197 protein-coding genes and 1 tRNA gene (2 of these 198 only partly in view) are annotated in these 228,498 nt (G+C 71.0%); 103 read left to right on the top strand and 95 right to left on the bottom strand.

All coding sequences use genetic code 11. The features are described from left to right. The 8 genes from I4J89_RS06190 to I4J89_RS50775 all read right to left on the bottom strand — a co-directional run. Positions 1–1,433 carry the 5' portion of a methyl-accepting chemotaxis protein gene (locus tag I4J89_RS06190; RefSeq protein ID WP_196412868.1) on the bottom strand. It extends 172 nt beyond the left edge of the window, so 1,433 of the gene's 1,605 nt are visible here — the first part of the coding sequence; the start codon lies at positions 1,431–1,433; its stop codon lies off the left edge, out of view. Between the two features lie 194 nt (positions 1,434–1,627). Continuing rightward, positions 1,628–2,011: an Hpt domain-containing protein gene (locus I4J89_RS06195; RefSeq protein WP_230858471.1), complete on the bottom strand. Its 384-nt coding sequence runs from the start codon at positions 2,009–2,011 to the stop codon at positions 1,628–1,630. 56 nt (positions 2,012–2,067) lie between these two features. Next, on the bottom strand, positions 2,068–3,222 hold the full coding sequence (rhaI, locus tag I4J89_RS06200; RefSeq protein WP_196412869.1) for an L-rhamnose isomerase: 1,155 nt from the start codon (positions 3,220–3,222) through the stop codon (positions 2,068–2,070). Next, on the bottom strand, positions 3,219–4,277 hold the full coding sequence (locus I4J89_RS06205; RefSeq protein WP_196412870.1) for an ABC transporter permease: 1,059 nt from the start codon (positions 4,275–4,277) through the stop codon (positions 3,219–3,221). Before I4J89_RS06205 ends, rhaI begins: the two co-directional genes overlap by 4 nt. Further along, positions 4,274–5,278: an ABC transporter permease gene (locus I4J89_RS06210; protein ID WP_196412871.1), complete on the bottom strand. Its 1,005-nt coding sequence runs from the start codon at positions 5,276–5,278 to the stop codon at positions 4,274–4,276. The genes I4J89_RS06205 and I4J89_RS06210 overlap by 4 nt, the downstream gene beginning before the upstream one ends. After that, positions 5,275–6,780, bottom strand: a complete 1,506-nt coding sequence (locus I4J89_RS06215; RefSeq protein ID WP_196412872.1) for a sugar ABC transporter ATP-binding protein — start codon at positions 6,778–6,780, stop codon at positions 5,275–5,277. The genes I4J89_RS06210 and I4J89_RS06215 overlap by 4 nt, the downstream gene beginning before the upstream one ends. Further along, positions 6,780–7,808 carry an autoinducer 2 ABC transporter substrate-binding protein gene (locus I4J89_RS06220; protein WP_196412873.1) on the bottom strand — a complete coding sequence of 343 codons (1,029 nt, stop codon included), beginning with the start codon at positions 7,806–7,808 and terminating at the stop codon, positions 6,780–6,782. Before I4J89_RS06220 ends, I4J89_RS06215 begins: the two co-directional genes overlap by 1 nt. Positions 7,809–8,202: 394 nt before the next feature. Further along, complete coding sequence (locus I4J89_RS50775; RefSeq protein WP_196412874.1) at positions 8,203–8,910, bottom strand: DUF3618 domain-containing protein; 708 nt, start codon at positions 8,908–8,910, stop codon at positions 8,203–8,205. 94 nt (positions 8,911–9,004) lie between these two features. Between I4J89_RS50775 and I4J89_RS50780 the strand changes: the two genes are divergently transcribed. Then, positions 9,005–9,136: a hypothetical protein gene (locus I4J89_RS50780; RefSeq protein ID WP_255521564.1), complete on the top strand. Its 132-nt coding sequence runs from the start codon at positions 9,005–9,007 to the stop codon at positions 9,134–9,136. Between the two features lie 787 nt (positions 9,137–9,923). On the opposite strand, the gene I4J89_RS06230 is transcribed toward I4J89_RS50780, so the two are convergent. Next, the gene (locus I4J89_RS06230) at positions 9,924–10,361 is read right to left on the bottom strand and encodes a phage holin family protein (protein ID WP_373688102.1); all 438 of its coding nucleotides are present in this window, start codon (positions 10,359–10,361) and stop codon (positions 9,924–9,926) included. A 617-nt stretch (positions 10,362–10,978) separates the two neighbouring features. Here I4J89_RS06230 and I4J89_RS49330 point away from each other — a divergent pair. Further along, complete coding sequence (locus tag I4J89_RS49330; RefSeq protein ID WP_230858472.1) at positions 10,979–13,282, top strand: serine/threonine-protein kinase; 2,304 nt, start codon at positions 10,979–10,981, stop codon at positions 13,280–13,282. A 1-nt stretch (position 13,283) separates the two neighbouring features. Here I4J89_RS49330 and I4J89_RS06240 read toward each other — a convergent pair whose 3' ends face one another. Next, positions 13,284–13,850 (bottom strand): Uma2 family endonuclease, encoded by a 567-nt coding sequence (locus tag I4J89_RS06240; protein WP_230858473.1) that lies wholly within the window; start codon positions 13,848–13,850, stop codon positions 13,284–13,286. Between the two features lie 57 nt (positions 13,851–13,907). Then, a complete protein-coding gene (locus I4J89_RS06245; protein ID WP_196412877.1) occupies positions 13,908–15,239 on the bottom strand; it encodes an aminotransferase class I/II-fold pyridoxal phosphate-dependent enzyme in 1,332 nt (443 codons plus the stop codon). Between the two features lie 59 nt (positions 15,240–15,298). Here I4J89_RS06245 and I4J89_RS06250 point away from each other — a divergent pair, with 59 nt between their 5' ends. The 10 genes from I4J89_RS06250 (at position 15,299) to I4J89_RS06295 (ending at position 27,656) form a co-directional block, all read left to right on the top strand. Next, the gene (locus I4J89_RS06250; protein ID WP_196412878.1) at positions 15,299–16,783 is read left to right on the top strand and encodes a CoA-acylating methylmalonate-semialdehyde dehydrogenase; all 1,485 of its coding nucleotides are present in this window, start codon (positions 15,299–15,301) and stop codon (positions 16,781–16,783) included. Beyond that, complete coding sequence (locus I4J89_RS06255; RefSeq protein WP_196412879.1) at positions 16,780–18,117, top strand: aspartate aminotransferase family protein; 1,338 nt, start codon at positions 16,780–16,782, stop codon at positions 18,115–18,117. Before I4J89_RS06250 ends, I4J89_RS06255 begins: the two co-directional genes overlap by 4 nt. 154 nt (positions 18,118–18,271) lie before the next feature. Then, on the top strand, positions 18,272–19,708 hold the full coding sequence (locus I4J89_RS06260; protein ID WP_196412880.1) for an aminobutyraldehyde dehydrogenase: 1,437 nt from the start codon (positions 18,272–18,274) through the stop codon (positions 19,706–19,708). A gap of 43 nt (positions 19,709–19,751) precedes the next feature. Beyond that, on the top strand, positions 19,752–20,909 hold the full coding sequence (locus I4J89_RS06265; RefSeq protein ID WP_196412881.1) for an ABC transporter ATP-binding protein: 1,158 nt from the start codon (positions 19,752–19,754) through the stop codon (positions 20,907–20,909). A 44-nt stretch (positions 20,910–20,953) separates the two neighbouring features. Then, on the top strand, positions 20,954–22,162 hold the full coding sequence (locus tag I4J89_RS06270; RefSeq protein ID WP_196412882.1) for a polyamine ABC transporter substrate-binding protein: 1,209 nt from the start codon (positions 20,954–20,956) through the stop codon (positions 22,160–22,162). 4 nt (positions 22,163–22,166) lie between these two features. Then, positions 22,167–23,030 (top strand): ABC transporter permease, encoded by an 864-nt coding sequence (locus tag I4J89_RS06275; protein WP_196412883.1) that lies wholly within the window; start codon positions 22,167–22,169, stop codon positions 23,028–23,030. Further along, positions 23,027–23,872, top strand: coding sequence for an ABC transporter permease (locus I4J89_RS06280; RefSeq protein WP_196412884.1), 846 nt, complete (start codon positions 23,027–23,029; stop codon positions 23,870–23,872). The genes I4J89_RS06275 and I4J89_RS06280 overlap by 4 nt, the downstream gene beginning before the upstream one ends. A 6-nt stretch (positions 23,873–23,878) precedes the next feature. Then, a complete protein-coding gene (locus tag I4J89_RS06285; RefSeq protein ID WP_196412885.1) occupies positions 23,879–25,291 on the top strand; it encodes an NAD(P)/FAD-dependent oxidoreductase in 1,413 nt (470 codons plus the stop codon). A gap of 6 nt (positions 25,292–25,297) precedes the next feature. Further along, positions 25,298–26,179, top strand: coding sequence for an arginase family protein (locus I4J89_RS06290; RefSeq protein ID WP_196412886.1), 882 nt, complete (start codon positions 25,298–25,300; stop codon positions 26,177–26,179). 94 nt (positions 26,180–26,273) lie between these two features. Further along, positions 26,274–27,656: an aspartate aminotransferase family protein gene (locus I4J89_RS06295; protein WP_196412887.1), complete on the top strand. Its 1,383-nt coding sequence runs from the start codon at positions 26,274–26,276 to the stop codon at positions 27,654–27,656. 56 nt (positions 27,657–27,712) lie between these two features. Here the strand turns inward: I4J89_RS06295 and I4J89_RS06300 are convergent, their stop codons facing one another. Beyond that, entirely contained in the window at positions 27,713–29,818 is a 2,106-nt protein-coding gene (locus tag I4J89_RS06300) for a glycoside hydrolase family 3 protein (protein ID WP_230858474.1), read from the bottom strand. Positions 29,819–29,972: 154 nt separating this feature from the next. Here I4J89_RS06300 and I4J89_RS06305 point away from each other — a divergent pair, with 154 nt between their 5' ends. The 3 genes from I4J89_RS06305 (at position 29,973) to I4J89_RS06315 (ending at position 33,049) form a co-directional block, all read left to right on the top strand. After that, on the top strand, positions 29,973–30,392 hold the full coding sequence (locus I4J89_RS06305) for a response regulator (RefSeq protein ID WP_196412889.1): 420 nt from the start codon (positions 29,973–29,975) through the stop codon (positions 30,390–30,392). A gap of 71 nt (positions 30,393–30,463) precedes the next feature. Then, positions 30,464–32,602, top strand: a complete 2,139-nt coding sequence (locus tag I4J89_RS06310) for an ATP-binding protein (protein WP_196412890.1) — start codon at positions 30,464–30,466, stop codon at positions 32,600–32,602. A 69-nt stretch (positions 32,603–32,671) separates the two neighbouring features. Continuing rightward, positions 32,672–33,049: a VOC family protein gene (locus I4J89_RS06315; RefSeq protein ID WP_196412891.1), complete on the top strand. Its 378-nt coding sequence runs from the start codon at positions 32,672–32,674 to the stop codon at positions 33,047–33,049. Between the two features lie 152 nt (positions 33,050–33,201). Here the strand turns inward: I4J89_RS06315 and I4J89_RS06320 are convergent, their stop codons facing one another. The 6 genes from I4J89_RS06320 to I4J89_RS06345 all read right to left on the bottom strand — a co-directional run bounded on the left by I4J89_RS06320 (position 33,202) and on the right by I4J89_RS06345 (position 41,370). Further along, positions 33,202–34,479 (bottom strand): NAD(P)/FAD-dependent oxidoreductase, encoded by a 1,278-nt coding sequence (locus I4J89_RS06320; RefSeq protein ID WP_196412892.1) that lies wholly within the window; start codon positions 34,477–34,479, stop codon positions 33,202–33,204. Further along, positions 34,480–34,935: an Lrp/AsnC family transcriptional regulator gene (locus I4J89_RS06325; RefSeq protein ID WP_196412893.1), complete on the bottom strand. Its 456-nt coding sequence runs from the start codon at positions 34,933–34,935 to the stop codon at positions 34,480–34,482. Between the two features lie 22 nt (positions 34,936–34,957). Then, complete coding sequence (gene gabT, locus I4J89_RS06330) at positions 34,958–36,223, bottom strand: 4-aminobutyrate--2-oxoglutarate transaminase (protein ID WP_196412894.1); 1,266 nt, start codon at positions 36,221–36,223, stop codon at positions 34,958–34,960. Then, positions 36,224–37,660, bottom strand: coding sequence for a gamma-aminobutyraldehyde dehydrogenase (locus I4J89_RS06335; protein WP_196412895.1), 1,437 nt, complete (start codon positions 37,658–37,660; stop codon positions 36,224–36,226). A 91-nt stretch (positions 37,661–37,751) separates the two neighbouring features. Continuing rightward, positions 37,752–38,957 carry a PP2C family protein-serine/threonine phosphatase gene (locus I4J89_RS06340; protein WP_196412896.1) on the bottom strand — a complete coding sequence of 402 codons (1,206 nt, stop codon included), beginning with the start codon at positions 38,955–38,957 and terminating at the stop codon, positions 37,752–37,754. Positions 38,958–39,003: 46 nt separating this feature from the next. Next, on the bottom strand, positions 39,004–41,370 hold the full coding sequence (locus I4J89_RS06345) for a glycoside hydrolase family 3 N-terminal domain-containing protein (RefSeq protein ID WP_230858475.1): 2,367 nt from the start codon (positions 41,368–41,370) through the stop codon (positions 39,004–39,006). Between the two features lie 284 nt (positions 41,371–41,654). Between I4J89_RS06345 and I4J89_RS06350 the strand changes: the two genes are divergently transcribed. Genes I4J89_RS06350 through I4J89_RS51415 form a run of 3 tightly spaced genes read left to right on the top strand, consistent with a single transcriptional unit; the run spans position 41,655 to position 44,804 of the window. After that, positions 41,655–42,974 carry an extracellular solute-binding protein gene (locus I4J89_RS06350; protein WP_196412897.1) on the top strand — a complete coding sequence of 440 codons (1,320 nt, stop codon included), beginning with the start codon at positions 41,655–41,657 and terminating at the stop codon, positions 42,972–42,974. Continuing rightward, positions 42,971–43,897 carry a carbohydrate ABC transporter permease gene (locus I4J89_RS06355; protein WP_196412898.1) on the top strand — a complete coding sequence of 309 codons (927 nt, stop codon included), beginning with the start codon at positions 42,971–42,973 and terminating at the stop codon, positions 43,895–43,897. The genes I4J89_RS06350 and I4J89_RS06355 overlap by 4 nt, the downstream gene beginning before the upstream one ends. Positions 43,898–43,907: 10 nt before the next feature. Beyond that, positions 43,908–44,804 (top strand): carbohydrate ABC transporter permease, encoded by an 897-nt coding sequence (locus tag I4J89_RS51415; protein ID WP_309238209.1) that lies wholly within the window; start codon positions 43,908–43,910, stop codon positions 44,802–44,804. A gap of 33 nt (positions 44,805–44,837) precedes the next feature. Here I4J89_RS51415 and I4J89_RS06365 read toward each other — a convergent pair whose 3' ends face one another. The 3 genes from I4J89_RS06365 to I4J89_RS06375 form a co-directional block, all read right to left on the bottom strand. After that, positions 44,838–45,863, bottom strand: a complete 1,026-nt coding sequence (locus I4J89_RS06365) for a LacI family DNA-binding transcriptional regulator (RefSeq protein WP_373688108.1) — start codon at positions 45,861–45,863, stop codon at positions 44,838–44,840. Positions 45,864–45,947: 84 nt separating this feature from the next. Further along, a complete protein-coding gene (locus I4J89_RS06370; RefSeq protein ID WP_196412900.1) occupies positions 45,948–46,829 on the bottom strand; it encodes an LLM class F420-dependent oxidoreductase in 882 nt (293 codons plus the stop codon). A gap of 48 nt (positions 46,830–46,877) precedes the next feature. Further along, positions 46,878–47,777 carry a TIGR03564 family F420-dependent LLM class oxidoreductase gene (locus tag I4J89_RS06375; RefSeq protein ID WP_196412901.1) on the bottom strand — a complete coding sequence of 300 codons (900 nt, stop codon included), beginning with the start codon at positions 47,775–47,777 and terminating at the stop codon, positions 46,878–46,880. Positions 47,778–47,862: 85 nt separating this feature from the next. On the opposite strand from I4J89_RS06375, the gene I4J89_RS06380 reads away from it, so the two are divergent. The 3 genes from I4J89_RS06380 (at position 47,863) to I4J89_RS06390 (ending at position 49,957) form a co-directional block, all read left to right on the top strand. Next, positions 47,863–48,405, top strand: a complete 543-nt coding sequence (locus I4J89_RS06380) for a TetR/AcrR family transcriptional regulator (RefSeq protein WP_196412902.1) — start codon at positions 47,863–47,865, stop codon at positions 48,403–48,405. 24 nt (positions 48,406–48,429) lie between these two features. After that, positions 48,430–49,371, top strand: coding sequence for a formylglycine-generating enzyme family protein (locus tag I4J89_RS06385; RefSeq protein ID WP_196412903.1), 942 nt, complete (start codon positions 48,430–48,432; stop codon positions 49,369–49,371). A gap of 124 nt (positions 49,372–49,495) precedes the next feature. Next, the gene (locus tag I4J89_RS06390) at positions 49,496–49,957 is read left to right on the top strand and encodes an Hsp20/alpha crystallin family protein (protein ID WP_196412904.1); all 462 of its coding nucleotides are present in this window, start codon (positions 49,496–49,498) and stop codon (positions 49,955–49,957) included. Between the two features lie 109 nt (positions 49,958–50,066). Here the strand turns inward: I4J89_RS06390 and I4J89_RS06395 are convergent, their stop codons facing one another. Further along, on the bottom strand, positions 50,067–52,187 hold the full coding sequence (locus I4J89_RS06395) for a catalase (RefSeq protein WP_196412905.1): 2,121 nt from the start codon (positions 52,185–52,187) through the stop codon (positions 50,067–50,069). Between I4J89_RS06395 and I4J89_RS06400 the strand changes: the two genes are divergently transcribed. Both I4J89_RS06400 and I4J89_RS06405 read left to right on the top strand, forming a co-directional pair. Then, entirely contained in the window at positions 52,186–53,130 is a 945-nt protein-coding gene (locus I4J89_RS06400) for a P1 family peptidase (RefSeq protein ID WP_196413344.1), read from the top strand. The genes I4J89_RS06395 and I4J89_RS06400 overlap by 2 nt on opposite strands. A gap of 24 nt (positions 53,131–53,154) precedes the next feature. Then, positions 53,155–54,156, top strand: coding sequence for a TIGR03617 family F420-dependent LLM class oxidoreductase (locus I4J89_RS06405; protein WP_196412906.1), 1,002 nt, complete (start codon positions 53,155–53,157; stop codon positions 54,154–54,156). Here I4J89_RS06405 and I4J89_RS06410 read toward each other — a convergent pair. Next, a complete protein-coding gene (locus I4J89_RS06410) occupies positions 54,153–54,527 on the bottom strand; it encodes a DUF427 domain-containing protein (RefSeq protein WP_196412907.1) in 375 nt (124 codons plus the stop codon). The two genes, I4J89_RS06405 and I4J89_RS06410, sit on opposite strands and share 4 nt — an antisense overlap. A 48-nt stretch (positions 54,528–54,575) precedes the next feature. On the opposite strand from I4J89_RS06410, the gene I4J89_RS06415 reads away from it, so the two are divergent. Next, positions 54,576–55,040 (top strand): aminoacyl-tRNA deacylase, encoded by a 465-nt coding sequence (locus I4J89_RS06415; protein ID WP_196412908.1) that lies wholly within the window; start codon positions 54,576–54,578, stop codon positions 55,038–55,040. Between the two features lie 104 nt (positions 55,041–55,144). Here I4J89_RS06415 and I4J89_RS06420 read toward each other — a convergent pair whose 3' ends face one another. Further along, complete coding sequence (locus tag I4J89_RS06420) at positions 55,145–55,996, bottom strand: SDR family oxidoreductase (protein ID WP_196412909.1); 852 nt, start codon at positions 55,994–55,996, stop codon at positions 55,145–55,147. A gap of 136 nt (positions 55,997–56,132) precedes the next feature. Between I4J89_RS06420 and I4J89_RS06425 the strand changes: the two genes are divergently transcribed. From I4J89_RS06425 to I4J89_RS06440, 4 genes are all read left to right on the top strand, one after another. Next, positions 56,133–56,510 carry a winged helix-turn-helix transcriptional regulator gene (locus I4J89_RS06425; RefSeq protein ID WP_196412910.1) on the top strand — a complete coding sequence of 126 codons (378 nt, stop codon included), beginning with the start codon at positions 56,133–56,135 and terminating at the stop codon, positions 56,508–56,510. A gap of 12 nt (positions 56,511–56,522) precedes the next feature. Continuing rightward, positions 56,523–56,873, top strand: coding sequence for a UBP-type zinc finger domain-containing protein (locus I4J89_RS06430; protein ID WP_196412911.1), 351 nt, complete (start codon positions 56,523–56,525; stop codon positions 56,871–56,873). 229 nt (positions 56,874–57,102) lie between these two features. After that, positions 57,103–58,662, top strand: a complete 1,560-nt coding sequence (locus tag I4J89_RS06435; protein WP_196412912.1) for a methyl-accepting chemotaxis protein — start codon at positions 57,103–57,105, stop codon at positions 58,660–58,662. 100 nt (positions 58,663–58,762) lie between these two features. Next, entirely contained in the window at positions 58,763–59,833 is a 1,071-nt protein-coding gene (locus I4J89_RS06440) for a GGDEF domain-containing protein (RefSeq protein ID WP_196412913.1), read from the top strand. A gap of 2 nt (positions 59,834–59,835) precedes the next feature. Here I4J89_RS06440 and I4J89_RS06445 read toward each other — a convergent pair whose 3' ends face one another. Together I4J89_RS06445 and I4J89_RS06450 are read right to left on the bottom strand one after the other, a co-directional pair. Beyond that, positions 59,836–60,930 (bottom strand): CaiB/BaiF CoA transferase family protein, encoded by a 1,095-nt coding sequence (locus I4J89_RS06445; RefSeq protein ID WP_196412914.1) that lies wholly within the window; start codon positions 60,928–60,930, stop codon positions 59,836–59,838. Then, positions 60,920–62,083, bottom strand: a complete 1,164-nt coding sequence (locus I4J89_RS06450) for an acyl-CoA dehydrogenase family protein (protein ID WP_196412915.1) — start codon at positions 62,081–62,083, stop codon at positions 60,920–60,922. Before I4J89_RS06450 ends, I4J89_RS06445 begins: the two co-directional genes overlap by 11 nt. Before the next feature lie 128 nt (positions 62,084–62,211). Here I4J89_RS06450 and I4J89_RS06455 point away from each other — a divergent pair, with 128 nt between their 5' ends. Further along, positions 62,212–62,820, top strand: coding sequence for a TetR/AcrR family transcriptional regulator (locus I4J89_RS06455; RefSeq protein ID WP_309238210.1), 609 nt, complete (start codon positions 62,212–62,214; stop codon positions 62,818–62,820). Positions 62,821–63,412: 592 nt separating this feature from the next. Further along, positions 63,413–65,296, top strand: a complete 1,884-nt coding sequence (locus I4J89_RS06460) for a propionyl-CoA synthetase (RefSeq protein WP_196412916.1) — start codon at positions 63,413–63,415, stop codon at positions 65,294–65,296. On the opposite strand, the gene I4J89_RS06465 is transcribed toward I4J89_RS06460, so the two are convergent. Next, positions 65,290–67,023 (bottom strand): sulfatase-like hydrolase/transferase, encoded by a 1,734-nt coding sequence (locus tag I4J89_RS06465; RefSeq protein ID WP_309238211.1) that lies wholly within the window; start codon positions 67,021–67,023, stop codon positions 65,290–65,292. The two genes, I4J89_RS06460 and I4J89_RS06465, sit on opposite strands and share 7 nt — an antisense overlap. Before the next feature lie 135 nt (positions 67,024–67,158). On the opposite strand from I4J89_RS06465, the gene I4J89_RS06470 reads away from it, so the two are divergent. From I4J89_RS06470 to I4J89_RS06485, 4 genes are all read left to right on the top strand, one after another. Further along, positions 67,159–68,121, top strand: a complete 963-nt coding sequence (locus I4J89_RS06470; RefSeq protein ID WP_196412917.1) for an LLM class flavin-dependent oxidoreductase — start codon at positions 67,159–67,161, stop codon at positions 68,119–68,121. Further along, positions 68,114–69,388, top strand: a complete 1,275-nt coding sequence (locus I4J89_RS06475) for an LLM class flavin-dependent oxidoreductase (protein WP_196412918.1) — start codon at positions 68,114–68,116, stop codon at positions 69,386–69,388. Before I4J89_RS06470 ends, I4J89_RS06475 begins: the two co-directional genes overlap by 8 nt. Then, entirely contained in the window at positions 69,385–69,846 is a 462-nt protein-coding gene (locus I4J89_RS06480) for an LLM class flavin-dependent oxidoreductase (protein ID WP_230858477.1), read from the top strand. Before I4J89_RS06475 ends, I4J89_RS06480 begins: the two co-directional genes overlap by 4 nt. Before the next feature lie 112 nt (positions 69,847–69,958). Beyond that, on the top strand, positions 69,959–71,077 hold the full coding sequence (locus tag I4J89_RS06485) for an LLM class flavin-dependent oxidoreductase (RefSeq protein WP_196412919.1): 1,119 nt from the start codon (positions 69,959–69,961) through the stop codon (positions 71,075–71,077). A gap of 805 nt (positions 71,078–71,882) precedes the next feature. Here the strand turns inward: I4J89_RS06485 and I4J89_RS06490 are convergent. Further along, positions 71,883–72,740 (bottom strand): glutathione S-transferase C-terminal domain-containing protein, encoded by an 858-nt coding sequence (locus I4J89_RS06490; protein WP_196412920.1) that lies wholly within the window; start codon positions 72,738–72,740, stop codon positions 71,883–71,885. A gap of 81 nt (positions 72,741–72,821) precedes the next feature. Here I4J89_RS06490 and I4J89_RS06495 point away from each other — a divergent pair, with 81 nt between their 5' ends. Continuing rightward, a complete protein-coding gene (locus I4J89_RS06495; RefSeq protein ID WP_196412921.1) occupies positions 72,822–73,172 on the top strand; it encodes a YrdB family protein in 351 nt (116 codons plus the stop codon). Here I4J89_RS06495 and I4J89_RS06500 read toward each other — a convergent pair. From I4J89_RS06500 to I4J89_RS06520, 5 genes are read right to left on the bottom strand one after another with little or no spacing between them, the layout of a single operon-like run. Next, positions 73,169–73,582, bottom strand: a complete 414-nt coding sequence (locus I4J89_RS06500) for a PPOX class F420-dependent oxidoreductase (RefSeq protein WP_196412922.1) — start codon at positions 73,580–73,582, stop codon at positions 73,169–73,171. The genes I4J89_RS06495 and I4J89_RS06500 overlap by 4 nt on opposite strands. 4 nt (positions 73,583–73,586) lie before the next feature. Continuing rightward, on the bottom strand, positions 73,587–74,285 hold the full coding sequence (locus I4J89_RS06505) for a GNAT family N-acetyltransferase (RefSeq protein ID WP_196412923.1): 699 nt from the start codon (positions 74,283–74,285) through the stop codon (positions 73,587–73,589). Further along, positions 74,282–75,250, bottom strand: coding sequence for an ABC transporter substrate-binding protein (locus I4J89_RS06510; RefSeq protein WP_196412924.1), 969 nt, complete (start codon positions 75,248–75,250; stop codon positions 74,282–74,284). The genes I4J89_RS06505 and I4J89_RS06510 overlap by 4 nt, the downstream gene beginning before the upstream one ends. Before the next feature lie 14 nt (positions 75,251–75,264). Then, positions 75,265–75,954: an amino acid ABC transporter ATP-binding protein gene (locus I4J89_RS06515; protein WP_444876220.1), complete on the bottom strand. Its 690-nt coding sequence runs from the start codon at positions 75,952–75,954 to the stop codon at positions 75,265–75,267. After that, entirely contained in the window at positions 75,927–76,817 is an 891-nt protein-coding gene (locus tag I4J89_RS06520; protein ID WP_196412925.1) for an amino acid ABC transporter permease, read from the bottom strand. Before I4J89_RS06520 ends, I4J89_RS06515 begins: the two co-directional genes overlap by 28 nt. Before the next feature lie 172 nt (positions 76,818–76,989). Here I4J89_RS06520 and I4J89_RS06525 point away from each other — a divergent pair, with 172 nt between their 5' ends. From I4J89_RS06525 to I4J89_RS06535, 3 genes are read left to right on the top strand one after another with little or no spacing between them, the layout of a single operon-like run. Next, positions 76,990–77,853 carry an ABC transporter permease gene (locus I4J89_RS06525; RefSeq protein ID WP_230858478.1) on the top strand — a complete coding sequence of 288 codons (864 nt, stop codon included), beginning with the start codon at positions 76,990–76,992 and terminating at the stop codon, positions 77,851–77,853. Between the two features lie 11 nt (positions 77,854–77,864). After that, positions 77,865–78,884, top strand: coding sequence for a taurine ABC transporter substrate-binding protein (locus tag I4J89_RS06530; protein WP_196412927.1), 1,020 nt, complete (start codon positions 77,865–77,867; stop codon positions 78,882–78,884). Continuing rightward, complete coding sequence (locus tag I4J89_RS06535) at positions 78,871–79,635, top strand: ABC transporter ATP-binding protein (RefSeq protein WP_196412928.1); 765 nt, start codon at positions 78,871–78,873, stop codon at positions 79,633–79,635. Before I4J89_RS06530 ends, I4J89_RS06535 begins: the two co-directional genes overlap by 14 nt. 195 nt (positions 79,636–79,830) lie before the next feature. On the opposite strand, the gene I4J89_RS06540 is transcribed toward I4J89_RS06535, so the two are convergent. From I4J89_RS06540 to I4J89_RS06555, 4 genes are all read right to left on the bottom strand, one after another. Next, the gene (locus I4J89_RS06540; RefSeq protein ID WP_196412929.1) at positions 79,831–80,808 is read right to left on the bottom strand and encodes a hypothetical protein; all 978 of its coding nucleotides are present in this window, start codon (positions 80,806–80,808) and stop codon (positions 79,831–79,833) included. 78 nt (positions 80,809–80,886) lie between these two features. Further along, complete coding sequence (locus I4J89_RS06545; RefSeq protein WP_196412930.1) at positions 80,887–81,690, bottom strand: SAM-dependent methyltransferase; 804 nt, start codon at positions 81,688–81,690, stop codon at positions 80,887–80,889. A 131-nt stretch (positions 81,691–81,821) separates the two neighbouring features. After that, complete coding sequence (locus I4J89_RS06550; protein ID WP_196412931.1) at positions 81,822–83,495, bottom strand: glycoside hydrolase family 13 protein; 1,674 nt, start codon at positions 83,493–83,495, stop codon at positions 81,822–81,824. A gap of 82 nt (positions 83,496–83,577) precedes the next feature. Beyond that, the gene (locus I4J89_RS06555; protein WP_196412932.1) at positions 83,578–84,621 is read right to left on the bottom strand and encodes a LacI family DNA-binding transcriptional regulator; all 1,044 of its coding nucleotides are present in this window, start codon (positions 84,619–84,621) and stop codon (positions 83,578–83,580) included. A gap of 100 nt (positions 84,622–84,721) precedes the next feature. On the opposite strand from I4J89_RS06555, the gene I4J89_RS06560 reads away from it, so the two are divergent. Beyond that, on the top strand, positions 84,722–85,531 hold the full coding sequence (locus I4J89_RS06560) for an MEDS domain-containing protein (RefSeq protein WP_196412933.1): 810 nt from the start codon (positions 84,722–84,724) through the stop codon (positions 85,529–85,531). On the opposite strand, the gene I4J89_RS06565 is transcribed toward I4J89_RS06560, so the two are convergent. Continuing rightward, a complete protein-coding gene (locus tag I4J89_RS06565) occupies positions 85,532–86,746 on the bottom strand; it encodes a sulfite oxidase (RefSeq protein WP_196412934.1) in 1,215 nt (404 codons plus the stop codon). A 42-nt stretch (positions 86,747–86,788) separates the two neighbouring features. Beyond that, a complete protein-coding gene (locus I4J89_RS06570; RefSeq protein WP_196412935.1) occupies positions 86,789–88,843 on the bottom strand; it encodes an MMPL family transporter in 2,055 nt (684 codons plus the stop codon). A gap of 75 nt (positions 88,844–88,918) precedes the next feature. Here I4J89_RS06570 and I4J89_RS06575 point away from each other — a divergent pair, with 75 nt between their 5' ends. Continuing rightward, positions 88,919–89,440, top strand: a complete 522-nt coding sequence (locus tag I4J89_RS06575) for a MarR family winged helix-turn-helix transcriptional regulator (RefSeq protein ID WP_309238212.1) — start codon at positions 88,919–88,921, stop codon at positions 89,438–89,440. 30 nt (positions 89,441–89,470) lie between these two features. Next, on the top strand, positions 89,471–90,310 hold the full coding sequence (locus I4J89_RS06580) for a tetratricopeptide repeat protein (protein ID WP_196412937.1): 840 nt from the start codon (positions 89,471–89,473) through the stop codon (positions 90,308–90,310). Positions 90,311–90,368: 58 nt separating this feature from the next. Here I4J89_RS06580 and I4J89_RS06585 read toward each other — a convergent pair whose 3' ends face one another. Further along, positions 90,369–90,776 (bottom strand): MarR family winged helix-turn-helix transcriptional regulator, encoded by a 408-nt coding sequence (locus I4J89_RS06585; RefSeq protein ID WP_196412938.1) that lies wholly within the window; start codon positions 90,774–90,776, stop codon positions 90,369–90,371. Between the two features lie 158 nt (positions 90,777–90,934). Here I4J89_RS06585 and I4J89_RS06590 point away from each other — a divergent pair, with 158 nt between their 5' ends. Beyond that, positions 90,935–92,680, top strand: coding sequence for an ABC transporter ATP-binding protein (locus tag I4J89_RS06590; RefSeq protein ID WP_196413348.1), 1,746 nt, complete (start codon positions 90,935–90,937; stop codon positions 92,678–92,680). Positions 92,681–92,831: 151 nt separating this feature from the next. On the opposite strand, the gene I4J89_RS06595 is transcribed toward I4J89_RS06590, so the two are convergent. Next, a complete protein-coding gene (locus I4J89_RS06595) occupies positions 92,832–93,638 on the bottom strand; it encodes a transglutaminase-like domain-containing protein (protein ID WP_196412939.1) in 807 nt (268 codons plus the stop codon). 124 nt (positions 93,639–93,762) lie between these two features. On the opposite strand from I4J89_RS06595, the gene I4J89_RS06600 reads away from it, so the two are divergent. Next, entirely contained in the window at positions 93,763–94,173 is a 411-nt protein-coding gene (locus tag I4J89_RS06600) for a hypothetical protein (RefSeq protein WP_196412940.1), read from the top strand. 357 nt (positions 94,174–94,530) lie between these two features. Here the strand turns inward: I4J89_RS06600 and I4J89_RS06605 are convergent, their stop codons facing one another. Further along, on the bottom strand, positions 94,531–95,094 hold the full coding sequence (locus I4J89_RS06605) for a dihydrofolate reductase family protein (protein ID WP_196412941.1): 564 nt from the start codon (positions 95,092–95,094) through the stop codon (positions 94,531–94,533). A 74-nt stretch (positions 95,095–95,168) separates the two neighbouring features. Between I4J89_RS06605 and I4J89_RS06610 the strand changes: the two genes are divergently transcribed. Next, the gene (locus I4J89_RS06610) at positions 95,169–96,098 is read left to right on the top strand and encodes an RNA polymerase subunit sigma-70 (protein WP_196412942.1); all 930 of its coding nucleotides are present in this window, start codon (positions 95,169–95,171) and stop codon (positions 96,096–96,098) included. Here the strand turns inward: I4J89_RS06610 and I4J89_RS06615 are convergent. The 3 genes from I4J89_RS06615 to I4J89_RS06625 are packed head-to-tail and all read right to left on the bottom strand — an operon-like array spanning position 96,080 to position 98,272. Beyond that, positions 96,080–96,703 carry a nitroreductase family protein gene (locus I4J89_RS06615; RefSeq protein WP_196412943.1) on the bottom strand — a complete coding sequence of 208 codons (624 nt, stop codon included), beginning with the start codon at positions 96,701–96,703 and terminating at the stop codon, positions 96,080–96,082. The genes I4J89_RS06610 and I4J89_RS06615 overlap by 19 nt on opposite strands. Next, a complete protein-coding gene (locus I4J89_RS06620; RefSeq protein ID WP_196412944.1) occupies positions 96,700–97,500 on the bottom strand; it encodes an alpha/beta fold hydrolase in 801 nt (266 codons plus the stop codon). The genes I4J89_RS06615 and I4J89_RS06620 overlap by 4 nt, the downstream gene beginning before the upstream one ends. A gap of 4 nt (positions 97,501–97,504) precedes the next feature. Then, complete coding sequence (locus I4J89_RS06625; RefSeq protein WP_196412945.1) at positions 97,505–98,272, bottom strand: 3-hydroxybutyrate dehydrogenase; 768 nt, start codon at positions 98,270–98,272, stop codon at positions 97,505–97,507. A 121-nt stretch (positions 98,273–98,393) separates the two neighbouring features. Here I4J89_RS06625 and I4J89_RS06630 point away from each other — a divergent pair, with 121 nt between their 5' ends. From I4J89_RS06630 to I4J89_RS06650, 5 genes are read left to right on the top strand one after another with little or no spacing between them, the layout of a single operon-like run. Next, a complete protein-coding gene (locus I4J89_RS06630; RefSeq protein ID WP_196412946.1) occupies positions 98,394–99,554 on the top strand; it encodes a substrate-binding domain-containing protein in 1,161 nt (386 codons plus the stop codon). Between the two features lie 6 nt (positions 99,555–99,560). Then, positions 99,561–100,358 carry an ABC transporter ATP-binding protein gene (locus I4J89_RS06635; protein WP_196412947.1) on the top strand — a complete coding sequence of 266 codons (798 nt, stop codon included), beginning with the start codon at positions 99,561–99,563 and terminating at the stop codon, positions 100,356–100,358. Then, the gene (locus I4J89_RS06640) at positions 100,355–101,059 is read left to right on the top strand and encodes an ABC transporter ATP-binding protein (protein ID WP_196412948.1); all 705 of its coding nucleotides are present in this window, start codon (positions 100,355–100,357) and stop codon (positions 101,057–101,059) included. The genes I4J89_RS06635 and I4J89_RS06640 overlap by 4 nt, the downstream gene beginning before the upstream one ends. A gap of 1 nt (position 101,060) precedes the next feature. Continuing rightward, positions 101,061–101,927, top strand: a complete 867-nt coding sequence (locus tag I4J89_RS06645) for a branched-chain amino acid ABC transporter permease (protein WP_196412949.1) — start codon at positions 101,061–101,063, stop codon at positions 101,925–101,927. Then, on the top strand, positions 101,924–103,042 hold the full coding sequence (locus I4J89_RS06650; protein WP_196412950.1) for a branched-chain amino acid ABC transporter permease: 1,119 nt from the start codon (positions 101,924–101,926) through the stop codon (positions 103,040–103,042). The genes I4J89_RS06645 and I4J89_RS06650 overlap by 4 nt, the downstream gene beginning before the upstream one ends. An 89-nt stretch (positions 103,043–103,131) precedes the next feature. Here the strand turns inward: I4J89_RS06650 and I4J89_RS06655 are convergent, their stop codons facing one another. Continuing rightward, positions 103,132–104,307, bottom strand: coding sequence for a citrate synthase family protein (locus tag I4J89_RS06655; RefSeq protein WP_196412951.1), 1,176 nt, complete (start codon positions 104,305–104,307; stop codon positions 103,132–103,134). A 67-nt stretch (positions 104,308–104,374) separates the two neighbouring features. Here I4J89_RS06655 and I4J89_RS06660 point away from each other — a divergent pair, with 67 nt between their 5' ends. After that, complete coding sequence (locus tag I4J89_RS06660) at positions 104,375–105,571, top strand: citrate synthase 2 (protein WP_196412952.1); 1,197 nt, start codon at positions 104,375–104,377, stop codon at positions 105,569–105,571. A gap of 306 nt (positions 105,572–105,877) precedes the next feature. On the opposite strand, the gene I4J89_RS06665 is transcribed toward I4J89_RS06660, so the two are convergent. The 5 genes from I4J89_RS06665 to I4J89_RS06685 are packed head-to-tail and all read right to left on the bottom strand — an operon-like array spanning position 105,878 to position 110,081. Next, positions 105,878–106,714, bottom strand: coding sequence for an alpha/beta fold hydrolase (locus I4J89_RS06665; RefSeq protein ID WP_196412953.1), 837 nt, complete (start codon positions 106,712–106,714; stop codon positions 105,878–105,880). After that, the gene (locus I4J89_RS06670) at positions 106,711–107,571 is read right to left on the bottom strand and encodes an SDR family NAD(P)-dependent oxidoreductase (RefSeq protein WP_196412954.1); all 861 of its coding nucleotides are present in this window, start codon (positions 107,569–107,571) and stop codon (positions 106,711–106,713) included. The genes I4J89_RS06665 and I4J89_RS06670 overlap by 4 nt, the downstream gene beginning before the upstream one ends. After that, positions 107,568–109,037, bottom strand: coding sequence for a flavin-containing monooxygenase (locus tag I4J89_RS06675; RefSeq protein ID WP_196412955.1), 1,470 nt, complete (start codon positions 109,035–109,037; stop codon positions 107,568–107,570). Before I4J89_RS06675 ends, I4J89_RS06670 begins: the two co-directional genes overlap by 4 nt. Continuing rightward, the gene (locus I4J89_RS06680; RefSeq protein ID WP_196412956.1) at positions 109,027–109,389 is read right to left on the bottom strand and encodes a DUF4873 domain-containing protein; all 363 of its coding nucleotides are present in this window, start codon (positions 109,387–109,389) and stop codon (positions 109,027–109,029) included. Before I4J89_RS06680 ends, I4J89_RS06675 begins: the two co-directional genes overlap by 11 nt. Continuing rightward, positions 109,386–110,081 carry a TetR family transcriptional regulator gene (locus tag I4J89_RS06685; protein ID WP_196412957.1) on the bottom strand — a complete coding sequence of 232 codons (696 nt, stop codon included), beginning with the start codon at positions 110,079–110,081 and terminating at the stop codon, positions 109,386–109,388. The genes I4J89_RS06680 and I4J89_RS06685 overlap by 4 nt, the downstream gene beginning before the upstream one ends. 61 nt (positions 110,082–110,142) lie before the next feature. Here I4J89_RS06685 and I4J89_RS06690 point away from each other — a divergent pair, with 61 nt between their 5' ends. From I4J89_RS06690 to I4J89_RS06725, 8 genes are all read left to right on the top strand, one after another. Further along, a complete protein-coding gene (locus I4J89_RS06690) occupies positions 110,143–111,045 on the top strand; it encodes an AurF N-oxygenase family protein (RefSeq protein ID WP_196412958.1) in 903 nt (300 codons plus the stop codon). Positions 111,046–111,333: 288 nt separating this feature from the next. Next, complete coding sequence (locus tag I4J89_RS06695) at positions 111,334–111,552, top strand: hypothetical protein (RefSeq protein ID WP_196412959.1); 219 nt, start codon at positions 111,334–111,336, stop codon at positions 111,550–111,552. Between the two features lie 164 nt (positions 111,553–111,716). Then, positions 111,717–112,817, top strand: a complete 1,101-nt coding sequence (locus I4J89_RS06700; protein WP_196412960.1) for a uroporphyrinogen-III synthase — start codon at positions 111,717–111,719, stop codon at positions 112,815–112,817. Positions 112,818–113,161: 344 nt separating this feature from the next. Further along, entirely contained in the window at positions 113,162–113,818 is a 657-nt protein-coding gene (locus I4J89_RS06705) for a sirohydrochlorin chelatase (protein WP_196412961.1), read from the top strand. A gap of 69 nt (positions 113,819–113,887) precedes the next feature. Further along, positions 113,888–115,990 carry a molybdopterin oxidoreductase family protein gene (locus I4J89_RS06710; protein WP_196412962.1) on the top strand — a complete coding sequence of 701 codons (2,103 nt, stop codon included), beginning with the start codon at positions 113,888–113,890 and terminating at the stop codon, positions 115,988–115,990. Between the two features lies 1 nt (position 115,991). Further along, positions 115,992–118,454, top strand: a complete 2,463-nt coding sequence (gene nirB, locus I4J89_RS06715) for a nitrite reductase large subunit NirB (protein ID WP_196412963.1) — start codon at positions 115,992–115,994, stop codon at positions 118,452–118,454. A 20-nt stretch (positions 118,455–118,474) separates the two neighbouring features. Next, positions 118,475–118,768: a Rieske (2Fe-2S) protein gene (locus tag I4J89_RS06720; protein ID WP_196412964.1), complete on the top strand. Its 294-nt coding sequence runs from the start codon at positions 118,475–118,477 to the stop codon at positions 118,766–118,768. Position 118,769: 1 nt separating this feature from the next. Continuing rightward, entirely contained in the window at positions 118,770–120,122 is a 1,353-nt protein-coding gene (locus tag I4J89_RS06725) for a nitrate/nitrite transporter (RefSeq protein WP_196412965.1), read from the top strand. 148 nt (positions 120,123–120,270) lie between these two features. Here I4J89_RS06725 and I4J89_RS06730 read toward each other — a convergent pair whose 3' ends face one another. Next, complete coding sequence (locus I4J89_RS06730) at positions 120,271–121,209, bottom strand: helix-turn-helix domain-containing protein (RefSeq protein ID WP_196412966.1); 939 nt, start codon at positions 121,207–121,209, stop codon at positions 120,271–120,273. 104 nt (positions 121,210–121,313) lie between these two features. On the opposite strand from I4J89_RS06730, the gene I4J89_RS06735 reads away from it, so the two are divergent. Further along, the gene (locus tag I4J89_RS06735) at positions 121,314–122,282 is read left to right on the top strand and encodes an aldo/keto reductase (RefSeq protein ID WP_196412967.1); all 969 of its coding nucleotides are present in this window, start codon (positions 121,314–121,316) and stop codon (positions 122,280–122,282) included. 82 nt (positions 122,283–122,364) lie between these two features. Continuing rightward, complete coding sequence (locus tag I4J89_RS06740) at positions 122,365–122,757, top strand: hypothetical protein (protein WP_196412968.1); 393 nt, start codon at positions 122,365–122,367, stop codon at positions 122,755–122,757. Positions 122,758–122,826: 69 nt separating this feature from the next. On the opposite strand, the gene I4J89_RS06745 is transcribed toward I4J89_RS06740, so the two are convergent. Next, complete coding sequence (locus tag I4J89_RS06745; protein WP_196412969.1) at positions 122,827–124,035, bottom strand: amidohydrolase family protein; 1,209 nt, start codon at positions 124,033–124,035, stop codon at positions 122,827–122,829. A gap of 23 nt (positions 124,036–124,058) precedes the next feature. On the opposite strand from I4J89_RS06745, the gene I4J89_RS06750 reads away from it, so the two are divergent. Both I4J89_RS06750 and I4J89_RS06755 read left to right on the top strand, forming a co-directional pair. Then, on the top strand, positions 124,059–124,628 hold the full coding sequence (locus I4J89_RS06750; RefSeq protein WP_196412970.1) for a TetR/AcrR family transcriptional regulator: 570 nt from the start codon (positions 124,059–124,061) through the stop codon (positions 124,626–124,628). Continuing rightward, positions 124,625–125,260, top strand: a complete 636-nt coding sequence (locus I4J89_RS06755; protein ID WP_196412971.1) for a maleylpyruvate isomerase family mycothiol-dependent enzyme — start codon at positions 124,625–124,627, stop codon at positions 125,258–125,260. The genes I4J89_RS06750 and I4J89_RS06755 overlap by 4 nt, the downstream gene beginning before the upstream one ends. 286 nt (positions 125,261–125,546) lie before the next feature. Here the strand turns inward: I4J89_RS06755 and I4J89_RS06760 are convergent, their stop codons facing one another. Both I4J89_RS06760 and I4J89_RS06765 read right to left on the bottom strand, forming a co-directional pair. Beyond that, positions 125,547–127,532: a hypothetical protein gene (locus I4J89_RS06760; RefSeq protein ID WP_196412972.1), complete on the bottom strand. Its 1,986-nt coding sequence runs from the start codon at positions 127,530–127,532 to the stop codon at positions 125,547–125,549. Beyond that, on the bottom strand, positions 127,529–128,314 hold the full coding sequence (locus I4J89_RS06765; RefSeq protein ID WP_196412973.1) for an ABC transporter ATP-binding protein: 786 nt from the start codon (positions 128,312–128,314) through the stop codon (positions 127,529–127,531). The genes I4J89_RS06760 and I4J89_RS06765 overlap by 4 nt, the downstream gene beginning before the upstream one ends. A 61-nt stretch (positions 128,315–128,375) precedes the next feature. Between I4J89_RS06765 and I4J89_RS06770 the strand changes: the two genes are divergently transcribed. From I4J89_RS06770 to I4J89_RS06795, 6 genes are all read left to right on the top strand, one after another. Next, entirely contained in the window at positions 128,376–130,259 is a 1,884-nt protein-coding gene (locus I4J89_RS06770; protein WP_196412974.1) for a zinc metalloprotease, read from the top strand. Between the two features lie 93 nt (positions 130,260–130,352). Beyond that, entirely contained in the window at positions 130,353–133,301 is a 2,949-nt protein-coding gene (locus I4J89_RS06775; protein ID WP_196412975.1) for an FtsX-like permease family protein, read from the top strand. Further along, positions 133,298–135,958, top strand: coding sequence for an FtsX-like permease family protein (locus I4J89_RS06780; protein ID WP_230858479.1), 2,661 nt, complete (start codon positions 133,298–133,300; stop codon positions 135,956–135,958). The genes I4J89_RS06775 and I4J89_RS06780 overlap by 4 nt, the downstream gene beginning before the upstream one ends. Continuing rightward, positions 135,958–136,923, top strand: coding sequence for an ABC transporter ATP-binding protein (locus I4J89_RS06785; RefSeq protein ID WP_196412976.1), 966 nt, complete (start codon positions 135,958–135,960; stop codon positions 136,921–136,923). Before I4J89_RS06780 ends, I4J89_RS06785 begins: the two co-directional genes overlap by 1 nt. Then, complete coding sequence (locus I4J89_RS06790; RefSeq protein WP_196412977.1) at positions 136,920–137,588, top strand: ABC transporter ATP-binding protein; 669 nt, start codon at positions 136,920–136,922, stop codon at positions 137,586–137,588. Before I4J89_RS06785 ends, I4J89_RS06790 begins: the two co-directional genes overlap by 4 nt. Then, positions 137,581–138,144: a hypothetical protein gene (locus I4J89_RS06795; protein ID WP_196412978.1), complete on the top strand. Its 564-nt coding sequence runs from the start codon at positions 137,581–137,583 to the stop codon at positions 138,142–138,144. Before I4J89_RS06790 ends, I4J89_RS06795 begins: the two co-directional genes overlap by 8 nt. On the opposite strand, the gene I4J89_RS06800 is transcribed toward I4J89_RS06795, so the two are convergent. Further along, positions 138,139–138,513 carry a MerR family DNA-binding transcriptional regulator gene (locus I4J89_RS06800; protein WP_196412979.1) on the bottom strand — a complete coding sequence of 125 codons (375 nt, stop codon included), beginning with the start codon at positions 138,511–138,513 and terminating at the stop codon, positions 138,139–138,141. The two genes, I4J89_RS06795 and I4J89_RS06800, sit on opposite strands and share 6 nt — an antisense overlap. Before the next feature lie 61 nt (positions 138,514–138,574). Here I4J89_RS06800 and I4J89_RS06805 point away from each other — a divergent pair, with 61 nt between their 5' ends. Together I4J89_RS06805 and I4J89_RS06810 are read left to right on the top strand one after the other, a co-directional pair. Further along, a complete protein-coding gene (locus I4J89_RS06805; RefSeq protein ID WP_196412980.1) occupies positions 138,575–139,195 on the top strand; it encodes an NADPH-dependent FMN reductase in 621 nt (206 codons plus the stop codon). After that, positions 139,195–140,931 (top strand): MFS transporter, encoded by a 1,737-nt coding sequence (locus tag I4J89_RS06810; protein ID WP_196412981.1) that lies wholly within the window; start codon positions 139,195–139,197, stop codon positions 140,929–140,931. The genes I4J89_RS06805 and I4J89_RS06810 overlap by 1 nt, the downstream gene beginning before the upstream one ends. A gap of 453 nt (positions 140,932–141,384) precedes the next feature. Here I4J89_RS06810 and I4J89_RS06815 read toward each other — a convergent pair whose 3' ends face one another. The 4 genes from I4J89_RS06815 to I4J89_RS06830 form a co-directional block, all read right to left on the bottom strand. Continuing rightward, complete coding sequence (locus I4J89_RS06815; RefSeq protein WP_196412982.1) at positions 141,385–142,296, bottom strand: carbohydrate ABC transporter permease; 912 nt, start codon at positions 142,294–142,296, stop codon at positions 141,385–141,387. Beyond that, positions 142,296–143,231 (bottom strand): carbohydrate ABC transporter permease, encoded by a 936-nt coding sequence (locus tag I4J89_RS06820; RefSeq protein ID WP_230858548.1) that lies wholly within the window; start codon positions 143,229–143,231, stop codon positions 142,296–142,298. The genes I4J89_RS06815 and I4J89_RS06820 overlap by 1 nt, the downstream gene beginning before the upstream one ends. A gap of 160 nt (positions 143,232–143,391) precedes the next feature. Continuing rightward, on the bottom strand, positions 143,392–144,759 hold the full coding sequence (locus tag I4J89_RS06825; RefSeq protein ID WP_196412984.1) for an ABC transporter substrate-binding protein: 1,368 nt from the start codon (positions 144,757–144,759) through the stop codon (positions 143,392–143,394). A gap of 379 nt (positions 144,760–145,138) precedes the next feature. Beyond that, a complete protein-coding gene (locus tag I4J89_RS06830) occupies positions 145,139–146,497 on the bottom strand; it encodes a UDP-glucose dehydrogenase family protein (protein WP_196412985.1) in 1,359 nt (452 codons plus the stop codon). A gap of 387 nt (positions 146,498–146,884) precedes the next feature. On the opposite strand from I4J89_RS06830, the gene I4J89_RS06835 reads away from it, so the two are divergent. The 5 genes from I4J89_RS06835 (at position 146,885) to I4J89_RS06855 (ending at position 158,955) form a co-directional block, all read left to right on the top strand. Next, positions 146,885–149,677, top strand: coding sequence for a cellulose binding domain-containing protein (locus I4J89_RS06835; protein WP_196412986.1), 2,793 nt, complete (start codon positions 146,885–146,887; stop codon positions 149,675–149,677). 198 nt (positions 149,678–149,875) lie between these two features. Further along, positions 149,876–152,803: a glycoside hydrolase family 48 protein gene (locus I4J89_RS06840; protein ID WP_373688103.1), complete on the top strand. Its 2,928-nt coding sequence runs from the start codon at positions 149,876–149,878 to the stop codon at positions 152,801–152,803. 4 nt (positions 152,804–152,807) lie between these two features. Next, positions 152,808–153,932 carry a lytic polysaccharide monooxygenase gene (locus tag I4J89_RS06845; RefSeq protein WP_196412987.1) on the top strand — a complete coding sequence of 375 codons (1,125 nt, stop codon included), beginning with the start codon at positions 152,808–152,810 and terminating at the stop codon, positions 153,930–153,932. Positions 153,933–154,160: 228 nt separating this feature from the next. After that, positions 154,161–155,465 carry an SGNH/GDSL hydrolase family protein gene (locus I4J89_RS06850; protein WP_196412988.1) on the top strand — a complete coding sequence of 435 codons (1,305 nt, stop codon included), beginning with the start codon at positions 154,161–154,163 and terminating at the stop codon, positions 155,463–155,465. Between the two features lie 202 nt (positions 155,466–155,667). Further along, a complete protein-coding gene (locus I4J89_RS06855) occupies positions 155,668–158,955 on the top strand; it encodes an AfsR/SARP family transcriptional regulator (protein WP_196412989.1) in 3,288 nt (1,095 codons plus the stop codon). A 21-nt stretch (positions 158,956–158,976) separates the two neighbouring features. On the opposite strand, the gene I4J89_RS06860 is transcribed toward I4J89_RS06855, so the two are convergent. Continuing rightward, positions 158,977–159,600, bottom strand: coding sequence for an L-threonylcarbamoyladenylate synthase (locus I4J89_RS06860; RefSeq protein ID WP_196412990.1), 624 nt, complete (start codon positions 159,598–159,600; stop codon positions 158,977–158,979). Positions 159,601–159,638: 38 nt separating this feature from the next. Here I4J89_RS06860 and I4J89_RS06865 point away from each other — a divergent pair, with 38 nt between their 5' ends. Further along, positions 159,639–160,085, top strand: coding sequence for an NUDIX hydrolase (locus tag I4J89_RS06865; RefSeq protein WP_196412991.1), 447 nt, complete (start codon positions 159,639–159,641; stop codon positions 160,083–160,085). On the opposite strand, the gene I4J89_RS51920 is transcribed toward I4J89_RS06865, so the two are convergent. Both I4J89_RS51920 and I4J89_RS06875 read right to left on the bottom strand, forming a co-directional pair. Then, a complete protein-coding gene (locus tag I4J89_RS51920; RefSeq protein ID WP_196413351.1) occupies positions 160,048–160,314 on the bottom strand; it encodes a pentapeptide repeat-containing protein in 267 nt (88 codons plus the stop codon). The two genes, I4J89_RS06865 and I4J89_RS51920, sit on opposite strands and share 38 nt — an antisense overlap. Further along, a complete protein-coding gene (locus I4J89_RS06875) occupies positions 160,253–160,660 on the bottom strand; it encodes a nitroreductase/quinone reductase family protein (RefSeq protein ID WP_230858480.1) in 408 nt (135 codons plus the stop codon). Before I4J89_RS06875 ends, I4J89_RS51920 begins: the two co-directional genes overlap by 62 nt. A 588-nt stretch (positions 160,661–161,248) precedes the next feature. Here I4J89_RS06875 and I4J89_RS06880 point away from each other — a divergent pair. After that, entirely contained in the window at positions 161,249–162,730 is a 1,482-nt protein-coding gene (locus I4J89_RS06880) for an HNH endonuclease signature motif containing protein (protein ID WP_196412992.1), read from the top strand. Positions 162,731–162,886: 156 nt separating this feature from the next. Here I4J89_RS06880 and I4J89_RS06885 read toward each other — a convergent pair whose 3' ends face one another. Beyond that, on the bottom strand, positions 162,887–164,314 hold the full coding sequence (locus I4J89_RS06885; protein WP_196412993.1) for an NAD-dependent succinate-semialdehyde dehydrogenase: 1,428 nt from the start codon (positions 164,312–164,314) through the stop codon (positions 162,887–162,889). Positions 164,315–164,566: 252 nt separating this feature from the next. Here I4J89_RS06885 and I4J89_RS06890 point away from each other — a divergent pair, with 252 nt between their 5' ends. Next, positions 164,567–164,719, top strand: a complete 153-nt coding sequence (locus I4J89_RS06890; protein WP_196412994.1) for a hypothetical protein — start codon at positions 164,567–164,569, stop codon at positions 164,717–164,719. A gap of 46 nt (positions 164,720–164,765) precedes the next feature. Next, the gene (locus I4J89_RS06895; protein ID WP_196412995.1) at positions 164,766–166,205 is read left to right on the top strand and encodes an alpha-amylase family glycosyl hydrolase; all 1,440 of its coding nucleotides are present in this window, start codon (positions 164,766–164,768) and stop codon (positions 166,203–166,205) included. A gap of 237 nt (positions 166,206–166,442) precedes the next feature. Here I4J89_RS06895 and I4J89_RS06900 read toward each other — a convergent pair whose 3' ends face one another. After that, on the bottom strand, positions 166,443–166,973 hold the full coding sequence (locus I4J89_RS06900) for a GNAT family N-acetyltransferase (protein WP_196412996.1): 531 nt from the start codon (positions 166,971–166,973) through the stop codon (positions 166,443–166,445). 127 nt (positions 166,974–167,100) lie between these two features. Between I4J89_RS06900 and I4J89_RS06905 the strand changes: the two genes are divergently transcribed. From I4J89_RS06905 to I4J89_RS06920, 4 genes are all read left to right on the top strand, one after another. Then, positions 167,101–168,537 carry an ABC transporter substrate-binding protein gene (locus I4J89_RS06905; RefSeq protein ID WP_230858481.1) on the top strand — a complete coding sequence of 479 codons (1,437 nt, stop codon included), beginning with the start codon at positions 167,101–167,103 and terminating at the stop codon, positions 168,535–168,537. An 87-nt stretch (positions 168,538–168,624) separates the two neighbouring features. Continuing rightward, positions 168,625–169,620: a carbohydrate ABC transporter permease gene (locus tag I4J89_RS06910; protein ID WP_196412997.1), complete on the top strand. Its 996-nt coding sequence runs from the start codon at positions 168,625–168,627 to the stop codon at positions 169,618–169,620. Then, the gene (locus tag I4J89_RS06915; protein ID WP_196412998.1) at positions 169,620–170,489 is read left to right on the top strand and encodes a carbohydrate ABC transporter permease; all 870 of its coding nucleotides are present in this window, start codon (positions 169,620–169,622) and stop codon (positions 170,487–170,489) included. The genes I4J89_RS06910 and I4J89_RS06915 overlap by 1 nt, the downstream gene beginning before the upstream one ends. A gap of 164 nt (positions 170,490–170,653) precedes the next feature. Next, positions 170,654–171,784 (top strand): sugar ABC transporter substrate-binding protein, encoded by a 1,131-nt coding sequence (locus I4J89_RS06920; protein ID WP_196412999.1) that lies wholly within the window; start codon positions 170,654–170,656, stop codon positions 171,782–171,784. 37 nt (positions 171,785–171,821) lie between these two features. On the opposite strand, the gene I4J89_RS06925 is transcribed toward I4J89_RS06920, so the two are convergent. The 4 genes from I4J89_RS06925 to I4J89_RS06940 form a co-directional block, all read right to left on the bottom strand. Beyond that, entirely contained in the window at positions 171,822–172,547 is a 726-nt protein-coding gene (locus I4J89_RS06925) for an alanyl-tRNA editing protein (protein WP_196413000.1), read from the bottom strand. A 117-nt stretch (positions 172,548–172,664) separates the two neighbouring features. Then, positions 172,665–173,702: an LLM class flavin-dependent oxidoreductase gene (locus I4J89_RS06930; protein WP_196413001.1), complete on the bottom strand. Its 1,038-nt coding sequence runs from the start codon at positions 173,700–173,702 to the stop codon at positions 172,665–172,667. A gap of 9 nt (positions 173,703–173,711) precedes the next feature. Next, positions 173,712–174,191 carry an SsrA-binding protein SmpB gene (gene smpB, locus I4J89_RS06935; RefSeq protein ID WP_196413002.1) on the bottom strand — a complete coding sequence of 160 codons (480 nt, stop codon included), beginning with the start codon at positions 174,189–174,191 and terminating at the stop codon, positions 173,712–173,714. Between the two features lie 110 nt (positions 174,192–174,301). Next, positions 174,302–174,595 carry a hypothetical protein gene (locus I4J89_RS06940; protein ID WP_196413003.1) on the bottom strand — a complete coding sequence of 98 codons (294 nt, stop codon included), beginning with the start codon at positions 174,593–174,595 and terminating at the stop codon, positions 174,302–174,304. 211 nt (positions 174,596–174,806) lie between these two features. On the opposite strand from I4J89_RS06940, the gene I4J89_RS06945 reads away from it, so the two are divergent. Next, positions 174,807–176,933 (top strand): MMPL family transporter, encoded by a 2,127-nt coding sequence (locus tag I4J89_RS06945; RefSeq protein WP_196413004.1) that lies wholly within the window; start codon positions 174,807–174,809, stop codon positions 176,931–176,933. Between the two features lie 4 nt (positions 176,934–176,937). Here I4J89_RS06945 and I4J89_RS06950 read toward each other — a convergent pair whose 3' ends face one another. Further along, positions 176,938–177,369, bottom strand: a complete 432-nt coding sequence (locus I4J89_RS06950) for a DUF1801 domain-containing protein (RefSeq protein ID WP_196413005.1) — start codon at positions 177,367–177,369, stop codon at positions 176,938–176,940. Between the two features lie 167 nt (positions 177,370–177,536). On the opposite strand from I4J89_RS06950, the gene I4J89_RS06955 reads away from it, so the two are divergent. The 3 genes from I4J89_RS06955 to I4J89_RS06965 are packed head-to-tail and all read left to right on the top strand — an operon-like array spanning position 177,537 to position 180,434. Further along, positions 177,537–178,535, top strand: coding sequence for an NAD(P)-dependent alcohol dehydrogenase (locus I4J89_RS06955; RefSeq protein WP_196413006.1), 999 nt, complete (start codon positions 177,537–177,539; stop codon positions 178,533–178,535). A 43-nt stretch (positions 178,536–178,578) separates the two neighbouring features. Further along, positions 178,579–179,670, top strand: a complete 1,092-nt coding sequence (locus I4J89_RS06960; protein ID WP_196413007.1) for an amidohydrolase family protein — start codon at positions 178,579–178,581, stop codon at positions 179,668–179,670. Next, positions 179,667–180,434 (top strand): iron-sulfur cluster assembly protein, encoded by a 768-nt coding sequence (locus I4J89_RS06965; protein WP_196413008.1) that lies wholly within the window; start codon positions 179,667–179,669, stop codon positions 180,432–180,434. Before I4J89_RS06960 ends, I4J89_RS06965 begins: the two co-directional genes overlap by 4 nt. 6 nt (positions 180,435–180,440) lie before the next feature. On the opposite strand, the gene I4J89_RS06970 is transcribed toward I4J89_RS06965, so the two are convergent. Next, positions 180,441–181,241 (bottom strand): IclR family transcriptional regulator, encoded by an 801-nt coding sequence (locus I4J89_RS06970; RefSeq protein WP_196413009.1) that lies wholly within the window; start codon positions 181,239–181,241, stop codon positions 180,441–180,443. A gap of 89 nt (positions 181,242–181,330) precedes the next feature. Here I4J89_RS06970 and I4J89_RS06975 point away from each other — a divergent pair, with 89 nt between their 5' ends. Continuing rightward, a complete protein-coding gene (locus I4J89_RS06975; RefSeq protein ID WP_196413010.1) occupies positions 181,331–181,657 on the top strand; it encodes a putative quinol monooxygenase in 327 nt (108 codons plus the stop codon). A gap of 114 nt (positions 181,658–181,771) precedes the next feature. Here the strand turns inward: I4J89_RS06975 and I4J89_RS51420 are convergent, their stop codons facing one another. Beyond that, positions 181,772–182,860 carry a cellulose binding domain-containing protein gene (locus I4J89_RS51420; protein WP_196413011.1) on the bottom strand — a complete coding sequence of 363 codons (1,089 nt, stop codon included), beginning with the start codon at positions 182,858–182,860 and terminating at the stop codon, positions 181,772–181,774. A gap of 91 nt (positions 182,861–182,951) precedes the next feature. Between I4J89_RS51420 and I4J89_RS06985 the strand changes: the two genes are divergently transcribed. Continuing rightward, positions 182,952–184,736: a rhamnogalacturonan lyase gene (locus I4J89_RS06985; protein WP_196413012.1), complete on the top strand. Its 1,785-nt coding sequence runs from the start codon at positions 182,952–182,954 to the stop codon at positions 184,734–184,736. A gap of 468 nt (positions 184,737–185,204) precedes the next feature. On the opposite strand, the gene I4J89_RS06990 is transcribed toward I4J89_RS06985, so the two are convergent. The 5 genes from I4J89_RS06990 to I4J89_RS07010 form a co-directional block, all read right to left on the bottom strand. Next, positions 185,205–186,755 carry a (Fe-S)-binding protein gene (locus I4J89_RS06990; protein ID WP_230858482.1) on the bottom strand — a complete coding sequence of 517 codons (1,551 nt, stop codon included), beginning with the start codon at positions 186,753–186,755 and terminating at the stop codon, positions 185,205–185,207. Between the two features lie 42 nt (positions 186,756–186,797). Next, positions 186,798–187,952, bottom strand: coding sequence for an FAD-binding oxidoreductase (locus I4J89_RS06995; RefSeq protein WP_196413013.1), 1,155 nt, complete (start codon positions 187,950–187,952; stop codon positions 186,798–186,800). Between the two features lie 46 nt (positions 187,953–187,998). Then, a complete protein-coding gene (locus I4J89_RS07000; RefSeq protein WP_196413014.1) occupies positions 187,999–189,459 on the bottom strand; it encodes an FAD-linked oxidase C-terminal domain-containing protein in 1,461 nt (486 codons plus the stop codon). Positions 189,460–189,624: 165 nt separating this feature from the next. Then, a complete protein-coding gene (locus I4J89_RS07005) occupies positions 189,625–191,961 on the bottom strand; it encodes a hypothetical protein (protein WP_196413015.1) in 2,337 nt (778 codons plus the stop codon). A 1-nt stretch (position 191,962) separates the two neighbouring features. Continuing rightward, positions 191,963–192,034, bottom strand: a tRNA-OTHER gene (locus I4J89_RS07010). A gap of 148 nt (positions 192,035–192,182) precedes the next feature. On the opposite strand from I4J89_RS07010, the gene I4J89_RS07015 reads away from it, so the two are divergent. Further along, positions 192,183–192,896 (top strand): sensor domain-containing protein, encoded by a 714-nt coding sequence (locus I4J89_RS07015; protein WP_196413016.1) that lies wholly within the window; start codon positions 192,183–192,185, stop codon positions 192,894–192,896. A 727-nt stretch (positions 192,897–193,623) separates the two neighbouring features. After that, the gene (gene ppdK, locus I4J89_RS07020; RefSeq protein WP_196413017.1) at positions 193,624–196,305 is read left to right on the top strand and encodes a pyruvate, phosphate dikinase; all 2,682 of its coding nucleotides are present in this window, start codon (positions 193,624–193,626) and stop codon (positions 196,303–196,305) included. Positions 196,306–196,325: 20 nt separating this feature from the next. On the opposite strand, the gene I4J89_RS07025 is transcribed toward ppdK, so the two are convergent. Continuing rightward, complete coding sequence (locus I4J89_RS07025) at positions 196,326–200,189, bottom strand: AAA family ATPase (RefSeq protein WP_196413018.1); 3,864 nt, start codon at positions 200,187–200,189, stop codon at positions 196,326–196,328. 165 nt (positions 200,190–200,354) lie between these two features. Between I4J89_RS07025 and I4J89_RS07030 the strand changes: the two genes are divergently transcribed. The 3 genes from I4J89_RS07030 to I4J89_RS07040 all read left to right on the top strand — a co-directional run bounded on the left by I4J89_RS07030 (position 200,355) and on the right by I4J89_RS07040 (position 203,511). Beyond that, entirely contained in the window at positions 200,355–200,765 is a 411-nt protein-coding gene (locus I4J89_RS07030; RefSeq protein ID WP_196413019.1) for a VOC family protein, read from the top strand. Between the two features lie 759 nt (positions 200,766–201,524). Further along, entirely contained in the window at positions 201,525–202,043 is a 519-nt protein-coding gene (locus I4J89_RS07035) for a hypothetical protein (protein WP_196413020.1), read from the top strand. A 772-nt stretch (positions 202,044–202,815) separates the two neighbouring features. Then, entirely contained in the window at positions 202,816–203,511 is a 696-nt protein-coding gene (locus I4J89_RS07040; RefSeq protein WP_196413021.1) for a YceI family protein, read from the top strand. Positions 203,512–203,905: 394 nt separating this feature from the next. Here the strand turns inward: I4J89_RS07040 and recQ are convergent, their stop codons facing one another. Genes recQ through I4J89_RS07055 form a run of 3 tightly spaced genes read right to left on the bottom strand, consistent with a single transcriptional unit; the run spans position 203,906 to position 208,648 of the window. Further along, positions 203,906–205,954 carry a DNA helicase RecQ gene (gene recQ, locus I4J89_RS07045; RefSeq protein ID WP_309238213.1) on the bottom strand — a complete coding sequence of 683 codons (2,049 nt, stop codon included), beginning with the start codon at positions 205,952–205,954 and terminating at the stop codon, positions 203,906–203,908. A gap of 58 nt (positions 205,955–206,012) precedes the next feature. Then, positions 206,013–207,932, bottom strand: coding sequence for a SpoIIE family protein phosphatase (locus tag I4J89_RS07050; protein WP_309238214.1), 1,920 nt, complete (start codon positions 207,930–207,932; stop codon positions 206,013–206,015). A gap of 50 nt (positions 207,933–207,982) precedes the next feature. Then, entirely contained in the window at positions 207,983–208,648 is a 666-nt protein-coding gene (locus I4J89_RS07055) for a GTP cyclohydrolase II (protein WP_196413022.1), read from the bottom strand. A gap of 120 nt (positions 208,649–208,768) precedes the next feature. Between I4J89_RS07055 and I4J89_RS07060 the strand changes: the two genes are divergently transcribed. Beyond that, a complete protein-coding gene (locus I4J89_RS07060) occupies positions 208,769–209,476 on the top strand; it encodes a RibD family protein (protein ID WP_196413023.1) in 708 nt (235 codons plus the stop codon). Here I4J89_RS07060 and I4J89_RS07065 read toward each other — a convergent pair. From I4J89_RS07065 to I4J89_RS07085, 5 genes are read right to left on the bottom strand one after another with little or no spacing between them, the layout of a single operon-like run. Next, entirely contained in the window at positions 209,452–210,609 is a 1,158-nt protein-coding gene (locus I4J89_RS07065) for a lysylphosphatidylglycerol synthase transmembrane domain-containing protein (RefSeq protein ID WP_230858558.1), read from the bottom strand. The two genes, I4J89_RS07060 and I4J89_RS07065, sit on opposite strands and share 25 nt — an antisense overlap. Positions 210,610–210,640: 31 nt before the next feature. Further along, on the bottom strand, positions 210,641–211,438 hold the full coding sequence (locus I4J89_RS07070; protein ID WP_196413025.1) for a class I SAM-dependent methyltransferase: 798 nt from the start codon (positions 211,436–211,438) through the stop codon (positions 210,641–210,643). After that, positions 211,413–212,540: a glycosyltransferase family 4 protein gene (locus I4J89_RS07075; protein WP_309238215.1), complete on the bottom strand. Its 1,128-nt coding sequence runs from the start codon at positions 212,538–212,540 to the stop codon at positions 211,413–211,415. Before I4J89_RS07075 ends, I4J89_RS07070 begins: the two co-directional genes overlap by 26 nt. A gap of 11 nt (positions 212,541–212,551) precedes the next feature. Continuing rightward, positions 212,552–212,950, bottom strand: coding sequence for a 6-pyruvoyl trahydropterin synthase family protein (locus tag I4J89_RS07080; protein WP_196413027.1), 399 nt, complete (start codon positions 212,948–212,950; stop codon positions 212,552–212,554). 60 nt (positions 212,951–213,010) lie between these two features. Then, complete coding sequence (locus tag I4J89_RS07085) at positions 213,011–213,988, bottom strand: zinc-dependent alcohol dehydrogenase (RefSeq protein ID WP_196413028.1); 978 nt, start codon at positions 213,986–213,988, stop codon at positions 213,011–213,013. 83 nt (positions 213,989–214,071) lie between these two features. Here I4J89_RS07085 and I4J89_RS07090 point away from each other — a divergent pair, with 83 nt between their 5' ends. Next, entirely contained in the window at positions 214,072–214,833 is a 762-nt protein-coding gene (locus I4J89_RS07090; RefSeq protein ID WP_196413029.1) for a CDP-alcohol phosphatidyltransferase family protein, read from the top strand. On the opposite strand, the gene I4J89_RS07095 is transcribed toward I4J89_RS07090, so the two are convergent. Beyond that, positions 214,830–215,714 (bottom strand): ABC transporter substrate-binding protein, encoded by an 885-nt coding sequence (locus I4J89_RS07095; RefSeq protein ID WP_196413030.1) that lies wholly within the window; start codon positions 215,712–215,714, stop codon positions 214,830–214,832. The genes I4J89_RS07090 and I4J89_RS07095 overlap by 4 nt on opposite strands. A gap of 111 nt (positions 215,715–215,825) precedes the next feature. Between I4J89_RS07095 and I4J89_RS07100 the strand changes: the two genes are divergently transcribed. Then, positions 215,826–216,425 carry an HAAS signaling domain-containing protein gene (locus I4J89_RS07100; RefSeq protein ID WP_196413031.1) on the top strand — a complete coding sequence of 200 codons (600 nt, stop codon included), beginning with the start codon at positions 215,826–215,828 and terminating at the stop codon, positions 216,423–216,425. Here I4J89_RS07100 and I4J89_RS07105 read toward each other — a convergent pair. The 3 genes from I4J89_RS07105 to I4J89_RS07115 form a co-directional block, all read right to left on the bottom strand. After that, positions 216,422–217,339, bottom strand: coding sequence for an endonuclease/exonuclease/phosphatase family protein (locus I4J89_RS07105; RefSeq protein WP_309238216.1), 918 nt, complete (start codon positions 217,337–217,339; stop codon positions 216,422–216,424). The genes I4J89_RS07100 and I4J89_RS07105 overlap by 4 nt on opposite strands. 12 nt (positions 217,340–217,351) lie before the next feature. Next, positions 217,352–218,188, bottom strand: coding sequence for an alpha/beta fold hydrolase (locus I4J89_RS07110; protein WP_309238217.1), 837 nt, complete (start codon positions 218,186–218,188; stop codon positions 217,352–217,354). 109 nt (positions 218,189–218,297) lie between these two features. After that, complete coding sequence (locus I4J89_RS07115) at positions 218,298–218,654, bottom strand: hypothetical protein (protein WP_196413032.1); 357 nt, start codon at positions 218,652–218,654, stop codon at positions 218,298–218,300. 245 nt (positions 218,655–218,899) lie between these two features. On the opposite strand from I4J89_RS07115, the gene I4J89_RS07120 reads away from it, so the two are divergent. Together I4J89_RS07120 and htpG are read left to right on the top strand one after the other, a co-directional pair. Beyond that, positions 218,900–219,100: a hypothetical protein gene (locus I4J89_RS07120; protein WP_230858483.1), complete on the top strand. Its 201-nt coding sequence runs from the start codon at positions 218,900–218,902 to the stop codon at positions 219,098–219,100. Between the two features lie 67 nt (positions 219,101–219,167). After that, complete coding sequence (gene htpG, locus I4J89_RS07125; protein ID WP_309238218.1) at positions 219,168–221,012, top strand: molecular chaperone HtpG; 1,845 nt, start codon at positions 219,168–219,170, stop codon at positions 221,010–221,012. 36 nt (positions 221,013–221,048) lie between these two features. On the opposite strand, the gene I4J89_RS07130 is transcribed toward htpG, so the two are convergent. Both I4J89_RS07130 and I4J89_RS07135 read right to left on the bottom strand, forming a co-directional pair. Beyond that, the gene (locus I4J89_RS07130; RefSeq protein ID WP_196413035.1) at positions 221,049–221,894 is read right to left on the bottom strand and encodes a PfkB family carbohydrate kinase; all 846 of its coding nucleotides are present in this window, start codon (positions 221,892–221,894) and stop codon (positions 221,049–221,051) included. A gap of 1 nt (position 221,895) precedes the next feature. Then, the gene (locus tag I4J89_RS07135; RefSeq protein WP_196413036.1) at positions 221,896–222,054 is read right to left on the bottom strand and encodes a hypothetical protein; all 159 of its coding nucleotides are present in this window, start codon (positions 222,052–222,054) and stop codon (positions 221,896–221,898) included. Positions 222,055–222,190: 136 nt separating this feature from the next. Between I4J89_RS07135 and I4J89_RS07140 the strand changes: the two genes are divergently transcribed. Then, complete coding sequence (locus I4J89_RS07140; protein ID WP_196413037.1) at positions 222,191–223,684, top strand: MFS transporter; 1,494 nt, start codon at positions 222,191–222,193, stop codon at positions 223,682–223,684. Further along, positions 223,681–224,286: an acyl-CoA-like ligand-binding transcription factor gene (locus tag I4J89_RS07145; protein ID WP_196413038.1), complete on the top strand. Its 606-nt coding sequence runs from the start codon at positions 223,681–223,683 to the stop codon at positions 224,284–224,286. Before I4J89_RS07140 ends, I4J89_RS07145 begins: the two co-directional genes overlap by 4 nt. A 59-nt stretch (positions 224,287–224,345) precedes the next feature. On the opposite strand, the gene I4J89_RS07150 is transcribed toward I4J89_RS07145, so the two are convergent. After that, positions 224,346–224,888, bottom strand: coding sequence for a TetR/AcrR family transcriptional regulator (locus I4J89_RS07150; protein ID WP_196413039.1), 543 nt, complete (start codon positions 224,886–224,888; stop codon positions 224,346–224,348). A 72-nt stretch (positions 224,889–224,960) separates the two neighbouring features. On the opposite strand from I4J89_RS07150, the gene I4J89_RS07155 reads away from it, so the two are divergent. Then, positions 224,961–225,641 (top strand): SDR family oxidoreductase, encoded by a 681-nt coding sequence (locus I4J89_RS07155; RefSeq protein ID WP_196413040.1) that lies wholly within the window; start codon positions 224,961–224,963, stop codon positions 225,639–225,641. A gap of 221 nt (positions 225,642–225,862) precedes the next feature. Here the strand turns inward: I4J89_RS07155 and I4J89_RS07160 are convergent, their stop codons facing one another. Together I4J89_RS07160 and I4J89_RS07165 are read right to left on the bottom strand one after the other, a co-directional pair. Then, positions 225,863–226,633: an LLM class F420-dependent oxidoreductase gene (locus I4J89_RS07160; protein ID WP_196413041.1), complete on the bottom strand. Its 771-nt coding sequence runs from the start codon at positions 226,631–226,633 to the stop codon at positions 225,863–225,865. Between the two features lie 10 nt (positions 226,634–226,643). After that, entirely contained in the window at positions 226,644–227,078 is a 435-nt protein-coding gene (locus I4J89_RS07165) for a hypothetical protein (RefSeq protein ID WP_196413042.1), read from the bottom strand. Between the two features lie 94 nt (positions 227,079–227,172). Between I4J89_RS07165 and I4J89_RS07170 the strand changes: the two genes are divergently transcribed. Next, a protein-coding gene (locus tag I4J89_RS07170) for a LamG domain-containing protein (RefSeq protein WP_196413043.1) crosses the window boundary here: on the top strand, positions 227,173–228,498 show its 5' portion. 492 nt of this gene lie beyond the right edge of the window; only the first 1,326 of its 1,818 coding nucleotides appear in the window; the start codon lies at positions 227,173–227,175; its stop codon lies off the right edge, out of view.

Consider the following 228,498-nt stretch of genomic DNA (forward strand, 5'->3'; position numbering starts at 1 on the left):
CGGTTCATCTCGGCCGTCGTCGCGCTCTGCTCCTCCACCGCCGAGGCGATCGTGGTCTGGTAGTCGCTGATCTGCTCGATGATCCGGCTGATCTCGTCGATCGCGGTCACCGCCTGACCGGTCTCCGCCTGGATGGCGGCGATCTGCTGGGAGATCTGCTCGGTGGCCCGGGCGGTCTCCTGGGCCAGGTCCTTCACCTCGCTCGCCACCACGGCGAAACCCTTGCCGGACTCGCCGGCCCGGGCCGCCTCGATGGTGGCGTTGAGCGCGAGCAGATTGGTCTGCGCCGCGATCTGGGTGATCACGCCGACCACGTCACCGATCTGCGCCGACGACTCACCGAGCCGGTTGATCGTCTCGCTGGTGGAGCGGGCCGCGCCGACCGCGTCCGAGGCGACCTGCGCGGCGTCGGCGGCGTTGCGGGAGATCTCGACGATCGCCGAGCCCATCTCGTCGGAGCCGGCGGCCACCGTGTGCACGTTGCCGGAGACCCCGGCGGCGCCGGTCGCGGCGAGACCGGCCTGCTGGTCGGCCTCGGCGATCGCGCTGTCGATCTGCCGGCTGACCTGGTGCATGGTCTGGGAGGCCTCGTTCAGGCGGTTGCCGTCCTCCATGATCTCGACGACCGTCGCCCGGACACCGGTGATCGCATCACCGACCGCCCGTCCCATGGCCGCCATCTCGTCGGTGCCGGTGGTGTCGACCCGGATCGTCAGGTCGCCGCGGGCCATGCCCTGAAGCGCCCTGACCAGCTGGTCGGCCGGGCGGACCACGCTGCGGGTCACCGCGATCGTGAAGAGCAGCGCGGCCGCCGCCGCGAGGACGAACACCACGATCATCGTGTTGCGTACGGACGCCGCCTCGTCCCGGGCCTCCTGGGCGGCCGCGTCGGCCCGCTGGGTGACCGAGGCGATCAGCTGGTTCGTACCCTCCACGATCTTGAAGTACAGGTCGTAGCTGTTGCCGAGCAGCAGGGCGTTGCCCTCCTTCACCTGCCCGGCGGCGTACAGGGCGGCGATCTGCTCGTCGGCCTTCAGGAAGTCATCCCAGCGCGTGCGCAGGTCTTCGAAGACGGCCCGCTCGGCTGTCGTCATGGCGGATACGTCGGTCTCCGCCAGCAGCTTCTTGAGCAGGTCGACGTCGGTGAGGAAGCCGGCCCGGTTGGGGTTCGCCGGATCCACCGCAGTCTTCGGGTCGAGCCGGTACACGTCCCAGGCGTACGCGAGCTGCCAGCCGGAGATGTCGGCGTTGTAGAACTTCTGCTCGTCGACCTGGTGCATCAGGTGCAGCAGCGTACGCAGGCGGCCGGCCGACTCGGACTGGTGGTTCAGCCCGACCGCACCGACCCCGACGGCCACACCGAGCAGCACGAGCACCGCCGTGAACGCGACACCGAGCCGCCCGGCCAGCCGAAGCCGTCGCAGAATCGCCATCGACACTCCCCGCTCAGAACGGCCTTTCTCCCTATCGATCGGCGGAGACCGAGCGAGACTGAGCGGCAGGACACATTTCGGGCAAAGTCAGCAGCAGTGTGCCGGCCGGCAGCAGCCGGTCGCGGATCGCCGAGAGGTGCCCGGCGGCCTGCCCGGCCGGCTGTTCGTGACGGCTGTTGAGGAGTCCCGGCGGATCAGATCTCGAACTCGGCGGCGGTCACGGACACCGCCCGCAGCGCGCCGGCCACCTCGGCGCGTACCCGATCGGCGGTGGCCGCCGGGTCGGCGACCGTCCCGGCCCGGGCCTCATCCTCCACCGCCGCGCAGAGGCCGGCGAGGGCGGTCGCGCCGATGTTCGCGGCCGAGCCCTTGAGCGCGTGTGCCTGATCGCGGACCAGGCCGGGATCGCCGTCGTCCAGCAGTCCGATCAGCGTGCCGGCGGTGGCCGCGGTCCGGTCCTCGAACGAGCGCAGCAACCGCCGGATCAGGGCGATCTCGGCCGGTGTCGGCTCGTCCCCGAACAGGTCGGCGATGCGGGCGCGGACGGCGGCCACCCGGCTCTCGTCATCCCCGTCCATGCCGACCATGGTGCGCCGGGACCCGACCCGGCGCACCGACTTCGCAGGAGAGGGGCTCAGGCGCCCCAGCCCGCCTGCTGGCCACCGACCCGGGCGGCCGCGACCGTGTCCGCGTACCCCGAGGCCGCGAACGCCGCCACCGGGTCGCGCGGCAGGCCGCGCGCCTCACGCCGGTCCGCGAGAACGGTCCGGACGTCGGTCTCGTACGCGTCCATCAGCACCGCGTGCGCACCGAGCACGTCACCGGAGCGCTGCGCGGCGGCGAGCGCGTCCTGGTCCACCAGCAGCGCCTTGGCCAGGGCCTGTTCGACGTTGAGCACCGACCGGATCTGGCCCGGGATCTTCTCCTCGATGTTGTGGCACTGGTCGAGCATGAAGTTGACCTTCGACGCCGGCCGGTGCGCGTCCACCCCGACGATCTCCGCCATGATCCGGAAGAGCTGGAACGGGTCCGCCGAGCCGACGATCAGGTCGTCGTCGGCGTAGAACCGCGAGTTGAAGTCGAACGCGCCGAGCTTGTTCACCCGCAGCAGCTGCATCACGATGAACTCGATGTTGGTGCCCGGCGCGTGGTGGCCGGTGTCCAGCACGACCGTCGCCTTGTCGCCCAGGGCCAGGCAGTGCACCAGCGAGGTGCCCCAGTCCGGGATGTCCATGCTGTAGAAGTGCGGCTCGAAGAACTTGTACTCGAGCAGGATCCGATGATCGTCGTCGAGCGCGTCGTAGATCTCCCGCAGCGACTCGGCGAGCCGGTCCTGCCGGCCCCGCAGCGAGTCCTGCCCGGCGTAGTTCAGCCCGTCCGGCAGCCAGATCTTCAGGTCGGTCGAGCCGGTCTGCCGCATCACGTCCAGGCACCGCAGGTGGTGCTGGACGGCCTTGCGGCGGATCGTGGAGTCCGGGTGGCACAGCGAGCCGAGCCGGTAGTCGTCCTCCTGGAACAGGTTCGAGTTGATCGCGCCGATCTTGACGCCGAGCTTCTCGGCGTGCGCCCGCAGGTCCGTCCAGTCGTCGACCAGGTCCCACGGGATGTGCAGCGAGACCCGCGGGGCGAGCCCGGTGAGGCGGTGCACCTGCGCGGCGTCGGAGAGCTTCTCGTACGGGTCGCGGGGCACGCCGGGCCGGGCGAACACCTTGAACCGGGTGCCCGAGTTCCCGTACGCCCAGCTGGGGACCTCGACAGTGAAGTCGTCCAGTTCGTCGAGGCGGGTCATGAGGTACCTCCGTACCGTCGGTTGGTAAGCCCGTTCAGCAGGGCCGCGAAGACGAGGACCGTGCCCAGGGCGAGGAGCTGGTACTGCCCGCCCTCGTTGCCGACGAAGGCGAGCAGGATGCCGGCGTTGAGCCAGACGATGAGGAGAGTGGCGAGCACGACGCCGGCCACCCGGCCGATGCCGCCGGTGATCGCCACGCCGCCGAGCACGGCGATGGTGATGGCGGGCAGGGCCATGCCGCTGCCCGAGACGCCCGCGTCCGGGCGGGCGGAGGCGAACTGCGCGACGGTCACCACGGCCACCAGGCCGGAGATCAAACCCGCATAGACGTACGCCTTGAAGCGCGTGTCCCGCACGGGGAGACCGGACCAGCGCGCCGCCACGTCGTTGGTGCCGATGGCATAGAGCCGCCGGCCGTACGCGGTCCGGGCCAGCAGCAGCCAGACCGCCACGACCGTGGGCAGCAGGAAGGTGAAGATCCCGAGGGGTACGTCCGGGATGTACTGCCCGAACAGCGGCAGTTCCACCGACTTGCTCAGCGAGAACAGGTCCTGGATCGGCGGGGTGCTGATCGGCTGCTGGTTGTTGATCACGATGGCGATCGACTTGTACGCGTAGAACGTCGCGAGCGTCGCGATCAGCGCCGGGAACCCGATGTAGGACACCAGGAACCCGTTGACCGCACCGCACAGCGCGCCGAACCCGGCGGTGGCCAGGATCGCCAGCCACAGCGGCCAGGCCCACTCGCCGTACGCGAACCCGAACACCATGCCGGACAGGCTCACGATGGCGCCGACGCTCAGGTCGATGCCGCCGCGGCCGGAGAGGATCACCAGCAGCTCGGCGAGACCCAGCATGGCCAGGGGCACCGCGTTGATCAGCGCCGCGGACATGTAGTCGAAGTCGTACGGCGCGGTCAGGTAGCCGCCCGCGTCGTTGATGAAGAACGTGACGACGACCAGCACGATGAGTACCGCGAGGAGCGGGATTCGCTGGGTGAGGAGGATTCTCGCGACATCCGGTCTTTGCCGGACTCGTTCTGCTGTAGCGGTCACCGTGACCTCCTCGCCCGCGCGCGCAGCAGGTCGGCACCGACCGCCACGATGATGAAGATGCCGACGAACAGGTCGGAGAGCTGGGAACTCCAGCCCAGCTGGGTGACACCGGAGGCGACCGACTGGACCAGCAGGGCGCCGAGCAGGGTGCCGAGGACCGAACCCCGGCCGCCCATGATCGAGGTGCCGCCGATGACGACGGCCGCGATCACGGCCAGTTCCTTGCCGGAGCCGACCGACTGGTCGAGCGTGGACGTGCCCTGCGCGATCACGAAGCAGGACGCGAGGCCGACGAGCAGGCCGGTCAGCACGTAAGCGAGCAGGACACGGCGCTGTACGCGTACGCCCGCGAGCCGCGCCGCCTGCGCGTCGCCGCCGATGGCGAAGAAGTGCCGGCCGCCCGCGGTGTGCCGCAGGTACCACCAGGCCGCCGCGGTGATCAGCAGCGTGATCAGGAAGGCGTGCGGTACGCCGAAGGTCCGCCCGTCCTGGCCGCGCCCGAAGAACGCGAGGGTTCCGGGGATCCCGTTCACCGTTCCGGAGCCGAAGATCTGCAGGCCCAGGAAGAGGAACAGGTTCGCCGTACCGAAGGTGATGATGATCGCGTGGACCCGGCCGTACGCGATGAGCACGCCGTTGACGAGGCCGAGCAGGCCGCCGGCCGCGACCGAGACGATCACCGCGACGCCCAGGTTGACCTCGGCGTCGACCAGCAGTTTCGCGGTCAGCACCGAGCACACCATGATGGCCGCGCCGACCGACACGTCGATGCCGCCCGTGATGATCACGATGGTCATGCCGACGCCGACCAGCGCCACCGGCGCGGTCGCCACCAGCAGCGGCTGGATCGAGCCGGCGGTCATGAACGCCGGCGTGCTGACCCAGAGCGCGACCCAGAGGATCGCGATCACGCCGACCAGCACGATCTCCTGGCCGGTGACCGGGGAAGGGAGAACCTTGGTGGTTCGCACGGCGGGCTTCTCCGCCGTCGTGACGCTCATTCGCTTCCTCCCGCGGCCGCCGCCAGCAGGTCGACCTGCTTGGCGTCCGGGCCGAACTCCTCGGTCGTGGTCCCGCCGCGCACCACCTGGATGCGGTCGGCGATGCGCAGCGCCTCCGGCAGGTCCGAGGTGACCACGAGCACCGCGGTGCCCTCCTCGGCGAGCTCGGTGATGAGCCGGTGGATCTCCTCCTTGGCGCCGACGTCGACACCCTGGGTCGGTTCGGCCAGGATCAGCACCTTCGGGCGCTCCACCAGCTGCCGGGCCAGAACCACCTTCTGCGCGTTGCCGCCGGACATCGCGTTGACCGGCTGCCGCTCACTCGGCGTCTTCACCGCGAGCCGCTTGATCAGGCTGGTCGCGACCTTGGTCTCCCGGGCCCGGTCGACGAACATGCCGAACCGGGAGAGCAGCTTCAGGTGACCGGCGCTGATGTTGAAGGCGATCGACTGGAAGCCGAACATTCCCTCCACCTTGCGGTTCGCCGGGAGCAGCGCGACGCCCTTCTTCTGCGCGTCCTGCGGGGACTTCAGCGTCTCGGTGGCGCCGTTCAGCTTCAACTCGCCGCCGGTCGCCCGGTCGATGCCGTAGACGCAGGCGGCGATCTCCGAGACACCGCTGCCGACCAGCCCGTACAGCGCGACTATCTCCCCTTTTTTCACGGAAACGTCGACGTCGCGGAACTTGCCGGCGCGGGTCAGGCCGCGCAGCTCCAGCACGGCCGGTCCCTCCGGGACCTCCCGATGCGGCCGCGTGTCGGAGAGCTCTTCACCCACCATCAGGTGGGCGATCTGCCGCACGCTCAGATCACCGATGGGGTACGTCCCAATCGTGCGACCGTCGCGCATGACCGTCACCTCGTCGGCGATCCGGAACAGCTCGTCGAGGCGGTGTGAGATGTAGATGACCGCGACACCGGAGGCGGTGAGCCGCCGGACCACGTCGAACAGCACCTCGATCTCGGCGTCGGTGAGGATCGCCGACGGCTCGTCGAGGATCAGCACCTTCGCGTCGCCGGAGAGGGCCTTCGCGATCGAGACCTGCTGCTGCTCGGCGATCGACAGGTCGCCGACGGTGGCGGTCGCGTACTTCGCCGGGAGGCCGAGCACTTCGAGGAGCTCGACCACCCGCTCGTTCTGCGCGTTCCAGTCGACCCGTCCGCCCTTCTTGAGCTCCTTGCCGAGGAAGATGTTCTCCGCGACGGTGAGCTCGGCGAAGAGCTGCGGCTCCTGGTAGACGGTGGCGATACCGAGGGCGATCGCGTCGGTGGTGGAGCTGATCCGCACCGGGGCGCCGTCCCACTCGACGTCGCCCGTGTCGGCCTGCTCCGCCCCCGAGATGATTTTGATCATCGTGGACTTGCCGGCGCCGTTCTCACCGACGAGAGCGTGGACCTTGCCCGCCCGTACCGTGAAATCGCCGTGCTGAATGGCCCGGACCGCGCCGAACCGCTTGCTGACAGCGGTAAGGCGCAGTCTCGGGGTTTCGTTTTTGTCGGCCATCAGTAGTTGAACTGGTCGACGTTCTGGTCGGTGATCGCCAGCGCCGGGCCGAGGAGCAGCATCTTGTCGGCCTCGGTGTACTCCACCGCGGACAGCTCGCTGGAGACGTTGTTGGTGGCGGCGAACGGCTTGCCCTGGGCGATCTGGGCGCCGGCCCACGCGGTCAGGTAGCCGAGGTTCTCCACGTCCCAGAGGATCGCGGCGGTCGACGACTTGTCCTGCAGGTACGGCTTCATCGCCTGCGGGGTGCCCAGGCCGACGGTGAAGACCTTGCCGATCTTGCCGGCGTCCTTGACCGCCTGCGCCACACCAGGCGCACTCGACGTGCACTCGCCGACCAGGCCGGTCAGGTCCGGGTGCGCGTTCATCAGGTCGGTCGCCATCTGCGTCGCCTTCGCCTGGTCCTCACCGGCGTAGACGATGTCGACGATCTGGGCCTCCGGGTACTTCTCCTTGGTGTACGCCTTCTGCACCTCGATCCACGAGTTCAGGTTCTCCGCGGTCTGGCCGCAGGAGACGATCGCGTACTTGCCCTTGCCGCCCATCGCCTTGAGCAGCGCATCGGTCAGGCCCTGGCCGATGCCCTCGGCGGTGGCCTGGTTGACGAAGACCTCACGGACACTGCTCGGCGCGTCGGTGTCGGCGGTGGCGACGTGGATGCCGGCGTCCTTGGCCTGCTGGAGCAGCGGTGCCATCGAGTCCGGGTCGTTCGGCGCGACGATCAGGGCGTCGACCTTTTGCTGGATGTAGGACCGCACGATGTCGGCCTGCGCGGCGGCGTCGGCCTGGGTCGGGCCCTGGTAGAGCCACTCGACGTTGCCGAGCGCGGCGGCGGCTTCCTTGCCGCCGGCGTTCATCGCCTCGAAGTAGGGGACACCCTGCAGCTTCGGGACGAAGGCCACCTTGTAGGTCTTGCTGCCGGCGTCGGTTCCGCCGGCCGTGTCAGTTTCGTTCTTCTTGGTGCAACCGGTGAGAGCTATGGCGGCCGTCGCGGTGAGGGCGACAGCAGCAGCGAACCGAGGGCGCATGACGCCTCCTGTTGAGGATTCTTGAAACGTTCTAGCCGAGGTGTGACTCACGTTACGAGGCCGTTAGCGCAGGGTCAAGAGTTGACCCAGGCGGGTTCGAAAGAACTGCCCGCCATTGGCCTGATCTGGGTGAGTTAACTAGTGAGACGTTTCAAGGCGTTGGGCGCCGCTTCCGGGTAGGGCTTGTCTCTCCTGTGGGCTTGGCCTTCCGAGTGGGCCTGCCTCCTTGCGGGGCTGGCCTTCCACTGGGGCCGGCTTCCTTGCGGGCTGGCCTCCGTAGAGGCCGCCTCCATGCAGGGCTGCGTCCTTACGCGGGGCCGCCTCCTTGCGGGCCGCCAACCCGGTGGGGCTCGCTTCCCGTGGGCCTCGCCGGCGAGGCGAGACCCACGGGAGATCAGCGCGCCCGGTACCGGCGGATCAGCACGATGCCGGCGGCCGCGGCGGCCACCGCGCCGCCGATCATGGCGTAGCGCTGCGGGTCCGAAGAGACCCGGCGCGGAATCGAACCGATCGCAGCCCCCGCACGTTCGGCGGTATCCGTGGCGGACTCGGCGATGTGCGCACCGGTTTCCGCGGCGGACTGCTTGATGCGCCCAGGCACGTCCGCCTTGGCGAACAGGGCCGCGGCGGTCTCACCCATCTCGGCGCGCGTCCGCTCGATCTCGGCCTTGAGTTCCTCAGCGGATTCCGGCGTGCTCCTGCCCCCGTCACCGCGGGTAGCTGGCGCAGCCTTATTGCCCAGGTCACCGCGGGCAGCCGGCACTGCGGCCTTGTCCACGGCAACGCTCGCGGCCGTCGGCTTCGCCGCCGTTCCGGCACTTCCATGCCCGCCGGCCGGCTTCACGGAGCTACCCGTATGGGAAGGCCCGGCCATCGGCTGCGTGCCTCTTCCCGCGTTGCTGGACTCGGCCATCTGTTGCGGTCCGTTGCCCGCGCTGCTGTATCCGGCCACATGCAGCGGGCTCGTCCCCACGCCGCCTTGCCCGGTCCCCGAGTCCTTGTTCTTGTCCCCGTCGCCGCGCGCGGCCTGCTCGGCTGCCGCACGGCCTTCCTCGGTATGCGGGTGCGGCGTGCTCTTCGGCATCTCGGTCTCGGTGTGCACGGGCGTAGTCAGGTAGGTCCCCGGCTCCCCGATCGCCGGCTTGTTCCCCGTGCCGCCACTGCGGGCAGCCGGGCCCGCGTCGTGAGCAGGCGCCGTGCCGGTGCTCGTACCCCCCGCCACAGCGCTGCTGCCGGCTCCCTTCGTCGGCCTGGTGCTGCTGATCTCACTGTCGATCACCGGGTCGGCGCTTGCCGTACTCGAACTCGCGCTCCCCGCGGCATGCTGACCTGGCTTCGCACTGCCGGTGCCGTATGTGCTCGACGTGGCACCCATGCCTTGCGCGGTCGGCTTCGCGCCGCCGGCACGGTGCGCACCTGGGCCTTGCGATGCGGGCTTCGCGCCGCCGGCGCTAGGCGTGCTCGATGTGGTACCTAGGCCTTGCGATGCGGGCTTCGCGCCGCCGGCGCTGGGCGTGCTCGATGTCGCACCTGGGCTCGGCGAGGCGGGCTTCGTGCTACCAGCACCGTAGGTAGTGGATGTGGCACCCGAACCCTGGGCTGCCGGCTTCGCACTGCCCGCGCCAGCCGTGCTGGTACCCGCGCTGCCCGAACCATGCGTGCCAGACGTCGCGTTGCCAATCCCACCCGAGCCCGCACCGCCGGTCGGGCTCGACGCCCCCTGCCCACCGCCGCTGCGGCCGGACATCGCGCCGGCCGGACTGCTCTGCTGGCCGGCCGCCGCCTCGTTGTTCGGACTCCCGGGAATGTGGCCGGGCGTACCGGCTGGTTTCGCCGGTGTGGCGACCGGACCCGGCTTGTCCGATCGGTCACCGGCCGGCTTCACGGCCTGCGACCCGCCCGACGGGCTCTTGCCCTGGGTAGCGTCCTGGTCCCGGTTCGGCTTCGCCGGCGCGGGCCCGGACTTCGCCTGCCCGCCCGGTCCCGGCCGTGAATCGCCGCGGTTTCGGCCCGGCGGAGCTGGTTTCGCGTCGGTCCGCCCCTGTGCCGTACCGGTCCGATTCTGCGGAGCCGGCCCCGGCTTCGGGGCGTCGCTGTCCCGGTTGGTCGACGTGCTCATGAGCGCCTCCCCTGGCGGGCCGCGCTCATCAGCGTGTCGACGTCGCGCCGGCCACTGGCCATGGCGGCCTCAGGCGCCGGCGGAACGGCCTGCTGAACCTCTTTCTTACCGATCAACCCGGCGATGCCGGCGGCCGCGAACAGCGTCACCGTCACGATCAAGGCGGCCGCCCACACCGGCATGACCAGAGCGAGCGCGGCGCCGATGGTGACGAACAGAGCGCCCACCCCGTAGAGGGCGATCACGCCGGCCCCGCCGAGGAGCCCGGCGCCCTTGCCGGCCTTCTTGCCCTTCTCCGTCATCTCGATGCGCGCCAGGGCCAGCTCGTCACGGACGAGCGTGGTCACCTGCTCGCTCAGCTGGCTGACCAGTTGCGCGGTGGAAGCCTGGTCGGTACGTGCCTCTGTATGGGTCATCGTCCCTCCGTCCTGCATGGTTGTCCGCAGATCAGGTACCCCTGCAAACCCCCACTAATCAGGCCTAAGCGGTCCGCCTGCGCTTTTCCGGGGTACGAGTGATCCACAGTCCCCGGACTACCCCGCGATGACGTCTCTACGCCAGGCCCCACCGCGACCGCCGGGCCCATGCAGGTGGCCGCGCTCAACCCACCGCGGCGGCCGTGTTCGACGCCAAGGATGAGCGCGCGCCCGTCGCCACTGCGACAGTCGCACCGGACTCCGCGTGCTGTTCGCGGGCAGGCGAGAGAGCCTTCGTGGTCAGGCTCGTGGCCCAACGTGGGTGCTGTCTGGCGGACGTCGAGGCAGCATTGAGCGTGGGCCAAGCAAGATCACCGCTTGGTGACCCTGACGACGGAGGCCCTCTAGGCAGCAGTGCCCGGTTGGCGCTGGGACCGTCATGGCCTGCTTATTGCCGGCGCTCTCCATGGCTGTCATGCCGGTAGCTCGGGTGCGGCGCCGACCGGCGGGGCTGGGTAGGGGCGTCGCGCCAGGGAGCGGTTGCGGCATGGCCAGGCGAAGATCGGCGTATCTCGATCTGGAGTCGCCTGGCGAAGGCGGCGTTACGGGAGCGACGGACGGGTATAACGAGGCGCATGCCCGATGCGCCAGCGTTGCTAGCCGGACGGTACCGGCTGGGTGCCCTGCTCGGCCGGGGCGGCATGGGTGAGGTTCGACTGGCTCGCGACGAGGTTCTGGAACGGGACATCGCGGTCAAGGAGATCGACCAGCCGCCGGCCGAGGACGGGGACGCGGCTGCCCGGCGCACGCTGCGGGAGGCGCGGGCCGCGGCGCGGCTCAACCATCCCGCTGTGGTCCAGGTGTACGACGTGCTCCAGCTGGACGGGCGCACCTGGATCGTCATGGAGTACGTGCCGTCGCGTTCGCTGCGTCAGGTCATCCAGGAGGACGGGGTTCTCGACCCGTACCGGGCGGCTCGGATCGGGCTCGACCTGCTGGCCGCGTTGCGGGCCGCGCACCGGGTCGGGGTGCAGCACCGGGATGTGAAACCGGCCAACGTGCTGCTCGCCGACGACGGACGGGTACTGCTCAGCGACTTCGGCATCGCCGCGGTCGACGACGACGCCGTGATCAGCCGGGCCGATGTGGTGGTGGGGTCACCGCAGTTCATGGCGCCGGAGCGGGCGCAGCTCGGGGCCGGCGGTCCGGAGGCGGACCTGTGGTCGCTCGGGGCGACCCTGTACGCGGCCGTGGAGGGTCGCGCGCCGTTCCAGCGGGCGTCGACGATGGCGACCTTGGCCGCGCTAGCCACCGAGGAGCCGGACCCGCCGCGCCAGGCCGGCGCCCTGAAGCCATTGCTGGACGGCCTGCTCCGGAAGGACCCGGCCAAGCGGATGGGAGCCGAGGACGCGGAGGCTCTGCTCCGGAGCATCATCGCGGAGCTGGCAGAAGACGGCGCGCCCGCCGCCTGGCGCATACCCCGGCAACGGACGGCCGCGGAGCCACCGACCAGCGCGCCGGCGGCCAGGAACGAGCAGGACTCGCTGGAAGGCGGGGGCGAGCGGGATTGGCCGGCCGCCGCCGACGACGCGGAGGCCGGCGTCAGCGACGGCGGGGCGGCAGACGGCGAGCCGCGGGAGGGCGGCGCCCTGGAGAAGCGCGCGGCTGCCGGCGGCGCGGCAGCCGGTAATGCGGCAGCCAGCAGTGCAGCGACCGGTGGCGCGGCAACTGATGGTGCGGCAGCCGGTGGTGCGGCAGCCGGTGGTGCGGCAGCCGGCAGTGCGGTCGCTGACGTGACGGCCGGTAGTGCTGGGACCGACGGTGCGGCGACACGTGATGAGGCAGCCAGCGGCACAGCTGCCAGCGGTGCGGCAGCCGACGGTGCGGCAGCCGACGGTGCGGCGGCTGGTGGTGCGGCTAGCGGTGCGGCGGCAGGTAGAGCGGCGGCTGGCGCTGCGGTCGCCCATGATGTTGCGGCTGGTAGGGCGACGGCCAGCGATGCGGCGGCTGGTAGTTCGGCGCCGCGCGATGTGGCCGGCGGTCGGGCGGTGGGGCGTGGTGCCGCGACCGGTCGTGTGGCCGCAGGGTCATGGGAGGGTGAGCCGGCGGCGGACGGCGCTGGGCGCGACGGTGACGGCTCGCGGGGGAAGGCGGGGACGTGGCTTTTGCCCGTACCTGAAAAGGATGCTTCGCCGCGGATGACTCGGCGTGCGGCGCTTGCCGGGGTGGGTGCGCTGACCGCGCTGGTCGCGGCTGGGGCGGTGTGGCTGGTGGCCGCGCGGGGTCCGGATGAGCCGTCCGCGCAGCGGACGCGGCCGGACGTGACCGGCTCCGCCGGACCGCAGAACGTGGCGCCGCCCGGAACCAACCCGCCTGGAAGCAACCCGCCTGGAAGCAACCCGCCTGGAACAACGCTGCCGGAAAGCCAGCCGGAAGGAACGAAGTCGCCGGGGACGGCGCCGACCGCGGCGCCGAGTGGGGGAGCGGCAGGCGCGCGGCCCGATCTCCCGGCCGGGTGGCGCGACTACCGGGATGCGACGGGCTTTGAGGTGTACGTGCCCGCGGGCTGGAAGCGGTCGAAAGAGGGCTCGATCGTCTACTTCCGCGGCGACGGGCGGGTGCTCGGCATCGATCAGACCGACAAGCCGAAGTCGGATCCGGTGGCGGACTGGGAGAACCAGTCGCGGTATCGGGTGTCGCGCGGGGACTTCCCTAGCTATCGGGAGATCCGGATCGACCCGGTGAGATATTTCCGGAAGGCCGCCGACTGGGAGTTCACCTTCAACCGGGGCGGGGTGCGGCAGCACGTCAACAACCGGGGTGTGGTGGTCGCGGACGACAAGGCGTACGGGTTCTACTGGCAGACCCGCGACTCGGAATGGGACGCGGCCCGGGAAGACCTGCAACTGGTCTTCGACAGCTTCCGCCCTGCTCGCTGACTCAGTAGACGCGCAGATCGTCGGTGCTGATCGAGAAAGGGAAGGGTTTGTCCGAGGTCAGCGTCTCGCCGGGCTCCGCGATCTTGTGCGGCACATACTTCTTCTCCGCCAACCGGAACAGCCGGAGGGTGACCGACTTGTATCCGTCGAAGTCCGGTTCGACGAGGAGGTACCACGGGATTCGTGCGTCGGCGTAGAAGTGCATCTTCCCGAAGCGATCGGTCGCGGCGTTGCTCGGCGAGGTGATCTCGCAAGCCAGCAGGACATTTGATGCGTCTTCGACGATGCCACCCTCGCGGGCGCTCTCGACGACGAGGTCGGGAATCACGATTGTTCTCGGCCCCAGTCGCACGTTGACTGCCTGTCTCGCTTGTAGCCCTGTGGCCTCGGCCGAGGCGAACACGGACAGCCAAAGCCGGGCGGAGATGTCTTGATGCCGCCGGTGCGGCGCGGGGCTCACCAGGAGGCTCCCATCGATCAGCTCGATGCGAGTCGACGTCTCTTCGAGCGCGAGGAACTCCTCTTCAGTCCACGGACCGCCGCGGTCCAGCAGCTTTTTCGAGCTCATCGTTCGAGTGTCGCATGGGCTCATGCCGTACACCGTCGCATGCCTAGTAGGCGTGCGTCAACGGGGAATGGACTGTCCGGCCGCCTGGGCGGCTCGCGCGAGATGCGCCGCCACCGCCGCGTGGTCGTCCGCGACCAGGCCCACCGTGATCCGCAGGTGAGGATCGGAGCCCGGGCCCACCGCGAAGGCTGTTCCCGCCGCCGCCCCGATGCCCGCGCTGGCCAGGCTGAGCAGCGCCGCCTGCTCGTCCGCCACCGGCAGCCAGAGGTTCAGCCCCTCACCCGGCGGCAGCACGATCCCGGCCGCTGCCAGTCCGGAGGTGATCAGGTGACGCCGGCGGGCGTACTCGTCCCGGGCCGCGCGTACCGCGGCGATCGACGCCGGATCGGTGAGCAGGCTGAGCAGCAGGTGCTGGAGCAGGCGGCTGGTCCAGCCCTGGCCGAGCAGCCGCCGCTCCAGGATCGGGTCGAGGACCGTGGCCGGCCCGCTGACCGCGGCCAGCCGCAGGTCCGGTCCGTGCGACTTGGAGAAGCTGCGCACGTGCACGACCTGCCGGGGCAGGTGGGTGCCGAGTGAGCAGAGCGGCCCGGAGGCGAGGTCGCCGGCGGAGTCGTCCTCCACGACGTACACCTCCGGGTGGTGCGCGAGCACCGCAGCGAGCGCGCTCGCCCGCGACGGTGACCACGACGCGCCGGTGGGGTTGAGGGCGCGCGGTTGCAGGAAGACGGCGGCGGGCCGCCGGCCGAGCGCGGCGGCCAGCTGATCCGGAAGCATGCCGGAGGCGTCGGTGCCGACGCCGATCACCGCGACGCCGAGCACCTCGAGCAGGTCCAGCAGGGGCGGGAAGCACGGGTTCTCCACCACCGCGAGGTCGCCGAGGCGCAGCAGCGCCGACGCCACCTGGTCGACCGCGTCCATCGCCCCGTCGAAGATCGCCAGGCGCTCGGGTGGGTACGGCCACCGGTCGCGCAGCAGTGCCCCGAGGGCGGGCAGCACCGGTTCGTCGAGGTAGCTGGTCGGCGCGGGGGAGAGGCCGAAGAGCGCCGGGACCGGCGGCAGCAGCCGGGGGTCGGGAACGCCGGTGGACAGGTCGAGCCCGAATCCGGAGGTCTGGCGCAGCGCGGCCCGGTAGCGGCCCGGCCCGCCCGCGCCGGGAGTGGCGACGACCGTGCCGCGCCGGCCGTCCGTGCGAATGGTTCCGGCCCGGCGCAGCAGCTGCCACGCTGCGTTGACCGTGCTGGGCGACAGGTGCAACTCGGCCGCGACGGCACGGACCGGGGGCAGCTTGGCGCCGCCGGCCAGCGCGCCGTCGCCGACCGCGCGGCTGACCGCCTCGGCGAGGCCGCGAGCGCTGGGGTCGTGGAGCCGCTCTCTGACCACCTGGAACATTTTTGTGACAGTACAACCGAAGCATTGTTCGGTCCATGGTCGTCACATAATCTTCGGCCATGAATCACATCGCGCACTGGATCGGCGGCGCGGAGCGCGCCGGCGAGTCCGGCCGGGTCGGCCCGGTCTTCAACCCCGCCACCGGTTCACAGATCGCGTCCGTCGACCTCGCCTCGGCCGACGAGGTCGCGGCCGCGGTGGCCGTCGCCAAGGAAGCCGCCAAGGCGTGGCGCGAGGCGTCGTTGTCGAAGCGTTCCGCCGTTCTCTTCAAGTTCCGCGAGCTGCTCGCGGCGAACGTCGGCGAGCTGGCGAAGATCGTCACCACCGAGCACGGCAAGGTGCTCGCCGACGCCGCCGGCGAGGTGGCCCGCGGCCTGGAGAACGTCGAGTTCGCCACCGGCATCCCGCACCTGATGAAGGGCTCCTTCTCCGAGCAGGCCGCCACCAGCGTCGACGTCTACTCGATCCGCCAGCCGCTCGGCGTGGTCGCCGGCATCACCCCGTTCAACTTCCCGGCGATGGTGCCGCTCTGGATGTGCGCCACCGCGATCGCCGCGGGCAACGCGTTCGTGCTCAAGCCCAGCGAGAAGGACCCGTCCGCGGCGCTGTTCCTGGCGAAGCTGTGGAAGGAGGCCGGTCTGCCGGACGGCGTGTTCAACGTCGTGCACGGCGACAAGGAGGCGGTCGACGCGATCCTGGTGCACCCGGACATCGCGGCGGTCAGCTTCGTCGGCTCCACCCCGATCGCCAAGTACATCTACGAGACCGGCACCTCGCACGGCAAGCGGGTCCAGGCCCTCGGCGGCGCGAAGAACCACATGATCGTGCTCCCGGACGCCGAGCTCGACGCGGCCGCCGACGCGGCGATCAGCGCGGGGTACGGCGCGGCCGGCGAGCGCTGCATGGCGATCTCCGTCGTGGTGGCCGTCGGTGACATCGCCGACCCGCTGGTCGAGGCCATCGCCGCCCGCCTGCCGAAGATCAAGATCGGTGACGGGGCCGACCCGTCGTCGGAGATGGGGCCGCTGATCAGCGCCCAGCACCGGGACAAGGTCACCGGATACATCGAGGCCGGTGCCCAGGCCGGCGCCAAGGTGGTCGCCGACGGACGCGAGCTCGCCGACCAGCCCGGCTACTTCCTGGGCGCGACCCTGCTCGACAACGTCACGCCGGAGATGACGGTCTACACCGACGAGATCTTCGGCCCGGTTCTCAGCGTCGTCCGCGTGGAGACCTACGCCGAGGCCGTCGAGCTCGTGAACAACAACGAGTACGGCAACGGCACCGCCATCTTCACCCGCGACGGCGGCGCCGCCCGGCAGTTCCAGTTCGACGTCAACGCCGGCATGGTCGGCGTGAACGTGCCGATCCCGGTGCCGGTCGCCTACTACTCGTTCGGCGGCTGGAAGGCGTCGCTGTTCGGCGACACCCACATGTACGGCCCGGACGGCATCCACTTCTTCACCCGCAGCAAGGTCGTCACCTCGCGCTGGCCCGACCCGGGCACGTCCTCGGTCGACCTCGGCTTCCCCCAGACGCGATGACCGGCGCACAGGTACGCGCGGACGATCGCGCTCACGTCTTCCACTCCTGGTCGGCCCAGGGCCTGATCAACCCGTTGCCCGTCGAACGGGCGGAGGGCAGCTACTTCTGGGACTACGAGGGTAGGAGGTACCTCGACTTCTCGTCCCAGCTGGTCAACATCAACATCGGTCACCAGCATCCCCGGATGATCGAGGCGATCCAGGAGCAGGCCGCCCGGCTCTGCACCATCCAGCCGGCCTTCGCCAACGACAAGCGCGGCGAGGCGGCCCGGATGATCGCCGAGGTGGCACCGGACAACCTGAACAAGGTGTTCTTCACCAACGGCGGCGCCGAGGCCAACGAGAACGCGATCCGGTTGGCCCGGCTGCACACCGGCCGGCACAAGGTGCTCTCCACCTACCGCAGCTACCACGGCTCGACCGCCACCGCGATCACCGCGACCGGCGACCCGCGCCGCTGGCCGAACGAGCCGGTGGCGATCGGGGTGGTGCACTTCTGGGGGCCGTACCCGTACCGGTCGCCGTTCTACTCGGAGACGCTCGAGCAGGAGACCCAGCGGGCCCTTCAGCACCTGCGTGACACCGTCGTCTTCGAGGGCCCGGCGACGATCGCCGCGATCCTCCTGGAGACCGTGGTCGGCACCAACGGCATCCTGGTGCCGCCGCCCGGCTACCTGGCCGGGGTGCGGGCGATCTGCGACGAGTTCGGCATCGTCTTCATCGCCGACGAGGTGATGGCCGGCTTCGGCCGCTGCGGCGAGTGGTTCGCGATCGACCGGTGGGGCGTCGCCCCCGACCTGATCACCTTCGCCAAGGGCGTCAACTCCGGCTATCTGCCGCTCGGTGGTGTGGTGATCTCCGACGAGATCGCCGAGACCTTCCGCGAGCGGCCGTTCCCCGGCGGCCTCACCTACTCCGGGCACCCCCTGGCCTGCGCGTCGGCCGTGGCGTCGATGCAGATCTTCAAGGAGGAGGGGATCATCGAGCACGCCCGCGCGCTCGGTGACGACGTGATCGGGCCCGGCCTGGCCGCGCTCATGGAGCGGCACCCGAGCGTCGGCGAGGTCCGGGGCCTGGGCGTCTTCTGGGCGATCGAGCTGGTCACCCACCGCGAGAAGAGGACGCCGCTGGTGCCGTTCAACGCGGCGGGCGCGGCCGCCGGGCCGATGAACGAGGTGGCCGCGGCCTGCAAGGAGCAGGGGCTCTGGCCGTTCACCCATTTCAACCGGATCCACGTGGTGCCGCCCTGCACGGCCACCGCCGACGAGGTACGGGAAGGTCTGTCGATCCTGGACCGGGCGCTGACCGTCGCGGACCGGTTCTACAACGCCTAAAACTCGGTTTTCGTCGTCTGAACGGCGGTCTAGCCGCTGATTCCGTTTCAGGCTTGGAAATTACTTCGGATTCCCTTGCCCACGCACGTTCTCGTGTGACAACCTCCCCCAAGTCCGGGTGCGAATCCGGCACCACGATCGGAAGGTAATCCCTGTGAGCACCGACGTCCCTGTGCTGCGCAACTTCGTCAACGGGTCGTACACCGGCACCGAAGACGGGATCACCTCGCCGGTCGTCGACCCCAGCACCGGGGAGACCTACGCGCAGGCGCCGGTCTCCTCGGCGCGGGACGTCGAGGCGGCGGTGGCGGCCGCCGCCCAGGGCTTCGAGACCTGGCGGGACAGCACACCGGGCGAGCGGCAGCGGGCGCTGCTGCGCATCGCCGACGCGGTCGAGGCGCGCGGCGAGGAGCTCGTCGCGGCCGAATGCCGCAACACCGGCAAGCCGGTCGAGGCGACCCGCCAGGAGGAGCTCGGGCCGCTCCTCGACGAGCTGCGCTTCTTCGCCGGAGCGGCGCGCATCCTGGAGGGCAAGTCCGCGGGGGAGTACCTGCGGGATCACACCTCTTTCGTACGCCGTGAGCCGATCGGCGTGTGCGGGCAGATCACCCCGTGGAACTATCCGATGGTGATGGGGGTCTGGAAGTTCGCCCCCGCCATCGCGGCCGGCAACTCGGTGGTCCTCAAGCCGTCGGACACCACCCCGGTCAGCAGCCTCCTGCTTGCCGAGATCGCCGCCGAGTTCCTGCCGCCGGGCGTGCTCAACGTGGTCTGCGGCGACCGGGACACCGGCCGTTCGCTGGTGGCGCACCCGGTGCCGCAGCTGGTGTCGATCACCGGCTCCACCCGGGCCGGGATGGAGGTGGCCGCGACCGCCGCACCCGACCTGAAGCGGGTGCACCTGGAGCTGGGCGGGAAGGCGCCGGTCGTGGTCTTCGACGACGTGGACGTCGCCGCCACCGCCGAGGCGATCGCCGGGGCCGGCTACTTCAACGCCGGCCAGGACTGCACCGCCGCCACCCGGGTGCTGGTGCACGAGCGGATCGCCGCCGACTTCACCGCCGCCCTCGCCGTGGCCGCCAAGAACACCCGGGTCGGCGCCCCGTCCGACACCGACGCCTACTTCGGGCCGGTCAACAACGTCAGCCAGCTCGACCGGGTCACCGGCTTCCTGGCCCGGACCCCGGAGCACGCCGAGGTGGTGACCGGTGGCCACCGGATCGGCGAGCGGGGATACTTCTTCGAGCCGACCGTGGTCACCGGTCTGCGACAGCAGGACGAGATGATCCAGGACGAGATCTTCGGCCCGGTCATCACCGTGCAGAGCTTCGCCGACGAGGAGACCGCGGTCCGCTGGGCCAACGACGTCCGGTTCGGGCTCAGCGCCAGCGTCTGGACACAGAACCACGGCCGGGCGATGCGCGTGTCGCGTCGTCTCGACTTCGGAGCGGTGTGGATCAACACGCACCTGCCGTTCGTCTCCGAGATGCCGCACGGCGGATACGGTCACTCCGGCTACGGCAAGGACCTATCCATGTACGGCTTCGAGGAGTACACCCGGATCAAGCACGTGATGAGCTTCAACGGCTGACTCCCGCCGGCCCCCTGTGAAAAAACCGCCTCAGAGGTGATAGATGACCACTTCTCCCCCGCACCACGCCGCGAGCGTGCGACCCGGCACCGGGCAGCACGCCGGGCATCCGGCGATCGAGTTCGTCGGCGTGCGCAAGGACTACCTGTCGCACGGTGAGGCGGTTCCCGCCGTCAAGAGCCTGGACCTGGCGATCGGACAGGGGGAGTTCTTCTCGCTGCTCGGCCCCTCCGGCTGCGGCAAGACCACCACCATGCGGATGATCGCGGGCTTCGAGGAGCCCACCGCAGGCAAGGTCTTCCTCGACGGCAAGGACGTCACCGACGTCGGCCCGAACAAGCGCGACGTCAACATGGTCTTCCAGTCGTACGCGCTCTTCCCGCACCTCAACGTGCTGCAGAACGTCTCGTTCGGCCTGGAGCGCAAGAAGCTCGCGAAGAGCGAGATCAAGCGGCGGGTCGGCGAGATGCTCGAGATCGTCTCGCTGACCGGCATGGAGAAGCGGCAGCCCAAGGAGATGTCTGGCGGCCAGCAGCAGCGGGTCGCGCTGGCCCGGGCGCTGGTCAACCACCCGCGGGCACTGCTGCTCGACGAGCCGCTCGGCGCCCTCGACCTGAAGCTGCGCCAGCAGATGCAGGTCGAGCTCAAGCGGATCCAGCGCGAGGTCGGCATCACCTTCGTCTACGTGACCCACGACCAGGGCGAGGCCCTGACCATGTCGGACCGGATCGCGGTGATGAACAGCGGCCTGATCGAGCAGCTGGGCTCGCCGCGCAACATCTACGAGCGGCCGGCGAGCCGGTTCGTGGCCGGCTTCATCGGTACGTCCAACCTCATCGACGGACAGGTCAGCCACGTGGACGGCGGCGTGGCGGTTCTCGACGTCGCCCCCGGCGAGCGGGTACTGGTCCCGGTCACCGGTCAGGTCCAGCCCGGGCGCGCCCTCGAGGTGTCGGTCCGCCCGGAGAAGATCGACCTGCACCGCACGATGCCGCACGACAGCGCGGCCAGCATCGTCTCCGGCGTGGTCACCGAGGTGGTGTACCACGGGACATCGACGAACTACACAGTGGCGACCTCCGCTGGATCAGACTTCGTGGTGTTCGACCAGAATGCTCACGATGCCGAGGACGTCGCGTCGCGTGGCGAGCGCGTATTTCTCACCTGGGCCCCGCAGCACTCGTACCCGATCGGAGTCTGAAGTTGTTCCCCACCAGTAAGCCGGACCCCTCCCTCCTGCGAGGCATGACGCAGCGACGGCTCGGCCGTCGCGACGCCCTGCGCCTCGGCGGGTTGTCGGCGATGGGCGCCTTCCTCGCCGCCTGCGGCGTGCAGGGCAAGGGCAAGCCGGGCGCCTCCGCGGCTCCTGACGCGGTCGCCAAGTTCTGGAACGGCAAGGTCAAGAACGGCAAGCTCGACTTCGCGAACTGGCCGCTCTACATGGACCCGAAGAAGCCGGAGCTCAAGAAGTTCACCGAGAAGACCGGGATCACGGTCAAGTACGACGAGGTCATCCAGGAGATGGGGCCCTGGTTCGCCAAGGTCCAGCCGCAGCTCTCGGCGAAGCAGTCGATCGGCTACGACCTCATGGTGATCACCAACGGCATGCAGTTCGGACAGTTCCGCGACGCCGGCTTCCTGGCCCCGCTGGACCACTCCAAGCTGCCGAACTACGCCGCCAACGCCGCCAAGTCGTACGCCCAGTCGGCGTACGACCCGGGCAACGTGTTCAGCGTGCCGTGGGCGTCCGGCATCACCGGTATCGCCTACGACGAGTCGAAGACGAAGCGGCCGATCACCAAGCTCGCCGACCTGTGGGACCCGGCGTTCAAGGGCAAGGTCGGCATGTTCAGCGACCTCCAGGAGCTGGGCAACTTCGGTCTGCTCGCGGCCGGCCTGGACCCGGCCAAGTCGGCGGAGGCGGACTGGAAGAAGGCCGCCGCCAAGCTGCAGGAGCAGAAGGACGCCGGCATCGTCCGCAACTACTACGACCAGGGCTACGTCGACGCGCTCGGCAAGGGCGAGGTCTGGATCACCCAGGCCTGGTCCGGTGACATCTTCCAGAAGAACGTCTCCGACGGCACGAACTTCAAGTTCGTGATCCCGGAGGAGGGCGGCACCATCTGGACCGACAACATGGCCATCCCGATCACCGCGGCCAACCCGGTCGACGCGATCACGCTGATGGACTTCTTCTACGAGGTGGAGAACGCCGCCACCCTCGCCGAGTACATCAACTACGTGTGCCCGGTGCCGGCCGCCCAGGCGACGATGCTCAAGCACGCCGCCGCGCAGACCGGTGAGGACAAGGAGTACCTGGAGTCGGTCGCCAACAGCCCGCTGGTGTTCCCGGGCGAGGCCGACTACGCCAAGCTGCACTACTACGTCGGTTTCAACACCGCCGAGGAGCAGCAGGACTTCTCCAAGGTGTTCGATCCGATCGTGCTGGGCTGATGCGATGAACCGGGTAAAACGTACACTCGCGCCCTACCTGCTGGTGCTGCCCGGCGGGTTGTGGCTCCTGGTCTTCTTCGTGGTGCCGATGGTGACCATGCTGTCGCTGTCACTCCAGGAGGGCGACATCGTCAACGGGTACGTCTTCACGGGTCACTGGCAGACCTACGTGGAGGCGATCTCGGACTACCAGACCCAGATGATCCGCTCGCTGGTGTACGGCGCCATCACGTCGCTGGTCCTGATCGTGCTGGCGTTCCCGGTCGCGTATTGGATCGCCTTCTACGGGGGCCGGAAGAAGACGACCTACCTGTTCCTGATCCTCCTGCCGTTCTTCGTGTCGTTCGTCCTGCGCACCATCTCGTGGCGGATGCTCCTCACCGACGACGGCGTGCTGCTCCACCCGTTGAAGGAGGCCGGGCTGCTCCCGTCCGGCTTCCAGCTCCTCGGCACCCCGACCGCGGTGATCGCCGGTCTGGTGTACAACTTCCTGCCGTTCATGGTGCTGCCGATCTACGTGGCCCTGGAGCGGATCGATCCGCGGGTGGTCGAGGCCGCCCGCGACCTGTACGCCTCCCCGGCCACCGCGTTCCGCAAAGTGATCTTCCCGCTCGCGCTGCCCGGCGTCTTCGCCGGCGTGCTGATGACGTTCGTTCCGGCCAGCTCCGACTACGTCAACTCGGAGCTGCTGGGCGGCACCAGCACGACCATGATCGGGCAGGTCATCCAGAGCAAGTTCCTGCACACCTCGGACTATCCGACCGCCTCGGCGCTCGCGTTCGCCCTGATGGCGGTGCTGCTGATCGGTGTGTTCTCGTACGCCCGGGCGCTCGGCACCGAGGACGTGATGAAGGTGGCGGCCCGATGACCCAGACGCTCACCCCGGCACCGGCCACCCAGGCCACGCCGTCCCGCCGCCGGTTCCGCATCGGCGGGGCCCGGATGATGCACATCTACACCTGGCTGCTGATCGCCTGGCTGGTGCTGCCCATCCTGGTCATGATCCTGTTCGGGTTCAACGATCCGCAGGGCCGCTACAACCAGACCTGGCAGGGCTTCACCCTGAAGTGGTACGGCGAGCTGTTCGCGCTGCCGGACCTGACCGACGCCCTGATCGCCTCGCTCGCCGTGGCGGTGGTCAGCTCGCTGATCTCCGCGGCGCTCGGCACCGGCATCGGGTACGCGCTCGGCCGCTACCGGTTCCGCGGCGCCGGAGCCACCAACCTCGTCATGTTCGCCGCCATCTCCTCGCCGGAGCTGGTGATGGGCTCCTCGCTGCTCACCCTCTTCGTCTCGATGGGCGTCGGGCTGGGCGGCGTGACCCTCACCATCGCCCACGTCATGTTCTCCATCGCGTTCGTCGCCACGGTGGTCCGGGCCCGGGTCGTGACCCTGGACCGGGCCATGGAGGAGGCCGCCGCCGACCTCGGCGCCACGGCCTGGACGACGTGGTGGAAGGTCACCTTCCCGATCCTGCTGCCGGCGATCTTCTCCGGCATCATGCTCGCGTTCGCGCTCTCCATCGACGACTTCGTGATCACCAACTTCACCGCGGGCAACGTGCAGACGTTCCCGCTGTGGATCTGGGGTTCCACCCGGGTCGGCCTTCCGCCGCAGGTCAACGTCATGGGCACGTTGATCTTCGTGGTCGGGGTGCTGATCGCGGTGGTCGCGAATCTCCGTTCCCGTCCCCGTAAACAACAGGACTGATAACGCATGGGCGATACCGTTTCGCCTGACGTCTCGCAAGCTCTCGCCGATGCGGTGGGGGAGTCGTACTGGCTCGGCCAGGACGGCGCCCCACCGCCGGCACCCCCTCTGAACGGTGATCAGAAAGCCGATCTCGCCGTGGTCGGCGCCGGCTACAGCGGCCTGTGGACCGCGCTGATCGCCAAGGAACGTGACCCGGACCGCGACGTGATCGTCCTCGAGGCGAGCACCGCCGGCTGGGCCGCCTCCGGCCGCAACGGCGGCTTCTGCGCCGCCAGCCTCACCCACGGCTTCGACAACGGCCTGAGCCGCTTTCCGGACGAGATGGACATCCTGGAGAAACTCGGCCGGGCCAACCTCGACGCTATCGAGGCGGCCGTGCAGCGGTACGGCATCGACTGCGACTTCCGGCGTACCGGCGAGCTCGACGTGGCCACCGAGCAGTGGCAGTTGGACGAACTGGTCGAGTACCACGCCTCGGCCGTGGCGCGCGGGCTGGACGTACGCTTCCTGGACCGCGACCAGGTCCGTGCCGAGATCGACTCACCCACCTACCTGGGCGGGGTGTGGGAGCCCGGTGGCACCGCCACCCTGGATCCGGCCCGGCTGGTCTGGGGCTTGCGCCGCGCCTGCATCGAGCTGGGCGTCCGCTTCCACGAGAACAGCCGGGTCGAGAAGATCACCAAGGCCGCCGGCGGGCTGGTGCTGCACACGGCGCGTGGCCGGGTGGAGGCCGCCCGGGTCGCGCTGGCGACCGGGGCGCACGGCCGGCTGCTGCGCCGGCTGAACCACTGGATCGTGCCGGTCTACGACTACGTGCTGATGACCGAGCCGCTCACCGACGCCCAGCTCAAGGCGATCGGCTGGCGTAACCGGCAGGGTGTCGGCGACGCCGGCAACCAGTTCCACTATTACCGGCTCACCGCGGACAACCGGATCCTGTGGGGCGGATACGACGCCGTCTACTACAACGGCGGCCGGATCAAGCCGTCGCGTGACCTGCGCGAAGAGACGTTCGTCAAGCTCGCCGAGCACTTCTTCGCCACCTTCCCGCAGCTGGCCGGCGTGCGTTTCACCCACAAATGGGGCGGCGTCATCGACACGTGCAGCCGGTTCAGCGCCTTCTTCGGTACCGGCTACGACGGCCGCCTCGCGTACGCGGTGGGCTACACCGGCCTGGGCGTCGGAGCCACCCGTTTCGGCGCCGAGGTGATGCTGGACCTGATCGGCGGTGAGCCGACCGAGCTGACCCGGCTGAAGATGGTGCGCGGCAAGCCGGTGCCCTTCCCGCCGGAGCCGTTCCGCTCGGCGGTCATCCAGCTCACCCGCTGGTCGATCGCCCGCGCCGACGCCAACGGCGGCAAGCGCAACCTGTGGCTGAAGCTGCTCGACTCGCTCGGCCTGGGCTTCGACTCCTGACCCGCCATGATCACATCGGACTGGTACCTGGTGGGCGCGCCTTGGGACTGCTCCGGTACCGGGCGGGGTGAACAGCAGGCGCCGGGCGTGCTGCGGCGGGCCGGGTTGTCCGCGCTGGTCGCGGCCGACTTCGGCGACGCCGCGACCCGGATCGGCAGCACCGCACGCGATCCGGCGACCGGGGTACGGGCCCTGCCGGAGACCGTCGCGGCCACCCGGGAGCTGGCCCGTACGCTCGATGCCGCCGCACGGCGGCACCCGGGAATGCGGCCCCTCGTGGTCGGCGGCGATTGCAGCCTGCTGTTCGGCGTCTTCGCCCACCTGCGCGAACCGGCCGGGCTCTGCTACGTGGACGGGCATCCGGACTACGGGACCGGGCACACCTCCGAGACCGGCGAGACCGCCGACCTGGACCTGGCCGTGCTGACCGGGGACGGGCCGGCCGAGCTCGCCGGCGCCGGGCCGCTGGTCGCGGTGGAACGGGTGGCGCTGATCGGGCACCGCACCGAGGGACTGGACCCGGAGTCGGCGGCCGAGCTGGGCCGGGTGCCGGTGGAGATGTTCACCGTCGGCGCGCCGGAGGTGCTGCGCGACCCGGGCCGCGCGGGACGGGCCGTGGCGGAGTGGGGGAGTGCGCTCGGCGTACCCCTGTGGTTGCATCTGGATGTTGACGTTCTCGACCCGGGTGCGTTGCCGGCGGTGACGTACCCGCAGCCGGGTGGGCCTGATTTCGATCAGCTCGCGGCCCTGCTGGCGCCGGTGGCGGCGGCGCCGCGCCTGATCGGACTGAGCGTGGCCGACTTCCGGCCCGATCTGGATCCGGGCGGGCGATACGCCGCACTCCTTGTGGACCTGGTCGGTGGACTCCTGGCCGAGGCGCGGAAATAGTTGCTCTCGGACTTGTGTGCAACGGAATCCGTAGGCAGGATCAACGACAACAGTTGGAAGTAGTGGTAATGAACCGAGCGTGGGAGAGATATCCGTGACCGACCAACAGCCCGCTGATGTGGACGCACTCTCCGCGACCGCCCGTGACCACCTGTGGATGCACTTCACCCGGCTGTCGGCGTACCAGAACGCGCCGGTGCCCGTGATCACCCGCGGCGACGGCTGCTACGTCTGGGACTCGACCGGCCGGCGCTACCTGGACGGTCTCTCCGCGCTCTTCGTCGTGCAGACCGGGCACGGACGGCAGGAGCTGGCCGAGGCCGCCGCCAAGCAGGCCGGCGAGCTCGCCTACTTCCCGATCTGGTCGTACGCCCACCCGAAGGCCATCGAGCTGGCCGGCCGCCTGGCCGAGATGGCCCCCGGCGACCTGAACCGGGTCTTCTTCACCACCGGCGGCTCCGAGGCCGTCGAGTCGGCGTGGAAGCTGGCCCGCTCCTTCTTCAAGCACACCGGCAAGCCGCTCAAGACCAAGGTGCTGTCCCGGGCGATCGCCTATCACGGCACCTCGATGGGTGCTCTGTCGATCACCGGCATCCCGGCTCTCAAGCAGGACTTCGAGCCGCTCGTGCCGAGCACGCTGCGGGTGCCGAACACGAACTACTACCGGCGTCCCGACGAGAACATGACCCCGGAGCAGTTCGGGATCTGGGCCGCCGACCGGATCGCCGAGGCCATCGAGTTCGAGGGCCCGGACACCGTCGCCGCCGTCTACCTGGAGCCGGTGCAGAACGCCGGTGGGTGCTTCCCGCCGCCGCCCGGATACTTCCAGCGGGTCCGCGAGATCTGCGACCGCTACGACGTGCTGCTCGTCTCCGACGAGGTGATCTGCGCGTTCGGCCGGCTCGGTGAGTACTTCGGCGCCGACAAGTACGGCTACCAGCCCGACATCATCACCGTCGCGAAGGGCCTGACCTCCGGTTACGTCCCGCTGGGCGCGATGATCGCCTCCGAGCGGCTGGCCGAGCCGTTCCTGAAGGGCACCAACTGGTTCGCCCACGGCATCACCTACGGCGGGCACCCGGTCGGTTCCGCGGTGGCCCTGGCCAACCTGGACATCATGGAGCGTGAGGGCCTCAACCAGCACGTCCAGAAGAACAGCCCGCTGTTCCGGTCGTACCTGGAGAAGCTGCTCGACCTGCCGATCGTCGGCGACGTCCGCGGCGACGGCTACTTCTTCGGCATCGAGATGGTCAAGGACAAGACCACCAAGGAGACCTTCAACGAGGACGAATCGGAGCGGTTGCTGCGTGGCTTCCTCTCCAGCGCACTCTTCGACGCGGGCCTGTACTGCCGCGCCGACGACCGGGGCGACCCGGTGATCCAGCTGGCCCCGCCGCTGACCGCGACGGAGACCCAGTTCGCCGAGATCGAGCAGATCCTCCGCTCGGTGCTCACCGAGGCCCAGAACCACCTCTGAGCGTCCGGCGTCGGGGCCGTTCCCGCGGGGGGCGGGGAACGGCCCTGAGGGCGCCGCTAGCCGGTGGCCACCTGGCGGAGCAGGGACAACGCCTCCTTCTCCCGGCCGGCGCCGGCGGCCAGGTCGGCTTCGGCGATCCGCCGCTGCCAGCCGGCGGGTGCCCGGCCGGCGGCGGCCCGCTTCTGGGCCGCGTCCCGCGCGGCGTCGAGCGCCGACCCCCGGGAAGCGCCGGTACGCAGGCCCCAGCCGTACGGGAAGAGCGGTTCGTAGACGGCGTCGCCCACATTGACCGGCACCTGGGCGACCGTGCGCGGCCAGCTCAGCGGCAGCCGTCCGGTGAACGGCTGTCTGCCGAAGAGCACGTCGGCCACCCCGGCGCCCTCGCTGCCGGGCAGCCAGGAGGCGACCAGCGCGTCGATCTCGCCGAGCTGGTCGGTGATCACCTGTGGGCGGCCGGAGACCAGCAGCACCACACATGTCGCCACCGCGGCGCAGACCTTGCCGACCACGGTCCGGTCGGCCGGTTGCAGGGTCAGCGACTTGGTCTCCTTCTGCGCGGCCGGGCACCACGGGCACACCTTGCCGCCCACGTCGCCGAAGCCCTCGGCGTACGGTGTCTCGCCGACCACCACCACACCGACCTCGGCGTCGATCGGCGCCGACGCATCGGGGCTGTGGGTGACGGTCGCACCGGGTGCGACCTCGCGGATGCCGTCCAGCACGGTGCTGCCGGGGATGATGTCGCCGGAGCGGCCCTGCCAGTCGATCGTCCAGCCGCCGGCCTGGTTGCCCAGATCGGCGGCGTTGCGCCCGGCCACGTAGATCCGGGCGTCGGGGCGCAGCGGCAGGGCGTCACCGGCGTTCTTCAGCAGGACCTGGGAGCGGGCGACGGCCTCCCGGCCGATGGCCCGGTGCGCGGCGCTGCCGACCTCACCCAGGCGATCGAGCGAGGCGTACGGCTTCTCGAAGAGGCCGATCTGGAACTTGACCCGCAGGATCCGCCGCACCGCGTCGTCGATCCGCTCCATGCTCACCCGGCCGGCGTCGACCTCGGCCGTCAGCAGATCCTGGAACCGCGGCGCGGTCTTCGGCTCCATGAACATGTCGGTGCCGGCGTTGACGCCGATCCGCACCTGCGCGGCGGTCGGCTCGCCGGCCTCGCCGGCCCCGTCCGGGTCGGGGATCTGGTGGATCGCCTCGAAGTCGCTGATCACGAACCCGTCGAAGCCGAGGTCGCCCTTCAGCGTGCCGGTGATCAGCTCCCGGCTGGCGTGCATCTTCACCGGGTTGCCGGTGCCGTCCTCGGTCCAGTCCACGCTGGAGTAAGACGGCATCACGCTCTGCACGTCGTGTTCCCGCACCGCCGCCGCGTAGGGCGCCAGATCGATCCGGTTGAAGTCCTCGCGACTGGTGACGGTCACGCCCTGGTCGATCGCGTACTCGCTGTCCCCGGTGCCGTACCCGGTGTCGCCGTCCCCGGCGAAGTGCTTGACGGTGGCCAGGACGCCGGCGTCGCGCAGCCCGTCGATCGCGGTCGTCATTTTGGTCACCAGGGCCGGGTCCTCGCCGAAGCTCTCCTTGGTCCGGCCCCACCGCTCGTCGCGGCCGACGCAGACGCACGGCGCGAAGTTCCACGGGATGCCGGTGGCCCGCATCTCCTCACCGGTGGCCCGGTACACCCGCCGCACCAGCTCCGGGTCGCGGCTCGCGCCCAGCCCGACGTTGTGCGGGAAGACCGTCGCGCCGTGCGCGTTGCCGTGCCCGTGCACCGCGTCGATCCCGTAGATCAGCGGGATCCCGAGCGGTGTGTCCAGGGCGGCGCGCTGGAGGGTGTTCACCTGGTCGACCCACGCCTCGGGCGTGTTCGGGCTGGGCACCGAGCCGCCGCCGGAGAGCACCGAGCCGAGCCGCCACCGTGTCACCAGGGCCGGGTCGCCGGCGACCACGTTGCGCTCCGCCTGGGTCATCTGACCGATCTTGTCGGCCGGCGACATCCGGGCCATCAGGTCGTCGACCCGGCGATCGACCGGCAGGCCGGCGTCGCGGTACGGCGCGTCCGGGCCGGGGCGGGCCGGCGCGTCGTCGCGCAGGGTGGGCAGCAGCGCCGCGACCAGCACGGCCACGGCCGCGGCGGCGCCGAACCCGATGACGTACCGCCGCATGCCGTCCCCCTCGATCGCAGCCGGATGCAGGGAGTCTGCCGCACCCCCGCCGGAGCGTGCGGGTAGGGCCCTCCGGGACGCCGTAGCCGAAAACCGCCCGGCGGGCACGCGGACAGGGCCATGCTGAGAGCAGGAGACTGCTACGGAGCTGACAATGGCCGTTTTGGTTATCGCCGAGGACGACGAAGACATCGCCCTGGTGCTGGTCAGGGTGTTCAAGCGGGCGGGGATGACGGTGTTTCGGGCGCCGGACGGGCAAGCTGCTCTGGAGCTGATCCTCCAGGAGCGGCCCGACATCGTGCTCACCGATCTGGGCATGCCGCGGATGGACGGGTGGGGGCTGATAGCGGCGGTACGCGAGCATCCGGACGTTCGGGACACGCCGATCGCCATCCTCAGCGGCCACCTGCGGCCGGGGGATCCCGACGCGACCTCCGCCCAGGTCTGCGCCATCCTGCTCAAGCCGTGTCCCAACGACCGGCTCCTGGCGACGATGACCGAGCTCCTCGAGGTAGGCCCGCACCAGCACGACGGCACCGGAAGTCGCTGTCCCGCTGCCCTCATTTCCGTTTAAAACATGGAAAGCGGGTATAAGGCCGACAGGCCCGTGATCACGGGCCGCGGGTCGGAGAGAACGGGCTGGCCATGGTGGTGCTCGACGAGGCAGTGCTGGGTGACCCCTTACGGCTGAAGGCGGTGGATCGGGCGATGCACGCCCTGCCCGGCCACATCGCCCGGTTGGACGACGTGGCCGCGCTCGCGGCCCGGCTGCTGAACGCACCGATGGCCACGGTCACCCTGGTAACCGATGACGAGGAGTTCTTCGTCGGCGTGCACGCCATGCCGGAGCGGCTCGTCGCCCCCCGCCGGGCGCCGCTGGCCTACTCGGTCTGCAAGTACATCGTCTGCGCCGACCACACGGTCCGCTCCGGCGACATGAACAACGATCCCGACCTGGAGCTGTGCCGGCACCTGCTCGCGGTGGAGTTCGGTATCCGGGCCTTCCTGGGCGTGCCGGTCCGCGACCAGGACGACCGCCCGCTCGGCTCGCTCACCGTGCTGGACCGGCAACCCCGGGAGTGGACCGACGGGCAGGCCACCACCCTGATGGAGATCGCGGACACGCTGGTCGTGCCCGCCGGGATCCCGGCACCGGCCGACACGGCGACCCTGGACGACGGTGCGTTCCTCGACGCGCTGCTGCAGAACCTCGACGTCGGGGTGGTCGCCTGCGACGAGGCCGGCCGGGTGGTCTTCGCGAACCGGGCCATGCGCGAGGCCCGCGGTCTGCCACTGGACGGGCCGGTACCGCAGGACTACGAGGCCCGGGCGGCGAGTGTTCTGCGCGGCCCGGACCAGCGCCCGCTGAGCTGGGACGAGACGCCGCTGATGCGCGCGCTGCACGGCGAGCACATCCTCTCCGAGGACGTGATCGCCAAGCTGCCCGGCCACCGGATGCGGATCTTCGACACCACGGCACAGCCGATCCACGGCTCGGACGGGCGCCTGCTCGGTGCGGTGGCGGTCGCCCACGAGGTCACCGCGCTGCGCCGGGCCGAACGGTTCCGCGCCTGCCACCTCGCGGTCGAGCAGGCCCTCCGGGCGTCCGTGTCGGAGGCGGACGCGGCGCCGCAGGTACTGCGGGCGCTCACCAGCACACTGGACTGGCCGTCCGCCGAACTGTTCATGGTCGACGAGGCCACCGGCAACCTCCTGTCGATCGGTTACTGGGACTCCTCCGGCGCCGAGCCGGACGGTTTCTTCGGCCACAGCCCGGTACGCGGCCAGGGCATCACCGGCCGGGTCTGGGAGACCGGGCGGGCCATCTGGGTGCCGGACATCGCGGTCAGCCGGGAGCTGCGGACGCCGTACGAGCGCGAGCGGGTGGAGATCTGCCTGCGGCGCGGCGTACGCACGGCCCTCGCCGTCCCGGTTCGCGACGGCGGCACGCTGTTCGGGGTCCTCACCTGTTACGCCGGCACCCAGGAGTACGAGCCGGACCTGCTCACCGTGCTGCTGGACGGGGTGGCCGCGCAGATCGGCGTCTTCGTCGCCCAGCGTCGCTGCGAGGCGCTGGCCCGCCAGCTGTCCCGGGCGCAGAGCGATTTCGTCGACCTGGTCGGGCACGAGCTGCGCACCCCGCTCACCTCGATCACCGCCAACGCCACCATCCTCGCCGAGGAGTCCGCCGAGCTGGACCCGGAATTCCGGCAGATGGCCCGGGTGGTGGCCCGCAACGCCGCCTCGCTCCAGCGGATCGCCGACACCCTGCTCGACCTGGCCGGCCTGGACTCCGGGCACCTCCGCCTCGACGTCCGACCGGTCGACCTGACCGCTCTGATCACCGAGGCGATCTCCGCCACCCGCCGGGCCGGGGAGCGGCTCACCGTGGTCACCGAGTTCCCGCCGGAGCTGCACCTGCTGGCCGACGCCGACCGGCTCCGCCAGGTCGTCGACGACCTGATCTCCAACGCGATCCGCTACAGCCACCCCGGCGCGCCGGTGCGGGTCACCCTCCTGGCCGACGACACCATGGCCGAGCTCCGCATCTGCGACAACGGCATCGGCACGCCGGAGACCGAACGCTCCCGTGTCTTCGACCGGTTCTACCGGGGCAGCAACGTGCGCCATCAGGGCACGAGCGGCAGCGGCCTCGGTCTGAGCCTGGCCCGTGCCATCGTGCTCCTGCACGGCGGCACCATCAGCCTGGAGGCGAACAACCCGTCCGGCACGCTGGTCCGGGTCCGCCTGCCGCTGGCCGGGCCACCGCCGAGCGTGATGTAAGGGGCCCGGTGTCCGGCCACCGGCCGGTAGCATCACCGGCGGTGCCGGTGGATGTCGGGAGGCGGTCGGATGCTTCGCGGAATCAGCAAGGTCCGGATCGGTGTGCGCGATCAGGAGCGTGCCAAGCGGTTCTGGACCGAGACGCTCGGATGCGACGTCGTCCAGGACGAGACGTACGGCGATGAGCGGTGGCTCGAAGTGCGCCTGCCGGACGGTGTCGTGCTCGTGCTGGAGAAGTCCGACGGACCGGACCCCGGGGCCCCGGACGGGCAGCCGAACACACCCGTCTTCCTGGCCTGTGACGATGTGGACGCCACCTGGCGGGAGCTCACCGCCCGTGGCGTGGAGTTCGCGCAGGAGCCGATCGACCTGCCGTTCGGGCGCTGGGCGCTGCTGCACGACACCGAGGGCAACCGCTTCCCGCTGCTGGCGGCGCCCGGCGTTTGAGCGACCACCTGCCCGGGCCCGGCGGCCGCGCTGGGGCCGGGCCCGGGCAGATGATCGCGCGGGCCGGCGGGGACGGTCCGGTGTGGCGGGACGGTGTGGGGCGTACCGGAAAAGCGGCGTAAGCGAAACCGCCGGCCGGACCCGTGGGGGTTTCAGGCCGCGCGGCGGCGGTCCCAGGCGTCGAGCAGCGCGGTGGCGCGCAGGGCCGTGTTGATGCCGAGCCAGCGGGCCGGCTCCGGTTCCCAGCGGCGCGAGCGGTGGCCGGCCCAGGGGAGCGCGGTCAGTTCGGTCTCCTGGGCCAGGATCAGGTCGGCGAGCGTGCGGCCGGCGAGGTTGGCGGCGGCGACGCCGTCGCCGACGTAGCCGCCGGCCCAGGCGATGCCGTCGCGCAGGCCGACCGAGGGCATCCAGTCGCGGGGGATGCCGAGCGGGCCACCCCAGCGGTACGCGATCGGCGCTTCGATGCCGAACAGTTCGGTGAGCGTGCGGCGCAGCGCGTCGAAGACCTCGGGCACCTGGTCGAACTCCGGGCGGACGCGCGAGCCGTAGTGGTAGGGCGCGCCGCGGCCGCCGAAGGCGAGGCGGTCGTCGGCGGTCCGCTGGCCGTAGATGATCATCCGGCGTTCGTCGGTGAACGTCTCCCGGCGGGCCAGGCCGACCCGCTGCCAGAACTCCCCGGGCAGCGGCTCGGTGGCGATCATGAGCGAGTAGACCGGAGCCAGGTTGCGCTTGTGCCCGGCGAGGCCGGCGGTGTAGCTCTCGAGCGCCCGGACGACCGTGGTGGCGCGGACCGTGCCGCGACCGGTGACCACCTTGCCGCGCTCCAGGCGCTGGACCCGGGTGTCCTCGTGGATCGTGACGCCGAGCCGTTCCACCGCCTCGGCGAGGCCGCGGACCAGCTTGGCCGGGTGCAGGGCGGCGCAGTGCTCGCTGTAGAGGCCGCCGAGTACGCCGGTGGCGCCGCAGATCGCGCTCGCCTTGCCGGCGTCCAGGAAACCGGGGGAGTGGCGTGCGCGGCGCAGCTGAGCCGGGCCGCGGACCAGCGAGATCGTCCCGCCCTTGGCGTAGTCGCAGTCGATGCCCTCGGCGGCCGTGGCCCGGCCCACCTCGTCGACCGAGGCCTCCAGGGCCCGGTGCATGGCGGCGGCGCGCTCCGGGCCGTAGCGGCGGGCGAGCTTGGCCTCGGAGACCGGGAACAGCCCCGAGGCCCAGCCGCCGTTACGGCCGGAGGCGCCGTACCCGCAGTACTCCGCCTCCAGCACCACGATCCGCAGCTCCGGCGCGGCCTTGGCCAGGTAGTACGCCGTCCAGAGGCCGGTGTAGCCGCCACCGGTGATCGCTACGTCGGCGACGGTGTCACCGGGCAGCGGAGGGCGCTTCTCGATCGGGCCGAGCGAGTCGAGCCAGAACGAGGGCGCAGCGGTGCTCATTTATCTAGTTCCCCAGGCATAGGTCTGTTTGGCGAGCTTCAGGTACATGAAGGTGTCGGTGGCGCTGACCCCCTCGATGGCCCGGACCTTCTCGTTGAGCAGGTCCAGCAGGTGTTCGTCGTCGGTGCAGACCAGCTCCACGAGCAGGTCGTAGCGACCGGCGCAGATCACCACGTAGTCGACCTCTGGGATCGCCGCGATCTCGTCGGCGATCGCCCGCAGGTCGCCGTTGACGCGGAGACCGACCATGGCCTGCCGGGCGAAGCCCAGGGTCAGCGGGTCGGTCACCGCGACGATCTGCATCAGGTCGTTGTCGAGCAGCCGCTGCACCCGCTGCCGTACGGCCGCCTCGGACAGGCCGATGGTCTTGGCCAATGTCGCGTACGACATCCGGCCGTCCCGCTGCAGGTGCTCGATGATCCGCTTGTTGATCTCGTCCAGGGCGCTGTCCGTCACGCCGCGATTCTTCCCTAAGCGCTCAACGGAGGGCAGCACGGAGTATCGCAACGCCTCGGTCGAGGTCTTCGTCGGAGATCACCAGCGGGGGCAGGAAGCGGAGCACGTTGCCGTACGTGCCGCAGGTGAGGGTGAGCAGACCGGCCTCGTGACAGGCCTTCGACACCGCCGCGGTCCGGACCGGGTCCGGCTCGATGGTGCCCGGCTGGACCAGCTCGATCGCGATCATGGCGCCGCGACCGCGGATTTCCGCGATGCCGTCGTCGGAAATATCCGACAAAGCCGCCTTGAGCTTTGCCTCGATGTGGCGTGCCGAGGCGGCCAGGTCCAGTTCGCGCATGGTCTCGATGGCGGCGAGGGCGGCCGCGCAGGCCACCGGGTTCCCGCCGTACGTGCCGCCGAGCCCGCCCACGTGCACCGCGTCCATCAGCTCGGCCCGGCCGACCACACCGGCGATCGGCAGCCCGCCGCCCATCCCCTTGGCCGTGGTGATCAGGTCCGGCTCCAGGCCCTCGTGCTCGGACGCGAACCACTGCCCGGTACGGCAGAACCCGGTCTGGATCTCGTCGGCGATGAACACCGCCCCGGCCTCCGCGGTCCACGCCGCGATCGCCGGCAGGAACCCGGGCGCGGGCACCACGAAGCCGCCCTCGCCCTGGATCGGCTCGATCAGCACGGCCGCCACGTTGCCGGCGCCGACCTGCTTCTCGATCACGTCGATCGCCTTGCGGGCCGCCTCCGCGCCGTCCAGCCCGCCGTCCCGCAGCGGGTACGACATCGGAGCCCGGTACACCTCCGGGGCGAACGGCCCGAACCGGTGCTTGTACGGCATGTTCTTCGCGGTCAGCGCCATGGTCAGGTTGGTCCGGCCGTGGTACGCGTGGTCGAACACCACCACTGCCGGCCGCCCGGTCGCGTGCCGGGCGATCTTCACGGCGTTCTCCACCGCCTCGGCGCCGGAGTTGAACAGCGCCGCCCGCTTCTCGAAGCCGCCCGGGGTCAGCGTGATCAGCTGCTCGCAGACCGACACGTAGCTCTCGTACGGCGCGACCATGAAGCAGGTGTGGGTGAACCTCTCCACCTGCTCACGGACCGCCGCGACGACGCGCGGTGCGGCGTTACCGACGGTGGTGACCGCGATGCCGGAGGCGAAGTCGATCCACTCCCGGCCCTCGAGGTCGGTCAGCGTGCCGCCGGCGGCGTGGTCGACGTAGGACGCGATGGTCGAGCCGACCCCGCGTGCCACCGCCGCGACCCGGCGTTTGTGCAGGTCCTCGGAGGACGTCACTCAGGCCCCCACGTTGTGCATGACGTGCTTGATCCGGGTGTAGTCCTCCAGGCCGTACACCGAGAGGTCCTTGCCGTGCCCGGAGTGCTTGAACCCGCCGTGCGGCATCTCGGCGACCAGGGGGATGTGGCAGTTGACCCAGACGCAGCCGAAGTCGAGCCGCTGGGTCATCCGCATGGCGCGGCCGTGGTCCCGGGTCCAGACGCTGGAGGCCAGGGCGTACTCGACGCCGTTGGCGTAGCGGACCGCCTCGTCCTCGTCGCTGAACTTCTGCACGGTGATGACCGGGCCGAAGACCTCGTTCTGGATGATCTCGTCGTCCTGGCGCAGGCCGGAGACGACCGTGGGGGAGAAGAAGTAGCCGCGGCCGCCGACCCGGGTGCCACCGGCCTCGATCCGGGCGTGATCCGGGAGCCGGTCGATGAAGCCGCTCACCCGGGCGAGCTGGCCGGCGTTGTTGACCGGGCCGTAGAGCACGTCCTCGTCGTCCGGCGCGCCGGTCTTGATCTCCCGGGCCTGTGCGGCCAGGGCCGCGACGAAGTCGTCGTAGACGCCGGGGGCGACGAGCACCCGGGTGGCCGCGGTGCAGTCCTGCCCGGCGTTGAAGTAGCCGGCCTCGGCGATCGCCGCGGCGGCCGCCTCCACGTCGGCGTCGTCGAAGACCACGACCGGGGCCTTGCCGCCCAGCTCGAGGTGCGTGCGCTTGAGATCGGCCGCGGCGCTGCCGGCGACCTCCATGCCGGCGCGGACCGAGCCGGTGATCGAGACCATCTGCGGTGTCTTGTGGGTGACCAGGGCGCGGCCGGTGTCCCGGTCGCCGAGGACCACGTTGAACAGGCCGGCCGGCAGGAACTCGGCGGCGATCTCGGCCAGCATGACGCTGGTGACCGGGGTGGTGTCGGAGGGCTTGAGCACCACGGCGTTGCCCGCGGCGAGCGCCGGCGCGATCTTCCACATCGCCATGAGCAGCGGGTAGTTCCAGGGGGTGACCTGGGCGCACACGCCGATCGGCTCGCGCCGGACGTAGCTCTCGTAGCCGTTCATGTACTGGCCCGCGGACCGGCCCTCCAGCAGCCGCGCCGCACCGGCGAAGAACCGCAGGTGGTCGACGGCGGGCGGCAGTTCCTCGCTGGCGGTCAGGCCGAGCGGCTTGCCGGTGTTCCGCGACTCGGCCGCCACGAGCTCGTCGGCGCGGGACTCGATGGCGTCGGCGAACCTCAGCAGCGCCCGCTGCCGGTCGCCGGGAGTGGTGTCGCGCCACTGCTCGAACGCGGCGGAGGCGGCCGACATGGCCCGGTCGACGTCCTCGGCACCCGACACCGGGGCCGAGGCGAACACCTCGCCGGTCGACGGGTCGATCAGGTCCTCGTACCGCCCCTCGACGGGCGCGACCGCCTCGCCACCGATGAGGTTGTGCAGTACCGACTTGGCGGTCATCCGGCCTCCAGCTGTGGGATCAGGTGAACGGCCTCATCTTTTCCGCTGAATCCGTGGCGAACAAGAGGGCTCAGAGACTTTTTCCGCAGTTTCAGGGGTGGCGCCGCACGGCCAGGATGGCGACGTCGTCGGTCGGCTCCTCGACGCCCACGTCAGCCATGACGGTAGCGCAGACCGCCTCCGCCGGGGCGGCCCGGACGAACCTGAGCAAGCGGGTCAGGCCGGTGTCGATCACCTGGTCGCGGCGCTCGACGAGGCCGTCGGTGTAGCAGAACAGCACTCCGCCGGGCGCCAGTTCGACGGTGCTCGAACGCCGTGGCCCGGCCAGGCGGCTCACGCCGAGCGGCGGGTCGACCGGGAAGTCGGTGAGAGCGGCACCGCGGCCCGGCACCGCCAGCACCGGGCGCAGGTGCCCGGCCGAGGAGACCACGACGCGGCTGCGATCCGGGCTGATCATGGCGTACAGCGCGGTGGTGAGGCTGCCCGCCTCGAAGTGCTGGACCTTGCGGTCCAGCAGGGTGAGGGCGTCCGCCGGGTCGTCGCAGATCAGCGCGTACGCCCGCAGCGCGCTCCGGACCCGTCCCATCACCACCGCGGAGGCCAGCCCGTGCCCGGAGACGTCGCCGATCACCACGCCGAGCCAGCCGGACGGGAGCACGAAGACGTCGTACCAGTCGCCGCCGATGCCGAGGGAGTGGCCGGGCACGTACCGGGCGGCCAGCTCGACGCCCGGCACCTCGGGCAGCCGGGCCGGGAGCAGGCTGCGCTGCAAAGCCAGGGCGGCGGCCTGATCGAGCTTGTCGGAGCGGATCTGGCCGGCCACCCCGGCCCGGTCCGCGACCAGTTCGAGCAGGCGCACGTCGTCGTCGGTGAAGTCGCGCCTGGTCAGCGTGCCGACGTGCAGCACGCCGATCAGGTCGCGCCCGGCGGTGACCGGGACGCCCAGCAGCGACCGGATCCCCTTCTCCAGCAGGATCGGGTTGACCACGTCCGCGGAGGTGACGTCGGTCAGCCGTACCGGCCGGCGGGTCTCGGCGATCCGGCCGGCGAAGCCGCGGCCCACCGCGACCCGGAACCCGGCGCGCACCTCGTCCTCCAGCCCCTTCGCGGCGGTCGCCACCAGATGCCGGGAGTGCACGTCGAGCAGCAGGATCGCCGCGGTGTCGACGTCGAGCAGGTCACGTACCCGGTCCAGCAGCTCGTCCAGCAGATCGGACACGTCAAGCCGGGACAGCGTCGCATCAGTGACCGCTTCGAGCCGGCGCAGCCGCTCGTCGTCGTTGATGCCCGGGTACACAGGTGAAGCCTAGTGTCCGGTGCGGCACGGAGGGCGCCACCCCGCGTCACGAATCGGCTGCTCGCACCTCCACCGGCGTGACCAGACGACGTCCCGGTCCCGCCGGGCGCGTCTCGCCGGTGATCTCGACGGAACCCTCGCAGGGCAGGTCGGCCGCCGAGGTGCCGACCTGGATCCGTAGCTCGCCCGGTTCGACGATAGGCCGCATCCCGCGGCCGGTGAAGGCCGTGCGGTCGGTGTGCACGCGGAACGTCACGTCGGCGGCGGCACCGGCGGCGAGCTCCACCCGATGGAAACCGGTCAGCTGGCGTACCGGGCGGGTGACCTCGGCGATCGGGTCGGCGAGATAGAGCTGGACCACCTCGGCGCCGTCCCGGGCACCGGTGTTGCGCAGCCGCACGGTGACCGTGAACTCACCGTCGGCCGGCACCCGGGTGTCGCTGATCCGGAGATCACTCACCGTGAAGGTGGTATAGGACCGGCCGTGTCCGAATGCGTACAGCGGGGTGGGGTCCAGGTTGCTGACGCCGGTGTGCACGGCGCCGAGGCGCGGCTGCAGGTAGGTGCCCGGCTGGCCGCCGGGATGCCGGGGGATCTGTACCGGAAGCCGGCCGCTCGGCTGCACCCGGCCGGAGAGCACGCCGGCGATCGCGGCACCGCCTTCCTCACCCGGCATGAAGGCCTGCACCAGGGCGGCGGCCCGCCCGTCGAGGTCACCCAGCGCGTACGGCCGGCCGGAGACCACCACGACGACCACCGGCTTGCCGGTCGCCAGCAGGGCCTCCAGGAGCTCGGCCTGCACGCCGGGCAACCGCAGGTCCGCCGCGTCGCAGCCCTCGCCGGAGGTGCCGTTGCCGAACAGGCCGGCCAGGTCGCCGACGAACGCGAGCGTCACCTCGGCGGACTCCGCCGCCGCGACCGCCTCGGCGAATCCGGAACGGTCGTCGCCGTCGACCGCGCAGCCGGACGCGTACGCGATCTCGCTGCCGCCGAACTCGTCGCGCAGCGCCTCGAGCGCGCTGGGCAGCCCGATGCCGGCGTCGACGCCGGGGTAGCGGGGGAGGACGTGGTTGGGGAACGCGTAGCAACCGAGGAAGGTACGCGCGTCGTCGGCGCACGGACCGACCACGGCGATCCGGCCCGGCGTGGCCAGCGGCAGCGTGGCTCCGGGATCCAGCAGCACGATCGAGCGCTCGGCCAGTTCCCGGGCGAGTTCCCGGTTGGCCGGCGAGTCCAGGTCGGCCTCGGCCGACCCGGCGACCGAGGCCTCCGGCGTCCACCCCTGATCGAGCAGACCGAGCTCGGCCTTCTGGATCAGCGCGCGGCGGGCGGCCCGGTCGACGTACGCCTCGGGCACCTCGCCGGCGCGCACCCGGTCGACGAGGTTCGCCCCGTAGCCGATGGTGTCCGGCAGCTCCACGTCGATGCCGGCGGCGAGCGCCTGGACACCGGCACCGCCCGCGTCGGCGGCCACGCCGTGCATGCTCGCCAGGAACGGGACGGACCAGTAGTCGGAGACCACCGTCCCGGTGAAGCCCCACTGCTCCCGGAGCAGCTCGGTGAGCAGCCACGGGTCCGCGCCGGCCGGCACACCGTCCACGTCGGCGTACGAGTTCATCACCGAGCCGGCCCCGGCCTCGACGATCGCGGCCTCGAACGGGGGCAGGATCACGTCGAGCAGCTCGCGGCGGCCGATCGGGACCGGGCCGTGGTTGCGGGCGCCCCGGGACGCGGAGTACCCGGCGAAGTGCTTCAGCGTGGCGATCACCCCGGCGCTCTGGAGGCCGCGGACGTACGCCGCCCCGATCCGCCCCACCAGGTACGGGTCCTCACCGATGGTCTCCTCGACCCGGCCCCACCGGTAGTCGCGTACCACGTCCAGCACCGGGGACAGTCCCTGGTGCACGCCGAGTGCCGCCATGTCCCGCCCGATCGCCGCGGCCATCCGCTCGACCAGGCCGGGGTCGAACGTCGCTCCCCAGGCGATCGCGGCCGGGTAGACGGTGGCGCCGTACGCGGTGAACCCGGTGAGGCACTCCTCGTGCACCAGGGCCGGGATGCCCAGCCGGGAGGAGGCCATCACGATCCGCTGCTGGCGTACCAGTTCGGCGGCGCCCTCGGAAACGGTGAGCGGGTAGCTGCCGTACACCCGGGTGAGGTGGCCGAGGCCGTGCCGGCTGGCGTCCTCCAGCGCGGCGCCGGCGCCGAACTCGTCCTCCATCGGTGCCACGTTGTGACTCTCTTCGGGCTCCGGACCGGCCGCTCCGGTGGCACCCTTGTCCTTACCGATCCACCGGCTGCCGAGTTGGGCCACCTTCTCCTCGAGAGTCATCTCGGCGAGCAGTGCCTCGACCCGATCGGCAACCGGAAGCTTCGGGTCGCGCCACGAGGCAGGCGCCTGTTCAATCGTCAACGGTTACCTCCGATAGTTTCCGAAACTTTCGGGGGCCGCCGGACTACGGCGGCACGCCCGCGCAAGGTGCGGCAATGGGTGTCGGCGCCGCCTACTCTCGCGCTCTGAGCACTGTTACGGCAAGAGTCTTGACACTCGTCACAGTGAAACCCTACGTTTACGAAACCTCGCGTTAATTTGCGGCTGCTGCTCGAAACTTCCGAAACTTAACCGGTTCGGGTTTCAGCGGCGGCCATCGCCATATCACCAGCCGCTCCCCCGCGGCTTCGAGTTCGGAGATCAGCGTGAAACGCAGGAGTTTCTTGACCCTCTCCGCGGGTGCCGCCGCCGGCGCTGCGCTCGCCGCGTGTGGCAACGAAGGCCCCGGTGACGATTCCGGTGGCGGCAGCGGTTCCGGTGCGGCCACCTACTGGTCGCTCAGCGGCGAGCCGGGTCAGCCCTACCGCCAGGCCGCCGCCGACCGGTGGAACAAGGCCAACCCGGACGCCAAGATCACCCCGACGTTCTTCCAGAACGACGCGTACAAGCAGAAGATCAAGACGGCGCTCGGCGCCAACCAGGCCCCCACCATGATCTGGGGCTGGGGCGGCGGCGGTCTCAAGAGCTACGTCGAGGCCGGCCAGGTCGAGGACCTGACCGACTGGCTCAGCCAGAACGCCGCGGTCAAGGACAAGATTCTGCCGTCCTCCTTCGGCGCGGCCACGGTCGACGGCAAGATCTACGCCATGCCGGTCGAGACGGTCCAGCCGATCGTCCTCTACTACAACAAGAAGGTCTTCGACCAGGTCGGCGTGCAGCCCCCGCAGACCTACGGCGACATCCTCGCCCTGATCCCGAAGTTCAACGCCAAGGGCATCGCGCCGTTCTCGCTCGCCGGGCAGTCCCGCTGGACGAACATGATGTGGCTCGAGTTCATGCTCGACCGCCAGGCCGGCTCCGAGGTCTTCGACAACGTCTTCGCCGGCAAGCAGGGCGCCTGGTCCGACCCGGCCGTGCTGGACATGCTGACCAAGGTCCAGGACCTGGTGAAGCAGAACGCGTTCCAGAAGGGCTTCGCCTCGACCGTCGCCGACACCAACGCCGACCAGGCCCTGCTCTACACCGGCAAGGCCGCGATGATGGTGCACGGCTCCTGGTCGTACGGTATTCAGAAGGCCAACGGCGGCAAGTTCGTCGCCGACGGTGGCCTGGGCTGGATGAACTTCCCGCCGATCGACGGCGGCAAGGGCGACCCGACCAACACCGTCGGCAACCCCGGCCAGTACCTGTCGATCTCCTCCAAGGCGACGCCCGAGGCCAAGGAGACCGCGAAGAAGTTCTTCTCCACCACGCTGGTGGACGACGAGGAGAAGGCCGGCTGGGTCAAGTCCGGCGGCGTTCCGGTGCTCAAGGGCGCCGACAGCCTGTTCACCGGCGACGACGCGACGTTCCTCAAGGACATGGCCGCCATCGCGGCCGGCGCCAAGACCTTCGCGCAGTCGTGGGACCAGGCGCTGAGCCCGACCGCCGCCGAGGTGCTGCTGGACAACATCGCCAAGCTGTTCCAGCTGCAGGTCAGCCCGCAGCAGTGGGTCGACAACATGAACGGGGTCATTGGTAAATGACGACGCTCGCTCCGCCCGTCGTACGCGGTCAGGAGCCCACCAGATCCAGCGGCGGGCGGAGCGGCTCCGTCGTGTGGATGGCCCTGCCCGCGTTCGTGATGTTCGTGTTCTTCGGGATCGTCCCGCTGCTCGGCGTGATCGTGCTCAGCTTCGCGACGTGGAACGGCATCACGCCGACCATCGAGCTGACCGGTCTGACCAGCTGGCGTGCTGCCCTCAGCAACCCGAGCCTGCCGAACGCCATCTGGGTCACCTTCCTGATCATGGCGCTGTCCTGGCTGGTGCAGACCCCGATCTCGATCCTGCTCGGGGTGTTCATGGCCACCCGGACCCGGTACCGCGGCTTCCTCTCGGTGCTCTACTTCATCCCGCTGCTGCTCAGCTCCGCGGCGATCGCGATCACCTACAAGTCGCTGCTGGACCCGAGCTTCGGGATCGGCGCCGGCCTCGGGGTCGAGGCGCTGAACCAGAACTGGCTCGGCGAGGCCAACCTGGCCATCGGCACGCTGATCTTCGTGGTCTCCTGGCAGTTCATCCCGTTCCACTCGCTGATCTACCAGGGCGCCGTCCGGCAGATCCCGCACTCGATGTACGAGGCGGCGCAGATCGACGGTGCCGGGCGGGTGCGTCAGTTCTTCGGCATCACGCTGCCGCAGCTCAAGTACACGATCATCACGTCGTCGACGCTGATGGTGGTGGGCTCGCTGACCTTCTTCGACCTGATCTGGGTGCTCACCGCCGGCGGTCCCGGCGACGCCACCCGCGCCCTCGCGGTGCAGATGTACCAGCAAGGCTTCCAGGCCAGCCTGATGGGCCCGGCCAGCGCGATCGCTGTCATCCTGGTCCTGACCGGACTCGGCCTGTCGCTGCTGCTGCGGCGCCTCGGCGGCCGGGCCGACGAGAGCCAGCTGGAAGGAGCCTGAGGTGGCGACCGTGACACCAACCCCCGTCGGTACCCGGGCCACCCGGCCACCGGCGTCGCACGCCCCGCGTAAGTCGTCCCGGCGCCGGCTGCGCGAGAACAACTGGGTCGGCGGCGGATTCGGCTGGATCTGGCTGCTCGTGGTGATGCTGCCGCTCTACTGGCTCGTCATCACCAGCTTCAAGACCCAGGCGAACTACTTCTTCACCAACCCGCTGAAGCCACCGACCGAGTTCACCTTCGAGAACTACCAGCTGGTGATCGAGAGCGACTTCGTCCGGTACTTCACGAACAGTGTCATCGTCACCGCCGGAGCGATCCTCCCGGCCACGCTGATCTCGTTCATGGCGGCGTACGCGATCGTCCGCGGCGCGGGCAACCGGTTCCTCCGGACGGTCAACGGGATCTTCCTGATGGGGCTGGCCATCCCGCTCCAGGCGGTGGTCATCCCGGTCTACCTGATCATCATCAAGATGGAGCTGTACGACACGCTCCAGGCGATCATCCTGCCGTCCATCGCGTTCGCCATCCCGCTGTCGGTGCTGGTGCTGTCGAACTTCATCCGCGACGTCCCGAAGGAACTCTTCGAGTCGATGCGGATGGACGGCGCCACCGAGTGGGGCACGATGTGGCGGCTGGCCTTCCCGCTCACCAGGCCGGCCCTGGTCACCGTGATGATCTACAACGCGGTGGGCATCTGGAACGGCTTCCTGCTGCCGCTGATCCTCACCCAGAGCCCCGAGCAGGCGACCATCCCGCTCGCGCTCGCGACGTTCCAGACCCAGTTCGGCGTGAACGTCCCGGCGGTCGCCGCGTCGGTCACGCTCACCACGGTCCCGATCGTGCTGCTCTACGCGATCGGCCGCCGGCAGCTGGTCAGCGGCCTGACGGCCGGCTTCGGCAAGTGAGCCAGCCCGGGGGAGCGGTGCTCCCTCGGGCCCTCAGCTTGCTTCAGCGTTTGAGGCCGGGGGAGCGGTGCTCTCCCGGACCATCAACTTGGTGACCAGCTCCACCCGGGGCGTCTCGATGGTCTCGCCGCGCGACAACCGCAACACGGTACGCGCGGCGAGCGCCCCCATCTCGGCGAGCGGCTGACGCACCGTGGTCAGCGGCGGCGAGGCCCAGCGCGACTCGGGCAGGTCGTCGAAGCCGATCACGCTCAGCTGCTCGGGCACCCGCATGCCGCGCCGCCGGGCCGCCTCGCACACGCCGAGCGCCATCAGGTCGCTGGAGGCGAAGATGGCGGTCGGCGGGTCGGGCAGGTCGAGCAGCCGGCAGCCGGCGATGAAACCGGACTCGTGCCGGAAGTCGCCCTCGTCGATCAGCGCGTCGTCGGCATGCACACCGGCCGCTTCCATCGCCGCCCGGTAACCGTCCAGGCGGGCCCGGCTGCACAGCAGGTTCTTCGGGCCGGCGACGAAACCGATCCGCCGGTGCCCCAGCGACAGCAGGTGATCGGTGGCGGTCCGGCCGCCGGACCAGTTGGTGGCGCCGATCGTCGGCACGTCGGACGCGGCCCCGCCGGCCGGGTCGATGATCACCACCGGGACCTTGAGCCGGTGCAGCTCGTTGTGCACCGGCTCGGCCACGTCCGAGGTCACGAAGATGACCCCGTCGGAGGCGCGGGCCCGCAGGTTCTGCAGCCATTGCCGGGTCGCCGTGGTGCGCCGGTGCACCTGGGAGACCACGGTGCCGACGCCGCCGGCGTGGGCGACGTCCTCGACACCGCGGATCAGCTCCAGGGCCCACGGGCTGTCCAGGTCGTTGAAGACCAGGTCCAGCAGGCGGGCCCGGCCGGAGTGCCGAGAGTTGCGAGGGCGGTAGTCGTGCTCACGCAGCAGCCGCTCGATGAGCTCACGGGTCTGTGGCGACACGTCGGAACGTCCGTTGAGCACCCGGGACACCGTGGGCACGGACACCCCGGCGGCCTGTGCGATGGCCGCGATGGTCACGCGTTGCCTGGCCATGGCCATGGGAGCGCTCCTTACCGCCGGTCCACCTCGGCGGAACTTTCGGACCCGGCACCGGAATCATGCCATGTCTGTTCCCGGTCAGAGAAAGCGGGGAATGACCTCTTCCTGGAAGCGCAGCATCGGCGCGTGGTCGTACGCCACCCGCGGGACGTAGACGATCGCGTAGTCGACGCCGGCCTCCACCAGCCGCTCCAGGTTGCGGATGTGGTCCGCGCTCGAGTCGGCCGGGTCCAGGTTGTAGCTCGTCGACTTGATGATCCGGTCGTAGTCGCGTTCCTGCCGCTCGCAGTGCTCCCGGAGCACGGCCGCCTTCTGCCGGAAGATCTCCGGGTCGCCGCCGCCGAAGTTCGCGCCGTCGGCGTACTGGGCGACCAGCTTGAGCGTCACCTTCTCGCCGCCGCCGCCGATCCAGAACGACGGGTGCGGCTTGCGAACCCCCTTCGGCTCGTTGATCGGCTGGTCGATCCGGTAGTGCTTGCCGGTGAAGACGGGCCGCTCCTCGGTCCACATCTTGTGCACGATCTGCACGCCCTCACGGAACGCGGCCATCCGCTCGGGCACCTCGGCCCACTCGTAGCCGTACGCCTTCCACTCGTGCTCGTACCAGCCGGCGCCGATGCCGGCGTAGAGGCGGCCGTGGCTGGCGACGTCCACGGTTGACGCGATCTTGGCGTAGAGCGACGGGTGGCGGTAGCCGTTGCAGCCGACCATCTGCCCGATGTTCACCCGGCTGGTGTCGCGCGCCAGGGTCGACGTCACGGTCCAGCACTCGAAGGTGGTGTTGATGGTGGGTTCGGGCGTGGTGTGGAAATGGTCGTAGACCCAGACGCTGTCCCACGGGCCGGCGTCGGCCAGCTTCGCCACGGCGGTCATCGCCTCGTACTGCTCGACCGGATCGGCGATCTCGGTGAGGTCCATCCGCCAGCCCTGGGGTACGAAGACCCCGAAACGCATGCTCATGGGCTTCAACCTACCGACCTGGCAGAGGCGTTTCGGCCGGGCTCGGCATCATTCCAGGTGGTGCAGCAACTCCGTGGTCCTGGCCTGCTCGGCCGGGCTTCCGAACGGCGCCGCGACGAACTCGGAGACGCCGGTCCCGGCCAGACGCCGCACCTGCCGCGCGACCGCCTCCTCGTCACCGGCGATCGCCACCTCTCCGGGGCCCCGCACTCCCTCCCGGTCCAGAACGGCCTGATACTCGGGCACCCGCGCGGCCATGGCGTAGTGGGCGGCGATGCGTCCCCGGGCATCGGCCTCGTCCGTGGTGACGCACACCGGCAGCCCGGCCACCACCCGCGGTGCGGGTCGTCCCGCGCCGTTCGCGGCCGCGGTGACGAGCGGCATGACGTGCGTCTCCAGGGTCTTCGGGCCGGCCATCCAGGTGACCGTTCCATCGGCCATCTCCCCGGCCAGCCGCAGCATCGCCGGGCCCAGCGCGGCGAGCAGCACCGGCGGTGGTTCGGCGCCCGGAACGGCGACCGTCCCGGCGGCCGTCAGCATCGGGCCCGCGTGAGCCACCGGCATGCCGTGCAGGAGGGGCCGCAGGACGGAGAGGTACTCGCGCAGGTAGGCGACCGGCCGGTGGGCCGGGAGGCCGAACATGCCACCCACCATGGCCGCGATGCCGGCGCCGATGCCCAGGGTCAGACGGTTGCCGGTGGCGGCCTGCACGCTGAGCGCCTGGCCGGCGAGGGTGAGCGGATGTCGTTGCCGGACCGGGACGGCCGCGGTGCCCAGCCGGATCGTGGGCGCGTGCGCCCCGGCGAGGGCGACCGCGGTGAGAGCGTCCCAGCCGAGCGCCTGCGCCGACCACGCGGTGGCCAGGCCTTCGGCGGCGGTGGCCTGCGCGGCCAGGTCCGCCGCGGTCGCTGGGCCGCGTACCTCACCGATCATGATGCCGATGTCCACTCTGTCCTCCAGCTATGCGGAGAGGGTCTCCGCTTCACTTCCGGTAATATACGGAGACCCTCTCCGCATAGCAACGAGGAAGTCGATGAGAAGCGATGCCCGGCGCAACCGCGACCGCTTGCTGGCGGCCGCGCGGGAGGAGTTCGCGGCACAGGGGCGCGGTGCCTCGCTGAACCGGATCGCGCAGCAGGCCGGCGTCGGGCCGGGAACTCTCTATCGTCACTTCCCGTCGGCGCAGGCCCTGCTGGTGGCGATCATCTCGGAGGACGTCGCGGCGCTCTGTGCCCGCGGGGAGGAGTTGCTCGCACACCCGTCGGCCGGCGAGGCGCTGCGCGCCTGGCTGCGCGCGCTTGCCGTGCACGCCTCGGCCATGCGAGGGCTGGTCGCCGTGGAGGCGCTGGGCGGCGGCGCGGCGCTGGCCGAGTGCCATGACGCGATCCGTGCCGCCGGATCGCGCCTGTTGCGCCGAGCCGAGGAGGAGGCCGGCGAGCGGTACCAGGTCGACATCGACGATCTGCTGGTCGCCGTCAACGCGATGGCCTGGGCCGGCGAGCAGGCGCCCCAGGATCACGCACGCCTCGATCGGCTGCTGGCCCTGCTGATGCGAGGCCTGCCGTCAGCCGGGTGAGTATTCCTATCTATCCTATGGGTCATGGATTGCTGTACGCCGTCGGCCGGCAGGCCGGCCACCGTGGTCGCGGCGCCGGTTCCCGGCGCCGGAACCCACCCGATTGAGCAGATCCGGGTGCCTTCCCAGACCTTCGCGATGGGTGACGCCCACGACGACGGCGTACGTGCGGACGGCGAACAACCCGTGCACCAGGTACGCCTGCCCGCCTTCGCCATCGACGCGACCCCGGTGACGGTCGCCGACTTCCGCGCCTTCGTGGCCGCGACCGGTCACCGCACCGACGCCGAGCGGTACGGCTGGTCGGCCGTCTTCCATCTGGCCCTCACCGACCCGGACCACGTCGCCGGCCGGATGCACGGCACCCCGTGGTGGCTGGGCGTCGAGGGCGCCGACTGGGCGCACCCGGGCGGACCGTCCGACGCCGCCGGTGAGGACCATCCGGTGGTGCACGTGAGCTGGAACGACGCGCGGGCGTACTGCGCCTGGGCCGGGCGCCGGCTGCCGTCCGAGGCGGAGTGGGAGTGCGCGGCACGCGGTGGCCTGCCGTCGCTGCGCTACCCGTGGGGCGACGACCTGCCCGCCGAGGGGCACGCGGTCAACATCTGGCAGGGCGAGTTCCCGGTCCACAACACCGCCGGGGACGGGTTCGTCACCACCGCGCCGGTGCGGTCGTTCCGGCCGAACGCGTACGGGCTGTGGCAGCCGGTCGGCAACGTGTGGGAGTGGTGCGCCGACTGGTTCTCGCCCACCTACTACGCCGAGTCGCCGGTGGACGATCCACGCGGGCCGGCCGGTGGGGCCGCCAAGGTGATCCGCGGCGGGTCGTACCTGTGCCACGACTCGTACTGCAACCGCTACCGCAACGCCGCCCGCTCGTCCAACACGCCCGATTCGTCGACCGGCAACACAGGCTTCCGGACGGTCGCAAAAAATCTTGGCGAAGCACTGGCACTCGCCGAGTGACAGTGCTAAAAAATGTCTTGTCGGTGCAGGTCAAAGAGATCTGGGAACCGACCTCGGCGTTGATTGTTAGCCGAGCGCCACGAGCCGCCGGAGAGGCCGGCGGCTGCTTCGAGGAGGTGGATCCGTGGTGCTGACTTTCGATCCTTTCCGCGAGTTCGACCGCCTGGCCGGACAGATGCTGGGCACCCCCGCCGTCGCGGGCGGCCCCGCCGTCGCGGCGATGCCGATGGACCTGTATCGCTCCGGTGACCACTTCGTGCTGCACTGCGACCTCGCCGGCGTCGACCCGGGTTCGGTGCAGGTGGACGTCGACGGGCGGGTTCTGATCATCCGTGCCGAGCGGTCCGCTCGGACCGAGGCCGACGTGCAGTGGGTGCGGCGCGAGCGGGTGACCGGCACCTTCGAACGGCGGCTCACCATCGGCGACGGCCTGGACCTCGACAAGATCTCCGCCACCTGGCAGGACGGCGTGCTCACCGTGACCATCCCGGTGGCCGAGGCAGCCAAGCCGCGCCGCATCGAGATCAGCACCGGTGCGCACCCGGTGATCGAGGGCTCCGCCAAGGACAAGGCCATCACCAGCTGAGCCGGTCCCGGCCCCGCGCTGGTTCAGCGCGGGGCCGAAAACTGACCGAAAGCGGACCGCGCCGGTCAGTGGCAGAGGCCACCGGCCGGCGCGGTCCGGGTAGTGCGCGTCAGGAACCCTGCGACGAGGCCACCAGCCGCAGCATCGGCATCCGTTCCCAGACCCGGTGCTTGCCGAGCAAGGCGGCGAGCTGTCCGGCGTACGCGTCATCCACGCTCTTGGCCCGAAGCACACCCGGCGCCGCCGGGTCGATGCCCGCGGTGAGCAGCAGGCGTTCTCCGTCGCCGACCGCGCCGATCGGCTTGGCGTGCCGGAACGCCTCCTGGAGCAGGATGTTCAGCTGAAGGTCGAGCAGGTCGCCGGCGCCGTCCGCGATCACCACGGCGTCGTACTCCACCGACCGGGCGGTCTGGAAGGTCCGCTCCACGATCTCCACGGCGCCGTCGCCGGCCAGCTGGCCACCGATCGGGGCGATCACCCGGAGCACCACACCCTGCGGCTTCAGCACCTCGCGCAGCTTCGCGATCCCGGACAGGTCGGCGCCCGGCGCGGCGACCACACCGACCACCCGCCCGGTGATCGGCCAGACCCGGTCGGTCACCTGGGCCAGCACCGGCGAGGGCACGACGTTCAGCGGCGGCGTCCCCTCCGGGGCGGGCAGGCCGAGCCCCGCCGCCACCCGCTCGCACAGGTCGGTGTTCACGTTCGCCAGCACCTGGAGCTGCCGCTGGCGGATCTTCTGCTCGTAGCACCTGCCGAGCTCGAAGGTGAACGCCTCGATCATGTGCTCCTGCTCGATCGGGCTGAGGCTGGCGTAGAAGAGGGCGGCCTGCGAGTAGTGGTCGGCGAAGGAGACCGGGTTGGCGCGTACCTTGTCGCCCTGCACCGGCTTGGGCAGATGCACGTAGCCGCCCACCTCGGGACCGGCCGGCACCGGACCGTCCTGGCTGAGGCTGTTCGGCAGGTACGGCGCGATGCCCCGGTGCACGACCGACTGGTGCATGCCGTCCCGGAGGTTGTCGTTGACCGGCGCGTGCGACCGGTTGATCGGCAACTGGTTGAAGTTCGGCCCGCCCAGCCGTGACAGCTGGGTGTCCAGGTAGGAGAAGAGCCGCGCCTGCAGCAGCGGGTCGTTCGTCACCTCGATGCCGGGCACCAGGTTGCCCATGTGGAAGGCGATCTGCTCGACCTCGGCGTGGAAGTTGTCCGGGTTGCGGGTCAGTGTCAGCTTCCCGATCGGCTGGACCGGTGCCAGCTCCTCCGGCACGATCTTCGTCGGGTCGAGCAGGTCGATGCCCTCGAACGACTCGTCCGGGGTGTCCGGCATGACCTGGATGCCGAGCTCCCACTCGGGGAAGAGCCCGGCGTCGATGCAGTCGGTCAGGTCCCGCCGGTGGAAGTCCGGGTCCACGCCGGCGGTGATCTGGGTCTCCTCCCACACCTGGGAGTGCACCCCGGCCACCGGCTTCCAGTGGAACTTCACCAGCACCGACGTGCCCTCGGCGTCGACCAGCCGGAACGTGTGTACGCCGAAGCCCTCCATGGTCCGGTACGACCGCGGGATCCCGCGGTCGGACATCGCCCAGAACACGTGGTGGGTGGCCTCGGTGTGCAACGAGACGAAGTCCCAGAACGTGTCGTGCGCGGTCTGCGCCTGCGGGATCTCCCGGTCCGGGTGCCACTTCGCGGCGTGGATGACGTCCGGGAACTTGATGCCGTCCTGGATGAAGAAGACCGGCATGTTGTTGGCGACCAGGTCGAAGTTGCCCTCGTCGGTGTAGAACTTCGTGGCGAAACCGCGGGTGTCACGAACGGTGTCCGCTGAACCGCGCGAGCCCAGCACGGTGGAGAACCGTACGAAGACCGGCGTCTCCTTGTCCTTCTCGGCCAGGAAGCGGGCGCGGGTCACCGAGGCCGCGGTGCCGTATGAGCGGAACACGCCGTGCACGCCTGTGCCGCGGGCGTGCACCACCCGCTCCGGGATCCGCTCGTGGTCGAAGTGGGTGATCTTCTCGCGGAGGTGGAAGTCCTCCATCAGCGCGGGCCCGCGCGGCCCGGCCTTGAGCGAGTGGTCGGTGTCCGGGAGCCGGAGGCCGTGCGCGGTGGTCAGGTAGTCACCGGTCTGCAGGCCGCGCTCCGGGGCGAGCGAGCTGGTCAGCGGTGTCGATTCCGCCGGATCCAGCGCCGCCGGGGTGGGAACGGTGGGCTCCGGCTTGCGCGACGAGGCCATGTGGTCCTTCCGATCTGTGGGACGACGGGACAGGTCGGTTGCATACCCAGACATCTCCCGTCAGAACGTGGACGGCGTTACCGTTCCGCACATGACCGCGCCGCAGCTGCTCACCGCCCATGCCGGCCACTGGACCGGCGACGGCACCGGGGTGACCGTGATCCTGCCGCCGCCCGGCACGGTCGGCTCCGGCGAGGTGCGCGGCGGTGCCCCGGCCACCCGGGAGTTCGCGCTGCTGGACCCGGTCCGGCTGGTCGACCGGGTGGACGCGGTGGTGCTTTCCGGCGGGTCGGCGTTCGGGCTCGCGGCCGGCGACGGCGTGATGACCCTGCTGCGCGAGCGCGGCCTCGGCTTCGCCACTCCGGCAGGGCCGGTGCCCATCGTCGTCGGCATGTCGATCTTCGACGCCTCGGTCGCCGGCACGCCGCCGGGCGCCGGGGCCGGCCGCGAGGCGGCGCTCGCGGCCCTGCGCGGAGACCCTTTCCAGCGGGGTACGGTCGGCGCCGGCGCCGGAGCCAGCACCGGCAAGTGGCGGGGCGGCACCGCGCCGGGCGGTGTCGGCTGGGCCCGGGGCCACGCCGGACCGGCCCAGGTGGTGGTGGTCGCCGTGGTCAACGCGTGGGGCGACGTGCTGGGCGAGGACGGGCGGCCGCTGTTCGGCGGCGTCCCGGTCACCCGGACCGAGACCCCGTTCGGCATGCAGAACACCACGGTCGCCGTGGTGCTCACCGACGCCCGGCTCAGCAAGACCGACTGCTATCTGCTGGCGCAGAGCGGCCACACCGGTTTCGCCCGGGCGCTGCACCCGGCGCACTCCCGTTTCGACGGCGACGCGGTGGTCGCGCTGGCCACCGGGTCGGCCGGCGACGCCGATCTGGAACTGCTGCGCGCCGCCACCGCCGAGGTGACCGCGGACGCGATCCGCTCCGCCGTCACCTCGTGACGATCTTTGGTGTATCACTGGGGAATGTTGGTTGACTACGCCGCGCCGGTCGCGGCCTCACCGGCCGAGGCGGAAGCGGCGGCGGTGTCGGCGGAGCAGGTCGGCTACGACGGGTTCTCGGCGGCCGAGACCAGGCACGACGTCTTCACCACACTGGCCCTGGTGGCCCGCGCGACCTCGCGGATCGCACTCCAGTCCGGCATCGCGGTGGCGTTCGCCCGCAATCCGATGAACGTCGCGGTGCTCGCCAACGATCTGCGGCTGATCTCCGAGGGGCGGTTCCGGCTCGGCCTGGGTTCCCAGGTGAAGCCGCACATCGAGCGGCGGTTCTCGATGCCGTGGAGCCGGCCGGCCGCGCGGATGGAGGAGTTCGTGGCGGCGCTGCGGGCGATCTGGGAGTCGTGGGCCACCGGGGAGCGGCTGGCGTTCCGCGGCGAGTTCTACCAGCACGTGCTGATGACCGAGTTCTTCAGCCCCGGGCCGAACCCGTACGGCAATCCGCCGATCTCACTCGCCGCGGTCGGCGAGCGGATGATCGCGACGGCCGGCCGGGTGGCGGACGGGCTGCTGGTGCACCCGCTGACCAGTACGGCGTACCTCGGCGAGCGGATCCTGCCGGTGCTCCGGTCGGCCCGCGGCAACCTGGACGGCTTCGAGCTGGAGATGAGCGCGATGGTCGTGCTCGGCGCCGACCCGCAGCAGCGGGCCCGCGCCGAGGAGGCGGTGCGCGGGCAGATCGCGTTCTACGCGTCCACGCCGTCCTACCGGCCGGTGCTCGAGACGCACGGGTGGGGCGAGCTGGCGGACCGGCTGAGCATGCTGGCGCGCCGGCGGGCCTGGACCGAGATGGCCGCCGAGATCAGCGACGACGTGCTGGACGCCTTCGCCGTCGCGGGCGATCCGGCCACCGTCGCGGCGGCTCTGCGCGCCCGCTTCGGCCGGATCATCGATCGGATCTCGCTGTACACGCCGTACGAGGCGGACCGCTACCAGCTGGCGGCGGTCCGCACCGCGCTGCGCGACTAGCTGATCTCGATGGAGTCGACCCGGTCCGGGTAGAAGGCGACGTGGTCCTTGATCGGCGCGACCGCGTCGTAGGGCTCGCGGTACTCCCAGATCGCGTCCACCGACCGGTCGCCGCCGGCCGTGATCGAGTAGTAGCTCGCCTCACCCTTGAACGGGCAGTAGCTCTCCGTGCTGGTGCGCTCGAGCAGGCTGCGGTCCACATCGGCGAGCGGAACGTACTGCACCGCCGGGTAGCTCGCCTCCTGCAAGGTCAGCGCGTCCCGCGTGTCGGCGACCACCCGCCCGCCGGCCGTGACGACCACCCGCTTGCCGGTGGGTGTGACGGTGATCGGGTGATCCGGTCCGGGGTACAGCCGCGGCTTCTCGGTCATCGCGTTGCCTCCTCGATCAATCGGTTCCGAGCCTACTAGGGTGAGCGCGTGACGACCTCTGCCATCGACGCGGTGACGGCTTCCGGCATCGAGCACGACGTGGTCCGGCACGGGCCGGTGAACAGCGTCGCCGAGGCGGCCGCCGCGCAGCGGGTCGAGGTGCGTGATCTGGTCAAGACCCTGGTGGTGCGCCGGGCCGAGGACGAGTACCTGTTCGTGCTGGTCCCCGGCGACCGGGTGATCTCCTGGCCGAAACTGCGCGCCCTGCTCGGGGTGAGCCGCCTGTCCATGCCGGACGCGGCCGCCGCGAAGCAGGCCACCGGATACGAGCGCGGCACCATCACGCCGTTCGGCTCGGCCCGCGCGTGGCCGGTGATCGCCGACGAACGGACCCGGGGCCGGACGATCAGCCTCGGCGCCGGCGAGCGCGGCACCGCGCTGCGCGTCGGCGCCGACGCCGCCGTCTCGGCATTGGGCGGCCGATTCGCCGACGTCACGGAAGCAGCAGGCTGAAACCCTTTCCTGGTACGCGTTCCGCACAGTCCCCGCACTACCGCGCGATCATCTGCCCGCTCACCGCCCCAGCGCGACCGCCGGGCCGGCGCACGTGGCCGAGGTCAGGCCTTGAGCGCGGTGGCGACGGCGTCGGCGAGAGAGGTCGCCGGGCGGCCGATCAGACGGGTCAGGTCGTCGCTGTCGGTGTCCAGCTCGCCCTGGGTGATTTTGAAGTCGGTCTCCGCGAGCAGCGCGGCGTAGCCCTCCGGCAGCCCGGCTCCGACCAGGAGCGCCTGGTACTCGGCTACCGGCAGGTCGCGGTACTCCACCGCGATCCCGGCCTGCCGCGTCACCTCGGCGGCCAGCTCCGCCATCGTGAACGCCTCGCCGCCGAGCTCGTACACCCCGGGGTCGCCGGCGAGCAGCACCGCGGCCGCGGCCTCGGCGTAGTCGGCGCGGGTGGCCGCGGCGATCCGGCCGTCGCCGGCACTGCCCGCGAACGCCCCGGTGGCAAGCGCGGTGCCGAACTGCCCGGCGTAGTTCTCGAAGTACCAGCCGTTGCGCAGCACCGCGTAGGGGATGCCGGAGGCCGCGATGACCTGCTCGGTGGCCAGGTGCTCGGGGGCGAGCCCGATGGTGCTGGTGTCGGCGCGCAGGATGCTGGTGTACGCCAGGAACCGCACCCCGGCCGCACGGGCCGCCTCGATCACCGCGGTGTGCTGCGGTACCCGCTTGCCGACCTCGTTTCCGGAGATCAGCAGCAGCCGGTCAGCGCCCGCGAGGGCGGTGCCCAGGGTCTCCGGCCGGTCGTAGTCGGCCTGGCGCACCTGGACACCCTGGGCGGCCAGGCCGGCGGCCTTGGCGAGGTCGCGGACCACCGCGACGATCTCGTTCGGCGCCGCACCCCGGCTGATCAGGGCCTCGACGACGAGACGGCCCAGGTGTCCGGTGGCTCCGGTGACAGCGATGGTCATGACAACTCCCTGAAGTGAGCGGGTACTGGCCGAAAGAATGCACTAACTTTTCGAAAGTGCCAACCATCAGTGAGTGCCATCACGAGACTCAGCACGGTGCCGGCCGGTATCGTCGGCGCCATGAAGGGGGCACAGCGTGACCGAGCCGGACGATGACCTGATTCCCAGCGTCTTCGCCCGGGAGTGCGCCTCCCGGGCGGTGCTGGCCGACGTGACCGGCCGGTGGGGCACCCTCGCTCTCGCCGCGTTGCACGAGGGGGCGTACCGGTTCAACGCGTTGCGCCGCCGCGTCGACGGGGTGAGCGAGAAGATGCTGGCCCAGACGTTGCAGGCGCTCGAGCGGGACGGCCTGGTCCGCCGCGAGGTGCAGGCGACGATCCCGCCGCACGTGGAGTACAGCCTCACCGAGATGGGGGAGCGGGTCGCCGCCAAGCTGGTCGAGCTGATCGAGCTCGTCGAGGGTGAGGTCGGTCGCGTACGGGTCGCGCAGGCGCGGTACGACCAGGCGCGCTGATAGGTTTCGATCATGAGCGCCGACGCCCCGATCCAGCCCGACGTCCCGCCCTCCGGCACCGGCTGCGCCGACTGCCTCGCCGCCGACGGCTGGTGGTTCCACCTGCGCCGATGTGCCCAGTGCGGGCACGTCGGCTGCTGCGACACCTCGCCGTCGCAGCACGCGACCGCCCACTTCCGCAGCACCGGGCACCCGGTCATCCAGTCGTTCGAGCCGGGCGAGGACTGGTACTGGGACTACACCTCCGAGGAGGCCGGCAGCGGTCCGGAACTGGCCCCGCCGACGAGCCGCCCCGCCGACCAGCCGGTGCCGGGCCCGTCCGGCTCGGTTCCCGCCGACTGGCGAAGCAAGCTGAACCGCTGATCCGGTCCTCCAGCCCGCCCGGCGCCTCCGGCCCGTCCGCGGAAACCTTTGAGCGGCCGCGGGTTCGACTGCGGCGGGGTATCCGCGGCCGGTCGCAGAGCCGGTCAGTCGCCCGACCTTCCGCTTCCGGATCGTCCGCTACCGGACGTAATGGTTGCTGAAAGGTTCGGTCCTCAGATATGCCCCCGTCCGGTCGATGGACCTTGCGTCGGACATTCGGGGAGGGCAGATGCGCGGTCTACAGAACATCGGCACAGCCAAAAGGCTGAGTGCCATCGTGGCCACCGGAGCGGTCGCGCTCGGCGCGATGGCGACGATCACCCTGGTGGGGCAGGGCAAACTGGCTGATCAGGCCGAGGAGATGCGTAGCCTGGAGGCCGGGCTCGCCGCGTTGAACCACCTGAACAACCGGCAGAGTGAGCTGAAGGTGGACGCCTACCGGTCCGCGCTCGGCCACGACGTCAGCGGTGACGTCAAGGACGACGTCGAGTCGTCGGTCAACGCCGCCGACCTGGTGGTCACGTCGGGCCTGCCCGCCGACATCGTCGCCGAGTTCAACGGTTACCGGCCGGACTTCGACGACTTCAACACGTTCATCACCGAGTTCGTCACGGCCGGTGTGGCCAACCCGAAGTCGGTGGTCGGCCGTACGGACGAGATCGCCGAGCGCAACAACAAGACCGACGACGAGCTGGACGTACTCACCGAGGACGTGGAACGCCGGGTCGCCGAGCAGAAGGCCGAGATGGCGAGCACCGTCAGCTCGACCCGCAACACCGCGATCATGGTCGCGCTCGCCGGTCTCGTGCTGCTGATCGGCCTCGCCATCCCGATGGTCCGGTCAATCCTCAGCCCGATCCGCAAGCTCGGCAAGGTGATCGACGCGCTGGACCGCGGCGACCTCACCGTCCGCAGCGGCATCACCAGCGGCGACGAGCTCGGCCAGATGGCCGCCGGCCTGGACCGCTCGCTGGACAAGCTGCGCGACTCCATGCAGACCATCGCCCACGACGCGGACAGCCTGGCCGCCGCGTCGACTGAGCTCGCCGCCGTCTCCGGGGAGATCGCCGCGGCGGTCGACAACACCGACCGGCAGAGCAGCTCGGCGTCGATCGAGGCCGACGAGATCTCGCGCAACGTGCAGACCGTGGCCGCCGGCTCCGAGGAGATGGGCCTGTCGATCCGGGAGATCTCCCGCAACACCAGCGAGGCCGCCCAGATCGCCGCGGTCGCCGTGGCCGAGGCCGCCCGCGCCACCGACACCATCCGCCAGCTCGGCGAGTCGTCCGCCGAGATCGGCAACGTGATCAAGCTGATCACCAGCATCGCCGAGCAGACCAACCTGCTCGCCCTGAACGCCACCATCGAGGCGGCACGGGCCGGCGACGCCGGCAAGGGCTTCGCGGTCGTGGCCAGCGAGGTGAAGGATCTCGCCCAGGAGACCGCCCGGGCCACCGAGGACATCCACAGCCGGGTCAACGCCATCCAGCAGGACACCGGCGGCGCGGTCGAGGTGATCAACCGGATCTCCGAGGTGATCGCGCAGATCAACGACTTCCAGACCACCATCGCCTCGGCGGTGGAGGAGCAGACCGCCACCACCGGTGAGATGAGCCGCAGCATCGCCGAGGTGGCCGCCGGGTCCAGCCGGATCGCCACGAACATCAGCGACGTCTCGTCGGCGAGCGCCGCCACGGTTGGCGGAGTCAACCAGACCCTGGAAGCGAGCACCGAGGTCTCGCGTACCGCCGAGGAGCTGCGCGGCCTGGTCGCCGCCTTCAAGTTCTGACCGACCGATCGCTCATGCACCGGGGCCGGCCACCGCAAGGTGGCCGGCCCCACGCCGTTCCACTTCTCATAGCGGCCAGCGGGCTGCCGATGGGACACATATGCGGTGGCTGACCGGGACCGGTGAGGAGTCCGTCGACGACACGCTGCTGACCCGTCGCCGGACGATGGAGAAGAGCGCGCTGCTCAGCCGCGGTCTCGGGATGATCGCCACGATGCTGTTCGTTTTCGGCGTCGGGGGCACCGCCTTCGAGTCGGCCTCGCCGGCACAGCGCGCGATCGGCTACGCCGGAGTGGCCGCCATGGCCGTCGCCAACGCGCTCGCGCTGGCCGGCCTGCTGCGCCCCGCGTCCCCGCGCTACGCACTGTTCAGCGCCATGCAGGTGGCCCTCGACATCCTGGTCATCGCCGGTCTCGTGGCCTACTCCGAGCGCTACAGCGGCGACGTCTCCTGGCCGATCCTGGCCGTGCCGGTGGTGGTCGCCGCCGTCCGGCACCAGCTCGCCGGCGCGCTGCTGGCCTGGGCCATCACCACCGCGGCGTTCGCCGCCGCCATCTCCGGCGCGAACGGCGCCTCCGGCGTACGCGACCTCTTCTTCGCCGGGCTGATCAACCTGCTGATCGCCCTGGTCACCGGCTTCCAGTCGCTGGCCTTCGCGCGCCAGCTCGCCACCCTCAACGAGACCCGGCGAGCGTTGCAGCACCAGGCCACCCACGACCCGCTCACCGGGCTACCCAACCGCGCGCAGCTGGCCGGGTACGCCGATCGGTTCACCGGTCGTCCGCTCGCCGTGCTGCTGCTCGACCTGAACGGGTTCAAGCAGGTCAACGACGATCACGGGCATGCGGCCGGGGACCGGCTGCTGCACGAGGTGGGTGTCCGGCTGACCGACACGCTCGGCTCGGAGGGCCTGGCCGGCCGGCTCGGCGGCGACGAGTTCCTGGTGCTGCTCCCGGAGGCCGGCACCGCGGCGGTCGCCCGGGCGGTGGTGCGGATCCGGGACGCGATCCGCAAGCCGGTGGACATCGGCGACGGCCGCGAGGTGACCGTGGGAGTCAGCGCCGGAGTGGCGTTCCGCCCCGAGGGCGGTGACGCCGGCCTCGACGCGCTGAGCGCGGAGGCCGACGCCGCCATGTACCGGGACAAGCGCGGCCACCCCCGCGCCGCGTAGTTCTACTTCCAGGACTCCAGGACGTCGGTCACGGTGGCCGGCCGGGGCGGCGTGGGCACGGCGGCCGGCGTACGGTCGAATCGCGGTGCGGGGGCCGGCTGTGGCACGCCGCCCACCTCGACGAACGTCCCGCGGGCCCGGTTGTGCGGGTGGGCCGGTGCCTCGGCCGGGGTGAGCACCGGGCTCACACAGGCGTCCAGTCCGGCGAAGGCCTGCTCCCACTCGTCGCGGGTGCGTTCCGCGAACCGCTCGGTGAAGATCCGCCGCAGCTCCGGCCAGCCGGACCGGTCCATCTGGTGCGGCAGCCGCTCGTCGCTGTCCAGCCCGAGGCCGGTCAGCAGCGCCCGGTAGAACTGCGGTTCCAGCGCGCCGACCGCGAGATAGCCGCCGTCCGACGTCCGGTACGTGTCGTAGAACGGCGCCCCGCCGTCGAGCAGGTTCTCCCCGCGGCCGCCGGGCCACATCCCGCCCGCGACCATGCCGTGCAGAAACGTGGTGAGCAGCGCGGACCCGTCCACCATCGCCGCGTCGACGACCTGGCCGCGACCGGAGCGCTCCCGTTCCAGCAGGGCGGCCAGCACCCCGACGGCCAGCAGCATGCCGCCTCCGGCGAAGTCGGCGAGCAGGTTGATCGGCGCGTGCGGGTTCTCGCCGGGACGGCCCAGCGGCTCCAGGGCACCGGCGATCGCGAGGTAGTCGATGTCGTGCCCGGCGGCGGGGGCCAGCGGACCGTCCTGTCCCCAGCCGGTCATCCGCGCGTACACAAGTCTGGGGTTGATCTTCTCGCAGGCCGCCGGGCCGAAGCCGAGCCGTTCCGCGACGCCCGGGCGATAGCCCTCCACCAGGACGTCGGCCTGCTCGATCAGACTCAGCAGGCCGGCCAGGCCGGACTCGGACTTCAGGTCCAGGGCCACCGTGCGGCGGTTGCGCTGAAGCGGACCGGCCTGCGGGACGAGCGGTCCGGTGCCGCTGGGCCGGTCCACCAGCACGACGTCGGCGCCGAGGTCGGCGAGGACCATGCAACCGAACGGTCCGGGAGCCAGGCCGGCCAGCTCGACGACCTTGACGCCGGCCAGCGGGGGACGCTCAGAGGACACGCGCGATCAGCTCCTTCATGATCTCGTTCGTGCCGCCGTAGATCTTCTGGACCCGGGCGTCCGCGTACATCCGGGCGATCGGGTACTCGGTGGTGTATCCGTAGCCGCCGAAGATCTGCAGGCACCGGTCGACCACGTCGCACTGCCCCTCGGTGAGATACAGCTTGGCCATCGCGGCGGTCGCCACGTCCAGCTCACCACGGGAGTGCCGGGCGATGCAGTCGTCCAGGAAGATCCGGGACGCCCGGGTCCGGGTGGCGCACTCGGCCAGCACCATCCGGGTGTTCTGGTGCCCGATCAGGGGTTTGCCGAAGGCGGTGCGCTCCTTCGCGTACGCCGTGGCCAGCTCGACCGCGCGCTGCATGGCGGCGACCGCGCCGACACCGATGACCAGCCGCTCCTGCGGCAGCTGCTGCATGAGCTGGATGAAACCGGCGTTCTCGGTGCCCAGCAGGTTGTCCGCGCTGACGCGGAACTCGTCGAAGAACAGCTCGGCCGTGTCGTTGGCGTGCAGGCCGATCTTCTCCAGGTTGCGGCCGCGGCGGAAGCCGGGCGGGTCGCCGGTGAGCTCGCAGACCAGCAGCGAGATGCCGTGCGCCTTGGCGGACTGGTCGGTCTTCACCGCGAGGATCAACAGGTCCGCGAGGCCGCCGTTGGTGATGAACGTCTTCGCACCGGTGACCAGGTAGTCCTCACCGTCGCGGACCGCTTTCGTGCGGATCGCCTGCACGTCCGAGCCGCCGTCCGGCTCGGTCATCGCGATCGCGCCGATCAGGTCTCCGGAACACAGGCCGGGCAACCAGCGCTGTTTCTGCTCCTCGGAGCCGTACTCGCTGATGTAGCCGGTGACGATGCCGCTGTGCACGGCCAGGCCGAGGCTGCCCTCGCCGGTCATCGTCTGCTCGTGCAGCAGCACGGCCTCGTGGGTGAAGTCGCCGCCCCCGCCGCCGTACTGCTCCGGCACGGAGAGGCCGAGCAGGCCCAGCTCGCCGGCCCGGCGGTAGTGCTCGCGGTCGGGATGGCCCTGCCTCTCCAGGCGGCCGGCGTGCGGCAGCACCTCCTTCGTGAAGAAGGTGCGGGCCAGGTCGGCCAGGTCGTCGTGTTCCGGCTTGCGCCACGGCTCGGCGTAGCCATCCAATCCAGGGGTGGGCATCGACTCACCCTCGGGCACTATTGGCGATGTGTCAATAAGCCCTGATCTGAATTCTCGCCATTCATCGTTACGGCCGATCACCGCATCGGCGCGGAACCCGATGAATCTAGGTGACGTAAGGTCGCGCTGTGGTGCATGTCGAGGCGGCCCGTCGCCGCCGGCTGGAACCGGACACCCGGCGCGAGCAGATCCTCTCCGTGGCGATCCGGCTGTTCGGCGAGAAGCCGTACGCCGAGGTCTCGACCACCGACGTGGCCCGGATCGCCGGGGTCGCGCGGGGGCTGGTGAACCACTACTTCGGCACGAAAAAGGATTTATATCTAGAAGTCGTAAGAGTCATGCTCACCGTGCCTTCGGTGGCCGTGGAGCGCCTGGCCGAAGGCGAACCCCACCAACGAGCCGACGCCATGGTGAACTGGTTCCTCGACGTCGTCTCCCGGCACAGCACCTCCTGGCTGGCCGCCATCTCCGCCGGCGGCATAGCCGGAGACACCGACGTGGACGCGGTGATCTCCGAGGCGGTCGACGTCGCCGCGGACGGCGTGCTCGCCGCCTTCGGCCTGGGTGACCAGCCACCCGAGGCGCTGCGCGGCATGGCCCGCTCCTATGTAGGCCTGGCCATCTACACCGGCCGGGAGTGGCTGCAGCGGGGAGCCCTGAACCGCGACCAGGTGCACACCCTGCTGACGACAACCTTGCTCACCATGGTGGACCAGGTCTTCCCCCAAGCCCGCTGACCGACCGAGCCCTCCTCCCACCAGCTCATCCGGCCCGTCTTGAGCCTAGCCTCCTAGGACGCCTTAGAGTGTGTGCCCGGCGCCGCGCAGGACCCGGCCAGCCACCACAGCCCGCACCGGCACTCGAGGGCAGACGCCGCAGGTGGGACTGCCCACTGGAGCCCACCTGGCGCCGAGCCATGTCATGGCGCCCGGTCGATGCGTAACGGCCAGCTGAGCGGGCCCGGCCGTCGGTGCCGCACGTTACGGCGGCCTTGGACTGGATGGCTTCCGTAGTCAGGGTCCCCAAGCGGTGATCTTGCTTGGCCATGCTCAAGGCTGTCTCCACGGCCTCCAGACAGCACCCACGTTGGGCCGGACAAGACCCTGATGCGTCACGGTCAGCGTGACGCGGTGGGGGTGGGGTGCGGCGGTGGGGAGGGGGACCGCCTGCATGGGCCCGGCGGTCGCGTTGCGGCCTTGGGGTGTGGTGGGCTCGCGTGGGAGGGCGGGAGCGGTCCGATTCGGCGGGACGGTGGGTGCGCGTACCGCGAAGAAGCGTGAGCGGAAAGCGAAGGTGGACAAACGGCGCGGCGGGAGGCAGCGTCAGATCATGGGTGCTTATCGGGAGGCGTACGAGCGCAGCATCACCGACCCGGAGGGATTCTGGCGGGAGGCCGCTGCCGGGATTGACTGGCATCGGGAGCCGGAGCGGATTCTGGACGACACTGAGGCGCCGATCTTCCGCTGGTTTCCCGATGCCGAGCTGAACACCTGTCACAACGCCGTGGACCGGCACGTCGACTCCGGTCGCGGGGAGCAGCCGGCGTTGATCTATGACAGTCCGGTGACCGGGGTGGTGCGGGCGTATTCGTTCCGGGAGCTGCGTGATGAGGTCGCGCTCTTCGCGGGAGCGTTGCGGCGGCTCGGGGTGGGGCCGGGCGATCGCGTGGTGATCTACATGGCGATGGTGCCCGAGGCGGTCATCGCGATGCTGGCCTGTGCCCGGCTCGGCGCGGTGCATTCGGTGGTCTTCGGCGGGTTCGGGGCGCGGGAGCTGTCCGCGCGCATCGACGACGCCCGGCCGCGGGTGATCGTGGCGAGTTCATGCGGGATCGAGGCCGGGCGGGTGGTGCCCTACCAGCCGATGCTCGACGCGGCGCTCGCCGAGTCCGCGCACCGGCCGGACCGTCTCGTGATGCTGCAACGTCCGGAGGCGCCGGCGACTCTGGGCAAAGAGGATTTGACCTGGGCGGAGGCGGTCGCGGAGGCGGAACCGGCGGAGTGTGTGCCGGTGCGGGCCACCGATCCGCTCTACATCCTCTACACCTCGGGGACGACCGGCCGGCCCAAGGGCGTGGTCCGGGACAACGGCGGCCATGCGGTCGCGTTGCGGTGGTCGATGGAGAACATCTTCGGGGTACGCCCGGGCGAGGTGTTCTGGGCGGCGTCCGACGTGGGCTGGGTGGTCGGGCACTCGTACATCGTGTACGGACCGCTGCTCACCGGCGCGACCACGATTCTCTACGAGGGCAAGCCGGTCGGCACCCCGGACGCGGGTGCGTTCTGGCGGGTGGCCGCGGAGCACCGGGTGGCGGCGATGTTCACCGCGCCGACGGCGATCCGGGCGATCCGGAAGGAGGACCCGGAGGGCAAGCTGCTCGAGGGGTGCGATCTGCGCGCGCTGCGGTTGTTCTTCCTGGCCGGGGAGCGGCTCGACACGCAGACGTACGCGTGGGCCGGTGACCTGCTCGGCGTACCGGTGATCGACAACTGGTGGCAGACCGAGACCGGCTGGCCGATCGCGGCGAGCCCGCGCGGGCTGGAGGAGCTGCCGACCCGTCCGGGTTCGCCGTCGGTGCCGATGCCCGGTTACCGGGTGCGGGTCGTCGACGAGGCGGGGACCGCCGTGCCGCCGGGTCAGGAGGGCGCCATCGTGATCGGGTTGCCGCTGCCGCCGGGGTGCCTGCCGACGCTCTGGCAGGACGACGAGCGGTACGTGCGCTCGTACCTCACCGCGTTCCAGGGCAACTACCTGACCGGCGACGGCGGGATGTTCGACGAGGACGGTTATCTGTACGTGCTCGGCCGCACCGACGACGTGATAAACGTGGCCGGGCACCGGCTGTCCACGGGCGCCATGGAGGAGGTTCTCGCCGCGCATCCGGCGGTCGCCGAGTGCGCCGTGATCGGCGTCGGCGACCTGCTCAAGGGTCAGGTGCCGCGCGGCTTCGTGGTGGTCAAGAGCGGGCTGGCGACCGACCCGGAGCGGCTGGAGGCGGAGCTGGTGGCGCGGGTGCGGGACCGGATCGGGCCGGTCGCCGCGCTGCGCCGGGTGGACGTGGTCGCCGCCCTGCCGAAGACCCGCTCCGGCAAGATCCTGCGGGGCACGATGCGGGGGATCGCGGACGGCCGGGACGAGCCGGTGCCGTCCACGATCGAGAATCCCGACGTGCTGGAGGCTTTGCGCCCGCTGTTGCGTACGCCGCGTCAGTGAGTGGAAGAGCCGAACGCGGTGAGGAAGCGGTCGCGGAAGGCGTTCATCGGCCAGACCGGTGCGTCCTTCGCCGGCTTCAGCCCCTCGGTCCAGTTCCAGGAGCCGATCTTGTCGAGGACGGCCTGATCACGGGCCACGATGGTGATCGGCACGTCGCGGCCGTATTTCTCACCGGAGACCACCTTGGACGGCTGGTGGTCGCCCAGGAAGACGAGCACCAGGTTCTCGTCGCCGTACTTCTGCACCCAGTCGAGCACGCTGGTCAGCGTGTACTGGATCGACTTGCCGTACTCGGCGCGGACCTTGTTCGAGCTGTCCCAGATCTCGCTCTTCTTCGGCGCGTTGGCCACCGTCTCGTGGTAGATCGAGCCGTCGCCGACCTTCTCCCAGTCCATGAACGACGGGATGGGCGCCCACGGGGTGTGGCTGGAGACCAGCGGCATCTCGACCATCAGCGGCTGCCGGTCCGGCTTGGCGTACTCGAGCTCGGTGAACTTCTTGAGCGTGTACTGGTCGGGCATCTGCGCCCAGCTGAACCGCGGGCCCTGGTAGCCGAGGTTGCGTGAGTCCCAGACCCGGTTGTAGCCGTAGAACGCGCCCTCCGGGAAGGCGCGGGTGGCGCCCGGCATGACGCTGACGGTGTCCCAGCCGGCCCGCTTGAAGGAGCTGGTCACGGTGAGCCGGTCGCTGGCGGTGAGGTTGCGGTACCGGCTCTGGTTGTTGATCCAGAGGCCGGAGAGCAGCGTGGAGTGGGCCAGCCAGCTGTTGCCGCCGAAGGTGGGTGAGGTGAGCCAGCCGCTGCGGGCGGCGAACCCGGCCTGCTGGAGCTGGCCGCTACGGCTGTCGAGCACGGCGTCGACGCCGGAGGCCGTTTCGGGTGCCTCGAGGGCGTTGCGGCCGTAGCTCTCCACGAACGTGAAGATCACGTCCTTGCCGCGCAGCCCGGTGAGCAGCTGGTCACCGGTGGCGGTCTTGAACGGGTCGGCCGCGACCTCCTTGGCGAATTTCGCCTCGTCGGCCAGACCGGCCCGCGCCTGGTGGGCGCGATCCCAGGCGTAGGTCGCGGTGGAGCGGGCGGCGACCGGCACGTTCGGGACGATCTGTACGCCGAGCAGCAGCGCCGCAACCCAGACGGCGGTGATCCCGCCCGCGGTGTACGCCGAGACCTTGCGGTGACCGGCGACCAGCTCGGTCACCCGCAACACGGCCCAGATGATCAGGGCGATCGCCAGGACGGCCCCGAGCAGGGCACCGGCGACCGCGCCGTAGGCGGCGAGTTGCCCGTACGAGTCGCGGATGAAGCCGTACGTGTCGTCGAGCAGCACCCAGTCCAGCACCGGGTCGAACGGCCGGGCCAGGGTCTCGAACCAGCCCATGTCCAGGGACTTCTCGATGACCAGCCAGCCCAGGACGACCCCGCCGATCGAGGCGAGGATGACGCGGGGGCGGCGAGGCAGGAAGACCAGGACGGCGATGCCGATGGCCGCCTCGATCGGGATGCGGGCGAACCCGCCGATCGAGAGGCGCTTGAGAACGTTCGGATAGAGCAGCGCGGCGAAGACGATCAGGCAGGCCAGGACGGTCAGGCTCAGCGCGACCTTGGGGTGGTTCAACAGCCGGCGTACGCGTCCGGGCTCTTTCTTCTCCTCCGGGACCGCCTGGTCCGGTTTCGGCTGTTCGTCCGGCATCGGCGTCGGCTGCGGGTCGGCGAGGTCTGTCGGCTGCACGTCAGAGGGAACGCATGGTCCGCCGGGATGGTTCAGTGCGGTGACCAAATGCTCTGTCCGCCGCGTCACCTTCCCTTGCCAATCTCCTATTTCAGCTATAGGAAATAAGGAAAGAGGATGATGGGGGTTTCCCGCATGACCGGACTGCATCTGGCGGTCGCCCTGGACGGGCGGCACTTCGACGCGGACCGCTGGGTCGATCTGGCGCGGGAGGCCGACGACGCCCGGCTCGACTTCGTGACGTTCGAGGACACCTTCGGGCCGCCGGCCGGGGGTGGCAGACCGGACGCGGTGCTGGTCGCGGCACGCGTCGCCCCGCTGACCCGGCACATCGGGCTGGTGCCGGTCGCCACCACCACCCACACCGAGCCGTTCCACCTGTCCACCGCCCTGGCCACGCTTGACTACGTCAGCAACGGCCGCGCCGGCTGGCAGCCACGGGTCTCCGGCGACCCGGCCGAGGCCGCGCTGCTGGGCCGCCGGGAGCCGCTCGGCGTCGAGGAGCTGTTCGCCGAGGCGGCCGACGCGGTCGAGGTGGTGCGCCGGCTCTGGGACAGCTGGCAGGACGACGCGATCATCAAGGACATCGCCACCGGGCGGTTCATCGACCGGGAGCGGCTGCACTACATCGACTTCGACGGGCCGTACTTCTCGGTGAAGGGCCCGTCGATCGTGCCGCGGCCGCCGCAGGGACAGCCGGTGGTCGCCGCGCTCGCGCACATCCCGGTGGCCTGGGAGTTCGCCGCCCGTTCCGCGGACCTGGTCTTCATCACCCCGTCCGACGCCGATGACGCCGCCAGGATCATCGGGAAGCTGGACCGTCGGCTCAAGGTCTATGCCGATGTGGTCGTGCACCTGGGCGAAGGCGGCACCGTGCAGCAGATCGCAGACCTGATCCAGGGTTGGGCGCGAGCGGGCCTCGACGGCTTCCGGCTGCGGCCGGGACGACTGCCGCACGACCTCACCGCGATCACCCGCGAACTCGTCCCGGAGCTGCGACGGCGTGGCCTGTTCACGCCCTCGGAGAAGTCCACGCTGCGCGACCGGCTCGGCCTGCCGGTGGCCGTCAACCGCTACCAGGAGGCCGGGCGTGCCTAAGCAGATCATCCTCGCCGCGCACTTTCCGGGCGTGAACAACACGACCGTCTGGAGCGACCCGCGGTCCGGCAGCCAGATCGACTTCGACTCCTTCGAGTACCTGGCACGTACCGCCGAACGCGGCCTGTTCGACTTCTTCTTCCTGGCCGAGGGCCTGCGGCTGCGCGAGCAGCGGGGACTCATCCACGACCTGGACGTGGTCGGCCGCCCGGACACGCTGACCGTGCTTACCGCCCTGGCCGCGGTCACCGAGCGGCTCGGCCTGGCCGGCACGCTCAACGCGACCTACCACGAGCCGTACGAGCTGGCCCGCCAGCTGGCCACCCTGGACCACCTCTCCGGCGGCCGGGCGGCGTGGAACGTGGTCACCTCGCCCGGCCCGTTCTTCGGCGCCAACTTCCGCCGCGGCGGCTTCCTCGACTACGACGACCGCTATGTGCGGGCCGCCGAGTTCATCCAGGCCGCCCGGACCCTGTGGGACTCCGACGGCGGCGAGTTCGCCGTCGACAGCAGCCAGTTCGGCATCCGCGGCCGGTTCGGGGTGCCGCGCAGCCCGCAGGGCCATCCGGTGGTGCTCCAGGCCGGTGACTCGGCCGGCGGCCGGGAGCTCGCCGCCCAGCACGCCGACGCGATCTTCTCCCGGCACCACCAGCTCGACGACGCGCGGCGGTTCTACCGCGACGTCAAGGAACGGGTGGCCAAGCACGGCCGCGACCCGGACAGCCTGAAGATCATCCCTGGCGTCTCCTACGTGCTGGGGTACAGCGACGCCGACGCCCAGGAGAAGGCGCACCACATCCGGCGCGTGCAGGTCAGCCCGCAGACCGCGATCCTGCTCCTGGAACAGCTCTGGAACCAGGACCTCTCCGGCTACGACCCGGACGGTCCGCTGCCCTCGGTCGATCCGGTCCTGGACGAGGACGACACCATCATCAAGGGCCGGGCCGGCATGTACCCGGACCGCCTCAAGACCGCCGCCGAGTGGCGGGCGAAGGCCGAGGCGAAGAACCTCAGCATCCGAGACCTGATCATCGAGGTGACCGGCAGGCAGAATTTCATCGGTACGCCCGGACGCGTCGCCGAACAGCTCAACGAGTACGTGCAGACCGAGGCGTGTGACGGCTTCATCCTCGTCTCGCACCTGACCCCGGCCGGCCTCGACGACTTCGTGGACCAGGTGGTCCCGTTGCTCCAGGAGCGGGGCGTCTTCCGTACCGGGTACGAGACCACCACCCTGCGGGGTCATCTCGGACTGCCACCGGCATGAGGTTCCTGCTGCTCAGCCTGATCACCTGGATCGACAGGTCGAAGAGCATCCAGCAGCGCGCGGCGCGCACCTCCCGCATCAAGCTCTGGACCGGCGTCACCACGCTCAGCCTGCTCGACAAGGTCACCTGGTCCGGTAGGTACCGGCCGTCGCTGACCGAGGCCGAGACCTGGCCGCGGCCGCTCCAGCAGCCGATCACCGTCTGGCACGGCAGCGCGACCAGCAAGGCGTCGGTCGATCTCGCGGCCTCCTACGGCGATCCGCTGTTCTCCGCCTACGTGACCAACCCGATCGAGCCGTATGCCGAGTTGATCGACTACTACCGGGAACGGTGGGCGCACCACGGCCACGACCCGGCGGCGATCCGCATCGGGGCCGGCAGCGCCGGGTTCTACGCCGCCCGCAGCAGATCATCGACAAGGTGCACCGCTATCACGAGCGGTTCGGTCACGAGGTGACCCACCTGAGCGCCGACACCGAGGGACTCACCGAGAAGCAGAACCGGGCCGGCCTGGAACTGTTCGCCAGCGACATCGCCCCCGTGTTACGCCGACTGAAAGGGCGGTAGCCATGCCCGTACCCCTCTCGATCCTGGACCTCGCCCCGCTGGTCGCCGGCGGCGACGTGGGTGACGCCCTGCGCCGCACGCTCGATCTCGCCCGCCGGGCCGAGCAGTTCGGATACCACCGGTACTGGGTGGCCGAGCACCACTTCACGCCCGGCGTGGCCAGCGCCCAGCCGGCGCTGCTGCTCGGGCAGATCGCGGCCGTCACCGACCACATCCGGCTCGGCTCCGGCGCGGTGCAGACCGGCCACCAGACCGCGCTGTCGATCGTGGAACAGTTCGGGCTGCTCGACGCCCTCTACCCGGGCCGCTTCGACCTCGGCCTGGGCCGCTCCGGGCAGGCCAAGAAGGAGGCGCTGCGGGAGCAGGCCAAACACGCGGCGCCGCAGGAGGAAGAGGTCGTCGACGGCCTGCTCATCCCGAAGCCGTTCTCCTGGGCGCCGATCTTCGCGTCCAAGCGGACCGCGCTGGCGAGCAGCCTGCTGTCCCAGCCGGGCGCCGAGCCGCTGCCGCTGAACGAGATCCTCGACCAGATCTTCGCGCTGCTCGCCGGCCCCTACTCCGACGGCGAGGGCAACGAGGTGAGCGCGGTGCCCGGCCTCGGCGCCGACCTCCAGGTGTGGCTGCTGGGCAGCAGCGGCGGGGAGAGCGCGCGCACGGCGGGGGCACGGGGACTGCCGTTCGCCGCGAACTACCACGTCGCCCCGGCGAAGATCCTCGAGGCGGTGGAGGCGTACCGGGAGTCGTTCGTACCGTCCGCGGCGCTGGCCGCGCCGCGCCTGATGGTCTCGGCCGACGTGCTGGTCGCCGAGGACGACGCCACGGCTCGGCGCCTGGCGGCGCCATACGCCCTATGGGTGCACAGCATCCGCACCGGCCTCGGCGCGGTGCCGTTCCCCAGCATCGCAGAGGCGCGGGCGTACGAGTGGACCGATCAGTCCCGGTCGCTCGTGGCGGACCGGGTGTCCACGCAGTTCGTCGGGTCACCGCAGACCGTGGCCGCGCGGCTGCGCACCCTCCAGCGGGTAACCGGCGCCGACGAGCTCCTGATCACCACGATCGCCCACGATCACGCCGACCGGGTCCGCTCCTACGAGTTGCTCGCGAAGGAGTGGAGCGCCTAGAGGCCTTCCGTGGTCAGGGGTCTTGTCCGGCCCAACGTGGGTGCTGTCTGGCGGCCGTTGAGACAGCGTTGAGCGTGGGCCAAGCAAGATCACCGCTTGGGGACCCTGACTACGGAAGCCCTGTCGCCATCCTCGCGGTCCAGGTCTGGCAGGCGGCCATCTCGGAATTGGCCGGGGCGGCAGTCCCGCCGTGAGCCCACACGCGGCGGCCCACCTGAGCCCAGCCCGGCCCAGCCCGGCGCGGGAGGTGGTGACAGCCCTCAGACACAGCTGACCCCGCTTTCTCGGCCTGTTTGATCATTCGGCTGTGCGCGAGGGCTGCTTCCAAGGCAGTTGAAGCAGCCCTGGCGCACAGCCGGCCCGCAAAACCCCGCCTTGTCGACCACCGAGCTAGCAGCAGCGGCTGTCTCGCCGATCCACACCACACCCGCCATGCCCGGGCGGCTGGACGGCGACCACCGGCCGGCCGTGACCGGCCCTCGAAACCGCGAGTGGGCACTCCGGCGGCTGGATAGCAGCATCGGCCGGGCGTGACCGGCCCTGCGAATCGCGAGTGGGCACTCCGGCGGCTGGATAGCAGCCACCTGCCGGGCGTGACCGGCCCTGCATGCCGCGAGCAGGCACCTCGGCGGCCGGGGGCGGCCACCGCCGACCGCGACTGGCGCTGCTAACCGCAAGCGGATGGCACCGTCCCGGCCCGGCGGGCGCTGTAGGGCCGGGTGTAGGCAGTCAGCTCGCGCGGGAACGTGGAGGACACCGCGTGAACGCGTACCCCAAATGGTCTTCCCTCAGGCGCTGCGGCCCGTCACTTCCATGCGGGAGGGCGCGCGCCCGGGGTGGTGAACGAGGCGAAGCGGGTGGTGTCGCGGAAGGCCGGGATCCCGTAGAGGCGGCGTGCGTACCGCGACAGGTGCGGGTAGACATGCAGGCCGGGGTTGATCGCGCGGTCCGCGTTGGGGCCGGCGTCGTAGCGGACCAGGGTGACCCAGAGCCGGATGTCGGCCTCGGTCAGCACGCCGCCGACCAGGAAGTCGGTGTGTGCGAGCCGGGCGTCGAGTAGCTCAAAGGCCTCCAGCAGCGCGGCCCGGGCCGCTGGATCGTGCCGGGCGGCGGTCACGCCGTGATTGACCGCCGGGCCGATCCAGGTGTCCAGCCGCTCGATCTCGCCGCGCAGCGCCTCCGGGTACGTGTCCACCGGGTTGTCGGCGAGGTGCCGGAAGCGGGTGGCCAGGTCGACGCCGATGCCGGCCGCGTCGGTGCTGACCACGCGGCTGGAGAAGCGGTCCCAGAGCATCGGTACGGCCACGTGCCCGTCGAAGTCCTCGTCGGTCGCCTCGTACGCCTCGCGCAGCAGCGTGAAGCCGTTGACCGGGTCGGGGCCGTGGGTCTCGCGGAACGCCCAGCCCCGGGCGTCGCGCTGGTCGTCCACGTAGGACATGGTGACGAGGTCGTGCAGTCCGGCGAGCTCGCGGGTGATCGCCACCCGGTGGGTCCACGGACAGAACCAGCCGCCGTAACAGTGGTAGCGGAACGGCCGCGCGGTGTACGGCCCGTCCTCGGTGATCCGGGCGTTGAAACGGGTCTCGGGTGCGGTGCGGTACTCGCCGAAGGTCGCGGTGTCTACCGGGCTGGCCAGGCGGGTCCGGGTGGATAGGTGCGCCATGTAAACACTCTGGTGCAGCCACCTCCGCCAAGTCAATAAAACCTACAGGCGAACTAGGGTTTGCGTGATAGACCAGTCGCCATGCGGATGATCAATCTGGGGTTGCGGTTCGTGCTGGAGCTCTGCGCGCTGGCCGCGCTCGCCTACGGCGGCTGGCACACGCCCGGGCCGGTCTGGAGCCGGATCCTCGCGGCGATCGGCCTGCCGGTGCTGGCCGCGATCGTCTGGGGCCGCTGGGTCGCCCCGAAGGCGAGCCATCCGCTGCCCGATCCGCTGCGGCTGATCCCGGAGTGGCTGGTCTTCGGCGGCGGCACGGTCGCTCTGATCGTCACCGGCCATCCGCTGCTCGCGGCGCTGCTCGCCGTCCTGGCCGCGGTCAACCGCTGGGCCCTGCACGCGTTGCGGACCTCCACCGGCGGGGAGGCGCTCTAGGAATGGTCGGCGCGCCGGGCCGGGTACCACTGCTCGCCGACCGGCTCGCCGGCCATGTTCCAGCTCCACGAGACGGCCGGGGTGATGCGCAGGTAGAAGCCCGGACCGACGATCCCGGTCCGCTCGACCGGGCCGGTCGCCGCGCCGTAGACGCGGATGCCGCGGGCGATGAACGGGTCGAAGGAGACCTGGTCGTCGACGACCAGGGCGACCCGGCCGTGTCCGGCTGTGACGTTGCGGAACTTGCGGGTGCGCAGCACGGACTCGCCCGGGCCACCCACCCAGAAGTCGGTGCCGTCGAACTCGAAGCTCACCGGGACGACGTCGGGCTGCTCCTCGGCGCCGACGGTGGCCAGCCGCGCGAGCGGCTGGGAACGGAGGTAGGCGATCTCTTCGGCGGTGAAGGACATCTCCTCAGGATAGGCGCCGGTACGCGGTGAAGTCGGTCCGCCGCCGCAGGACGAACCCGATCGACTCGTAGAGCCGGATCGCGCCGGTGTTCCGCGCCGACGTGTGCAGGAACGGCGTCTCGTTCCGCTCCCGGATGCCGGCGGCCACAGCCCGGATCAGCCGGGTCGCCAGGCCCCGCCCGCGGTACGCCGGATCCGTGCAGACGGCGCTGATCTCGGTCCAGCCGGCCGGGTGCAGGCGCTCGCCGGCCATCGCGATGAGCGCGCCCTCCGGCGAGCGCAGTCCGATGTAGGTGCCGAGCTCGACGGTGCGCCGCAGGAACGGCCCGGGCTGGGTACGCGCGATCAGATCGAGGATCTCCGGAACGTCGGAACCGCCGAGCCGGACCGCCTCCGGAGCCGGTTCGGCCCGCAGCGCCACGTCGACGAACTGGACGCCCGGGATGCTGCCGGCCACCTCCCAGCCCGGGTGGGCCACCCCGCCGGCGCCGGCGATGGTCACCGCGGCACCCGGCTCGACCAGATGCGTCAGGTCGGCCCAGGCACGCGGGTCGGCAGGATCCTGGAGAGCGTGGAACGGCGTGACGTCACTCTGGTAGCGGGCGGCCCGCCCGTTCCGCTCGGCGAAACGGGCGTGCGCACCTCGCAGGGACGACCAGGCCGGGTTGTCCAGGATCGCGTCGGCGGCGAGCGAGCGGGTCACTTGCCCTCGATGGGCAGGCCCGGCGGGTTCACCTCGGCCTTGTCGACGGCCTCGTTGGTGAGGTTCCAGCGCCCGAGGATCTTGGTGTAGTCACCTGAGGCGATCAGCTTGTCGAGCGCCGCCGCGTACGCCTTGACCAGGCCGTTGTCCTTCTTCGTGGTGAGCGCGATCAGACCCTGCGAAGTGGCGCCGGCGCCGGAGTACGTGCCGACGATCTCGGTCTGGCCGGTGGTGGCGACGTGGTAGGCGGCCGACGGGTTAGGGCCGAGGTGCAGGTCGGTCTGGCCGGAGCCGAGCGCCAGGTAGGTGGCCTGGTTGGTCTGGTAGTACTTGATCTCGACCGGGGCGAGGCCCGCCTTCTTCACCTCGTCGGCCCACTCCACCAGGATCTTCTCCTGGTTGGTTCCGGAGCTGACCGAGACCTTCTTTCCGGCGATGTCGGCGGGCTTGGTGACCGTCAGGCCGGACCCCTTCTTCGCCAGCCAGCCCAGGTCGTCCTTGCGGTAGCTGACGAAGTCGTACTTGAGCTTGCGTTCCTCGGTGACGGTGATGTTCGAGGCGCCCAGGTCGAACTTGCCGGAGTCGAGGCCGATGAACAGGTTCTCCCAGGAGGTGTTCTCCAGGACCGGCTCGAGGCCGAGGGTGCTCGCGATGGCGACCGCGATGTCCGGCTCGTTGCCGATCAGCGTCTTGTTGTCGGTGGCGGCGAAGGCGAGCGGCGGGAATCCGGAGCCGGCCGCGCCGACGCCGATGACCAGCTTGCCCTTCGCGGCGATCGCGGCCGGCAGCAGCGCGGCGGCCGCGTCGTCCTTGGGCGGCCGGATCCGGTTCTGCTCCGGGCTGTCGTTGAACTTCACGGCAGCGGCCGCTGGTACTGCGGCCGGCTCCTCCTCCGGTGCCGCGCAGGCGGTCAGGGCCAGGGCGGTCACCGCGGCGAGGACGACGGCCAATCGGGTGGAACGCATGGGAGCTCCGTTTCTCAGATGAGGACTTTGGACAGGAACGTCCGGGTCCGGTCGTGCCGGGGGTTGTCGAGGACCTGTGCGGGCGGCCCCTGCTCGACGATCTGGCCCTCATCCATGAAGATCACGTTGTCGGCCGCCTCGCGGGCGAAGCCGATCTCGTGCGTCACCACGATCATCGTGGTGCCGGTGGCGGCCAGGTCGCGCAGCACGTCGAGGACCTCGCCGACCAGTTCCGGGTCGAGCGCGGAGGTCGGCTCGTCGAAGAGGATGAGCTGGGGTTCCAGGGCCAGGGCACGGGCGATCGCCACCCGCTGCTGCTGTCCGCCGGAGAGCTGCCGGGGGTACGCGTCCGCCTTGTCGGCGAGGTCCACCCGGGCCAGCAGTTCGCGCGCCCGCTCGTACACCTGGGCCTTGGGTCTGCGCAGGGCCGAGACGGGCGCCTCGGCGACGTTCTCCAGCGCGGTCAGGTGCGGGAAGAGGTTGAAGTTCTGGAAGACGAAGCCGATGCCGGCCCGCTGCTTGAGGATCTGGCGCTCGCTGAGCTCGTGCAGCCGGTTGCCGGACTGGCGGTACCCGATCAGCTCGCCACCGACCCGGATCAGGCCGCGATCGACCTTCTCCAGATGGTTGATCGAGCGCAGCAGGGTCGACTTGCCGGAGCCGGACGGCCCGAGGATCACGGTGACCGTGCCGGCGTGGGCCACCAGGTCGACGCCGCGCAGTACGTGCAGCGCGCCGAACGATACAGGGCGGCGGTGAGGATCACGTACCAGACCGTGGCGACCATCAGCAGCGGCACCACCCGCCCGCTGCGTCCGTAGATCACCTGGACCTGGTAGAACAGCTCGCCGATCGCCAGCACGTACACGATGGACGTGCTCTTGAGCAGGTTGACCAGCAGGTTCGCGGCGTTCGGCAGGATCGCGCGCATCGCCTGCGGCGCCACGATCCGGAAGAACTGCCGGTGCCGCGGGATGCCGAGCGCGGAAGCCGCCTCGTGCTGGCCCTGATCGACCGAGAGCAGGCCGGCCCGGATGATCTCGCCGGCGAACGCGGCCTCGTGCAGGGCCAGGCCGAGCAGCGCGGCGCCGAACGGGCTGACCAGATCGGCTGTCGCGAACGACCAGCCGGGACCGAACGGGACGCCGACCCGCAGCCGGTCGTAGAGGTAGCCGAGGTTCGCCCAGAACAGCAGCTGTACGAGCAGCGGCACGCTGCGGAACACCCAGATGTAGGTCCAGCTGACCGTGGACAGCACCGGGTTCTTCGACAGCCGCATCGCCGCCAGCGGGATGCCGCCGAGGAAGCCGAGGACCGCACCGGCGAGGGTCAGGATCAGCGTCACGCCCAGCGCCTGGACGACGGACTTCTCCAGGAAGTAGCCGAAGAAGGTGGGCCCGTCCCAGCCCGGGTTCGTGACCAGGCCGTGGACGAACTGGGCAAGCAGCACGAACACCAGCGCGACCGCGGCCCAGCGCCACCGATGGCGGGCCGGCACCACCACGAGGTCGTCGCCGGCGGCCGGTGGATCGGCGCTCCTGGGTCGTCGGGGGGACAGCACGCTCATGGCGCAGACGCTAGGCACCCCGCCACAAAGCCCACAAATCCTACTAGGAAGATATGTTTTAACAAGTCGTCACGGCGCCGGTCCGCCCAGCCGGCGGGACGGGTATTGCCAGTAACCCCATATGCACGATAGGAATAGCAGGCATTCACGCGTACCCCTGCCAGGAGTTTCCTTGACCACCTCCGTCGCTCCCGCGCCGCCTGCCGAGCGCGCCGCCGCTGTGGCCGGCCCCGCCGCCGCGCTCGCGCCCGGCGGCGGCCTGCGCCGCCGCATCATCCTGCGGCTGCTGTCGCTGCTCGCGCTCTACCTCCTCTGGGAGATCACCGCGCGCGTCATGCGCAACCCCACCTTCATCCCCTCACCCGCCGCGGTCTGGCATCAGCTGATCACCACCTCGACCGTGCACGACGGGGTACGCGGTTACAGCGGTCACCTGCTCATCGAGCACCTCGGGGTGAGCCTGCGCCGGATCCTGATCGGGTCGGCCATCGGTGTCGCAGGCGGCCTGATCCTCGGCGTGCTGATGGGGACCATCGGCTGGCTGCGGGTGGTCACCGAGCCGGTCGTAACGTTCATCCGGGCGCTGCCGCCGCTCGCCTACTTCAGCCTGTTCATCATCTGGTTCGGCATCGACGAGACCCCGAAGCTGTGGCTGCTCTCGATCGCCGCGCTGCCGCCGGTCGCGGTCGCCACCGCCGCCGCCGTGCAGGGTGCGCCGACCGGGCTGGTCGAGGCCGCACGCGCGCTCGGCGCCGGACGCTGGCAGACCATCCGCGACGTCGTGCTGCCCGCCGGGCTTCCGGAGATTTTCACCGGGATCCGGCTGGCGGTCGGCGTCGCGTACTCCTCGGTCGTCGCCGCCGAGACCATCAACGGCGTGCCCGGCATCGGCGGCATGGTCCGCGACGCCCAGCGCTACTCCCAGACCGACGTGGTCGTCCTCGGCCTGTTCGCCATCGGCCTGTCCGGCCTGCTCATCGACGCCCTGCTGCGGATCACCGAGAACCGGCTGATCCCGTGGCGCGGCCGTAGTTAAAGGAAACGAAGTTGAAGAAACTCCTCGCCCTTGTCTCCGTGCTCTTCCTGGCGGCCTGCGGCAACGGTGCCGCCAGCGGTGGCCCGGACCCGGAGAAGAAGACCATCCGCGTCGCCTACCAGGCCTTCCCGAGCGGCGACCTGATCGTCAAGAACCAGGGATTGCTGGAGAAGGCGCTGCCCGACTACCAGATCACCTGGACCAAGTTCGACTCCGGCGCCAGCATCAACACCGCGTTCGTGGCCAAGAGCCTGGACATCGCCGCGATCGGGTCCAGCCCGGTGGCCCGCGGGCTGTCGGCGCCGCTGAACATCCCTTACCAGGTCGCCTTCGTGCTCGACGTGGCCGGCGACAACGAGGCGCTGGTGGCCCGCAACGGCAGTGGGGTCACCGACGTCGCCTCGCTGCGCGGCAAGAAGGTGGCCACCCCGTTCGCCTCGACCGCGCACTACAGCCTGCTCGCCGCCCTGGACAAGGCCGGCGTCAAGGAGTCCGAGCTGACCATCGTGGACCTGGAACCGCAGGACATCCTGGCCGCGTGGACCCGGGGTGACCTGGACGCGGCGTACAGCTGGCTGCCCTCGCTCGACGAGCTGAAGAAGACCGGCAAGGTGCTGATCACCAGCCGGGAGCTGGCCGCCGGCGGCAAGCCCACCCTCGACCTGGGCGTGGTCTCCACCGCGTTCGCCGAGGCACACCCGGAGGCGGTCGACGCCTGGCGCAAGGTCGAGGCACAGGCCCTGGACATCATCGCCAACGACCCGGCGGCCGCGTCCAAGGCGGTCGGCGCCGAGCTCAACCTCAGCCCGGACGAGGCGCTCAACCAGCTCGAGCAGGGCGTCTTCCTGAAGCCGGCGGACGTCGCCTCGCCGCAGTGGCTGGGCACCGAGGGCAATGTCGGCAAGATCGCCGACAACCTGGTCAGCGCCGCGGAGTTCCTCAAGTCCCAGCAGAAGATCGACGCGGTGCCGACGCTGGACCAGGTCAGGAAGTCCGTCTACGTCAAGGGGCTGCCCAGTGTCCTCGGCTGAGGCGGTCGTCCTCTCCTCCGTGGAACACTCCTACGGCGACGTGACCGCGGTCGGCCCGGTCGACCTGACCGTCCCGGCCGGGGAGTTCCTGGTCCTGGTCGGGGCGTCGGGGTGCGGTAAGAGCACGCTGCTGCGGCTGATCGCCGGTTTCGAGCAGCCGACCCGGGGGAGTGTGCGTACCGCGGGCTCGGCGCCGGTGCCGGGGCGGGGCGCGGGACTGGTCTTCCAGCAGCCACGGCTGTTCCCGTGGAAGACCGTCGGCGGCAACATCGCCCTCGCCCTTCGCTACGCGGGCCTGCCGGCGACCCCGGAGCGGATCGACGAGCTGCTGGCCCAGGTCGGCCTGCACGACGTGGCGCACCGCCGCACGTGGCAGATCTCCGGCGGCCAGCAGCAGCGGGTGGCGATCGCCCGCGCCCTCGCGGTGGAGAACCCGCTGCTGCTGCTCGACGAGCCGTTCGCGGCGCTGGACGCGCTCACCCGGGAACGGCTCCAGGAGGACCTGCGCCGGGTCAGCGCCGAGACCGGCCGGACCAGCGTCTTCGTCACACACAGCGTGGATGAGGCGGTCTTCCTCGGCAGCCGGGTCGTGGTGCTCACGCCCCGGCCCGGCCGGATCGCCCTGGACCTGGCGATCGACCTGCCGCGTACCGGGATCGCCGCGGACGAACTGCGCGGCCTGCCGGAGTTCGCCGCGCTGCGCGCCGAGGTCGGCCACGCCATCCGCGACCGCGCCGAGGCGGCCGCGTAGTCGACGGGCCGGCGGCGGGCACGATGATCAACATGCTCGCCGCCACCCGGGACCCGGTGACCGGACCTTGATCCGCGAGAGTCCGCCTAGAGGGCTTCCATAGTCAGCGTCCGCAAGCGGTGATCTTGCTTGGCCCACGCTCAATGCTGTCTCAACGGCCGCCAGACAGCACCCACGTTGGGCCGGGCATCACATCTAGGCCTTCTTGACGGCGACCTTCTTGCCGGAGGCCTTCACCGTGTAGGCGACGGTCTTCCTGGTCCACGGGTTGGTGGCGTACACGCGTACCCCGCCGGTGATGCTCTTGACCTTGACCATGCTGACCGCGATCGCCTTGTTGGCCGCGGCCGCGTCACGGCCGACGATCTTGCGCAGGTTGGCGACCTTGACCGTGCCGCCCTTGGCGGCCTTGCGGGTGTCGGCCGCGCCGGCGGTGGCGGCGCGCTGCACCACGGTGGCCATGTCCAGGTACGCGACACCGCCCGCGAGGGTGCCCGAGGCGATCGTCGCCGACGAGGTGGGCAGGGTGACGGTCTGCCGGCCGTACGTGTAGGCGAGCGTCACCTGCATGGCCCCCTCCGCGGCGTGTGCGCCGGTCAGAGCACCGGCGGCGGAGACGTGCAGTGTGACCTTCGCACCGTCGTCGGTGAACGTGTAGTCCGCCGAGCCGTCGTCGTTCGCCGTCTTGGTTCCGGCCTCCTGGTATCCGGCGGCCAGGCTTGCCGGGGTCGCGCCGTACTGGTCCACGTCGACGCTCTTGTCCGCGGTGAACGTGTATTTGACCGAGCTACGCCCCATCATCTTCAGGGCCGAACGCTGCCGCGCCGCGCTGATCGATTGGTACACGCCCCGGCCGTCCGCCAGGAACAGATGCAAGGAGCCGGAGCCCTGCACGGTGAGCGAGTCGGAGTACAGGCCGTGGGTCCGGTCGTACAGGACCGTCTCGTTCGCTGCGGCGCCGAACACCGCGGCGGAGAAGGCGGTCGTGGACTTCCAGCCGGCGGCGCCGGCGGTGGTGGAGGCGGCGGCCACCGACTTCATCGCCGCGGTCATCTCGGCGGCGGTCAGTTGCGTGGTGGTTCCGGCGGCGTAGGCGGTCCCGGGCGCGGCGAGCAGGCCGGCGGCCACGGCCGTGGTTGCGAGCAGAACGGCCGGACGGGTGAGAACGGACATGCGGTGACCTCATGGGGGAGGAGGGAGAGCCGGGCGCCGGACCATCGGCTCCCGGATCACCCACCTGAGGTCTTCGGATCAGGGCTTGCGGGCGACGGCTCCGTACTCGTCCACCGCGCGCAGCTCCTCCGGGCCGGCGCCGGGCGCCGGGCGCCACTGCGCACACGGCACGAGGCCCGGCTCCAGCACTTCGAGGCCCTCCAGGAAGCGGCTGATCTGGTCGGGGTGCCGCAGGTGGTAGGTGAGCGGTGCGTTCGCGTTCCACACCGCGATCGCGTCCTCGAAGGCCGGCCCGTCGATGACGTTGGTGCCGTCGGCGGTGACCAGGTAGCTGCCCGAGGGCAGCTTGGCGAGCAGGCCCCGGACGATCGAGACGGCCTGGTCGAGGTCGGGCACGTGGCCCAGGATGTTCATCAGGATCAGGCCGACCGGCTGGTCGAAGTTCAGCGTGTTGCGCGCCGCCGTGATGATCTTGTCGGGCTCGTGCAGGTTGGCGTCGACGTACTCGGTCGCGCCCTCTTTGGTGCCGGTGAGCAGCGCGCGGGCGTGCACCAGGACGAGGGGGTCGTTGTCGACGTAGACGATCCGGGAGTCCGGCGCGGCGGCCTGTGCCACCTGGTGGGTGTTCTCCGCGGTCGGCATGCCGGTGCCGATGTCCAGGAACTGCCGGATGCCCCGCTCGGTCGCGAGGAAGGTGACCGCCCGCTTGAGGAACGCCCGGGACTGGCGGGCCACCAGCTTGATGTCCGGGTACAGGTTGGCGAAGTCGTCGCCGACCTGCCGGTCCACCTGATAGTTGTCCTTGCCGCCGAGCCAGTAGTTCCAGACCCGCGCGGAGTGCGGAACGCTGGTGTCGAGCTTCACGGCGTCGCTGTCGGTCATAGGCGCTGAGCATACGCCGCCGATGGGCACCCGCCGCTACAGGTCCACACAGGACGGTAGTCCGAGCGGGTGACGCCCGGCCACCCCCACCGTCCTGGGGTGGCCGGAACGTCTCTCTCACCCGGGAAAGGTCAGATGGACCACCAGGCGGTGGTGTCCGGCGGGAGCACCACGTTGTCCGGCGTACCGTCGATCGGCCCGCTGGTGAGCAGCAGCTCGCCGGGGCGGCCGACGGCGATCGGCTGGTCGCTCATGTTGACCATGCAGCGGAACACCGGCGCGCCCTCGGCCTCGCGGTCGAAGGTCAGCATCCCGGCCGGCGCGGCCACCCAGCGCAGGTTGTCGGTCGGCGCGAGCGCCGGGTGGGTCTTGCGGACGGTGAGCGCGGCCCGGTACAGCTCCAGCGTGGAGTCCGGCAAGCCGGTCTGCGCGGCCACGCTCAGCCCGGCCCAGGAGTCCGGCTGCGGCAGCCAGCTGCCGCCGCCGTCGGGGCCGAAGCCGTACGGTGCCTCGGTCCCGCTCCACGGAATCGGCACCCGGCAGCCGTCGCGATAGCCGTCCTGGCCGGTGGCCCGGTGGAACGCCGGGTCCTGGCGCACCTCCGGCGGCAGATCGATGACCTCGGGCAGGCCGAGCTCCTCGCCCTGGTAGAGGTAGGCCGAACCGGGCAGCGCCAGCATCAGCGCGGAGGCCGCCCGGGCCCGGCGCAGGCCGGCCACCTCGTCCACCGCGGTGGGCTTGCGACCGGCCACCTCGCCCTCAGCGACCTGGAGCAGCCGGGTGGTGTGCCGGACCACGTCGTGGTTGGACAGCGTCCAGGTGGTGGGGGCGCCGACGGTACGCATGGCGGACAGCGACTCGTCGATCATCTGCCGCTGCTCGTGGGCGTTCCAGGCGGTGCCGAGGTAGCTGAAGTTGAACGCCTGGTGCAGTTCGTCGTCGCGGACGTAGTGCGAGACCCGGGCCAGGTTGGGCGCCCAGGCCTCGGCCACCGCGATCCGCTCACCGGGGTACTCGTCGAGGATCTTGCGCCAGTCGCGGTAGATCTCGTGCACGCCGTCCCGGTCGAAGCAGGGGCTCTCGCCGACACCGAGCAGGTGCCATTCGGCGTCCGAGCCGACGTCCGGCAGGCCGTCCTCCTTGACCAGGCCGTGTGCCACGTCGATCCGGAAGCCGTCGACACCCAGGTCCAGCCAGAACCGCAGGATGGTCTTGAACTCGTCGCGGACCGCCGGGTGCTCCCAGTTGAAGTCGGGCTGCTCCGGGGCGAACAGGTGCAGGTACCACTCGCCGTCCTCGACCCGGGTCCAGGCCGGTCCGCCGAAGATCGACGGCCAGTCGTTCGGCGGCAGCTCACCGTTCTCGCCCTTGCCCGGGCGGAAGTGGTAGCGCTCGCGGAACGGCGAACCGGGGCCGTCGGCGATCGCCCGCTTGAACCACTCGTGCTGGTCGGAGGAGTGGTTGGGAACGAGGTCGACGATCACCCGCAGGCCGAGCGCGTGCGCGCCGGCGATCAGCCGCTCGGCGTCGGCGACGTTGCCGAAGATCGGGTCGACGGTCCGGTAGTCCGCGACGTCGTAACCCGCGTCCGCCTGCGGCGAGGCGTAGAACGGCGAGAGCCAGACCGCGTCCACGCCGAGATCGCGCAGGTACGGCAGGCGGCTCGTGATACCCGGCAGGTCGCCGATGCCGTCACCGTTCGAGTCGGCGAAGCTGCGCGGGTAGATCTGGTAGATGACCGCGTTGCGCCACCAGGATGCCGGGGGCGCCTCGACGGTGGGCGGTGCGATCAGTTGATCCGTCATGGCGAGGAACGCTAGCAGGTGACTAACACGTGTTACAGAGCTGAGCGGTTGCTTTCTTGCAGCAAGTTCTTGCAGGGGTGTCCTATGCCGGTTTTGCGGTGGAATCCCGGATGATCAGCGAGGTGCCGAGAGTCTGATGCGGGTGCTGGTCCTCACCCCTGATCGAGGAGATCAGGAAGTCGGCCGCGATCCGGCCCTTGGTGACGATCGGTTGCCGGACGGTGGTCAGCCGGGGACGGAACCAGGCCGACTCGGACAGGTCGTCGAAGCCGGTGACCGACACCTCTCCGGGGACATCGATGGAAAGTTCTTGCAAAGCTTCCACGGCCCCGTACGCGAGCACGTCGGACAGCGCCAGGATCGCCGTCGGCGGCTGCGCCGCGGCCATCAGCTCCCGGGTCGCCCGATATCCGTCGGCCCGGGTCACCGGGACCGCGGCCAGCCGCACGCCGGTCATGTCCATCCCCACCTCACCGAGGGCGTCGGCGATGCCGGCCAGCCGCCGGGCGAGCGGCCCGTAGCTGCTCCGCTGCGCGACGTCGCGCTCCGGGCCGATGGAGAGGACGGCCAGCCGCCGGTGCCCCAGATCGAGCAGATGCCGGGCCACGTCCCGGGCACCGCCCCGGTCGTCCACCTCGACGCTCGGCGCGCCCTCGTGCCGGTCGCTGTCGATCAGCACGAACGGGATCCCGCGCCGGTCCAGCTCGGCCACCTCGCCGCGGTCCACCTCCAGGCCGCAGACGATGAAGCCGTCGACCGCCGCGTACGGGATCGCCTTGAGCACCGAGTCCTGCAGCGGCGGGGTGAGCAGCAGGGTGTGTCCCTGTTCGTCGCAGACCTGGCCGACGCCCATCAGGAACCGCGAGTAGTACGGGTTCTCCAGGACCCGGGCCAGCCGCTGCGGCAGCAGCACCCCGATCGAGTTGGTGGTGCCGGCCTGCAGCATCCGGCCCAGCGTGCTCGGCGTGTAACCGAGCTGCTCGGCGACGCCGAGGATGCGCTCACGGGTGGCCGTGGAGATCCGCTGCGGGTTGTTGAAGGCGAAGGAGACCGCGGATCTGGAGACGCCGGCGGCCGCCGCGACATCGCTCGACGTCGGCTTGCCGCTGGCCCTCTTGAACGGCATGCACGCTCCCTGGGTCGCCGGACCCACCCTAGCGCAGTGTGCTCCCCCGGACGGTGGACGGCACGCCGCCGTGATCGCCAGGTCGTGGCACGCTGAGGCTATGGCGCGCGGGGCGTCCGCACTTGATCACAGCTGCTGGTCGTACCACGACCACCGAGCGTTCGTGCTGCACGCCCGGGCTTTCCTGTACGCGGGCCTGGCCGCCGGGGAGCGCGTCTGGTACGTACCCGGGCGGCGCTCCAGCGGCGTCACCGGGTGGCTGCTGGACGGCGCGGCGGCCTGGCCGGCCGGTGCCGTACGCGTCCTCGACCCCGAGGAGGTCTACCCGAGCACGGGCGTCCTCGACCCGGTCGCGCAGACGGCCGCCTACGTGGCGGCCACCGAGGACGCCGTGGCGGCCGGGTTCCGCGGGCTGCGCGTGGTCGCCGACGCCACCGCGATGGTGCGGACCCGGCCCAGGCTGGACGCCTTCGTCCGGTACGAGTACGCGATCGGCCGCTACATGCGCACCGCGCCGCTGCGGGCGGTCTGCGTCTACGACCGGACCCGTCTGGGTGAGCGGGCCGTGGCCGAACTGGCCTCTGTGCACCGCCGGACCAACGACGGCGACGTGTCGTTCCAGCTATACGCCGGCCGCACGGCCGCGGAGACCGTGCTGACCGGCGAGGTGGACGTCGCCTCCGAGGATCTCTTCGTCACCGTGCTGGAGCGCGCCGACCTGCGTGCCGCCGGAGGCGAGGTCGTGGTGCACGCCGAGGAGCTGGCGTTCATCACGCACCGCTGCCTGCTCGCGCTCCAGCGGCACGCCGAACGCCGGTCCTTCACCGTGGTGTTCCGCACCTCGCTGCCGACGGTCGCGGCCATGGTCGACCTGCTGGGCCTGAACCGGATCCGGGTGGAGACCGCCTGATCAGACGGCGGTCACCGGGACGCGGACGGCGGCGCCGAAGAGGTAGCCCAGGGTGTTGAAGCGGGCCACGTCAGGCTGGGTGTTGCCGCGCACGTCGGTGGCCCGCGCCAGCAGCACGTGCTCGCCGGCGACCGGCGTCCAGTCCAGTTCCCAGCGCTGCCACACGCCGCCCGGCGTCGCGCCGTACGGGCGGGCCCGCCGCCAGGTCGCGCCCCCGTCGGTGCTCACCTCGACCTTCCTGATCGGGCCGTTCGCCGACCAGGAGCGGCCGGTCAGCCGGGTGGTGATCCCGGACGGGAAGGTGGCGCCCGGGTCCAGCTCGAACGCGCTCTTGATCACCTGACGGTCGAAGGGCAGGCCCTCGGCCGGGAACTCCGGGCCGAACAGCCGGTAGAACTGGGTGTTCCACGGGGAGAACAGCGGCTCGGCGGAGACCTCGATGCGGCCCACCCACTTGATCGAGGCGATGCCGACCCAGCCCGGCACCAGGACGCGGACCGGGGCGCCGTGGTCGGGCAGCAGCGGCTCGCCGTTCATCTCGTAGGCGAGCAGCACGTCGTCGAGGGCCTTGCGAAGCGGGAACGGCCGGCGCACCGGGCCGAGGTCCACGCCGCCGCTGACGAAGTTGGCGTCCAGGCCGCTCGGCTGCACGTCGACGGCGTGGCGGCTGAGGCCGGCGCGGCGCAGGACGGTGGAGAGGCGTACGCCGCGCCAGCGCGCCACGCCGACCGCGCCCAGCCCCCAGGCCGTGCCGGAGACGGTCTGTCCCTGCTGGAGGCTGAAGTAGCCGCGGCCGTTGCCCGCGCACTCGACCGCGATCGCGTGCGTCTCGTCCGGCAGCCGCTTCAGGTCGCTGAGGCTGAAGTGCTCGGCGCCGCCGCGCAGACCGGACCCGGACACCTCGAGGCTCCAGGTGGCCGGGTCGATGATCGGCGTGCTGGTGTGGTTGCGGACGAAGAACCGGTCGACCGGCACGTAGTAGCCCTGGTCCTTCAGCGCCGACCAGCGGGTCTCCGCGTTGGTGCCGTGCACTTTGAACAGCTCCGGCGGCAGCGGCTTCACGATGGGTGCGGCCGCTGCCGCCGGGCTCGCGCCGGTGGCCGCGCCCACCCCGGCGGCCGCGGTCAATAGCAGCAGGTCGCGCCGTGAGAAACCGCGTGCCCGCCCGGCGGCGAAGTCGTTCAGGCGGCGCTCATCGTATTCACCCTCGTTCATGCCGACTGATCCTAGCGACCAGATGGGTTTTGTAGGTAGTGCTTACTGGTTGTCGGCCGGGGCGGCGAGCTTGGCCCGGTCCACCGCGTCCCAGTCCTGGTGCGGGCGTTGCGCCGGCGCGTCGCCGCCCGGCGCGGAGGCCTGCGGCCGGCCGGGCCACCAGAACCGGTCGCCCGTGAGGGTGGCCAGGGCGGGCACCAGCACGGTACGCACGAGCAGCGTGTCCAGCAGCACCCCGATACCGACGATGACGCCGATCTGGGTGAGGGTGACCACCGGCAGCACCCCGAGCACCGCGAAGACCGCCGCCAGCAGGATGCCCGCGCTGGTGATGACCGCGCCGGTGACCGCCAGGGCGTGCACCATGCCCTCCCGGGTGCCGCGTCGCGGCGTCTCCTCCTTGGCCCGGGTGACCAGGAAGATGTTGTAGTCCACGCCGAGCGCGACCAGGAACAGGAACGAGAACAGCGGCACCGAGTTGTCCAGGGCCGGGTAGTCGAACACGTTGCGGAACAGCCACGAACCGGCGCCCAGCGAGGCCAGGAAGCTGAGCACCACGGTCGCGATCAGCAGCAGTGGTGCGACCAGGGCGCGGAGCAGGACGATCAGGACCAGCAGCACCACCGCCAGGATGACCGGAACGATCGTCACCAGGTCCTGGCGGGCGGCGTCCCGGGTGTCCAGGGCGGTCGCCACGGTGCCGCCGACCAGCGCGTCGTCGCCGACCCGGTCCCGCAGGTCGCGGATGGTGTCGAACGCCTCGGCGGTGTCCGGGGCCGCCTCCAGGACGGCGCTGACGCTCACCCGGCTCTCGATGCTCTCGCCGATCCGGGCCTGGGCCACGCCGGGCGTGCCGGTGACCGTGGCGAGGACCTGCTCGGCCTTGTCCGGCGTGGTCAGCACCACCGCCGGACCGGCGGCGCCGGCCGGGAAGTACCGGCTCAGCGTCTCCAGGCCGGCGACCGACTCGGCCTCGACCCGGAACTGCTCGGTCTGCGACAGGCCGACCTTGGTGCCGAGGCTGCCCAGCGACAGCAGGCCGAGGATCACCACGGCCAGGGCGGTCACCGCGGCGGGGCGGCGCACCACCATGCGGCCGACCCTGGCCCAGAAGCCCTTGCCGTCCTCCGGGCCGGCCTGATCGACCCGCGGGATGAACGGCCAGAACAGGCCGCGACCGCAGACCACCAGGGCGGCCGGCAGCACGAGCAGGGCGAACACCATGGCGATCGCGACGCCGGTGGCGGCCGTGACGCCCAGCGCGGCGTTGGTCTTCAGGCTGGCCAGCAGCAGCGTGAGCAGCGCCAGGATCACGGTGCCGGCGCTCGCCGCGATGGCCGGGCCGGCACCGCGCAGCGCCTTGGCCATGGCCTCGAACCGGTTCTCGTGCCGGTGCAGCTCCTCCCGGTAGCGGGAGATCAGCAGCAGCGCGTAATTGGTGCCGGCGCCGAACACCAGCACCGTGACGATGCCGGTGGTCGAGCCGTTGATGGCCAGGCTGGTGTGCTCGGAGTAGATCGCGATGGCCTTCGCCGCGAGCTGGTCGGCGAATCCCACCACGGCGAGCGGCACGATCCACAGGATCGGGCTGCGGTAGGTGACCAGCAGCAGGATGGTGACCACCACGACGGTGACGATCAGCAGCCGGGTGTTCGCGCCGCTGAAGCTGTCCGACAGGTCGGCGGCGAACCCGGCGCCACCGGTGACCTGCGCGGTCACCCCTGGTGCCAGCCCGTCCTTCGCCTTGGCGCGCAGCTCGTCGACGACCCGGATGGTCTCGTCGCTGTCACCGGTGGCCGGCAGCACCACGGTGATCAGGGCGGCCTTGCGGTCCTCGGAGAGGATCGGCCGCCCGAGGTCCTGGACGCCGGCCAGGTCGGCGTCGGAGAGTTCCGCGCCGCCCTTGGCGATCACGATCAGGGCCGGGTTGGTCCGGCCGGACGGGAACTCCTTCTGCAGCTGCGCGACCTTTGTCGACTCGGCCGAGGCCGGCAGCGACGAGGTGGCGTCGTTGTCCGTCCTGGTCGTGCCGGCGAGGGCGAACACCAACCCGCCGAGCACGAGGGCCAGCAACAGCGTTGCCCATGCCCTTTTCATGAAACCCTCCAAGACTAAGAATCTTTATAATCGAGATTGTTCATGACTGAGGACGGATCTGCAACACTTACCCCCGTGGAAGGCAACGAGACCGCCGAACGGGAGCGGTTACGCAGGGCGCTCGTCGACCTGCTGAACGCGTACAGCAGCGAGGCGCAGCACATCGGGCACGCCTTCGCGAACCGCAACCATCTGCACGCCACCGACATGCACGCCCTGCTGGCGGTCATGCACGCGGAGCGGAACGGCGCACCGCTGACCCCGGGCCGGCTCGGTGAGGCGATCGGTCTCTCCTCGGGCGCCACCACCGCCCTGATCGACCGGCTGGAACGCGGCGGTCACCTGCGCCGCACCCGGGAGAGCAGCGACCGGCGGGTGGTGCACCTGCGCTACGGCGAGGCCGGCATGGCCCTGGCCATAGCGTTCTTCACCCCGCTGCGCCCGCACACCGACGCGGTGATGGAGCAGTTCAGCGTCGACGAGTTGCGGGCCGTCGAGCGGTTCCTGGCCGGCATGGGCAAGGCGCTGGTCACGTACCGGGGCGAGCTGCGGGCCCGGCCGGCGGCGCAACCGGAGAGCAACGAGCCGGTCGCGTAAGTCGGGCGGCCGGCCGCCGATCAGAGCGGCGTGCGAACCGAGCCCCTGCTGATCGAAGCCGACGCCCTGCTGGCCCGCGGCCGTGCGGACAACGCCGCGAACCTGCTCGCCCCCTACGTCGGGCGCGAGCCGGGCGACATCGGTGGCTGGCACCGGATGGCCCGGGCCCGGCTCGAACTCGGCGACGCCCACGGCGCGCTGCGGGCGGCGGGCGCCGCCTGGCAGCTCGACCCGGACGGTGCCGAGTCGCTCTTCTGGGTCAGCCGGGCCTGCACCGCGCTCGGTGAGCACGCCGAGGCGATCGAGGCGGCGTACGCCGCGTGCCAGGACGACCCGGGCAATCCCCGTCTGCACAACCGGCTCGGCGAGGCACAGCTCGCCGCCGGCCTGGTCGCCGACGCGGCCGAGGGCCTGCGGATCGCGGTCGACCTCGCCGGGTACGACCCCGACCTGTACGTCACCTACGGGCTGGCGCTGTTCGCCGGCGGCCGCCCGCTCAGTGCCCGCGAGGCCGTCGGGCGGGCGCTTGCACTGAACCCCGAGCACGCCGGTGCCCGGTCCGCGCTGACCCGCTTCGAGCAAGCCATGCGCGGCGTGGTGGACGCACCCACGCTGGCGCAGGCCGTGGACGACTTCACCGAGTCCCTGCTGGTACGGCCGGGCGACCACCTAGCGGTGCGGCTGTCACCTCGGCGCGACGCCCTCGGGTACGTCGCCCGGGTCACGATGATCTGGTTCCTGGCCGCCTTCTGCGTCTCCGCGGCCCTGAACGTGACCGGATTCGTCGCCGTCCCCGACGACTTCTACTTCGGCCTGCTGTGCGCCACCGCCGGTGCCGGCCTGATCCACCACTTCGCCCGCCGGACCTGACCGGCCCGTGATCCCGCTGAGCACCAGCCGTCCCCCGCGGCTGGTGCTCAGCGTTGTTTCAGTCCCGCAGCTTGCGCAGGATGCGGGCGAGCTCGGCGCGGTCGGCGGCGCTCAGTTCGGCGAACAACCGCTCGCCCTCGGCGGCCCGGGCCTGCCGGATGGTCCGGCCGGTGGCGGTGCCGTGCGCGGTCAGCGCGACCAGGGTGGCCCGCCGGTCGGCCGGGTCCGGGCGGCGTTCGACCAGGTCGCGGGCCTGAAGGTCGTCGACGACCTCGGTGGCGGAGCGGGGCGCGATGCGCAGGTGCTCGGCGAGCGCGCTGAGGCGCATCTCGCCGTGTTCCATCAGTACGCCGAGAGCGCGTGACTGCGACGGTGAGATGTTCCACGGCTCCAGGGCCACCCGGGTTCGGTGACGCAGGCGGCGGGTAACGGCCCAGAACGCCTCGAGCAAGCTCTCGTCCTCCACGGGAACAAGGTAACCACAGTTGCGGTTGTACCCTCATGTTGAGGTAACCTCAACAATGGGTGCGCCGGACTGCCTCTTGCGTGGTCCGGTCGCTCGTAGCCCGTACAGGGAAAGGTCTGCTCTTGGCTCAAGGATCCGGCCGCGGCGCGGCACGCACATTGACCCCGGCGGAGAAGGCGCAGGCCCGCTCCGTCTCGTTGCGCCGCATCGGCGCCCTCTTCCGCGGCCACCGCCGGCAGCTCGCCGTCGTGGTGGCGGTCATCGTGATCTCCTCCGCGCTCGCGATGATCTCGCCCTTCCTGCTGCGCGAGGTCATCGACGTCGCCCTGCCGCAGGGTGACCTGCGCCTGCTGCTCTGGCTGGTGGCCGGCATGGTCGGCGTCGCCGCGGTCACCGCCGCGCTCGGCGTGGTGCAGACCTGGATCTCCACCGACGTCGGCCAGCGGGTCATGCACCGGCTGCGCACCGACGTCTTCGCCCACCTCCAGCGGCAGTCGGTCGGCTTCTTCACCCGCACCCGCACCGGCGAGGTGCAGTCGCGGATCACCAACGACATCGGCGGCATGCAGCAGGTGGTCACCTCCACCGCGAGCTCCGTCGCCTCGAACTTCACCACCGTCGTCGCCACCCTGGTCGCGATGACCGCGCTGTCCTGGCAGCTCACGCTGGTCTCGCTGATCGCGCTGCCGCCCGCGGTCCTGCTGACCCGCCGGGTCGCCCGGATGCGCCAGGTGATCACCGCCCGGCGCCAGCGCGAGCTCGCCGACCTCAACGTGATCATCGAGGAGGGCCTGTCGATCAGCGGCATCCAGCTGAGCAAGACGATGGGCGCCGGCGACGCGCAGATCGACCGGTTCACCGCCTCCTCGCGCCGCCTCATCGACCTCGAGCTCCGCTCCGAACTGGCCGGGCGCTGGCGGATGGCCGCGATGAGCATCGTCTTCGCCGTCATCCCGGCGGCCATCTACCTGGCCGCGGGTCTGCCGGTGGCCGCCGGTGCGATGAGCATCGGCACCCTGGTCGCGTTCACCGCGTTGCAGGGCAACCTGTTCCGCCCGCTGATGAGCCTGCTCGACGTGGGGGTCACCCTGACCAGCTCACTCGCGCTCTTCGCGCGGATCTTCGAATACCTCGACCTGCCGGTCGAGATCGAGGAGCCGGCGAGCCCGGTGCGGCTCTCGCCGGTGCGCGGCCACCTGCGCTTCGAAGATGTGACTTTCGCGTACGCCGGAAGCACGACGGCCGCCCTGGCCGGAGTGAGTCTGGACGTTCCCGCCGGGTCGTCGCTCGCCCTGGTGGGGGAGACCGGTTCCGGTAAGAGCACGATCGCGTCGCTGATCGCTCGCCTGCACGACCCGACATCGGGACGGGTGACGATCGACGGCGTCAACATTTCCGACATTTCGCTTTCGCAGCTGGCGTCCATCGTCGGCGTGGTCAGCCAGGAGACCTACCTGCTGCACACGACGATCCGGGAGAACCTGCGCTACGCGAAGCCGGACGCCACCGACGCCGAGATCGTGGCCGCCGCCCGGGCCGCCCAGATCCACTCGCTGATCGAGGCGCTGCCGGACGGCTACGACACCATGGTCGGCTCACGCGGGCACCGCTTTTCCGGCGGGGAGAAGCAGCGCATCGCGATCGCCCGTACCCTGCTGCGCGACCCGCGCATCCTGGTCCTCGACGAGGCGACGAGCGCCCTGGACAACGAGACCGAACGGGCTGTGCAGCGCGCCTTCGACGAACTGTCCCGCGGCCGGACCACGGTGACCATCGCGCACCGGCTCTCCACGGTCCGCGACGCCGACCAGATCGCGGTCATCGACCACGGCCGCATCCTGGAATCCGGCACCCACGAATCCCTGCTCAACGACGGCGGCCGCTATGCGACGCTGGCCCGCTAGGTCGGTTGCGCTTCTTCGGGGTACGCGTGACCGGTGTCCCGCCGAAGCCGACGCGTTCCCGCTGTCCCAGCGCGAGCCAGGCTCGCCCTTGCCGCCCCAGCGCGGCCGCCGGGAAACAGCATCACCCGCCGCATGCCGATGTGAGGATGTTCTATCGCGCGACGGCGTCTGCCGGCGGCTTCAGCTCCGGATACCGGTCGAAGCACTTCCTGATCTCTTCGACCGACTCCACGGCGGCCGCGAGCCCGGCGAGGACGTCGAGTGACTTGTCGAGTTCATCGTGCGGCTGATCCACGGGCTTCACCTGGAGGCGGTCGCACCAGTACCATCCGGCAACCTCGACCTTGTTGAGGGCGGCGACGTCATTGATCAGGCTGCCTCGCAGCTCGTCCCAGCCCCACAGCTCTCCGTTGCCGTACGCGTCCGACTGCGAAGCACCATCGCGACATAGGTTCCAGGCGGTAACACCGTCCCGGAAGTCGTGATCGGTCAAGTTGCTGCGCCCGGTCTGGGGGTCAGTGAGAATCCAGCGGGAACCGTTCCAGTACTCAACCACCCAGTGGTCGATCCAGAGTTGTGCCGAGAAGTAGCCGGCGAAGCCGCATCGGATGCGAGCTGGAGTGCCCGTTGCGCGGAGCAATGCGCAGTGCAGCAGCGCGAAGTGGTAGCAGAAGCCGAACATTCTCTGCTCGACGGGCCGCTCGCGATCCAAGGGCGCATCATCGATGCCGATCACGTTGTCCAGGATCGCTTCGGCGCCGACGGTCTCCTTCTGCGACATGCGCTCGGCCGAAAATCGCAGGCCCTGAACTTTCGCTGTGTAGTCGTGAATCAGCAAACCTCGCACGATTGCGCTGAGTGCCTCCGGGTCGGCCGGAAGGCCGGGCAATTGGCCGCGGTGGCGCCCGAGGTCGGAGGTAACGCTTGGCCGCCGGTAGAACCGCGCGATCTCAGTCATGGGGAGCAAGGGTACAAAATTCGCTGGTACGCACGCCAGCAATCATTTGGCGGTGGCCAGTGTCATCTGTTCGAGCCAGGTCTCTTTAGCCCAAGATCAGATGCATTGTGGCACTGTCCGGCACGTGGTCGACTCGCTGGTTCAAGGCGCGTACGCAGCGCTCACGCGAAATCAAACGGACCATCGGACGGAGATCTTCCGCGACGATCACGACTTGCTCAGGTGGTACCTGTCATCCAGGGGGTATCCCACCTTGACCGATGAGGCAAACAAGCGTCGGCTCTACGTCTTGACCCGGATGGACATCCACCAACTGAACTTCATGAACTACGAGTCCGGATTCCTGAGCCACGAGTTCTGGTCCGCGTGGAAAAACGTTCTCGTAACTGATCTTCGAATTCCCGAGTTCGCGGAGCTATGGCCGATGTTACGCAATTTTTATGCGCCGACTTTCGTAGCCTTCTGCGACGAAGCGCTGCAAATGCCTGCCGATGAATTTGAGTCGTCGGTGCCGACTAAATCGCAGGAAGGATAGGCCGAGAGAGGCGCTTCGATGAACTCAGGCTCCGCCTGGTGGACCTTGTGGGGCTCGAACCCGGTGGGCCAACGGGAAGGCGGCGGCCAGCAGGAAGGCGGCGTGTGGGCCTGCGGCGCATGTGGGGGATCGCGGTGTGCCGGCGGCCGGCAGGAGGCGCCTGGACGTGAGCTCGCGCGACGTGATGTTGAGGGGACAGCCGCCGGTTCGGGCGGGACGGAGTGGTGTTTCCCGGCTGTCGCGCTGGGGCGGTGAGGGTGGGCCTGGCTCGCGCTGGGACGGCGGGGACGGGTCGGCTTCGGCGGAGCGCCGGTCACGCGTACCCCGGAAGAGCGTGACCGGCAAGCGAAGCCTCTGCTAGGGGTTTTTGGGTCGCGTGGACAGCACGGTCAGCATGGCCGGGCCGGCGCTCTCCACCTGGGTGAAGCGGAGGTCGGCGGGCTTGGCGAACAGCCGGTCGCCGGCGCCGGCGATGGTGGGGAAGATGAGCAGGCGGTACTCGTCGATCAGGTCGGCGGCGGCCAGCGTGTGTACCAGGCTCAGGCTGCCGATCACCACGATGTCGCGCCGCTCGCGTTCGCCGGTGACCCAGGTGATCGGGTCGCCTTCGATCGGGGCCGAGTTCTGCCACCTGGTCGCGTCGATGCCGGTACGCGTCGCGACCCGTTTCGGCACGGTGTTCATCAGCCGGGCGTATGCGGTGTCCCGGCCCGGCCACAGCCGGGCGAAATGCTCCCAGGTCCGCCGGCCGTACAGCTGAACGCCCTGTTCCATCCGTGCCCCCAGGCCGAACCGGTCGCCGGTGACCGGCCCCTGCCCGTTGCGGAACGCCCAGCCGCCGTGGCCGGTGCCCCAGCGTCCGTCCGGGTCGGAGACCACGCCGTCCAGCGTGGCGAACTGGATCACGATGACGTCGCCCATCGCGGGCTCCCTTCTGTCGCCTCACGCACACATACCGGCGCCGGGCGGCGAACTCATCGGCGTACGCTCCGCGCGTGGACCTGGAGGCCTTCCGCGGGGATCTGCTGGCGCACTGCTACCGGATGCTCGGCTCGTTCACCGAGGCCGAGGACCTGGTGCAGGAGACGCTGCTGCGCGCCTGGCGGGCCGCCGACCGGTACGACCCGCAGCGGTCCTCGCCGCGCACCTGGCTGCACCGGATCGCCACCAACGTCTGCCTCACCGCGCTGGAGGGCCGGGCCCGGCGGCCGCTGCCGAGCGGGCTGGGTCCGGCCGGCGACGACCCGTACGCGCCACTCACCCCTGACCTCGACGTTGCCTGGCTCCAGCCGTTCCCGGACGCCCGGCTCGGCGATCCCGCCGACGCCGCCCAGCAACGTGCGGGGCTGCGCCTGGCGCTGGTGGCGGCGCTGCAACTGCTGCCCGCCCGGCAGCGCGCCGCGCTGGTGCTGCGGGAGGTGCTCCAGCTGCCCGCCGCCGAGGTCGCCGAGATCCTGGACAGCAGCGTCGCCTCGGTGAACAGCAGCCTCCAGCGGGCCCGGGCGACACTGCGCACCGCCGCGCTCTCCATCGAGGAGCTGCGGGAGCCGGTGGACCCGGGCGAGCGTGCCGTCGTCGACCGCTACCTCGCGGCGTTCGAGGCGGCCGACGTGCCCGGTCTGACCCGGCTGCTCGCCGACGACGTGGCCCTGGAGATGCCGCCGGTGGCGTTCTGGCTGGCCGGGCGGGCGCACTACGGCGAGTTCATGGAACAGGTCTTCGCGCGACGCGGCACGGGCTGGCGGCTGCTGCCCGTGCCGGCCAACGGCAGCCCGGCCCTCGCGGCGTACGTGCCGGACGGCACCGGGCTGCGGGCGCACTCGATCCAGGTGTTCACCGTGCGCGAGGGCCTGATCCGGCGCTGTACGACCTTCGCGCAACCGGCCCTGTTCAGCGGGTTCGGGCTTCAGCTGAAGCGGTCGTAGAAGACGACCTCCTCGAGCGGGCGGCGCTTCGGCTGCGCCCAGCGGCCCTTCGCCGGGTGGCCGAGCGGGATCAGGGCCATGGTCAGCGCGTCGTCCGGCAGGCCGAGCAGCTTGCGCACGTCCTCCTCGTGGCCGACGTGCAGGGTGGTGAGGGTCGCGCCGAGGCCGTGGGCGCGGGCCGCCAGGATCAGGTGCTGGACGGCACCGTAGATCGACGAGCCGAGGCGCGGGTTGGTGGACTTCGCGGCGCCGAGCATGACCGGGATGATCCAGACCGGGGCCTCCTCCAGGTGGTTGGCCAGGTGGTCGGCGGCCAGGAAGCTGGCCTTGCTCATCGTGCTGCCCGGCGGCGCGTTCAGGATCTGTTCGCGCCGGGAGCCGTAGTGGCGCTCCCAGCCCTCCCTGTACCACTGCGCGATCTGCCGCTTGATGTCCTCGTCGCGGACCACGATCCACGCCCAGAACTGGCCGTTGCCGGCCGACGGCCCGCGGATCGCGGCGTCCAGGATCTCGCGGATCACGTCGTCGTCGATCGGCTCGGTGGACAGGTAGCGGCGGGCCGGCGTGGAGTGCAGCGCCTCCATCAGAGGCAGATCCGTGGTCATGGAAGGAGAGTAACGATCCGCTCCGCGACCCGGGGGGATTGCAAGATCGTGTAGTGGTTGACGTCCGGCACCCGCTCGGCGTCGTCCACGCCGGTGAGCTGGTCGGCGGTGTAGAGACCGCGGTCCTCGTCCATCAGCCCGCGCGGTGCCCAGAGCAGCGGATACGGCGCGGGCACCGGGTTGGTCAGCATGTCGGCGGCGTCGCCGCGGACGGCGTCGAGAACGCACGACGAGCCGATCCCGGTGAAGTCGCGCAGGATGTAGGCCTCCAGATCCGGCGTCCAGTAGCGGCCCAGCGCCGGGTTGGACCGGAAGTAGTCCAGGTAGGCGGCCGGCGACTCGAAGGTCATCGACAGCCGCCGCATGGCCGGGCCGATGATCGCGTGCAGGGCGGCGTCGACGTCGACGCCGGGTGGCACGGGCAGGGCCACGCCGCCGTCGACCATCAGCACCGGACCGGCCCGCTCCGGGTGCCGGGCCGCGGTGGCCGCCACCACGAACGCGCCCATCGAGTGGCCGACCAGCGGCACCCGTTTCACTCCGAAGTGGTCGGCTACGGCGATCAGGTCGTCGGCGTGCGCCGCCATACCGTACGGTCCCGGCAGGTGCGCGCTGCCGGCCCGGCCGCGCAGGTCGGGCGCGACCAGATGGACGCGGCCGGCCAGCGCACGGGCGACCGGGGCCCAGGACAGGCCGTTCGCGGTGATGCCGTGCGCGGCCAGGACCACCGGGCCGTCGCCGGGCCAGCTGAGCACCCGCAGGTCGCCGCCGTCGACCGGGATGTCGATCTCGTCCATCACGTCAGTGTGCCGTCCAGCCGCAGTCGATCGTGATCGAGGACCCGGTGATCAGGCGGGCCGGCGGCGTGCACAGGTACGCCAGGATCTCCGCCACCTCCTCCGGCTCGACCAGCTCCTTGATCGCCGCCCGGTCGAGCATGATCTTCTCGACCACCTCGGTGGCGGAGATGCCGTGCACCGCCGCCTGGTCGGCGATCTGCTTGTCGACCAGCGGGGTACGCACGAACGCCGGGTTGATGCAGTTCGAGGTGACCCCGTGCGCGGCACCCTCCAGCGCGGTCACCTTGGACAGCCCCTCCAGGGCGTGCTTGGCCGTGACGTAGGCCGCCTTGTACGGCGACGCCCGCAGCCCGTGCACCGAGGAGATGTTGACGATCCGGCCCCAGCCGCGCTCGTACATGTGCGGCAGCACCAGCCTGATCAACCGGAACGGCGCCTCGGCCATCACCCGCTGGATCAGCGTGAACCGGTCCGGGGGGAACTCGGTCAGCGGCGCCACCACCTGCAGGCCGGCGTTGTTGACCAGCACGTCGACCTCGGCCGGCAGAGCGTCCACGGCGTCCAGGTCGGACAGGTCGGCGGCGATCGCCCGGCCGCCGATCGCGGCGGCCACCTCCTTCGCGGCCCGCTCGTCGATGTCCACCGCCACCACCTCGGCGCCGGCCGCGGCCAGCCGCTCGGCGCACGCACGCCCGATGCCGCTGCCCGCGCCGGTCACCAGCGCGGTGCGGCCCGCCAGATCAAGGTCGACCACCTGTGCCGTCGTCATGGCCGGAAACGTACGGACCGCCGGCCGCCACCGATATGTGTCCGGCACACACAACCGGCCACCAGCCCATGTGATCGATGCCCGTGGTTTCGTTCCGTCGCTGCTCCTAGCGTGTGGCGGCATGAAGCGTCCTCTCACCACGGCCGTCGTCGCGGCGGCCGCCCTGCTCCTGGCCGCCTGTGGCAGTCCACAGGCGGCCACGGACGGCGCCGGCCCCATCCGGGTCGGCATCGTCTACTCCCAGTCCGGCCCGCTCGCCACCTACGGTGCGCAGTACGCGGAGGGCTTCAAGGCGGGTCTCGCGTACGCGACCGGCGGCAGCGGCAAGGTGGGCGACCGGGCCGTCGAGGTCACCTACGTCGACGACGTCGGGGATCCGGTCAAGGCGGTCTCCGCCGCCAAGGACCTGATCGGAAAGGGCTACCAGGTGCTCGCCGGGTCCACCTCCTCCGGCGTCGCGCTGCAGGTCGCCCCGCTCGCCGCCGAGAACAAGGTGCTGTTCGTGTCCGGTCCCGCCGCCACCGACGGGCTCACCGGCGCCAACAAGTACACGTTCCGGTCCGGCCGGCAGTCGTACCAGGATGTGCTGACCGCCAAGTCGTACCTCGGCGACGGCAAGAAGGTGCTCGTCTTCGCACCCGACTCGGCGTTCGGCAAGTCGAACGTCGCCGCCGTCACCGCCGTGCTCGGCGGCGCCGGAGCGACCGTCACCGACATCGCGGTACCGGCCAACGCCACCGACTTCACCCCGTTCGCCAGCCAGATCAAGGCCGCCGCCCCCGACCTGGTCTTCGTCGCCTGGGCCGGCACCACCGCCGGCGCCATGTGGCAGGCACTCGACCAGCAGGGCGTGCTCGCCTCCACCAAGGTGGTCACCGGCCTGGACATCCGCGCCTCCTGGGCCGGGTTCGGGGCCGGCGGCACCAAGCTCAACCTGCTCGCGCACTACTTCGACGGCGCCGCCGACAACCCCGCCTACCAGGCGCTGAAGGCCGCGGTGCCGGACGGCAAGACCGACCTGTTCCACCCGGACGGGTTCGCCGCCGCGCAGATGATCGTGCACGCGGTGCAGAGCAGCCCGGACGACGCGGACAAGATGGTCGCCGCCCTCGAGGGGCACAGCTTCGACTCGGTCAAGGGCAAGCTCACCATCCGCGCCGAGGACCACGCGCTGCTCCAGCCGATGTTCCGGGCCAAGCTGACCGACGCGACGACGGCTTCCCCGGCCGGCGTCGTCTCCGCCGAGGACGCCACCCCGCCCGCGGCCGCGATGAAGGGCTGAGAACGAATGACGACCCCGGCCGGTGGGCGCGCGGCAACCGCGCCCACCGGCACCCTCACCGCCGCCCTCGCCGTCGAGGGCCTGTCGTGGCGGATCGGCGCCGTGCCGATCGTCGACGATGTGACGCTGCACCTCGAGCCGGACGAGTTCATGGCCCTCATCGGACCCAACGGCGCCGGCAAGACCTCGCTGTTCAACCTGATCAGCGGGCTGCGCCGGCCGAGCGCCGGGCGGATCCGGCTGGGCGGTGAGGACGTGACCGCGCTGGCCCCGTACCGCCGGGCCCGCCTCGGCCTGGGCCGCACCTTCCAGACCTCGGCGGTCTTCGGCTCGCTCACCGTTTCCGAGAACGTCGCCCTGGCGGTGCAGGCCCGCCGGGGCGGCGCGATGCGGGCTTGGCGCAAACGCGCCGACCTGTCAGTGGTCGCGCGGGCCGAGGAAATCCTTCAAGAGGTACGCCTGGAAGCACGCGCCGCAGCCCTCGCCGGCTCCCTGGCCCACGGTGAGAAACGGAAGCTGGAGATCGCCCTGCTGCTGGCAGGCGAACCCCGGGTCCTGCTGCTCGACGAGCCGATGGCCGGAGTGAGTGCCGAAGAGGTGCCGGCGCTGGTCGCCGTCGTCCGCGGACTGACCGCCGGCACCGGGCGCAGCGTGCTCATGGTGGAACACCACATGGACGTGGTGCTCGATGTGGCGGACCGGGTGGCTGTGCTGCACCACGGGGCGCTGCTGGCCTGCGACACGCCGGCCGCGGTGATGGCCGACCCCTTCGTGCAGGAGGCATACCTGGGGGAGGAGCTGTGATCCTTCAGGTCACCGACCTTTCGGTACGGCTGGGTGGCTCGCACATTCTGCAGGGCGTCAGCTTCGACGTCGCCCCGACCGGAGTCACCGCCCTGCTGGGGCGCAACGGCGTCGGCAAGACCACGACGCTGCGGGCGGTCCTCGGTGAGGTGCCCGCTTCCGGTGCGGTCTCGTACGACGGTCGGCCGGTGCTCGGGCGTCCCACCCACAAGCTGGTCCGCGACGGGCTCGCCTACGTGCCCGAGGACCGGTGCGTCTTCGCCGGGCTCACCGTCGCGGAGAACCTGCGCCTGGCCTCACGGGTCCCCGATCCCGACTTCGAGCTGGTCCACGACCTGTTCCCGGAGCTGCGGGAACGAGCGGGACAGCGGGCCGGCACCCTGTCCGGCGGGCAGCAGCAGATGGTCGCGATCGCGCGGGTGCTGCTCAACCCGAACCGGCTGCTGCTGGTCGACGAACCCACCAAGGGACTGGCCCCGGCCGTCGTGACCGCGGTCGCCGGTGTGCTGGAGCGCGTCGCTTCACGCGTACCGATCCTGCTCGTCGAACAGAACCTGGCGGTGGTCCGCCGGCTCGCCACCGACGCGGTGGTGCTCGAAGCCGGGCGCACCGCCTGGCACGGCCGCGCCGCCGACCTGCTCTCCGACGCCGACGCGACGAAGTCGCTGCTGGGCGTCGGATCCACCGCCGGGAGGCACTGACATGTCCACCGTGGTCCTGCTGACCCTCACCGGGCTCGGCCTCGCGGCCCTCTACTTCCTCATCGCGTCCGGCCTGTCCCTGGTCTTCGGCCTCGCCGGGGTGCTCAACTTCGCGCACGGCCTGTTCCTGTCCGTCGGCGCGTACGCGACCTGGTGGGCGGCGCCGCGCTGGGGCTGGCTGCCCGCCCTGGCGTTCGGCGTCGCCGTGGCCGCCGCCACCGGAGCCCTCGTCGAGCTGGTGCTGATCCGCCCGCTCTACACCCGGCACACCGAACAGGTCCTCGTCACCGTCGGCCTGTCCCTGGCCGGCGTGGCACTCCTGCAATCCGTCTGGGGCGCCGACGCCCGGGTCTTCCCCCGGCCGTCCTGGACCTCCTCGGTCGTCGGCGTCGGCGGCGCCCAGGTGCCGGCCGACCGGTTCCTGCTGATCGGCGTGGCCGTGCTGGTGCTGCTCGGGCTGCTGGCGTTCCTCCGGTTCACCCGCTACGGCCTGATCATCCGGGCCGGTGTGGAGAACCGGGCCATGGTCAGCGCGCTCGGCATCGACGTACGCAACGCGTTCACGCTGGTCTTCGCGATCGGCGGGGCGCTCGCCGGGCTGGCCGGCATCCTCGCCGGCATGTACTTCAGCTCCATCTCGCCCGGCCAGGGCGCCGCCCTGCTGATCTTCGCCTTCATCGTGGTGGTCATCGGCGGCCTCGGCTCGGTGGCCGGCGCGGCGGGCGCGGCCGTCGCCGTCGGGTTGCTGCAGCAGTTCGTGAACTACTACGGCACGGCCGGCGCGGGGGACGTGAGCGTGGTGGCGTTGCTCGCCGTCGTGCTCCTGCTGCGCCCCACCGGCCTGGCCGGAAAGGTGGCGACCGCATGACGGACCTACTCCAGCCCACCGGCTCCTCCGCGGCCGTCGGTTCGCCCGGCCCGGCGCCGCGCGCGGGATGGCGCGCCTGGCTGCGCCGGGCCGCGCCGGCCCTGGTGCTGCTGCTGGCGGCGGTGCTGCCGTGGTCGACGCTCAGCCTGCCCGGGCTGTTCGAGGGCCCGCTGAACTCACCCGGCACGCTGCAACTGCTCGCCGTCTGCCTGGTGTTCGGCGGGCTGGCGCTCGGTTACGACCTGCTCTTCGGGCGTGCTGGGCTGCTCTCCTTCGGTCACGCGCTCTACATCGCCGCCGGGGCGTACGGGGTGGACATCCTGGTCAGCCACTACGGCTGGGACCTGTGGAGTGCGGCCGCGATGACCGTACTCGCCGCCGCGCTCCTCGCCGCCCTGCTCGGTTCGGTGGCGTTGCAGACCTCCGGGATTGCGTTCTCCATGGTCACGCTTGCCTTCGCCCAGGTCGGCCACATCGTGATCAACCGAGATCCGGGCGGTCTCACCGGCGGCGAGGAAGGCCTGCCGCTGGCCAGTGCGGGCCTGCCGGCCGCGTTCGTCGGCGTGGTCAACACGGTCAACCTGTACTGGCTCGCCCTCGCCTTCCTGACCGTGGTCGTCCTGGTGGTGCACACCATCGACCGCGCACCGCTGGGCCGCACACTGACCGGACTGCGCGACGACGAGCGGCGGATCGCGGTGCTGGGCCTGTCGCCGTACCGTCTGAAACTGCTCGCCTTCGTGCTGGCCGGCGCTCTGGCCGCACTCGGCGGCGTCACATACGCCCTGGTGGTCGGTGGCGCCTCACCGCACGTGGCCTCCTCCGAGCTGACCCTCTCGCTGATCGTGATGGCCGTGCTCGGCGGAGCCGGCACCCGCTGGGGAGCCGTCCTGGGCGGCATCCTCTACGCCTACCTGGACCAGCGGCTGGCCCGCCTCGGCGGTTCGCTGCCGGGCCCGCTCGGGGAGCCGCTGTTCGTCCTCGGCACGCTCTTCATCCTGGCGGTCTACTTCGTGCCCGGCGGTCTGGCCGGCCTCGGCGGCCGGCTGGAGCCGGTCCGCCGGGCGCTCGGCCTGCGGCGAGATCGCGCACATCCGCCGGCGGGCACGCCGTAGGGCTGACGGACCGGCGTCCCGGCCGGCACGGCCCCGTGCCGGCCGGGACGCGGCTCGCGGCCGCTGTCACAGCGACGACGATGCCCGGGTCAGGCGGGTGGGCGGCCCGCGTAGGCGCCGCTCGGGCGGAAGCGGCTCGGCCGGTCGGCGTACTCCTCCAGCGCGTGCGCGAGCCAGCCGGCCGTGCGCGCCACCGCGAAGACGGCCTCGCCGGCGTCGGCCGGCATGCCGTGGTGCAGGGCGAGCGCGGCCAGCGCGAGGTCGATGTTGGGGGCGACCCCGGACCGGGTACGCATCGCGTCGGCCAGCCGGATCGTCGTCTCCCGGACCGGGCCGTCGTCGAGCAGCTCGAACAGGACGGTGGCGCGCGGGTCGCCGCCGGGATAGAGCGGATGGCCGAAGCCGGGAACCGGAATACCGGATCGCAGCCGGTCGGAGATGCCGGCGACCGGGTCCAGGCCGTTCACGGCCTCGGCGAGCATGGGGTACGCGAGCGCGCTGGCGGCACCGTGCAGAGGCCCGTCGAGTGCGGCGAGTCCCGCGCTGACCACCGCGTACGGGTGGGCGCGGGTGGACGCGGCGATCCGGGCGGCCAGAGTCGACGCGGCGAGATCGTGGTCGGCGAGCAGGATCAGGGCGGCGTCGAGTGAGCGCACCGCTGACTCGGTGGGCGGTGTGGCGGTCAGCCGGTACCAGAACGACTCGGCGAGCGAGGAGACCTGGACCGGCACGCCGGTGCGGGGCGGCAGGGCGTGCACCATGGTGGCCAGCAGCTGCCGGCCGGTGGCGACGACCGCGGCCGGGGCGGTGTCGAACCGCAGCGGGTCGGCGGCGGCGACCGCGGCGACCGTCACCCGCAGCCGGTCGGTGAGGCGGGCGGTCTCCGGTAGTGGCCTGGTCACCGCGGTGGCCAGCCGGTTCAGGTGGTAGTTGACCGGAAAGCCGGTGTGCGCCAGATCCCCGGTCCAGAGCAGGCTGGTCACCGCCTCGTAGGTGGACGTGCCGGCCAGCACGGTCGCGTCACGGCCGCGGTAGAACAGGCCGCCGTCCTTGATCAGCGTGATGCCGGTCTGGATGTTCGGCGTGGTGGTGCGCTTGCGGCCGGCCACGAACGCGTCCACGTCGCCCTTCGCGAACAGGCTGCCCTTGCCGTCCGCGTTGCGGTGGCTGCTGAGCAGGCCGCGGCTCACATAGGCATACACGGTGGCGGGTTTGACGCCGAGCCGGCCGGCGACCTGTTCCGTTGTCAGCAGTTCCGCATCCATGTGCGCATGCTCTCATATTGACTGGATCAACATTGACAGCAGATCATGTTGATTCCAGATTGAATTCATGTTGACTGTCAATCCAGGGCTTGCCGGTGTCATCGCGTTCGACACCGAGATCGCCGAACCGGACCGCGACGGCGGGGCGCTGCGTTACCGCGGCGTCGACATCCGCTCGCTGGCGGGCACCGTCTCTTTCGCCGACGTGTGGGGACTGCTCGCCGACGGCGACTTCCAGGCGGCGCTGCCGCCCGCCGAGCCGCTCCCGATCCCGGTGGCGACCGGCGACATCCGGGTCGACGTGCAGGCCGCGGTGTCCATGCTGGCCGCGCGGTGGCGGCTGGGCCAGCTGATCGACATCGACGAGCGGCAGGCGCGCGACGACCTGGCGCGCACGTCCGCCACCGTCCTGTCGTTCGTCGCCCAGGCCGCGCGCAGCACCCAGGCCGAGGGTGGGGCTCGGGCCGCGCGCAGCACCCAGGCCGAGGGTGGGGCTCGGGCCGCACGCAGCGCCTGGACCGCGGGCGGCGCCCGGCACGCCGTGCCGCAGCGCCTGGTCGACGCCGGCCGCACCGCGACCGAACAGTTCATGATCCGCTGGCAGGGCGAACCGGACCCACGCCACGTCGCCGCGATCGACCGGTACTGGGTCTGCGCCGCCGAGCACGGCATGAACGCCTCCACGTTCACCGCCCGGGTCGTCGCCAGCACCGGCGCCGACGCGCCGGCCTGCCTGTCCGCGGCGATCTCCGCCCTGTCCGGCCCGCTGCACGGCGGCGCTCCCGCCCGCGCGCTCGGCATGGTCGAGGCCGTCGAGCGGGGCGCCGACGCCCGTGCCTACGTGCGGCGCATCCTGGACGGCGGCGGCCGCCTGATGGGTTTCGGTCACGCCATCTACCGGGCCGAGGACCCGCGAGCACGCATCCTGCGCGAGACGGCCCGGGAGCTGGGCGCACCCCGCTACGAGGTGGCGCGGGAACTGGAGCTGGCCGCCCTGGCCGAGCTGCGGGAGCGCAAGCCGGACCGGGTCCTGGAGACCAACGTGGAGTTCTGGGCCGCGGTGGTGCTGGACTTCGCCGGCGTGCCCGCCGAGATGCTGACGGCGATGTTCACATGCGCGCGCACGGCCGGATGGAGTGCGCACATCCTTGAGCAGAAGCGCCTTGCAAAGATCATCCGGCCATCAGCGGATTACGTCGGTCCGGGCGAGCGGGACGCGGCCGAGGTGCGTGGCTGGTCCGAGGCGCTGCGCCGCAACAGTTGACCCGGCACAGGGAACCGGTCGCGGCGCGCGGTGAGGGCGCAGCGCCGTGACGGTCGGCCGGGCGTCGGCCACGCGGCTGCAATGCGCGGTGAGGGCGCAGCGTCGCGACGGTTGGCCGGGCGTAAGGGACGCGGCTGCGGTGCGCCCTGGGGGCGCAGCGTTGCGACGGTCGGCCGGGCGGAGGGGACGCGGCTGCGGTGGCGGCCCTGTGCCGCGACGATCGGCCGGCGCAGGTGGTGTGCGGCGCCGCTGAGAAGCCGGACGGCCCGGGCGGCGACCCCCCTTGACCGCCGCCCGGGCCGGGCTTCAGACCGCGACCTCGGCCAGCACCGGGCGGACCAGCTCGGCGAACTCCTCCGGCCGCTCGATCTGGGGCATGTGGCCGGTCCTGGCGAACATGTGCGACCTGGCGTGCGGGAACGCGGCCTGCGCCGCCGCCAGGTGGGCGCACGGCAGGATCAGGTCACAATCGCCCCAGATGAGCATGGTGGGTCTGGGGTGTGCGGACACCCGCTGCAACAAGTCGGTGCGCCAGGCCGCGGCCACGCCGCGGAAGCCGCCCAGGGCGCGCGCCACCTCCAGATAGACCGGTGCGAAGTCCGGCTGGCGGGCGATCCTGATGGCCATCTCGATGCGTTCCCGGGTGACCATCGCGCGGTCGGCGAACAGCGTGCGTTCCACTCTCGGCGCGGTCCACCTGTCGATGCGGCGCAGCATCTGGCGGCCCAGGACGGGGACGGCCAGCATGCGCAGCGCGACCGTGACCTCCTTGCCGAACCCGGCACTGTTGACGAGGGTCAATGTTGACACGCGGTCCGGCGCCGTGGTCAGCATCTGCATGGAGACGGCGCCACCCAAAGAGTTGCCCATCAAGTGCACCGGGCGGCTCTCGCCCAGCGTGTCCAGAGCCGCCCAGACTCCCTCGGCCAGGACGGGCAGTGTCGTGGGGGCGGGCATCCGCTGGGACAGGCCGAAACCGGGCATGTCCAGGCTGATCACCCGGTAGTCGCCCAGCAACTCGTGCTGCGGCCACCAATCTTCCAGGCTGCGGCCGATCCCGTGCAGCAGGACCACCGCCGGGGCGGCGGGGTCGCCTGTTTCGTGGAACCGGATGCGCGTACCCCGTACATCCAGGTAGTTCATTGCCGGACCACCGCCGTGCCGGCGCCGCGGGCGACCGTGAGTGCGCGCACGATGCGGGCGTGACCGACCGGCATGAGCCGGGCCAGCAGGTCCGGCGCCTTGGCGCTGGCGGCGATCAGCAGCCGGGCCTTGCGCTTCGCGACGGCCCGCAGGATCTGTTCCGCGGCCTTGTCCGGGGGATAGCTGAGCAGGGCGGCGAACAGCTGGCGATTGGGTTCGATCTCTTCTTCCGGTACGCGTGAGCCCACCAGCGCCGACTCCGCGATCCGCGTCCGGATGCCCCCGGGATGGACGGTGGTCACGCCGACGCCGTTGTCCAGCAGCTCGCTGCGCAACGACTCGCTCAACCCGCGCAGGGCGAACTTGCTGGCGCTGTACGCACTCTGCCCGGGCGGCGCGATCAACCCGAACAGACTTGACACGTTGACGAGATGACTGCCCGGCGATGCAGTCAATGCGGGAATCAACATGTGCGTCATCAACATGGGTGCACGGAAGTTGACGTTCATGACGGTCTCGAACTGCTCGATCGACACTTGATCGAAGCGTCCGCCCAGCGCGACCCCGGCGTTGTTGATCAGCAGACCGATCGCCGGATGTTCGGCCAGGATCCGGTCGGCGAGGCCTTCGACGGCGGAGCGATCGGCCAGGTCGGCGACGATCGTCCGCACGGGCAGGGCCGGGTGGGCGGTGCGGATTCGGCCGGCGACCGCTTCCAGCCGGTCACCGTCGACGTCGATCAGGACCAGGTCGCTGCCGCGGAAGGCCAGGCCGTAGGCGAGTTGTTCGCCGATGCCGCTGGCCGCGCCGGTGAGCACGGCGGTCCGGCCGGCGAACCGGTATTCGGGGAGTCTCATCGGACCACCTCTTCTTTGCGGGTAGGTGCGGTACGCCGGGTGAACACCATGTCCCGGGTGACGTCGGCGCGCGGAGTGGTCAGCACCTCGCGCAGATAGTTCTGGCGCACGATCCACGGGTCGCGGTCGCCCTGCACCGGGAACGTGTCCAGGGCGCGCCGCACGTACCCGGAGGAGAGGTCGAGCAGCGGGCGGCCGGTGCCGGGCGGCGTCGCCGGGGTGGCGCTCGCGTAGCCGTGGCGCTCCATGTGGTCGAGCAGTCTGAGCAGGTAGCGGTGGGACAGATCGGCGCGCAACGTCCACGAGGCGTTGACGTAGCCGATGCAGTAGGCGAAGTTCGGCACCCCGGACAGCATCAACCCGCGGTAGGTGGCCCGCCCGCCGACCTGGATCGGCTCGCCGTCCACGGCCAGCTCGATGCCGCCGACCGGCAGCAGCGACAGCCCGGTGGCGGAGACCACGACGTCGGCGTCGAGCACGGTGCCGGACTCGAGCCGGATGCCCTCCGGCACGAACGTCTCGATGTGGTCGGTCACCACCGACGCCCGCCCGGACGTGATCGAGGTGTAGAGGTCGCCGGCCGGGATCACGCAGAGCCGCTGGTCCCAGGGGTCGTAGCGGGGCTTGAAGTGCTCGTCCACGTACCCCGGATTCTCCAGGTAGCGCAGGGCGACGCGGCGCAGTGCGCGGCGCACCAGCCGCGGCCGGCGCCGGGCCACCTGGTAGAAGGCCTGTGTGAGCAGGATGTTCTTGGCGCGGGCGACGCGGTTCGCCGCCTTCGGCGGCAGCATGCGGCGGACCAGGTCGGCGATCACGTCCCGGTTCGGCAAGGGTGTGATGTACGTGGGCGAGCGCTGAAGCATCGTGACGTGCGCCGCGTCGGCGGCCATGGCCGGGACCAGCGTCACCGCGGTCGCGCCGCTGCCGATCACGACCACCCGCTTGCCGCGATAGTCCAGGTCCTCCGGCCAGAACTGCGGGTGCACGAGGAGGCCGCGGAAGTCCGCCATGCCGGGGAAGTCCGGCTGGTAGCCCTCGGTGTAGCTGTAGTAGCCGGCGCACCCGTACAGGAACTTGCAGGTGTAGACCTCGCCGCCGGCGGTCCGCACGGTCCAGCGGGCGTCCGGGGTGGACCAGTCGGCGCGGACCACCCGGGTGCCGAAGCGGATGTGCCGGGTGATGCCGGCCTCCTCCGCGGTGTCCTCGATGTACCGCCGGATCTTGTCGCCGCCGGCCAGCGCCTCCGGCTCCCGCCACGGCCGGAACGGGTAGCTGAGGGTGAACATGTCGGAGTCGGAGCGGACGCCGGGGTAGCGGAACAGGTCCCACGTCCCGCCGATCGCGTCACGCGCCTCGAGAATCACGTACGTGTCCTGGGGCCGTTGCTTCTGCAGGCGCCACGCGGCGCCGATCCCCGAGAGGCCGGCGCCGACGATCAGCACGTCGAAGTGGCGGTCAGCCGGCATGCCCGGCCCCCTCGCTGGCCGGAGGGCTGGCCGGAGGGCTGGCAGGAGAGCCGGCCGGAGGGCTGGCCGGGAACCACGGTGGTGTGCCGGTGCCGGTGATCCGGACGCCACCCCAGGGGTCCGGATCACCGAGCTTCACCGGCGTCTCCCGCCGGTCGATGACGATCGCGGCCCGGCGCAGGCCGGCGCCGACCCGTTCACGCAGCATCTGGTCCGGCCCGGTCCGCCCGGCCCAGCGGAACCTGCCCTCGACCGGTTCGAAGTAGGCCGACATCCGCACCTCGACCGGGACCGGCCCGTCGTCCAGGCGTAACGTCGCCGCTCCCCGGTACTCCTCTTGGTCGGTACTCACGCGTTCTCCGCCCACCCTTCGTGTGCCGCCAGTCCACCGGGGATGTCGGCGGCGCGGCGGATGCCGGCGATCCCGCCCCAGAGGAACGTCGTCAGGTACTCGCCGAGCGCCTCCCGGCTGATCGGCTGCTGCTGCCGTAGCCACCAGTCACCGACCGCCTGCACGTAGCCGACCACCCCGTACGCCCAGGGCAACGCGGCACCGGAGTCCAGCCCGCGGGCCCGCAACCGGTCCCCCAAGATCCGGGCCAGCCCGCTGGCGACGGTGTCCATCACGTCGGCGACCACGTCGCGGTGCCGCGCGATGTCCGGCTGGTGCACGACGAACCGGTAGAGGTTGAGGTCCGACTCGATGTGCGCGAGGTAGACGTCGATCGCCGCGCCGATGATGGCCCGCTCCTCGCGGACCGCCGCGACGGCCGGGACCATCGCCTCGATCACCATGTTCCCGGCCTGCTGGCCGACCGCGAGCCACAACTCGGACTTGTCGGCGAAGTAGCGGTAGAGCACCGGCTTGCTGACCCCGGCGTGGGCGGCGATCGTCTCCATGCCGACGTCCGGGCCGTGGATCCGGATCGCCTCGATGGCCGCGTTGGTGAGTTCCGCGCGGCGCTGCTCCCGGTGGCTGTCCCAGCGGCCGCGGCGGCCGTCGGAGCGATTGTCGGGATTGACGGGTGGAGTGACCGGACTCATAGTACTAGAAGTAACTGTTACCGCCGGTAACGTCAAGCGTTCTCAGCTTCGGAGGCTGGAAATGACCACGGTGACTCCATCCGATCGCGACCGCACCGCCACCCGGCTGCTCCGCTCGTCCGCCGAGCACTCGTACGACCCGGTGGTGGAGATCGACTGGGAGGCACCGTTCGCCGAGGGGAAGTACTTCGTGCCCCCGCACCGGTCCAGCCTCTACGGCACCGCGCTCTGGGACCGGCTCACCCCCGAGCAGCGGATCGAGCTCACCAGGCACGAGGTGGCCAGCATCGCCGGCCTCGGCGTGTGGTTCGAGACCATCCTCATGCAGCTGCTCGTCCGGGAGTACTTCAAGCAGGACCCGACCGCCCCGCACGCGCAGTACGCGCTCACCGAGATCGGCGACGAGTGCCGCCACTCGGTCATGTTCGGCCGCATGATCGCCCGCCTGGGCACCCCGGTCTACCAGCCGAACGGCATCAACCAGTGGCTCGGCAAGTGGATCGCGCACACCGGCGTCGGCCCCCGGATGTACGCCGCGATCCTGATCGCCGAGGAAATCCTGGACACCCTCCAGCGCGAGGCGATGGCCGACGAGAACGTGCAGCCCCTGGTCCGGATGGTCTCCCGGATCCACGTCGTCGAGGAGGCCCGCCATGTCCGGTACGCCCGGGAGGAACTCGCCCGGCAGATCCGGCAGGCCGGCCGGGGGCGGCTCGCCTTCGACCGGCTGGTGATCGCCCGGGCGGCGTACCTCACCGGGACCCGCCTGGTCGATCCGCGCGTCTACCGGGCGGTCGGCATCGACCCCGCGGAGGGCCGGCGGGCGGCGCGGGCCAACCCCTACCACCGGGAGACCATGCGGTGGGCGGCGGAGCGGGTGGTCGCCTTCCTCAAGGACCTCGACCTGATCGGCGGCCCGGGCACCGCCCTGTGGCGCGCCTCCGGCCTGCTGCCCCGCGCCTGACCGACGAAATCGCCAAACGGCCGAGAGCCGGCCGAGGTCCCGCGGCCGGCTCTCGGCGTCGTTTCGGGCCGCATCCGTCAGCGGTGGACGTCAGCCGGACCCGAAGTGATGGAGATCGCCGGGGTGCGGGACGGTTTCGGCTGGGTTGCCTGTGGACGGGAGCCGGGCAGGTGACCAGTCGGGCCCGACGGAGGGTGTGATCAGGACGGTCGGCCGGTGGGCCTGCCGCGTCCCGCGTGCGAGATTGGCGCGACGCTACGCACGGGCGGTATGCGGGGAGAGGGACCGATGGACGACGCTCTGGTGGCCTACAACTCGGGCCGGGTGGACGGGGCCGCCGGATACCGGGACCCGCAGATCGCGGCGGACCCGGAGGTCGGTGCCGACTACCGGATCGGGTTGCTGGACGGGCGGATCGCCGCGTTCCACCTGATCGCCGAGGTACGCAGGATCCTGGGAGCGGACGGCCCGCTCTTCGAGCGGCCCGACGACGTGACCGGACCATGATCAACAATTCACAACGGCTGCCGACGGCCAAGTGATCGGCCGTTATTCTGCCGGAAACATGGCCTTGCCGGTCCCGAAATCAGGTCTTAGGAGTCTTGCGGCGAGGCCCGTTCACCACGGCACGTGAACGGGCCTTCGTGACGGCGGCACAGGATGGGGACCGGATGACCGAGGGAGCACTTGCCGGGTTCACCGTGGCGGTGACCGCGGAGCGACGGCGGACCGAGATGGAGGCGCTGCTCGAGCGCCGCGGGGCGCGCGTGGTGAGCGCGCCGGCCATCACGATCATTCCGCTGATCGACGACGAGGCGCTGCACGCGGCGACGGCGGCCTGCATCGGCCTGGAACCACACCTGGTCGTGGCGACCACCGGCTTCGGCTTCCGCGGCTGGCTGGAGGCGGCCGAGGGCTGGGGGCTGGGTGACCAGCTGCGGACCTCGCTGCGCGGCGCCCGCATCCTCGCCCGCGGCCCGAAACCCTGCGGCGCCATCCGGGCGGCCGGGCTCACCGAGGAGTGGGCGGCCAAGACCGAGGCCAACGAGGAGATCCTGCAACGGCTGCTGAGCGAGGGCGTCGCCGGCCAGCGGATCGTGGTGCAGGAGCACGGCGAGCCGCAGACCGAGTTCGTGGAGTCGCTGCGCTCGGCGGGTGCCGCCGTGGTCGAGGTGCCGGTCTACCGCTGGGCCATGCCGCCGGACGTGGCGCCGGTGAAACGCCTGGCGGACCAGGTCGCGGCCGGGCAGATCGACGCGGTCACGTTCACCAGTGCCCCGGCCGTCAAGGCGTTCCTGGAGATCGCCGGCGCGGCGAGCGCCGAGGTCGAGCGGGCGTTCGCTGGCCGGACCCTGGCGGCCTGCGTCGGCCCGGTGACGGCCGCCCCACTTGTCGAACGGGGTGTGCCGGTCGTCATGCCGGAGCGGTACCGGCTCGGCGCGCTGATCAAGACGGTCACCGACGAGCTGCCCAAGCGCGCGGTCCGGCTCCAGGTGGCCGGGTCCACCCTTGAGGTACGCGGCCACGCGGTCCTCATCGACGGGGTGATCCACGGGCTCGCCCCGGCCGCCATGGCGATGCTCACCGCGCTGGCCCGCCGCCCCGGTGCGGTGGTGTCCAAGGATCAGCTGGCCGAGGCGCTGCCGCGCGGCAACGACGGGCACGCGGTGGATGTGGCGGTGGCCCGGTTGCGGGCCGCGCTCGGCTCCGGCAAGCACATCGAGACGGTCATCAAGCGCGGCTATCGGCTGCGGGTCGACGAAGCCGCGTGAGCGGACGGGTGCCATGCAAACGTGGCACCCGCCGCTGAATTGAGAAGAACGAAACAGCCCGGAAACAAAGGGCCGCCTCCGAAGAGAAAAACAGCACTCGGAAACACAGCCGACTCATTTCAGAGCCGGACCGAAACACAGCGGCCGCAGAATGGCGGCGCGAGCCCGATGCTTTGCCGGGACGCGGAACGGCCCGCCTCCCCGGCGAAATGGGGGAGTGCTCCGGCCGTACCCCTCGAATTCTTCGGCAGTGACGCCGAGCGCAACCCCTCGCGTGCCTGAAGCCTTGCCGGGCCGCACTGCCCGAAAGCCGCGAACCGCAGTGAGCATCCGAGGAGATCACCGTGACCGAAACCATGATCGCCGTGGCGCACGGCACCCGCTCGCCGATCGGCCGCCGGCAGATCCAGGAGCTGGCCGCCGCGGTGGCCCGGCGCCGGCCCGGCCTGGACGTCCGGCTCTGCTACGTCGACGTGCAGGAGCCGAAGGTCGCCGAGATCGTGCCGACCGTCGAGAACGCCGTGGTCGTGCCGCTGCTGCTCTCCTGCGGATACCACGTGCGGGTGGACATCGCGGAGGCGGTGGCCGGCACGAACTTTCCGGTGACCGGGCCGCTCGGCCCGGACCCGGTGCTGCTGGAGAGCATGCGCCGCAACCTGCCGGACGCCGACGCGGTGGTCCTCGCCGCCGCCGGATCCTCCGACCCGCTGTGGCGCGCCGACGTCGACAATGTCGCCGCCGAACTCGGCGCGGCCGCCGTCGGCTACACGTCGGGCAGCGGCCCGCGGGTGGCCGATGTGATCGCACGCCTGCGCGCGCGGGGCGCGAAAAAGGTAGCGGTGGCCGCCTATCTCCTGGCCGAAGGCCTTTTCTACCGTACGCTCAACGCGGCCGGCGCCGATTCGGTGACGCCTCCGCTCTGTCACGACCCGGCCGTCGCCGATTTGGTATTGCGTCGTTTCGATGCCGCCCGGCTCACAACGGTCGGCAGCGCGTTGTAGGAATTTGCTGACAACAGCGTCACGACAAAGCGACGTAACGGTTAACGCGCCACCGACAAGCTACTTCTCGTGACGGCGACCCAGACGCATTGCCCCTACTGCGCCCTGCAGTGCGGGATGACGCTGACGCCCGAGATCCCCTTGCGACCGGGGATGCCGGGTGTGCGGCTCGAGCCGGCCGAGTTCCCGGTCAACCGGGGCGGCCTGTGCGCCAAGGGCTTCACCGCGGCGGACCTGCTGGACCACGCGGACCGGCTGCTGACGCCGCTGGTCCGCAAGGAGCCCGGCAACCGGGAGAGCCCTCTGCGGGAGGCTTCCTGGGAGGAGGCGTACGAGCAGATCGTCGCGGCGATCACCCGGAGCCAGCGGGAGTTCGGCCGCGACAGCGTCGGTGCCTTCGGCGGCGGCGGTCTGACCAACGAGAAGGCGTACGCGCTCGGCAAGTTCGTCCGGGTGGCCCTGCGCTCGTCGGCGATCGACTACAACGGCCGCTTCTGCATGTCGAGCGCGGCCACCGCGGCGAACCGGGCGCTCGGCATCGACCGGGGCCTGCCGTTCCCGCTCGCCGACGTCGCCGAGGCCCGGACCGTGCTGCTGGTCGGCGCGAACCCGGCCGACGCCATGCCGCCGTCCATGCAGTACCTGGACACCGGCCGCTCCAACGGCGCCAAGCACATCGTGATCGACCCGCGGCGCACCAACACCGCCAACGGCGCCCACCTGCACCTGCAGCCGCTGCCCGGCACCGACCTGGCGCTCGCCAACGGGATGCTGCACATCGCGATCCGCTCCGGTTGGGTGGACCAGCGGTTCATCGACGAACGGACCGAGGGTTTCGCCGCCGTGAAGGCGGCCACCAACTCGTACTGGCCGGAGCGCGTCGAGCGGATCACCGGCGTGCCGGAGGCGCGGCTGCGCGAGACCGTGCGACTGCTCGCCACCGAGGGCCCGGCGATGATCCTCACCGCGCGCGGCGCCGAGCAGCACAGCAACGGCACCGACACCGCGCAGGCGTGGCTCAACCTGGCGCTCGCGCTCGGCCTGGTCGGCAAGCCGTACTCCGGCTACGGCACGATCACCGGGCAGGGCAACGGGCAGGGCGGGCGCGAGCACGGGCAGAAGGCCGACCAGCTGCCCGGTTACCGCAAGCTCGACGACCCGGCCGCCCGGGCGCATGTCGCCGCGGTCTGGGGCATCGACCCCGACGAACTGCCTCAGCCGGGCAAATCGGCGTTCGAGATGATCGACTCTCTCGGCACCGACGGCGGTGTCCGAGCCCTCTGGGTCCTGGCCAGCAACATCGTCGTGTCGGCCCCGGACAGCAACCGGGTCCGCGAGCGCCTGAGCAAGACCGACTTCCTGGTCGTGTCGGACATCTTCCGCTCGGAGACCGCCGAGTTCGCCGACGTCGTCCTCCCCACCGCCCAGTGGGCGGAGGAGGAGGGCACCATGACCAACCTCGAGGGCCGGGTCATCCGCCGCAAGATGGCGCTCCCGCCGCCGCCGGACGTCAAGACCGACCTGACGGTGATGACCGAGCTCGCCGGGCTCCTCGGCCGCGGCGAGTTCTTCACCGACGAGCCGCGCGCCGTCTTCGAGGAGCTGCGCCGGGCCAGCGCCGGCGGGATCGCCGACTACGCCGGCATCACCTACGAGCGCATCGAGGCCGAGCAGGGCGTCTTCTGGCCGTGCCCGAGCGAGGACCACCCCGGCACGCCGCGGCTGTTCGCCGACAGCTTCCCGACGGCCTCCGGCCGCGCGAGGTTCATCCGGGTCGATCACCGCGACGCGGCCGAGCTTCCCGATCTTTCCTTCCCGTACGTGCTGACGACCGGCCGCAACATGCAGCAGTACCAGAGCGGAAACCAGACCCGGCGGGTGAAGGCGCTCAACGTGGCGCTGCCCGAACCCCGTGCCGAGATCCACCCCGACCTGGCCCGCCGTCACGGCATCGCCGACGGCGACCTGGTCGAACTCCGTAGTCGCCGAGGCGTCGCGACGTTGCGCGCCCGGCTCAGTGACGGCATCCGCCCGGACACGGTCTTCGCGCCGTTCCACTGGCCCGGAGCCAACGCGTTGACCAACCCGGCACTGGATCCCCACTCCAAGATGCCCGCTTTCAAGGTGTGCGCGGTCGCCATCGCGCGTGCCGGACACACCGGAAAGGACTGAGATGACTCAGCGTCTTGTCGTCATCGGCAACGGCATGGCCGGCGCCCGCACGGTCGAGGAGATCCTCGCCCGCAACGGCGACTTCACCATCACGATGTTCGGTGACGAGCCGTACGGCAACTACAACCGGATCATGCTCTCCAACCTGCTCGCCGGGGTGGAGGACGAGGCCGGGATCTTCCTGAACGACCTGAGCTGGTACGCGGACAACAACATCACGCTGCACGCCGGCGTCCGGATCGAGAAGATCGACCGGTCGAACAAGATCGTCATCGCTGACGACGGGACCAAGACCCCGTACGACAAGCTGATCATCGCGACCGGGTCCAGCTCGTGGACGCCGCCGATCAAGAACATCCACAACCCGAAGCGGGGCTTCCACCAGGGCGTCTTCGCCTTCCGTACGCTCGACGACACCCGCGGCATGATCCGCTACGCCCGGGACCACGAGCGGGCCGTGGTGATCGGCGGCGGCCTGCTCGGCCTGGAGGCGGCCCGCGGCCTGCAGAACCACGTCAGCGAGGTGACCCTGCTGCACGCCATGGGCCACCTGATGGAACGGCAGCTGGACGAGCGGGCCGGCCACATGCTGCAGGCCAGCGTCGAGAACAAGCTCGGCATCGAGGTCGTCACCAACGCGATGACCACCGAGATCCTCGGCAAGGACCGGGTCACCGGGGTCAAGCTGGCCGACGGCCGGGAGATCCCGTGCGACGTCGTGGTGATCGCCGCCGGCATCCGGCCGAACACCCAGATGGTGGCGGACAGCGGCCTGCCGGTCGAGCGCGGCATCGTGGTCGACGACCAGATGCGGGTGCAGGGCCAGGAGGACATCTACTCGGTCGGTGAGTGCGCCCAGCACCGCGGCAACCTCTACGGCCTGGTCGCGCCGCTGTGGGACCAGGCGAAGGTGCTCGCCGACCACATCACCGGCCGCGACGTTTCTGCTGCGTACACGGGCTCCAAGCTCTCCACCAAGCTCAAGGTGGCCGGGATCGACGTCGCCTCGATGGGCCTGATCGCGCCGGAGAACGACGACGACGAGGTGATCATCTACAACGAGCCGAAGAAGGGCGTCTACAAGCAGCTGATCATCCGCGACGGGGTGCTGGCCGGTGCGATCCTGGTCGGCGACAACCGCAAGGCCGCCAACCTGATCCAGGCCTTCGACCGGGCTCAGGCGCTGCCCGAGGAGCGCGCCGAGATGCTCTTCGACATCGGCGCGCCGGCCGGTGAGGTGGCGCCCGCGGACATGCCGGACGACGCCCAGGTCTGCAACTGCAACGGCGTCAGCAAGGGCGCGATCTGCGGAGTGGTGAACGCCGGCTGCAAGACGGTCAGCGGCGTCATGGACAAGACCCGTGCCGGCAAGGGCTGCGGCACCTGCAAGCCCCTGGTCCAGCGGATCGTCGAGTGGGCGGCCGGCGGCGAGGCCGAGGAGGACCCGGCGGCGTCGTGGTACGTCCCCGGCGTACCGATGCCCAAGCCGGAGCTGATGGCGGCCATCCGCAAGTACGAGCTGAAGAGCGTCTCCTCGGTCTTCGAGAAGCTGGTGCCGGGTGGCGAGCACGACGCCAAGAGCAAGATGGGCCTCGCCTCGCTGCTCAAGATGATGTGGGCCGACCAGTACGTCGACGAGCGCGACGCCCGCTTCATCAACGACCGGGTGCACGGCAACATCCAGAAGGACGGCACCTTCTCGGTGGTACCGCAGATGAAGGGCGGCGTCACCACCCCGGCCGAGCTCAAGCGGATCGCCGAGGTGGCCGAGAAGTACCAGGTGCCGATGGTCAAGCTCACCGGCGGCCAGCGGATCGACCTGCTCGGCATCCCGAAGGAGCAACTCCCGGCGATCTGGGCGGACCTGGACATCCCGTCCGGGTACGCGTACGCGAAGAGCTTCCGCACCGTGAAGACCTGCGTCGGCTCGGACTTCTGCCGGTTCGGTGTCGGCGACTCCACCGCGCTGGGCATCGCGATCGAGGAGCGCTACCAGGGTCTCGAGGGCCCCGGCAAGATGAAGCTCGCGGTCACCGGCTGCCCGCGTAACTGCGCCGAGGCGTACGTCAAGGATCTCGGTGTCGTCGCGATCGACGGCGGCAAGTGGGAGATCTACGTCGGCGGTGCTGCCGGCGCCCACATCCGCAAGGGTGACCTGCTCACCACCGTCGACTCGGCCGAAGAGGTGATCCAGCTGACCGGCCGGTTCCTCCAGTACTACCGGGAGAACGCGAACTGGCTGGAGCGCACCTACTCGTTCGTGCCGCGGATCGGCATCGAGCGGATCCGGGAGATCGTCGTCGAGGACTCCGACGGGATCGCCGCCGCGCTGGACGCCGCTGTCGAAGAGGCCGTGCAGGCCTACAAGGACCCCTGGAAGGAGCGGGCCGTCCCGGCCACGCCCGGCCAGTTCCGTACCTCTCTTCCCCTGACCGTTCTCCCCCAGGTACCGGTGCGCGCGTGACTACTACTTCATTCGAAAGCATGATTCTCGGCCCCGTTTCCGACATTCCGTTCGGCGAGGGACGTACCTACGCCGTCGGCGGCGACATGATTGCCGTTTTCCGCCTCCGCGACGGTTCCCTTCGCGCGGTGTCCGCGGTCTGCCCGCACAAGGGCGGCCCGCTCGCGGACGGACAGATCGACAACAAGGTTGTCGTCTGCCCGCTGCACCTCTACGCATGGGACCTCGCCACCGGGTGCTCCCAGTCCGGCCAGCCCTCGATCAACGTCTACCCGGTCCGGGCCGACGGCGATCAGATCATCCTGGGAGACTGATGTGACTGCGACCCTTCCTCCGACCGTCACCGATGCCCGCCCGGCAGCCGCGACCATCCGGGGACACTGGATCGACGACTGGCGGCCCGAGGACCGCGAGTTCTGGGACAACGGTGGCTCCGCGATCGCCAAGCGCAACCTGATCGTCTCGATCTTCTCCGAGCACATCGGCTTCTCGGTGTGGACGCTCTGGTCCGTGCTGGTGCTCTTCCTCGGCCCCGAGTACGGCATCGACCCGGCCCAGAAGTTCCTGCTCACCGCGGTTCCGGCGCTGGTCGGCGCGGCGCTGCGGATCCCGTACACGTTCGCGGTGGCCACCTTCGGCGGCCGCAACTGGACGATCATCAGTGCGTCGCTGCTGCTCATCCCGTCGTTCGCGGCGGCCTTCCTGATCCAGCCGGGCGTCTCGTTCTCCACCCTGCTGATCCTGGGCGCGCTCGCCGGTGTCGGCGGCGGCAACTTCGCCTCCTCGATGGCGAACATCAACGCCTTCTACCCCGACCGGCTCAAGGGCTGGGCGCTCGGCATCAACGCCGGCGGCGGCAACCTCGGTGTGGCCGTCGCCCAGCTGATCGGCCTGTTCGTCCTGGCCGTCTTCGGCGCCGGCAACCCGGGCATCGTGGCCGGCATCTACATCCCGTTCATCGTGATCGCGGTGGTCGCCTCGGCGCTCAAGATGGACAACCTGACCCAGGCCCGCAACGAGAAGCGGGGCATGCGCGACGCCGCCCGGGAGCCGCACACCTGGATCATGTCGCTGCTGTACATCGGCAGCTTCGGCTCGTTCATCGGCTTCGGGTTCGCCTTCGGGCAGGTGCTCCAGGTGCAGTTCGCGGACACCTTCAACACCCCGATCAAGGCCGCCTACCTGACCTTCCTCGGGCCGCTGCTGGGCTCGCTGATCCGCCCGTTCGGCGGCGCGCTCGCCGACCGGCTCGGCGGTGCGAAGGTCACCTTCGTCAACTTCATCGCGATGGCGGTGGGCGCCTCCATCGTGCTGATCGCCTCGCAGCAGCGGTCGCTGCCGCTCTACCTGGTCGGCTTCATCTCGCTGTTCGTCCTGAGCGGCCTGGGCAACGGCTCGTCCTACAAGATGATCCCGGCCATCTTCAAGCAGAAGTACGCCGGCGACGAACACCAGGCCCGCCGCATCTCCGGCGCGGTCATCGGCATCGCCGGCGCGATCGGCGCGGTCGGCGGGGTGCTGGTCAACCTGGCCTTCCGCCAGTCGTTCCTGACCTACAAGGACGCCGACGCCGCGTACATCGGCTTCATCGCCTTCTACGCGCTGTGCGTGCTGGTCACCTGGGCGGTCTACCTGCGGGCCGGGGCCCGTACCAAGATCGCCGTCTGAGCTCGGCCCCCCTCCGGCCCGGGTGCGCCGCAGCGCACCCGGGCCGCCCCATGCCGTGCTTCAGCCCGGTGGTCGCGCTGCGGCCCCGCGCCGGCAAAGATCGCGCGGGATCGGCGGGACTCTTCGTGACGCGTACCGGGAATGGGTTTTATCCGGTTGTCAGGTCGTCGCCCAGGCGGGTGCGCTGGTAGAGCAGGCGGCGGCCCTCGCGGCCGGCGGCGATCAAGCCGGCGTCGCGCAATGTGGTGAGGTGATGGGAGGCCGTGCCGGCCGCCAGGCCGAGCCGGTCGGCCACCTGGCCGGTGCTGTGCGGGGCGGCCAGCAGGGTGAGTACCGCGGCGCGGGTCGGGCCCAGCAGGCCGGCCAGCGCGGCGGACGGCTCGGGCGCCGGCGTCCAGAGGTTGCCGAAGCCGCGCGGCGCATACCAGAGCGCGCGGCAACCCGGCTCATCGTGCAGGGCGTAGACATGGTCGCCGGCGAATCCGGTCGGCAGCAGGGTCAGGTCCGGTCCGCCCAGGCCCCACCTTCCGTGTTTGTCCGGGTAGCGGATCAGCAGCGCCGAACCGTCCCAGGCCAGGCGCGGATGCAGCGCCTCGACCAGGGCGCGGGCGCCGCGATCGGCGGCGTCCCGGGACCGGGCCGCCACCTCCGCCTCGGCCGCCGAGCGCAGCCGGGTCCAGACAGGCGCGATCGCCGCGTCGAAGTAGGCGCGGATCTCGGTGAGAAGCAGACCCAGCGAGGTACGCGGATCGCGCGCGAACCACTCGAGCCCGGGCCGGGCCGCGGTGACCTGCTCCACCACGACGTCCAGCGGAGTCGCCGCGACCACTGCGAGTTCCTCGTCCAGGGTGGGCCGTGCGCGCCGCGGCACCGGCGTCAGGAAGTCCGGAGCGTAGCCGCGCGGTCCGAGCAGGACGGCCCGCAACGTTGGCCACCGCTGGAGCATCGGCGTCACCCGGGAGCGCCATGACGTATGCGGCCAGACCCCGCCGCGCAGGGCGAACACGCTCGCCACCACCTCGGCCATCGGCGAGTGGGCGAACCGCAGCCCGGCCAGGTCGGCCGGGCCGAACTCGAGCTCGATCACCCGACCATTGAACCCCTCGCACCGTGGGGAGGGCAGCGCGGCCCGCATTCGAGCACGGTCGAACGGTTACCGGCCGGCGCGGTCCGCCGCCTACCGTCCGCGGCATGCAACGCACCCGCCTGGGCCGTACCGGCCTGACCGTGAGCCGCCTCTGTCTCGGCACCATGAACTTCGGCTGGCAGATCGACGAGCAGGACAGCCACACCGTCCTCGACCACGCCGTGGAGCAGGGCATCGACTTCGTCGACACCGCCAACATGTACGGCGACGAGGGCGGCGGCCTCACCGAGAAGATCATCGGCAGCTGGTTCGACAAGTCCGGCCACCGCGACCGGATCGTGCTGGCCACCAAGGTGTACGCCCCGATGGGCGACGGGCCCAACGACCGCGGCCTGTCCGCCCGCAACATCATCGCGTCGTGCGAGGCGTCGCTGCGCCGGCTGCGTACCGAGTGGATCGACCTCTTCCAGATGCACCACGTCGACCGGAACACCGGCTGGGAGGAGATCTGGCAGGCCATGGAGACGCTCACCCAGCAGGGCAAGATCCGGTACGCCGGGTCGTCGAACTTCGCCGGCTGGCACCTGGTCCGCGCGCAGGAGGCCGCGGACCGGCGCCACTACCTGGGCATCGTGTCCGAGCAGTGCCGGTACAACCTGATCCAGCGGGACGTCGAGCGGGAGGTGCTGCCGGCCGCCGCCGACCTCGGTATCGGCATCCTGCCGTACTCGCCGCTGCACTTCGGAGCGCTTTCGGGGGCGCTCCGCAAGCAGCGCGACGGGGTTCCGGGCCGCGCGGTCCTGCACGCGCCGGACCGGGTGGAACCGCACCGGGCGGCGATCTCCTCCTTCGAAGATCTCTGCGCGCGGATCGGCCTCGACCCGGTGACCGTCGCGATCGCCTGGCTGCTGTCCCGGCCGGAGGTGACCGCGCCGATCCTCGGACCCCGTGCCGCGACGCAGCTGGACCTCCCGGTGGCCGCGCTGACCACGGTCCTGGACGACGCGACGCTCGCCGCACTGGACGAGATCTTCCCGCCGGCGGGAGTCGGCCCGGAGGCGTGGGCCTGGTAGGGCGTGTCGACGTAGCATGCCCGGTTTCGACCTTATGATCACTCGTGTCCGGATTGACCATTTCTTTCGAAACGGTGATCACATGAACAAGTTCACGCGTTCGTTCCTGATGGCGGGCGTGGCGGTGGCCGCCGGGCTGAGCATGGCCGCCGGCCCGGCCGCGGCCACCTCCGCCGCGCCGTCGGATGCGCGGGTCAGCGCGAAGCCGGCTGCCGTCAAGCAGCAGGACGCCAAGCGCCGGGACCGCATCGTCGGGTTCTACCGCAGCCCGCGCACCTGTCACAGGCTGGGCCGGGTCGGGGTGTGGAAGGACAGCTGGGAGCGTTACCAGTGCTTCCAGGTGTGGCGTGGCTTCCACCGTGGGGACTGGGCGCTGAAGGTCTACTACGGCTGGAACTGGCACCAGGGCGGTGGCCACGACTGGGACGGACACCAGAAGGACGACCAGCGCGGCCACGACTGGAAGAAGAACTGAGTCGCGGTTGAGTTGATCCGGCCCGGGGCCGCATTCCTTCACAGGGGTGCGGCCTCCGGCCGTTTCTCGTCACGGCCGAGCGGCGATGTGGCCGGCGCGGACCACGGTGTGGATCGCGCTCAGGGCTTTGATGTCCCGGCTCGGGTCCCCGCGAACCAGCAGCAGGTCGGCGTCGAGACCGGCGCGCAGCCGGCCGGTCCGGGCGGTCAGGCCGCAGGCGTCGGCGGCGAGACCGGTCGCCGAGGCCAGCGCGTCCACCTCCGGCACGCCGCAGTCGACAAGCGCGGCGACCGATCCGGGCAGGAAGCCGTGCGGCTTGAACGGGTTGATGCCCGAGTCGACTCCACTGATCAGGGTGATGCCGGCCCGGTGCAGGTCACCGACATGCTTCAGCCCGTCGGCCAGTGAGAAGCCGAGCTCGGCGAGGCGGGCGGTCACTTCCGGCGGTGGCACGGCGGCCGGCCCGAAGTCGGTGCCGACGGTCGGGCACACCACGATCCCGGCGGCGGCGATCGCGGTGGCCAGCCCGGGTGGCGTACGCATGCCGTCCGGACCCAGGCACGTGCAGTGCTCGATCCCGTCCACCCCGGCCGCGACGCACTGCTCCACGCCCGGCAGGGCGTGCGCGTGCGCGGTCACCGGCAGCCCGAGCCGGTGCGCCTCGTCGACCACCGCACGCAGCTCCTCCAGGCTGAACTGGCAGGCGCGGACGTCGGTGCCGGCCGTCATCATGCCGCCGGTGGTCATGATCTTCACCAGGCCGGCGCCGCGTTCGGCGCGTTCCCGCACCGCCCGGCGCAGGTCCCCGGCTCCACGGGCCGCGCCGCCCATCGTCGCGCAATGGCCGCCCGGAACGGTGATCGGCGGTCCGGAGGCGACCACGGCGGGGCGGCCGGGCCGATCGCGGTGCCGGTCCACCACGGCCCAGTTCTGGTCGCCGAGGTCACGCAGAGCGGTCACCCCGGCCGCCAGGTTGATCGCGAGAGCCTCGTCGACGGTGGTGTCGAGCTCGGCGTCGGAGAGGTGCGGCAGGCGGTCGAGGGCGTCCGGCGCGCTGTTGCCGCACAGATGGGTGTGCGCGTCGATCAACCCGGGGAGCAGCGTGGTGCCCGGCTCGTACACCAGCTCCCAGCCCGGCGGCGGGGGAGTGCCGGCCGGCGCCACCGCCGCGAACCTGCCGTCCTCGACCAGGACCAGGACCCCGCCCGGAAGCATCCGCTCGCCGTCGAACGCGGTGTCCGCCCGGAACGCCCGCCTCACTACGTCTGTAGTTTCCATAACTACGATGGTAGTGTGGCGGCATGGGGAACAGAAGAGACGATTTGCTCGACGCCGCGATCGAGGTGCTCGGCACGTCCGGCGTGCACGGGCTCACCCACCGGCGTGTCGACGCCGCGGCGGGTCTGCCGTCCGGTTCCTGCTCCAACCACTTCCGGACGCGCGACGCGCTTCTCGAAGCGGTCGTCGAGAGGTTCGCCGACCGGGAGCGACGCAACTTCGAGAGTCTCGTGGTCGGCGCCGCCCCGGCCGGGCCGGAGGAACTGGCCCAGGTGATCACCCGGATGGCCCACGACGCCGTCGGCCCGCACCGCACCCTCACCCTGGCGCGGTACGCGATCCTCGTCGAGGCCGGCATCCACCCGTCGATCCGGGCCCGGCTGCTGACCACCGGCGCCCGGGTCAACGCCTACTTCATGACCTGGCTGCGCCTCGCCGGCTCCACCGACCCGGACCGGCACGCGCCGCTCATCATGAACCACTGGACCGGCGTGGTCCTGCACGAGCTCGCCGTGCCGGACCCCGCCTTCGACCCCTCTTCGCAGTTCACATCGCTGGTCACAGCCGTCTTCCGGACGAAGGTGCCGACATGAATCCCTGGCCCGAGATCCACCGCCAACGACTGGCCGTCGCCGACCTGCTGGACGACCTCAAACCCGCCGACTGGGATCATCCGTCCCTCTGCGACGGCTGGACCGTGCGCGACGTCGCCGCCCATCTCACCCTTCAGCAGTTGCGGCTGCGGGACGTGTTCGGCCTGGTGCGCCACTGGAAGGGCGGCATGCACCCGACCATCCAGGCCGCCGCCAGGCGCCAGGCGGCCGCCCTGACTCCCGCCCAGATCGTCGCGGACATCCGCGACACCGCCGCCGCACGCCGGTACAACTTCGGCGTCACCCCGGTCGAGACCCTCATCGACCTGCTCGTACACAGCCAGGACATCGCCATCCCGCTGGGCCGCACGCACCCCATGCCGCCCGAGGCGGCGGCCGTCGCCACCCGCCGGGTGCTGACCATGCGCATCCCGCCGCCGCCCCCATCGGTGCGCGTGGTCGCCGGCCTCCATCTGACCGCCACCGACATCGGCTGGTCCTACGGGGACGGCCCGGAGGTGCGCGGCCCGATCGCGGCGCTGCTGCTGGTCAGCACCGGCCGCACGGTCGCCTTGCCCCAGCTCACCGGGCCCGGCGCGGCGCTTCTGGCGGCACGCTCGCAAACTGCGTAAACCCGTGCGGGGTACGCGCACCGGCCGTCCCGCCGGATCGGCGCCGTCCCCGCCGTCCCGCGCGAGCAAGCAGCCGGCTCCGGCCCCAGCGCGACCGCCGGGAAACACCGCCGGGTCGCGCGGTCGAGCCGCGGCTCCGGCCCCAGCGCGACCGCCGGGAAACACCGCCGGGTCGCGCGGTCGAGCCGCGGCTCCGGGCTTCGGCGCGACCGCGGGGAAGCGCGGTCGCGCTGCGCCGTCGGGCATCCGCGCGACCGCCGGGCCGTGCTCAGGCCACTCCGCGGGGTCAGGCCTCGGCTCGGCCGGGGCGGCGGCCCCAGAGGACCAGCCCGGTCAGCAGCATCGCCCCGCCCAGCGCGACCATCGCCAGCGCGACTCCGGTGCGCGCCGCGCCCTCCAGGTGGGAGGCGATGATCCAGCCGCCGTCGATGCCGAAGGCCAGGACCATCAGGCCCTGCGGGATCACCGGGATCCAGCCCACCGTGAGCAGGATCAGGGCCCACGCCGTCGCACGGTTCTCGCGGTACCAGTCGGCGTCCCAGGTCAGCGGGATCGGCGGTTCGGGTGGGCGGGTGCGCTGGCCGGCCGCGGTGAGCACCTCGGTGCGGTGCCGGGCCAGCCGGTCGTCGGCCAGCCAGACGCCACCCCACCAGGCGGCGGCGCCGCAGGCCAGGCCGGCCAGCGGGGCGAGCCAGCGCAACCCGTCCGGACCCCAGACCAGCAGCGCGAATCCCGGTGCCGCGGCGACCAGGCCGGCGCCGGCCGCGACCAGGACGCTGATGATGTCGGTCGGGTTGTCGGCGGCGGTCGGATGGCGCGGGTCCGGCACCGGGCGGACCCGCAGCAGCGACACCCACACCGGGAACGTGGCACCGGCTCCGAGGAACGCGGGCAGCACGGTGAGGGCGGGCAACGGGTCGACGCCGGGAGCGGTGAGCACACCGGCGAGGGTGAGCAGCAGCGCGATCGGAACGGCCAGGGCCAGCCAGGCCACGGCACGCCCGCGGACCTCGGCGCGTTCCCCGCCCGGGGTGGTGAACGGCAGCCACAGGGCGGTGCCGTCGAGACCGACCAGCCCGGCCGACATGGCCGCCGCCCACAGCACGGTCAGAGCACCTGCCCAGGGTGCGAGCAGGTCCACATCGGCCAGCAGCGGCAGCCCGGCCAGCAGCACGCCGTAGACCACGGCGAACGCCAGGTATTGCAGGCGCAGCGGGTGCCGCGCCCAGGTGTGCAGCTCGCGGCCGGCGACCGCCCGCACGGGGGCCGGCAGCCAGGCCGCGCGATCGGACCGCCTTGTTGTCGCGGTCTCGCGGGGGAGCAGCACCGAGTAGGGCGTGACACCGTTGCCGGCCGGCGGAGAGTCCGCCGCGGGGGCCGGAGGCGCGGCCACGCCGGAGAGCACCGGCCGCGCGGCCGCATCCCCGCCGGCCTTGGCTGGCGTCAGCGTGCCGCGGGGAGGTTTCGGGCGGAAGCCCGCCGTGCCGCTCAGCGACCGGCGGACCAGGGCGACGTACGCCACCGCGCAGAGCAGCACCAGCGCGACAAGGCCGGACAGCATCCAGAAGCGGCGGTCGGGCGGGCCGAGGACCGCCGAGATCGGCCAGCCGCTCGGTACGAAACGCATCGTGTGCACGACCTCGCCCGGCGGGCCGGCCACCAGCAGCAGCGTCAGCCACGGCGCGACCGCCCAGATGGAGCCGAGCACGCCCATCACGGTGCCGGTGAAGACTCCGGTGAGGATCGCGCCGGCCGGGCCGCCCGCGTGGCCGACCGCTTCCAGGGCCACCGCCGAGCCGATCAGGCCGATCAGCCAGAGCAGCAGCGCGCCGAAAGCGGTGATCACGAAGGCGCGCGGACCGTACCGGGCGGCGTGCACCGGGAGGGCGGTGAGCGCGACCAGGGAGACGGCCGGTCCGATGCCGACCGCGGACGCGGCGAGGAGCCCGGCCGCGGCGGCGAACCCGCCGATCGGCTCCAGCCGCAGGTGGGACGGGCGGATCCGGCCGCGGCCACCGCCGAGGAGCAGCGGCAGCACGATCCAGCCGAGCACCCAGGTGCCGGCCAGGATGGAGAGGGTGTGCTGGTCGCCGCGTACCGCGTACCGGATCAGCCAGACGGCGGCGAGCAGGCCGCAGAGACCGGCCACCGCGGGTCCGGGATGTTCGCGCAGCGAACGGCGCAGGATGGCGGTCCGCATCCGGGCCGGCACCGCGACCCGCGCACCGAGGGTGACCAGCGGGCCGGGGCCCGCAATTCCGGTCGTGCTCACCGCTGCTCTCCGGGGGTGGTGAGCCAGTCCAGCCCCTCGCTGCCGGAGGCGTCGGCCCCGACCAGTTCGACGAAGCGGTCCTCGAGGTTCTGCCCGGCGGCGACCTCGGCGACCGGGCCGGCCGCGACGACCCGGCCCTGGTGGACGACGGTGACCTCGTCGCACATCTGCTCGACCAGCAGCATCGAGTGGGTGGACAGGACGGTGGTGCCGCCGCCGTCGACGAAGCGGCGCAGCACCCGGCGGATGGTGGCCGCCGAGACCGGGTCGACCGCCTCGAACGGCTCGTCCAGCACCAGCAGCCGGGGCGCGTGCAGCAGCGCCTGGGCCAGGCCGACCTTCTTGCGGGTGCCGGTGGAGCAGTCGGCCAGCGGGGTGCCGGCCGCTTTCGCCAGGCCGAGCACCTCGATCAGCTCGGCGACCCGGTCGGCGGCGGCGGTGCGGTGCAGGCCGCGCAGTCCGGCGCTGTAGCGGAGCAGCTCGGCGCCGGTGAGGCGCTCGGGCAGGTCGAGGCCGTCAGGGAGGACGCCGGTGAGTGATCGTGCGCGGCCGCGGTCGGCGAGCGCGTCGTGCCCCAGGATGCGTATCTCGCCGGCGTCCGGACTGACCAGGCCGACCGTCATCCCGATGGTGGTCGACTTGCCGGCGCCGTTGGGTCCGACCATCCCGTGGAAGGTCCCTGATCTGACAGTCAGATCAAGGCGGTCCACCGCCCGAAACGTCCCGAATGTTTTGCACAGTCCACGAATTTCCAACGCAGCGGGGGGCACGGCCCTGAGCATAGTGTGATCGCCCGGATCGATGGGGGTAGCCATTGGCTGCTGTTGATGGCAGCGTGTCCACATGAGATGGAGAAGCCCGTTCATCGTGACGCTCGTCGCGGCTCTGGCGATGGCCTCGGCGGGACCCGCCGCCGCTGCCGGCGCGCCGGCACTGCGGCACCTGGACCCCGGCGGCCAGCCCCGCCTGGTGGAGAAGGTGCCGGTCAACGTGGTCTTCGTCGGCTATGAGCCGGCGCAGGTCGCCAAGAGCAGCTTCCTCGCCGAGCTGGCCGGGTCGTCCGAGCCGGTGGTGCGCTCCCGGCTCTACTACGACGTCACCGAGAAGCTGGGGATCACCTACAAGTACGACTACCGGCTCACCTACACCGGTAAGTCCTACGAGGATGCCTTCTTCCGCCAGCTCTCGAAGCTCGCCCGGCCCGCCCCGCTGGCACTGTCCCAGCAGGCCTACAACGCCCAGCGGAACAACGTGCTGGACGTGACCGGCAACCACACGATCGACGCGCCCAGCGTGGAGAAGTGGCTGGCCCTGCACCCGCCCGCCGGGGTGGACACCCGCCGCAACACGGTGTTCTTCATCAACTGGTACGGGCGCTCCGACTTCAAGCACCACATCTACACCAAGACCGGCGAGCCGGACCCGGACACCGGTTACGACTTCGGCGTGCAGCGGGAGAGCCGCAAGATCATCGCCTGGGGCGGGACCACGGCCGACGACGAGGAGACCGGCCTGGGCAGCACCCGCCGGGTCTGGTTCCACGACCTGTCGGCCGGCCCGGAGGAGTGGACCGGCAACTACGACGTCGACAACCCGGACGTGGACGGCGACGGCACCGCCGACTACCGGATGCCGCCGATCTGGGAGTACACGGCGGGCGGCTACCGGTCGCCGGCCGCGCTCGCCGGCGACCTCGGCAAGATCACCCGGTACGTGGCGGTGAACCTGCTCTTCACCAGCTCGCCGCTCTACCCGGTGGAGCTGCCCACCCCGGAGCCGCCGAAGACCATCAACCTGGACAACAACACCTACGAGGGCTGGCCCGGCGTGGACGCCGACGAGCAGTACCTCACCCCGTCGTTGCTCGTCGGGGAGCTCTCCGAGCTGCGCTGGCGCAACCGGTTCAGCCACGACCGGCAGGACCTCCCGCTGACCGGCCAGGCGCTGGCCTGCTACCAGGGCTTCCTGACCGAGGAGTCCTGCTACCCGGGCAGCGGCTACCCGGCGTTCGCCAACCTGTACCTGTACAACCGGGAGCACCTGGACGAGGTGCTCGACGACACCGGCAAGGTCGACTACGAGCTGCCGATCTTCAACTACGCGGTCGGCCCGAACCAGAGCAGTGGGCTGCTCGGGTTCGCCGACGACGACTACGTCACCGGCGACCAGACCTACGTCTTCAACTTCGTCTCGCCGGAGATCGTCGAAGCCGGGTACGGCCTGACCACCACCCAGATCCACGAGGTCGGCCACCACCTGGGCCTGAGTCACCCGCACGACGGCTACGACAGCACCACCGGCGTCAACTACGAGGCGGTGGGCGACTTCTACTTCGCCAACGCCGGCGACGAGAGCAACTCGGTCATGAGTTACATCGACCTGAACTGGGACTTCAGCCAGTTCGACCGGGACAACAGCGACCGGTTCCTGACCGCGGCGTACTGGGAGGCCGCGAACCGGCTGGCGGCGACCGTACCGAAGGGCAAGGGCCGGACCGCGCTGGCGGCCGCCGACGGGCTGCTCGGCCTGGCGGCCAAGGCGTTCGCCGCGCACGAGTACCGGGCGGCGTACGCGCTCGCCGAGAAGGCCTACTACATCGTGGCCGGCATCCCGGGTGTGGACACCGGGTCGGTGGCGAGCACGATGAAGGCCGCGGACGCGCGTACCGCCGAACCGCACGAGTTCATCGACTCGCTCGAGCCGGGAAGCCCGCGCAACAAGCCGTGACCGGGAGACCGTGAGCGGACAGCGGGCCGGTGGGGTACCACCGGCCCGCTGTCCATATGGCAAGATCCGAAAAATGTTCGTCCCGGGTCGCCCATGGCGTTGCTGATCCGGCGGGCCGCGGCCGCCAAGGGCCTGCTGGCCGCCGGGGCGGCGGTCATGTTCATCGCCGTCCTGCTCCTGGCCGGCCTGACCGCGTATGCGGGAGCAGCAGGCGAAGCGGGGGTACGCGCGGCCGTCGCCGCCTCCGGCCCGGGGGAACGCTCCGTGCTGATCCGCGGCACCGGCGGCGCCGACCGGGACCGGGCGGTACGCGACCAGTACGCCGGCGGCCTCGCCGGCTCCCCGGTCACTGTCCAGGGTGCCGTCTACGGTTCCGGCTGGGCCGTCGACCGGCCCGGCCCGGACGCGACGGCCGACGCGAACGGCGTGGTCTACGCCTCCGTCGTGGCCTTGGAAGACCTGCCCGCCCACGCCACCCTGGTCTCCGGTGACTGGCCGGCCGGACCGCGGACGACCGCCCTGGCCGAGCCGGTGGCCCGGCTGCTCGGCGTCACCACCGGCGACACCCTGCGCCTGGCCGACCGTCGCACGAAGCGGATCGTGCCGCTCGCGGTCTCCGGGATCTGGCGGCCGAGGGACGCCGCCGACCCGTTCTGGCTGCTCACCCCGGACGTGTTCGCCGGCCGGGCGCCCCAGTCCACCACGCACGGCCCGATCGTGGTGGACCGGGCCGCGTTCGACCGCGACTTCGCCACCGGCGCCTCGGCCGGCTGGCTGGCCCGGCCGGATCTCGCCGACGCGACGCTGGCGCGGGTGGGCCGTACCGCCGAGGCGGCCACCGCGACCGCGGAGACCCTGCCGGAACGGACCGGCCTGGGTTCGTCGGCCACCATCACCAGCGGCCTGCCCGGCCTGGCCGCCCGGCTGGAGCGCGCCGACCTGGTGAACCGCTCCGCGCTGGTCACCCCGGTGCTGCTGCTCGCCGTCCTCGGCCTGTACGCGCTGACCCTGGTGGCCCTGCTGCTCGGCGAGGCCCGCCGATCGGAGACCGCGCTGCTGCGGGCCCGGGGCGCTGCCCGCAGCCAGCTCGCCCGGCTCGCCGCGACCGAGGCGTTCGTCCTGATGCTCCCGGCCGGTCTGCTCGCCCCGCCGCTCGCGGTGTTCCTGGTGCGTACCGTCCCGGTCCCCGGCGGCCTGGACGTCGACGCCCGCCTGGACGGCCCGGTGTGGCTGATCGCCGCGCTCGCCGTGGCCGGCGGCGTCCTCGCGTTGACCCTGCCGGCGCTGAGCCGGGGCCGCACCTACGTGGCCGAGACCGCGACCCGGGCCCGGCTGCCGATCTTGCGCCGTGCCGGTGTGGACCTGGTCGTGGTCGCTCTGGCCGTGCTCGGCTGGGTGCAGCTGCGCCAGTACTCCTCACCGGTGGGTGCCGGCTTCGGCATCGACCCGCTGCTGGCGGCGGCGCCCACGCTCGGTGTGCTGACCGGCGCCGTGCTCGCCATCCGGCTGCTCCCGCCGATCGCCCGGTTCGCGGCGGCCCGGCTGGACCGCGGCGTGACCCGGGCCCGCCTGCTCGGCACCTGGCAGGCCGGCCGCCGCTCGCACGCCGGCCCGATGGTGATGGTGGCGCTCGCCGTCGCGGCCGCCACCGTCTCCTGGGGACTGAACGGCACCACCCAGGCCTCCCTGGACGACCAGGCGGAACAGCAGGTCGGCGCGGACTTCCGGCTGATCGAGACCGGCGGCACCGCCCCCGCCGGGCGGCTCGGCGAGCTCACCGCACTGCCCGGGACGGGACGCGTCGCGGCGGCCTGGCGGGAGAGCATGACGCTGAGCGCGGGCACCGACCCGGCCGAGTTCCTGGCCATCGACGCCGCGGCCGCCGCCGAGGTGGTGCTCGCCCGCGACGACGCCACCGGCGGTCCGCCCGGGCGGCTGTTCCAGCAGCTCGCCGCGGCGCGCGGCCGGGAGAATCCGGCCACCGAGCTGCGTCCCGGGCGTGTCGTCACGGACGGACCGGCCCGCACCACCGCGGTTTTCACCGACGGGCGCCGGATCGACCTCGGCGCCAGCGACCGGGGCAAGCCGCTGGACTTCACCGCCGCCGGACCCGGCCTGGCGGGTTTCATCGTGGACCCCGGGCCGGCCGGGATCACCTGGCGGGTGACCGGCCAGGACGGCGAGTGGCAGGCGGTCGGCCCGACCGGCACCGCGACGGCCGCACAGGGCGACGGCGCGCTGCGGTCGGTCGGCCGGTTCGCCGTGACCAGGATGCCCACCCGGTCCCCGGTGCCGGTCGCGATGACCCCGGCCGCCCTGACCGAACTCCGCGTCGAGGTGGGCAAGGCCTCGTTTCTGAAGCTGGGCAACGCCGGGGTGCCGATCCGGGTGGTCGCGGTCGTCGACCGGGTTCCGGGCACCGCCGGCGGAGCGGCGATCGTCGCCGACCGGACCACCCTCGACGCGCGCCTGTTCGAAGGCTGGGGCCTGGTCCCGGGCACCGGCGAGTGGTGGCTCAGCGGCACGCCGGCCGGCGTACACGACCTGACCGGCCTGCGCGTACTCGACCGCCGGGCGCTTGCCGACGCCGCCTCCCGGGACCCCTTCGGCGCGGGCGCCCGGGTCGCGCTCTTCCTCGCCGCGTTCGGCGCGGTCCTGCTGGCCGCGGCCGGCATCGCGGCCGACTCCCGGGCCACCGCCCGGCGCCGGGCCGGCGAACTGGCCGTCCTGCACACCCTCGGCGCCGGTCCCCGCCTGCTGGCCCGCTCGCTCGTGGTGGAGCAGGCCTTCCTCGCCGGGGTGGGCGCGCTCGCCGGCCTGGCGGTCGGTCTGCTGGTCGCGGGCGCGATGGCTCCGCTGCTGGTGCTCACCCCGACCGCGGTGCGGCCGGTGCCGGAGCCGGTGGTCGAGGTCGGCTGGCTGCCCACGGTGGCCAGCGTGGTGCTGCTGGTCGGCATCGCGCTCACGCTGAGCGCCGCCTCCGCGGCCTCGGCGGCACGCCGGCTTCCAGCGGCGCGGTTGCGGTTGGGCGCGGATCGATGAGAGACAACCTGATGGGTACGCTGCGCCGGGTACGCGCCTACGCCGGCCAGCTCGGCCTGCTCGCCGCCCTGGTGGTCCTCACCGCGTTCCTGGCGTCCGGCCTGCCCCGGATCGCCAACGACCGCACCGACGTGGGCCTGCGCGCCGAGATCGGGCGTCTCGAGCCGAGTCAGCGGGACCTGACGTTCGCGCTGCCCGGCCTGGACCCGCTGGTCCGGCCGCCGGGCGATCAGTCGGCGAAGCTGGACCGGGTCCGCCAGGAACTTCCGGCGCCGCTGCCCGGGCTGATCGAGGACGGCTGGTTCGTCGCCGAGGCGGGACCGGCCGGCGTGGCCGTCGGCGCCGCCGACCCCGGCAGCTGCCCGCCGCTGGCGGCGGTCCGCCGGCAGACCGGCTCCGAGCAGGCCACCCGGCTGGTCGAGGGCCGGGCTCCGCAGTCCCGCGAGGTGCCGGAGGCGATCGCCGGGCGCGACGAGGCCCGGGCGCTGGGCGTACGGGTCGGCGACACGCTCACCATGCACTCCCGGTGGGGTACCGCGCAGGTGAGCCTGGTCGGCGTCTACGAACCCGTCGACCCGGCCGCCGCGTTCTGGGCCGACTCGAAGCTGACCCGGGTTCCCTGCCCGAGCGTGGACGACGGCACCCGGTTCCGGGCCACCCTGCTGACCGACCGCGGCGGCGCGGAACTGGCCGCCCTGCGCACCGGCGAGCTGCGGGAACGCTGGCGTTACCGGCTCGACGCGCAGCGGCTGACCGCCGACCGGATCGGCGACCTGACCATCGCGGTGGCCGCCGCGCGCCGCTACCCGCCCGAGTTCAGCACGCTGCTGAGCAGTGTGGACGCCACGCTCGCCGACTTCGACGAGCGGCTGCGCGGGGTCCGGGCGCTGCTCGCCGTGGTGCAGGCCGGTCTGCTCGCCACGGCGGCCGGGCTGATCCTGCTCGCCGCCCGGCTCGGCGTGGACCGCCGTCGCAACGAGTACGCGCTGATCCGGGCCCGGGGCGGCTCGGTCCGGGCGATCGGTGCCCGTGCCCTCGGCGAGACGACGCTCGTCGTCCTGCCCGCCGCCGCGCTCGGCTGGCTGGCCGGTGCGCTGACCGGTGGACGGCCGGACGCCTGGGAGCCGCTGCTGGCCGGTGCGATCGTGCTGCTCGCGGTGGCCGCCCCGGCCGGGTACGCGGCCGCCGGCGCCCGCCACCCCGACTTCACCGGGCACCGGCGTGACCTGGCCGCCGACCGGCCGTCGCCACGCCGGCTGACCGCCGAACTGTTCGTGGTGGCCCTCGCGGCCGGTGGCATCTACCTGGTCCGGCGGCGCGGCATCGACGCGGGCGCCGGCGTCGACCCGTACCTCGTCACCGCCCCTGTCCTGCTGGCGCTCGCCGCCTCCCTGGTCGCACTGCGGGTGATGCCGTTCCCGCTGGCCCGGCTCGGCCGGCTCGCCGCCCGCGCCCGCGGTGCGGTGGTCTTCCTGGGGATCAGCGGCGCCAGCCGGGGTGCCCCGCTGCGCTCCGGGCCGCTCGCCGTGCTGGTGGTCGCGATCGCCACCGGCATCTTCAGCAGCACCGTGACGACCACCGTGGGACACGCCCGGGACCGCGCCGCCGAACTGGCCATCCCGGCCGACGCGCTGGTCACCGGCTTCCTCTTCGCCCCGGACACCGCGGCCGAGGTCGCCGAGCTGGACGGTGTGGACGCCGCCGTGCCGGTGCTGGCGTTACCGGCGACGAACATCCGCGGCGAGGACAGCCCGCTGATCGTGCAGGCGCAGGGCCTCGTGGCCGACGCCACCGCGATCCCCGGCATGCCGGAGGTGCTCACCTCGGCCCGCCCCGGCGGCGAGCAGGTGCCCGCGGTCGTGTCGCCGATGCTGGCCAAGCGGGTCGGCGCCGGCGGCACCGTCGAGGTGCAGGGCCGCCAGTACGCGTTCCGGGTCGCCGCCGTCCAGGACACCGTGCCCGGCCTCAGCACCGACGTACGCGACTTTGTGGCGCTGCCGCTGCAGGCCATGCCGATCCCGGACTTCCAGCCGATCGTGCCCAACCGGATCCTGCTCCGCGGCGACGCCTACGACCCGCGGGCGGTACGCGAGGTCGCCGACGCCGGCCAGAGCAGGCAGGCGAAGGACGCGACCGGGCAGGACGTCGAGGCGTACGAGCTGGCCATGCCGGCCACGCTCACCACCCGGGCCGCCCTGCGCGCGGAACTCGGCAAGCGCGGCGTCGACGGCGTGCTCGGCTTCACCTTCTCCGCCGGGGTGGCGGCGTCCGCCGGGCTCGCCCTGCTCGCGGTCGCACTCACCGTGCTGGCCGGCGCGCCGGCTCGCGGCCGGACCCTGTCCCGGCTGCGCACGCTGGGACTGTCCACCCGGCAGGGGCGGCGGCTGCTCGTGTTCGAACTCGTACCCCTGCTCGGGGTCGCCGTGCTCGTCGGCGGCCTGGTCGGAACCGCACTGCCGGTGCTGATCGGGTCCGCTCTGGGCCTGAGCGACTTCACCGCCGGCCTGCCGGCCGGGATCAGCGTCGACCCGCTGCTCGCCGCCGGGGTGCTGGTGGTCGCGGCGCTGGCCGTGGCCGCCGCGCTGGTGGTCGAGGACATCGCCAACCGCCGGCTGCGCCTCGGCACGGTGTTGCGGCTGGGAGAGGAGCAACTCTGATGGGCAGTGCTGATTCAACCCTCGCCGATCTGGAGAGGCGGGCCGCTGCTCGGGCGGCCGCGCGGGCCGGTGGACAGGACCGGCTCAGCGGTCACATCGTCTGCGACGGGCTGGTGCGCATCTTCCGTACCGAGGGTGTCGAGGTGGTCGCCCTGCAGGGCCTGGACCTGGTGGTGGACCGCGGTGAGCTGCTCGCCGTGGTGGGCGCCTCCGGCTCCGGCAAGTCCACCATGCTCAACATCCTGTCCGGACTGGACGAGCCGACCGCCGGCATGGCCCGGGTCGCCGGATACGAGCTGCTCGGCATGTCGGCGAGGAAACGCCTGGAGTACCGGCGGCGGATCGTCGGCTTCGTCTGGCAGCAGACGGCGCGCAACCTGCTGCCGTACCTCACCGCCCGGGAGAACGTCGAGCTACCGATGCGGCTGGCCGGCAGCCGCAAACGGGACCGGGCGATGGAACTGCTGGACATGGTCGGTGTCACCGGCCGGGCCGACGCCCGCCCGGACCAGATGAGCGGCGGCGAGCAGCAGCGCTGCGCGGTCGCGGTGGCCCTGGCCAACGACCCCGAGGTGCTGTTCGCCGACGAGCCCACCGGCGAACTCGACGAGGCCACCGCCGACGAGGTGTTCGGCGCGCTGCGCACGGTGAACGCCGAACTGGGCGTCACCGTCGTGGTGGTCACGCACGACATGAACGTGGCCGGCCATGTGCGGCGCGCCGTCGCCATCCGCGACGGGAAAACCGCCTCCGAGGTACGCCGGAGCGCGCGCATCGGTGCGGACGGGACCGAACAGCACGTCACCGAGGAGTACGCGGTGCTGGACCGGGCCGGCCGTCTGCAACTGCCGGCCGCGTTCGTCGAGGCGCTCTCGCTGCGCGACCGGGTACGCCTCAACCTCGAACCGGACCACGTCGAGGTCCGCCCCGGCAGTTCCGATCGCAGCGTGGAGGACCAGGCATGAACGTCGTCGAGGTGTCCGGCGTCGGCCGCGACTACGGCAGCGGTGACCGCGTCGTGCACGCCCTCACCGACGTCTCCTTCGAGGTCGCGAAGGGTGAGCTGGTCGCCGTCCGCGGCCGCTCCGGCGCCGGCAAGACCACCCTGCTGAACCTGATCGGCGGCCTGGACAAGCCGGACACCGGCACCATCACGGTGGCCGGCCGCAAGGTCACCGGGGCCGGCGAGGCGGAACTCCTGGAACTGCGCCGCGACGTGATCGGCTTCGTCTTCCAGTCGTTCGGCCTGATCCCGATCCTCTCCGCCGCCGAGAACGTCAGCGTCCCGATGCGCCTGGCCAGGCGCGACCCCGCCGAACGCGACCAGCGGGTCGCCGTGCTGCTGGAGCTGGTCGGCCTCGGCGGCCAGGCCGCGCAGCGCCCCGGCGAGCTCTCCGGCGGCCAGCAACAGCGGGTGGCGGTGGCCCGCGCCCTGGCCAACGACCCGGACCTGCTCATCGCCGACGAGCCGACCGGCCAGCTGGACTCGGACACCGGCCGCGCCATCATGGACCTGCTGCGCGCGGTGGTCGACGCCCGGGGGATGACCGCGCTGGTCGCGACCCACGACGCGGCCCTCATCGACCGCGCCGACCGGGTCCTCACCCTCCGCGACGGCCGTCTTGTCTAGCGGTGGATTCCTGTCCCGGCTGCTCGCACTAGTCCCGACTGTCGCGTTGCTCTGCGCCTGCGCACCGGAACCCCAGCCCTGGACGGACATCGGTGAGCGCTGCCCGGAACTGACCGTCCCGGCGTTCGCCGCTGTCAGCCACGGCACGCTCCTGCCGTGGTCCGGTGCGATCGGGGACGTCTACTTCGGCTACTGCCGGTACGGAAGCGAGAGCGATCCGGCCGGGTTCACCGCGATCTACACCATCGACCGGAATCCCCGGCACGAGCGCTATTGGGACGGCCTCGCCGAGTCGACGCGCGAGCAGGCCGAGGGCGACGTGCAGCCGTTCGTCACGTTGCCCGACGTGGGCGTGCCGGCTCTGGCGGTCGTCAACGAGGAGGTGATAGAGGCCACGGCCTGGTCACGGAACGCCTCCGTGGTCGCCGCCTTCGGCGATTCACTGACGGAGCCGGCTCCGACGCAGCCACAGCTGACCGCCCGGGCCGGTGACCTGGGGCCCCTGCTGCGGGATCTGGTGACAGGACTCCATAGCGCTCCCCTGACCGGTTCATAGCTCACACAGCTTCGCACCGGAGCGCATGTCGCCCAGGTAGGCCTTGAGCGCCGCGGTCCTGGCCTCCGCCTCGGCGATCAGGTGCTCGGCGACCTCGCCCCAGTCCTGCGGCTGTGGGTCGGGCGGCAGGTCGGCGAAGACCTCGGCGATCTCGCGGACGGTCAGCCCGACCCGCTGCGCCACCTTCGCCACGCGGATCCGGCAGGCCGCGCCGTCGTCGAAGCGCCGCTGGCCACCGGCGGTCCGTTCGGCCCGGACGATGCCGTGTTCCTCGTAGAAGCGGACCGCTGACGGTGCCACCCCGGCCGCGGCGGCGACCTCGCCGACGGTGAGTGTGTACGCCCCGATGTCATGGGTGACCGTCGCCATCTCGTGCTCCCCCCGGGTGCCGCCTTGACTTCAACATATGTTGAAGGCCGAGGCTGGCGCCATGACTGAGACGACCGTTACGGATCTGCCCACCCTGCCCGCCACCCTGCCCGCCACCGGCGGGGGAGAACCTCTGCGGATCGCCGTCGTGGCGGCCAGCGTCCGCGACCAGCGGATGGGACGCACGCTCGCCGAGTGGGCGGCGTTCCGGGCAGCCACCGACGCCGAGGTCGACCTGATCGACTGCGCCGACTGCGTGCTGCCCGGCGACGGCGAGCTGCGTCCCGGCGGCAGTTCGGGTTCACCCGTCGCCGCCCGGATCGACGCCGCCGACGCGTTCGTATTCGTCACGCCCGAGTACAACCACAGCTACCCAGCCAGCCTGAAGCGGCTCATCGACTGGCACTACCGGGAGTGGATGTTCAAGCCCGCCACCGTGCTCTCGTACGGCGTGCAGGGCGGCCTGCTCGCCACCGAGCACCTGCGGGGCGTCTTCGCCGAACTGCACATGGTCACCACCCGCCGGGTGGTCGGGCTACGCACGCCCTGGGACGATCTGGGACCGGCCGGCTACGCGCCGCCGGCCGCTGTCGAGCAGGCGTACGACGCCGCCCTGCACGAGCTCGGCTGGTGGGCCACCGTGCTGCGGTCCGCGCGCCGCGACCGTCCGTTCGCCCGCTGATGAGCGTCCGGCGCATCGGCCTGACCCTCGCGCTGGGCGGCCTGATGGTCGTGGTGGACACCACCGTTACCGTCGTGGCCCTGCCCGAGATCGTCGCCGGCCTGAACACCACGTTGCCCGCCGTGCAGTGGGTGACCACGGGTTACCTGCTCGGAATCGTCGCGGTGATCCCACTCGCCGGCTGGACATCAACCCGGTTCGGCGCCCGCCGCGTGTACCTGACCGCGCTCCTCGTCTTCACCCTGTTCTCCGTGCTGGCCGGCCTGGCCTGGAGCGCGGCCTCGCTAGCGCTCTTCCGGGTACTCCAGGGCCTGGGCGGCGGCCTGCTCAACCCGGTCGGCCAGGCCATCGGCCTGCGCGCCGCCCCACGCGACCAGCGCGGCCGCCTGATGAGCCTGCTGGTGCTGCCGCTGCTGATCGGCCCCGCCGCCGGCCCGCTGCTCGGCGGCTGGCTCGTCGACACCGCATCCTGGCGCTGGATCTTCCTGATCAACGTGCCGCTCGGCCTGGCAGCCCTGCTGATCTGCGCTCGCGTCCTCCCCGCGGACCCGCTCCCATCAGCGCAGGCCGCGCCGAAAGCGCCCGGCCGGGCGGCGCCCGAACCCTCCGCCCGGGCGGCGCTTGAACGCTCCAGCCAAGCGCTACCCGGAGGCTCGGGCCGGGCGTTGCCCGAACCCTCCAACCGGGCGGCGCACGAACGCTCCAGCCAAGCGTTGCCCGAAGGCTCGGGCCAGCTGGTGTCTGACGACTCCAGTGGGGTGGTATCTGATCGCTCGGGCCGGGCGGTATCTGATCGCTCGGGCCGGGCGGTGTCTGGGCGCTCGGATCGGGTGGCGCCGGGTGCGGTACCGGTGGACTGGGCTGGGCTCGCCCAGCTGTCCGGTGGCGCTGTGCTGGTCGTGCTCGGCGGCACCTTGCTCGACCGGCCCGGCGGCGTCTCCTGGCCGGCGGCCGGGCTGCCTGCGGGGCTGCTCGTGTTCGGGGCGTTGCTGCTCGCGGCTTTCGTCCGCCGCGCACGGCGTGTGCCGGATCCGCTCGTCGACCTGCGGCTGCTCGCATACCGGCCGTTGCGGGCCGGCCTGGCCGTGCTGGTCTGCTTCGGGGCGGCCTATTTCGGGTCGATGTCAGTGCTGCCGCTCTACGTGCAGGGCGTCCGGGGCGACAGCGCGGGCCTGGTGGGACTGCTCATGCTGCCCTCGGCCGTCGCGGTGGGTGTGGTCGCGCAGGTCGCCACCCGGCTCGTCGACAAGGTCCCGCCGCGCCGGATCGTGCTCACCGGCACGACTCTGGCTCTGCTCGGCGCCGCGGGCCTGGCGGCGACGACCGTCACCGAGGCCGGCTATCCCTGGATCATCGCGGCATCGGTGCTGCTCAGCGCCGGATCGGGCGCCACCATCATGCCCACCATGACGGTCGCGCTGCGCGATCTGGCGAACCCCGAGACACCGCGCGGCACCACCCTCCTAGCCCTGTCCCAGCAGCTGGCCTCCGCCCTCGGCGGCGCGGCCGTCGCCGTCATCCTGAGCGGTCTGATCACCGCACGGGTAGCCGGGGGAGTGGCCGAGATGCTCGCCCTGAACCCGGCGGCCCGCGAGGCCCAGCAATCCGGCCTCGCCGCCGCCGTCGGCGGCACGTACCTGTTCGCAGTCCTGCTGCTGGCCCTGAGCGTCACGATCGCCGCCCGATCCCTCCACCCGGACCGCACCCCGACGCCGACCCCCGCCACCTACGGGTGACACTGCTACCCACGGGTGACGCTGCCGCGGGCGGTTGACGCCGCCCGCGGCTGACGCCGCCCGCTTGCCGCCTGCCGGGCCGCTTGAGAGCGGCAGCTCGCCTGCCGCCTGCCGGGCCGCCCGCGGCTGACGCCCGCCCCGCCTGCCGCCCCCACGGGCAGCCTTCCGCCCTCCCGCCTGCCATCTACGCGCTGCCGTCCGTGGGCCGCCTGCCGCCTGCGCGCTGCCGTCTGCCGCCTGCGTGCCGCCGCCTGCGCGCCACGCGCCAGGGCCCGGCGGGCGCGTTTCGGCCTTGAGTGGTGGATGGTCGCGCGGCTCGGCGGGACGGGGCGGTTCGGCGGGGACGGCCGTTCTCGCGTACCAGGAAAGGGGTTGATCTTTGTTAGGCGGGCGCAGGGAAAGGGGCCGCATCCTGCTGGATGCGGCCCCTGACTGCGTTGGTGAGCTAGATCGCTACCCCTTGACGCTGCCGGCGAGGAGGCCTCGGACGAAGTAGCGCTGGAGCAGCAGGAATACCGTGACCGGCACGATGATCGAGACGAAGGCGCCGGCGGAGAGCAGGTGCCAGGCCGTGCCTCGGGTGCCGCTGAGGTTGGACAGCTGGACGGTGATCGGGGAGATCTCCGGCGAGCCGGCGAAGGTCAGCGAGACCAGCAGGTCGTTCCAGACCCAGAGGAACTGGAAGATGCCGAACGCGGCGAGTGCCGGGGTGAGCAGCGGTAGCAGCACCCGGAAGAAGATCGCTACGTGGCCGGCGCCGTCCATGCGGGCCGCCTCGATCAGGCTGGACGGTACTTCCTTGATGAAGTTGTGCAGGATGTAGATCGCCAGCGGCAGGGCGAACGCCGAGTGCGACAGCCACAGCGTCCAGAACGTGTTCGCGATGCCCAGGTCGACGTAGAGCGTCAGCAGGGGGATCAGGGTCACCTGGATCGGCACGATCTGCAGCGCGAAGATCGCGATGAACAGGACGTTCTTGCCGGGGAACTTCATCCAGGCGAACGCGTACGCCGCGAGCGACGCCAGGCAGAGCGGGATGATCACGGCGGGCAGGGTGATGACCACCGAGTTCAGGAAGAAGTCTGCCAGGTTGATCGCGTCCGGGTCGAACACCGACTGGTAGTTCTCCAGGGTGAAGGTCGGGTCGGAGAACCACGTCCACCAGCCGGTCGTCTTGATCGCCCGCTCCGGCCGGAACGAGGAGATCAGCAGACCGAACGTCGGCAGCGTCCAGAGCACCGCGATGACGATCGCGGCCAGCGAGGCCCACGGCGAGGTGAGCTTCTTCTTCGCCTTCGAGGCGGTGGACTCCTTCTTGTCCACGGCGATCGGTGGCGTGGTGGTGAGGGGAGTAGCGGTGGTCATCACGCCTCCGAACGGCGAAGCTGCCGGATGTTGTACACGACGATCGGGATGACGAGAACGAACAGCACCACTGCGAGCGCCGCGCCGAGACCCTGGTTGGCGCTGCGGAAGCTCTGGCTGTAGAACTCGTTGGCGATCACGCTCGTGTCGAACCGGCCGCCGGTCATCGTCTGCACGATGTCGAAGACCTTGAGCGTGCCGATCGCGATGGTGGTCAGCACGACGATCACCGCCGGGCGGATCGCGGGCAGCGTGACGAAACGGAACATGCCCCACGGGCCGACGCCGTCGAGGCGGGCGGCCTCGATGATGTCGTCCGGGATCGCCTTGATGGCCGCCGAGAGCACGGTCATCGCGAAGCCCGCCTGGATCCAGATCATCACGAGGATCAGCAGGAACGTGTTCAGCGGTGAGTCGATCAGCAGCTGGACCGGCTCGCCGCCGAACCAGACGATGACCTGGTTGACCAGACCGATCTGCTTCACGTTGCCCTGGTCGGGGCGGTACTCGTACATGAACTTCCAGATCACCGACGCCGCGACGAACGAGATCGACATGGGCAGGAAGATCAGCGCCTTGGCGAACGCCTCACCCTTCGCCTTGTCGACCAGGATGGCGTAGAGCATGCCCACGGCGGTCGCCACGAACGGTGTCAGCAGCACCCACAACGCCGTGTTCCGGAGCACGACCAGCTGCTCCGAGTCGGTGAAGATGGTCTTGTAGTTGTCGATCCCGATGAAGGCGTCACCTGCGGCGTTGAAGAACGACTCGTAGATGGTGCGGACACCGGGGTAGAGGAGCCCGACGCTGAGCATCAGCACGACGGGGGCGAGATAGAGGTACGCGACCGTGCGGTCGCGCTTGCCGGCGAAACGACCGGCGATGAACAGGATCAAGCCGACCACGGCGGCGAACAGCAGGATCGCCGCGAACATCTGGACGATCTTATCGGTGGTGGTGGAGGCGGTGGTGAACACGCGGCCCGTTCCTCCCAGGGTGGAATCCCAGCAAGAAGACTAGTGAAAAGCAAAGACGGCCGAACTGCTAGAGGCCGGTCGGGCATCCCCGACCGGCCCCGCGGTGGTACTCAGTGCATTACTGCGGCCAAGCCTTCTCGATGTTGTCCAGGGTCGTCTTCGTGTCCTGGCCGGTGATCCAGTTGGTGGTCTGCTTCCAGAACGCGTTCGAGCCGACCGCGGCGGGCATCATGTCCGAGCCGTCGAAGCGCACCGTGGCGTTCGGGTCGAGCAGGATCGTCGCGGAGAGCTTGTCGATCGGGTTCTTCATGTTGTTCGGGTCCAGGCCCTTGTTGGCGCTCACCCAGCCCGACGACAGCTTGGCCTTGGTGTTGGCCCACACGTCGCTGGACAGGTAGGTCTGGAACGCCTTGACCTCGGGACGGTCCGCGAACGCCAGGACGAACTCACCGGCGACGAGCACCGGCTTGGTGGTGGCGTCCTTGCCCGGAAGGTAGAAGGCGTAGACGTCGCCGTCCTCGGCGATCTTGGTGTCCTTGTCGAAGTTCGCCGCGTAGAAGCTCGCCTGGCGGTGCAGCGAGCAGGAGCCCTCGAGGATCTTCAGGCCGGCGTCCTGGAACGTGGTGCTGGCGATGCTCTTGACGTCGCCGAGACCGCCGTTCACGTACTGGTCGTTCTTCAGGTAGCCGCCGACCGCGTCGAGAGCCGCGGTGGCCTCGGGGCCGTTGAACGGAACCTCGTGCTTGACCCACTTGTCGTAGGTCTCCGGACCGGCGGTCCGGAGCATGAAGTCCTCCATCCAGTCGGTGAGAGGCCAGCCGGTCGCCTCACCGCTGGAGATGCCGGCGCACCACGGCTTCTTCTTGTCCGCCACCATCTTGTCGGTCAGAGTCTTGAGCTCGTCCAGTGTGGTGGGGACCGTGTAGCCGCTGTCCTTGAACTCCTGCGGGGAGTACCACACCAGCGACTTCACGTTCGATCCGAGCGGCGCGGCGTAGAACTTGCCGTCGACCGTTCCGTACGCCTTCCAGTCCTTGCCGAAGAACCGGTCGACGTTCGCCTCGGTCTCCTGCGGAGCCGCGACGGCCTTGCCCGTGGCGACGAGCTGCTGCAGCAGGCCGGGCTGGGGCACGTAGGCCACGTCCGGCGGGTTGCCGGCCTTGGCGCGAACCAGGACCTGAGTCTCGAAGGCCTTGTCGCCCTCGTATTTCACCGTGACGCCGGTGCACTGCTCGAAGGGCTTGTAAGAGTCCTTGTGCGGAGTGTCCTCCGGGGTGACGATGCTCGTGTAGATCGTTACCGTCTTGCCAGTCAGCTCACCGAACGCCTTGTACGGCGCGCAGTCGATGGCCGACGCCTCTGTGTCGGTGGACCCGCCTCCCGAGTCGTCGTCTCCGCCGCAAGCGGTCAGGCTGAATGCCAGCCCGACGCTGAGGGCACCGGCGAGCGCGACCCGGGATCGCGAACTCCCACGTTGACCGAACATACCGCTCCCTATGTCATGTAGCGCCTCCGGCGTCTTGACGACGCCGCCGTCCGAAGCGCTTCTTGACCAACAGTCAAGAGGTAACCAGCAAGTTGCGCAATGATTTCGCCGTGATCGAGTCGGTAACGATATCGCTGCGACACCTGAGAACCTTAACCGGTTAAGAAGATTGGCGAAAGCACTTAGCGCCTTGCCCTCTTATACACCTATTTTCCCGCGTGAACCGGGCGTACCGTGAACAGTGAGTCGGTTTTGTTAACCTTCGGGGGAAGCTGCTTCTGCCGGGAACTCGCGCATCAGGGGTTCACCCGCGAAAAGGTATCGCCGTGGGGCCCGGAGGCCACCACGGCGATAGAGGTACGTGCGGTCAGCGGGCCGGTCAGCGGGCGACGGCCAGGTACCGGTAGCCCATCCGGCGCATCCGCTCGGCGTCGAGCACGTGCCGCCCGTCGAGCACCACCGGCGTACGCATCAGCCCGACGAACTTGGACCAGTCCAGCTCGAGGTACTGCGCCCACTCGGTGACCAGCACGACGGCGTCGCAGTCGGCGAACAGGTCGTCGATCGTCTCGCTCAGGTACGGCGCGAGCTCCGGCTGCTCGACCCGGAACCGCTCGGTCGCCACCGGGTCGTGCAGCTTCACCCGGGCGCCCCGGGCGAGCAGCGAGTTGGCGATGTCCAGCGCCGGCGCGTCGCGCAGGTCGTCGGTGTTCGGCTTGAACGCCAGCCCGAGCAGGCCGATCTTGCGGCCCTTGAGGATGCGCAGCTCGTCCTGGAGCCGCTCCACCGCGATGGCGCGCTGCCGCTGGTTGACGTCGCGGGCCGCCTTCACGATCGGCATCTCGAGGTTGTACTCGGCCGCGGTGGCGATCAGCGCCTTGGTGTCCTTGCCGAAGCAGGAGCCGCCCCAGCCCACGCCGGACTGCAGGAACCGCGAGCCGATCCGCTGGTCCAGGCCCATGCCGCGGGCCACCTCGGTGATGTCCGCGCCGACCTTGGCGGCGAGCTGGCCGATCTCGTTGGCGTAACTGATCTTCAGGGCCAGGAAGGCGTTTGCCGCGTACTTGATCAGCTCGGCCGACGCGAGGTCGGTGGAGACCAGCGGCACCGCGCTGACGTCCTCCGGCCGGGGCAGGAAGGTCGGCGGCGTGAAGGTCTGGTTGATGATCGGCCGGTAGAGGCGGTTGAGCACCTCGAGGCTGCGCGGGTTGTCCGAGCCGATGACGATCCGGTCCGGGTAAAGGGTGTCCGCGATGGCGTTGCCCTCGCGCAGGAACTCCGGGTTGGAGGCGACCGCGAACTCGCCGGGCGTCTCGGACCGCTGGGTGAACGAGTCCCGCAGGATGGCGTCCACCCAGTTCCCGCTGCCGATCGGCACGGTGGACTTGTTGACCACCACGGTGAAGTCGTGGTTCAGCGCCTGGGCCACACTCTCCGCCGCGCTGCGCAGGTAACGCAGGTCCGGGCTGCCGTCCTCGGCGGACGGCGTCTGCACCGCCACGAAGACGACGTCGGCGCCGGGCACCCCGTCGTCGTAGGACGTGGTGAACGTCAGGTTCGGCGCGGCCTCGGCGAGCAGCTCCTCCATGCCGGGCTCGTAGATCGGACAGCGTCCGGCCCGCAGCATGTCGACCTTCGCCTGGTCGAGGTCGACACAGGTCACCTCGTGTCCCAGGAAGGCGAGGCTGACGCCGGTGGTCAGACCGACGTAGCCGGTGCCGACAACGCAAACCTTCATGCAATCTCCTCCACCGCTACGCGAGCCGGGGTTACGCCACGTACCGCCGGCCGCGGCCCGCCGGCCTCTCGACGGGCCGGCTGGACGACGTTCCGGTGGCGTCGGCCTGCGTGTTCCGCCGAATGATACACAGCGGAAAAGCCCTCATTTTGTCACTGGATGCCCCTCTTCGTCCCGGCCTGCGGGGGCTCCGTGGCGGGGGTCTACCCGGTCTTCGGTCCATTGAATCCGGGGCCGACAACAGCAGGCGGCCATTCGTCACGCTCCGTAGTCGCGCGATGTGCCTGATGTCAACGCGGAGTTTCCGGCTCTTGACATCACGATGACGGCGACCGACGCTCTCTGGGAGCGCTCCCACATGAACGTTCGTCGATGGAAGGTCACGCGATGCGATGGTCCCCCGGCGGTGCGCTGGTCGCCGCCCTGGTAACAGCCGCGACGGCGGTCGCCGTCGTCTCCGGGCCACCCGCTGCCACCGCGGCCTCCAGCGAGCCGTACACCTGGAAGAACGTCCGCATCGACGGAGGTGGTTTCGTACCGGGCATCGTCTTCAACCCGGGGGAGAAGGACCTCGTCTACGCCCGGACCGACATCGGCGGGGCGTACCGCTGGAACCAGTCCGCCCAGTCCTGGACCCCGCTGCTCGACTGGGTGGGGCAGAGCGACTGGGGCCACAACGGGGTGCTCAGCATCGCGCCGGACCCGGTCGCCACCAACCGGGTCTACGCCGCGGTCGGCATGTACACCAACAGCTGGGACCCGAACAGCGGGGCCATCCTGCGCTCCACCGACAAGGGAAACACCTGGCAGCGGACCGCGCTGCCGTTCAAGGTCGGCGGCAACATGCCCGGCCGGGGCATGGGGGAGCGGCTCGCCGTCGACCCGCGGAACAACCGGAACGTCTATTTCGCCGCGGAGGGCGGAAACGGGCTCTGGCGCAGCACCGACTTTGGCGTCACCTGGGCCAAGGTCACCAACTTTCCGAACGCCGGCAACTACGTGCAGGACCCGTCGGACACCAACGGCTACCTGAGCCAGAACCAGGGCCTCACCTGGGTCACCTTCGATCCGGCGTCGTCTGCGATCTACGTGGGCGTGGCGGACAAGGAGAACCCGGTCTACCGCTCGCTCGACTCCGGCGCCACCTGGGAGCGCATCCCCGGCCAGCCCACCGGATACCTCGCGCACAAGGGCGTGGTGCAGGGCAAGTACCTGTTCATCGCGACCAGTGACACCGGCGGGCCGTACGACGGGACGGCCGGGCAGGTGGCGCGGCTGGACACCACGACCGGCACCTGGACCGACATCTCGCCGACCCCGGTCGCCGACCGCTACTACGGCTACTCCGGTCTCACCGTCGACGCGCAGAAGCCCGGCACGCTGATGGTCGCCACGCAGATCTCCTGGTTCCCGGACGCGGTCTTCTTCCGCAGCACCGACTACGGCGCCACCTGGACCCGGATCTGGGACTGGAACGGCTACCCGAACCGGACCAAGCGCTACACCATGGACATCTCCGCCAACCCGTGGCTCGACTTCAACGGCAACCCGGCACCGCCGGAGGAGGCCCCGAAGCTCGGCTGGATGAACGAGTCCCTCGCCATCGACCCGTTCAACTCCGACCGGCTGCTCTACGGCACCGGCGCCACCGTCTACGGGACCACCCAGCTCACCAACTGGGACCGGAACACCACCTTCACCATCAAGCCGTTCGCCAAGGGCATCGAGGAGACCGCGGTCCAGGACCTGGCCAGCCCGCCCACCGGCGCGCCGCTGGTCAGCGCCCTCTACGACGTCGGCGGCTTTCATCACGCCGACCTGGACGCGGTACCGGCGAGCTTCCACGACAGCCCGAACCTGGGCAGCAACACCGGCCTGGACTTCGCCGAGCTCAACCCGCAGTTCTTCGTCCGGGTCGGCAACAACTCCGCGGCGCCGCACATCGGCGTCTCCAACGACGGCGGCAAGAACTGGTACCAGGGCCAGGAGCCGTCCGGCGTGACCGGCGGCGGCACCGTCGCGGTCGGCGCCGACGCGAACGCGGTGGTCTGGTCGCCGGCCGGCACCGGCGTGCACTACTCGACCACCCGGGGCAGCTCATGGACCGCGTCGACCGGCGTCCCGGCCGGCGCCAAGGTCGAGTCGGACCGGGTCAACCCCAAGACCTTCTATGCGTACGCCGCGGGCAAGTTCTACACCAGCACCGACGGCGGGGCCTCCTTCACCGCGTCGGCCGCCGCCATGCCGGCCACCGGACGGGTCAACCTCCGTGCGGTGCCCGGGGCAGCGGGCGAGGTCTGGCTGGCCGGTGAGACCGGCCTGCTGCGCTCCACCGACTCCGGCAAGACCTTCACCGCCGCCGGCGGCGTCAGCGAGGGCATCAACGTGGCCTTCGGCAAGGCCGCGCCGGGCGCGACCCGCCCGGCGGTCTTCCTGGTGGGCACGGTCGACGACCTCGCCGGTGTCTTCCGCTCCGACGACACCGGCGCGAGCTGGGTGCGGATCAACGACGACCAGCATCGGTACGGCAACGCGGGCGACGCCCTGGCCGGGGACCCACGTGTCTGGGGCCGGGTGTACCTGGGCACCAACGGCCGCGGAATCCTGTACGCCGATCGCGCCGGCGGCCCGGTGTCCCCGTCGCCGTCGGTCAGCTCTTCGTCGGCCTCGCCCTCCCCGTCGGTCTCCATCTCGCCCTCGGTCTCTGTCTCGCCCTCGGTCTCTGTCTCGCCCTCGGTTTCCGTCTCGCCCTCGGTTTCCGTCTCGCCCTCGGTTTCCGTCTCGCCCTCGGTTTCCGTCTCGCCCTCGGTTTCCGTCTCGCCCTCGGTTTCCGTCTCGCCCTCGGTTTCCGTCTCGCCCAGCCCGTCCACCGGCGCCTGCACCGCCACCTACAAGGTCACCGGGCAGTGGGGCGGCGGGTTCCAGGGCGAGGTGACCGTCAAGAACACCGGTACGGCCGCCACCGCCGGCTGGAAGGTCACCTGGGCCTTCACCGGCGGCCAGACCGTCACCCAGAGCTGGGGCGGCACCGCCACCCAGTCCGGTACCGCCGTGACCGTCGTCAACGCCGGCTACAACGGCGCCCTCTCGTCCGGGGCTTCCACCACCTTCGGATTCCTCGGCAGCACCACCGGCACCACCAATCCCGTTCCGTCCCCGATCAGCTGCTCCACCTCCTGAGTACCACCTCCTCAGCACCACCCCGTCCCCGCAGGCCGGGCGGGGGGGGCGGGGGGCCCCCCCCCGGGGGGGGAGGGAAAACCCCGGCGGAGCCACCCACACAAGGGGCAACGCCAGCCCCCCCCACCCCACCCCCCCCCCCCCCCCGGCCGCCCGGGGGCCCCCCCCCCCCCCCGGCCTGGCGGAAAGGAACACCCCGTGATTCGCTCCAGACCATTCGGTCAACGCCTGCGCCGCAGGCTGGCCGCCACCGGCGTCGCCGTCCTCGGCGCCGGCGCGGTCCTCGCAGCCGGCGCCCCGGCGTACGCCGCCGCCGGCTGCACAGTCGTGTACAAGGTGCAGAGCCAGTGGCCCGGTGGGTTCACCGGCGACATCCAGATCAAGAACACCGGAGACCCGCTCACCACCTGGCGGCTGGAGTTCGACTTCCCGGACGCCGGGCAGAAGGCGGGCCAGGGCTGGAGCGGTGTCTACAGCCAGACCGGCCAGCACGTCACCGTGAACAACGCCGCCTGGAACGGCAATCTGGGCACGAACGCCACCGTCGGCACCGGCTTCAACGGTACGTTCGGCTCGACCAACCCGGTTCCGACCGCGTTCACGCTGAACGGGACGGCCTGCAACCAGACCGCGAACGTGCCGACCGTGCAGATCACCAGCCCGGCGGCGAACACCCGGTACACCGCGCCGGCGTCGATCCCGATCACCGCGAACGCCACGGCGGCCAGCGGGCAGACCATCAGCCGGGTCGAGTTCTACCACGACGGCCTGCTGCTGGGCAGCGACACCACCGCACCGTACGCCTACACCTGGGACGGCGTGCCGGCCCAGACCGCGGCGTACCGCGTGCAGGCGGTGGCCTTCGACAGCGCCGGTCTCAAGAGCAGCACCGCCGACGTGCCGGTCTTCGTCGACGCGGCGACCACCCCGTCGATCGTCGCCAACGCCACCTCGCTGGCCCTCGCGGCCGGCAAGAGCGGCCAGTGGCAGCTGAAGCTGAGCAAGGCTCCGGCCGCCAACGTCAGCGTCGCGGTGGCCCGCACCGCCGGCACCACGGCGGTCACCGCCACACCGGCCACGCTCACCTTCACCCCGTCGAACTGGAACACCGCTCAGAACGTGGCGGTCGCGGCGGCCACCTCGGCCACCGTGGGCTCCACCGCCACCATCGCGGCCACCGCGAGCGGGCACACGGCGGCCCAGCTCGGTGTCACGATCATCGACGAGGGCTCGGTGGACGCCCGGTTCACCCAGCTCTACAACGACCTGAAGAACCCGGCCAACGGGTACTTCAGCCCGGAGGGCGTGCCCTACCACTCGATCGAGACGCTGATCGACGAGGCGCCCGACCACGGCCACGAGACCACCAGTGAGGCGTTCAGCTACTGGCTCTGGCTGGAGGCCGAGCACGGCCAGGTCACCGGCGAGTGGGCGCCGTTCAACAACGCCTGGGCGACGATGGAGAAGTACATCATCCCGTCGCACGCCGACCAGCCCACCAACGCCAACTACAACGCGCAGAAGCCGGCCACGTACGCGGCCGAGTACCCGCTGCCGTCGCAGTACCCGTCGCAGCTGGACCAGGGCGTGTCGGTCGGCACCGACCCGCTCGCGGCCGAACTGAAGGCGGCGTACGGCACCGACGACATCTACGGCATGCACTGGCTGCTCGACGTCGACAACACGTACGGCTTCGGGCACTGCGGTGACGGGACCACCCGGGTCGCGTACATCAACACGTTCCAGCGCGGCCCGCAGGAGTCCACCTTCGAGACCGTTCCGCAGCCGTCCTGCGACACGTTCGCGCACGGCGGCCCGAACGGCTACCTCGACCTGTTCACCAAGGACGCCTCGTACGCCAAGCAGTGGAAGTACACCAACGCGCCGGACGCCGACGCCCGGGCCGTGCAGGTCGCCTACTGGGCCAACGTGTGGGCCACCGAGCAGGGCAAGCAGTCGCAGATCTCGGCGGCCGTGGCCAACGCCGCCAAGATGGGCGACTACCTGCGGTACTCGTTCTACGACAAGTACTTCAAGCAGCCCGGCTGCGCGTCCACCTCATGCCCGGCGGGCACCGGCAAGAACTCGTCGAACAACCTGATGTCGTGGTACTACGCCTGGGGTGGCGCGTACGACACCAGCGCCGGCTGGGCGTGGCGGATCGGGTCCAGCACCAGCCACTTCGGCTACCAGAACCCGATGGCCGCCCACATCCTGTCCAACGTCGCCGCCTTCAACCCTAAGTCGCCGACCGCCAAGGCCGACTGGCAGGCCAGCCTCGACCGGCAGCTCGAGTTCTACCAGTGGCTGCAGTCGTCCGAGGGTGCCATCGCCGGCGGCGCGACCAACAGCTGGAACGGCAACTACTCGGCGCGGCCGGCCGGCACGCCGACCTTCTACGGGCTCGCGTACGTCGAGGCACCGGTCTACGAGGACCCGCCGTCCAACCGCTGGTTCGGGATGCAGACCTGGTCCCTGGAGCGGCTGGCCGAGTACTACTACGTGACCGGCAACGCCAAGGCCAAGGCGGTGCTCGACAAGTGGGTGCCGTGGGCGCTGGCCAACACCACGATCGAGGAGGACAGCTTCCTCATCCCGTCCGACATGGAGTGGACGGGCGCCCCGAACACCTGGAACGCGTCGAACCCGCAGCCGAACACCAACCTGCACGTCGAGGTCACCAGCCGTGGCCAGGACCTGGGTGTGGCCGGCTCGTACGCCAAGCTGCTCACCTTCTACGCCGCGAAGTCCGGTAACGCGCAGGCCAAGGCGGCGGCCAAGGGGCTGCTCGACGCGATCTGGGCGTACAAGGACGACAAGGGCGTGTCGGTGACCGAGACGCGGGCCGACTACAACCGGATGGACGACGTCTACAACGCCTCCACCGGCCAGGGCATCTACATCCCGCAGGGCTGGCGTGGCGAGATGCCGAACGGTGACGTCATCCAGCCGGGCGTCTCGTTCCTGGACATCCGTTCCTTCTACCGCAGCGACCCGGACTTCCCGAAGGTCGACGCGTACCTCAAGGGCGGACCCGCGCCCACCTTCAACTACCACCGGTTCTGGGCCCAGGTCGACGTCGCCACCGGCTACGCCGACTACGCCCGGCTCTTCCCCCAAGGGTGATCAGATGAGACTCCTTCGTATGGCCGCGGTGGTCCTGTTCACCGCCGCGGCCGGACTCCTGGCACTTCCGTCGACGCCCGCTTCCGCGCACGGCGCCATTCAGGTGCCGGGCAGCCGGACCTGGTTCTGCTATCAGGACGGGCGCAACCCGCAGACCGGTGCGATCGAGCCGAAGAACCCGGCCTGTGCCGCCGCGGTGGCGCAGAGCGGCGTGACCTCGCTCTACAACTGGTTCGCCGTGCTCCGCTCGGACGGGGCGGGGCGGGTCAACGGGTTCCTCCCGGACGGCCAGCTGTGCAGTGGCGGGACGGGTGGGCCGTACAACTTCACCGGGTTCAACCTGGCCCGCAACGACTGGCCGACCACGCACCTGACGGCCGGTGCGAACATCCAGGTCAAGTACAACAACTGGGCAAAACACCCGGGTACGTTCTCGCTGTACATCACCAAGGACGGCTACAACCCGACCAAGCCGCTGGCCTGGACGGATCTCGAGCCGACCCCGTTCGACCAGGTGACCAACCCGCCGGCGAACGGCGGGCCGGGCACCGACGACGGGCACTACTACTGGACCGGCAGGCTGCCGGCCGGTAAGACCGGCAAGCACCTGATCTACTCGGTCTGGTCGCGCTCGGACAGCACGGAGACCTTCTACGGCTGCTCGGACGTGGTCTTCGACGGCGGGAACGGTGAGGTCACCGGGATCGGTAACGGCGGCACCCAGTCGCCGAGCCCTCGCCCGTCCAGCCCGCAGCCGTCCAGCCCGCAGCCCTCGAACCCGGGGCCGTCCAGTCCCGCGCCGAGCTCGCCGGGCCCGAACCCCGGTACCGGTGGCTGCAGCGCGATGTACTCGGTGAAGTCCGCCTGGAGCGGCGGGTTCCAGGGCGAGGTGATGGTTCACGCCGGCGCCACCCCGGTGAACGGCTGGAACATCTCCTGGACCTTCCCGGGCAATCAGACCCTGGCCCAGGTGTGGAGCGGGAAGTCGACAAGCAGCGGCTCGCTCGTCAGCGTGACGAACGAGACGTGGAACGCGTCGGTTCCGGCGAACGGTTACGTGACGTTCGGGTTCCTGGCGTCCGGGGCGACCGCGCCGAGCGTTAACAACCTGACCTGCACGACTGGCTGACTCATCGGCTGAAGTACCGCGTCAAACCCGCTGGCCCTCGGTGGTGTGGCTGTTGCCGCACCGCCGGGGGCCTGTTCGTCTCCGGATGGCTTGACGGGCCATCCAACGAGAACATACTTTATCGACATAAAGCGGAAGAACTTTCTCATCAGGCCCGGCGGCTGGCCCGGCCTTGGCCAGGCTGAGCGTGTCCCGGCCGGACCGGCGTGGGGCCCGCAGGACTGGGCCTTGCTCGGCCGGGCCACCACGCGGCGGGCCCTGCTGCTCGGCGGCACCGGCACCGCTCTGCTGGCCGCCACACCCGGCGCCGCCGGCCAGCGTGCCCCGGTGCACCGGACGCCGACCCGGGTCGCGACCTGGGCCACCGCCCCCACCGCGGTGAAGCCCGGCAAAGTGATCATCGTGGCGGGCAAGACGATACGACAGGTCGTCCACCTCAGCCTCGGCGGCGACCGGCCGGCCGTCAGCCTGACCAATGTCTTCGGCGCCGAACCCGTACGCATCGGCGCTGCCCGCATCGCGCTGCGCCGGGGAAGCGGCGGGAGCACCGCGATCGTGCCGGGCACCGACCGGCCGCTCACCTTCAACGGCCGCACCGGGGCCGTCCTCCCGGCCGGCGGCGCCCTCACCAGCGACCCGGCCGACCTCATCGTGCCGCCCGGCGCCGATCTGGCGATCAGCCTCTACCTGCCGGAGCGCACCCCGATCGGTACGGTGAGCCCGCGCTCCTTCCAGTCGACCGTGTTCGCCGACGGGGACGTCACGGCCGCGACCGAGCCGGACGTGAAGTGGCGGGTGGGCCGCTACCTGCTGCTGGCCGGCGTCAGCGTGCGCACCACCAGGTCCGCTGCCACCATCGCGGCGATCGGCGACTCGATCACCGTCGGGGTGAACACCCAGGAGAACGCCAACCACCGCTGGACCGACCTGCTCGCCACCCGCCTGCTGGCCGGCGATGGCTCTACCGGATTTCGCACTGTCACTGGATATCGGCCTGCCAAACGGGGGGTGATCAATCTCGGAATCAGCGGCAACCGGCTGCTCAGCGGTTTCGAGGAGCCCACCGGGCGGGCCACCGAGGCGGCGCACAGCGGGCCGTCCGCGCGCCGCCGCCTCGACCGGGACGTCCTGGCCCACCCCGGCGTGCGCTACCTGATCACGCTGATCGGCGTGAACGACCTCGGCCGGGTACCGGGCACCACCGCCGACGACCTGATCGCCGGGCACCGGGAGCTCGTCGCCCGCGCGCGCTCAGCCGGGCTGCGAATCTTCGGCGGCACGATGCTGCCCTTCGGCGGGGCCGGGCGCAGCTACGACAAGCCGGACAACCGGGCGGAACGGGACCGGCTGAACGCGTGGATGCGGTCCGCCGGCGAGTACGACGCGGTGATCGACTTCGACGCCGCGATCCGTGACCCGGCCGATCCGCAACGGATGCTGCCGGCCTACGACTGCGGCGACCACCTGCACCCCAACGACGCCGGGATGGCGGCGCTCGCGGAGGCGGTGCCACTGGAGCTCTTCGCGGATTGAGCGGGTGGTCTCCGGGCGCCGGGAACGACCTGAGGCCGCTCCCGGCATCGCCCTTCAAGGACGCCCGTCAAGGACGTCCGAGCGCCCACGACCCCCCGTGGTACCCGTGGACGCCGAACCATGGTGCCGACAACGGTTTGCAAAACGATTGCATCGTGGGTGATCGTGTCACCTCCGAAGAGGTTCACGGGGGAACGAGCGGATGCGGTGGCGGCTGCTGGGACCGGTACGGCTGGTCGACGACTCCTGCCCGGAGGCAGGCGAGGCGGACGCCGGGATCGACCTCGGGCCGGCCAAACAGCGATGTGTGCTGGCCGCGCTGCTGCTCACGCCCCGGCAGGTGGTACCGGTGAGCACCCTGATCGACCGGGTCTGGGGTGAGGCCCCGCCGACCTCGCGCACACCGATCGCGCCGTACGCCACCCGCCTGCGCCGCGTCCTCGACCCGGTCTTCGGCCCGGACACCCTGCGGTACGCGGCCGGCGGCTACCTGATCGATTGTGAACCCGACCTGGTCGACCTGCACCGGTCCCGTCGCAAAGTGTTCGAAGCACGCGCCGCCGAGGAGGCCGGCGACGACCACTCGGCCGCCGAGCTGCTCCTGGACGCGCTGCGGGACTGGGGCGACGAGGCGCTCACCGGGGTGCCGGGGGCCTGGGCCGCACGGGTCCGCTACACCCTGGCCCGGGAGAAGCTCGACGTCCTCGCCCGGCTGGGCCGCGCCGGGTTGCGGCTGGGGCGGGCCGAGGAGGTCGCCGAGCGGCTGGCCCCGTATGCAGCCGAGCACCCGACCGTCGAGGCGCTGATCGCGGCGCAGATGAACGCTCTCGCCGCGGCTGGGCGGCCGGCGCAGGCTTTGGAGGCGTTCGCGCGTACCCGGGATGCGATCGCGGAGGAGTTGGGCAGCGAGCCGGGCTTCGAGCTCAGCGACCTGCATACCCGGATCCTGCGCGGCGATGGCCGGCCCGGGGCGGGGCAGCCGGGCCGGTCGTCCGGGCCGGTAGCCCGGCCTGGAGCACCGGCCCAGCTGCCCGCCGACGCGATGGCGTTCACCGGGCGCCGGGCGGAGCTGGCCGAATTGGATCATGCGCTGCTGGGGCGTACCGAACCAGATCCCGTCAATCCAGGCCGTGCCCATCTGGACCGTGCCCATCTGGACCGTGCCCATCTGGACCGTGCCCATTCGGGCGGTGCCTCTTCGGGCGGTGCTTTGCCTGGCGGTGCTTTACCTGGCGGTGCTCGGGGCGGTGCTTTGCCGGACGGTGCTCGGCCGGGCGGTGCCTTCTCGGGCGGTGCTTTCTCGAGTGGTGCTTTCTCGAGTGGTGCTTTCTCGGGCCGGGTGTCGGGTGGTGGGATGCGGGTCGCTGTCATCACCGGCCCGCCCGGGGTGGGCAAGTCCGCGCTCGCCGTGCACTGGGGGCACCGGGCACGACACCACTTCCCGGACGGCCAGCTCCACCTCAACCTGCGCGGATACGACCGGTGCGACGTGATGAGCCCGGAAGAGGCGGCCCGCAACCTGATCGTCGCGCTCGTCCCGGACCGGCCCGTCCCGGCCGGCCTGGACGCCCGGGCCGGGTTGCTGCGCAGCCTCCTGGCCGGCCGCCGGATGCTGCTCGTGCTGGACAACGCGCGCGACGCCGATCACGTGCGCCCGCTGCTGCCCGGAACCGACGGCTGCGCGGTCGTGGTGACCAGCCGGGACCGGCTCATCGGCCTGGTCGCCACACCCGGCGCGCTGCCGGTACCGCTCGAGGCGCTCGACGGCGACGACGCCCGGGAACTGCTCGCCGGGCGACTCGGGGCGGGTCGCCTCGCCGCTGAGCCGTGCACCGTCGCCGGCTTGATGGACGCCACCGCCGGGCTACCCCTCGCGCTGGTCACGGTGGCGGCACGGGCCGCGATGCGCGCCCGCCAGCCGCTCGCCGAACTGGCCGCCGAGATCTCCGCGTCCCGCCTCGACGGGCTGCGCGGCCCGGACGAGGCGACCGATCCGAGCAGCGTGTTCTCCTGGTCCTACCGCGCGCTGAGCCCGGACGCGGCCCGGCTGTTCCGGCTTTTCGGCGCCTTCCCGGGTCCGGACATCTCCGCAGCGGCCGCCGCGTCTCTGATCGGCGATGCGCCCGGTCATGCGGAGACGGCGGGTGGCGCTGCGGGAACGTCCGGCGACACGGCCCGCTCTTCGCGACCCGCCGGCGCTGGGGGATCGGCCGGCGAGGCGTTTGGGGCCGCTGCGGCCTTGGCCGAGCTTGTGGCGGCCAGCTTGATCAGCGAGCACCGGCCGGGCCGTTACGACATGCATGAGCTGCTTCGCGCGTACGCCGAAAGCCTGCTGCCGCGCGCCGAACGCGACCCGGCGGTGCGCCGCCTGCTGGACCACCATCTGCACACCGGCCATGCCGCCGCGCTGTGCCTTGATCCGCAGCGCGAGCCGCTGCGGCTGCCTCCGGTGCCGCCCGGCGTGGCGCCTGAAGCGATCGGTGGCGAAGCCGCCGCGCTGGAGTGGTTCGGTGCCGAGCACGACAATCTGATGGCTCTCATCCGCATGGTGGGCGAGGACGACGGTCGCAGCGGCGAGGACGACGGCTTGCACGACTTCGGCTGGCACGATTACGGCTGGCATGATTACGGCCGGCACGATTACGGCTGGCACGATTACGGCCGGCACGATTACGGCTGGCACGATTACGGCTGGCACGACTTCGGCTCGCGCGACTCTGGCTGGCAGGACTACGGCTGGCGGCTGCCCTGGGTGCTGATCGACTTTCTGGACCGGCAGGGCCACTGGGACGACTGGATCGCCGTCGAGGAGATCGCTGTCGCGGCCGCCCGGCGCCGTGGTGAGGTACGCGCCGAGGCTCTCGCCCAGCGGGTCCTCGCCCGTGGCTACGTCCAGCTGGGCCACTACGAGGAGGCGGAGCCGCACTACGCGGAGGCGGACCGGCTCTATCAGGCGGCCGGTGACCCGGTCGGGGAGGCGCACACGCTGTTCAGCCTCAGCTGGATGCGCGAACAGCAGGACCGCTACGACGACTGCCTGCGGCACACGTCCCGGGCCCTCGATCTGTACCGGGGAGCCGGGCACCGGGTCGGTGAGGCGCGGGCGCTCAACGCGCTCGGCTGGTACCTGGGGCATCACGGCCACTACGACCTGACGCTGCGGCACTGTCAGGACGCGCTGCGGCTGCAGCACGAGCTCGGCGACCGGTACGGGCAGGCGGCCGCCTGGGACAGCATCGGCTGGGCGCACCACCACCTCGGCGACCATGGGAAGGCGGTGGCCGGCTACCGCCGTGCGCTGGAGCTCTATCGGGCGGCGGGTGACCTGCTCAACGAGGCGGAGATCCGGGAACACCTCGGGGACGCGTACGCCGCCGCGGGTGGCCGGGACGCTGCCACCCGGCAGTGGCGGCAGGCGCTCGCGCTCCTGGAGAAGCTGGACCACCCGGGCGCCGCCACCCTGCGTGCGAAGCTTGAGCTCAGTCGCTGAGTCTCTCAGTCGCTAAATCTCTCAGTCGCTGAACCTTTCCGGGTCACCCGCGCCGACTCGCAGGATTTCGGGTGTGCCCTCGGACAGGTCGATCACCGTGGTCGGCTCAGTGCCGCACTCACCGGAGTCGACCACCGCGTCCACCGAGTGATCCAGGGCCTCCTTGATCTCCCAGCCCTGCGTCATCGGTTCCGCCTCACCGGGCAGCAGCAGCGTGCTCGAGACCAGCGGCTCGCCCAGCTCGGCCAGGATCGCCTGCGCGGTGATGTGCGCGGTGATGCGTACCCCGACGGTCTTTTTCTTTGGATGCAGCAGCCGCCGCGGCACCTCCTTGGTGGCCGGCAGAATGAACGTGTACGGCCCCGGCGTGGACGCCTTCACCGCGCGGAACAGCGCGTTGTTGATCTGCACGAAGTGCCCCAGCTGCGCGAAGTCGTGGCACATCAGGGTGAAGTGGTGCCGGTCGTCGAGATGCCGGATCGTCCGGATCCGGTCCAGCCCGTCTTTGTTGCCCATTCGGCACCCGAGCGCGAAGCACGAGTCGGTCGGATAGGCGATCAGACCGTCCGCACGGATCAGCTCCACGATCTGGTGGATGCTGCGGGGTTGCGGATTGTCCGGGTGCACGTCGAAGTATCTGGCCACTCTCAGTAGCCTAATGACACGCGGCCTAGGGTCTGATCATGGACCCTGTTTACCGGCCAGCCGTTCGGGTGATTTGTTTCGACGCCGACGACCGGATCCTGCTGCTGCATTGGGAGGATCCGACCGACGGCTCGCGCCTCTGGGAACCGCCCGGCGGCGGTATCGAACCCGGGGAGACGCCCCTGGAAACGGCCCGGCGGGAACTGGCCGAGGAGACCGGCCTGGACCCGGCCGCGATCGGCCGGGAATTCGTCGACGTCCATCGCGAAACCTGGTGGAAGGGCCGGCGTTTCGCCGGGATCGAGCAGTTCTTCACAGCCCGATACGGCACGTCACGGCCGGCGGTGGTCCGGGAGGGACTTTTGGAGTACGAGCAGAGTGAGCTTCTCGAACACGCCTGGGTGAGTTTGGGGGACCTGGAGTCGTTGCCGGATCGGTTGGAGCCGCCTAATTTGGCGGAGGTGGTTCGGGTGCTTTCGTCCTGATCAGCTTTGGCGTGCTCGGGTTTGGGGTCGTGCTCGGGTCTGGGGTGTTGCTCAGTTCTGTGTTGCTCAGTTCTGTGTTGCTCAGTTCTGTGTTGCTCAGTTCTGTGTTGCTCAGTTCTGTGTTGCTCAGTTCTGCGTTCTGGTGGGGATGGCTGGGTTTGGCGGACTCAGCTGGGCTCGGCGGGGGAGAGGCGGAGCACTGGCAGCGGCCGCTGGGTCTTGCGCTGATATCCGGCGAAGCGGGGCTGGGCTGCCGTGATCTGCTCCCAGGCGGTGTCGCGTTGTGGGCCGTCCAGTTTCTCGGCCCGTACCCGTACGTTGCGCCCGGACACCTCGGCCCAGACCTGATCGGGGTGGGCGCGGATGTTGTGGTACCAGCCCGGATGCTGGGCCCGGCCGCCGTTTGAGGCGACCACCAGCCAGCCGTCGCCGCCGTCGTTGAAGCGAGCCACGGGCGTTCGGCGTTCTTTGCCGGATTGCGCTCCCACGGTTGTCAGATAGAGCAGATCCATCCCCTGGAAGCGGTCGCCGGTGCGCTTGTGCATTTTGATCATGAGGTTTTGAAGCAGTCCCATGGTCTTACTCTGCCTCTGCATCGACGTTCTTGCATCGACGCCGGCGGTTCTCGCCGGCGTCGTCCGCGACGTCCGGTGGGCGGTGGTCCGGCAGGTGGTGGCCGGCAGGGGGCCGGTGGCGAGGCTTCGGCAGGAGGCCCAGTAGCGGGCCCTGGCAGGAGGCTCAGTAGCGAGGCCCGGCAGGAGGTCCGGTAGTGGCGGCCCGCGGGTGGCGGCCCGGCAGGGGGAGGCCCGGCAGGGGGCCGGTGGCGAGGCTCCGGCAGGAGGTCCGGTAGTGGCGGCCCGGTAGGAGCGGCCCGCGGGTGGCGGCCCGAGAGTGACGACCCAGTATGAGCGGCCCGTGAGTTGCGGCTCCGGAGTGGCGGCCCCGTATCAGCGGGCAGACATCGAGGGCCATCGAGGTTCCACATTTTGAGCCGCCGCCTTGGTGTCTCTGGCCCGGCGCGCTCAGCGCGGGTCTGTCGTGCACTCCGCGCATTCCGCGCACGGCGGCGCCAAGCTTGTGCGCCATTCGTGACTGCCGGCAGATCGCCTCTCCCGGCTCGGGAAATTGTCGTACATGTGTTCGAAGATGTTGGCGTGCAAGGGATGGTGCAGCAACTCACCGAGCTTTCCGCCGCGTGCGCGCAGGCGTCGATGTGGCCGCTACCCGAAAGCGACCTGCTCGCCCTGCTGGACGGGCTGCACGCCGCGCAGCAGCTGTTGCACGCCGCCCTGCTGCATGCCGTTCGCGAGATCGACGGCCGGGCCATTCCCACGTCCCATGCGGCCACCTCAACGACGGTCTGGCTGCGCGGACGGTTGCGGATCAACCCCGGCAGCGCCGCTCGGATGGTCGCCCACGCCAAGCTGCTGGACGCCGACCCCCTGCTCGATTCCGCGGTCACCGCCGGCAAGGTCAACGCGGAGCAGCTGACGGCGATCGCGGCCGCTTTGGGAGACCTGCCGAAAGATCTGGATCCGCCGACCCGCGAGCATGCGGCCGCCACTCTGATCGAGTGGGCACCGCGGCTGGATCCAGGCGGATTGCGTACTTCCGGACGGCGAATCCTGGAACACATCGCCCCAGAGATCGTGGACGCGGCAGAGGAAGCTCGCCTGCAGCGTGCGGAGCGACAGGCATACGAACAGCGCTATCTGACCTTGAGTCCGCTCGGCGACGGCCGGGTCCGGGTCCGCGGGCTCCTGGACAGCCAGGCTGCCGCCACCGTGGCCGCGGCCCTTGACCCGCTCTGCCGCCCGGTCGCTCTGCCGCCTGCGCCCAAATCCGGGTCAGAGTCTGCGCCCGGCTCCGAGACTGGTTCGGGCTTTGAGACTGGGGCGGGCTTTGAGACTGGGGTGGGCATCAAGCCTTGGTCGGGCTTCGAGGCTGCGCCGGACTTCGAGACTGGGTTGGGCTTTGAGACGGGATCGGGCGTCGAGGCTGCGCCGGGCTTCGAGCCTGCACCGGGCTTCGAGACGGCGTCCGGCATCAAGATGGCATCCGGCTTGGTGGAGGACCGGACGCCCGGACAGCGGCGGGCGGATGCGCTGGTCGAGGTGTGCCGGCTGGTCCTGGCCGGTGGTGACCTCCCGGACAACGGCGGTGACCGGCCGCAGCTGGCGGTGACCGTAGCGTTCGACCCGCTGCGGCAGACCCTCGGAGCGGGGATCCTGGACAGCGGAGCCTCGGTGTCGGCCGCGACCGTGCGCCGGATCGCATGCGACGCCCGGGTGCTACCGCTCGTCTTCGACGGCGACAGCCAGGTACTGGACGCGGGCCGAACCCGTCGCCTGGTCACCGGACCGTTGCGCCGGGCCCTGATCGCCCGGGACCGAGGCTGCGCGTTCCCAGGCTGTGATCGCCCAGCGCGCTGGTGCGACGCCCACCACGTGATCCCGTGGTCGGAGGGCGGGCCGACCGAACTGGCCAACCTCGCCCTCCTGTGCGAGTTCCACCATCGCGTCGTCCACGGTGACTCGGGCTGGGAGATCCGGCCCGCCCAGGACGGCCGTCCGGAATTCCTGCCCCCGGCTTGGCTCGATCCGCAACGCACACCACGCACGAACCTTTATCACCTGCGCACGTGACTAGAGGTCGAGCGCACCGCACCGCACCGCGACGTAATACTCCTCGCCGGATCGCCGGATCGCCGGATCGCCGGATCGCCGGATCGCCGGATCGCCGGATCGCCGGATCGCCGGATCGCCGGATCGCCGGATCGCCGGCATGGGCGATGTGCGCGATCACCAGTTCACGGCGATGTACTTCGACTCGAGGTACTCAAGCAACCCGTCATGGCCCCCCTCACGACCGATGCCACTCTGCTTGACCCCGCCGAACGGCGCCGCCGGGTCGCTGACCAGGCCGCGATTCAGCCCGACCATGCCGGCTTCGATAGCCTCGCTCACCCGCATACCGCGAGCGAGGTCGCCGGTGTAGACATACGCCACCAGGCCGTACTCGGTGTCGTTGGCCAGCCGTACCGCCTCGTCCTCGCTGTTGAACGTCACGATCGGCGCGACCGGCCCGAAGATCTCCTCGCGGAGGATCGGAGAGTCCGCGGCCACCCCGGTCAGCACCGTCGGCGGGTAGTAGAAGCCGGGCCCTTCGGGGCGGCTGCCACCGGTCACCGCCTCAGCGCCGCTGTCCAGCGCGGACCGCACCAGCCCGTCCACCTTGGCCACGGTGTCCTCGTTGACCAGCGGGCCGACCTGGGTCTTCTCGTCCGTTCCGGGCCCGACGACCAGGCCGGACATGCGCTGCGCGAGCCGCCGGGCGAACTCCTCAGCGACCGGCGACTCGACGTAGAACCGGTTCGCGGCGGTGCACGCCTCGCCGCCGTTGCGCATCTTGGCGATCATCGCGCCCTCGATGGCGGCGTCCAGGTCGGCGTCGGCGAAGACCACAAACGGCGCGTTGCCGCCCAGCTCCATGGACGTGTTGACCACGTTGTCGGCGGCCTGGGCCAGCAGGATTCGCCCCACCTCGGTGGAGCCGGTGAAGGACAGCTTGCGTACCCGTTGGTCGCGCAGCATCGCCGAGACCACCTTGCCGGAACTGCGGGACGGGAGCACGTTCACCACGCCCTCCGGCACGCCGGCCTCGGCCAGGATGGCGGCCATCGCGAGCGCGGTCAGCGGAGTGTCGCTGGCCGGCTTGAGGATCACCGTGCACCCGGCGGCGAGCGCCGGACCGATCTTGCGGGTGGCCATCGCAGCCGGGAAGTTCCACGGCGTCACCAGTACGCACACGCCGACCGGCTGGCGTACCACCAGGATTCTGTTCGCCCCGGACGGCGCGGTCGCCACGATGCCCTCACCACGGACCGCCTCTTCGGCGAACCAGCGGAAGAACTCGGCCGCGTACGTCACCTCGCCCTTCGCGTCGACCAGGGCCTTGCCGTTCTCCAGGCTGATCAGCTTCGCCAGGTCGCCGGCCCGCTCGGTCATCAGCTCGAACGCCTTGCGCAGGACCTCCGACCGTACCCTCGGAGGTGTCGCGGCCCAGGCCGCACCCGCCGCCGCGGCCGCGTCCACCGCGGCGATCGCGTCCACCTCGCCGCCGTCCGCGACCGAGGCGACGGTGTCGCCGGTCGCCGGGTCGAGCACGTCGAAGCGGCTGCCCGCCGAGGCCGGCACCCACTTGCCACCGATGAACAGTTCGGTCTCCACAACAGCTCCTTACGCTCGGTCCCAGCCCCAGCATGGTCCGGATCCCAGCATGGTCCGGATTTGAGCTTGGTCCGGGTCCCAGCTTGGTCCGGATTTCAGCTTGGTCCGGATCCCAGCATGGTCCGGGTCCCTAGGTTGGCCCGGATCTCAGCTTGGCTCGAACCTCAGCATGGTCCGGATCGCCACGCCGCGCCACGTAACCCGGCACGTCAGCGCGGGTTGGCGGCGGCCCGGAATGGGCACATTGGCACCATGACAACACTCGCGCAGCGCATCCAGTCCTTCCTGCAGAGCCCGCGCGGCCGCAAGCTGATCGACCAGGGCCGGCGGCAGGCCGCCAAGCCGCAGAACCAGCAGCGCCTTCGCGGACTGATGGACCGGCTCCAGGGACGCCGCCGTTACTGAGCCGCCCTTACCCGCTGCCCGTCCCGCCACGTGGTGGCGGGACGGGGTGGTCTATCAGGTCTATCCGCGTTCGTTCGCGGACGGCTCCGGGGATGGCGTGGGCGATCTCGCGGGCCTGACGGCCCGCCTCGGGCACATCGCCGGGCTGGGCGCCGACGCCATCTGGCTGACACCGTTCCAGCGTTCACCCCAAAAAGATCATGGGTACGACGTAAGCGACTACCTCGACGTCGATCCGCTCTTCGGTGATCTGGCCGGGTTCGACGCGATGCTCGCCCGAGCGCACGACCTGGGTCTGCGGGTGATCATCGACGTGGTGCCGAACCACTGCTCGTCCGAGCATCCGATCTTCCAGAAGGCGTTGGTGGGCGACCCCGACGCGCGAGCGCGGTTCCATTTCGCCGCTGAGCCGAACAACTGGCCCAGCGTCTTCGGCGGGCCCGCGTGGAGCCAGGCCCCGGACGGCGCCTGGTATCTGCATCTGTACGCCCCCGAGCAGCCGGACTGGAACTGGCGGGATCCACGGACCGCGCCGTTCTTCGACGACGTGCTGCGTTTCTGGCTCGACCGGGGCGTCGACGGACTACGGGTCGACGTGGCGCACGGGCTGTTCAAGGCGCCCGGCCTGCCGTCATTGCCGCCCGGCGTGCATCCGGCGCCGGGACGGCTGCGCACCAACCCGCTCGCCTGCGACCAGCCGGAGACCCCGGACGTCTACCGGCGATGGCGGGCGCTCGCCGACGCGTACGATCCGCCCCGCGCCCTGATCGGCGAGGTGAACCTGGAGGCGGACCGGGCCGCCCGGTACGTCACGCCGGACCGTCTGCACCAGGCGTTCGCCTTCGACTTCGTGATCGCCCCGTGGGACGCCCGCGTCTGGCGGGAGACCGGCGAACGACTACTGCGGCATCCCCCGGTCACCTGGGTGGTGGAGAACCACGACGTGATCCGCACACCGACCCGGTACGGCAGCCCCGCCCGCGCCCGCGCCGCCCTGCTCACCGTCCTGGCACTGCCCGGCGCCGCCTACCTCTACCAGGGCCAGGAGTACGGCCTGCCCGAGGTGAACGTGCCGGACGAGGCACGACAGGACCCGGCGTGGAGGCGCTCCGGCATCTGCCGCGACGGATGCCGGGTACCCCTGCCCTGGCCGGACGGCTTCTCGCCACCTGGATCCGCGCCGCCCTGGCTGCCGGTCCCGGACGGCTGGGACGGCCACCTGGCCTCACCCACCTTGCCGCTGTGCCGCGATGCGATCGCCTTGCGCAAACGCCTGCACGCCGAGGGCGTCCTCTCCGCCGACGACCCGGTCGAGTGGTCCGTCGACGGCGACGACCGGCTGATCGCCCGCCGCCCGGGCCTGACGCTGGTAGTGGCGATGGGCTCGGCGCAGGTGCCGCTGCCGCCCGGCACACCCCTGCTGACCAGTGAGCCACTCACCGCGGAGGGCCGGCTCCCTCGCGACGCCGCCGCGTGGCTCGCATAGCTCGTCCCGATGGGACCGGCGCAGAGCAGACCGGCGCAGAGCAGACCGGCGCAGAGCGGACCGGCACAGAGCGGACCGGCGCAGAGCGGACCGGCGCAGAGCGGACCGGCCGGGATCGGACGGGCTCGGGGAGCGGACGCCTCCAGAACCAGCGGACCAGCGGAGGCGCCGACAAGGACCCGACGGTCACCGCGGTGCGCGCGGCGGCCCGGCCCAGCCGGCCCGGGTTCTGACCGCTCAGGGGATCGGCTTGCGCATCCGGACGAGTGGCACAGGCACGCCGCCGCGGTCGTCCTCCAGCTGCTCGACCACCACGAAACCGGCCGCCGTATAAAGCGGCTGCCCGGAAAGCGTGCCCATAAGCTCCAGCCTGGAGAACCCTTCCGCCGCCGCCGCGGTCTCGCACTCAGCGAGGATCATCCGCCCTACGCCGCGCCGGGCGTGGCGGGGATCGGTGTACATGGCGCGCACCTTCGCCGGATCGCGGGCCGGGTCAAGCAACGCGGCGTCCCGGCCGGCGGAGTGATCGCCGCCGTAGAGGGTGGCCCGCCGGCTCCATCCGCCGCAGCCCACGATCACCCCGTCCTCCTCGACGACGAAATAGGTCCCGTCGTCGACGAGTTGCGTGTCGAGCCCCATGATCGCGTGACTCGCGGCGATCTGCTCCGGGCTCAGGAACTGCGTCTGCAGATCGGCGATCGCCGCCGCCATCAGCGCCCGTAACTGGGGCAGGTCTTCATGCGTGGCCACGCGCAGCTTCAGCGTCATGTACTCCATTGTGTCCGGGTCGCATTGTGTTCTCGGGTCGCGTTGTGTTTTCGGGTCGCGCCACCCGGGCGCCGGGCTTACCGTCAGAGAAGTTTCTCCGTCATCGATGCGCAACGGGGAGGACATCATGACGACGAGGTCACGATGGGTACAGCAACGATGGGCACGATCAAAACAGGCACTGCCAAGATGGGGTACGGCGGCCGCAGCGCTTCTGCTCGCTGCCACCGTCGCGGGTTGCGGCGGCGGTGACGAGGGTGAAGAGGGCGGTGGCACGCTCACCGTCTGGAGCCTGGAGAACCTGACCGACCGGATGCAGGCCACCCAGAAGATCGTCGACAAGTTCACCGCCGACACCGGCATCCAGGTGAAGCTCGTCGCGACCGATGAGAACCAGTTCAGCAGCCTGATCACCTCCGCGGCGGCGGCCGGAACGCTGCCCGACGTGGTCGGCGCGCTCCCGCTGGCGGCGGTGGCGCAGATGGCGACCAATCAGCTGATCGACACCGACGCGGCCAAGGCGGTCGTCGACCAGCTCGGCCGCGGCACCTTCTCCGCCCGCGCGCTTGAGCTGACCAGCCAGGACGGCACGCAGCTGTCGGTGCCCTCGGACGGCTGGGCGCAACTGCTCTTCTACCGCAAGGATCTGTTCCAGCAGGCCGGCCTGGCCGTCCCGGAGACGTACGACGCGATCCGCGCGGCCGCGCAGAAGCTCAACTCGCGGGACGTCGCCGGTATCACCGTGGCCACGGTCGGGAACGACGCTTTCACCCAGCAGACCTTCGAGAACCTGGCACTCGGCAACAACTGCCAGCTGGTCGACGAAGCCAAGAACGTACAGCTCGAGTCGCCGCCGTGCGTGGAGACCTTCCAGCTCTACTCCGACCTGGTGAAGAACTGGTCGGTGCCGGGCGCCCAGGACGTCGACACCACCCGGGCCACGTACTTCTCCGGCAAGGCCGCCATGGTGGTCTGGTCGTCGTTCCTCCTCGACGAGCTGGCCGGACTGCGCAACGACGCCCTCCCCACCTGCGCGCAGTGCAAGAGCGACCCCACCTGGCTTGCCAAGAACACCGGCGTGACCACCGCGATCGCCGGCCCGCAGGGCCAGCCTGCCCAGTTCGGCGAGATCACCAGCTGGACCATCACGAAGGACGGGCCGCGCACCGACGCGGCGAAGCGGTTCGTGGCCTACATGATGAACGAGGGGTACGCCGATTGGCTCGGCATCGCTCCGGAGGGCAAGATCCCGGTGCGCAAGGGAACCGCGGAGGAGGCGGACAAGTTCACCACCGCGTGGAACAAGTTGCCGGCCGGGGTGGACAGCAAGAAGCCCCTCGCCGACATCTACCCCGCGGACGTTCTGACCGCGCTGCAGAAGAGCCCGGACACCTTCCAGCGCTGGGGCTTCCCGCAGAAGCAGGGCGCGCTTGTCGGCGCCACCCTCGGTGAGCTACCGGTGCCCAAGGCGATCAACAGCCTGGCCAGCGGCGAGCTCGACGCGGCCGGCGCGGCGAAGCGGGCGGCCGAGGACGTCAAGACGATCCAGAAGTCCCTCGAGTGAGCCCCGAGTGAGCCCGAGTGAGCGCAGAGTGAGCCCTCAAGTGAGCCCTCAAGTGAGCCCCCCAAATGAGCCCCGAGTGAGCCCCGAGTGAGCCTCGCGACCGAGACCCCGCCCCGGCCGGAGGAGAGGCCGCAGCCGGGGAAGAAGCCGCTGACCGCCCGGCAGCGGGAGAACCGCGCCGGGCTGGCGTACCTCTCGCCGACCTTGATCGTCGTCCTGGTCGTCGTGGTACTGCCGATCATCTGGACCGTCATGCTGGCGTTCCAGCGGATCCGGCTGATCAACCTGCGCCGGGCCGGGGTGTTCGGCGAGTACAGCATGACGAACCTGGAGACGGTGCTGACCTCGCCGGGCTTCTGGTCGTCGCTGTGGACCACCGTCGTCTACACGGTCGGCTCCACCTTCGGATCGATCGTGCTGGGCCTGATCGCGGCGCTCGCCCTGCGCGCCCCGTTCCGCGGCCGGACCCTGGTCCGCGCGTCGGTGCTGCTGCCGTACGTGGCTCCGGTGGTGGCGGTGACATTCGTCTGGAACGTCCTGCTCAGCCCCCAGTTCGGGCTGGCCAACGACTGGGGGATGCGGTTCCTCGGCTGGGACCGGCCGATCGCCTTCCTCAGCCAGCGCGAGTACGCCCTGAACCTGCTCGGCTGGCAGGTCGACATTCCGCTGGCCCTGCTCACCGTGATCATGTTCGAGGCGTGGCGGTACTTCCCGTTCGCCTTCCTGTTCCTGCTGGCCCGCCTCCAGGCGGTCCCGCACGACCTGGAGGAGGCGGCGCGGGTGGACGGCGCCGCACCGACCCAGGTCTTCCGGCACATCCTGCTGCCGCAGCTCAGCGCCGTGATCGCGCTGCTCTGCGTGCTGCGGTTCATCATGACGTTCAACAAGTTCGACGACGTCTACCTGCTCACTGGCGGCGGCGCCGGCACCGAGGTGGTGAGCGTACGCGTCTACGAGTTCCTCACGGCCCGCTTCGACGTCGGGGCCGCAGCCGCCCAGGCGCTCGTGCTCGCCCTCGGCCTCGTCGTGCTCCTCGCGATCTACATGCGCTTCCTGGCGCCCCGGGTGGAGGGGGAGGACTGATGGCGGACCGGGCAGCGGTCGAGACGCGCATCCTCAACGTCGTACGTCCGATCGTGATCACCGTGCTGGTAGTGGTCACCGTCTTCCCGTTCCTCTACATGCTGCTGCTCTCGATCCGGCCGATCGAGGAGCTGCTGCAGAACCCGGGACAGCTCTGGATCGCGCCGTCGGAGTGGACCGTGCGCACCTACCGGGAGGTGCTCACCTCGGCGGACAGCGGCGGGCAGGGCTTCCTGAAGTTCCTGGCCAACTCCGCGATCGTGTCCGTGGCGGCCACCGCACTCACGCTGCTGGTCTCGATCCCCGGCGCGTACGCGGTCAGCCGTATGCGGTTCGTCGGCCGCCGCCAGGTGCACTTCCTGTTCCTCGCGGTCTACCTGTTCCCGTCGATCCTGCTGGCGATCCCGCTGTTCGTGCTCTTCACCCGGCTCGGCCTGCGTGGCTCGCTGGGCGGGCTGACCCTGGTGTACATCGCGCAGACCGTCCCGGTCTCGATCTACATGCTGCGCAACTACCTCTCCACGATCCCGGAGAGCCTGGAGGAGGCCGCGGCGATCGACGGGTACAGCCGGCTCCAGACGCTGCGCAAGGTCATCCTTCCGCTGGCCGCGCCGGCGGTGATGGCGAACGCGCTGTACGTCTTCATGATCGCCTGGAACGAGTTCCTTTTCGCCCTGCTCTTTCTGGTCGAGGACCGCGCCGACTGGACTGTTTCGCTGGGCCTGGCGCAGCTCTCCGGCGGCATCGAGGTGAGCAAGACCGTCCTGATGGCCGGTTCCGTGGTGCTCACCCTGCCGATTGTGATCATCTTCTTCGCCGCCGAGAGGCTCCTCACCGAGGGACTGACCGCGGGTGCGGATAAGGGATGACGCGACTACCGTGAGTGATTGTTTGGCAGTCACCCCTTATAAATGAATAATCTTGTCCTCTGGCCCCCTCCCGATGTTGCGCCCGTGGCGCCCTGGCCGATACTTGGCGGACCGTTCAGCGGCTCCACGCAGCTCGGGATAACCCTGAGAGGACATCTATCGCCATGCGCAAGTCTTTGGTCGCTCTGGCCGCCGCCGGCCTGCTCGCAACCGTGTCACTCACGGCCTGTGACGATGGCGCCGACTCCGGTGACGACGGCACGGCGACCACCGCCAGCGGCGAGAAGAGCTCCGGTGAGGGTGGCGTCGGCGTGATCCTGCCGGACACCAAGAGCTCCCAGCGGTGGAGCACCGACGACCCGAGGTATCTCGAGCGGGCCTTCGAGGCCGCCAAGGTACCGTTCAAGATCCGCAACGCCGAGGGCGACCGCGAGCAGTTCAAGCGGATCGCCGAGGAGCTGCTGGACGACAACATCAAGGTGCTCCTCATCGCGAACCTGGACTCGGTCAGCGGCAAGGCCGTGATCGACAACGCTAAAAGGCGTGGTGTGTCGGTCATCGACTACGACCGTCTGACCCTCAACGGCGGCGCGGACTACTACGTCAGCTTCGACAACGAGCAGGTCGGCGTGCTGCAGGGCAGGGGCCTGACGCAGTGCCTGGCCCAGAAGAAGGCCAAGACCCCGGTCGTCGCTCAGCTCAACGGGTCGCTCACCGACAACAACGCCACCCTGTTCAAGGCCGGCTACGACAGCGTCCTGCAGCCGCTCTACGACTCGGCCGACTACATCAAGGGCCCGGACCAGTTCGTCCAGGACTGGGACAACGACGAGGGTCGCGCGATCTTCGCCCAGATGCTCAAGCAGTTCCCGAACATCAAGGGCGTGCTGGCAGCCAACGACGGGCTCGGCAACGCGGCCATCGAGGTGCTCCGGGAGAAGAACCTGAACGGCGTCGTGCCGGTCACCGGCCAGGACGCCACCGTGCAGGGCCTGCAGAACATCCTCGCCGGCGACCAGTGCATGACGGTCTACAAGGCGGTGAAGAAGGAGGCCGACGCGGCCGCGAACCTGGCCATCGAGCTCTTCAAGGGCGTCACGCCGGCGGTGAAGGACAAGATCAAGGACCCGGAGTCGGGCGCCTACGTGCCGTTCGTCTCGCTGGCGCCGGAGGCGATCACCGCCAAGAACGTCAAGCGGGTGGTCGACGACGGCTTCATCACGAAGCAGTCGCTCTGCACCAAGGACTTCGCGCAGGCGTGCCGGCGGGCCGGCATCAAGGACCCGGCCGCCTAGCCAGACGCAGCCAGAGTCAACAGGGCCGGCAGGCCGCTCAGTCCGCGATCCTGATCCGGACCCGGCGGTTCTGCCGGCCCTTGCTTTCCACCTTGACCACCTCGACCCGGCCGACCTGAGCGGTCGAGGCGACGTGCGTACCCCCGTCGGCCTGCACGTCCAGGCCGACGATGTCGATCACCCGGATCTCCGGGTTCTCCAGCGGCGGCAGGGCGTCCTGGGTGCGCACCAGCGTCGGGATCGCGAGGGCCTCCTCGCGGGGCAGGACCCGCGCGACGATCTTCCGGTCCGCGGCGATCTCCGCGTTCACCGCGTCCTCCAGCGCCTGTTTGAAGCCGGGCGGCACCTCGGGCAGGTTGAAGTCCATCCGTGCCTCGCCGGGCTGCATGTTGCCGCCGGTGACCAGGGCACCGAAGTCGCGGAACACGGTGCCGCAGAGTATGTGCAGGCCGGAGTGGGTACGCATGAGGCTGCTGCGCCGAGCGTCGTCGATCGCACCGCGCACGATCGTGCCCACCGCCGGCACCGGGTCGCCCGGCGCCGGGATCAGATGGAGATCATCACCCTTCCGGGTGTCGACGATGCGGGTCTGCACGCCTTCCCACAGCAAAACGCCGTGGTCCGGCGGCTGCCCTCCACCACCTGGGTAGAAAGCCGACCGGTCCAGGACGATGCCCGCCTCCGGATCGGCCGGATCCGACCACACGACCGTGCAGTCCCACTCGCGAAGTGTCGGGTCGATCCAGTCCAGACGCTCGGTCATGGGACGACTCTAGGACAGAGACTCCAGGCCAGGGACGTCGGGCCAGCGACATCAGGCCAGCGACATCAGGCCAGCGAGGTCAAGCCAGCGACATTAGGCCAGCGACATCAGGCGCCGTCAGCCCAGGATCTTTCGCACCTGGGGGATCACCTGCGAGCCGTACAGCTCGATGCAGGTCATCAGGCGGTCGTGCGGCAGGGTGCCGTGCGAGTACTTCAGGTCGAAGCGCTGAATGCCGAGCGCGCGCACGGTGTCCGCGATCTTGCGGGCTACCGTCGCCGGGGAGCCGACGTGCCAGGCGCCCTCGGTCACGTCGGCCTGGAAACGGTCCCGGGTGATCGGCGGCCAGCCACGCTCCCGGCCGATCCGGTCCAGCATCCGCCTGGCGTGCGGCCAGAGCACCTCGACCGCCTCCTCGTCGGTGGCGGCGACGAACCCGGGGCAGTGCACGGCGACCGGCTGCTCCGGCCGGCCCAGCTCCTTGAGGGCGCGGTGGTACAGCTCGACGTAGGGCGCGAACCGGGCCGGCGCGCCGCCGATGATCGCCAGAACCAGCGGCAGGCCGTACCGGGCGGCGCGGACCACCGACTCGGGGCTGCCACCCACGCCGATCCGGGTGCTGATCCGGCCGGACTCGACCTTCGGGTAGACGTGCTGGTCCTTCAGCGCCGGGCGGATCGTGCCGGACCAGGTCACCGGCTCGTCGCCGAGCAGATGGGACGGGTCGACCAGATGCGCCATCAGGTCCAGCTTCTCGCTGAACAGCCGCTCGTAGTCGGCCAGGTCGTAGCCGAACAGCGGGAACGACTCGGTGAACGACCCGCGCCCCAGGATGATCTCGGCGCGGCCGTTCGACACCGCGTCCAGGGTGGCGAAGCGCTCGTACACGCGTACCGGATCGTCGGAACTGAGAACCGTGACCGCGGTGCCCAGAGTGATCCGTTCGGTCCGGGCGGCGATCGCCGCCAGTACGATCTCCGGCGCGGAGATCGCGTAGTCGTCGCGGTGATGCTCGCCGACGCCGAAGGCGTCGACCCCGAGGCGGTCGGCGAGCACGGCCTGCTCGACCACGTCCCGGATGACCTGGGCGTAGGGCAGGCGCTCGCCGTCCGCACCAACCGTTACATCGCCGAAGGTGTCGAGACCGAATTCCATCAGGCGAGCCTATCTGCGGCCCTTGAGGCGCCGGCCCATCTCCCGGGCGATCTCCTTCTTGGCGTCCCGCTCGGCGAGCACCTGCCGTTTATCGTACGATTTGAGGCCTCGTGCCACGCCGAGCTCGACCTTCGCCCAGCCGTCCTTGAAGTAGAGCGAGAGCGGCACGAGGGTCAGCCCGGTGCCGTTGCCCAGCTGGTTCAAGATCTTGATGATCTCGTCCTTGTGCAGCAGCAGCTTGCGGGTCCGGCGCGGGGCGTGGTTGGTCCAGCTGCCGAACCCGTACTCGGCGATGTGCAGCCCGTAGAGCATGATCTCGCCGTTGTGCTCCTGGGCGAACGTGTCGACCAGCGACGCGCGGCCCAGGCGCAGCGATTTCACCTCGGTCCCGGCCAGCACGAGGCCCGCCTCGTACGTCTTGAGGATGGCGTAGTCGTGCCGCGCCTTCTTGTTCGAGGCGATCAGCTTGGTTCCGGTCTCTCTGGGCACGATGCGAATCTAGGCCACCCGCACCGCGGGAGCCCACCGGGTTTCACGCTGTGCCCCTGAACAAGCGACACCGAAATCAAGCGACACCCGAAATCAAGCGACACCCGAAATCAAGCGACGCCGGGCACCGCCGGTGGCTCGACCGGGATCGGGCGGCGCATCGAGTACGTCACGCTGCTCAGCCGGTGCGGCTCGCCCAGCACGTGGATCACCGCCCGGTCGTACGCCTGCCAGCCGGCCGCGCCCGCCCGGTTGAGGTGCCGGATGTCGTCGAAGCGCTCGTCGGTACCCCAGCGCAGCGTCCCACCGGGGTGATGGAAGGTCGCGGTCCAGTCCATGAAGCGGTCGGAGCCCAGCGTGCCCGCGGCGCGGTACTCCAGCCGCGCGTATTCCCAGTTGTCCACCGGATGATTATGCAGTCCGTTTCGGACACTTGCCCCACGGATACCGGGCACGGAGTAGTTCTTCCCTGAGGAATCCCTGAGGAATCCCTGATCTGACCGTTCTCGGGGTTCAAATCGACCTCCCCGCATGCTTACGCTCCCACGGTCTGCTTGTGAACGGGTACGAGCGTGCACAGGGACGAGCGACAGCGCGCTTCTGATCGGGGGGATCATGGCGACGGGGACTCTGGCTAGGTTCGTCTGCGGCCGGCGCACCAAATGGGTCGTGCTGGCCCTGTGGATCGTGATCCTCGCGGTGGCCGGCCCGCTCGCCGGCAAGCTCAGCAGCGCCGAACGCAACGACAACGCCTCCTGGCTGCCCGGCAACGCCGAGGCCACGCAGGTCTCCGAGCTGCAGCAGCAGTTCTCGCCGTCGGAGATCGTGCCGGCCATCATCGTCTACGAACGCACCGCCGGCATCACCGAGGCCGACCAGGCGAAGGCCGCCGCCGACGCGCAGGGCATCCGCTCGGTCACCGGCGTGACCGGCGAGGTGGCCGGTCCGTTCCCGGCCGAGGACGGCCAGGCGCTGCAGACCATCGTGCCGATCGAGATCGACAGCGAGGGCTGGGACAAGATCGCCGACGTCATCGACGAGATAAAAGCGGTCATCGGTACGGGTGAGAACGGTCTCACCGTCCACCTGACCGGCCCGGCCGGTTCCGCCGCCGACTCGGCCGCCGCGTTCGCCGGTGTCGACAGCACCCTGCTCTACACGACCCTCGCCATCGTCACGATCATCCTGCTGATCACGTACCGGAGCCCGGTCCTCTGGCTGCTTCCGATCATCTCGGCCGGCGCCGCGCTGATCACCGCGCAGGCGGTGGTCTACCTGCTCGCCGAATACAACGGCCTGGTGGTCAACGCGCAGAGCGCCGGCATCCTGACCGTGCTGGTCTTCGGCGCCGGCACCGACTACGCCCTGCTGCTCGTCGCCCGCTACCGGGAGGAGCTGCGCCGGCACAGCGACCGGCACGAGGCGATGATGTTCGCCCTGCACCGGGCCGGACCGGCGATCATCGCCAGCGCCGCGACCGTGGCGATCGGCATGTCCTGCCTGATGCTCGCCGAGGTCAACTCGACGAGCGGCCTCGGACCGGTCGCCGCGATCGGCGTGGTCGTCGCCCTGTTCGCGATGATGTCGCTGCTGCCGGCCCTGCTGGTGATCGGCGGCCGCTGGCTGTTCTGGCCGGTCCGCCCGGCCTTCGGCTCCGCCGAACCGACCGCGACCGGCATGTGGGCCCGGATGGGCGCCCGGATCGGCCGCCGCCCGCGCGCCGTCTGGATCGGCACCGCGCTGGCGCTCGGCGTGATGTCGCTCGGCCTGTTCCAGCTCAACGCGAACGGGCTCTCCCAGCAGGACTCGTTCACCACCGAGCAGCCGTCCGCCGCCGGCCAGGAGGTCCTGGCCCGGCACTTCCCGGCCGGCGAGGGCCAGCCGATCGTGGTGATCGCCAACTCCGCTCAGGCCGACCCGGTGCGTCAGGCCTTCGCCGCCACGCCCGGCATCAGCGCGGTCGGCGAACCGCTGGAGCGCGGCGGTCTGGTCCAGCTCGAGGGCACGCTGCAGGCCGCGGCGGACAGCGAGGAGGCGGAGGACACCGTACGCGCGGTGCGCACCGCCGTGCACGCGGTCCCCGGAGCGGACGCGAAGGTCGGCGGCATGACCGCGATGACCCTCGACATCAACGAGGCCAACAAGCACGACAACCGGCTGATCATCCCGCTGGTTCTGCTGGTCGTCCTGGCGATCCTCGGCGTGCTGCTGCGGGCCGTGGTCGCGCCGCTGATCCTGATCGGCACCGTCGTGCTGTCGTTCGCCGCCGCGCTCGGCGTCAGCGCGCTGGTCTTCCGGCACGTCCTCGGGTTCGCCGGGGAGGACACCGCGTTCCCGCTGTTCGTCTTCGTCTTCCTGGTCGCGCTCGGCATCGACTACAACATCTTCCTGATGACCCGGGTTCGCGAGGAGGCCTGGCAGCACGGCACCCGGCGGGGCGCCGTTATCGGCCTGGCCGCCACCGGCGGCGTCATCACCTCGGCCGGGGTGGTCCTCGCCGGCACGTTCGCAGCGCTCGCCAGCCTGCCGCTCGTCGCGTTCGCGGAGATCGGCTTCGCGGTGGCGTTCGGCGTGCTGCTGGACACCCTGGTGGTGCGGTCGGTGCTGGTCACCGCCCTCAACCTGGATCTCGGGCGGTGGATGTGGTGGCCGAGCAAGCTCACTCGCGTCCTGGACGAACCGCCCGGCCACACCCCGGTGTCACCGGCCCCGGCCACCCTCTCCGGAAAGGCGGCGGAATAGGAGGTCAGATCGGCTCGGAGTCGAAGGTCTTACCGTTGACGTGCTCGTACGCGCCCTTGACCAGCTCGCGCAGCACGTCCTGATCGAGGTCGGAGAGCCGCTTCACATAGAGGCAGGCCTTGCTGGTGCGGTGCGGCCCGAGCCGGCTCATCAGATCGTCGTAGCCCTCGAAACCGGTCGACACGTAGAGGGTGAGGGCCTGCTTGCGCGGGGACATGCCGACCGCCGGCCAGTTGCCCTCGCGGCCGGAGGCGTACTTGTAGCGGTACTCGCCGAATCCGACGATCGCGCTGCCCCACATCGCCGGCTCGGCGCCGGTCACCTCGGCCATCAGCTCGCAGACGGCCTCGGCATCCGCACGTCGCTTCTCGTCCGCCACGGTGGCGAGGAACTCCGCCACGTCACTGTCGTTACGGGTCGTCTTCGGCTCGGCCATGTCCGCCAGCCTAGGCGGGGCCGCGGGAACCGCGCATGACCTGATCGGGGGAGGGCGACGCCTCCTGTGTGTAATCGCGTTGTCACAGTCTGAACGCACGCTTCACTGCCGCTGACCTTTCCGCGCAGAGTCCCAGTTTGGGGGGCGGATGATGCGAGGGAGAAGCGATGAAGGCTGTCCGGGTGCACTCCTACGGCAAGCCGCCGACCGTCGACGAGGTGCCGGAACCGGCGGTCACCGGCCCGTGGGACGTGCTCGTTCAGGTGGGGGCGGCCGGCCTCTGCCGTACCGACCTGCACATCGTCGAGGGGCAGTGGGCGGAGAAATCGGGCGTGCGGCTGCCGTACGTCATCGGTCATGAGAACGCGGGCTGGGTGCGTGAGGTAGGCAGCGCCGTCACCAATGTCGCCGCAGGCGACGCGGTGATCCTGCACCCCCTCGTGACCTGCGGGTTGTGCCGGCCGTGCCGGCGCGGCGACGACGTGCACTGCGAGAACTCGCGGTTCCCCGGCATCGACTGCGACGGCGGCATGGCCGATCTGCTGCTGACCAACGCCCGTTCCGTGGTGAAGCTGGCGTCCGGCCTGGAGCCGGCCGCGGTGGCCGCGCTCGCGGACGCCGGGCTGACCGCCTACCACGCGGTTCGCAAGGCGGCGCCGCTCCTGCACCCCGGAACGACCTGCGTCGTGATCGGCGCGGGTGGGCTCGGGCACATCGGCATCCAGTGCCTGCTCGCCATGACCGCCACCCGGGTGATCGTGGTCGACCCGAGCGAGCGGGCCCGCGAACTGGCCCGCGAACTGGGCGCGCACGACGTCACCGACCGCACCGACGAGCTGGCCGACACCGCGCACGTGGTGCTCGACTTCGTCGGCGAGCAGGGCGCGGAGGCGGCCGGTCTGGCGATGACCCGGCGGGCCGGCAGCTACTACGTGATCGGGTACGGCGGCACGGTGAACATCCCGACCATCGACCTGATCTCCACCGAACGCAACATCGTCGGGAACCTGGTCGGCTCCTACACCGACCTGGACGAGCTGATGACGCTCGCCGCGCAGGGCAAGGTCACCCTGCACACCAAGACCTACCAGCTCAGCGCCGTGAACGAGGCGATCGACGACCTGGAGACCGGCGGGCTCGCCGGCCGCGCGATTCTCGTCCCGTAACGGTTCTGTCTATAAAACGGTCCGGTCCCATAGAGGGGATGCCATGTACCAGAACTACTTCGTCGTGGACGCGCACACCCACTTCTGGGACGGCAGCCCGGCCAACCAGATCAACCGGTACGGCGAGGGCTTCATCAAGTGCTTCTACGATTACCACGCCAACCTGTCGCCGGACGAGTACAAGTGGACCCTCGAGGAGTTCGAGCGCTACAGCGAGGAGCGCATGATCCGCGACCTGTTCGAGAACGGGTACGACGACGTCGCGATCCTGCAGTCCACCTACCTGACCGACTGGTACGTCAACGGCTTCAACACCACCGAGCAGAACGGGCGGATGGCCGAACGCCACCCGGGCCGGTTCATCGTCAACGGCCGGTGGGACCCACGGGACGGCGAGGCCGGTCTGGAGAAGCTGGAGCGGCTGCACGAGCGCTGGCAGCTGCGCGGCGTGAAGCTCTACACCGCCGAGTGGAAGGGCGACTCCAAGGGCTGGAAACTCAGTGACCCGTGGGCGTACCGGTATCTGGAGAAGTGCCAGGACCTGGGCATCCACAACATCCACGTGCACAAGGGCCCGACCGTCTACCCGATGAACCGGGACGCCTTCGACGTGGCCGACGTGGACGACGCCGCCACCGCGTTCCCCCGGCTGAACTTCATCGTCGAGCATGTCGGCCTGCCGCGCTTGGAGGACTTCTGCTGGATCGCTACCCAGGAGCCGAACGTGTACGGCGGCCTCGCGGTGGCCATGCCGTTCATCCACAGCCGGCCCCGCTACTTCGCGCAGATCATCGGCGAGCTGCTCTACTGGCTCGACGAGAACCGGATCCTGTTCGGCAGCGACTACGCGATCTGGCAGCCGAAGTGGCTCATCGAGAAGTTCGTGGAATTCCAGATCCCGGAGGACATGCAGGGCGAGTACGGGACGCTCACCCCGACGATCAAGAAGAAGATCCTGGGGTTGAACGCGGCGCGGCTCTATGACATCAAGGTGCCGGGCGAGCTCGATGTGCCCGACGAGCCGGTGGACACCGGCCATGCGGTCGGATCGGGACCGGTGTCGGCTGGTTCATCTGGGTCGGCTGGTTCATCTGGGTCGGCTGGGTCGGCTGGGTCTTCGGGAACGGCGCGATGATTCCGGTCCCGGCCGGCGGGCCGAGCGCGGCCGCGGCGGCGGCTTGGGCGGCCCTCGGCCGGGTCCGCGATCCCGAGCTGGACCAGCCGATCACCGACCTGGGTTTCGTCGCGAGCCTGCGGATCGAGCCCGGCCTGACCCGGGTGGAGCTTCAGCTGCCGACCTACTTCTGCGCGCCGAACTTCGCGTGGCTGATGGTCGCCGACGCCCGGGACGCACTGGCGTCCGCCGGCGACGGCCGGGTCGAGGTGGTGCTGCTCGACCATTTCGCCGCCGACGAGATCAACGCCGGGGTGGCGGCGGCCGGCGGCTTCGGGTCCCGCTTCGACACCGACGGCGGCGATCCGGTGCTCGCCGGGCTGCGCGAGACGTTCGACCGCAAGGCGCACGTCGCCGCGCAGGAACGGCTGGCCCGCGCGCTGGCTGCGCAGGTGGGGGAGCGGCTGCCGGACGTCACGCTCGCGGAGGCGGCGCGCTTGGCGCCGGACGCGACCGACGCGGTGGTCCGGCGCCGCGCGCGGCTCGGCCTGAGCAGCGAGTTCGCGATCTGCGACGAGCGGGGCGCGCCGGTCACGGCCGACCGGCTGCCGGGGTGGTTGCGCTTCGCCCGCACGGTACGGGTGAGCGTCGACGGCAATGCCGCACTCTGCCGAGGCCTGCTGGAAACCCGCTACGGCCCAACGCGCACCGACCCAGCGCGCACCGACCCAACGCGCACCGACCCAGCGCGCACCGACCCAGCGCGCACCGGCTCAGCGAGGTAAGTCCCTTCACCCGCCAACCCGGCCGGTGCGGGCCGCGCTCTCCAAGGCGACCGCGCGGCTCGCCCGGACCGCGCCGAGCCGGACGACCCGTTCCACCGCCCACCGGTCGGACCGCATCCGGCTGGTGGGCAGCGACACGGCGACCGCGCCCACGAACCGGCCGGCCGCGTCGTTGACCGGCGCGGCCATGCAGCTCAGCTCCGGCTGGAACTCGTTCACCTCGACGGCCAGCCCGGTCCCGCGTACCTGCCGGAGCTGACGCCGCAGCAGCTCCCGATCGGTGACGGTGGCCGGGGTGACCGCCGGCGTCCCGGTGCGGTCCAGGACCGCCTCCCGGTCGGCGGGCTCCAGGGTGGCGAGCATCAGCTTGCCGAACGCGGTGGCGTGCGGTGCCTCGTGGAAGCCGACACCGAGGGTCCGGATCCGCGGATGCGTCGGGCACTCGTCGACGTGCGCGACGATCATCTCGGCGTTGCGCAGCGCGGCGTAGTAGGCGGCGGCGTGGGCCTGCCGGTGCACCACCGCAGCGATCCGGCGCACCTCGGCCGGCGCCGCGATCTGCCGGTGCAGCGCCCGGGCCAGGTCGTCCACCCGGTGCCCCAGCGCGTACGCCTTCTCCTCGGCGAGATGGACCAGATAGCCGCCGGTGACCAGTGTGGTGAGCAGGTGGTACGTGGTCGGCAGGGTGAGACCGAGCGCGCGGGCCACGTCCCGGGCGGCGACCGGACCGCCCGCGGCGGCGACGTGGTCGAGCACCCGCATCGCCCGCTCGACGGACTGCAGCAGTCCGGCCCCTTTACCGCTCATGGTGCCAGCCTGCGTGCCCAGCCATGATGAGGGAACCCGGCCGACCCCATCCGCACAGACTCCATCAGCACAGAATGATTGGATCAACGATGATCTTCATTACCGCGAAGTTCCTGATCAAGCCGGAGCACGCCGACGACTGGCCGCGCCTCGCCGGCCCGTTCACCGAGGCGACCCGGGCCGAACCGGGCTGCCTCTGGTTCGACTGGTCCCGCAGCCTCGACGATCCGCGCGAATACGTACTCGTCGAAGCCTTCCGGGACGGCGAGGCCGGTGGCGCGCACGTCGGCTCGGCCCACTTCAAGCAGGCGCAGCAGGACCTGCCGAAATACCTGTCCGCCACCCCGAAGATCATCAGCCAGACCGTCGACCAGGACGATTGGTCCGAGTTGGGGGAGATGCGGGTAGCGGGGTGAGCTGTGGAGATTGAGCTGGGCGTCGCGGCGGGCGCGGGACCCACCCGCCGCGACAAGCTCAGGCCGGCAAGCTCAGGCCGGCAAGCTCAGGCCGGCAAGCTCAGGCCGACAAACTCAGGAGATGGCCGCGGCCACCGCCGGATACCACCTATTCGCGATCTTCACGTTGCCGGCGTCATTGGGGTGGACCCCGTCATACGTGTCCGTCGCGGTGTTGAACCCGGTCCACTGATCCACCACGGTGATCGGCGAAGCGGCCGTGCTCAACGAAGCCGCCCAGCCCGGAATCGCCGCGTTCAGGGTGACCACCCGCTGTCCACAGTCACCGCACGTAGGCGGTTCCAGCGGGATGATCTGCGCGACGATGATCTTCATGTTCGGGTTGGACGCCCGCATCTGCTCGACCAGCCTGGTGTACGCGGCCAAAATCGTCGCCGCGGGAATGTTGCTCCACGCGTCGTTCGTGCCGAAGTGCATCAGCACCACGTCCGGATCGGTCGCGGAGAGCCATCCGACGAGCTGGTTCTGATTGGCCACGTTGGTCACCAGGAACCCGCCGTGCCCCTCGTTCTCCCCGTCGTAGGCGAACCCGCAACCCTGCCCCGGCAGCGTGCCCACGAAGTCCACCTCGGCGGCCGGAAGCTTCTGCCAGAGCAGCGCCCGCCAGCACCCCGGCGACCCGGTGATCGAGTCACCCAACGCCATGATCTTCGTAGGTCCATCCTGAGGAGGCGTGGACTGCGAGGGCGAGGGCGATGACGGCGAGGGCGATGACGGCGAGGGCGAACTCGGGACCACTCCACCCGTGCACGCCACACCGTTCAGAGCGAACGACGACGGCACCGGATTCGACCCCGTCCACGACCCGTTGAACCCGACCGAAGCCTTCCCGCCCGCCGGGATCGACCCGTTCCAGCCCGCGTTACGCACCGTCACCTGTCCACCGGACTGCGTATGCGACCCGTTCCACAGTTGGCTGACCGTCTGCCCGGCGGTGAACGTGAACACCAGCGACCACCCGGTCACCGGATCGCCGAGATTGGTCACCTCGATGTTCGCGCCGAAGCCGCCCGGCCACTGGGACGACACGGTGTACTTCACCGAGCAGCCGGCGGCCGCGTCCGCCCTGGTAGCGGTGGCGACGGCGCCGGTGACGAGGAGGGCGCCGGCGGCGCCGAGGGCGGCCAGTCTTCGTCGATGCATGGGATGCCTCCGTGGGTGTTCTTGACGAGCGTGCGGGAACGGCGCACGCTGGGAGCGCTCCCATTAACGCACATCGATGTGAGGTTGGAGAATGGCCAGCAGCAGAAGAATCGCCGGGGCCCTAGCCGCAGTTCTCACGGCCGGCTTGGTTACAGCGGGTCCCGCCGGAGCCGCCCCGCCCTCGCCGCCGCTCACCGACGGTAAGCAGCGCGAGGCCCTGGACCGCGGTCTGATCAGTGTCCGGTCCGGCAGTGGAAACCTGGTCAGCTGGCGCCTGCTGGGCACCGACCCGGCCGGGGTCACGTTCAACCTCTACCGTGGCACGACCCGGATCGCCACCGGCGTCTCACTGACCAACCACCTCGACGCCGGCGCCGCGGCGAACCAGACGTACACCGTACGTCCGGTGATCGGCGGCGTCGAGCAGGCCGCGTCCCCGGCTTCGCTGAGCTTCGCCAACGGCTACCTCGACGTGCCGATCCAGAACCCGAACAGCTCGCTCTACGCCGCCAACGACGCCAGCACCGGTGACCTGGACGGTGACGGCAGGCTCGACCTGGTCCTCAAGTGGGAACCGCTGAACGCCAAGGACAACTCGCAGTCCGGCGTCACCGACCCGGTCTACATCGACGGGTACCGGCTGGACGGCACCCGGCTGTGGCGGATCAACCTGGGCCGCAACATCCGGGCCGGTGCGCACTACACCCAGTTCCAGGTGTACGACTACGACGGCGACGGCCGGGCAGAGGTGGCCATGAAGACCGCCGACGGCACCACCTCCGGGACCGGCCAGGTGATCGGCAACGCGAGCGCCGATCACCGCAACTCCAGCGGCTACATCCTCAGCGGCCCGGAGTACCTGACGGTCTTCAACGGGCAGACCGGCGCCGTCCGGTCCACCGTCGACTACGTCCCGCCGCGCGGCACGGTGAGCAGCTGGGGTGACTCCTACGGCAACCGGGTCGACCGCTTCCTGGCCGGAACGGCATATCTCGACGGCCAGCGGCCCAGCCTGATCATGGCGCGCGGCTACTACACCCGCAGCGTCGTGGTGGCCTGGGACTTCCGCAACGGCACCCTGACCCGGCGCTGGACGTTCGACAGCAGCAGTTCCACCAACTCCGGCACCGCCGGCCAGGGCAACCACCAGCTTTCCGTGGCCGACGTCGACGCCGACGGCCGCGACGAGATCATCTACGGTTCCCTGGCGATCGACGACAACGGCGCCCGTCTTTGGAACACCGGCCTCGGCCACGGCGACGCGCTGCACGTCGGCGACCTCGACCCGAACCGCGCCGGCCTCGAGGTCTTCAAGGTCGACGAGGACGCGTCGAAGCCGTCCTCCTGGTTCGCCGACGCCCGTACCGGTCAGATCATCTGGTCCACCCCGGCCGGCGGCGACAACGGCCGCGGCGTCTCCGCCGACATCTGGTCCGGCAGCCCCGGCGCCGAATCCTGGTCCTCCATCCCCAGCGGCGTCCGCTCCCCGTCCGGCGCCGTCGTCGCCAGCCGCAAACCCAGCTCCACCAACTTCGTCATCTGGTGGGACGGCGACGCCCAGCGCGAACTCCTCGACCAGACCCGCATCGACAAATACGGCACCTCGGCCGACACCCGCCTGCTGACGGCCTCCGGCGTGCACTCCAACAACGGCACCAAAGCCACCCCGTCACTCTCCGGCGACCTGCTCGGCGACTGGCGCGAGGAGGTGATCTGGCCGACCACCGACAACACCCGCCTGCGCGTCTACAGCACGCCGGTCACCACCGGCCTGCGCGCGGTCACCCTGCTGCACGACATCCAATACCGAACGGCGCTGGCCTGGCAGAACACCGCCTACAACCAGCCTCCGCACCCCAGTTTCACAATCGGATAAACCCTTTCCGGTACGCGTGACGCGGTCCCCAACCCCAGCAGCGGGTCCCCGCTCTCCCGGGGCGGCCACCAGCCCGCTCAAGGCTCCAACGCCCGCATCCGGCGAACGCGGGCGGTCCGGCCGGCGCGCGCCGCGATTGCCCACGCCGGCACGCGCGGGGAGGCAGGCGCCGGTGGAGGCGGGCCGCGGTGGAGGCGGGCCGCGGTGGAGATGGGCGCGGAGGCAGCTGGCTGCGGCCTCGCGTGGCCGCCGGTAGCGCGGTGTGTGGGATCGAGGCGCGCCGCGCGCCGAGCCCACACCTGCGGCAGCCGGCCCGAGGGAGCCGGGCCGGGTGCCGGACGCGTCCCGGAGTGCGGGGAGCCGAGGTTTTGGGGAACGGGACTCGGCTTCCCGGACTGCGGGGCCGGCGCGGAGCCGGGGATGGGAACGGGTCCCGGCTTCGCGCGCCGGCCGGGAGCGGATGGTGGGTCACCGCTCCCGGAGAAGGCCCGCACCGCCCAGGTCTCGGATGGAGGCGTCCAGGACCTGGGCGGTGTGGGCCAGGGCGATCGTGCGGCCACGATCCCCGGCAGCACGATCGCCGGCGGCACGGTCCACTGCGGCACGGTCCACTGCGGCACGGTCCACTGCGGCACGGTCCACTGCGGCACGGTCCCCGGCGGCACCGTTCCCGGCGGCACGGTCCTCGGCGGCACGGTCCTCGGCGGCACGGCGGCGTATCGCGGCGGCGACCTGCATGAGGCACCCGGGGTTCGCGGTGACCAGCAGGTCAGCGCCGGTGTCGAGAACCGCGCGGGCCTTGCGATCGCCGAGTTCGGCGGCCGGCACGGGGTTGAGGACGTTCCACACGCCGGCCGAGCCGCAGCAGATCTCCGGGTCGGCGATCGGGCGCACCTCGAGGCCGGGGATGCCGGCGAGCAGGGCGCGCGGCTGGGCCCGGATGCCCTGCGCGTGCCCGAGATGGCAGGCGTCGTGGTAGGCGACGGTGATCGGCAAGGCGTGCCGGCGGGCGACCGGACCCAGCTCGACGAGGAGTTCGGCCAGGTCGCGGACCTTCGCGGTGAAGGCGGCGGCCCGGGACGCGTACGCCGGGTCGTCGGCGAGCAACTCGTCGTACTCCTTCAGCGACGACCCGCATCCGGCGGCGTTCACCACGAAATAGTCCATGCCGGTCGATTCGAACGTGTCGATCAGCTTCCGCGCGAACCGCTGCGCCTCGGCCCGCCGGCCGTTGTGCACGCTCAGTGCCCCGCAACAGCCCTGCCCGGACGGAATGAGCACGTCACAGCCTTCGGCCGCGAGCACACGTACGGTAGCGGCGTTGACGTCCGGGAAGAACGCCGACTGCACGCACCCGGTCAGCATGCCCACGATCGCACGCCGGGTGCCGCGCGCCGCGACGCGGCGCGGCAACCGCCCGGATGAGCCCGGCCCGGCGCGCAGCCGCGGCGCCAGGCTTTCCAGCGTGGCCAGGGTGGGTGCCAGTCGTTCCAGCAGGCCGGTCCGGCCCACCAGTTTCTGCAAACCCGATTTCTGGTACGCCCACAGCGGCCCCCGCAACAGCCGCAGCCGCCGCGGGTACGGGAAGAGCGCGAAGATCGCCGCACGCAGAGCCCGGTCCTTCGCGCCCCGCTCGTGCCGGCGCTCCACCTGGGCGCGGGTGTCCTCGATCAGCCGGTCGTACCGCACCCCGGACGGACAGGCGGTCACGCACGCCATGCAGCCGAGGCACCGGTCGAAGTGGGTGACCATCGAGTCGCTCAGCGGTTCCCCGTCGATGCCCTGCCCGATCAGATGGATCCGCCCGCGCGGGGAATCCATCTCCTCGCCCCACAGCACATAGGTGGGGCAGGTGGTCAGGCAGAACCCACAGTGCACACAGTCCGACACGAGCTCGGCGCGCGGCGGATGGTCGCCGTCGAAGGCCGGACCTCCGGACGGCGGCCCGGTCCGCTCGGCGGCCCGCAACGCGTCGGGTGGGGGAACGCCGGTGCCGTGCGTGGCGTCGACGTCAGCCATCACATTCCTCCCGAAGGTCCGTTGCAAACGGCGGGGCGGGCATCAGATGCCGCCTACGAAGCGGCCCGGGGCGAACCGGTGCGCCGGGTCGAACTGGTCCTTGACCCGGCGCATCAGGGAGAGGCCCGGCACCGGGCCCCACAGGTCCAGGGTGTCCCGGACGCTCTCCGGCGCGCTCAGCACGACGGCGTGGCCGCTCGCCCGGACGGCGGCCGCGCGGACCAGCTCCACGCGGCTGTGCGGGTCGCATCCCTCCACCGGGAAACCCGCGTAGAGCACGCCGGCTCCGGCCGAACCGGTGACCGTGGCGCCGGCGCCGACCGAGGTGGCCACCAGCGCTGGCACCTGGGAGAGGACGCCGGTCAGTTTGACCGTGACGTCGCCGGGCGGCTGGACGCCCCACCACGGCGGAGGTTCTTCGGTGATCTCGCCGCCGTCGAGCAGGCCGGCCACCGTCTCGGCCCGGTCGCGCACGCCGGACGCGGTTCCCTCCAGCAGGACGGCGATCTCCGGGTCGGCGCCGGGCGCGGCGTGCACCTCGATCGCGGTGGCCGCCAGCTGGGCGGCGAGGATGCGGGCCACGTGGCCGGGTGGCGCGGTCGCGCGTACGAAAAGGGTCGCGGCCGGCTCCGGATGCAGCCGGAACACGCACTCGGTGATCAGCCCCAGGGTTCCGAAGGAACCGGTGTAAAGCTTGCCCAGGTCGTAGCCGGCGACGTTCTTGACCACCTTGCCGCCCGCCTTCGCGATCTTCCCGTCGGGCCGGACCACGGTGATGCCGATCAGCAGGTCCCGCGCGGTGCCGTAGCGCAACCGGCGCGGGCCGCTTCCGTTCGCCGCGACCGTGCCGCCGGCGGTCGCGCCGGCCGGCGCGTCCAGGACGAGCTGCTGCCCGGGCAGGCTGTGCAGCTCGGCCATCGGGGTGCCGGCCCGGACCACGGTGATCAGGTCGCCGGCGGCGTGCTCGACCACCCCGGCCAGCCGCCGGGTGTCGATGATCAGATCGAGGTCGCGGGGCGGGTTGCCCCAGTGCAGCTTGGTGCCGCCGCCGCGAATCACCACGGCGAGGTCCTGCGCGGCGGCGATCAGCGCGGCCGCCTCCTCGGTGTTGGCCGGTGCCGCGACCATCCGGGCCGGCACCCCGCCGACCACGTCGTCGTCGCCGGCCTTGACCGCGAGGTCGTCCAGCACGCTCATCGACCCGCTCCCCACGAGGTCTTGCTACATCCGGCGGCGGCACGCATCAGAACACCTCTCCGAGACCGGCCTCTTGCAGCGGATGGGCGCCCTGATGCCGCCCGGGTCGTTCGCCGCACAGCCGTGGCGTGGGGAAGACCTTGCCGGGGTTGGCCAGGCCGTCCGGGTCGAAGGCGCACCTGACCAGCTGCATGGTGTCCAGGTCGGTGTCGGTGAACATGCGCGGCATGTAGCGGGCCTTGTCCACGCCCACGCCGTGCTCACCGGTGATCGATCCGCCGTGTTCGATGCAGAGGTCGAGGATGGCGCCGGAGACGGTTTCGGCGCGTTCGGCCTCGCCGGGCACGCGGGCGTCGAAGAGGACGAGGGGGTGCAGGTTGCCGTCGCCGGCGTGGAAGACGTTCGCCACCCGGACACCATGGCCGGCCGCGACCTCGTTGATGCGGCGCAGCACCTCGGGCAGGGCGGTTCGCGGGATGACCCCGTCCTGGACGATGTAGTCCGGGCTGATCCGCCCGACCGCGGCGAACGCCGACTTGCGGCCACGCCAGATCAGCTGCCGTTCGGTGTCGTCGGCGGCGACCCGGATCTCGAAGGCGCCGGCCTCGTCGCACAGCCGGGTCACCTCGTCGAACTGGGCCCGCACCTCGGCGTCCGGCCCGTCGAGTTCGACGATCAGCACGGCACCGGCGCCGGCCGGATAGCCGCAGTGCACGGCCGCCTCGGCGGCCTCGATGGAGAGCACGTCCATCATCTCGATCGCGGCCGGCACCACCCCGGCTGCGATGATCGCCGAGGTGGCGGCGCCGGCCTGGTCGGTGGAGGCGAAGGCGGCGAGCAGCGTACGGACGGACTCGGGCAGCCGGGTGAGCCGTACGGTCACCTCAGTGGCGATCCCGAGCGTGCCCTCCGAGCCGACGAACGCGCCGAGCAGGTCGTAGCCCGGCGTGTCCGGGGCGGCGCCGCCGAGCTGGACCTGCTCACCGTCGGGGGCGACGACCTGCAGCCCGGTCACGTGGTTGGTGGTGAACCCGTACTTGAGGCAGTGTGCACCGCCCGAGTTCTCCGCCACGTTGCCGCCGATCGAGCAGATCTGCTGGCTGGACGGGTCCGGCGCGTAGTAATAGCCGTACGGCGTGGCGGCCTGGGTGACCTGCAGATTGATCACGCCGGGCTGGACGACGGCCCGCTCGTCCTCCGGGCGCAGCTCGACGATGTCGCGCAGCTGCGACGTCACGATCAGCACCCCGTCGGCGTGCGGCAGGGCGCCGCCGGACAGGCCGGTGCCCGAGCCACGCGCCACGAACGGCACCTTCGCGTCCACGCAGGCGCGGACCACGATCGCGACCTGCTCGGCGGAGCGGGGGAGTGCGACCAGCGCCGGGATCACCTTGTAGTTGGCCAGGCCGTCGCACTCGTACGTCCGCAGCTGCTGCCGGTCGGTGAGCACCTGGTCCGGGGCCAGCCCGGCGCGCAGCCGGGCAGCCAGCGCATCGATATCGCTCATCGCGCACCTCCTCGGCGAAGCTGCTTACCGCCACGCTAACCGTGATCGACGCCGCGCGCGACGCCGGGATCAGTGCCGGGATCAGCGCAGGCATCGACGCCGCGCGCGACGCCGGGATCGGCGCAGGGGTCGACGCCGCGCGTGACGCGGGGATCGACCCCGGGATCAGCTCCGGGGGAGCAGCCAGTGCCGTTCGGTCGTCCAGCCGGTCAGCGGTCGCGTCCGCCCGCCCTCGACGACCTCGCGCAGTCCGGCGACGGCCGGAGCGAGCGGCCCGCGCTCCGGCAGTTCCGCGACGAACCGCCGGGCGCCGCCGTCCACCGACAGATGGAAGATCATCTGCCGCCAGGCGTAGGCCAGGTCCTTCACGGTCCGGTACGCGTTCGGTCCGGCCAGCCGCCCCGACAGCTTCTCGGCGAGGGCGAAACAGCGGGCCGCGCCGTCCGGGGCGAGCCGTACCCCGGCCCGGTGCACCAGCGTGGCCAGGTTGTGCGTGGTGAGGATCTGCGCCTGTTCGATCACCATGCCGTTCTGCGCCGGCCGGCCCCGCTCCTGCCGCACGCCCGCGCGGTCCCGGCACAGCTGCGCGAACCGGGCGGAGACCGGTGGGCCGGTGACACCCCAGGCGGGCCGGACGTCCTGGATGAAGGCGACCGCCGCGTAGTCGATCCCGTAGTACCGCGCGTAGATCGTGCCGGACAGCAGCTCACCGGCGATCTGCGCGGCGTTCAGGAACTTCGCGGCGAACCGGCCGTCGAAGATGTCCGCCGCCAGCTCCTCCACCCACGGCAGTCCCAGCTCGGCCTCCCGGCTCAGCGTGGTCAGCTCGCGGACCATCGGGTTCGGGATCAGCGTCGCCGGGAAGGTCCGCACGGTCAGCTGCCCGAGCCGGCGCAGCGTGGCGGCGGCCGCACCGCGCGTGCCGTCCCCGGCCGTCCGGTGCGCCGCGACCGCACGCACCCATGGCAGTTCCCCGGGTCGCACCTGCGACTCCAGGCCGGTGAGCAGCAGCGAACGCCGCCCGCGGAAGGCCAGATAGCCGGCGGCCATCAACTCCCGCAGAGCCCGGTCCGGGTAGCCGGCGGCCACCGCCTGAGCGGCCATCCGCGGCGCCAGACCGGCGAGGACCTCGGCCGACGGCACCAGCCCGGCGTCGACGAGCTCCTCGACCGGAGCGGCCAGGGCACGCCGGACCACCGCCCGGACAGCCGGCGGCACCTCACAAACAGGCACGCCGGCCGGGTCAGCACCGGGCGTGGCGGGGGCGCGCGTCACGGCGTACCCCGGCTGGGTTTCCGCCATGTGCGCGGCCGGCGGCAGGGTGATCGGCGCGACCAGCTGCGCGATCTCCGTGGTACCGGTGTGCTGGGGGAGCGCCGCCAGGCGCGCCGCGACTGCGTGTGCGATCAGGTGGTGTGGCGGGAGCGCGGCGTCGGCCGCCTGGCGGGCCCGCAGCGCGGCGTGCGCCGGGCTGCCGGGCGTGCCGCGGCGCCGCACCATCGCGTCGGTCACCGTCTGCACCAGGCCGCGCCGCCAGGGCCGCCCGGCCAGGACGTCGGCCAGCGCGGTGCGCAGCGTGGTCAGGTTCGCCTTCGGGCCGGCATGCCGCCGGCTCGGCGGGCTCACCGCCGCGAGCCGCGGATATTCGGCGAGGAGGGCGTGCGCGTCGCGCTCGAAGTCCGGACCGAGATGTACGCCGATCCGGCCGTCCCCGGACGTGCGCAGCCACAGCTCGAGAACCCGGTCGGCGTAGCCGTTCCAGACCTGGAGGGTGCCGCGCATGGTCTCGATCCGCGGCCGAGGGCTGCGGTGCTCCAGGGCCGTGCGCACCTCGCCGACCGTCGTCCGCCACACCACGTCCGAGCCGAGACCGGACGCGGGCGCGGGTTCCGGTGCGAACCGCAGCCGGTCCCGGTACGGCCCGATCGCCGCCAGAAGCAACCGGATCGCCTCGTCGCCGCGAGCCCGCGCGAGCTCAGCCGCCTGGTCCTGCGCGGTCTGGTCCTGCGCGGCCTGGTCCTGCACAGCCTGGTCCTGAGCGGCCCGGTCCGGTGCGGCCTGCTCCTGCGCGAGCCATGCCAGCACCGGCAGGGCGGTCTCCTCCGGCGCGCTGAGGCGGTATCCGCCGGTGGTCACCATCTCGGTCAGCTCACGCAGGCCCTCTTCGCCCAGGCGGTGCTCGAAGATCGCGGTGCGGGTCCGTGGCAGGTCGTGGCGTCGCGCGTACTCGATCTCCCAGGGTGTGAGCGGACCGCCGGCCGCGGCCGCGCCGGTCGCGAAGCCGCCGTGGATCACCTCGGGGGTGACCCAGGCCGGCAGGCCGGCGATCGGCGTGCGCGACCCGATCGTCAGCTCGCCGCTCAGCATCCCGGACAGCACCGCCGCCCAGCGGGCGATCCGCTCGCGGGCGCGTTCGCGGGTCGCCTCGTCCGGGTGCGATGCGGCCGTCTCCGCGGCCTTGGCATGCTGTGCGGCCGGATATCCGGAGTTGATCTGGTTCATGCCGGCGTGGCGGGTCCCGCCCCCGCGCCCTCCCGGTAAGAGCCGGGCGCTCTGACTGCTGAGCTACACGCCGTGGTGTCCCGGGACGATAGCGCGGGCCGGTCCACGGCCGCCTCCGAGTTTCCACCGGACAGCAGCGGGCCGTGGCCGCCGCGTCACGCCGCGTTGATGCTGCGTGCGGGCTTTTCCGTTTCCCGGTGCGGGTCTGTCAAGATGGCCCGATGTTCGTCACCGCCAGGACCCGCCGGGCCGTCCGGACCCGAGCCGCCCTCGCCGCCGCCTGCGCTCTGGTGATGGCCGCCGCCGGCTGCGGTTCGGACGAGCCGGACCCGGCGCCGGACGCCGGCCTGATCGGCGTCACCACCATGCGCGGCGCGTTCCTGCAGGCTGCCGAGATCGGTCCGACCTGGAGCGCGCCCGGGCAGAGCAGCGACCCGCAGCAGATGGTCAGCTTCTGCGGCGGGACCAGCGCGCCGCCGCAGGTGCCGCCTGGCGCCGAGGTGGTGTCGTCGTCGATCGCCGACGAGGGCACCAAGGGCGCGCAGACCCTGCACCAGGCCGCGCTTGTCTACCCGGACGCCGCCGCGGCCGCGGCCGGCCAGGCGCTGCTGCGGGCGGTGGCCGACAAGTGCCAGCCGTCCGTCACGGTGCCGGCGACGGTGACCGCGGATCGCAACGAGCCGGCGTACACCGAGACCGTCGAAGTGCGGCCGCTCGACGAGGGGGCCTGGTCCGGCTTCGTGATCATCCGGCACAAGCTGTACGAGGCCGCGCACCCGGGCACCGCCGACACCGCGGTCGCCGTGCTGAACAGCCGCAACGTGGTGCTCGTCGACACGTACGCGGTCTACCGCCTGAACAACGCGAGCGCGTCGCCGGGCTTCGAGACCGACTGGCAGCGACTGGTCGGTTCGGTGGTCCAGCGGGTGGGGTAGTTCCGGGCCGCGCGGGCCTACGGGCGGGATGGACAGCCGGACGAGCTTGGTCTATCGTTCGCTCTGCGCCGTTGCGAGTTCTTCCCCCGTGGAATTCGCAGCGGCGCCCTTCTTTTGGTACCGGGCCCGGAAGCGCCGAGAGGGGCATCCGCCGACCGTCCGATGGGGACTCGGCCGACCCGGTGACGTTTCTTGAGCGGTGTTCGGCGCTCGCCTAGGCTTTGCCCGGCTCATCGGCCTCACTTCGCGGGCGTCCCGCATCGGGGGATGTGCATCGGCGTTGCCGCTGCTCATGGCGCTCTGAGGCGAGCCGGGGGTCCGGCAGGCATGACGGCCCGGGTTCGCCCGGCCACTGGCAAGCCGGACCGGCTCTCCCCGTAACCCCGATCGCCGCCGCGCGTCCCGCCGTGATCGCTCTCCCGTGCCGGCCGTCGGCGAGCCCGCCGGGTCCGGTCTCCCGGGCGGCCCGGCCGCACGCGGACCGGCTTCCCGGAACCGGCCTCCCGAAGCCCGGCCTCGCAGCCCGGCCTTGCAGCATCTGAGGCCCCCTGATCACCGCCTTTGCGCGGAACTGCGCGCAGAGAGCGCGAACTGAACAGGGTCTTCCGTGCGGGTGTGTAAAACCCCACCGGACTGTTAACTATTCACCTTGATCGTGCTTAGCCTTACGAATCCCGGGGCAGGAAACCAATTCGGCCACGGATTCGTAACCGGAGGTGTGTGCGGCATGAAGTTCGTCTACGACTTCCACGAGGGCAACAAGGACCTCAAAGACCTGCTGGGTGGCAAGGGCGCCAATCTCGCGGAGATGACGAACCTGGGCCTGCCGGTGCCTCCTGGATTCACCATCACCACCGAGGCGTGCAAGCAATACCTTCAGAACGGTACGCACGCCGAGGGACTCACGTCCGAGATCGACGAGCACCTCGCCGAGCTGGAGAACGCCATGGGCCGGCGGCTCGGCGACCCATCCGACCCCCTGCTCGTATCGGTACGGTCGGGCGCCAAGTTCTCCATGCCCGGCATGATGGAGACCGTTCTCAACGTCGGCCTCAACGACGAGTCGGTGGCCGGGCTCTCCCGCCAGGCCGGTGGCAACGACCGGTTCGCCTGGGACTCGTACCGGCGGCTCATCCAGATGTTCGGCAAGACCGTGTGCGACGTGCCGGGCGAGGAGTTCGAGGACGCGCTGCACGACGCGAAGCAGGCCAAGGGCGTCAAGGACGACGTCCAGCTCGACGCCGAGGACCTGCGGGCGCTCGTCGGCGCGTACAAGAAGGTGTTCGTCAAGCACACCGGCCACGAGTTCCCGCAGGACCCGCGCGATCAGCTGGACCAGGCCATCGAGGCGGTCTTCCGGTCCTGGAACGCCGACCGGGCCGTCCTCTACCGCCGGCAGGAGCGCATCCCGGCCGACCTGGGCACCGCGGTCAACGTGGTCGCCATGGTCTTCGGCAACCTCGGCTCCGACTCCGGCACCGGCGTCGCCTTCACCCGCGACCCGGGCAGCGGCGAGCAGGGCATCTACGGCGACTACCTGGCCAACGCGCAGGGCGAGGACGTGGTCGCCGGCATCCGCAACACGCTCTCGCTGACCGAGCTGGAGCGGCTCGACAAGAAGTCGTACGACGAACTGCTCCAGATCATGGCCACCCTCGAGGGCCACTACCGCGATCTGTGCGACATCGAGTTCACCATCGAGCGCGGCAAGCTGTGGATGCTCCAGACCCGGGTCGGCAAGCGCACCGCGGCCGCCGCCTTCACCATCGCCGCGCAGCTGATCGACGAAGGCGTGATCGACCTCGACGAGGCGCTCACCCGGGTCACCGGCGCCCAGCTCGCGCAGCTGATGTTCCCCCGGTTCGACCTCTCCTCCGAGCCCTCGGCGATCACCCGGGGCATCGGCGCGTCGCCCGGCGCCGCGTACGGCGAGGTGGTCTTCACCGCGCAGCGGGCCGTGGAACTGGCGGCCGAGGGCAAGCAGGTCATCCTGGTCCGCCGGGAGACCAACCCGGACGATCTGCCCGGCATGATCGCCGCGCAGGGCATCCTCACCAGCCGTGGTGGCAAGACCTCGCACGCCGCGGTCGTGGCTCGCGGCATGGGCAAGACCTGCGTCTGCGGTGCCGACGACCTTGAGGTCGGCCCTTCCTCCTTCACGGTGGGCAACGTGGTGGTGAACGAGGGTGATGTGATCTCCGTCGACGGCACCACCGGGCGGGTCTACCTCGGTGAGGTGCCGGTCCGGCCCAGCGAGGTGGTGCAGTACTTCGAGGGCGAGCTCGACCCGGCGGACACCGACAACCCGCTGGTGGCCGCCGTGCACCGGATCATCACGCACGCCGACGAGAAGCGCCGGCTCAACGTGCGGACCAACGCGGACACCGGGGCGGACGCCGCCCGGGCCCGGCGCTTCGGTGCACAGGGCATCGGTCTGTGCCGCACCGAGCACATGTTCCTCGGCGATCGCCGGGAACTGGTGGAACGGCTCATCCTGGCGCGTACCGACGCGGAGCGCGACGACGCCCTGGCGGCGCTGCAGCCGTTGCAGCGGGCCGACTTCCTGGAGATCTTCCGGGAGATGAACGGCCTGCCGGTCACCATCCGGCTGATCGACCCGCCGCTGCACGAGTTCCTGCCGTCGCTCGAGGAGCTGGCGGTGCGGGTCGCGGTGCAGCACGAGCACGGCCAGCACGTGGAACACGACGAGCAACTGCTCGCGGCGGTCCGGCGCATGCACGAGCAGAACCCGATGCTGGGGCTGCGCGGCGTACGCCTCGGCCTGGTCATCCCGGGCCTGTTCGCGATGCAGGTCCGGGCCATCGCCGAGGCCGCGGTCGCGCTCGCCGCCGAAGGCGGCAACCCGCGACCGGAGATCATGGTTCCGCTGGTCGGCGCCGTTCAAGAGCTGGAGACGGTACGCGCGGAGGCCGAGAAGATCATCGCTGAGGTGGCCGGGGACTCCGGCGGGGTCGACATCCTGATCGGCACCATGATCGAGGTGCCGCGGGCGGCGCTGACCGCCGGGCAGATCGCCGAGGCGGCCGAGTTCTTCTCGTTCGGCACCAACGACCTGACCCAGATGGCCTGGGGCTTCTCCCGGGACGACGTGGAGGGCGCGTTCTTCTGGCGCTACCTGGAACTGGGCATCTTCGGCATCTCCCCGTTCGAGTCGATCGACGCCGACGGGGTGGGCCGGCTCGTGAAGATCGCGGCCGAGGAGGGGCGGGCCGCGCGGCCGGGCCTGAAGCTCGGGATCTGCGGTGAGCACGGTGGTGACCCGGACTCGGTGCACTTCTTCCACCAGGTCGGGCTGGACTACGTGTCGTGTTCGCCGTTCCGCGTACCGATCGCCCGGCTCGAAGCGGGCCGCGCGGCGGTCGAGTCCGAAGGCTCCGATCACCGCTGACAGACCCGGGCGGCCCCCGCTCAGCACGCGGCGGGTGGGGGCCGCCCGTTCCAGCCGGCCGCGATCCGGCGGCAGGCGCCGTCGACCACCTCGGGCCGGTCCTGGTCGGACGGTGTGCAGCAGTCGACGGCGCGGATTACGGCGGCGTGCAGGTCGCGCGCTGTCGTGGGCAGTTCTGCTGTCCTAGGTAGCTCAGTGACTGCGGATTCCAGGAACGCGGCCGCGGTGGGCCAGCTGCGGGCGGCGGCGTCGCTGAGGAACCGCAACGCCCGGGCCGGATCGTGCCGGAACAGCAGGACCGACAACTCCGGCAGCAGGTCGTCCTGCTCGGCCGGGGACATCCCGGGCAGCCGGGGGAGCAGGTCGGCCAGCAGGGCGTGCGGGTCGCCGTACCCGGCCTCGGCGAGAATCAGCAACGCCTCGTCGCTGCGGCCGGCGGCCGCGGAGAGCAGTTGGTCGGCCAGGCCGGCCACCACCGGGCTGCCGGCGTTGCGGCGCACGATTTCCGCGTACGCCGGAAGCCGTTCCATGTCCAGCGGCCCGGCGCCCACCGCTTTCCCGGGCCCGGCACCCGGCAGGCCGGCCCTGCGGGTCCGTGCCGTCGCCAGCGCGTAGAGCCGGTAGACCGGATCGTCAACGTCCAACCCCGCGCCGCCCAGCGTCTGCTCGTTCGCTGAGACGACGGCGGTCACCACCGCGCCGAGAACCGGATCGGGGAGCGCGCCGGGCGGCTGCCGGCGCAGGCTCTCGTGCACCTGCGCGGCCGCCGGATCCGGGCGCCGGCCGGCCAGGCGCTGCTCGGTGTAGCGGGTCGAGGCGTCGCAGCCGATCGCCAGCTGGAAGACCACGCCGAGCGCCGGCAGATCGGTGAGCAGGGCCGACCCCAGATCCGGCTGGTACGGCAGGACACCGATCGCGGTCTCGAACCGGGCCCGGTAGTCGGGACGCAGGTAGGCGAGGTGGCCACGGTCCAGCTCCGAGCCGCCGGGGGACCAGTGGCCGCGGGGCGTCCGTACGATCAGATTGCGCAGTAGCCGCCAGGCGAAGGCCTCGCCGTCCAGGTCGTGGTCCCGGATCGCGGCAGCGACCAGGGCCGCCTGCGCGATCGCGGCCTCGCCCCGATCCTCGATCGCGGCGGCCAGTTCGATGGCGGCCGCCCGGTCGGTGATTCTCTCGCCGGCCGGCTTGGTGTGGCTCGCGGCGGCCAGGTGGGCGGCGAAGACGCGCAGCACGCGGGCCAGCGAGTAGGGGTTCCCTGCTGAGGACGGGCCGGGCGTCATCGCCCGGATCACGTCGGCCGGATCGGTGAGCAGGCGGCGCCGGAGCCGGTCGGCCCAGCGGATCCGCACGTCACGGAGGTAGGGCTGGTGGGCCCCGGCGGGCCTTTCGGTGTGCTGCGCCGGGTGCGTCCGGAACGGCAGGCCGGATTCCGGATCCCGCAGCGGGTTCCGCTGTGCCGCCCGCACGTGCAGCTCTCCGAGGAGCGACTCGGCGAGGGCGGTGCGTCCCTCGTCGAGATGCCGATGAGCCAGCCCGGCGAGCAGGCCGATCCGGTCCTCGGCCGGTGCGCGGCGGGCCAGGGTGGCGGCGCGTTCCGGATCCCGGGCGGCCAGGAAGGTGACCAGTGCGGCGAGGACCGCGGGACCGCGCGATCCGGACTCGACCTCGGCGGCGACCTGGTCCGCGACCTCGGTGGCGCGGAGCGGGTCGATCGGCTCCAGCGCTTCGGCGATACGCAGCCGTTCCTCCGGGCCCGGCGACTCGGCCAGGCGAACGGTCATTATCAGCCGTGCCTCGTCGCGCCGGCCTAGGCTGATCAGCGCACGAGCCCGTTCCGGCGCTACCCGGGCACACCGCTCCAGCAGCGTCACGGACAAGGTTTCGTCGACTCCGGCCAGCAGGGCGGCCGCCTCGGCGAGCGCCCGGGCGTCCGCGCGGTTGTGTTCCACGTCCAGCAGTACGGCGTCCCGGCGCAGCGCCGGCAGGTAACGACCGGTACCCGCCCGGTCCAGGCCGGCCAGCCGGGCCAGCGCCACCACCCGATCCCGTACGTCGAGCAACTCCAGCCCGGACTGGGCGTGCAACAGCAGCACACTGCGGTCTCCCGGCGAACTGCCCTCGGCGGCGTCCAGGCAGGCGGCGGTGCGCCCGGCCGCCATCCGTGCGAAGAAGGCGGGATCGCCGGCCGCCCGGTAGACCGGATCCGGCGGCGTCTCCGGTCCGGCCCGATGCCAGAGCTCCAGCGCGCGCGGCAGGTCGTAGCGGGCCAGCGCCACGGCGGCCTCCCGGACCGCGCCGATCGCCGTCGCCTGTTCCACCAGCAGTTCCACCCGGTCCTCGCCACCGGCATACCGGACGACTTCGGCAAGCGCCGCGATCCGTACGGCCGACGGCGGCATCGCCCAGGCGGCCTCCCACGCCCCGTCGGGCCGCCCCAGCCGGGCGGCCAGACCGAGCACGGCGGGGGAGTGTCGCGTGCCGGCGGCCCGGGCCAGCTCGCCGCGCACCACGCTGAGGAAGAGAACGTCCGGCAGGGGAGTGGCGAGCCGCCCGTCGAGCGCGGCTGCCAGCGCCAGGTCCACTACCCGGGTGAACCAGAGGTCGTGGCCGTACCGGGCGCGGACCGCCCGCCGCAGCCCGGGACAGACCAGGGTGGGCAACCGCGCGGTCTCGCCTGCCGCGATCAGGTGGTCCGCGAGATACACCAGCTCGTAGTCGCCGGCCGCCGACCAGTCCACGTCGGCGGGATCCGTGCCGTCACGTAGGCAGGACCGCACCACGCGGCGGTGCCACTCGACCGGATCAACCGCCCAGCCGGTGTGCGTCTCCGATGCCGCGAGAAACTCTCCGATGGACTCGTGGAACAGGGCGAACCCGCCGTCCCGCTCCCGCAGCAGCGGACCCAGCCGCCGCAGCACGGCGTGCATCGCCTCGACGTCCGTCGGCAGACCGGACAGACGCACGAGATCCGCGGCCGAGAGCGGGGCGCGGGCCACGGTCAGCAACCCGAGGACCGCCCGTTCCTCCCGGTTGGCCGCATCCCGGCTCAGGGTGGCGTCGAGCAGGGCGGCGTACAGGGCGGGCAGGCCGGCAGGTGGGTCGCGGTGAGCGGTGAGCTGCGTGAAGGCGTGCGCGTACGCCGAGACGTACAGGAAATTGCCCTCGGCCTTCTCGGCGACCCGCTGGGCCGGGGCGGCGGCGAGCGTGCTCAGCGCGTACCCCATCACCTCGTCGCAGGCCTCGCGCGTGCCTGCCGGAATGACCACCTCGGCCAGGTCTCCCCGTGCCGAGCGCAAGCGGGGCAGTCGCGGAACCGGCCGCGTGGTCAGCACCAGGCGCACGTTGCCGGGCAGATCCGGGGCCCGGAGGAGCCAGTCGGTGAGCGCCTCACCGGCCGGGTCGTCCGTGGCGTCGACGAGGATCACGATGAGGTCGTCCGGTTCGGCGGCCGCGAGCCGCGCCGCGGGCGCACGCAACGCGAGCTCGAGCAGGGCGGCCGGTTCCAAAAAACGAGGATCGAGGTACGCCCGGTCGGCCGCCACCCCGGCATGGGCCGCACGGTCGAAGGGTGACGGGCCGTCCGGTTCGAACAGTGCGGGCCTCGTCCGGGCGAGCTGGCGGCCGATCGCCAGCAGGAAGCCGACCGGATCGGCGTCGGCGAGGCTGGTCGGGGCGTCGCGGTGGACGAAGTAGCGCAGCCAGTCCGGATGGTCACGGGCGAGTGCGGCCAGGAGGGTGGTCTTGCCGGTACCGGGCTCACCGGTGAGCAGGGTCAGCTGGGAGGACGCGACGAAGCGTTCCACGGCGGCTGCCAGTCGCGGCCGATCGACGAGACCCGGGCCGCTGCTCGCCGTGACGAGATCATCGAAGCCGGTCGCCCCCATGCGCCTCCCTAGCGGTTCCCGTGTGACCGGTCGGTGCTGGTGCGCGTTCGCCGCGAATGCTACCGACGTTGTGCCACTGTGGCCCGTCATGGTGAATCCCGGCGAAACTGTCGGTGGGTGGGACTAGCGTCCGAGGGGAAGTCATCCAACGGCAAGGGAGCTGTCATGACGGCCCGGCTCAACCCCTACCTGATGTTCAACGGCGACGCGCGTGAGGCCCTGGAGTTCTACCGTTCCGTCCTCGGCGGAGAGCTGGTCATCAACACTTTCGGCGATGTCGGGACGCCCGATGCCGGCATCAAGGACAAGGTCATGCACGGCCAGCTCACCGCGGCGGACGGGAACACGTTGATGGGTTCCGACTGCCCGCCCGGCATGGAGATCCAGCAGGGCAATTCGATGACCGTCAGTCTCAGCGGCGACACCAGCGACGGCCTGCGCGAGATCTGGGAAAAACTCACCGACGGTGCGACCATCACCATGCCGCTGGAGAAGCAGATGTGGGGCGACGAGTTCGGCCAGCTGATCGATCGGTATGGGGTGCCCTGGATGGTGAATATCGCGCAGCCGCAGTGAGGTGGTGGTCGTTCGCGGGGTGGATCCGGTCGGCGCGCGGCCGGGTTGGTTGTCGGGCGCCCTGGGTGGAGGGGTTCGGTGGCGGTTAGTTGCCGACGCCCGCGCCGCCGCAGCCCGCGCCGCCGCAGCGGCGACGTGACTTCCACTCCGGCGCGGCAATACGCCCGCGCCGACTTCGCCGTGGCCTGCCGCCGGCACCAGATCCGCGCGTCCATGGCCCTCGGCGGCGCCAGCCACGACAGCGCGCTGGCCGAAGCGTTCATCGCCACCCTCAAACCAAACCCAAACGCGACGCCGCCCGGCGCACCTGAAGTAGACCTCCGCGTCTGGGGTCGGTCTTCCCGTCTGGAGCCGACTTCGGCGTCTGGGGTCGGTCTTCCCGTCTGGAGCCGACTTCCGCACCTGGAGTCGGCCTTCCCATCTGGAGTCGACCTCCCCAACTGGGAAAAGCGAAACTGACGCCCGCCGTGACGTGTTCTGCTGGATCGCCTTCTACAGCCACTGCCGCCGGCACTCTGCCCTCGACCACCACAGCCATCGCCTACAAACGGACCTTCCAAACAGCGACTCTGCAACCAGTCGCCGCGTAATCCGGTGTCCGCACCCCGGAGGGGGCGAGCTCAGCTCGTGGCAAAGCCGCTTTTGTCCGCGCCCGGAGGGGCGGGCTCAGCTCGTGGCAAAGCCGCTTTGGTGTCGGGCTGCTCTGGGCGCAGGCAGGCCCAGCTCGGCCCAACGCGGCGCGGCCCAGCGCGGGAGGCGGTGACAGCCGTCAGGCACAGCCGGCCGCAAAACCTCGCCTCGTCGACCACCGAGGTAGCAGCAGCGGCTGTCTCACTGATCCACACAACACCCGCCAAGCCCGGACAGGCGGCCGGCAACCACCGGCCGACCGCAGCCGGCCCCACGCACCGCGAGCCAGCACTCCGGCCGCTGGCCAGCGACCACCGGCCGACCGCAATCGGTGCCACGAACCGCAAGCAGGAACTCCGGCCGCTGGCCAGCGACCACCGGCCGACCGCAATCGGTGCCACGAACCGCAAGCAGGAACTCCGGCCGCTGGCCAGCGACCACCGGCCGACCGCAATCGGTGCCACGAACCGCAAGCAGGAACTCCGGCCGCTGGCCAGCGACCACCGGCCGACCGCAATCGGTGCCACGAACCGCAAGCAGGAACTCCGGCCGCTGGCCAGCGACCACCGGCCGACCGCAATCGGTGCCACGAACCGCAAGCAGGCGCTCCGGCCGCTGGCCGTAACCGGCGTCACACACCGCGAGTAGGCACCCTGGCCGCTGGCAGCGGCAGGACCGGCAAGCCCAGAAAGGGTTAGATGCACTGCCATCACCACTGGGCACTGTTTCGGCCGCGCGGATGACGCGCGCTGGGTGCTAATCCAAGGAGAGCCGGCAGCAGACGCGGCTTCGGCCGATGCTGTAGGGCGCGAGAAGTCGCATTTATTTCGCGTGGGCGTATTGCGAGCGTCGATTCTTGAATGCGGCTGCCGCTGCGGCGTCCCTTTCGCTGCGGCGGCCGGGGAATTTGGGTCCGTCTATTGACTCTGGCCAGTTACCGTCGGTGAGTCGGGGCAGGATGCTGGCTAGCATCGCCGCCCCGGCGCCGCGGGCGAACTGGAGCGGGTGTCCTGTCGTGCTCTGGGCGTCCGTCTCCTTGGTCGGCGACTGTCGATGTCGCAGGCTGCTGCGGACGGGTTTGGCGTTGCTGCTGGCCGAGCTGCATGCGTTACCCACCGTGATTGGCGCAGCACGGGACGGGGCCGTGTCGACGTTCCGACAGGTATTGCGGATTTATGTCGGGGCGCCCTCTAACGATCGTTAGAAAATGGGATGTCTTAGCTGCTCAACATGGACTTCGGGATTCTCCGCCGCCCGGTGTAAAAGGTATGCAATCACCGATCATGGACAGCGCTTCGACTGTGGTGGCGGACACGTAATGCATTCCTCGGGGTCACAGTGTGATCAACCCGGTGCCTAGAATCTCCGCGAATTCAGCATCAGGCGAGCCGGGGGGCTCGCGCGCCGCTGTGCGGCCGCGATGGTGCCGACGGGGGAGGGCTACGTGACGGTCGATCGACCGGTCCGTGAGTGGAACGGCCTGCTCATTCCGGATCCAGGCGTTTACACATTGGACGACGCTCACAAACGCATCGGATTCTTGGCGCAGCATATGATGGTCAGCCCGATCCGGGGCGAGTTCGCCAAGGGAACCGCATCCATCGTGGTGGCGAGAGATCCGCTCCAATCGTCGATCAGCGCGACGATTCGCGCGGACAGCATCAACACCCACAATCCGGAGCGGGACGCGCATCTGTCCAGCCCGGACTTCCTCGACGTGGGCCGCTATCCCACGCTCGAATACCGCAGCACCGGCATCGTCTGGGAGGCGGAGAGCGACCCGATCTTCCACTGGGCCCGGCTGCGCAACAATCCGCTGGGACGCCGGGGCACCGTCGCCGACCTGCCGCCGGCGGCCACCCGGGCGTCCGGCCGTTTCGTGATCAAGGGGCTGCTGACGGTCAAGGACGTCACCCGGCCGATCGACATGCACATGGAGTTCGGTGGTGCTCGGCGTGACCCGTATGAGCGGGAGATCTTCGGCTTCAGCGCGACGGCGGAACTGGACCGGGAGGACTACGGCCTGCTCTGGAACGTCATGCTCGAAGCCGGTGGCGTCCTGGTAGGCAAGAAGATCCGCATCGAGATCGCCGGCGAGGCCATCCGAGAAAGCTGACACCACCCGACATCGCCGTGGGTTGGGCAGGCAAGGTCGCGGCCCGCTGGATGGTGCCGGCCCACAGGTAGGTCGTGGCGCGCAGGCGGGTTGCGGTCCGCTGGATGGTGCCGGCCTGCGGGCGGGTTGCGGTCCGCTGGATGGTGCCGGCCTGCGGGCGGGTTGCGGTCCGCTGGATGGTGCCGGCCTGCGGGCGGGTTGCGGTCCGCTGGATGGTGCCGGCCTGCGGGCGGGTTGCGGTCCGCTGGATGGTGCCGGCCTGCGGGCGGGTTGCGGTCCGCTGGATGGTGCCGGCCTGCGGGCGGGTTGCGGTCCGCTGGATGGTGCCGGCCTGCGGGCGGGTTGCGGTCCGCTGGACGGTGCCGGCCCGTAGGCGGGTCCCAGCCCGCTGGGCTTAGTCGTCGAAGTAGTCGGGCTCGGGCGGGAAGTACCCCGGATCCTCCGGCTCGGGTGGGAACACCTCGGCGTATTCGGACCGGCCAGGCTGGCCGGCCAGCGGCCGGGCGCCGGGACGGGGATCGGGGGACGCGGGCTGCGCAGGCAGGAGGCCGGCGGCCCCTGCCTGGCCGGTGGAGAGCTCCACCGGCTCGCCGGACACCACGGCCAGGACCTGGCTGCCGAACTTGGTCAGCTTGCTCTGACCGACGCCGCTCACCGTGCCCAGCTGGTCCAGCGTGGCGGGCGCCAGTGCGGCGATGGCCCGCAGGGTGGCGTCGTGGAAGATGACGTAGGCCGGGACGCCCTGTTCCTTCGCGACCGTGCCGCGCCAGGCTCGCAGTTTGTCGAACAGCGGGACCGCGGAGGCGGGCAGGTCCGCCGGTGCGGCCTGCCGGGCGGAGGGTGAGCCCGGCCGGGAAGACGCTGTGCGGGCGGGGCGGACGGGGGCGACCTCGCGGCGCATCATCAGCTTGGCCTCGCCGCGCAGGACCGACGCGCTGCTGTCGGTGAGGGCGAGCGTGCTGTACTCGCCGTGGACCGTCAGGTAGCCGCCGGCCAGCAGTTGCCTCACGACGCCTCGCCACTCGGACTCGCGCAGGTCGGTGCCGATGCCGAAGACGGACAGCTCGTCGTGGCGGAACCGGGTCACCTTGTCGGTGCGCTTGCCGAGCAGGATGTCGATCGACTGGCCGGCACCGAACTTCTGGTTGCGCTCCTTCTGCAGGCGGAACACGGTGGAGAGCAGCTTCTGAGCGGCGACCGTGCCGTCCCACGACTCCGGCGGTGTGAGGCAGACGTCGCAATTGCCGCAGGTGGGTGAGTCGGAGGATTGGCCGAAGTAGGCCAGCACCTGCGCACGCCGGCAGGTGACGCTCTCGCAGAGGGCCAGCATCGCGTCGAGGTGGCGGGCGGCGTTGCGCCGGAACGCGACATCACCCTCCGAGCTGTCGATCATCTTGCGTTGCTGCACCACGTCCTGCAACCCGTACGCCAACCAGGCGGTCGACGGCAGCCCGTCGCGCCCGGCCCGCCCGGTCTCCTGGTAGTAGCCCTCGACCGACTTGGGCAGGTCGAGGTGGGCGACGAACCGCACGTCGGGCTTGTCGATGCCCATCCCGAACGCGATCGTCGCGACCATCACCAGGCCGTCCTCGCGCAGGAAGCGTGATTGGTTCTCGAACCGGGTCCGGGAGTCCAGACCGGCGTGATAGGGCAGTGCGGGAATCCCGTTGTCGGTGAGGAAGGCGGCGTGCTTGTCCACCGACGCCCGGGACAGGCAGTAGACGATCCCGGAGTGCCCGGCGTGCTCCGAGCGCAGAAGCTCCAGCAGCTGCCGGGAGGGCTGGTTCTTCGGGACGATCCGGTACTGAATGTTGGGCCGGTCGAAGCTGGCCGTGAAGTGCCGGGCCTCGGTGAGACCGAGGCGGCCGGCGATCTCGTCACGGGTGGCCGGTGTGGCGGTCGCGGTCAGCGCGATCCGCGGCACGTCCGGCCAGCGCTCGTGCAGCATGGACAGGCCCAGGTAGTCGGGGCGGAAGTCGTGACCCCACTGCGCCACGCAGTGCGCCTCGTCGATCGCGAACAGCGAGATCTTGCCCCGGTCGAGCAGGCGCTGCACGCCGGCCGTGCCGAGGCCCTCGGGCGCCACGTAGAGCAGGTCGAGCTCGCCGGCGACGAACTCGGCCTCGACCATCCGCCGCTCGTCGAGGTCCTGCGACGAATTCAGGAAGCCGGCCCGCACGCCGAGGGTGCGCAGCGCGTCGACCTGGTCCTGCATGAGCGCGATGAGCGGAGAGATCACCACGCCGGTGCCGGGCCGGACCAGCGCGGGAATCTGGTAACAGAGGGACTTGCCGCCGCCGGTCGGCATCAGCACCAGCGCGTCGCCCCCGGCGATCACGTGCTCGACGATGTCGCCCTGCTGCCCGCGGAACGATGGGTAGCCGAAGACCCGGTTGAGGGCGTCGGTGGCATCTGACACGGAGAGCGGAAGGGCCGAAGTCACCCCGCGATAGTAGAGACCCCCACCGACAATCGCCTCGGGCCTGTGGATAACCCGATGCCTATGGAGTGACTCCGGGCAGGCCGACGAGGTCGAGGATCTGCCGGGCCGGGCTGCCGGGCACGGCGTGCAGCACCAGTGGCGCCTGACCGTCGGAGTGGCTGGCCGCGACCAGGTGCAGGGCGGACACACCGGCACTGGCCAGATGGGTCACCCCGGTCAGGTCCACGGTCAGCGCCATGGTCCCGCCCCGGCTGCGGCGCAGCAGCTCCTGGCGGACCTGCGCGGCGGAGGCCGCGTCCACCGGGCCGTCCAGGCGGACCCGGGCCTCGTCGCCGCCGGGCAGTTCGGTGATGTGCAGCGTCTCGGCCGGCGGCTTGATCATCGGCGTCTGGTCGATGCGGGTGAGCAGCCGGGCGGGCCGGGTCAGCTGGTGCCGGACGGCCGCGACCGTACCGTTCGAGCCCGGGTCGACCCGCAGGCTGTGCACCAGCTGGGCGGTGAGCGCCAGACCTCGCCCGCGGGTGGGCTGCCGATCCGGGACCCGCCAGCCGCCGTGATCGGTCACCGTGGCCTCGACCAGGCCGGACGGGTGCAGCTTCGCCCGTACCTCGATCATGTCCTTGCCGAACTCGCCGCCGAAGGCGTGCTCGATGGCGTTCGTGGCGAGCTCGCCCAGAGCGTGCTGGAGCACGAAGGCGTCGTGCTCGGCCGCGCCCACCGCGGCCAGCCACGCGCCGAGCTCGGCGCGCGCGACGCGCAGCGCCGCCGGCTCGGCCGGCACTTCGAGAACCAGTTCCGGTACGACGGGCACGCGTTGCGCCGCGAGCAGCGTGATGTCATCGGCGTACCCGCCCAGACGGACCAGCAGTTCGACGGCCTGCGTGCAGACCCGGTCCGCGGCGGTCGCGGACGGATCGCGCAGCGCGCGCCCGGCCGTGGCGTCGGCCGCGACCTGCGCCAGTTCGGCCGCGTTGTCCGGCCCGCCGCCCGGCCGTTCCAGGATTCCGTCGGTGTAGAGCAGCAGCAGGTCGCCGGGCGCCAGTACGTCCGTCCGGACCGGGTACGACCCACCGGTGGCGAGCGGCGTACCTCCGCTGGCCGGCAGGTAACGGGTCACGCCGCCGGCCGTGACCAGCAGCGGCGGCGGGTGTCCCGCGGTGCAGTACGCCAGCTCCCCGGTCATCGGGTCGAGCAGCGCGAGGCAGACCGTGGCCGCGTGCGCGGCGCGGACCCGCCCGGCCAGCCGGTCCGCGGCTTCCAGCGCCTCGGTGATACCGGCACCGGCGTCCAGCCGTTCCTGCAGCACCGCGCGCAGCTGGCCCATCACGCCGGAGGCGGTGACCCCGTGCCCCACCACGTCGCCGACGACCAGCGCGACCCGGCCGTCGGGGCGGGCGACCGCGTCGAACCAGTCACCGCCGGCCGCGGTGTCCGCCTCGGCCAGCAGGTAGCTCGCCGCCACCTGAAGGCCCGGCAGCACCGGCAGCCCGGCCGGCAGCAGTTCACCCTGCAACGCCGTGACCACGTCGCGGCTCTGCTCGTAGCGGCGCCGCAGCCGGGCGGCCTCCGCCTCGGCGGCCTGCCTGGTCCGGGCCAGCTCGGTCACGTCGAATCCGGCGCCGATCACCCCGCGCCGGTCGCCGCCGGCGTCCAGCCACGGCACGATGGTGAAGGTCGCGAACATCTCGTGCACCGAGCCGTCGGGCTGTTCGATGTGCGCCCGCCACTGCCGCCCGGTGATCGGCTGCCCGGTCCGGTAGACCTCGTAGTACGCGTCCACCCACTGCTGCCCGGCCAGGTCGCTGAGCACGTCCCGGACCGGCCGGCCGATGATGTCCCGGCCGGACAGCACCGCGCGGGTCGCCGCGTTGCAGGCGACCAGATTCAGGTCCGGGCCCTCGCACACCGCGACGATGAACGGCAGTTGATCGACCGCGGCCATCATCGCGTCAAGCTCGCTCGCACCCGGTAGGTTCACGCCCGTCACCTTCCCATCGTGCCGGATCAGGCGCTAGAACGAACCGCAGGTCACTCGGCCAGGGGCAGTTCGATGGTGTGCGCGGTGTGCGTCGCCTTCACGCTCAGGTACCGCACGTTCGCCGCGGACAGGTGCACCCCGGTCGGGATCCGCTGGGTCACGTCGATGCCGAGGGTGGTCAGCTGCGCGGCCTTGTCCGGGTTGTTGCTGAGCAGCCGGACCCGGTCCACGCCGAGGGCGGCCAGCATCTGCGCCGCCGCGGTGTAGTCGCGCTCGTCCTCGCCCCGGCCCAGCGCCACGTTGGCCTGGTACGTGTCCAGGCCGTCGTCCTGCAACGCGTACGCGTCGAGTTTGGCGTAGAGCCCGATGCCCCGGCCCTCCTGCCGCAGGTAGAGCAGGAACCCGCCCTCCTGGGCGATCCGCTCGACGGCCTCGCGCAGCTGCGGACCGCAGTCGCAGCGCTGGCTGCCGAAGACGTCGCCGGTGAGACACTCGCTGTGCGGGCGCACCAGCGGCGCCCGCCCGCCGGCCGCGGACTTGGTCAGGGCCCGTTGCCAGTCGCCAAGACCGAGCGCGAGGTGCTCCTTCCCGTCAGCCAGCCCGTCGAAGGTCATCACCCGCGCCGTGGTGGCATAGCCGTCCGGGAAGCGCAGCGGCACGGTGACCTGCCGTCGGACGGTCGCCTTGATCGCCGTGGCTGCCTCGGCCTCGAACATCGGTCCTCCTTGTTGGTTCCGCCGTGCGCTGTTACTGAGATGCGCTGTTACTGAATGCTTACTGCCGTCGATGATCTGCCCAGAGATCCGGTGCCGCACTCCGGGGACTACTGTTGGGCGGTGGCTGAGCGTCCTTACATCTTGCTGAGTTGCGGGATGTCGATCGACGGATATCTTGACGACGCGTCCGGCGAACGGCTGCTCCTCTCCAACGACGCCGACTTCGACCGGGTCGACGCGGTCCGCGCCGGATGCGACGCGATCCTGGTCGGTGCCACCACCATCCGGCAGGACAACCCGCGGCTGCTGGTGCGTTCCGCTGACCGCCGGGCCGCCCGGATCGCGCGGGGTGCGCACCCGGACCCGGTCAAGGTCACCGTAACCAGCAGCTGCCACCTCGATCCCGAGGCGGCGTTCTTCACCACCGGTGCGGCCGCCAAGGTGGTCTACTGTGCGACCCCGGCCGTCGAGGACGCGGAGAAGCTGCTCGGTGACCGGGCCACCGTGGTGGACGGCGGGGACCCGGTGGACGTCCGGCTGGTCGCGGCCGACCTGGCCGGGCGCGGAGTGCGCCGGCTGATGGTCGAGGGCGGCGGCCGGATGCACACACAGTTCCTCACCGCCGGTCTGGCCGACGAGTTGCACCTGGTGGTGGCGCCGTTCTTCGTGGGTGACGCGAGGGCACCCCGGTTCGTCCACGAGGGGACGTTCCCGTGGGGCCCGGGCAATCGGGCGACCCTCGCGGAGGCGCGGCAGATCGGGGACGTCGTCCTGCTGCGCTACGCGCTCTCCGAGCGGTTCGATCAAGCCGCGACACCACCGGAATAGGCGGGCTGCCGCGCTGCGGCGGGCTGCCGGGAAACGGTGATCCGCCGGACCAGCGGGATCGGCGCGGGCACGTGCAGCGGCCGGGGTGCCATCACCGGCGCCGGCGAGACCGGGGCGACCGCCATCAGGCGGGACGGGAGAGCCGGGCGCGGCGTGGCGACCTCGGCGGGCTCGGTGCGCGGCCGCGTCACGACCCGCATCAGCACGATCACCGCGCCGGGGGCGGCGGCCACGAAGGCCAGGATCCCGTACGCCACCGCGATCGTCAGACCCTGCGCCGCGCTCAGGCCCGCCGCGCCGAACGCCCAGGCCATGACTCCCTCGCGCGGCCCCCAGCCGCCGACGTTGATCGGCAGGCCCATGGCCAGCAGGGCCAGCAGCAGCAGCGGCGCGAGCTGGAGCAGCGAGGCGGCGCTGCCGGCCGCCCGGGCGGCGACCAGGAAGGTGGCCAGGTGCCCGGCGAGCACGGCGGCGGAGGCCAGCAGCACACCGGGGCCGCTCTGCCGGGAGAACAGGCCGGAGCGGATCTCGGCGAGGCCACCGCGGGCCGCGCCGGCCGCCCGGGAACGGCCGCGCCGCAGGCGGCGCACCAGCAGGAAGAGCAGAGCGCCGGCCAGGGCGACACTCAGGCCGGCCACGGCGATGCCGGCTTCGTTCGCGCGGATCAGGGTCAACACCGGCGACGGTACGGTGAAGAGCACGAGTGCCCCCACTACCAGCAGGACCAGTTGTCCCGCCGTGCGTTCCAGGAACACCGCCCGGACACCGCGGCCCAGGTCGCCCTCGCCGCGGCCGTGGCGGACCGCGCGGCCGACGTCACCGAGGATCCCGCCCGGCAGCGCCGCGTTCAGGAAGAGCGCCTGGTAGTAGTCGGCGATCGCGTCCCGCAGCGGAAGCCGCATGCCCAGCCCGCGCGCCACCAGGCACCAGCGCCAGGCACTGAGGACGGTGGTCGCCGCGCCGATCCCGAGCGCCGTGAGGAGCGCACCCGCGTCCAGCACCCGGAGCCCGTCCAGGAAGGCGCCGGTACCCAGCCGCCACAGCACCAGCGCCAGGATGCCGGCACCGCCCAGCAACCGCAGCCAGGCCCAGACAGATCGGTTCACTTTCGTCGTCCCCTCGTCGCTCTTCAGGGACTAGTACGCCCGATCCACAGGGCAAGGTTCACTCGAAGATCGCTAAAAGATCCTGGTGTCCCACGGAAGCGTGCGGTACGGCCGCCGTGCGGCGCGTCAGATAGGCGCCCAAGGCCAGGTCAGGGCGCTGTGCACCGGCCGCTGAGGCCCAGCCGCGCAGCCACTGGTCGGTCAGCGTGGACAGCGCCGGGCCGAGCCGCCACGGGCTGGGCCGGGTCAGCACCCGGGCTCCGGCCCTCTCGAACGCGGCCACCGCGAACGCCGGCGCGTCCGGCCCGAGCAGCCGCCGGCCGCCGGTCTCGCGGCGCTGGTGCTCGTTGAACGCCTCCCCGACGGCCTGGTCTAGCGGGTCCTCCGGAGCGAGCTTGACCTCGCCGGTCACTGAGAGCGTGAACAGGGCGCTGACCTTGGCCTGGGCGCAGGCCGCCACCAGGGCCTCGACCTCGCCGGCGGTGAGCAGGTCGAGCAGGGCGGAGCAGGTGACCAGGTCGGTGCCGGCCAGGTCGGCCGCGGTCAGCGCGGTGACGTCGCGCAGGTCGGTGCTGACGGTGACCTCCGCGGGCATCCCGTCGGCGGCGAGCTTCAGCAGCGCCGGGTCGCGATCCGTCATGATCCAGTGCTGCGGCGCGGGCAGTTGCGGCGCGAGCCAGCGGCCCAGTGAGCCGGTGCCGCAGCCCAGGTCACGGATCACCCGTACCGGCCCGGGCAGCTCGCCGACCAGATCGGCGGCGCGGGCGGCGGCGTCCGCGGGCTCGCGCAGGGTCAGCCAGTCGGGGGAGAATTCACCGGTCGGACCGGATTCATCGGGCGCGTGGGAATCGGGCACTGTCTACTCCTAGCAGGATGTCGCTCAGCCGGCGGGCGGTCTCGTCCCAGCCGGTCAGGGTGTCGCGCCGGGCCCGGGCGCGGTCGCGCCAGCGAGCCCGCAGGTCGGGGTCGGTGAGCCAGGTTCGCAGGGTCGCGGCGAGCGCGTCCGCATCGCCGGGCGGCAACAGCCGCCCAGGACGACCGCCGGGCGCGGCATTGCCGGGCGCGGTACCGCCGGGCACGCTGCCGCCTGGCGCGGTACTGCCGGGCGCGCTGGAGGGCGCGGCGTTGGGGGGTGCGGTGCCTAGAGCCTCGGCTACGCCGCCGACATCGCTGGCGACCACCGGGAGGCCACGGGCGAGGGCTTCGGTGACCACCATCCCGTACGTCTCCGCGCGTGACGGCAGCACGAAGAGGTCGGCGTCCGCGTAGGCGGCGTCGAGGGCCGCACCGGTGAGCGCGCCGGTGAAGCGCACCCGGCTGTCGTCACGGCCGGGGATGTGGCCGGGGATGTCGCCGGCGCCGACGATGGTGCAGGTCCAGTCCAGGTCGTCCAGTTGCCTCAGGGCGGCCAGCAGGACGTCCTGACCCTTGCGCGGGGTCAGCGACGCCACGTTGAGCAGCCGGGTGCCACCGGGCGACGGCTCGGCGAGTGGCGCCGGGTCGACGCCGGGAGGCGCCACATGCACCCGCGACAAACCATATATATCGGATATGTGCTGGGCGGCCTGGTCGCTGGTCGCAACGACGGCGGTGGCCAGGTGCAGGGTTCGCCGTTCCAGGGCGGTCAGCTCGGCGGCCTCGGCGGCGGTGAGCCCGGTCTCGTCACCGAGTGGCAGGTGGACCAGGACCACGAGGCGCAGGCGGTCCGCGTGCGGCTCCAGGAGGTCGGGAACCCCGCAGGCCACGAGGCCGTCGAGCAGGACGGTGGAACCGTCCGGGACCGAGGCGAGCACGCCGGTCAGGGCCTGCCGGTGGCTCGAGGCGGGACGGGGCCAGGTTCCGGCGACGGCCGATTCGCGTACCTCGAAGATCGAATCGGCCAGGCGCCGGAGTGCCTCGCGGTCGTAGCGGTTGCCCCCGCTGGGTGCCGCCGGGTCGTCGATCGAACCTGGCAGCACCGCGAATAAGATCACAGGGTGCGCTCGTAGGCGGCCCAGGCGAGGTGCGACTCGTGCAGTTTCACCTCGATGCCGGTCAGGCCGGCCGCGCCCGGGCCGAACTCGCCGGCCTTGATCCGGACGGCGAGGCGGTCGGCGATCACCTTGGCCAGGAACTCGGTGGAGGTGTTGACGCCGGAGAACTCCGGGTCGTCGTCGAGGTTGCGGTAGCTGAGCCCGGAGCAGACGGTCTTCAGCTGTTCGCTCGCCCGGCCGATGTCGACCACGATGTTGTCGTCGTCCAGGTCCGGGCGGCGGAACGTGGCGTCCACCACGAAGGTGGCGCCGTGCAGCCGCTGTGCCGGTCCGAAGACCTCGCCGGAGAAGCTGTGGGCGATCATGATGTGGTCGCGGACGGTGACGCTGAACAAGGGCTCATCTCCTCTGGTGACTCTTCGCGTGCGGTACTACGGGTACCCGGTGCGGGAAGATCAATTCCCGTCCGGGTAGTCGATCACATGGCAGAGCGCGGGCAGGCTGCCGTCGGCGAGCCGGGGGAGGACGCCGGGCATCTCGTCGAAGCCGGAGTGGCCGGTGATCAGGGCGTCGAAGCGCGGGTCGCGCAGCAGGTCCAGGGCCACGGCGAGGCGTTCGGCGTAGCTGCGGCGGCGGTCGGGGCGGATGCCGCCCACCTGGCTGCTGCGGATGGTGAGCCGGCGGGAGTGGAAGAACTCGCCGAGCGGGATCGCGATCCTCCGGTCGCCGAACCAGCTGAGCTCCACCACGGTCCCGCCCGGTGCGAGGAGTTCCAGGGCCCGGGTCAGGCCCTGCTCGGTCGCGCTGGCGTGGATGACGAGGTCGCGGCCCTCGTCGGCGGCGGCCGGCTCGGCGAACCGGATGCCCAGCCGGTGCGCGATCTGCTCGCGCGTCGTGTCGGTGTCGATCAGCTGCACGTCGGTGCCGGGGAAGCCGGCCAGCACGGCGGCGACCGAGGAGCCGACCATGCCGCCGCCGATCACCGAGATCCGGTCGCCGATCTGCGGATTCGCGTCCCAGACGGCGTTCACCGCGGTCTCCACCGTGCCGGTCAGCACGGCACGCGCGGCGGGGACCCCGTCCGGGACCACGGTCACCGCCTCGGCGGGGACGACGTAGCGGGTCTGGTGCGGGTAGAGGCAGAAGACGGTCTTTCCCACGAGCTCGTCCACGCCGGCCTCGACGACGCCCACGTTGAGGTAGCCGTACTTCACCGGTGCCGGGAAGTCGCCGACCTGGAACGGCGCGCGCATGGTCGCCCACTGGTTTTCCGGGACCCGTCCCTGGAAAACAAGAGTCTCGGTGCCACGGCTCACACCTGAGTGAAGGGTGCGGACGAGCACCTCGCCCGGCCCCGGATCGGACAATCGCTCGGTGCGTAATTCGCCCGTTCCCGGGCAACTCAACCAGAACGCACGGGCATCCGCAGACAAGGGCCGTCCTTTCGCTGAACCGAAAGTCCCCGTTGAGCGTGTCAATCGGGGACAGCGGCTAAACCCTACGTCCAGGAGGAACGGTGACCATCAGTACCGCCACGACCACGACGAGTCCGATCCGGGCTCCGCTGGCCGGGTTCGCGGCCCAGATCCTCCTGCTCGCCGCGCTCGCCGCTCTCGTGGGACTCAGCTCGTGGGGCTGGGTGGCGGGGATCACCTACGGGACCGTTCTGTGCGGCCTGCTCGCCCTGGCCCTGCGACGGACCCGGATGGGCGACCTCGGCTGGGCGAACCTGGTCACCCTCGGGCGGGCCGTCCTCACCGGCGGGGTCACCGCGCTGGTCCTCTCCGGCGCCCCGAAGCTGCTGGTCGTGACGATCGCGGCGGTCGCACTGGCCATGGACGGCGTGGACGGCCAGATCGCCCGGCGCACCGGGACGACCACCCCGCTCGGCGCCCGCTTCGACATGGAGGTCGACGCGTTCCTCATCCTGGTGCTCAGCGGTGCCGCGGCGATCGAGTTCGGCTGGTGGGCCCTGGCCATCGGCGCCTTCCGGTACGTCTTCGTCGCCGCCTCCTGGGTGGCACCGTGGCTGAACGCGCCGCTGCCGCCCAAGTTCAGCCGCAAGGTGGTCGCCGCCCAGCAGGGCGTCATGCTCGCCGTCGTGGTCAGCGGACTGCTGCCGGCCTGGCTTGCGCTGGCCGCCCTGATCATCGCGCTCGGCTCGCTGACCTGGTCGTTCGGCCGCGACATCGCCTGGCTGTACGTCGCGTCGCGGGTCCGGCTGGAGGCTCGCAGCCGCTGGTCCGCCCCGCGCCAGCACGCCCTGGCCACCCGCTAGGAGACCCGCGAGATCGTTCCCGGCGGAGCGGCCGGGACGACGTCGGGGTGCAGGATCGCGGCGATCGCCTCCACCCCGTCGATCAGTCGCGGACCGGGCCGCACCACCAGGCCGTCGCCGTCGATCGCCCACACCGCGGCGCCCGGGAAGTGCGGAACCACCGACTCGGCCTGCCGTACCGCGCCGTCCAGGTGGTAGCCGCACGGCGTCACCAGCACCACGTCCGGCCCCGGAGCCGCCAGTTCCGCCCAGGTCGTCGCCACCGAGCGCTGCCCCGGCCGCGCCGCCACCGGCTCGCCACCGGCGGCGACGATCAGGTCCGGCACCCAGTGCCCGGCACCGAACGGCGGGTCCACCCACTCCACCACGGCCACCTTCGGCCGCGGCCGGCCGGCCACCGCCGCCGCAACCTCGGCCAGGCGCCGCCGCAGCGCGGCGACCAGGACCGGACCCCGCTCCGGTACGCCGGCCGCGCGCGCCACCTCCTCGAAGGTGTCCAGCACGTCGTCCAGGGTGTGCGGGTCCAGCGACAGCACGTCCGACCGGCAGCCGAGATGGCTCAGCGCGTCGTCGACGTGCCCGGACGGCAGCGCGCACACCCGGCACAGGTCCTGCGTCAGGATCAGCTCCGGGGCGAGTCCGGCCAGCGCGTCCGCGTGCAACGTGTAGAGGTCCCCACCGGCGGCCATCTCGGTGCGCACGTACTCGTCGATCTCGGCCGGGGTCAGGCCCGTCGTGTCGCGCCCGCCGACCACCACGGTCTTGCTCGCCCGCGCCTCGGCCGGCTCATCACACTCGAAGGTCACGCCGACCAGATCGTCGCCGAGCCCGAGGGCGTAGACGATCTCGGTGGCGGACGGCAGCAGGGACACCAGTCGCATGGAGGGTCAGCCTAAAGGTGTAGGCGGGCCCGGACGGATAGAACCGTGGAGGGATGTGCGCGCGGGTGTGTTCCCGCGAGGCTGGCGGCATCGCCGAGCCCGGGAGGAACCATGACCACGGCACCGCTGGCCCACGCCGACACGCTCGTCCTCGACTACCTGGCCGCGCTCTGGGCCGCCTCCGACGACCTGCTGCCGGAGTCGCGTGACGATCTGATGCGGACGGTGACCGGCTACATCGCGATGCGCCAGGACCTGGCCGAGGACCCGGCTCTGATCCTCGGCCGGCTGGGTCCGCCGGAGCAGCTCGCCGCCGCCGTGCGCCGCGGTGGGATGCCGACACACCTGCGCCTGCCGGCGCTCGCGCCCGTCCCCGCGGTCCCGGCCGCGCCCGCCCGGACGCCGGGCGGGGGAGCGGAACACGCGGCCATCGCGCTGCTGCTCGCCGGTGCGTTCGTGCTGCCGGTGGTCAGCCCGGCGGCCGGCCTGCTCATCGCCACCGGGTCCGGGCGCTGGACGCCCGCGCAGAAGGGTGCCGCCTGGATCCTCACCACCGGCGGGGCGACCGGTGCGCTGCTGCTGGCGCTGGCCCTCGCCGGGCTCGGCGGAGGCGCCGGGATCTTCCTGCTGGTGGCGTACCTGGGTGCTGCCGCGGGCTCGGTGGTTGCGGGGCTGGCTCTGCTGGCCGCTCTGCGCGCTCCGGCCGGCTAGGTGTCGATGTCGATGGTGGCGGCGATCGGGAGGTGGTCGCTGCGCGTCTCCGGGAGCGACCACAACTCGGGGACGTGCAGCGAGCGGACCATGATCTGATCGACCCGGGCCACCGGCATGGCGGCCGGCCAGCTGAACGGGAAGGTGGACCGCCCGGTCGCCATCAGGTCGGTGACCGGTGCCAGGCCGCGGTCGTCGACCGTACTGTTCAGATCGCCGAGGAGGATGACCTGCTCCACGGATTCGGCACGCAGGGCCGCCGCGAGCTTAAGAGCGCTCTCGTCCCGGCGTACGCAATCGAATCCGGTCAGGCCGAACCGGACGGACGGCAAGTGAGCCACGTAGATCGCGATGTCGCCGATCGGGGTCTGCGCGATCGCGCGCAGGCCGCGGTTCCAGTCGGCGCCGAAGGCGGCGGGCCGGATGTCCAGCGCGCCCGCCTCGCGCAGCGGGTGGCGGGACCAGAGCGCCACCGTGCCCTGCACGGTGTGGTACGGATAGCCCGGGGCGAGCGCCGCCGCATAGGCGGGCAGCGTCTCCGGGACGATCTCCTGCAGCCCGATCACGTCGGGTTCCACCGCGACCAGCGTGCGAACCGTCCCCGCCACGTCCCGGTTCTCGTCGCTGACGTTGTGCTGCACGACGGTCAGGTAGGAGCCCTTGCCCACGGTGGGGAACAGCTGCCCGCCGAACAGGCCGGCCCAGACGACGAGCGGCAGCATCGCGGCGATCAGGACCAGCTTGGAACGACGCCACCAGGCCAGCGCCAGCAGCACCGGAACGCTCAGGACCAGCCACGGCCGGACGGTCTCGATCAGGCTGCCGAGGTGACCGATCCGGTTCGGCACGAACTGGTGGAACAGGAGCAGGGCCGTGACCAGCACGGCGAAGGCCACGGTGACTCGGATCAGCACCCACAGATGATCTCAGGTCAGGATCTCGGCGAGGACCCGATCCCAGACGGCGCGGGGCGGGAACTCGTGGCCCACGCCCTCCAGCCAGACGAGGCGGGCGCCCGGGATCGCCCGGGCCAGCTCCCGCGGGTGTTCGGCCGGGAAGTGCTCGTCGAGGGTGCCGTGCAGGACCACGGTCGGGACCGTGATGGCGGCGAGCCGGTCGCGGACCGGCGGGCCGTAACCGGCGAGCCGATGGTTGTCCCGGGCCGCGGCCAGGTCGCCGGACCGGTCGAAGACGCGTTCGGCGAGGCGGCGCAGCTGCGGCTCGTCCGCGGTGAACGGCCCGCCGCGGGCGCGGATCTCGGCGATCAGGCCGGCCACCGCGGCCTTGCGGTTCGACCAGTCGACCGCCGGGCGGGCCCGTACCGCGGTCGTCGTCCGTCCGGGGGTCAGCGGGAGGTCCGGTTCCCCGGTGCCGGCGGTCGTCGACATCAGGGTCAGGCTGAGCACCCGCTCCGGATGCCGGACCGCGATCCGCATGCCGAGGGCGCCGCCGAGGGAGAGCCCGACCAGGTGCGCCGCCGGCACGCCCAGCGCGTCGAGGACTCCGAGGGCGTCGTTCATCAGGTCGGTCCCGGAGTAGCCGGGCACGCCGGCCGGGAAGCGGGTCGACCGGCCGGTGTCCCGCTGGTCGTAGCGGATCACGAACCGGCCGCCGGCCGCGAGCCGCCGGCAGAACTCGTCGTCCCACCAGTCCATCGAGTTGGCCTCCCCGGCCAGCAGCAGCAACGGGGGCTCAGTAGGTTCGCCGAAGGTCTCCACGCACACCTGGATGCCGTTGACGGGCATCATCGTCTCGGTCACCACGGACTCATTGTGGCGAGCCTCACTTGCGGGCACGTTACGTGGACGTCACATCGGACGACGCGTTCGTAGAGAGACGGCCGGGCTTGCTGCCCGGCCGTCTCCTCGTTCGTCACTCGTGAACCGGGGCGGGCGCCGCCTGGTGGCGGACGATTCGCAGCGACACCGCGGTGAGGGTCAGGGCCAGCGCGAAGAGTGCCAGATGCAGGTACGGGTCGACGATCGGCACGAACCCGATGACCGCGACCGGGATCTGCACCACTGCGATCAGTGCGGCCAGGAGCCAACGGCGGCCGCCGCTCCACAGCAGGGCGGTCCAGACCGGCGCCGAGACGACCAGCAGGGTGAGGCCGTCGAGCAGGGCGTGCAGGGCCGGGCTGTGCACCCGGTTGTGGGCGAACGCCTGCGCGGGTGCGGCGATCCAGAGACCGGCGAGGGTGAGGGCGAGAACGACAGCGGTACGACGCATGGGATCCTCCAGCGTAATCAGACCGTTGCTCCGAGTGATAACCGTACGAAGATCACCATCGCCGCGTAAAGGCTCACGACGATTCATTCGCGCTCTTGGACCGTCACTCTTCGGGTTCATGATCCCGGACGATCGGCCAGCTGGATACTTTCCGTGATCACCACTAGCCTGCTCGGGTGCGAATGATCGAGTTGGGCCTGGCTGCTGCGATTACGGTGAGTATCTCCGGCGTTTCTTACGCTGCGTTGAACCCGCAGAAGCTGGAAGCCGACGCCCGTGCGGTCGCGAACCAGGCGACCTGCCGCAACGTCGACTCGGCGATCGTCGCGTACGTGGGCGTGCACGGCGAGGCCCCGCGGACCGTGCGGGAGCTGCGCGAGTACGTGAAGGGCGACATCTCGCGGTATCGGATCGTCGACGGGATGGCCGCCGGTCCCGGCTGCTGAACCCGGACGTCATACGATCGGTGCGAAGTACCGGACATGACGGCCGAGATGGTTTCAAAGGCAAAGGGTGACGATGGAGACGTTGGAGTTCCAAGCCGAAGCACGTCAGCTGCTGCAGCTGATGGTCCATTCGATCTATTCGAACAAGGACATCTTCCTCCGTGAGCTGATCTCCAATTCGTCCGACGCGCTGGACAAGTTGCGCCTGGCCAAGTTGCAGGACGGCCTCGAGGCGGACACCTCGGACCTGCACATCGAGATCGAGGCGGACGCCGAGGCTCGTACGCTGACGATCCGCGACAACGGCATCGGCATGACCCGCGACGAGGTCGTCGAGCTGATCGGCACGATCGCGAAGTCCGGCACCGCGGAGCTGCTGACCAAGCTCAAGGAGGCGTCCGAGGCCAAGGGCGACACCGAGCTGATCGGTCAGTTCGGCGTCGGCTTCTACTCGACGTTCATGGTCGCCGACAAGGTCACGCTGGTGACCCACAAGGCCGGCACCGAGGGGCACGGCACCCGCTGGGAGTCCGCGGGCGAGGGCACCTACACGATCGACGACGCGCCGGACGCTCCGGTCGGTACCAGCGTGACCCTCCACCTGCGGCCGAAGGACGAGGACGACGCGCTCTACGACTACACCGACGACTGGAAGATCCGGGAGATCGTCAAGCGGTACTCGGACTTCATCTCGTTCCCGATCCGGAAGGGCGACGAGACCCTCAACTCGATGAAGGCGCTGTGGGCGCGGCCGCGCAGCGAGGTCACCGACGAGGAGTACCACCAGTTCTACCGGCACATCAGCCACGACTGGACCGACCCGCTCGAGATCATCAACATGAAGGCGGAGGGCACCTTCGAGTACGAGGCGCTGCTCTTCATCCCGTCCCGGGCTCCGCACGACCTGTTCCAGCGCGACGCCCGCCGTGGCCTTCAGCTCTACGTCAAGCGCGTCTTCATCATGGACGACAGCAAGGAGCTGATCCCGGACTACTTGCGCTTCGTCAAGGGCGTGGTGGACGCGGCCGACCTCTCGCTGAACATCTCCCGGGAGATCCTCCAGCAGGACCGGCACATCCAGATGATCCGGCGCCGGCTGGTCAAGAAGGTCCTCAGCACCATCAAGGACCTGATGAGCAGTAACCCGGAGAAGTACGCCACGTTCTGGCGCGAGTTCGGCCGGGCGGTCAAGGAAGGCCTGCTCAGCGAGCCGGACAACCACAAGCCGATCCTGGAGATCGCCTCGTTCGCGACCACCGGCGGCACCGAGCCGACGACGCTCGCCGGGTACGTGGAGCGGATGAAGGAAGGCCAGGAGGAGATCTACTTCCTGACCGGCGAGAGCCGCTCCCAGGTGGAGAACTCCCCGCACATGGAGGCGTTCCGCGAGCAGGGTTACGAGGTGCTGATCCTCACCGACCCGGTGGACGAGATCTGGGTCGACGCGGTGCCCGACTACGAGGGCAAGAAGCTGCGCTCGATCGCCCGCGGCTCGGTGGACCTGAAGAAGGACGAAGAGGAGAAGGAGCCGGAGGGCGACTTCGGCCCGCTGCTCGGCTTCCTCAAGGAGAAGCTGGACGAGCGGGTCAAGGAGGTCCGCCTGTCCCACCGGCTGACCACCTCGGCGGCCTGCCTGGTCAGCGACTCCGACGACATCACGCCGGCGCTGGAGAAGATGTACCGGGCGATGGGCCAGGAGGGCCCGCGGGTCAAGCGGATCCTCGAGCTCAACCCGAACCACGCGCTCGTCTCCGGCCTGCGGGCGGCGCACGAGCGCGGCGCCGACGACCCGGCGCTGCCGGACACCGCGGAGCTGCTCTACGGCACGGCGCTGCTGGCCGAGGGCGGCGACCTGGACGACCCGGCGCGCTTCGCCAAGCTCCTCGCCGACCGGCTGGCCCGCACGGTCTGAGAGTGCGACCGGCCCGCTCACCCGGCGGGCCGGTCGTCAGGACAGGTGCGCGAGCCAGGCGCGCGGTCCGGCGTGCGTCACCCGGACGCCGGCGACGCGTATCGCGTACGCAACAGCGGTTCGCAGGTCCTCGCCCCGGGCGAGGCCGACGGCGAGCGCGCCGTGAAAGGCATCGCCGGCGCCGGCCGTGTCCACCGCCGCGACGCGCGGCACCTCGATCGCGCCGGACCGGCTCGCGCCCGCCTCGCTGAACCAGCGCACCGGCCGCGCGCCGTGCGTGATCACGACATGGGGCGCGTGCACGGCTGCGGCGGTGGCCTCGTCGGACGGATCGGCGGCGGCCGGGTGCCGGAAGTCGGCCGAGCAGGCCACCACCTCCGCGTGCGGGAAGATCTCCGCGAAGACCGGGCGCCAGCTGCCGGCGTCCACCAGCAGGCGCCGCGCGGCGCGCGCCGCGGCCACGGCCAGCACGGGATGATGTCCGTCGACAAGCGTCAGGTCCGCTTCGGGCAGACCCCTTTCCGGTACGCCCACCGCACGGTTCCCCGCGTTGCGGCTGACGATGGTGCGTTCCCCGGTCCCGGCCAGCACGGTCACCGCGGAGACCGGCGGCGGCTCGGGCCAGTCCGGCGCCGCGTCGATCAGGGTCACGCCGTGGGCCGCCAGGTCCGCGCGGATCAGGTCGCCGAGCGGGTGCGCGCCGACCGCGGTGATCAGCGTGACCTCGGCCCCCAGCGCGGCGGCGGTGACGGCGGCGTTGGCGGCCGGCCCGCCCGCGGCGACCTCGACCGACTCCGACTGCACCTTCTCGTCGGCGCCGGGCAGCCGATCAACCCGCTGTACGAGGTCCACCGTGGCCAGACCGGCACAGAGAACCCGCACGTCAGCCGTCGGAGAGCTCGACGAAGAACGTGCCGATGTTGGTGAAGATGTCGGCCACGCCGTCGCCCAGGCTGCGGGCCACGTCGGCGGCCTGGCCCGGGTTGGTGCCGATCCAGAAGACCAGCAGGAACACCAGGATCCAACCGAGGACCTTCTTCATCCCGAACTCCTCCGATCCTGCCTATGCCATCCAAGATCGTGACACAGGGCGGCAAGCGGCGCAGGCGGCACGCCCAACCTGAGCCGGCCCTCAGCGAAACTGCTACCCCATTGCTTTTGACAGTTACTCTCATTTCATGGCTACCTTCAAAGGGCGCTGGTACGCGCTCGGAGCACTCGCCCTCTGCACGCTCGCCATCGGTCTGGACAGCACGGTGCTCAGCGTCGCGCTGCCGACCCTGGCCCGGGACCTGGAGGCCTCCACCGGTGACCTCCAGTGGTTCACCTCGTCGTACCTGCTGGTCCTGGCCGCCGGACTGCTGCCGGCCGGGATGCTCGGCGACCGGTACGGCCGGAAGAAGTTCCTGCTCGGCGCCCTGGTGCTGTTCGGAGCCGCCTCGGTCGCCTGCGCCTACGCGGAGTCCGCCGGCCAGCTGATCGCCGCCCGGGCGGTCCTCGGCCTCGGATCAGCCGTGATCATGGCGCTGATGGGAGCGGTCCTGACCGTTCTCTTCGACGAACAGGAACGCCCCCGCGCCCTGTCGATCTGGGTAACCGCGAACGCGCTCGGCGTACCCCTCGGTCCTCTGCTCGGTGGTTATCTGCTGGACCGCTTCCACTGGGGCTCGGTCTTCCTGATCAACCTGCCCCTCGTCGTCCTCGGCCTGATCGCGGTCGCCGTCCTGCTCCCCGAGTCGTACGGCGACCGCCACCGCCGCTTCGACCTGCCCGGAGTCCTGCTGTCCGCGGCCGGACTGGTCGCTCTCACGTACGGGATCATCGAAGCCGGCGAACGTGGCTGGAGTGACCCGCGCGCCCTGCTCACCGTCGCCTTCGGCGTCCTCGCGCTCGGCGCGCTGATCCTCTGGCAGCGGCGCGCCGCTGCCACCGGAAAGGCGCCGCTCATCGACCTCGACCTGTTCCGGAACCGGGCGTTCACCGGCGGCACGCTCTTCGCCACCATCGCCGGGTTCGCCTTCTTCGGCCTGCTCTTCACGCTGCCGCAGCTCTTCCAGGTGGTCGGCGGCGCGGACGCGCTCGGCACCGGGCTGCGCCTGCTCCCGGTGATCGGCGGCCTGCTCGTCGGCGCCCGGGTCGCCGACAAGCTCACCGCCCGGTTCGGTGCTCGCCCGGTCATCGCCACCGGCCTCGCCGTGATGGCCGCCGCGCTCTTCGCCGGTGCGGCCACCGGCCCGGACACCGGGTACGCCTACGTGGCGGCCTGGATCACCGTGGCCGGTGTGGGCCTCGGCCTCACCATGCCGCCGTCGATGAACGCGGCGCTCGGCGCGCTCACCCCGGAACGCAGCGGCGTCGGGTCCGGCCTGATCCAGGCGCTGCGGCAGGTCGGCAGCGCGATCGGTGTGGCCGTGCTGGGCACGGTGCTGAACACGGCCTACCGTGACGCGCTGCCCGCCTCGGCGCCGGACGCGGTCCGGGAGAGCGTCGCGGCCGCGCGGCAGTCCGGTGATCCGGCGCTGCTCGACGCGGCCCGGGACGCCTTCACGCACGGCATGGGCGTCTCCCTGCTGGCGGCGGGCGCGGTGACGGCGGCCGGGGCGGTGCTCGCGCTGGTGGTGCTGCCGCGGACCAGGCAGGCCGTGCCGGTACTGGCAGAATCGGGGGTATGACAGCGCCCCCGACCAGCCTGCGCGAGCGCAAGAAGGCGAAGACCCGGGCCGCGATCCGCGAGCACGCGATGCGGTTGTTCGAGGAGCAGGGGTACGCGCAGACCACGGTGGACCAGATCGCCGACGCGGCCGAGGTCTCGCCGAGCACGTTCTTCCGGTACTTCCCGACCAAGGAGGACGTCGTCCTGATCGACGACGTCGACGCGGTCCTGATCGACGCGGTCCGCGCCCAGCCCGCCGAGGTGCCGCCGGTCGAGGCGATCCGGCGCGCGATGCGCCAGGTCTTCGACGACATGAGCCCGGAGACGTGGGAGTTCGAGCGGCGGCGCCAGCGGCTGGTGCTGGGCGTACCGGAACTGCGCGCCCGGATGCTGCAGCAGATGACCGACGCCATCGACATGGTGGCCGCGGTGATCGCCGAGCGGGCCGGGCTGCCCTCGGACGACTTCTCGGCCCGGGTGACCGCGGGGGCGACGGTCGGCGCCCTGCTCGCCGTGCTGCCGTCCGGCGGCGTGGGGCACATCGAGGGCGTGACGCCGGGTGATTATCAGCGGTTGGAGAAGGCGTTGACGCTGCTCCAGGACGGGTTGCCGCTGGGCTGAGCGCTCTTGCTCAGCCGGTGCTTCTGCTCGGCCGGTGCTTCTGCTCGGCCGCGGTTTGCTCAGCCGGCGGTCGGCGTTCGGCCGGCCAGGGCCTCGCGGGCGGCGGCCAGGATGCGGTCGGAGAGGTCGGTGCCGGCGGTCGCCCGGGACAGCAGCAGCGCGCCGACCAGCATGCCGGCGGCGGCCAGGTCCGCTTCGCCGCCGGCGCCCAGGCGCCGGGCGAAACCCTCAACCCCTTCGGCGTACGCCCGGCGCGTCTCGCCGCCGTCAGCCCGCGCGACGTCCCCGCCGAAACCCGCCGACGGGCATCCGGTGCCCGGGTGGTCGCGGTGGGCGGTGGAGAGGTACGCGTCGAGCAGCGCCGCCGTCCCGTTCCCGTCCAGGGCGGCGGCCTGCTCGGCGAAAGCCTGGGTGATCGCCTCCGCGACGAGCGCGTCCTTGGAGGCGAAGTGCTTGTAGAACCCGCCGTGGGTCAGTCCCGCCTCGGCCATCACGTCGGCCACGCTCACCCCGGCGACGCCTCGCTCGCGGAAGAGGCGCGCCGCCGTGGCGACGATGCGTTCCCGGTTCTGTGCGGCCTGCGCCTGCGACACCCGTCCCATGCCCGCAACTATAGATGAGGTGTGTCATCTATTACCTGGCGCTCTTTAGATGACAGCCGTAATCTAAGTCGCATGGAACTCACCAACGTCATCGCCGTCGTCACCGGAGCCAACCGCGGGTTCGGCCGCCACCTCGCCGCCCAGCTGCTCGAACGGGGCGCCAAGGTCTACGCCGCCGCCCGTGATCCGCGCGGTATCGACCTGCCGGGCGCCATCCCGCTGGCCCTTGACGTGACGGACCCGGAGTCGGTCGCCAAGGCCGCGGCCACGGCTGCCGACGCCACCCTGCTGATCAACAACGCCGGTGTCGCCGCCGGGCAGTCGCTGCTGGACGGTGACCTGACCGGTGTCCGGCAGGACATGGAGGTCAACTACTTCGGCACGCTGGCCGTGACCCGCGCGTTCGCCCCGGTGATCGCGGCGAACGGCGGGGGAGCGGTGCTCAACGTGCTGTCGGTGCTGTCCTGGCTGCATCCGGGCTTCGCCGGGTCGTACTCGGCGGCGAAGGCGGCGGCCTGGGCGCTGACGAACGCGAGCCGGGAACTCCTGGCGCCGAGCGGCATCACCGTCACCGGGCTGCACGTCGGCTACATGGACACCGACATGGCCGCGTCCGTCCCGGCCGACCGCAAGGCCGACCCGGCGGTGGTGGCGAGGCTCGCACTGGACGCGATCGCCCGTGGTGACGCGGAGGTGCTCGGCGACGACCTGACCCGTGGGGTGAAGGCCGGCCTTTCCGGCGCCGCGGCGTGACGGCGGCCGGAACGGGCGCTGGGATCGTGGCGCCTGTTCCGGCCGCTCGGGAGCGATTGCCTACCGGGACCGGCGCTGCGGCCGGAAGCACGGACGTGCCGGGCGGCCACCTGCCTGGGCCCGGCGGTCGCGTCGGGGCCGGGAGTTGGCTCGCGATCGCGCGGCTCGGCGGGGAGGTGTGGATTCGGCGGGGCGGCCGGTGCGCGTACCCGGAAAGGGTTTTATTTGTTGGTCTCGTCGCGCCAGGAGATCCACTCGCGGAGTTCGGTGAGGTCGGGGTCGGGGCCGCCGACGTGGACGGTGAACAGGCGGGCGCCGGCGGTGTGCAGGCGTTCGCGGGTGCCGGGGCGGGCTACCACCGAGACCTCGATCTCGGCCGGGTCGCGGCCGATCGCCTCGCAGTGGCCGCGCAGGACGCCCAGCTTGTGTTCGACGCCGTCGGCGTCGGCGAGGGTGTGCCAGATGTCGGCGTGCTTGGCCACCAGGCGCAGCGTCTTCTTCTCGCCGCCGCCGCCGATCAGGACCGGGATCTTGCGGGTGGGCGGCGGGTTGAGCTTGCCCCAGCGGGCCTCGATGCGGGGCAGGGCCTCGGCCAGGTCGTCGAGGCGGCTGCCGGCGGTGCCGAAGTCGTAGCCGTATTCGGTGTAGTCGCGTTCGAACCAGCCGGAACCGATGCCGAGGATGAGCCGGCCGCCGGAGATGTGGTCGACGGTGCGGGCCATGTCGGCGAGCAGTTCCGGGTTGCGGTAGCTGTTGCAGCTGACCAGCGGCCCGATCTCGACGCGGGAGGTGGCCTCGGCCCAGGCGGCCAGCATGGTCCAGCACTCGAAGTGCAGGCCGTCCGGCTCTCCGTTGAGCGGATAGAAATGGTCCCAGTTGAAGATGATGTCCACGCCGAGGTCCTCGGCCTCCGACGCTGTGCGGCGGATGGTGGCGTAGTCCATGTGCTGCGGCTGCAACTGCAAGGCGATCCGAATCGGCCTATCGATCATGTCGCGAAGCTTAATTGCACGTGCCGTCCAGCTTCTGGCCGATCGCCGTGAACTCGCCGTTGAGGAAGGCCTCCGGGTCGCCGGACTGCGAGGCTCGGGTGAGGTCGCCGGCGATCGCGTCGACGGCCGCACGCTGGGCCGGGTCGGCGCTCTGCTCGCCGGCCGTGGTGATCTGGCCGGCCATGTCGGCGAAGGTCTTCTGCATGCCCGCGCGGGCGTCGGCGCCGTCGCCGGTCGCGTACTCGGCGAGGCGCACCGCACCCGAGGTGAGCACGGCGTGGACCGCGCTGCACACGTACGCCGGCTGGCCGGCCGAGGCGGACGGCGCCGGCGCGATGCTGACCGGCACCGGCAGTGAGCCGGGCGCGACCTCGATCTCGCACCCGGCGCTCGCCAGCAGGCACGCGGCCAGGGCGGTGGTCAGTGCGGCACGGCGTCGCGGCACGGCATTCCCTTTCGTCGATCCGTACGCGGCAGCATAGTCGCTACCGGACGAGTGGTCCGACACCTTTGCGGGGAGAGGGAAGTTAGGTAGCAATGTGTCCCATAACCCCAAAAACGGTAAATCAGTTGTCCGGCGGGCCCTGATCGTCGGGATCGCGACGGTGCTCGTCGCGGCCGGCGGGACGGCCTTCGCCGAGATCGTCTCCTCCGAGCCGGCCACCTCCCCGTCCTTCAACGGCTCTGTCTACGCGGTCGCCTACCGTGGCGACACCGTCTACGTGGGCGGCAACTTCACCAGCGCCGTCGTGAACGGCAAGAGCATCCCCCGGACCCGGCTCGCCGCGTTCAACGCCCGCACCGGCGTCCTGCTCGACTGGAAGCCCGCCGCGGACGCCAACGTGCGTGCCCTCGCCGTCGACGGCGACGTGGTCTACGCGGCCGGCGACTTCGACACGATCAACGGCGAGACCCGGGACGCGGTGGCCGGCATCGGCGCCACCAGCGGCGTGCTCACCTCGCTGCGGCACACCGTGCTCGGCCAGCCGAACGCGCTCGTGGCCGGGCACGGCAAGCTCTACGTCGGCGGGCGGATCACCGCGGTCGACGGGGTGCCGCGGGCCAACCTCGCCGCGTTCACCATCAGCACCGGCGCCCTCGACGCCTGGGCACCGGTCACCGACGACGCGGTGAACGCGCTCGCGGTCACCCCGGACCGGGTCTACCTGGGCGGGCGGTTTCACCGCACCAACAACGTCAGCTCCACCCTGCGGCTCAGCGCGGTGGACCCGGTCACCGGTGTGCTCGACCGTGGCTTCGTGGCGAAACCGGTCTCCCAGGTCTTCGCGCTCACCGCGCACGCCGACGGCGTGTACGCGGCGCTCGGCGGACTCGGTGGGCGGGCCGTGTCGTACACGCGGACCGGCCAGACCCGCTGGACCCGGGTCTTCGACGGCGACGCCCAGGCGGTCACCGTCCTCGACGACGTGATCTACGTGGGCGGGCACTTCGACAAGGCCTGCACAACCACCAACAACGGTGCCCGGGGCATCTGCACCGACGGATCCGTACCGCGTGGCAAGCTCGCGGCCGTCGACCGGGAAGGCAACCTGCTCGGATGGTCGCCGCAGGCCAACGGGGTGGCCGGCACCCGGCAGCTGGCCGCCAGCGCGGGGCTCGGTGCGATCAGCGCGGTCGGCGACTTCACCACGGTCGGTGGGCTGGGCCGCAAGCGGTACGCCGCGTTCACCGGGGTGACGCCCCGCGAGGAGCAGACGGTCGCCTCGGACCATGTGGCGGCGTACAACTTCGACACCACCATCGCGGACGGGACCTTCGATGACGGGTCGGGACACGGGCACCTGCTGCGTGCGGTGACCCGCAACGGTGGGGCGCCGATGCTCGTGCCGCACGGCACCGGGCAG

Origin of the sequence: Actinoplanes aureus, assembly GCF_015704865.1 — a bacterium.
Taxonomy (GTDB): Bacteria; Actinomycetota; Actinomycetes; order Mycobacteriales; family Micromonosporaceae; genus Actinoplanes; species Actinoplanes aureus.

What these genes read in the sequence shown, in the direction of transcription:
- I4J89_RS06195 (WP_230858471.1), bottom strand. Translation starts at nt 2,011, where the DNA reads ATGGACGGGGATGACGAGAGCCGGGTGGCCGCCGTCCGCGCCCGCATC.
- rhaI (WP_196412869.1), bottom strand. Translation starts at nt 3,222, where the DNA reads ATGACCCGCCTCGACGAACTGGACGACTTCACTGTCGAGGTCCCCAGC.
- I4J89_RS06210 (WP_196412871.1), bottom strand. Translation starts at nt 5,278, where the DNA reads ATGAGCGTCACGACGGCGGAGAAGCCCGCCGTGCGAACCACCAAGGTT.
- I4J89_RS06215 (WP_196412872.1), bottom strand. Translation starts at nt 6,780, where the DNA reads ATGGCCGACAAAAACGAAACCCCGAGACTGCGCCTTACCGCTGTCAGC.
- I4J89_RS06220 (WP_196412873.1), bottom strand. Translation starts at nt 7,808, where the DNA reads ATGCGCCCTCGGTTCGCTGCTGCTGTCGCCCTCACCGCGACGGCCGCC.
- I4J89_RS06230 (WP_373688102.1), bottom strand. Translation starts at nt 10,361, where the DNA reads ATGCAGGACGGAGGGACGATGACCCATACAGAGGCACGTACCGACCAG.
- I4J89_RS49330 (WP_230858472.1), top strand. Translation starts at nt 10,979, where the DNA reads ATGCCCGATGCGCCAGCGTTGCTAGCCGGACGGTACCGGCTGGGTGCC.
- I4J89_RS06240 (WP_230858473.1), bottom strand. Translation starts at nt 13,850, where the DNA reads ATGAGCTCGAAAAAGCTGCTGGACCGCGGCGGTCCGTGGACTGAAGAG.
- I4J89_RS06245 (WP_196412877.1), bottom strand. Translation starts at nt 15,239, where the DNA reads ATGTTCCAGGTGGTCAGAGAGCGGCTCCACGACCCCAGCGCTCGCGGC.
- I4J89_RS06250 (WP_196412878.1), top strand. Translation starts at nt 15,299, where the DNA reads ATGAATCACATCGCGCACTGGATCGGCGGCGCGGAGCGCGCCGGCGAG.
- I4J89_RS06255 (WP_196412879.1), top strand. Translation starts at nt 16,780, where the DNA reads ATGACCGGCGCACAGGTACGCGCGGACGATCGCGCTCACGTCTTCCAC.
- I4J89_RS06265 (WP_196412881.1), top strand. Translation starts at nt 19,752, where the DNA reads ATGACCACTTCTCCCCCGCACCACGCCGCGAGCGTGCGACCCGGCACC.
- I4J89_RS06270 (WP_196412882.1), top strand. Translation starts at nt 20,954, where the DNA reads ATGACGCAGCGACGGCTCGGCCGTCGCGACGCCCTGCGCCTCGGCGGG.
- I4J89_RS06275 (WP_196412883.1), top strand. Translation starts at nt 22,167, where the DNA reads ATGAACCGGGTAAAACGTACACTCGCGCCCTACCTGCTGGTGCTGCCC.
- I4J89_RS06280 (WP_196412884.1), top strand. Translation starts at nt 23,027, where the DNA reads ATGACCCAGACGCTCACCCCGGCACCGGCCACCCAGGCCACGCCGTCC.
- I4J89_RS06285 (WP_196412885.1), top strand. Translation starts at nt 23,879, where the DNA reads ATGGGCGATACCGTTTCGCCTGACGTCTCGCAAGCTCTCGCCGATGCG.
- I4J89_RS06290 (WP_196412886.1), top strand. Translation starts at nt 25,298, where the DNA reads ATGATCACATCGGACTGGTACCTGGTGGGCGCGCCTTGGGACTGCTCC.
- I4J89_RS06300 (WP_230858474.1), bottom strand. Translation starts at nt 29,818, where the DNA reads ATGCGGCGGTACGTCATCGGGTTCGGCGCCGCCGCGGCCGTGGCCGTG.
- I4J89_RS06305 (WP_196412889.1), top strand. Translation starts at nt 29,973, where the DNA reads ATGGCCGTTTTGGTTATCGCCGAGGACGACGAAGACATCGCCCTGGTG.
- I4J89_RS06310 (WP_196412890.1), top strand. Translation starts at nt 30,464, where the DNA reads ATGGTGGTGCTCGACGAGGCAGTGCTGGGTGACCCCTTACGGCTGAAG.
- I4J89_RS06315 (WP_196412891.1), top strand. Translation starts at nt 32,672, where the DNA reads ATGCTTCGCGGAATCAGCAAGGTCCGGATCGGTGTGCGCGATCAGGAG.
- I4J89_RS06320 (WP_196412892.1), bottom strand. Translation starts at nt 34,479, where the DNA reads ATGAGCACCGCTGCGCCCTCGTTCTGGCTCGACTCGCTCGGCCCGATC.
- I4J89_RS06335 (WP_196412895.1), bottom strand. Translation starts at nt 37,660, where the DNA reads ATGACCGCCAAGTCGGTACTGCACAACCTCATCGGTGGCGAGGCGGTC.
- I4J89_RS06355 (WP_196412898.1), top strand. Translation starts at nt 42,971, where the DNA reads ATGACGACGCTCGCTCCGCCCGTCGTACGCGGTCAGGAGCCCACCAGA.
- I4J89_RS06365 (WP_373688108.1), bottom strand. Translation starts at nt 45,863, where the DNA reads ATGGCCAGGCAACGCGTGACCATCGCGGCCATCGCACAGGCCGCCGGG.
- I4J89_RS06370 (WP_196412900.1), bottom strand. Translation starts at nt 46,829, where the DNA reads ATGAGCATGCGTTTCGGGGTCTTCGTACCCCAGGGCTGGCGGATGGAC.
- I4J89_RS06380 (WP_196412902.1), top strand. Translation starts at nt 47,863, where the DNA reads ATGAGAAGCGATGCCCGGCGCAACCGCGACCGCTTGCTGGCGGCCGCG.
- I4J89_RS06385 (WP_196412903.1), top strand. Translation starts at nt 48,430, where the DNA reads ATGGATTGCTGTACGCCGTCGGCCGGCAGGCCGGCCACCGTGGTCGCG.
- I4J89_RS06400 (WP_196413344.1), top strand. Translation starts at nt 52,186, where the DNA reads ATGTGGTCCTTCCGATCTGTGGGACGACGGGACAGGTCGGTTGCATAC.
- I4J89_RS06395 (WP_196412905.1), bottom strand. Translation starts at nt 52,187, where the DNA reads ATGGCCTCGTCGCGCAAGCCGGAGCCCACCGTTCCCACCCCGGCGGCG.
- I4J89_RS06405 (WP_196412906.1), top strand. Translation starts at nt 53,155, where the DNA reads ATGTTGGTTGACTACGCCGCGCCGGTCGCGGCCTCACCGGCCGAGGCG.
- I4J89_RS06410 (WP_196412907.1), bottom strand. Translation starts at nt 54,527, where the DNA reads ATGACCGAGAAGCCGCGGCTGTACCCCGGACCGGATCACCCGATCACC.
- I4J89_RS06420 (WP_196412909.1), bottom strand. Translation starts at nt 55,996, where the DNA reads ATGACCATCGCTGTCACCGGAGCCACCGGACACCTGGGCCGTCTCGTC.
- I4J89_RS06430 (WP_196412911.1), top strand. Translation starts at nt 56,523, where the DNA reads ATGAGCGCCGACGCCCCGATCCAGCCCGACGTCCCGCCCTCCGGCACC.
- I4J89_RS06435 (WP_196412912.1), top strand. Translation starts at nt 57,103, where the DNA reads ATGCGCGGTCTACAGAACATCGGCACAGCCAAAAGGCTGAGTGCCATC.
- I4J89_RS06440 (WP_196412913.1), top strand. Translation starts at nt 58,763, where the DNA reads ATGCGGTGGCTGACCGGGACCGGTGAGGAGTCCGTCGACGACACGCTG.
- I4J89_RS06450 (WP_196412915.1), bottom strand. Translation starts at nt 62,083, where the DNA reads ATGCCCACCCCTGGATTGGATGGCTACGCCGAGCCGTGGCGCAAGCCG.
- I4J89_RS06460 (WP_196412916.1), top strand. Translation starts at nt 63,413, where the DNA reads ATGGGTGCTTATCGGGAGGCGTACGAGCGCAGCATCACCGACCCGGAG.
- I4J89_RS06470 (WP_196412917.1), top strand. Translation starts at nt 67,159, where the DNA reads ATGACCGGACTGCATCTGGCGGTCGCCCTGGACGGGCGGCACTTCGAC.
- I4J89_RS06480 (WP_230858477.1), top strand. Translation starts at nt 69,385, where the DNA reads ATGAGGTTCCTGCTGCTCAGCCTGATCACCTGGATCGACAGGTCGAAG.
- I4J89_RS06485 (WP_196412919.1), top strand. Translation starts at nt 69,959, where the DNA reads ATGCCCGTACCCCTCTCGATCCTGGACCTCGCCCCGCTGGTCGCCGGC.
- I4J89_RS06490 (WP_196412920.1), bottom strand. Translation starts at nt 72,740, where the DNA reads ATGGCGCACCTATCCACCCGGACCCGCCTGGCCAGCCCGGTAGACACC.
- I4J89_RS06495 (WP_196412921.1), top strand. Translation starts at nt 72,822, where the DNA reads ATGCGGATGATCAATCTGGGGTTGCGGTTCGTGCTGGAGCTCTGCGCG.
- I4J89_RS06500 (WP_196412922.1), bottom strand. Translation starts at nt 73,582, where the DNA reads ATGTCCTTCACCGCCGAAGAGATCGCCTACCTCCGTTCCCAGCCGCTC.
- I4J89_RS06510 (WP_196412924.1), bottom strand. Translation starts at nt 75,250, where the DNA reads ATGCGTTCCACCCGATTGGCCGTCGTCCTCGCCGCGGTGACCGCCCTG.
- I4J89_RS06520 (WP_196412925.1), bottom strand. Translation starts at nt 76,817, where the DNA reads ATGAGCGTGCTGTCCCCCCGACGACCCAGGAGCGCCGATCCACCGGCC.
- I4J89_RS06540 (WP_196412929.1), bottom strand. Translation starts at nt 80,808, where the DNA reads ATGTCCGTTCTCACCCGTCCGGCCGTTCTGCTCGCAACCACGGCCGTG.
- I4J89_RS06545 (WP_196412930.1), bottom strand. Translation starts at nt 81,690, where the DNA reads ATGACCGACAGCGACGCCGTGAAGCTCGACACCAGCGTTCCGCACTCC.
- I4J89_RS06550 (WP_196412931.1), bottom strand. Translation starts at nt 83,495, where the DNA reads ATGACGGATCAACTGATCGCACCGCCCACCGTCGAGGCGCCCCCGGCA.
- I4J89_RS06555 (WP_196412932.1), bottom strand. Translation starts at nt 84,621, where the DNA reads ATGCCGTTCAAGAGGGCCAGCGGCAAGCCGACGTCGAGCGATGTCGCG.
- I4J89_RS06560 (WP_196412933.1), top strand. Translation starts at nt 84,722, where the DNA reads ATGGCGCGCGGGGCGTCCGCACTTGATCACAGCTGCTGGTCGTACCAC.
- I4J89_RS06565 (WP_196412934.1), bottom strand. Translation starts at nt 86,746, where the DNA reads ATGAACGAGGGTGAATACGATGAGCGCCGCCTGAACGACTTCGCCGCC.
- I4J89_RS06570 (WP_196412935.1), bottom strand. Translation starts at nt 88,843, where the DNA reads ATGAAAAGGGCATGGGCAACGCTGTTGCTGGCCCTCGTGCTCGGCGGG.
- I4J89_RS06595 (WP_196412939.1), bottom strand. Translation starts at nt 93,638, where the DNA reads ATGACTGAGATCGCGCGGTTCTACCGGCGGCCAAGCGTTACCTCCGAC.
- I4J89_RS06605 (WP_196412941.1), bottom strand. Translation starts at nt 95,094, where the DNA reads ATGGGCGACGTCATCGTGATCCAGTTCGCCACGCTGGACGGCGTGGTC.
- I4J89_RS06615 (WP_196412943.1), bottom strand. Translation starts at nt 96,703, where the DNA reads ATGACCACGGATCTGCCTCTGATGGAGGCGCTGCACTCCACGCCGGCC.
- I4J89_RS06620 (WP_196412944.1), bottom strand. Translation starts at nt 97,500, where the DNA reads ATGGACGAGATCGACATCCCGGTCGACGGCGGCGACCTGCGGGTGCTC.
- I4J89_RS06625 (WP_196412945.1), bottom strand. Translation starts at nt 98,272, where the DNA reads ATGACGACGGCACAGGTGGTCGACCTTGATCTGGCGGGCCGCACCGCG.
- I4J89_RS06630 (WP_196412946.1), top strand. Translation starts at nt 98,394, where the DNA reads ATGAAGCGTCCTCTCACCACGGCCGTCGTCGCGGCGGCCGCCCTGCTC.
- I4J89_RS06635 (WP_196412947.1), top strand. Translation starts at nt 99,561, where the DNA reads ATGACGACCCCGGCCGGTGGGCGCGCGGCAACCGCGCCCACCGGCACC.
- I4J89_RS06645 (WP_196412949.1), top strand. Translation starts at nt 101,061, where the DNA reads ATGTCCACCGTGGTCCTGCTGACCCTCACCGGGCTCGGCCTCGCGGCC.
- I4J89_RS06650 (WP_196412950.1), top strand. Translation starts at nt 101,924, where the DNA reads ATGACGGACCTACTCCAGCCCACCGGCTCCTCCGCGGCCGTCGGTTCG.
- I4J89_RS06655 (WP_196412951.1), bottom strand. Translation starts at nt 104,307, where the DNA reads ATGGATGCGGAACTGCTGACAACGGAACAGGTCGCCGGCCGGCTCGGC.
- I4J89_RS06660 (WP_196412952.1), top strand. Translation starts at nt 104,375, where the DNA reads ATGTTGACTGTCAATCCAGGGCTTGCCGGTGTCATCGCGTTCGACACC.
- I4J89_RS06665 (WP_196412953.1), bottom strand. Translation starts at nt 106,714, where the DNA reads ATGAACTACCTGGATGTACGGGGTACGCGCATCCGGTTCCACGAAACA.
- I4J89_RS06670 (WP_196412954.1), bottom strand. Translation starts at nt 107,571, where the DNA reads ATGAGACTCCCCGAATACCGGTTCGCCGGCCGGACCGCCGTGCTCACC.
- I4J89_RS06675 (WP_196412955.1), bottom strand. Translation starts at nt 109,037, where the DNA reads ATGCCGGCTGACCGCCACTTCGACGTGCTGATCGTCGGCGCCGGCCTC.
- I4J89_RS06685 (WP_196412957.1), bottom strand. Translation starts at nt 110,081, where the DNA reads ATGAGTCCGGTCACTCCACCCGTCAATCCCGACAATCGCTCCGACGGC.
- I4J89_RS06690 (WP_196412958.1), top strand. Translation starts at nt 110,143, where the DNA reads ATGACCACGGTGACTCCATCCGATCGCGACCGCACCGCCACCCGGCTG.
- I4J89_RS06695 (WP_196412959.1), top strand. Translation starts at nt 111,334, where the DNA reads ATGGACGACGCTCTGGTGGCCTACAACTCGGGCCGGGTGGACGGGGCC.
- I4J89_RS06700 (WP_196412960.1), top strand. Translation starts at nt 111,717, where the DNA reads ATGACCGAGGGAGCACTTGCCGGGTTCACCGTGGCGGTGACCGCGGAG.
- nirB (WP_196412963.1), top strand. Translation starts at nt 115,992, where the DNA reads ATGACTCAGCGTCTTGTCGTCATCGGCAACGGCATGGCCGGCGCCCGC.
- I4J89_RS06720 (WP_196412964.1), top strand. Translation starts at nt 118,475, where the DNA reads ATGATTCTCGGCCCCGTTTCCGACATTCCGTTCGGCGAGGGACGTACC.
- I4J89_RS06735 (WP_196412967.1), top strand. Translation starts at nt 121,314, where the DNA reads ATGCAACGCACCCGCCTGGGCCGTACCGGCCTGACCGTGAGCCGCCTC.
- I4J89_RS06740 (WP_196412968.1), top strand. Translation starts at nt 122,365, where the DNA reads ATGAACAAGTTCACGCGTTCGTTCCTGATGGCGGGCGTGGCGGTGGCC.
- I4J89_RS06745 (WP_196412969.1), bottom strand. Translation starts at nt 124,035, where the DNA reads ATGGAAACTACAGACGTAGTGAGGCGGGCGTTCCGGGCGGACACCGCG.
- I4J89_RS06750 (WP_196412970.1), top strand. Translation starts at nt 124,059, where the DNA reads ATGGGGAACAGAAGAGACGATTTGCTCGACGCCGCGATCGAGGTGCTC.
- I4J89_RS06755 (WP_196412971.1), top strand. Translation starts at nt 124,625, where the DNA reads ATGAATCCCTGGCCCGAGATCCACCGCCAACGACTGGCCGTCGCCGAC.
- I4J89_RS06765 (WP_196412973.1), bottom strand. Translation starts at nt 128,314, where the DNA reads ATGCTCAGGGCCGTGCCCCCCGCTGCGTTGGAAATTCGTGGACTGTGC.
- I4J89_RS06770 (WP_196412974.1), top strand. Translation starts at nt 128,376, where the DNA reads ATGAGATGGAGAAGCCCGTTCATCGTGACGCTCGTCGCGGCTCTGGCG.
- I4J89_RS06775 (WP_196412975.1), top strand. Translation starts at nt 130,353, where the DNA reads ATGGCGTTGCTGATCCGGCGGGCCGCGGCCGCCAAGGGCCTGCTGGCC.
- I4J89_RS06780 (WP_230858479.1), top strand. Translation starts at nt 133,298, where the DNA reads ATGAGAGACAACCTGATGGGTACGCTGCGCCGGGTACGCGCCTACGCC.
- I4J89_RS06785 (WP_196412976.1), top strand. Translation starts at nt 135,958, where the DNA reads ATGGGCAGTGCTGATTCAACCCTCGCCGATCTGGAGAGGCGGGCCGCT.
- I4J89_RS06790 (WP_196412977.1), top strand. Translation starts at nt 136,920, where the DNA reads ATGAACGTCGTCGAGGTGTCCGGCGTCGGCCGCGACTACGGCAGCGGT.
- I4J89_RS06800 (WP_196412979.1), bottom strand. Translation starts at nt 138,513, where the DNA reads ATGGCGACGGTCACCCATGACATCGGGGCGTACACACTCACCGTCGGC.
- I4J89_RS06805 (WP_196412980.1), top strand. Translation starts at nt 138,575, where the DNA reads ATGACTGAGACGACCGTTACGGATCTGCCCACCCTGCCCGCCACCCTG.
- I4J89_RS06810 (WP_196412981.1), top strand. Translation starts at nt 139,195, where the DNA reads ATGAGCGTCCGGCGCATCGGCCTGACCCTCGCGCTGGGCGGCCTGATG.
- I4J89_RS06815 (WP_196412982.1), bottom strand. Translation starts at nt 142,296, where the DNA reads ATGACCACCGCTACTCCCCTCACCACCACGCCACCGATCGCCGTGGAC.
- I4J89_RS06820 (WP_230858548.1), bottom strand. Translation starts at nt 143,231, where the DNA reads ATGTTCGCGGCGATCCTGCTGTTCGCCGCCGTGGTCGGCTTGATCCTG.
- I4J89_RS06825 (WP_196412984.1), bottom strand. Translation starts at nt 144,759, where the DNA reads ATGTTCGGTCAACGTGGGAGTTCGCGATCCCGGGTCGCGCTCGCCGGT.
- I4J89_RS06830 (WP_196412985.1), bottom strand. Translation starts at nt 146,497, where the DNA reads ATGAAGGTTTGCGTTGTCGGCACCGGCTACGTCGGTCTGACCACCGGC.
- I4J89_RS06835 (WP_196412986.1), top strand. Translation starts at nt 146,885, where the DNA reads ATGCGATGGTCCCCCGGCGGTGCGCTGGTCGCCGCCCTGGTAACAGCC.
- I4J89_RS06845 (WP_196412987.1), top strand. Translation starts at nt 152,808, where the DNA reads ATGAGACTCCTTCGTATGGCCGCGGTGGTCCTGTTCACCGCCGCGGCC.
- I4J89_RS06855 (WP_196412989.1), top strand. Translation starts at nt 155,668, where the DNA reads ATGCGGTGGCGGCTGCTGGGACCGGTACGGCTGGTCGACGACTCCTGC.
- I4J89_RS06865 (WP_196412991.1), top strand. Translation starts at nt 159,639, where the DNA reads ATGGACCCTGTTTACCGGCCAGCCGTTCGGGTGATTTGTTTCGACGCC.
- I4J89_RS06875 (WP_230858480.1), bottom strand. Translation starts at nt 160,660, where the DNA reads ATGGGACTGCTTCAAAACCTCATGATCAAAATGCACAAGCGCACCGGC.
- I4J89_RS06880 (WP_196412992.1), top strand. Translation starts at nt 161,249, where the DNA reads ATGGTGCAGCAACTCACCGAGCTTTCCGCCGCGTGCGCGCAGGCGTCG.
- I4J89_RS06890 (WP_196412994.1), top strand. Translation starts at nt 164,567, where the DNA reads ATGACAACACTCGCGCAGCGCATCCAGTCCTTCCTGCAGAGCCCGCGC.
- I4J89_RS06900 (WP_196412996.1), bottom strand. Translation starts at nt 166,973, where the DNA reads ATGACGCTGAAGCTGCGCGTGGCCACGCATGAAGACCTGCCCCAGTTA.
- I4J89_RS06905 (WP_230858481.1), top strand. Translation starts at nt 167,101, where the DNA reads ATGACGACGAGGTCACGATGGGTACAGCAACGATGGGCACGATCAAAA.
- I4J89_RS06915 (WP_196412998.1), top strand. Translation starts at nt 169,620, where the DNA reads ATGGCGGACCGGGCAGCGGTCGAGACGCGCATCCTCAACGTCGTACGT.
- I4J89_RS06920 (WP_196412999.1), top strand. Translation starts at nt 170,654, where the DNA reads ATGCGCAAGTCTTTGGTCGCTCTGGCCGCCGCCGGCCTGCTCGCAACC.
- I4J89_RS06925 (WP_196413000.1), bottom strand. Translation starts at nt 172,547, where the DNA reads ATGACCGAGCGTCTGGACTGGATCGACCCGACACTTCGCGAGTGGGAC.
- I4J89_RS06930 (WP_196413001.1), bottom strand. Translation starts at nt 173,702, where the DNA reads ATGGAATTCGGTCTCGACACCTTCGGCGATGTAACGGTTGGTGCGGAC.
- I4J89_RS06945 (WP_196413004.1), top strand. Translation starts at nt 174,807, where the DNA reads ATGGCGACGGGGACTCTGGCTAGGTTCGTCTGCGGCCGGCGCACCAAA.
- I4J89_RS06950 (WP_196413005.1), bottom strand. Translation starts at nt 177,369, where the DNA reads ATGGCCGAGCCGAAGACGACCCGTAACGACAGTGACGTGGCGGAGTTC.
- I4J89_RS06955 (WP_196413006.1), top strand. Translation starts at nt 177,537, where the DNA reads ATGAAGGCTGTCCGGGTGCACTCCTACGGCAAGCCGCCGACCGTCGAC.
- I4J89_RS06960 (WP_196413007.1), top strand. Translation starts at nt 178,579, where the DNA reads ATGTACCAGAACTACTTCGTCGTGGACGCGCACACCCACTTCTGGGAC.
- I4J89_RS06965 (WP_196413008.1), top strand. Translation starts at nt 179,667, where the DNA reads ATGATTCCGGTCCCGGCCGGCGGGCCGAGCGCGGCCGCGGCGGCGGCT.
- I4J89_RS06970 (WP_196413009.1), bottom strand. Translation starts at nt 181,241, where the DNA reads ATGAGCGGTAAAGGGGCCGGACTGCTGCAGTCCGTCGAGCGGGCGATG.
- I4J89_RS06975 (WP_196413010.1), top strand. Translation starts at nt 181,331, where the DNA reads ATGATCTTCATTACCGCGAAGTTCCTGATCAAGCCGGAGCACGCCGAC.
- I4J89_RS51420 (WP_196413011.1), bottom strand. Translation starts at nt 182,860, where the DNA reads ATGCATCGACGAAGACTGGCCGCCCTCGGCGCCGCCGGCGCCCTCCTC.
- I4J89_RS06985 (WP_196413012.1), top strand. Translation starts at nt 182,952, where the DNA reads ATGGCCAGCAGCAGAAGAATCGCCGGGGCCCTAGCCGCAGTTCTCACG.
- I4J89_RS06990 (WP_230858482.1), bottom strand. Translation starts at nt 186,755, where the DNA reads ATGGCTGACGTCGACGCCACGCACGGCACCGGCGTTCCCCCACCCGAC.
- I4J89_RS06995 (WP_196413013.1), bottom strand. Translation starts at nt 187,952, where the DNA reads ATGAGCGTGCTGGACGACCTCGCGGTCAAGGCCGGCGACGACGACGTG.
- I4J89_RS07000 (WP_196413014.1), bottom strand. Translation starts at nt 189,459, where the DNA reads ATGAGCGATATCGATGCGCTGGCTGCCCGGCTGCGCGCCGGGCTGGCC.
- I4J89_RS07005 (WP_196413015.1), bottom strand. Translation starts at nt 191,961, where the DNA reads ATGAACCAGATCAACTCCGGATATCCGGCCGCACAGCATGCCAAGGCC.
- I4J89_RS07015 (WP_196413016.1), top strand. Translation starts at nt 192,183, where the DNA reads ATGTTCGTCACCGCCAGGACCCGCCGGGCCGTCCGGACCCGAGCCGCC.
- ppdK (WP_196413017.1), top strand. Translation starts at nt 193,624, where the DNA reads ATGAAGTTCGTCTACGACTTCCACGAGGGCAACAAGGACCTCAAAGAC.
- I4J89_RS07025 (WP_196413018.1), bottom strand. Translation starts at nt 200,189, where the DNA reads ATGGGGGCGACCGGCTTCGATGATCTCGTCACGGCGAGCAGCGGCCCG.
- I4J89_RS07030 (WP_196413019.1), top strand. Translation starts at nt 200,355, where the DNA reads ATGACGGCCCGGCTCAACCCCTACCTGATGTTCAACGGCGACGCGCGT.
- I4J89_RS07040 (WP_196413021.1), top strand. Translation starts at nt 202,816, where the DNA reads ATGGTGCCGACGGGGGAGGGCTACGTGACGGTCGATCGACCGGTCCGT.
- I4J89_RS07055 (WP_196413022.1), bottom strand. Translation starts at nt 208,648, where the DNA reads ATGTTCGAGGCCGAGGCAGCCACGGCGATCAAGGCGACCGTCCGACGG.
- I4J89_RS07095 (WP_196413030.1), bottom strand. Translation starts at nt 215,714, where the DNA reads ATGCGACTGGTGTCCCTGCTGCCGTCCGCCACCGAGATCGTCTACGCC.
- I4J89_RS07100 (WP_196413031.1), top strand. Translation starts at nt 215,826, where the DNA reads ATGACCACGGCACCGCTGGCCCACGCCGACACGCTCGTCCTCGACTAC.
- I4J89_RS07115 (WP_196413032.1), bottom strand. Translation starts at nt 218,654, where the DNA reads ATGCGTCGTACCGCTGTCGTTCTCGCCCTCACCCTCGCCGGTCTCTGG.
- I4J89_RS07135 (WP_196413036.1), bottom strand. Translation starts at nt 222,054, where the DNA reads ATGAAGAAGGTCCTCGGTTGGATCCTGGTGTTCCTGCTGGTCTTCTGG.
- I4J89_RS07140 (WP_196413037.1), top strand. Translation starts at nt 222,191, where the DNA reads ATGGCTACCTTCAAAGGGCGCTGGTACGCGCTCGGAGCACTCGCCCTC.
- I4J89_RS07145 (WP_196413038.1), top strand. Translation starts at nt 223,681, where the DNA reads ATGACAGCGCCCCCGACCAGCCTGCGCGAGCGCAAGAAGGCGAAGACC.
- I4J89_RS07150 (WP_196413039.1), bottom strand. Translation starts at nt 224,888, where the DNA reads ATGGGACGGGTGTCGCAGGCGCAGGCCGCACAGAACCGGGAACGCATC.
- I4J89_RS07155 (WP_196413040.1), top strand. Translation starts at nt 224,961, where the DNA reads ATGGAACTCACCAACGTCATCGCCGTCGTCACCGGAGCCAACCGCGGG.
- I4J89_RS07160 (WP_196413041.1), bottom strand. Translation starts at nt 226,633, where the DNA reads ATGATCGATAGGCCGATTCGGATCGCCTTGCAGTTGCAGCCGCAGCAC.